190 protein-coding genes, 2 tRNA genes and 3 pseudogenes (2 of these 195 cut by a window edge) are annotated in these 230686 nt (G+C 70.7%); 140 read left to right on the top strand and 55 right to left on the bottom strand.

Going from position 1 to position 230686, the window contains the following annotated elements:
- Window positions 1–265: the 3' portion of an undecaprenyl-diphosphate phosphatase gene (locus K415_RS0118855; RefSeq protein WP_024288584.1), read on the top strand. It extends 632 nt beyond the left edge of the window; only the last 265 of its 897 coding nucleotides appear in the window; its start codon lies off the left edge, out of view; the stop codon is at window positions 263–265.
- Window positions 266–289: 24 nt separating this feature from the next.
- On the opposite strand, the gene K415_RS0118850 is transcribed toward K415_RS0118855, so the two are convergent.
- Window positions 290–1252 carry a magnesium and cobalt transport protein CorA gene (locus tag K415_RS0118850; RefSeq protein WP_024288583.1) on the bottom strand — a complete coding sequence of 321 codons (963 nt, stop codon included), beginning with the start codon at window positions 1250–1252 and terminating at the stop codon, window positions 290–292.
- Between the two features lie 97 nt (window positions 1253–1349).
- Here K415_RS0118850 and mshC point away from each other — a divergent pair, with 97 nt between their 5' ends.
- Entirely contained in the window at window positions 1350–2615 is a 1266-nt protein-coding gene (mshC, locus tag K415_RS0118845; RefSeq protein WP_024288582.1) for a cysteine--1-D-myo-inosityl 2-amino-2-deoxy-alpha-D-glucopyranoside ligase, read from the top strand.
- Between the two features lie 28 nt (window positions 2616–2643).
- Here mshC and K415_RS0118840 read toward each other — a convergent pair whose 3' ends face one another.
- Window positions 2644–3507 carry a PAC2 family protein gene (locus K415_RS0118840; RefSeq protein ID WP_024288581.1) on the bottom strand — a complete coding sequence of 288 codons (864 nt, stop codon included), beginning with the start codon at window positions 3505–3507 and terminating at the stop codon, window positions 2644–2646.
- 78 nt (window positions 3508–3585) lie between these two features.
- On the opposite strand from K415_RS0118840, the gene K415_RS0118835 reads away from it, so the two are divergent.
- Window positions 3586–4437, top strand: coding sequence for an HAD family phosphatase (locus K415_RS0118835; RefSeq protein WP_024288580.1), 852 nt, complete (start codon window positions 3586–3588; stop codon window positions 4435–4437).
- Here the strand turns inward: K415_RS0118835 and K415_RS0118830 are convergent.
- The gene (locus tag K415_RS0118830; RefSeq protein WP_369795258.1) at window positions 4409–5314 is read right to left on the bottom strand and encodes a RecB family exonuclease; all 906 of its coding nucleotides are present in this window, start codon (window positions 5312–5314) and stop codon (window positions 4409–4411) included. The genes K415_RS0118835 and K415_RS0118830 overlap by 29 nt on opposite strands.
- Before the next feature lie 47 nt (window positions 5315–5361).
- On the opposite strand from K415_RS0118830, the gene K415_RS0118825 reads away from it, so the two are divergent.
- The 14 genes from K415_RS0118825 to hisF all read left to right on the top strand — a co-directional run bounded on the left by K415_RS0118825 (window position 5362) and on the right by hisF (window position 21811).
- Entirely contained in the window at window positions 5362–6510 is a 1149-nt protein-coding gene (locus K415_RS0118825) for a site-2 protease family protein (protein WP_024288578.1), read from the top strand.
- 11 nt (window positions 6511–6521) lie between these two features.
- Window positions 6522–7661, top strand: coding sequence for a tRNA (adenine-N1)-methyltransferase (locus K415_RS0118820; RefSeq protein WP_024288577.1), 1140 nt, complete (start codon window positions 6522–6524; stop codon window positions 7659–7661).
- Between the two features lie 48 nt (window positions 7662–7709).
- Complete coding sequence (gene arc / locus K415_RS0118815; RefSeq protein WP_024288576.1) at window positions 7710–9353, top strand: proteasome ATPase; 1644 nt, start codon at window positions 7710–7712, stop codon at window positions 9351–9353.
- A gap of 22 nt (window positions 9354–9375) precedes the next feature.
- Complete coding sequence (gene dop, locus K415_RS0118810) at window positions 9376–11043, top strand: depupylase/deamidase Dop (RefSeq protein WP_024288575.1); 1668 nt, start codon at window positions 9376–9378, stop codon at window positions 11041–11043.
- A gap of 125 nt (window positions 11044–11168) precedes the next feature.
- Entirely contained in the window at window positions 11169–12377 is a 1209-nt protein-coding gene (locus K415_RS0118805; RefSeq protein WP_024288574.1) for an ROK family transcriptional regulator, read from the top strand.
- 245 nt (window positions 12378–12622) lie between these two features.
- Window positions 12623–14173 carry a multiple monosaccharide ABC transporter ATP-binding protein gene (gene mmsA / locus K415_RS0118800; RefSeq protein ID WP_024288573.1) on the top strand — a complete coding sequence of 517 codons (1551 nt, stop codon included), beginning with the start codon at window positions 12623–12625 and terminating at the stop codon, window positions 14171–14173.
- On the top strand, window positions 14170–15450 hold the full coding sequence (gene mmsB / locus K415_RS0118795) for a multiple monosaccharide ABC transporter permease (RefSeq protein ID WP_024288572.1): 1281 nt from the start codon (window positions 14170–14172) through the stop codon (window positions 15448–15450). Before mmsA ends, mmsB begins: the two co-directional genes overlap by 4 nt.
- 86 nt (window positions 15451–15536) lie before the next feature.
- Window positions 15537–16664: a sugar-binding protein gene (locus K415_RS0118790; RefSeq protein ID WP_024288571.1), complete on the top strand. Its 1128-nt coding sequence runs from the start codon at window positions 15537–15539 to the stop codon at window positions 16662–16664.
- 232 nt (window positions 16665–16896) lie between these two features.
- The gene (locus K415_RS0118785) at window positions 16897–17091 is read left to right on the top strand and encodes a ubiquitin-like protein Pup (protein WP_024288570.1); all 195 of its coding nucleotides are present in this window, start codon (window positions 16897–16899) and stop codon (window positions 17089–17091) included.
- Between the two features lie 6 nt (window positions 17092–17097).
- Complete coding sequence (gene prcB, locus K415_RS0118780) at window positions 17098–17931, top strand: proteasome subunit beta (RefSeq protein ID WP_024288569.1); 834 nt, start codon at window positions 17098–17100, stop codon at window positions 17929–17931.
- Entirely contained in the window at window positions 17928–18638 is a 711-nt protein-coding gene (prcA, locus tag K415_RS0118775) for a proteasome subunit alpha (RefSeq protein WP_024288568.1), read from the top strand. Before prcB ends, prcA begins: the two co-directional genes overlap by 4 nt.
- A gap of 3 nt (window positions 18639–18641) precedes the next feature.
- A complete protein-coding gene (gene pafA, locus K415_RS0118770; RefSeq protein ID WP_024288567.1) occupies window positions 18642–20003 on the top strand; it encodes a Pup--protein ligase in 1362 nt (453 codons plus the stop codon).
- A gap of 12 nt (window positions 20004–20015) precedes the next feature.
- Window positions 20016–21035 (top strand): FKBP-type peptidyl-prolyl cis-trans isomerase, encoded by a 1020-nt coding sequence (locus tag K415_RS0118765; protein ID WP_024288566.1) that lies wholly within the window; start codon window positions 20016–20018, stop codon window positions 21033–21035.
- Window positions 21036–21040: 5 nt separating this feature from the next.
- A complete protein-coding gene (gene hisF, locus K415_RS0118760) occupies window positions 21041–21811 on the top strand; it encodes an imidazole glycerol phosphate synthase subunit HisF (RefSeq protein WP_024288565.1) in 771 nt (256 codons plus the stop codon).
- 23 nt (window positions 21812–21834) lie between these two features.
- Here the strand turns inward: hisF and K415_RS0118755 are convergent, their stop codons facing one another.
- Window positions 21835–22482 (bottom strand): TIGR03085 family metal-binding protein, encoded by a 648-nt coding sequence (locus tag K415_RS0118755; RefSeq protein ID WP_024288564.1) that lies wholly within the window; start codon window positions 22480–22482, stop codon window positions 21835–21837.
- 187 nt (window positions 22483–22669) lie between these two features.
- On the opposite strand from K415_RS0118755, the gene K415_RS0118750 reads away from it, so the two are divergent.
- From K415_RS0118750 to pyk, 15 genes are all read left to right on the top strand, one after another.
- Window positions 22670–24565 carry an ABC transporter ATP-binding protein gene (locus K415_RS0118750; protein ID WP_081785286.1) on the top strand — a complete coding sequence of 632 codons (1896 nt, stop codon included), beginning with the start codon at window positions 22670–22672 and terminating at the stop codon, window positions 24563–24565.
- The gene (locus tag K415_RS0118745; protein ID WP_024288562.1) at window positions 24562–26373 is read left to right on the top strand and encodes an ABC transporter ATP-binding protein; all 1812 of its coding nucleotides are present in this window, start codon (window positions 24562–24564) and stop codon (window positions 26371–26373) included. Before K415_RS0118750 ends, K415_RS0118745 begins: the two co-directional genes overlap by 4 nt.
- A 121-nt stretch (window positions 26374–26494) precedes the next feature.
- The gene (gene hisI, locus K415_RS0118740; RefSeq protein WP_155859616.1) at window positions 26495–26938 is read left to right on the top strand and encodes a phosphoribosyl-AMP cyclohydrolase; all 444 of its coding nucleotides are present in this window, start codon (window positions 26495–26497) and stop codon (window positions 26936–26938) included.
- Window positions 26935–28512, top strand: coding sequence for an anthranilate synthase component I (locus K415_RS0118735; RefSeq protein WP_024288560.1), 1578 nt, complete (start codon window positions 26935–26937; stop codon window positions 28510–28512). The genes hisI and K415_RS0118735 overlap by 4 nt, the downstream gene beginning before the upstream one ends.
- Complete coding sequence (locus K415_RS23085) at window positions 28509–29153, top strand: Trp biosynthesis-associated membrane protein (protein ID WP_024288559.1); 645 nt, start codon at window positions 28509–28511, stop codon at window positions 29151–29153. Before K415_RS0118735 ends, K415_RS23085 begins: the two co-directional genes overlap by 4 nt.
- 113 nt (window positions 29154–29266) lie before the next feature.
- On the top strand, window positions 29267–29539 hold the full coding sequence (locus K415_RS0118725; RefSeq protein WP_024288558.1) for an HGxxPAAW family protein: 273 nt from the start codon (window positions 29267–29269) through the stop codon (window positions 29537–29539).
- Window positions 29540–29591: 52 nt separating this feature from the next.
- Window positions 29592–30182, top strand: coding sequence for a DUF4190 domain-containing protein (locus K415_RS23080; protein WP_024288557.1), 591 nt, complete (start codon window positions 29592–29594; stop codon window positions 30180–30182).
- A 103-nt stretch (window positions 30183–30285) separates the two neighbouring features.
- A complete protein-coding gene (locus K415_RS0118715) occupies window positions 30286–30657 on the top strand; it encodes a DUF2752 domain-containing protein (RefSeq protein WP_231494935.1) in 372 nt (123 codons plus the stop codon).
- Between the two features lie 120 nt (window positions 30658–30777).
- Window positions 30778–31590 carry an indole-3-glycerol phosphate synthase TrpC gene (gene trpC, locus K415_RS0118710; RefSeq protein WP_024288555.1) on the top strand — a complete coding sequence of 271 codons (813 nt, stop codon included), beginning with the start codon at window positions 30778–30780 and terminating at the stop codon, window positions 31588–31590.
- Between the two features lie 134 nt (window positions 31591–31724).
- Window positions 31725–32936, top strand: coding sequence for a tryptophan synthase subunit beta (trpB, locus tag K415_RS0118705; protein WP_024288554.1), 1212 nt, complete (start codon window positions 31725–31727; stop codon window positions 32934–32936).
- Window positions 32933–33754 carry a tryptophan synthase subunit alpha gene (gene trpA / locus K415_RS0118700; RefSeq protein WP_024288553.1) on the top strand — a complete coding sequence of 274 codons (822 nt, stop codon included), beginning with the start codon at window positions 32933–32935 and terminating at the stop codon, window positions 33752–33754. Before trpB ends, trpA begins: the two co-directional genes overlap by 4 nt.
- On the top strand, window positions 33751–34644 hold the full coding sequence (lgt, locus tag K415_RS0118695; RefSeq protein WP_034661400.1) for a prolipoprotein diacylglyceryl transferase: 894 nt from the start codon (window positions 33751–33753) through the stop codon (window positions 34642–34644). The genes trpA and lgt overlap by 4 nt, the downstream gene beginning before the upstream one ends.
- A gap of 166 nt (window positions 34645–34810) precedes the next feature.
- A complete protein-coding gene (gene gltB / locus K415_RS0118690) occupies window positions 34811–39373 on the top strand; it encodes a glutamate synthase large subunit (RefSeq protein WP_024288552.1) in 4563 nt (1520 codons plus the stop codon).
- On the top strand, window positions 39366–40841 hold the full coding sequence (locus K415_RS0118685; protein WP_024288551.1) for a glutamate synthase subunit beta: 1476 nt from the start codon (window positions 39366–39368) through the stop codon (window positions 40839–40841). Before gltB ends, K415_RS0118685 begins: the two co-directional genes overlap by 8 nt.
- Window positions 40842–40987: 146 nt before the next feature.
- Entirely contained in the window at window positions 40988–42415 is a 1428-nt protein-coding gene (gene pyk / locus K415_RS0118680; RefSeq protein WP_024288550.1) for a pyruvate kinase, read from the top strand.
- 106 nt (window positions 42416–42521) lie between these two features.
- Here the strand turns inward: pyk and K415_RS0118675 are convergent, their stop codons facing one another.
- Genes K415_RS0118675 through K415_RS0118665 form a run of 3 tightly spaced genes read right to left on the bottom strand, consistent with a single transcriptional unit; the run spans window position 42522 to window position 44720 of the window.
- On the bottom strand, window positions 42522–42800 hold the full coding sequence (locus K415_RS0118675) for an acylphosphatase (RefSeq protein WP_024288549.1): 279 nt from the start codon (window positions 42798–42800) through the stop codon (window positions 42522–42524).
- 13 nt (window positions 42801–42813) lie between these two features.
- The gene (locus tag K415_RS0118670; protein ID WP_024288548.1) at window positions 42814–43857 is read right to left on the bottom strand and encodes a 1-acyl-sn-glycerol-3-phosphate acyltransferase; all 1044 of its coding nucleotides are present in this window, start codon (window positions 43855–43857) and stop codon (window positions 42814–42816) included.
- Window positions 43857–44720, bottom strand: coding sequence for a patatin-like phospholipase family protein (locus tag K415_RS0118665; protein WP_024288547.1), 864 nt, complete (start codon window positions 44718–44720; stop codon window positions 43857–43859). Before K415_RS0118665 ends, K415_RS0118670 begins: the two co-directional genes overlap by 1 nt.
- 65 nt (window positions 44721–44785) lie before the next feature.
- On the opposite strand from K415_RS0118665, the gene K415_RS0118660 reads away from it, so the two are divergent.
- Window positions 44786–45451, top strand: coding sequence for a LiaI-LiaF-like domain-containing protein (locus K415_RS0118660; RefSeq protein ID WP_024288546.1), 666 nt, complete (start codon window positions 44786–44788; stop codon window positions 45449–45451).
- A gap of 192 nt (window positions 45452–45643) precedes the next feature.
- The gene (locus K415_RS0118655; RefSeq protein WP_024288545.1) at window positions 45644–45937 is read left to right on the top strand and encodes a hypothetical protein; all 294 of its coding nucleotides are present in this window, start codon (window positions 45644–45646) and stop codon (window positions 45935–45937) included.
- Window positions 45938–45978: 41 nt separating this feature from the next.
- Here K415_RS0118655 and K415_RS0118650 read toward each other — a convergent pair.
- From K415_RS0118650 to K415_RS0118630, 4 genes are all read right to left on the bottom strand, one after another.
- A protein-coding gene (locus K415_RS0118650; RefSeq protein ID WP_197024758.1) for an IS5 family transposase occupies window positions 45979–46858 on the bottom strand; the annotation gives its coding sequence in 2 pieces (ribosomal slippage) (window positions 45979–46497 and window positions 46499–46858; 879 coding nt in all).
- Between the two features lie 46 nt (window positions 46859–46904).
- A complete protein-coding gene (locus K415_RS0118640; protein ID WP_024288542.1) occupies window positions 46905–47957 on the bottom strand; it encodes a cation diffusion facilitator family transporter in 1053 nt (350 codons plus the stop codon).
- On the bottom strand, window positions 47954–48349 hold the full coding sequence (locus K415_RS0118635) for a metalloregulator ArsR/SmtB family transcription factor (RefSeq protein ID WP_024288541.1): 396 nt from the start codon (window positions 48347–48349) through the stop codon (window positions 47954–47956). Before K415_RS0118635 ends, K415_RS0118640 begins: the two co-directional genes overlap by 4 nt.
- A 36-nt stretch (window positions 48350–48385) precedes the next feature.
- Complete coding sequence (locus tag K415_RS0118630) at window positions 48386–49582, bottom strand: TerC family protein (RefSeq protein ID WP_024288540.1); 1197 nt, start codon at window positions 49580–49582, stop codon at window positions 48386–48388.
- Between the two features lie 336 nt (window positions 49583–49918).
- Between K415_RS0118630 and K415_RS0118625 the strand changes: the two genes are divergently transcribed.
- The 3 genes from K415_RS0118625 to K415_RS23075 all read left to right on the top strand — a co-directional run bounded on the left by K415_RS0118625 (window position 49919) and on the right by K415_RS23075 (window position 53447).
- Entirely contained in the window at window positions 49919–50923 is a 1005-nt protein-coding gene (locus K415_RS0118625) for an ABC transporter ATP-binding protein (protein ID WP_051480665.1), read from the top strand.
- Window positions 50920–52128, top strand: a complete 1209-nt coding sequence (locus K415_RS0118620; protein ID WP_024288538.1) for an ABC transporter permease — start codon at window positions 50920–50922, stop codon at window positions 52126–52128. Before K415_RS0118625 ends, K415_RS0118620 begins: the two co-directional genes overlap by 4 nt.
- A gap of 191 nt (window positions 52129–52319) precedes the next feature.
- The gene (locus K415_RS23075) at window positions 52320–53447 is read left to right on the top strand and encodes a D-alanyl-D-alanine carboxypeptidase family protein (RefSeq protein ID WP_081785104.1); all 1128 of its coding nucleotides are present in this window, start codon (window positions 52320–52322) and stop codon (window positions 53445–53447) included.
- A 55-nt stretch (window positions 53448–53502) separates the two neighbouring features.
- On the opposite strand, the gene nhaA is transcribed toward K415_RS23075, so the two are convergent.
- A complete protein-coding gene (nhaA, locus tag K415_RS0118610) occupies window positions 53503–54810 on the bottom strand; it encodes a Na+/H+ antiporter NhaA (protein WP_024288536.1) in 1308 nt (435 codons plus the stop codon).
- A gap of 290 nt (window positions 54811–55100) precedes the next feature.
- Here nhaA and K415_RS0118605 point away from each other — a divergent pair, with 290 nt between their 5' ends.
- The 11 genes from K415_RS0118605 (at window position 55101) to K415_RS0118555 (ending at window position 67800) form a co-directional block, all read left to right on the top strand.
- Window positions 55101–56921 carry a long-chain fatty acid--CoA ligase gene (locus K415_RS0118605; RefSeq protein ID WP_024288535.1) on the top strand — a complete coding sequence of 607 codons (1821 nt, stop codon included), beginning with the start codon at window positions 55101–55103 and terminating at the stop codon, window positions 56919–56921.
- A gap of 142 nt (window positions 56922–57063) precedes the next feature.
- Window positions 57064–57447, top strand: a complete 384-nt coding sequence (locus tag K415_RS0118600; RefSeq protein WP_024288534.1) for a metalloregulator ArsR/SmtB family transcription factor — start codon at window positions 57064–57066, stop codon at window positions 57445–57447.
- A 34-nt stretch (window positions 57448–57481) separates the two neighbouring features.
- The gene (locus tag K415_RS0118595; protein ID WP_024288533.1) at window positions 57482–57997 is read left to right on the top strand and encodes an NADH-quinone oxidoreductase subunit B family protein; all 516 of its coding nucleotides are present in this window, start codon (window positions 57482–57484) and stop codon (window positions 57995–57997) included.
- Window positions 57994–60117: a proton-conducting transporter membrane subunit gene (locus K415_RS0118590; protein WP_024288532.1), complete on the top strand. Its 2124-nt coding sequence runs from the start codon at window positions 57994–57996 to the stop codon at window positions 60115–60117. The genes K415_RS0118595 and K415_RS0118590 overlap by 4 nt, the downstream gene beginning before the upstream one ends.
- The gene (locus K415_RS0118585) at window positions 60114–61070 is read left to right on the top strand and encodes a respiratory chain complex I subunit 1 family protein (RefSeq protein ID WP_024288531.1); all 957 of its coding nucleotides are present in this window, start codon (window positions 60114–60116) and stop codon (window positions 61068–61070) included. The genes K415_RS0118590 and K415_RS0118585 overlap by 4 nt, the downstream gene beginning before the upstream one ends.
- 66 nt (window positions 61071–61136) lie before the next feature.
- Entirely contained in the window at window positions 61137–61796 is a 660-nt protein-coding gene (locus K415_RS0118580; RefSeq protein ID WP_024288530.1) for a hypothetical protein, read from the top strand.
- A 67-nt stretch (window positions 61797–61863) separates the two neighbouring features.
- On the top strand, window positions 61864–63384 hold the full coding sequence (locus K415_RS0118575; RefSeq protein WP_024288529.1) for a proton-conducting transporter membrane subunit: 1521 nt from the start codon (window positions 61864–61866) through the stop codon (window positions 63382–63384).
- Entirely contained in the window at window positions 63381–64874 is a 1494-nt protein-coding gene (locus K415_RS0118570; protein ID WP_024288528.1) for an NADH-quinone oxidoreductase subunit C, read from the top strand. The genes K415_RS0118575 and K415_RS0118570 overlap by 4 nt, the downstream gene beginning before the upstream one ends.
- Before the next feature lie 58 nt (window positions 64875–64932).
- Window positions 64933–66618 (top strand): ribonuclease J, encoded by a 1686-nt coding sequence (locus tag K415_RS0118565; RefSeq protein ID WP_024288527.1) that lies wholly within the window; start codon window positions 64933–64935, stop codon window positions 66616–66618.
- Between the two features lie 165 nt (window positions 66619–66783).
- The gene (locus tag K415_RS0118560) at window positions 66784–67290 is read left to right on the top strand and encodes a DUF2231 domain-containing protein (RefSeq protein ID WP_024288526.1); all 507 of its coding nucleotides are present in this window, start codon (window positions 66784–66786) and stop codon (window positions 67288–67290) included.
- A 114-nt stretch (window positions 67291–67404) separates the two neighbouring features.
- Window positions 67405–67800 (top strand): VOC family protein, encoded by a 396-nt coding sequence (locus K415_RS0118555; RefSeq protein ID WP_024288525.1) that lies wholly within the window; start codon window positions 67405–67407, stop codon window positions 67798–67800.
- 40 nt (window positions 67801–67840) lie between these two features.
- Here the strand turns inward: K415_RS0118555 and K415_RS0118550 are convergent, their stop codons facing one another.
- The 5 genes from K415_RS0118550 to K415_RS0118525 form a co-directional block, all read right to left on the bottom strand.
- Window positions 67841–68395 (bottom strand): DUF5317 family protein, encoded by a 555-nt coding sequence (locus tag K415_RS0118550; RefSeq protein ID WP_024288524.1) that lies wholly within the window; start codon window positions 68393–68395, stop codon window positions 67841–67843.
- A gap of 2 nt (window positions 68396–68397) precedes the next feature.
- Window positions 68398–70452, bottom strand: coding sequence for a bifunctional diguanylate cyclase/phosphodiesterase (locus tag K415_RS0118545; protein ID WP_024288523.1), 2055 nt, complete (start codon window positions 70450–70452; stop codon window positions 68398–68400).
- 368 nt (window positions 70453–70820) lie between these two features.
- Window positions 70821–71180 carry a NifB/NifX family molybdenum-iron cluster-binding protein gene (locus tag K415_RS0118535; protein WP_231494934.1) on the bottom strand — a complete coding sequence of 120 codons (360 nt, stop codon included), beginning with the start codon at window positions 71178–71180 and terminating at the stop codon, window positions 70821–70823.
- A 5-nt stretch (window positions 71181–71185) separates the two neighbouring features.
- Window positions 71186–72559 carry a phosphoribosyltransferase family protein gene (locus tag K415_RS0118530; protein WP_024288521.1) on the bottom strand — a complete coding sequence of 458 codons (1374 nt, stop codon included), beginning with the start codon at window positions 72557–72559 and terminating at the stop codon, window positions 71186–71188.
- A 129-nt stretch (window positions 72560–72688) separates the two neighbouring features.
- Complete coding sequence (locus tag K415_RS0118525) at window positions 72689–73591, bottom strand: D-hexose-6-phosphate mutarotase (RefSeq protein WP_024288520.1); 903 nt, start codon at window positions 73589–73591, stop codon at window positions 72689–72691.
- A 520-nt stretch (window positions 73592–74111) separates the two neighbouring features.
- Here K415_RS0118525 and K415_RS23065 point away from each other — a divergent pair.
- Complete coding sequence (locus tag K415_RS23065; protein ID WP_051480660.1) at window positions 74112–75176, top strand: GGDEF domain-containing protein; 1065 nt, start codon at window positions 74112–74114, stop codon at window positions 75174–75176.
- Window positions 75177–75246: 70 nt separating this feature from the next.
- A complete protein-coding gene (locus K415_RS23060; RefSeq protein WP_051480657.1) occupies window positions 75247–76056 on the top strand; it encodes a bifunctional diguanylate cyclase/phosphodiesterase in 810 nt (269 codons plus the stop codon).
- Between the two features lie 23 nt (window positions 76057–76079).
- Here K415_RS23060 and K415_RS0118515 read toward each other — a convergent pair whose 3' ends face one another.
- Window positions 76080–77222: an ROK family transcriptional regulator gene (locus tag K415_RS0118515; RefSeq protein WP_024288519.1), complete on the bottom strand. Its 1143-nt coding sequence runs from the start codon at window positions 77220–77222 to the stop codon at window positions 76080–76082.
- 211 nt (window positions 77223–77433) lie between these two features.
- Here K415_RS0118515 and K415_RS0118510 point away from each other — a divergent pair, with 211 nt between their 5' ends.
- The 12 genes from K415_RS0118510 to K415_RS0118455 all read left to right on the top strand — a co-directional run bounded on the left by K415_RS0118510 (window position 77434) and on the right by K415_RS0118455 (window position 91016).
- Entirely contained in the window at window positions 77434–79596 is a 2163-nt protein-coding gene (locus K415_RS0118510; RefSeq protein ID WP_029664127.1) for an alpha-galactosidase, read from the top strand.
- Between the two features lie 45 nt (window positions 79597–79641).
- A complete protein-coding gene (locus K415_RS0118505; protein WP_024288517.1) occupies window positions 79642–80562 on the top strand; it encodes a carbohydrate ABC transporter permease in 921 nt (306 codons plus the stop codon).
- Between the two features lie 12 nt (window positions 80563–80574).
- Entirely contained in the window at window positions 80575–81525 is a 951-nt protein-coding gene (locus K415_RS0118500) for a carbohydrate ABC transporter permease (protein ID WP_024288516.1), read from the top strand.
- Window positions 81526–81600: 75 nt separating this feature from the next.
- The gene (locus K415_RS0118495) at window positions 81601–82968 is read left to right on the top strand and encodes a sugar ABC transporter substrate-binding protein (protein ID WP_024288515.1); all 1368 of its coding nucleotides are present in this window, start codon (window positions 81601–81603) and stop codon (window positions 82966–82968) included.
- A gap of 216 nt (window positions 82969–83184) precedes the next feature.
- Window positions 83185–84423, top strand: coding sequence for an Nramp family divalent metal transporter (locus tag K415_RS0118490; RefSeq protein WP_051481024.1), 1239 nt, complete (start codon window positions 83185–83187; stop codon window positions 84421–84423).
- A gap of 41 nt (window positions 84424–84464) precedes the next feature.
- Complete coding sequence (locus K415_RS0118485) at window positions 84465–84902, top strand: metalloregulator ArsR/SmtB family transcription factor (RefSeq protein ID WP_024288513.1); 438 nt, start codon at window positions 84465–84467, stop codon at window positions 84900–84902.
- Window positions 84899–85552 carry a cation diffusion facilitator family transporter gene (locus K415_RS0118480; RefSeq protein ID WP_024288512.1) on the top strand — a complete coding sequence of 218 codons (654 nt, stop codon included), beginning with the start codon at window positions 84899–84901 and terminating at the stop codon, window positions 85550–85552. The genes K415_RS0118485 and K415_RS0118480 overlap by 4 nt, the downstream gene beginning before the upstream one ends.
- Before the next feature lie 36 nt (window positions 85553–85588).
- The gene (locus K415_RS0118475; protein ID WP_024288511.1) at window positions 85589–86506 is read left to right on the top strand and encodes a cation diffusion facilitator family transporter; all 918 of its coding nucleotides are present in this window, start codon (window positions 85589–85591) and stop codon (window positions 86504–86506) included.
- A gap of 108 nt (window positions 86507–86614) precedes the next feature.
- The gene (locus K415_RS0118470; protein WP_024288510.1) at window positions 86615–87310 is read left to right on the top strand and encodes a TetR/AcrR family transcriptional regulator; all 696 of its coding nucleotides are present in this window, start codon (window positions 86615–86617) and stop codon (window positions 87308–87310) included.
- Between the two features lie 50 nt (window positions 87311–87360).
- Window positions 87361–88281: an ABC transporter ATP-binding protein gene (locus tag K415_RS0118465; RefSeq protein WP_024288509.1), complete on the top strand. Its 921-nt coding sequence runs from the start codon at window positions 87361–87363 to the stop codon at window positions 88279–88281.
- The gene (locus K415_RS0118460; RefSeq protein WP_024288508.1) at window positions 88278–89924 is read left to right on the top strand and encodes an ABC transporter permease; all 1647 of its coding nucleotides are present in this window, start codon (window positions 88278–88280) and stop codon (window positions 89922–89924) included. Before K415_RS0118465 ends, K415_RS0118460 begins: the two co-directional genes overlap by 4 nt.
- Window positions 89925–90017: 93 nt before the next feature.
- The gene (locus tag K415_RS0118455) at window positions 90018–91016 is read left to right on the top strand and encodes a magnesium transporter CorA family protein (RefSeq protein ID WP_231494932.1); all 999 of its coding nucleotides are present in this window, start codon (window positions 90018–90020) and stop codon (window positions 91014–91016) included.
- Window positions 91017–91070: 54 nt separating this feature from the next.
- Here K415_RS0118455 and K415_RS0118450 read toward each other — a convergent pair whose 3' ends face one another.
- From K415_RS0118450 to K415_RS22195, 9 genes are all read right to left on the bottom strand, one after another.
- Window positions 91071–92297 carry a sensor histidine kinase KdpD gene (locus K415_RS0118450; protein WP_155859527.1) on the bottom strand — a complete coding sequence of 409 codons (1227 nt, stop codon included), beginning with the start codon at window positions 92295–92297 and terminating at the stop codon, window positions 91071–91073.
- On the bottom strand, window positions 92269–92949 hold the full coding sequence (locus K415_RS0118445; RefSeq protein ID WP_024288505.1) for a response regulator transcription factor: 681 nt from the start codon (window positions 92947–92949) through the stop codon (window positions 92269–92271). The genes K415_RS0118450 and K415_RS0118445 overlap by 29 nt, the downstream gene beginning before the upstream one ends.
- Window positions 92950–93062: 113 nt before the next feature.
- Window positions 93063–96098, bottom strand: a complete 3036-nt coding sequence (locus K415_RS0118440) for a S8 family serine peptidase (protein ID WP_024288504.1) — start codon at window positions 96096–96098, stop codon at window positions 93063–93065.
- Window positions 96095–97954, bottom strand: a complete 1860-nt coding sequence (locus K415_RS0118435; RefSeq protein WP_024288503.1) for a copper resistance protein CopC — start codon at window positions 97952–97954, stop codon at window positions 96095–96097. The genes K415_RS0118440 and K415_RS0118435 overlap by 4 nt, the downstream gene beginning before the upstream one ends.
- A complete protein-coding gene (locus K415_RS0118430; RefSeq protein WP_024288502.1) occupies window positions 97951–98460 on the bottom strand; it encodes a hypothetical protein in 510 nt (169 codons plus the stop codon). Before K415_RS0118430 ends, K415_RS0118435 begins: the two co-directional genes overlap by 4 nt.
- Window positions 98461–98525: 65 nt before the next feature.
- A complete protein-coding gene (locus tag K415_RS0118425) occupies window positions 98526–101486 on the bottom strand; it encodes a multicopper oxidase family protein (RefSeq protein WP_197024757.1) in 2961 nt (986 codons plus the stop codon).
- A 20-nt stretch (window positions 101487–101506) separates the two neighbouring features.
- Window positions 101507–102838: a multicopper oxidase domain-containing protein gene (locus tag K415_RS0118420; RefSeq protein WP_024288500.1), complete on the bottom strand. Its 1332-nt coding sequence runs from the start codon at window positions 102836–102838 to the stop codon at window positions 101507–101509.
- A gap of 5 nt (window positions 102839–102843) precedes the next feature.
- Entirely contained in the window at window positions 102844–104160 is a 1317-nt protein-coding gene (locus tag K415_RS0118415) for a multicopper oxidase domain-containing protein (protein WP_024288499.1), read from the bottom strand.
- Window positions 104161–104212: 52 nt separating this feature from the next.
- Window positions 104213–111055, bottom strand: a complete 6843-nt coding sequence (locus K415_RS22195; protein ID WP_155859526.1) for an SdrD B-like domain-containing protein — start codon at window positions 111053–111055, stop codon at window positions 104213–104215.
- A 285-nt stretch (window positions 111056–111340) separates the two neighbouring features.
- On the opposite strand from K415_RS22195, the gene K415_RS0118405 reads away from it, so the two are divergent.
- A complete protein-coding gene (locus tag K415_RS0118405; protein ID WP_155859525.1) occupies window positions 111341–111937 on the top strand; it encodes a hypothetical protein in 597 nt (198 codons plus the stop codon).
- Window positions 111938–112132: 195 nt separating this feature from the next.
- Here the strand turns inward: K415_RS0118405 and K415_RS23055 are convergent, their stop codons facing one another.
- Complete coding sequence (locus tag K415_RS23055) at window positions 112133–112327, bottom strand: hypothetical protein (RefSeq protein ID WP_024288496.1); 195 nt, start codon at window positions 112325–112327, stop codon at window positions 112133–112135.
- The gene (locus K415_RS22190) at window positions 112291–113160 is read right to left on the bottom strand and encodes a phosphotransferase family protein (RefSeq protein ID WP_024288495.1); all 870 of its coding nucleotides are present in this window, start codon (window positions 113158–113160) and stop codon (window positions 112291–112293) included. The genes K415_RS23055 and K415_RS22190 overlap by 37 nt, the downstream gene beginning before the upstream one ends.
- Before the next feature lie 260 nt (window positions 113161–113420).
- On the opposite strand from K415_RS22190, the gene K415_RS0118395 reads away from it, so the two are divergent.
- The 8 genes from K415_RS0118395 (at window position 113421) to K415_RS0118355 (ending at window position 119129) form a co-directional block, all read left to right on the top strand.
- On the top strand, window positions 113421–113726 hold the full coding sequence (locus tag K415_RS0118395) for a hypothetical protein (RefSeq protein WP_155859523.1): 306 nt from the start codon (window positions 113421–113423) through the stop codon (window positions 113724–113726).
- A gap of 179 nt (window positions 113727–113905) precedes the next feature.
- Entirely contained in the window at window positions 113906–114562 is a 657-nt protein-coding gene (locus tag K415_RS0118390; RefSeq protein WP_024288493.1) for a hypothetical protein, read from the top strand.
- Window positions 114559–114840, top strand: a complete 282-nt coding sequence (locus K415_RS0118385) for a helix-turn-helix transcriptional regulator (RefSeq protein ID WP_024288492.1) — start codon at window positions 114559–114561, stop codon at window positions 114838–114840. Before K415_RS0118390 ends, K415_RS0118385 begins: the two co-directional genes overlap by 4 nt.
- 197 nt (window positions 114841–115037) lie before the next feature.
- The gene (locus tag K415_RS23050) at window positions 115038–116219 is read left to right on the top strand and encodes a sensor histidine kinase (RefSeq protein ID WP_024288491.1); all 1182 of its coding nucleotides are present in this window, start codon (window positions 115038–115040) and stop codon (window positions 116217–116219) included.
- Window positions 116216–116875: a response regulator transcription factor gene (locus K415_RS0118375; protein ID WP_024288490.1), complete on the top strand. Its 660-nt coding sequence runs from the start codon at window positions 116216–116218 to the stop codon at window positions 116873–116875. Before K415_RS23050 ends, K415_RS0118375 begins: the two co-directional genes overlap by 4 nt.
- A gap of 453 nt (window positions 116876–117328) precedes the next feature.
- Window positions 117329–118279: a hypothetical protein gene (locus K415_RS0118365; RefSeq protein ID WP_155859522.1), complete on the top strand. Its 951-nt coding sequence runs from the start codon at window positions 117329–117331 to the stop codon at window positions 118277–118279.
- A 150-nt stretch (window positions 118280–118429) separates the two neighbouring features.
- Entirely contained in the window at window positions 118430–118705 is a 276-nt protein-coding gene (locus K415_RS0118360; RefSeq protein ID WP_024288487.1) for a Txe/YoeB family addiction module toxin, read from the top strand.
- 106 nt (window positions 118706–118811) lie between these two features.
- Window positions 118812–119129 carry a MazG nucleotide pyrophosphohydrolase domain-containing protein gene (locus K415_RS0118355; RefSeq protein ID WP_024288486.1) on the top strand — a complete coding sequence of 106 codons (318 nt, stop codon included), beginning with the start codon at window positions 118812–118814 and terminating at the stop codon, window positions 119127–119129.
- Here K415_RS0118355 and K415_RS0118350 read toward each other — a convergent pair.
- Together K415_RS0118350 and K415_RS0118345 are read right to left on the bottom strand one after the other, a co-directional pair.
- The gene (locus K415_RS0118350; protein WP_024288485.1) at window positions 119104–119547 is read right to left on the bottom strand and encodes a VOC family protein; all 444 of its coding nucleotides are present in this window, start codon (window positions 119545–119547) and stop codon (window positions 119104–119106) included. The genes K415_RS0118355 and K415_RS0118350 overlap by 26 nt on opposite strands.
- Window positions 119548–119672: 125 nt before the next feature.
- Window positions 119673–119746, bottom strand: a tRNA-Leu gene (locus tag K415_RS0118345).
- Between the two features lie 140 nt (window positions 119747–119886).
- Between K415_RS0118345 and K415_RS0118340 the strand changes: the two genes are divergently transcribed.
- Together K415_RS0118340 and K415_RS0118335 are read left to right on the top strand one after the other, a co-directional pair.
- Complete coding sequence (locus tag K415_RS0118340; RefSeq protein WP_024288484.1) at window positions 119887–120564, top strand: response regulator; 678 nt, start codon at window positions 119887–119889, stop codon at window positions 120562–120564.
- Between the two features lie 209 nt (window positions 120565–120773).
- Window positions 120774–122024 (top strand): ABC transporter substrate-binding protein, encoded by a 1251-nt coding sequence (locus K415_RS0118335; protein WP_024288483.1) that lies wholly within the window; start codon window positions 120774–120776, stop codon window positions 122022–122024.
- Window positions 122025–122104: 80 nt separating this feature from the next.
- On the opposite strand, the gene K415_RS0118330 is transcribed toward K415_RS0118335, so the two are convergent.
- The 4 genes from K415_RS0118330 to K415_RS0118315 are packed head-to-tail and all read right to left on the bottom strand — an operon-like array spanning window position 122105 to window position 126212.
- Window positions 122105–122935 carry an ABC transporter ATP-binding protein gene (locus tag K415_RS0118330; RefSeq protein ID WP_024288482.1) on the bottom strand — a complete coding sequence of 277 codons (831 nt, stop codon included), beginning with the start codon at window positions 122933–122935 and terminating at the stop codon, window positions 122105–122107.
- Window positions 122932–123858: an ABC transporter ATP-binding protein gene (locus K415_RS0118325; protein WP_024288481.1), complete on the bottom strand. Its 927-nt coding sequence runs from the start codon at window positions 123856–123858 to the stop codon at window positions 122932–122934. The genes K415_RS0118330 and K415_RS0118325 overlap by 4 nt, the downstream gene beginning before the upstream one ends.
- A complete protein-coding gene (locus K415_RS0118320) occupies window positions 123848–124834 on the bottom strand; it encodes a branched-chain amino acid ABC transporter permease (protein ID WP_024288480.1) in 987 nt (328 codons plus the stop codon). The genes K415_RS0118325 and K415_RS0118320 overlap by 11 nt, the downstream gene beginning before the upstream one ends.
- Window positions 124835–124844: 10 nt before the next feature.
- Window positions 124845–126212, bottom strand: coding sequence for a branched-chain amino acid ABC transporter permease (locus K415_RS0118315; RefSeq protein WP_024288479.1), 1368 nt, complete (start codon window positions 126210–126212; stop codon window positions 124845–124847).
- Between the two features lie 440 nt (window positions 126213–126652).
- Here K415_RS0118315 and K415_RS0118310 point away from each other — a divergent pair, with 440 nt between their 5' ends.
- The gene (locus K415_RS0118310; RefSeq protein ID WP_024288478.1) at window positions 126653–127306 is read left to right on the top strand and encodes a GNAT family N-acetyltransferase; all 654 of its coding nucleotides are present in this window, start codon (window positions 126653–126655) and stop codon (window positions 127304–127306) included.
- Here the strand turns inward: K415_RS0118310 and K415_RS0118305 are convergent.
- On the bottom strand, window positions 127216–127572 hold the full coding sequence (locus tag K415_RS0118305) for a PaaI family thioesterase (RefSeq protein ID WP_231495011.1): 357 nt from the start codon (window positions 127570–127572) through the stop codon (window positions 127216–127218). The two genes, K415_RS0118310 and K415_RS0118305, sit on opposite strands and share 91 nt — an antisense overlap.
- Window positions 127573–127675: 103 nt before the next feature.
- On the opposite strand from K415_RS0118305, the gene polA reads away from it, so the two are divergent.
- Entirely contained in the window at window positions 127676–130384 is a 2709-nt protein-coding gene (gene polA / locus K415_RS0118300; RefSeq protein WP_024288476.1) for a DNA polymerase I, read from the top strand.
- 72 nt (window positions 130385–130456) lie between these two features.
- Here polA and K415_RS0118295 read toward each other — a convergent pair whose 3' ends face one another.
- Window positions 130457–131263, bottom strand: a complete 807-nt coding sequence (locus K415_RS0118295) for a class I SAM-dependent methyltransferase (RefSeq protein ID WP_024288475.1) — start codon at window positions 131261–131263, stop codon at window positions 130457–130459.
- Between the two features lie 258 nt (window positions 131264–131521).
- Here K415_RS0118295 and rpsA point away from each other — a divergent pair, with 258 nt between their 5' ends.
- The 5 genes from rpsA (at window position 131522) to K415_RS0118265 (ending at window position 137901) form a co-directional block, all read left to right on the top strand.
- Window positions 131522–133030 (top strand): 30S ribosomal protein S1, encoded by a 1509-nt coding sequence (rpsA, locus tag K415_RS0118285; protein ID WP_024288474.1) that lies wholly within the window; start codon window positions 131522–131524, stop codon window positions 133028–133030.
- Window positions 133031–133173: 143 nt separating this feature from the next.
- The gene (coaE, locus tag K415_RS0118280; RefSeq protein WP_024288473.1) at window positions 133174–133791 is read left to right on the top strand and encodes a dephospho-CoA kinase; all 618 of its coding nucleotides are present in this window, start codon (window positions 133174–133176) and stop codon (window positions 133789–133791) included.
- Complete coding sequence (locus K415_RS0118275) at window positions 133788–134456, top strand: hypothetical protein (protein WP_024288472.1); 669 nt, start codon at window positions 133788–133790, stop codon at window positions 134454–134456. The genes coaE and K415_RS0118275 overlap by 4 nt, the downstream gene beginning before the upstream one ends.
- 36 nt (window positions 134457–134492) lie before the next feature.
- Window positions 134493–136595, top strand: coding sequence for an excinuclease ABC subunit UvrB (uvrB, locus tag K415_RS0118270; protein ID WP_024288471.1), 2103 nt, complete (start codon window positions 134493–134495; stop codon window positions 136593–136595).
- Window positions 136596–136833: 238 nt separating this feature from the next.
- Complete coding sequence (locus K415_RS0118265; RefSeq protein WP_024288470.1) at window positions 136834–137901, top strand: TerC family protein; 1068 nt, start codon at window positions 136834–136836, stop codon at window positions 137899–137901.
- A 9-nt stretch (window positions 137902–137910) separates the two neighbouring features.
- Here K415_RS0118265 and K415_RS0118260 read toward each other — a convergent pair whose 3' ends face one another.
- Window positions 137911–138201, bottom strand: coding sequence for a YciI family protein (locus K415_RS0118260; protein WP_024288469.1), 291 nt, complete (start codon window positions 138199–138201; stop codon window positions 137911–137913).
- A gap of 149 nt (window positions 138202–138350) precedes the next feature.
- On the opposite strand from K415_RS0118260, the gene K415_RS0118255 reads away from it, so the two are divergent.
- Window positions 138351–139703 (top strand): serine/threonine-protein kinase, encoded by a 1353-nt coding sequence (locus tag K415_RS0118255; protein WP_024288468.1) that lies wholly within the window; start codon window positions 138351–138353, stop codon window positions 139701–139703.
- On the top strand, window positions 139700–140212 hold the full coding sequence (locus K415_RS0118250; RefSeq protein WP_024288467.1) for a hypothetical protein: 513 nt from the start codon (window positions 139700–139702) through the stop codon (window positions 140210–140212). The genes K415_RS0118255 and K415_RS0118250 overlap by 4 nt, the downstream gene beginning before the upstream one ends.
- 83 nt (window positions 140213–140295) lie before the next feature.
- Here the strand turns inward: K415_RS0118250 and K415_RS0118245 are convergent, their stop codons facing one another.
- Window positions 140296–140988, bottom strand: coding sequence for an MBL fold metallo-hydrolase (locus tag K415_RS0118245; RefSeq protein WP_024288466.1), 693 nt, complete (start codon window positions 140986–140988; stop codon window positions 140296–140298).
- A 101-nt stretch (window positions 140989–141089) separates the two neighbouring features.
- Between K415_RS0118245 and uvrA the strand changes: the two genes are divergently transcribed.
- Window positions 141090–143975, top strand: a complete 2886-nt coding sequence (gene uvrA, locus K415_RS0118240) for an excinuclease ABC subunit UvrA (protein ID WP_024288465.1) — start codon at window positions 141090–141092, stop codon at window positions 143973–143975.
- A 55-nt stretch (window positions 143976–144030) separates the two neighbouring features.
- Here uvrA and K415_RS0118235 read toward each other — a convergent pair whose 3' ends face one another.
- The gene (locus K415_RS0118235) at window positions 144031–144543 is read right to left on the bottom strand and encodes an OsmC family protein (protein ID WP_024288464.1); all 513 of its coding nucleotides are present in this window, start codon (window positions 144541–144543) and stop codon (window positions 144031–144033) included.
- Window positions 144544–144634: 91 nt separating this feature from the next.
- Between K415_RS0118235 and uvrC the strand changes: the two genes are divergently transcribed.
- From uvrC to K415_RS0118190, 9 genes are all read left to right on the top strand, one after another.
- On the top strand, window positions 144635–146761 hold the full coding sequence (gene uvrC / locus K415_RS0118230; RefSeq protein ID WP_024288463.1) for an excinuclease ABC subunit UvrC: 2127 nt from the start codon (window positions 144635–144637) through the stop codon (window positions 146759–146761).
- A complete protein-coding gene (rapZ, locus tag K415_RS0118225; protein WP_024288462.1) occupies window positions 146758–147696 on the top strand; it encodes an RNase adapter RapZ in 939 nt (312 codons plus the stop codon). Before uvrC ends, rapZ begins: the two co-directional genes overlap by 4 nt.
- A gap of 5 nt (window positions 147697–147701) precedes the next feature.
- Window positions 147702–148718 (top strand): uridine diphosphate-N-acetylglucosamine-binding protein YvcK, encoded by a 1017-nt coding sequence (gene yvcK, locus K415_RS0118220; protein ID WP_024288461.1) that lies wholly within the window; start codon window positions 147702–147704, stop codon window positions 148716–148718.
- A 15-nt stretch (window positions 148719–148733) separates the two neighbouring features.
- Window positions 148734–149714 carry a DNA-binding protein WhiA gene (gene whiA, locus K415_RS0118215; RefSeq protein WP_024288460.1) on the top strand — a complete coding sequence of 327 codons (981 nt, stop codon included), beginning with the start codon at window positions 148734–148736 and terminating at the stop codon, window positions 149712–149714.
- Window positions 149715–149898: 184 nt separating this feature from the next.
- Entirely contained in the window at window positions 149899–150906 is a 1008-nt protein-coding gene (gene gap / locus K415_RS0118210) for a type I glyceraldehyde-3-phosphate dehydrogenase (RefSeq protein ID WP_024288459.1), read from the top strand.
- A 153-nt stretch (window positions 150907–151059) separates the two neighbouring features.
- A complete protein-coding gene (gene pgk, locus K415_RS0118205) occupies window positions 151060–152271 on the top strand; it encodes a phosphoglycerate kinase (protein WP_024288458.1) in 1212 nt (403 codons plus the stop codon).
- 3 nt (window positions 152272–152274) lie between these two features.
- The gene (gene tpiA / locus K415_RS0118200) at window positions 152275–153072 is read left to right on the top strand and encodes a triose-phosphate isomerase (protein ID WP_024288457.1); all 798 of its coding nucleotides are present in this window, start codon (window positions 152275–152277) and stop codon (window positions 153070–153072) included.
- Between the two features lie 159 nt (window positions 153073–153231).
- Window positions 153232–153477 carry a preprotein translocase subunit SecG gene (gene secG / locus K415_RS0118195; protein WP_024288456.1) on the top strand — a complete coding sequence of 82 codons (246 nt, stop codon included), beginning with the start codon at window positions 153232–153234 and terminating at the stop codon, window positions 153475–153477.
- Between the two features lie 16 nt (window positions 153478–153493).
- Window positions 153494–153841, top strand: a complete 348-nt coding sequence (locus tag K415_RS0118190) for an RNA polymerase-binding protein RbpA (RefSeq protein ID WP_034661386.1) — start codon at window positions 153494–153496, stop codon at window positions 153839–153841.
- 64 nt (window positions 153842–153905) lie between these two features.
- Here K415_RS0118190 and K415_RS0118185 read toward each other — a convergent pair whose 3' ends face one another.
- From K415_RS0118185 to tkt, 6 genes are all read right to left on the bottom strand, one after another.
- Window positions 153906–154589 (bottom strand): O-methyltransferase, encoded by a 684-nt coding sequence (locus K415_RS0118185; RefSeq protein ID WP_029664115.1) that lies wholly within the window; start codon window positions 154587–154589, stop codon window positions 153906–153908.
- An 87-nt stretch (window positions 154590–154676) separates the two neighbouring features.
- Complete coding sequence (locus K415_RS0118180; RefSeq protein ID WP_029664114.1) at window positions 154677–155489, bottom strand: 6-phosphogluconolactonase; 813 nt, start codon at window positions 155487–155489, stop codon at window positions 154677–154679.
- On the bottom strand, window positions 155486–156406 hold the full coding sequence (locus tag K415_RS0118175; RefSeq protein ID WP_024288454.1) for a glucose-6-phosphate dehydrogenase assembly protein OpcA: 921 nt from the start codon (window positions 156404–156406) through the stop codon (window positions 155486–155488). The genes K415_RS0118180 and K415_RS0118175 overlap by 4 nt, the downstream gene beginning before the upstream one ends.
- A 79-nt stretch (window positions 156407–156485) precedes the next feature.
- A complete protein-coding gene (zwf, locus tag K415_RS0118170) occupies window positions 156486–158027 on the bottom strand; it encodes a glucose-6-phosphate dehydrogenase (protein WP_024288453.1) in 1542 nt (513 codons plus the stop codon).
- Window positions 158028–158064: 37 nt separating this feature from the next.
- Window positions 158065–159231, bottom strand: coding sequence for a transaldolase (gene tal / locus K415_RS0118165; RefSeq protein WP_024288452.1), 1167 nt, complete (start codon window positions 159229–159231; stop codon window positions 158065–158067).
- A gap of 78 nt (window positions 159232–159309) precedes the next feature.
- Window positions 159310–161469, bottom strand: coding sequence for a transketolase (tkt, locus tag K415_RS0118160; protein ID WP_024288451.1), 2160 nt, complete (start codon window positions 161467–161469; stop codon window positions 159310–159312).
- A 308-nt stretch (window positions 161470–161777) separates the two neighbouring features.
- On the opposite strand from tkt, the gene K415_RS0118155 reads away from it, so the two are divergent.
- The 12 genes from K415_RS0118155 to K415_RS0118100 all read left to right on the top strand — a co-directional run bounded on the left by K415_RS0118155 (window position 161778) and on the right by K415_RS0118100 (window position 172908).
- Complete coding sequence (locus K415_RS0118155) at window positions 161778–162701, top strand: heme o synthase (protein ID WP_051481021.1); 924 nt, start codon at window positions 161778–161780, stop codon at window positions 162699–162701.
- A gap of 8 nt (window positions 162702–162709) precedes the next feature.
- Complete coding sequence (locus K415_RS0118150; RefSeq protein WP_024288449.1) at window positions 162710–163672, top strand: site-specific tyrosine recombinase XerD; 963 nt, start codon at window positions 162710–162712, stop codon at window positions 163670–163672.
- A 68-nt stretch (window positions 163673–163740) separates the two neighbouring features.
- Entirely contained in the window at window positions 163741–164616 is an 876-nt protein-coding gene (locus K415_RS0118145) for a ParA family protein (RefSeq protein WP_024288448.1), read from the top strand.
- Entirely contained in the window at window positions 164606–165613 is a 1008-nt protein-coding gene (locus K415_RS22185; protein ID WP_081785279.1) for a ScpA family protein, read from the top strand. The genes K415_RS0118145 and K415_RS22185 overlap by 11 nt, the downstream gene beginning before the upstream one ends.
- Complete coding sequence (gene scpB / locus K415_RS0118135; RefSeq protein WP_024288446.1) at window positions 165610–166284, top strand: SMC-Scp complex subunit ScpB; 675 nt, start codon at window positions 165610–165612, stop codon at window positions 166282–166284. The genes K415_RS22185 and scpB overlap by 4 nt, the downstream gene beginning before the upstream one ends.
- Complete coding sequence (locus tag K415_RS0118130; protein ID WP_029664109.1) at window positions 166281–167048, top strand: pseudouridine synthase; 768 nt, start codon at window positions 166281–166283, stop codon at window positions 167046–167048. The genes scpB and K415_RS0118130 overlap by 4 nt, the downstream gene beginning before the upstream one ends.
- Window positions 167049–167240: 192 nt before the next feature.
- The gene (aroH, locus tag K415_RS0118125) at window positions 167241–167603 is read left to right on the top strand and encodes a chorismate mutase (RefSeq protein WP_024288444.1); all 363 of its coding nucleotides are present in this window, start codon (window positions 167241–167243) and stop codon (window positions 167601–167603) included.
- A 17-nt stretch (window positions 167604–167620) separates the two neighbouring features.
- On the top strand, window positions 167621–168739 hold the full coding sequence (locus K415_RS0118120) for a prephenate dehydrogenase (protein ID WP_024288443.1): 1119 nt from the start codon (window positions 167621–167623) through the stop codon (window positions 168737–168739).
- The gene (cmk, locus tag K415_RS0118115; RefSeq protein WP_051480651.1) at window positions 168736–169485 is read left to right on the top strand and encodes a (d)CMP kinase; all 750 of its coding nucleotides are present in this window, start codon (window positions 168736–168738) and stop codon (window positions 169483–169485) included. The genes K415_RS0118120 and cmk overlap by 4 nt, the downstream gene beginning before the upstream one ends.
- A gap of 33 nt (window positions 169486–169518) precedes the next feature.
- Window positions 169519–170250 (top strand): 1-acyl-sn-glycerol-3-phosphate acyltransferase, encoded by a 732-nt coding sequence (locus K415_RS0118110; RefSeq protein WP_024288441.1) that lies wholly within the window; start codon window positions 169519–169521, stop codon window positions 170248–170250.
- Window positions 170251–170284: 34 nt separating this feature from the next.
- Window positions 170285–171859 carry a ribosome biogenesis GTPase Der gene (gene der / locus K415_RS0118105; RefSeq protein ID WP_024288440.1) on the top strand — a complete coding sequence of 525 codons (1575 nt, stop codon included), beginning with the start codon at window positions 170285–170287 and terminating at the stop codon, window positions 171857–171859.
- Window positions 171856–172908 carry a hypothetical protein gene (locus K415_RS0118100; RefSeq protein ID WP_024288439.1) on the top strand — a complete coding sequence of 351 codons (1053 nt, stop codon included), beginning with the start codon at window positions 171856–171858 and terminating at the stop codon, window positions 172906–172908. The genes der and K415_RS0118100 overlap by 4 nt, the downstream gene beginning before the upstream one ends.
- Window positions 172909–172967: 59 nt before the next feature.
- Here the strand turns inward: K415_RS0118100 and K415_RS0118095 are convergent, their stop codons facing one another.
- On the bottom strand, window positions 172968–173300 hold the full coding sequence (locus K415_RS0118095) for a superinfection immunity protein (protein ID WP_231494931.1): 333 nt from the start codon (window positions 173298–173300) through the stop codon (window positions 172968–172970).
- A 293-nt stretch (window positions 173301–173593) separates the two neighbouring features.
- Between K415_RS0118095 and K415_RS0118090 the strand changes: the two genes are divergently transcribed.
- From K415_RS0118090 to K415_RS0118070, 4 genes and pseudogenes are all read left to right on the top strand, one after another.
- Window positions 173594–173667: transfer RNA gene (locus K415_RS0118090), tRNA-Pro, on the top strand.
- Between the two features lie 269 nt (window positions 173668–173936).
- Window positions 173937–174242 (top strand): annotated as a pseudogene (locus K415_RS0118085) (IS256 family transposase); the annotation flags it as partial.
- 1465 nt (window positions 174243–175707) lie between these two features.
- Window positions 175708–181329, top strand: a complete 5622-nt coding sequence (locus K415_RS25045) for an RHS repeat-associated core domain-containing protein (protein ID WP_024288435.1) — start codon at window positions 175708–175710, stop codon at window positions 181327–181329.
- A gap of 4 nt (window positions 181330–181333) precedes the next feature.
- Window positions 181334–181690 carry a hypothetical protein gene (locus tag K415_RS0118070; protein WP_155859520.1) on the top strand — a complete coding sequence of 119 codons (357 nt, stop codon included), beginning with the start codon at window positions 181334–181336 and terminating at the stop codon, window positions 181688–181690.
- A gap of 345 nt (window positions 181691–182035) precedes the next feature.
- Here the strand turns inward: K415_RS0118070 and K415_RS22180 are convergent, their stop codons facing one another.
- Window positions 182036–182302, bottom strand: a complete 267-nt coding sequence (locus K415_RS22180) for an AlpA family transcriptional regulator (protein WP_024288433.1) — start codon at window positions 182300–182302, stop codon at window positions 182036–182038.
- 300 nt (window positions 182303–182602) lie between these two features.
- Here K415_RS22180 and K415_RS0118060 point away from each other — a divergent pair, with 300 nt between their 5' ends.
- Window positions 182603–183475 (top strand): hypothetical protein, encoded by an 873-nt coding sequence (locus K415_RS0118060; RefSeq protein WP_024288432.1) that lies wholly within the window; start codon window positions 182603–182605, stop codon window positions 183473–183475.
- 907 nt (window positions 183476–184382) lie between these two features.
- Here K415_RS0118060 and K415_RS0118050 read toward each other — a convergent pair.
- Window positions 184383–184883: a hypothetical protein gene (locus tag K415_RS0118050; RefSeq protein ID WP_024288430.1), complete on the bottom strand. Its 501-nt coding sequence runs from the start codon at window positions 184881–184883 to the stop codon at window positions 184383–184385.
- Between the two features lie 268 nt (window positions 184884–185151).
- On the opposite strand from K415_RS0118050, the gene K415_RS23045 reads away from it, so the two are divergent.
- Both K415_RS23045 and K415_RS0118035 read left to right on the top strand, forming a co-directional pair.
- Window positions 185152–189960, top strand: a complete 4809-nt coding sequence (locus K415_RS23045) for a nidogen-like domain-containing protein (protein WP_024288429.1) — start codon at window positions 185152–185154, stop codon at window positions 189958–189960.
- A 610-nt stretch (window positions 189961–190570) separates the two neighbouring features.
- A complete protein-coding gene (locus tag K415_RS0118035; RefSeq protein ID WP_081785095.1) occupies window positions 190571–191083 on the top strand; it encodes a nucleotidyl transferase AbiEii/AbiGii toxin family protein in 513 nt (170 codons plus the stop codon).
- Between the two features lie 479 nt (window positions 191084–191562).
- On the opposite strand, the pseudogene K415_RS22175 reads toward K415_RS0118035, so the two are convergent.
- A pseudogene (locus K415_RS22175) lies at window positions 191563–192766 on the bottom strand (IS256 family transposase).
- 158 nt (window positions 192767–192924) lie between these two features.
- Between K415_RS22175 and K415_RS0118025 the strand changes: the two are divergent.
- Window positions 192925–193137: a hypothetical protein gene (locus tag K415_RS0118025; RefSeq protein WP_024288426.1), complete on the top strand. Its 213-nt coding sequence runs from the start codon at window positions 192925–192927 to the stop codon at window positions 193135–193137.
- 198 nt (window positions 193138–193335) lie between these two features.
- Here the strand turns inward: K415_RS0118025 and K415_RS0118020 are convergent, their stop codons facing one another.
- On the bottom strand, window positions 193336–195252 hold the full coding sequence (locus K415_RS0118020) for a transcription antiterminator (RefSeq protein ID WP_024288425.1): 1917 nt from the start codon (window positions 195250–195252) through the stop codon (window positions 193336–193338).
- Window positions 195253–195499: 247 nt separating this feature from the next.
- Here K415_RS0118020 and K415_RS0118015 point away from each other — a divergent pair, with 247 nt between their 5' ends.
- The 8 genes and pseudogenes from K415_RS0118015 (at window position 195500) to K415_RS25195 (ending at window position 201948) form a co-directional block, all read left to right on the top strand.
- Complete coding sequence (locus K415_RS0118015) at window positions 195500–195835, top strand: PTS sugar transporter subunit IIB (protein WP_029664096.1); 336 nt, start codon at window positions 195500–195502, stop codon at window positions 195833–195835.
- Window positions 195832–197154 carry a PTS sugar transporter subunit IIC gene (locus tag K415_RS0118010; protein ID WP_024288423.1) on the top strand — a complete coding sequence of 441 codons (1323 nt, stop codon included), beginning with the start codon at window positions 195832–195834 and terminating at the stop codon, window positions 197152–197154. Before K415_RS0118015 ends, K415_RS0118010 begins: the two co-directional genes overlap by 4 nt.
- A gap of 55 nt (window positions 197155–197209) precedes the next feature.
- Window positions 197210–197593, top strand: coding sequence for a PTS lactose/cellobiose transporter subunit IIA (locus tag K415_RS0118005; protein ID WP_024288422.1), 384 nt, complete (start codon window positions 197210–197212; stop codon window positions 197591–197593).
- A complete protein-coding gene (locus K415_RS0118000) occupies window positions 197590–199026 on the top strand; it encodes a glycoside hydrolase family 1 protein (protein ID WP_024288421.1) in 1437 nt (478 codons plus the stop codon). Before K415_RS0118005 ends, K415_RS0118000 begins: the two co-directional genes overlap by 4 nt.
- A 13-nt stretch (window positions 199027–199039) precedes the next feature.
- Window positions 199040–199309, top strand: coding sequence for an HPr family phosphocarrier protein (locus K415_RS0117995; protein ID WP_024288420.1), 270 nt, complete (start codon window positions 199040–199042; stop codon window positions 199307–199309).
- Between the two features lie 85 nt (window positions 199310–199394).
- Window positions 199395–201074, top strand: a complete 1680-nt coding sequence (locus K415_RS0117990; RefSeq protein WP_024288419.1) for a phosphoenolpyruvate--protein phosphotransferase — start codon at window positions 199395–199397, stop codon at window positions 201072–201074.
- A pseudogene (locus K415_RS25200) lies at window positions 200966–201382 on the top strand (HAD hydrolase family protein); the annotation flags it as partial. The gene K415_RS0117990 and the pseudogene K415_RS25200, both read left to right, overlap by 109 nt.
- Before the next feature lie 224 nt (window positions 201383–201606).
- Window positions 201607–201948, top strand: a complete 342-nt coding sequence (locus K415_RS25195) for an HAD family hydrolase (RefSeq protein ID WP_369795282.1) — start codon at window positions 201607–201609, stop codon at window positions 201946–201948.
- Between the two features lie 55 nt (window positions 201949–202003).
- On the opposite strand, the gene K415_RS0117980 is transcribed toward K415_RS25195, so the two are convergent.
- The 4 genes from K415_RS0117980 to K415_RS0117965 form a co-directional block, all read right to left on the bottom strand.
- Window positions 202004–202807 (bottom strand): DeoR/GlpR family DNA-binding transcription regulator, encoded by an 804-nt coding sequence (locus K415_RS0117980; RefSeq protein ID WP_029664093.1) that lies wholly within the window; start codon window positions 202805–202807, stop codon window positions 202004–202006.
- A 146-nt stretch (window positions 202808–202953) separates the two neighbouring features.
- Entirely contained in the window at window positions 202954–204018 is a 1065-nt protein-coding gene (locus K415_RS0117975; protein ID WP_024288416.1) for a substrate-binding domain-containing protein, read from the bottom strand.
- A 77-nt stretch (window positions 204019–204095) separates the two neighbouring features.
- The gene (locus K415_RS0117970; RefSeq protein ID WP_024288415.1) at window positions 204096–205118 is read right to left on the bottom strand and encodes an ABC transporter permease; all 1023 of its coding nucleotides are present in this window, start codon (window positions 205116–205118) and stop codon (window positions 204096–204098) included.
- Entirely contained in the window at window positions 205115–206701 is a 1587-nt protein-coding gene (locus K415_RS0117965; protein WP_024288414.1) for a sugar ABC transporter ATP-binding protein, read from the bottom strand. Before K415_RS0117965 ends, K415_RS0117970 begins: the two co-directional genes overlap by 4 nt.
- 213 nt (window positions 206702–206914) lie before the next feature.
- Here K415_RS0117965 and K415_RS0117955 point away from each other — a divergent pair, with 213 nt between their 5' ends.
- From K415_RS0117955 to K415_RS24785, 20 genes are all read left to right on the top strand, one after another.
- Window positions 206915–208663 (top strand): dihydroxyacetone kinase family protein, encoded by a 1749-nt coding sequence (locus K415_RS0117955; protein WP_024288413.1) that lies wholly within the window; start codon window positions 206915–206917, stop codon window positions 208661–208663.
- A 1-nt stretch (window position 208664) separates the two neighbouring features.
- Window positions 208665–209216 carry a ribose-5-phosphate isomerase gene (locus K415_RS0117950; protein WP_024288412.1) on the top strand — a complete coding sequence of 184 codons (552 nt, stop codon included), beginning with the start codon at window positions 208665–208667 and terminating at the stop codon, window positions 209214–209216.
- 38 nt (window positions 209217–209254) lie between these two features.
- Complete coding sequence (locus K415_RS0117945) at window positions 209255–210019, top strand: SDR family oxidoreductase (protein ID WP_024288411.1); 765 nt, start codon at window positions 209255–209257, stop codon at window positions 210017–210019.
- A gap of 344 nt (window positions 210020–210363) precedes the next feature.
- Window positions 210364–211440 (top strand): ABC transporter substrate-binding protein, encoded by a 1077-nt coding sequence (locus K415_RS0117940; protein ID WP_081785093.1) that lies wholly within the window; start codon window positions 210364–210366, stop codon window positions 211438–211440.
- A 61-nt stretch (window positions 211441–211501) separates the two neighbouring features.
- Window positions 211502–212968 carry a sugar ABC transporter ATP-binding protein gene (locus K415_RS0117935; protein ID WP_024288409.1) on the top strand — a complete coding sequence of 489 codons (1467 nt, stop codon included), beginning with the start codon at window positions 211502–211504 and terminating at the stop codon, window positions 212966–212968.
- Window positions 212961–213962, top strand: a complete 1002-nt coding sequence (locus K415_RS0117930; RefSeq protein WP_024288408.1) for an ABC transporter permease — start codon at window positions 212961–212963, stop codon at window positions 213960–213962. Before K415_RS0117935 ends, K415_RS0117930 begins: the two co-directional genes overlap by 8 nt.
- Window positions 213959–214927 carry an ABC transporter permease gene (locus tag K415_RS0117925; protein WP_024288407.1) on the top strand — a complete coding sequence of 323 codons (969 nt, stop codon included), beginning with the start codon at window positions 213959–213961 and terminating at the stop codon, window positions 214925–214927. The genes K415_RS0117930 and K415_RS0117925 overlap by 4 nt, the downstream gene beginning before the upstream one ends.
- Window positions 214924–215655, top strand: coding sequence for a creatininase family protein (locus K415_RS0117920; RefSeq protein WP_024288406.1), 732 nt, complete (start codon window positions 214924–214926; stop codon window positions 215653–215655). The genes K415_RS0117925 and K415_RS0117920 overlap by 4 nt, the downstream gene beginning before the upstream one ends.
- Entirely contained in the window at window positions 215652–216473 is an 822-nt protein-coding gene (locus K415_RS0117915; RefSeq protein ID WP_155859518.1) for a GntR family transcriptional regulator, read from the top strand. The genes K415_RS0117920 and K415_RS0117915 overlap by 4 nt, the downstream gene beginning before the upstream one ends.
- The gene (locus tag K415_RS0117910; protein ID WP_024288404.1) at window positions 216470–217939 is read left to right on the top strand and encodes a xylulokinase; all 1470 of its coding nucleotides are present in this window, start codon (window positions 216470–216472) and stop codon (window positions 217937–217939) included. Before K415_RS0117915 ends, K415_RS0117910 begins: the two co-directional genes overlap by 4 nt.
- Window positions 217936–218880 (top strand): phosphotriesterase, encoded by a 945-nt coding sequence (locus K415_RS0117905; protein WP_029664085.1) that lies wholly within the window; start codon window positions 217936–217938, stop codon window positions 218878–218880. The genes K415_RS0117910 and K415_RS0117905 overlap by 4 nt, the downstream gene beginning before the upstream one ends.
- A 71-nt stretch (window positions 218881–218951) precedes the next feature.
- Window positions 218952–220178, top strand: a complete 1227-nt coding sequence (locus tag K415_RS0117900) for a hypothetical protein (RefSeq protein ID WP_024288402.1) — start codon at window positions 218952–218954, stop codon at window positions 220176–220178.
- A gap of 50 nt (window positions 220179–220228) precedes the next feature.
- A complete protein-coding gene (locus K415_RS0117895; protein WP_024288401.1) occupies window positions 220229–220489 on the top strand; it encodes a hypothetical protein in 261 nt (86 codons plus the stop codon).
- Window positions 220490–221386: 897 nt separating this feature from the next.
- Window positions 221387–222529, top strand: coding sequence for an ABC transporter substrate-binding protein (locus K415_RS0117885; RefSeq protein ID WP_051480644.1), 1143 nt, complete (start codon window positions 221387–221389; stop codon window positions 222527–222529).
- A gap of 89 nt (window positions 222530–222618) precedes the next feature.
- A complete protein-coding gene (locus tag K415_RS0117880) occupies window positions 222619–223452 on the top strand; it encodes a carbohydrate ABC transporter permease (RefSeq protein ID WP_034663434.1) in 834 nt (277 codons plus the stop codon).
- 31 nt (window positions 223453–223483) lie between these two features.
- Window positions 223484–224290 carry a carbohydrate ABC transporter permease gene (locus tag K415_RS0117875; RefSeq protein WP_024288398.1) on the top strand — a complete coding sequence of 269 codons (807 nt, stop codon included), beginning with the start codon at window positions 223484–223486 and terminating at the stop codon, window positions 224288–224290.
- Complete coding sequence (locus K415_RS0117870; protein WP_081785091.1) at window positions 224181–225602, top strand: family 1 glycosylhydrolase; 1422 nt, start codon at window positions 224181–224183, stop codon at window positions 225600–225602. The genes K415_RS0117875 and K415_RS0117870 overlap by 110 nt, the downstream gene beginning before the upstream one ends.
- A 5-nt stretch (window positions 225603–225607) precedes the next feature.
- Complete coding sequence (locus K415_RS0117865; RefSeq protein ID WP_369795255.1) at window positions 225608–227527, top strand: glycoside hydrolase family 2 protein; 1920 nt, start codon at window positions 225608–225610, stop codon at window positions 227525–227527.
- 294 nt (window positions 227528–227821) lie between these two features.
- Window positions 227822–228937 (top strand): LacI family DNA-binding transcriptional regulator, encoded by a 1116-nt coding sequence (locus K415_RS0117860; protein ID WP_024288395.1) that lies wholly within the window; start codon window positions 227822–227824, stop codon window positions 228935–228937.
- 202 nt (window positions 228938–229139) lie between these two features.
- A protein-coding gene (locus K415_RS24785) for an arabinofuranosidase catalytic domain-containing protein (protein WP_231494929.1) crosses the window boundary here: on the top strand, window positions 229140–230686 show its 5' portion. It continues 415 nt past the right edge of the window; only the first 1547 of its 1962 coding nucleotides appear in the window; the start codon lies at window positions 229140–229142; its stop codon lies off the right edge, out of view.

Raw genomic sequence — 230686 nt, 5'->3', positions numbered from 1 at the left:
CCTGCAGCAGCTGGTGACCAGCGTCGGCGACTTCGGTGAGCCCGGGACGCCGAGCCTCGGCGTGACAGTCCTCGCGACCGTGATCGCCTTCGTCGTCGGCTACCTGGTGATCATCGTCTTCCTGAAGATCGTCTCCACGTACAGCTACCAGCCGTTCGTGGTCTACCGGATCGCGCTGGCTGTCGTCGTCGTGCTGCTGCTGGTCGTCGGGGTCCTCGAGCCGATGGGTGCCGTCGACGGCGTGGCGGCCGGCGCGGCCACCTGACGTCTGTCATCCGGCGTCGGGCGGTCAGAGCCAGCCGGAGCGGGTGAACAGCCGGTGCAGGGCCACGCACATCGCTGCCATCAGACCGACCACGAGCGGGTAGGCCCACGGCCAGCCGAGCTCCGGCATGTTCTGGAAGTTCATGCCGTAGACGCTGGCGATCAGGGTCGGGGCGGCGAGGATCGCCGCCCACGCGGAGATCCTGCGCACGTCGTCGTTCTGGCGCACGGAGACCAGCGCGAGGTGTGCGGAGAGCATGTCCGCCAACAGGTCGTCATGGGCGTCGAGCCGACCGTCGAGCCGGTCGACGGCGGTCGACAGGCGGCGGACCCAGGCGTCGGCCGACGCATGGTCGTCGGGGTCCGAGACCAGCTCGGGAAGCTCCGTGCCGAGCGGCACGAGGGCTCGGCGGGCCTCGGCGATCTCGCGCTTGAGGGCGTAGATCCGCTCGACGGGCGTCGTGTGGCCCGGTGAGAAGACTGCCTTCTCGAGCTCCTCCACCTCCTCGCCGAGAGCGAGCTCGACGTCGGAGGCCGTCATCACCAGTGCGGAGAGCAGGGCGGAGAGCACCCCGGCGGACAGTCGGTCGGTGGTCGTCGGCTCGGTCAGCCGCTCGGCGACCAGGTCGAGGATCCCGGCTGTTCCGGTCTCGGCGGTCAGGACGACGCCGTCGAGCACCAGGCAGGTCACCTCGCCGGTGAGCACGTCGGTGGTCGAGTCGCGGAAGATGATCGTCGGCGCGGTCAGGAAGACCCCGCCCTCGAGGTGCTCGACGTGCGGCCGGTGGTGCCGTCCGCTGGGACCGTGCGTCCCGGCGTCGCGCACCACGTCGACGGGCAGGCCGAGCTGCGGAGCGAGCTCGGCGAAGTCCGCCCGGTCGGTCGCGCGCACCCAGATGACCTCGCCGGCCTGGCGCGCACCGGGCGGGGCCTCCCGCCAGCCGGCGGGGGAGTGCAGCCACGTCGTCGCACCGCTCAGCTGTTCCACGTCAGCAGTGTGGCCCAAGCGTGACCGCGGCGGCGCACGATCAGGCCCACCACGCGGGACGGCGTGCCGGTGCACCGCGCGCCGATAGGCTGCGCAGGTGCGTACCTGGCCTGCCCCGCATGTCCCGAAGATCCCTGGTCGTGGACAGGAGGTCCTGGTCCGGGACTCCACGACCGGTTCGCTCGTGCCGTCGGCGGCCGGGCCGATCGCGACCCTCTACGTGTGCGGGATCACGCCGTACGACGCGACGCACCTGGGCCACGCGGCCACCTACATCGCCTTCGACCTGCTGCACCGTGCCTGGATCGACGCGGGCCTCGAGGTGCGCTACGCGTCCAACGTGACCGACGTCGACGACCCGCTGCTCGAGCGTGCAGCGCAGCGGGGACTCGACTGGGAGAAGCTGGCGACCGAGCAGACCGCGCTGTTCGCCCAGGACATGACGACGCTCGCCGTCCTGCCCCCGCACGTGTACCTCGGCGCCGTCGAGACGATCCCCGGAGTAGCCGACGCCGTCGCGGGTCTGCTCGACCGCGGTCTCGCGTACCGGGTCCCGCTCGAGCCCGGGGCCGGTGGATCCACCCCGGAGGTCGGCGACGTCTATGCCGACATCTCGATCGACCCGCACCTCGGCTCGGTCGCGGGCCTCGACCACGACCAGACCGTCGCCCTGTTCGCCGAGCGCGGCGGGGACCCCGACCGCGCCGGCAAGCGGGACCCTCTCGATCCGGCGCTGTGGCGCCGGGAGCGTCCCGGTGAGCCGGCCTGGGACGGTGGCACGCTCGGCACCGGGCGGCCGGGGTGGCACATCGAGTGCACCGTGATCGCACAGCAGGCGCTCGGCGCGGAGTTCGACCTGCAGGGCGGCGGTCGCGACCTGTGCTTCCCGCACCACGAGATGAGCACGGCCCACGCGAGAGCGCTGGGCGGCGCGGGCGCCGGCGCCCGCGCCCACATGCACACCGGCATGGTCGGTCTCCGCGGCGAGAAGATGAGCAAGTCGGTGGGCAACCTCGTGCTCGTCTCGACCCTGCGTGACCAGGGCGTCGACCCGATGGCGATCCGGCTCGCGGTGCTCGCGCACCACTACCGCGACGACTGGGACTGGGGCGACGAGGTGCTCGCCACCGCGCAGGCGCGTCTGGCCAGGTGGCGTGCCGCGGTCTCCGGGAACGGCGGTCCCGACCCCGAGAGCACCGTCGCAGCAGTGCGTGCAGCGCTCGCCCAGGACCTCGACGCTCCGGCCGCGGTGCGTGCCATGGACACCTGGGCGGACGCCTCGCTGAGCGTCGGCGGCGACGTGCAGGGCGCCCCGGGGATCGTCGCCCGTGCGCTCGACGCGCTGCTGGGCATCCGCCTCTGAGGTCTGGGCATCGCCTCCGCGGGCGAGGTCAGGTGGCTGCGCCCGGACCCGTGTCGCGGCGTCGCAGGTAGCGCTCGAACTCGCGCGCGATCGCCTCGCCGGTGGCCTCGGGGAGCTCCGCGGTGTCCTTCGCCTCTTCGAGCTGGGCGACGTACTCGGCGATCTCGGCGTCCTCGGCGGCCAGCTCGTCGACGCCGTGCTGCCACGCCTCGGAGTCCTCGGGCAGCTCGCCCAGCGGCACCGCCTCACCGAGCAGCTCCTCGATCCGGACCAGGAGCGCGAGCGTCGCCTTGGGCGACGGCGGGTGTGCGACGTAGTGCGGTACCGCGCTCCAGATCGACAGGGCGCTCATGCCTCGGCGCTGCGCCTCGGCCTGGAGCACCCCGACGATGCCGGTCGGGCCCTCGTAGGTGTTGGCGTCCAGCCCGAGCGTGGCCTGCAGGCTCGGGTCGTCCGAGGTCGCGGTCACCGGGATGGGGCGCGTGTGCGGCACGTCGGCCAGGAGCGCACCGAGGGTCACGACAGTCGTGACGCCGAGGCGTTCGGCGATGTCCAGGAGCTCTGAGCTGTACCGGCGCCAGCGCATCGAGGGCTCGATCCCGTGCACGAGCACCACGTGCTCACCGGTGCTCGGCCGGCCGGCGAGGGCGACCGACGTCGTGGGCCAGGTGATCTCACGACGGCCGTCCTTGCCCGGACCGACCATGGGCCGGTTGACCTGGAAGTCGTGGTACTCCTCGGGGTCGAGCTCATCGACCTGCTCGGCCCCCCACACCTCGTGCAGGTGGACCAGGGCCTGGGTCGCGGCCGAGCCGGCGTCGTTCCAGCCCTCGAAGGCCGCGAGCAGGACGGGTCCGCGCAGCGGACCGGTGCCGGACAGAGCGTCGGTCATGGGTCCAGCGTAGGCGCAGGACCGTCGGTGGCCTCGTAGGCGCCGGGCGTGCGGGTGTGGTCGACCTAGACTTGGCGGGTGCCCCACGCCGCTGAACCCTCTGTCGGTGAGCCCGCCGGCGCTGCGCACGGCTCTGCCGCGACGTCTGAGACGCCCTCGGATGCGCCGTCCGACCCGCCGTCCGCGCCCCGGGCCCCGGTCGCGTCGGGCCGGCTGCCCGACGCCGTGCTGTGGGACATGGACGGCACGCTGGTCGACACCGAGCCGAGCTGGATGGGTGCCGAGCGAGGTCTCGTCGAGGAGTTCGGCGGTCGGTGGACCGCACAGGACGCCGAACGGATGATCGGGCTCCCGCTGCCGGCAGCGGCACAGATCCTGCAGGATCACGGCGTCGACCTGCCGATCGAGGCCATCGGCGTCCGCCTGGTCGACGGCGTGATCGCCGCCGTCGGGCGGCGCCTGGACTGGCAACCAGGAGCCCTCGAGCTCCTCGCTGCGCTGCGCGAGGCAGCGGTCCCGTGCGCACTGGTGACCATGTCCTACCGGCGTTTCGCCCAGGCCGTCCTGTATCAGGGGCCGCCGGAGGCGTTCGACGCCGTGGTGACCGGAGACGAGATCACCCACCCCAAGCCGCATCCGGAGCCGTACCTGCGCGCCGCCGAGCTGCTCGGTGTCGACATCCGTCGGTGCGTCGCGATCGAGGACTCGCCGCCGGGGCTGGCGTCGGCGCTCGCGTCGGGAGCCCGCACCCTGGGGGTCCAGCACATCGTGCCGGTCGAGCGCCGGCCCGGTCTGAGCCGCGTCTCGTCGCTCGTGGACATCGGGCTCGGCGAGCTCCGCCGGATCGCCTCCGGCGAGGTGCTCGACCTTCTCGACGCGACCGCCGGTGCCGACGCGACAGTCAGTGCAGCGGGCGGACCCCGAGGCTGACCTCCACGGCCTCGGGGCTGACCTCGGGCGGTGTGCCGCCGAATGCCGGGCACAGCGCCTTGTGGGCGCACCAGCCGCACAGCGGGCTCGTCCGGGGGCGCCAGTCCCCGCTCTCGGCGGTGTCGCGGATGCCGGACCAGATCGCGCGGATCCGCTTCTCGGTCGTGGCTATCTCGTTCGCATCGGGAACGTGCCGCAGCACGGTGCCGTCGCCCAGGTAGACGAGCTGCAGCATCGCCGGCACGCGTCCTCGCAGCCGGGCCAGCACGACGGCGTAGAAGCGCATCTGGAACAGCGCACTGCTCTCGTAGCCCTGCCGGGGGGACTTGCCGGTCTTGTAGTCGACGACGCGGAGCGCGCCGTCCGGTGCGACGTCCAGCCGGTCGACGATCCCGCGCAGCAGGAGCCCGTCCTCGAGCTCGGTGGACACGTGCATCTCGCGGTCCGCCGGTTCGAGGCGCGTCGGGTCCTCGAGCGTGAAGTACGTCCGCAGCAGGGCTGCGGCGTCGGCGAAGAAGCTGGTCACGTCCGTCGGCGCGGGCAGGACGTCGGCGCACTCGGGCCGGTCGGCGACCATGGCCTGCCAGGCCGGCGCGAGCAGGGCTGTTGCGGCCTCGATCGTGCGGTCGGCGGCCGGGGCGTCGAAGAGCCGCTCGAGCACGGCGTGCACGAGCGTCCCGCGGACGGCCGCGACGCTCGACGGCTCGGGGAGGCGGTCGACCACGCGGAACCGGAACAGCAGCGGGCACTGCAGGAAGTCGTTCGCGCGCGACGGGGACAGGCCGGGACCGCGGCGGGAGGCATCCGGATCGGCGACGGCGAGCGCCACCTCGTCCGGCAGGACGGGTTCGGTGGTCAGCACGGGGTCGTTCGGCACGTCTGCAGAGTACGGCGTGCTGCCGACACCGACCGTAGGGTTGGCGCGTGGCAGCGACGGGAACCGGGGCGCCCCACCCGAACGGGTGGGTGATCGGGCGTGCGGTCGGCGCCCCGGTCGTGGTCTCCCGGGGCTGGGCCGTGTCGGCCGTCGTGATCGTTCTCCTGATCGCCCCGTCGATCCGCGCCACGACCGGGGCGTCGGCGGCCTACGTCGTGGCCGGGGCAGCCGTGCTCCTGCTCTTTGCCTCGACCTTCCTGCACGAGCTCGCCCATGCGCTCGCAGCCCGGAGCCGTGGCGTCGCGGTGCAGGAGATCTCGGTGACCATCCTCGGCGGCCACACGCACCTGGGATCGGCCGAGCTGTCCCCGCGGACCAGCGCGGTGATCGCGGTGGCCGGGCCGCTGGTGAACCTCGCCATCGGCGGCGTGGCCTTCGCGGCGTGGCATGCGGTCGCCGGCAGCTCACTGGTCAGCCTGCTGCTGGCGTCGGTCGCGGCAACCAACGGCTTCGTCGGCCTGCTCAACCTCCTGCCCGGTCTGCCGCTCGACGGCGGCCGCGTCCTGGAGGCGGTCGTCTGGTCGCTGACCGGTCGCCGGTCGTCGGGCACGCTGGCGGCGGGTTGGCTGGGCCGCCTGATGGCCTTCGGGGTCGTCGTCGTGGCGGTCGGGTGGCCGCTGCTCGGGGGCGCGCGGCCTGATCTCTACATGATCGTGTGGGCTGCTGTCGTCGGTGCGTTCCTCTGGAGCGGCGCGACCGAGGCGATCCGGGCCGGTCAGGCGGATCGCGCGGTCGAGGGCCTGTCGGTGCGGACCCTGATGAGGCCGGCGGTCGCGATCCCGGCGACCGACACCCTCGCCGACCTCGCAGCCTTCGGCGACGAGGGGCACGAGGTCGTGCTGCTCGGTCGGGACGGGCGCGCGGTGGCCTACGTCGACCGGCGAGCGGTCCTCGACGTGCCGTTCGGGCACCGCGCGCAGACCCCGCTGACCGCCGTTGCCGTCCCGCTCGAGCCGGGCGCCGTCGTGGACAGGAGCCTGACCGGCAGCGCGGCCGTCCGGGTCGTGGCGGTGCTCGCGCGGACGTCACCCGTCATCGTCGTCCTGGGCCGCGACCAGGAGGTCGTCGGTCTGCTGCGCACGCAGGATGTGATCGCCGCGATCCGCACGGCACCCCGGCAGGCGAGCGCCACCTAGACTCGACAGTCGTGACCAGTGCCCCGCGCGACCCCGACGTCCCGACGGCAGCGCTCCCGGCAGCCACCGAGCAGGACCCCGGACCGACCGGTGCGGCGCTCCGACGCGGCCCGCTGCAGGTCGGTGACCGGGTCCAGCTGACCGATCCGCGAGGGCGCCTGCACACGATCACGCTCGCAACCGGTGCGACCTTCCACACGCACAAGGGCTACTTCCGGCACGACGACCTGATCGGCGCACCAGAGGGCTCCGTCGTCACCAACACGGGCGGCATCGAGTTCCTCGCCGTGCGGCCCCTGCTTGCGGACTACGTGCTGTCGATGCCGCGTGGGGCGGCCGTCGTCTACCCGAAGGACGCCGGGCAGATCGTCGCCATGGCGGACATCTACCCCGGTGCGCGGGTGGTCGAGGCAGGGGTCGGCTCCGGCGCGCTGACCATGTCGCTGCTGCGCGCGGTGGGCGACGCCGGCTCGGTGCACTCCATCGAGCGCCGCGAGGACTTCGCGGCGATCGCCCGAGCCAACGTCGAGGGCTTCTTCGGCGGTCCGCACCCGGCCTGGACGCTGAGCGTCGGGGATCTGAGCGACGTGCTGCCGGTCGTCGCGCCGGCCGGCAGCGTCGACCGGGTCGTCCTGGACATGCTCGCCCCGTGGGAGAACCTCGAGGCCGTCGCCGAGGCGTTGAGCCCGGGTGGGGTGCTCATCGTCTACGTCGCGACCACCACACAGCTCTCCAGGCTCGCCGAGGACGTGCGCGACGACGGCCGCTTCACCGAGCCGCAGGCGTGGGAGTCCCTGGTGCGAGGCTGGCACCTCGAGGGCCTTGCCGTACGCCCCGAGCACCGCATGGTCGGTCACACCGGCTTCCTGCTGACCACGCGCCGGATGGCGACCGGCATCGCCGCGCCCGTACGGCGCCGTCGACCGTCGAAGGGGTACCCGGTCGATGAGGGGGCCTGGACGCCCGAGGACCTCGGCGAGCGCGCCGTCTCGGACAAGAAGGTCCGTCGCGTGCGGCGGGACCTCGGTGCGGCGCCCGACGAGGCCGGCCCGCCCACCGGCGTTCCGGGTGCGCCGGACGCACCGGCCGGGACCGCCGCACGCTCGTCGATCGCCGACGGACACTCCGTGGACGGCCCAGCGCCGGCCTGACCATGCGCCTAGTGTCGTAGGTGTCCCAGCGATGCACCGGGAGGCACGATGACCCAGACACCGGAGCACGAGCTCGCGCGGCAGGCGGGTGACGCAGCCCGACAGGCTGCCGCGCTCGCCGCCAAGAACGAGCGGCTCGCGGAAGCTCTGCGCCTGGCACGCGACCGGATCGTCGAGCTTCAGCAGCAGCTCGAGGACCTCGGCAAGCCCCCCGCGACCTTCGCGACCTTCCTGACCGCGCGGCCCGACGGCTCGGTCGAGATCTTCGCGTCCGGCCGGAAGATGCAGGTCCAGGCGTCGCCGAGCGTCGACGTCGCCGCCCTGCGCCCCGGTCAGGAGGTCCGTCTCAACGAGTCGCTGACCGTCGTCGAGGCAGGTCACTACGAGGCGGTCGGCGAGATCGTCACCGTCAAGGAGCTGCTCGGCGCGGATCGCGCCCTGGTCGTCGGCCGCGCCGACGAGGAGCGGGTGGTGCGTCTGGCCGGGCCTCTGCTGGACGCGACGGTGCGGGTCGGGGACGCGCTCACCGTCGAGTCCCGTACCGGCTTCGTCTTCGAGCGGATCCCGCGGTCGGAGGTCGAGGAGCTGGTGCTCGAGGAGGTCCCCGACATCGACTACTCCGACATCGGTGGCCTCGGTCCGCAGATCGAGCAGATCCGGGACGCCGTCGAGCTCCCCTTCCTGCACCCCGAGCTCTACCGTGAGCACGGCCTGCGACCGCCCAAGGGTGTCCTGCTCTACGGTCCGCCCGGCTGCGGCAAGACGCTCATCGCGAAGGCTGTCGCGCGATCGCTCGCCGAGACCAGGGGCATGGGCGCGGACGGTGTGGCGGGCAAGAGCTACTTCCTCAACGTCAAGGGCCCCGAGCTGCTCAACAAGTACGTGGGGGAGACCGAGCGGCACATCCGGCTGATCTTCGCCCGGGCCCGGGAGAAGGCGTCCCAGGGCACCCCCGTCGTCGTGTTCTTCGACGAGATGGAGTCGCTGTTCCGGACCCGCGGCACCGGCATCTCGAGCGACGTCGAGACCACGATCGTGCCGCAGCTGCTCTCGGAGATCGACGGCGTCGAGCGGCTCGACAACGTCATCGTGATCGGTGCGTCCAACCGCGAGGACATGATCGACCCGGCGATCCTGCGCCCCGGGCGCCTCGACGTGAAGATCAAGATCGAGCGGCCGGATGCCGAGGCGGCGCGCGAGATCTTCGCCAAGTACCTGACCGCTGGGCTCCCGCTGCACGCCGAGGACCTCGCTGAGCACGGCGACGAGGCGCTCGCGACGGTCGAGGCGATGATCCAGTCCGTCGTGGAGCGGATGTACGCCGAGTCGTCGGAGAACGAGTTCCTCGAGGTCACGTACGCGTCCGGTGACAAGGAGGTCCTGTACTTCAAGGACTTCAGCTCCGGCGCGATGATCCAGAACATCGTCGACCGTGCGAAGAAGTCCGCGATCAAGGCGTTCCTCGCCACCGGTCAGCGGGGCATCCGGGTCGAGCACCTGCTCACGGCGTGCGTCGACGAGTTCAAGGAGAACGAGGACCTGCCCAACACCACGAACCCGGACGACTGGGCGCGCATCTCCGGCAAGAAGGGTGAGCGGATCGTGTTCATCCGGACGATCGTGCAGGGCAAGAGCGGCAAGGAGAGCGGCCGCACGATCGAGACCGTCACGCCGACCGGTCAGTACCTCTGAGCTCCGGCGATAGCCTGGCCGGGTGAGCGTGCGCCGGGTGATGGGGATCGAGACCGAGTACGGCATCGTCCAGCCGGGCCGCCCGCAGGCCAACCCGATGCTGCTGTCGAGCCATGTCGTCGCGGCCTACGCCGTCGCGACCTCGCCGGACGTTCCGGGTTACCGGGCACGCTGGGACTACGCCGACGAGGACCCGCTGGCCGACGCCCGCGGCTTCCGGCTGCAGCGCGCGTCGGCGCACCCCTCGTTGCTCACGGACGACCCGACGACGGCCGCGCCGCCCGGACCGCCGTCGACCCCGGTCGGCGCGTCGGACGTCGACCCCGACCGCCAGCGCCGCCTGGAGACCGCTGTCATGGACCGTCCGGTCATCGACGAGTACGACGATCCCGGCGCCGCGACGACGATCCTGACCAACGGCGCCCGCCTGTACGTCGACCACGCGCATCCCGAGTACTCCTCACCTGAGGTCACCAACCCGCTCGACGCCGTGCTGTGGGACAAGGCGGGTGAGCTCGTGATGCTCCGGGCGGTGCGCTCGCTGATCGGCAACCCCGCGATGCCCGACGTCGTGCTCTACAAGAACAACGTGGACGGCAAGGGGGCGTCCTACGGGACGCACGAGAACTACCTCGTGACCCGCGACGTCCCGTTCGGTGACCTCGTCGCGGCCCTGACACCGTTCCTGGTGACCCGCCAGGTCTTCACCGGGGCCGGGCGCGTGGGGCTCGGTCAGACCGGCCAGGGCGTCGGCTACCAGCTGTCCCAGCGGGCCGACTACATCGAGGCCGAGGTCGGGCTCGAGACGACGCTGCGCCGGCCGATCGTCAACACGAGGGACGAGCCGCACGCCGACCGCACCCGGTGGCGACGGCTGCACCTGATCCTCGGTGACGCGACCCTGCTCGAGGTCGCGACCTACCTCCGGGTGGGCACGACGTCGCTGGTGCTGTGGCTGATCGAGACCGGTCTGCGTCGACCGGAGGTCCTCGCGGAGGTCGCGGGCCTCCGCCTCGCCGACCCGGTGGGCGCCGTGCACCAGGTCAGCCGGGACCTGACCCTGACCGAACGGCTCGAGCTCGCCGACGGCCGCCGGCTCACCGCGATCGAGATCCAGCGGGCCTACCTGCTGGCGATCCGGGCCGCGCTCGCGCAGGGTGCGGACGGCGGCGGGCCGGACGGGGCCACCGCCGACGTGCTGGACCGCTGGTCCTCGGTGCTCGAGCGGCTCGCGGTCGACCCGGCCGGCTGTGCGCGCGAGGTCGAGTGGGTCGCCAAGCTGCGCCTGCTCGACGGCATGCGTACGCGCGACCGGCTCGCGTGGGACAACCCCCGCCTGGCCGCGATGGACATCCAGTGGTCGGACGTCCGGCCCGAACGCGGGCTCTACCACCGCCTCGTGGCCGCAGGTGCGGTGGAGCGTCTGACCACCGACGAGGAGGTCGAGCGGGCTGTGGGCGAGCCACCGACTGACACCAGGGCGTACTTCCGCGGCACTGTCGTGCGACGGTTCCCGGGTCAGGTGCGTGCGGCGAGCTGGGACTCGATCGTGCTCGACGTCCCTACGCTCAGCTCGCTGCGTCGGATCCCGCTGCGGGACCCGTGGCGCGGCACGAAGGAGCACGTCGGCGAGCTGCTCGACTCCTGCCCTGATGCGGCGACCCTCGTGGCCCGTCTCGCGCACGGGTGACTGTCGGCGGGCACGGGTCCCTCGTCACCGCCGCGGGGTCGCTCTGTGAAGTCAGCATCGCAGGATGGCAGGGGCATGCGTTCGGTTCTTGACTCAAGCACATCTCCGGGGCCATTCTCGTAGCCATGGCTGACCCTTCGGAATCAGGCCCCGAGCCACCCGCGCACAACCCTGGCTCGCAGACAGCCCTGCGTGGGCGCAACGTCCGCCGGGTGATGGAGACCCTGATCGCCAGGGGGTCGTCGACGCAGGCCGAGCTCTCCCGCCACACCGGGCTGTCCAAGGCGACGGTCTCGAACATCGTCGGGGTGCTGGCGCGCGGGGGGTACGTCGCGACCTCGCCGACCACGAGCTCAGGTCGCCGCGCGGTGATGGTCCGCCTCGAGGGCCGTGGTGCGGTCGCGGTCGGGATCGACATCGGTCGCCGGCACGTCCGGGTCGTGCTGGCGAGCCTCGCCCGACAGGTCGTCGCCGAGCGCGAGATCCCGTTGCCGCTCGGGCACCGGGGTGAGGCGGGGATCGAGGCTGCTGCGGACGTCCTGGAGATGCTGCTGGCCGACAACGGTGTCGAGCGCCGTGCGGTCCTGGGTGTCGGTGTCGGCATCCCGGGTCCGATCGACCGCCGGACGGGCACCGTCGCCGAAGGGGCGATCCTGCCGCAGTGGGTCGGCCTCAACGTCCTGCGGGCGATCGAAGATCGTCTCCACCTGCCGGTCTTCATCGACAACGACGCGAATCTCGGTGCGTTGGCGCAGGTCACATGGGGTCCGCACGCCGGTGTCGAGGACATGGTGTACCTCAAGATCGGCACCGGGATCGGCTGTGGGCTGATCATCGGCGGGACGCCCTACTACGGCCACGCGGGTACGGCCGGCGAGATCGGCCACTCGCCGATCACGGACTCGGGACCGTTGTGCCGGTGCGGCAACCGGGGCTGCCTCGAGCTCGCCGCGTCCACGTCGGTGATGATCGACGCGCTCGGCCGAGGGCGGAGCACGCCGATCACGACCGATGACATCGTGCGCGACGCGCTCGCCGGGGACACCGCGACGCTGCGGGTGATCGAGGACGCGGGGCTGGCGGCGGGCAAGGCGCTCGCCGGGGTGGCGAACCTGGTCAACCCGGAGCTGATCGTCGTCGGTGGTCCGCTGGCAGGGCTCGGCGAGATCCTGCTCGACCCGATCCGGCGTGGCCTGCTGCGCTATGCGATGCCGCTCGCGGGGGAGCGGACCACTGTCACGGTCTCGTCCCTGGGCGACCGGGCCGAGGCCCTCGGTGCCGCTGCGCTCGTCATCCGCAACGTCGACCTGCCGGCCGCCCTCGCTCTGCTCTGACTGTCGCGGTCGTCCGGGTCGGATCGGTGGGCGGCTCGCCGCACGTCGGGCACTTGCGTTCACAAGTTGTTACCAAGTTGTTGTCTTCATTAGTTGACGCCAAGCCTCCCGCGCGGTTGACTTCGAAGCCTCGGGCCACAGCGGTCCGGACAACGACGTCATTCCCCCGGAGGTATCCATGCAAGCCGTCTCGCTGCTGGCCGGCGTGAGGTCTCGCCGCAGGACCCGGGGTCAGGGGAGCGCAGATGTCCGCTGAACCGACGCTCCTCGAGATGCGGTCGATCACGAAGGAGTTCCCTGGCGTCAAGGCCCTCGCGGACGTCTCGCTGACCGTCAAGGCCGGCGAGATCCACGCGATCTGCGGTGAGAACGGCGCGGGCAAGTCCACGTTGATGAAGGTGCTCTCGGGGGTCTACCCGTACGGGACCTACGCGGGCGACATCGTCTACCAGGGTGGTGTCTCCCGGTTCAAGGACATCAGCTCGAGCGAGGCCGCCGGCATCGTGATCATCCACCAGGAGCTCGCGCTCATCCCGACGCTCTCGATCACCGAGAACATCTTCCTCGGCAACGAGCCGACGATCCGGCCCGGGGTGATCGACTGGAAGGCCGCCAAGATGCGCGCCCTCGAGCTGCTCGCACGGGTCGGCCTCAGCGAGGACCCGGACACCCTGATCAAGCACATCGGCGTCGGCAAGCAGCAGCTCGTCGAGATCGCCAAGGCGCTGAGCAAGTCGGTCAAGCTGCTCATCCTGGACGAGCCGACGGCCGCGCTGAACAAGGCCGACTCCCAGCACCTGCTCGACCTGATCGTCGGTCTCAAGGGCAAGGGCATCACCTCGATCATGATCTCGCACAAGCTCAACGAGCTCGAGCAGATCGCCGACTCGATCACGATCCTGCGGGACGGGCGGACCGTCGAGACGCTCGACGTGGCTCGGGACGGGGTCAACGAGGACCGGATCATCCGCGGGATGGTCGGCCGGAGCCTGGAGAACCGGTTCCCCGACCACACGCCCCAGATCGGCGAGGTCTTCTTCGAGGTCCGTGACTGGACGGTGCAGCACCCGCTGGCCGCCGAGCGGTTCGTGTGCAAGGGCTCCAGCTTCACAGTGCGCCGTGGTGAGATCGTCGGCTTCGCCGGGCTCATGGGCGCCGGCCGAACCGAGCTCGCGATGAGCGTCTTCGGCCGCTCCTACGGCACGTTCGTCAGCGGGCGGGTCTACAAGGACGGCGAGGAGATCCACCTCCGCGACGTCGCCTCGGCGATCGACCACGGGCTCGCCTACGTCTCGGAGGACCGCAAGGTCCTGGGGCTCAACCTGCTCGACGACATCAAGCGGTCGACCGTCTCCGCCAAGCTCAGCCGGATCTCCCACGGCCAGGTCATCGACAAGGCCCAGGAGCACAGCATCTCCGAGCAGTACCGCCGGAGCCTGCGGATCAAGACGCCGAGCGTCGACGAGGGCGTCTCCAAGCTCTCGGGCGGCAACCAGCAGAAGGTCGTCCTGGCGAAGTGGATGTTCACCGAGCCCGACCTGCTGATCCTCGACGAGCCGACGCGTGGCATCGACGTCGGGGCGAAGTACGAGATCTACGGCATCATCCAGCAGCTCGCCGACGCCGGTAAGGGCGTCATCGTCATCTCCTCCGAGCTGCCGGAGCTGCTCGGCATCTCCGACCGCATCTACACGATCTTCGAAGGCGAGATCACCAACGAGGTGCTCGCCGCTGACGCAGACCCCGAATCCCTCATGCGTTCCATGACCTCGACGAAGAAGACCCGGGACCGATGAACACTCAGATCGCAGACCTCAAGAAGATGTTCGGCGGCGGCACGTCGAACGCTCGCCAGTTCGGGATGATCTTCACCCTCGTGGGCATCATCCTGCTGTTCCAGGTCCTGACGGACGGGCTCACGCTCGACCCGATCAACCTGATCGCCCTGGTGAGCCAGTACTCGTACATCCTCATCCTCGCCATCGGCATGCTCATGGTCATCATCCTGGGCAACATCGACCTCTCGGTCGGATCCGTCGCCGCCGTGGCCGGCATCGTCGTGGCGAAGGCGATGGCGAGCTTCGACCTGCCGTGGCCGCTGGCGATCGTCCTCGGCCTGCTGATCGGCGTCGCGATCGGGGCGTGGCAGGGCTTCTGGGTCGCGTACGTGGGCGTGCCCGCCTTCATCGTCACACTGGGCGGCCTGCTGCTCTTCCGCGGCATGAACCAGTTCATCGGCACCGCCAAGACGATCCCCGTGCCCGCCGAGTTCCGGGTCATCGGCTCGGGGTACCTGCCCGAGGTCGGACCGGACACCGGCTACAACAACCTCACCCTCGTGCTCGGCGTGCTGATCGCCGTCGCGCTGGTGATCCGCGAGATCCGCAGGCGCAAGGTCCAGCGCGAGATGGGCTCCGAGATGGCCCCGGCCTGGGTGAGCGGGGTCAAGCTCGCGCTGCTCATCGCCGTCGTGGTCTACGCCGCGATGCTCTTCGCGGGCGGTCGGGTCGGGACGAGCTTCCCGGTCTCCGGCCTGATCCTGCTCGTCCTCGTGGTCGTCTACTCCTACCTCACGGACAACACGATCTTCGGCCGGCACGTCTACGCCGTCGGCGGCAACGCCGCAGCGGCGCGCTTGTCCGGTGTCAAGAACAAGCACGTGCACTTCCTCGTGATGATGAACATGTCGGTGCTCGCGTCGCTCGCCGGCATGATCTTCGTCGCCCGCTCGGCCGCATCCGGCCCGCAGGACGGGCTCAACTGGGAGCTCGACGCGATCGCGGCCTGCTTCATCGGTGGGGCGGCCGTCGCGGGCGGCGTCGGCACCGTCTCCGGAGCGATGGTCGGTGGCCTGGTCATGGCCGTCCTGAACAACGGCCTGCAGCTCATGGGCGTCGGCTCCGACCGGGTCCAGATGATCAAGGGCCTCGTGCTGCTCCTCGCGGTCGCCGTGGACGTCTACAACAAGACGCAGGGCAAGCCGTCGCTCACCGGCATGCTGACCCGCACCTTCTCGCGAGGCTCCGACCCTGCTGTCGAGCCGACCCCGGAACCGGCGCGGACCGCGCCCTAGCACACCCCCACCTCATCCGGCGGCGCCGATGCCGTCCGGGTCGTCCTGAGCTCGGAACACCACACAGAGAGAAGTAGTGATTCGCCATGCGCAGATTCATCACACGATCCGTCGCGCTCGCCGCGGTGGCAGCCCTGTCGCTGACCGCCTGCTCGACCCGCGACGGTGCGGAGGAGCCGGCGGCCGAGGACACCGGCGCCGCCGCCGAGACCGAGGTGGCGGCCGGCTTCGCGGCCGACTCCCTCATCGGTGTCGCCCTGCCGTCCAAGACGTCGGAGAACTGGGTGCTTGCGGGCGACCTGTTCACCAACGGCCTGGCGGACGCCGGCTTCGAGGCCGACGTGCAGTACGCCGGTGCGAGCGCCCCGGTCGCCGACCAGCAGTCGCAGATCCAGGCGATGATCACCAAGGGCGCCAAGGTCATCATCATCGGTGCTGCCGACGGTGGCCAGCTCAGCACGCAGGTCGAGGCGGCCCGCGAGGCCGGCGCGATCGTCATCGCCTATGACCGCCTGATCCTCAACACCGAGGCTGTCGACTACTACGTCGCGTACGACAACTTCAACGTCGGCGAGCTCCAGGGCCAGGCCCTGCTCGACGGCATGGCAGCCAAGGGCGAGGGTCCGTACACGATCGAGCTGTTCTCCGGCTCCTCGGACGACGCCAACTCGGCCGTGTTCTTCGACGGCGCGATGAGCGTCCTGCAGCCGGCCATCGACGCCGGCGAGGTCGTCGTCGGCTCCGGCCAGGTGGAGATCATGCAGACGGCGACCGCCGGCTGGAAGGCCGAGAACGCCCAGAGCCGGATGGACTCGCTGATCACCAGCACGTACTCCGGTGACGTCGAGCTCGACGGCGTGCTCTCGCCGAACGACACGCTGGCCCGCGCGATCATCACGTCGGTCCAGGGTGCTGGCAAGACGCTGCCGATCGTGACCGGTCAGGACTCCGAGGTCGAGTCGGTCAAGTCGATCATGGCTGGCGAGCAGTACTCGACGATCAACAAGGACACCCGCACCCTGGTCGCCGCGGCCATCCAGATGGCTGTCGACCTGAGCAAGGGTGTCGAGCCGCAGGTCAACGACACCGAGTCCTATGACAACGGTGTCAAGGTCGTCCCGGCCTACCTGCTGCCGCCGCAGATCGTCACCAAGGAGAACGCCGCCACGTCGTACGAGAACGACCCGACGCTGTTCCCGCTCACCCAGGAGTGAGGAGTGAGGGCTGCGCCCTCCTCCTGACAGCTGGCTGACGGATCGACACGACAGCAGAGCCCGGCCGCCCGGCGGCCGGGCTCTGCTGCGCTCATGGCGGAGCGGTGCTCGTCGTGGAGCCGCCCGTTGAGCCGCCCGTTGAGCCGACTCGTGTCGCCCTCGCCGCCTAGGATCAAGGAGTCGGCTGCTCGCCGGCACCCTGCAGCACAGGACGCAGCACCGGGAGGTCACCATGGCCGGTCAGGACCAGCGCCAGCACCGACGCGAGGACGACGAGCCTGCGGACCTGCCCGAACCCGTCCCGACCGCGCCCGCGGCCCAGGCGCGGGACGCCGAGGTCGACGCACTCCTGGACGAGATCGACGACGTGCTGGAGTCCAACGCGGAGTCGTTCGTGCGCGGGTTCGTGCAGAAGGGCGGTCAGTGACCCTCGATGAGCCCGGACACCCACGGTCGCCTGCCGCGGTCCTTCACGACACCCGGCACCTCCTCGTTCCTCGACTTCCTCGCATCGCACGACCCGTCCCTGCTGCCGCCCGGCCGGGTGCTGCCCGCCGGTGACGTGCCGCAGTCGCCGAACGCCACGACCATCGTGGCGCTGGCCTTCGACGGCGGCATCGTGATGGCCGGTGACCGCCGCGCGACGGCCGGCTCGATGATCGCCAGCCGCCACATCGAGAAGGTCTTCCCCGCCGACGGGCACTCGGCGGTGGGCATCGCGGGCACCGCGGGGCTGGCCCTCGAGCTCGTCCGGCTGTTCCAGCTCGAGCTCGAGCACTACGAGAAGATCGAGGGGACCTCGCTCTCGCTCGACGGCAAGGCCAACCGGCTCGCCTCGATGATCCGCGGCAGCCTCGGGCTGGCCATGCAAGGGCTGGCCGTCGTGCCGTTGTTCGGTGGCTACGACCTCGAACGCCGGACCGGGCGGATCTTCTCGTACGACGTCACCGGCGGCCGGTACGAGGAGATGGACTACCACGCCGTCGGCTCCGGCGCGGTCTTCGCACGGAGCTCGCTGAAGAAGCTGTGGTGGTCGGGGATGAGCGCGACCGACGCGGTCCACACAGCGGTGCACGCCCTCGTCGACGCCGCGGACGACGACTCCGCGACGGGCGGCCCGGATGCCACGCGCCAGATCTGGCCGGTCGTGGCGACCGTCACGGAGGCCGGGTACCTGCGGGTCCGGGACGAGGACCTGGCGGCCGTCGCCGCCGAGATCGAGGGGATCCGCAGAGCCACCGAGAAGCCGGGGGGTGAGTCGCGATGAGCATGCCGTTCTACGTCTCGCCCGAGCAGCTGATGAAGGATCGGGCCGACTACGCACGCAAGGGCATCGCCCGCGGCCGCTCGGTGGTCGTGCTCGCCTACGACGACGGCATCGCGTTCGCCACCGAGAACCCGTCGCGCTCGCTGCACAAGATCTCCGAGATCTACGACCGGATCGCGTTCGCGGCCGTCGGCAAGTACAACGAGTTCGAGAACCTCCGGGTGGCCGGTGTGCGGTACGCCGATCTGCGCGGCTACTCCTACGACCGTGCGGACGTCAACGCGCGCGGTCTGGCCAACGCCTACGCCCAGACCCTCGGCACGGTCTTCACCACGGAGTCCAAGCCGCTCGAGGTCGAGCTCGTCGTGGCGGAGGTCGGTGCCACGCCTGCCGCCGACCAGATCTACCGGCTGTCCTACGACGGCTCCGTCGCCGACGAGCACGGTCATGTCGTCATGGGTGGCCAGGCGGAGCACCTGGCCGAGCGCCTCGGCGAGCAGTGGCGTCCGGGGATGGATCTGGCCGGCGCCGTCCAGCTCGCGGTCCGGGTGCTCGGGACGCAGCCGGAGGGCGAGGCACGGGAGCTCGGCCCTGCCCAGCTCGAGGTCGCGGTGCTGGACCGCACCCGCCCACGGCGTGCCTTCAGACGCCTGGCGGCCGCGGCCGTCGGCGAGCTGCTCGGTCGCGTCGGCGACGAGCAGGCCTGATCGATGGACCGGCGGATCTTCGGGATCGAGACCGAGTACGGCGTGACCTGCGCGGTCGACGAGGGTCGTGGGCTCTCCGCCGACGAGGTGGCTCGGTACCTGTTCCGCAAGGTCGTCGCCTGGGGCCGGTCGTCGAACGTCTTCCTGCGCAACGGGTCCCGCCTGTACCTGGACGTCGGCTCGCACCCCGAGTACGCCACAGCCGAGTGCGACGACGTCCGCCAGCTCGTCGCGCACGACCGCGGCGGGGAACGCATCCTCGAGGGACTCGTCCTCGACGCCCAGCAGCGGCTCGAGCACGAGGGCGTACCCGGCACGATCCACCTGTTCAAGAACAACACGGACTCGGCGGGCAACTCCTACGGCTGTCACGAGAACTACCTGGTGCGGCGCCAGGGGGACTTCGGGCGGCTCGCCGACGTCCTGGTGCCGTTCCTGATCACGCGCCAGGTCCTGACCGGTGCGGGCAAGGTGCTGCCCACGGCCCGCGGGGCGCAGTACTGCCTGTCCCAGCGGGCCGACCACATCTGGGAGTCCGTCTCGAGCGCGACCACCCGGTCGCGACCGATCATCAACACCCGCGACGAGCCGCATGCCGACGCCGAGTCCTACCGCAGGCTGCACGTGATCGTCGGGGACTCCTCGATGTCGGAGACCACGACCCTGCTCAAGGTCGGTGCGACCGACCTCCTGCTCCGGATGATCGAGGCCGGGATCCCGATGCGCGAGCTCACCCTGGAGAACCCGATGCGGGCGATCCGGGAGATCAGCCACGACCTGACCGGCTCCGCGCCGGTCCAGCTCGCCAACGGCAGGACGGCCACGGCCCTGGACATCCAGGAGGAGTACCTGGCGCGCGTGCAGGGCTTCGTCACCTCGAGCGTCGAGCTCACCCCGGTGATCAAGCAGACCCTCGAGCTGTGGGAACGGGGCCTGCGCGCGATGCGCACCGGCGACCTGACCCTGGTCGACCGTGAGCTGGACTGGGTGATCAAGCTCCGGCTGATCGAGCGGTACCAGGCCAAGCACGGCATCGCGATGGACGACGCCCGGGTCGCCAGGCTCGACCTCGCGTACCACGACATCTCCCGGTCCGAGGGGCTGTACAACCTCCTGGCAGCACGCGGGATGGTCGAGCGCGTCGTGTCCGACCTCGACGTGTTCGAGGCCACCGCCGTACCGCCCCAGACGACCCGGGCCAAGCTTCGCGGTGACTTCGTGCGCCGCGCACAGGAGGCTCGCCGCGACTACACCGTCGACTGGGTGCACCTGAAGCTCAACGACCAGGCCCAGCGCACCGTGCTGTGCAAGGATCCGTTCCGCAGCGTCGACGAGCGGGTGGACCGGCTCCTCGAGTCGATGTGACGATCCGTCCCGATGGCACGTGACCTGCCCGTCGATGCCCTGGTCCTGCCGGGCCAGGACCCGGGCCCAGCCCGTACAGTGAGCCGTCCGCGGATCCCCCCGCGAGCGTCGGATGCGCCGGTGACCCGGCACCACGAAGGGAGCACCGTGCGCCGTCAGGCCGCCACGGGGATCGCCGTGCTCGTGCTCGGCGTCGCCGCCGTCCTCACCGCATGCACCGCGGAGCCCGAGCCGACCGGCGAGGTCGTCGTGACGGGCGAGCCAGGTGTCGCACCGCTGCTCGAGTACGAGACCCCGTTCGTGATCAGCGAGCCGAGGGTCGAGGTCGTCTGGGAGGGCGCCGGACCGCCGGTCCAGGAGGGCGAGCCGATCCTGGTGGACTTCTACGCCGAGGCGGGTCAGGACGCGTCGGTCGTTGGGGAGACGTACTCCAGCGAGCCGAAGGCCTACCTGCTCAGCGCGGAGGCCCTCGGGGTCGACATCTTCACGGCCCTGCAGGGCCAGACGGTGGGTTCACGCATCCTGAACCTGGTGCCACCGGTCGACGGACCGGGGCCCGCGACGATCGCCGTCTTCGACATCCTGCCGACCCGCGCGCAGGGTGAGGCGGTCGAGCCACGCGAAGGGCTGCCCGTCGTCGAGCTCGGAGCGGACGGCGAACCCTCGATCTCGGTCCCGGACACGGCTCCGCCGACGGACCTCGTGGTCCAGCCGCTGATCCGGGGGAGCGGACGTCAGGTCGCCGCCGGTCAGGTGATCACCGTGCAGTTCACCGGTGTGAGCTGGTCCGACGGGTCGACCTTCGACACGAGCTGGGGCGACGGCAAGCTCCCCGCGCCGTTCCCGATCGGCGTGGCGTCGGTGATCGAGGGCTGGGACGTCGGGCTCGTCGAGCAGACGGTGGGCAGTCAGGTCCTCCTGGTGATCCCGCCGCGGCTCGGTTTCGGCGGCACCGACAACGAGCTCGCGGACGAGACCCTTGTCTTCGTGGTGGACATCCTCGCCGCCAGCGGCGGCCCGACGGTCGGCTGAGACCCATGGCACCAGCGATCCGAGTCATCCCGTGCCTCGACGTCGATGCGGGACGCGTCGTCAAGGGTGTCAACTTCGCCGACCTGCGCGACGCCGGTGACCCGGTCGAGCTCGCCCGACGGTACGACGCCGAGGGCGCGGACGAGATCACCTTCCTCGACGTCTCGGCGTCGTCCGGCAACCGGCGGACGACCTACGACGTCGTGGGCCGTACGGCGGATGTCGTCTTCGTCCCGCTGACTGTCGGCGGCGGCGTGCGCTCCACCGATGACGTCGACCGACTGCTGCGGGCGGGCGCGGACAAGGTAGGAGTGAACACCGCGGCGATCGCGCGGCCGGGGCTCGTCGCCGAGATCGCCGAGCGCTTCGGCAGCCAGGTGCTGGTCCTCTCGGTCGATGCCCGGCGGGTGGTCGACGGACCGCCGACACCGTCCGGCTATGAGGTCACGACGCACGGCGGCCGCCAGGGGACGGGGATCGACGCCGTGGAGTGGGCGCAACGCGCGGTGGCTCTCGGCGCGGGTGAGGTGCTGCTCAACTCGATGGACGCCGACGGCACGACGGCCGGCTTCGACCTGGAGATGCTCGCCGAGGTGCGCCGCGCGGTGAGCGTCCCGCTCATCGCCAGCGGCGGTGCGGGCACGGCCGAGCACTTCGTCGAGGCCGCACGGGCCGGCGCCGACGCCATTCTCGCGGCCAGCGTCTTCCACTTCGGGGTGCTGACCATCGGGCAGGTCAAGGACCACCTGCGTGCTGCCGGCTTCGAGGTGCGCTGAGCTCGAGGTGCGTCCCGCTCCGGCTAGCGAGGCCGGGAGGCGTCCATCGAGGCGACTGCCTCGGTCGTGCCCTCCACGGTCACGTGGGCGACCGCCGAGCGGCCGAACGCGTGCAGCAGCAGCTCCCCGACCGGACCGCGGACGATGACGTCACCCGGGACCGCGGCCCTGACCCGCAGGTCGCGCCCGGTGCCGTCGGCCAGGACCACGCCGACCGGGCAGCTGCGGTAGAGCATCCGCGCCGTCCGGCTCAGGGCTCGCCACAGGGTGTCGTCGTGCCCGCGCTGACGCTCGCGGGGTGCGACCTGGTACCCGGCGGCACCGCCACGGCGCACGTCCTCGGTGTGCACGAAGAGCTCGACGAGCTGGACGGCGTCCCCGGCCCAGCGCATCGGGCTCCAGGCCGGCGGACCCGTCCTGACGCGCTGCACGAGCCGCGCCCAGCTCTCCGGCGAGGTCTGCCCGTCGCCGAGGGCCTGGATCCGCTGCTCGGCCCGTTCGGCGAGCGCCGGGAGGACCACACCGGCGCCGACCAGGGGCGCCGTCTCGCGCAGGACGACGTGCGCGGCGAGGTGTCGGGCCGACCAGCCCTCGCACAGCGTCGGCGCGTCGGGGCCGACGGCGATCAGGGCATCGGCGAGGGCGGCGCGTTCGAGGGGGTGCCAGGGCATGGGCCATCGTGACATGTGAGACGCTGAGCCATCCCCACCGCAGGACGGAAGGACGCCAGTGCGCGCGCGACCGAACGGTCCCGGGCGGCCGCTCGGGACACCCGGCGCCACCGCGACCCCGACCGACCCGCCGGATCGGGCGCCCGTCGGGCTGACCGGGGGTGCGGTCCGCCGCTCGGTCCAGCTCATCTGGCGCGGGATCTCCTCGAGGCCACGCACCTACGGCCTGGCGATCGGTCTCTCGGCGGTGTTCGGGGCGATGACGGTCGCCGTGAGCCAGGTCCTCGGCGCGATCACCGACCGCGTCGTCGTCCCCGCCCTGGCGGGCGACCTCGACGCCCGGGGCGACCTGTGGATCGCGGGTGTCGTCCTGCTCGGCGTCGCCGTGACCCTCGCCGCAGCCGTGGCCGGGCGGCGGATCTTCGCGGGCATCGGCTACGCCGAGATCCAGGCCGCCCACCGGCGCGCCGTGACCCGCCAGTACCTGCGGCTGCCGATGTCGTGGCACCGGGCCCACCCGACCGGTCAGCTGCTGTCGAACGCGAACTCGGACGTCGAGGCTGCGACGGGTGTGTTCAACCCGCTGCCCTTCGCCCTTGGCGTCGTGGTGATGATCGTCGTCGCCGCGGTCGCGCTGTTCCGGATCGATTCCCTGCTCGCCGTGACCGCGCTCAGCGTGCTCCCGCTGGCGGTCATCGCGAACCTCGTCTTCCAGCGCTACATGTCGCCGGCGATCACCCGCGCGCAACAGCTGCGGGCCGAGGTCTCCGACATCGCGCACGAGAGCTTCGAGGCGGCCCTGCTGGTCAAGTCCCTCGGCACCGAGGACCGCGAGGAGGAGCGGTTCGCCGCGCGGACCGACCTGCTGCGCGCGGCCAACGTCCGCGTCGGCCAGGTGCGCGCGGTCTTCGACCCGGTGATCGACCTGCTGCCGAGCCTCGGCAGCCTCGTCGTGCTCCTGGTCGGGACCCAGCGCGTCGCCGCGGGGGCCGTCGAGACCGGTGACATCGTCGGTGCCGCCTACCTCCTGACGCTGATGGCTGTCCCGGTCCGCGCGTTCGGGTGGGTGCTGGGCGAGCTCCCGCGTGGCCTGGTCGGGTACGACCGCATCGCCCGGGTGCTCGATGCGCGTGGCGAGCTGGCGCAGGGCTCGGTCCCGGTGCCGGCCCTCGCCGCCGGCGCGCGCGTGCAGATGCGTGGTGTCGAGGTGACGGTGGACGACTCGTCCGGCCATCGCACCCTGCTGCGTGACGTCGATCTCGAGCTCGCGCCCGGCCGCACGACGGCGCTCGTCGGCGTGACCGGCGCAGGGAAGACGACGCTGGTCTCGTTGCTCAGTCGGCTGCGCGACCCGAGCGCCGGTGCGGTCCTGATCGACGGTGTCGACCTGCGCGACATGCTGTCGCAGGACCTCACGTCGCAGGTCGCCTTCGTGCCGCAGCACGCCTTCGTCTTCGAGGACACCGTGCGCGGCAACGTGACGCTGGCCGACGCGGACGACCCCACGGCGCCCGACGACGCCGCCGTCTGGGATGCGTTGCGCCTGGCACGGGTCGACCGGGTGGTCCGAGGCCTGCCCGGAGGGTTGGACGCCCCGCTCGGCGAACGTGGCGCGAACCTGTCCGGCGGGCAGCGTCAGCGGCTGGTGATCGCCCGCGCACTGGTGCGGCGTCCGCGTCTCCTCGTGCTCGACGACGCGACGTCCGCCGTGGACCCGGGGGTCGAGCAGAAGATCCTCACCGGCTTCCGGGCCGCCCTGACGTCGTCGGACGGCGGGTCCGAGGGGCCGACCGTCCTGATGGTCGCGTACCGGATGTCCTCCGTGCTGCTGGCCGACGAGGTGGTGCACCTCGAGGGTGGAACCGTCGTCGACCGCGGAACGCACGCCGAGCTGCTCGCCCGGGACCCGGGTTACCGCGAGCTCGCCACGGCCTACCAGCAGGAGTCCGAGCGGCGCTCCCACCTCGCTGCCGATCCGGCCGACGCCGAGCCGGCGGACGTCGAGCCGGCGGACGTCGAGCCGGCGGATGCCGACCTGCTGGAAGCCGACCGGACCGATGTCGCCCCCGAGGGGGAGTCATGAGCACCGAGGTGCGGACCTCAGCCGCCCATGTCCGGCTCGAGAGCACCAGCACCCTCGGCCCGCTGGCCACGCTGCGCCGTGGGGTCCAGGTCTCACCCCAGCTGCTCGACGGACTGGTCGTCACGGTGCTGCTCGCGGTCGTCGCTGCCGGCGGGCGGGTCGTGGTCCCGATCGCGGTGCAGCAGACCATCGACACCGGGATCCTCGCCGCGGAGGGCCCCAGCGTCGATCGCGTGCTCGGGCTCATCGGTCTTGCGGCGCTCGGGCTGCTGATCTCGGGAGCCTGTGCCGCGCTCGTCAACGTCCGCCTGTTCCGGAGCAGCGAGGCCGGCCTCGCGCAGCTGCGCGTCACGGCCTTCCGGCGGGTGCACGACCTCTCGGTCCTCACGCAGGGCACCGAGCGGCGCGGCAGCCTCGTCTCGCGCGTGACGAGCGACGTCGACACGATCTCGCTGTTCGTGCAGTGGGGCGGGATCATGCTGCTCGTCTCGGTCCTGCAGATCGGCGTCGCCACGATCCTGATGGCCGTCTACTCCTGGCAGCTCACGCTCGTCGTCTGGGCCTGCTTCATCCCGCTGATCCTGGTGCTCCGACCTGCGCAGAAGAAGGTCAGTGCCGCCTACGGGCTCGTGCGGCAGCGGGTCGGTGCGATGCTCGGTGCCATCTCCGAGGCGGTCGTGGGCGCCGAGACGATCCGCGCGTACGGGGTCGGGCCACGCACCCAGCGCAGGATCGACCGGTCGGTGGCGGCGAACCGCGACGCGATGGTGCGCGCACAGGTGCGGGTCGCTGCCGTGTTCTCCAGCGGCGTGCTGGTCGCGAACGCAGCGCTGGCCGCTGTCGTCGTGGTGGGCACGCAGCTCGGGATCGGCGGGAGCATGACCGTCGGGCGGCTGCTCGCCTTCCTCTTCCTCGTCCAGCTGTTCACCGGACCGGTCCAGATGGCCACCGAGATCCTGAACGAGCTGCAGAACGCGATCGCCGGATGGCGTCGGGTCCTCGGGGTGATCGACACGCCGATCGAGGTCGCCGACCCGGTGACCGGTGGGGTCGACACCCCGCGCGGCCCGGCCCACGTGGAGCTTCGCGGGGTCGACTTCGCGTACCCCGGTGGCCCGCTCGTGCTGCAGGGTGTCGACCTGGACCTGCCGGCCCGGGCCAAGGTCGCCGTGGTCGGGGCCACGGGCTCGGGCAAGACGACCCTGGCCAAGCTCGTCACCCGCCTGGTCGACCCGGCCGCCGGTCAGGTGCTCGTCGACGGTGTCGACCTGCGTGGCATGACCTTGTCGAGCCTGCGGCAGCGGGTCGTCCTGGTCCCGCAGGAGGGGTTCCTGTTCACCGGGACGCTCGTCGAGAACGTCGCCTACGGTGCCCGGGCCGACGACGTGGACCGCGCGACGGTCGAGCGGGCGTTCGCCGAGCTCGGTCTGGCGGACTGGCTCGCGGACCTGCCGCACGGTCTGGACACCGAGGTGGGTCAGCGTGGCGAGCGGCTCTCCGCCGGTGAGCGGCAGCTCGTCGCCCTGGCGCGCGCGCACCTGGCGGCGGCCGACTACCTCGTCCTGGACGAGGCGACCAGTGCCGTGGACCCGGCGACCGAGGTACGCATCGCCAGGGCTCTCGACCAGCTGACCGCCGGCCGGGGCACCCTGACGATCGCGCACCGGCTCTCCACCGCCGAGGCAGCCGATCTGGTCGTCGTGGTCGAGGAGGGTCACGTCGTGCAGGTGGGCCGGCACAGCACGCTCCTGGCGCAGGACGGCCCGTACGCCGCGATGCACGACGCGTGGCTCGCCCAGACCCGCTGAGCCTGCGCGAGCCGGACCAGGTGCGCCTGCCGGGCACGCAGGGGCCGCGGGCGGCCGTGCACGGACGCCGCCGCGCGCCCGGGGCGGCGCGTGGCAGGATCGGCGGGTGCCAGATGCATCCATCCCCGACACCGGCCTCGACCCGACGGTCGCCGGCCGGCTCACGCGCGACGCCGCGGGCCTGGTCTGCGCCGTCGTCCAGCAGCACGGCACCGGTGAGGTCCTCATGGTCGGCTGGATGGATGACGAGGCGCTGCGCCGGACCCTGACGAGCGGCCGGGTGACGTTCTGGAGCCGGTCGCGCCAGGCGTACTGGCGCAAGGGCGACACCTCCGGCCACGCGCAGTACGTCAAGGCCGTGAGCATCGACTGCGACGGTGATGCCCTGCTCGTCCAGGTCGACCAGATCGGGGTGGCGTGCCACACCGGGACGCGCACCTGCTTCGAGGCGGGCGGGGACCTCGGCGCCGTCGTCGGGCATGCCCCGCAGGTGACGCCGACGACGTCGCAGGTCCCGGTGTCGTCGCAGGTCCCGGTGCCGCCGCGGCGGGAGGCGGAGCGATGACCGACGACAGCGCGCTGCCGCAGAGCCCGGCGGACTCGCCGGCCGACCTGCCCTGGGGTGCGACCTGGCCGACCGTGCGGACCTTCCGGGACCTGGCGCGCAACCGCCGGGTCATCCCGGTCGTCCGGCGCCTGCTCGCCGACGACGTCACGCCGGTCGGCCTGTACCGCACCCTGGCGAAGGGGCGACCCGGCACGTTCGTGCTCGAGTCGGCCGAGGTCGACGGGACCTGGGCCCGGTACTCCTTCGTCGGTGTCGCGTCCCGCGCGACGCTGACCGTGCGGGACGGCGACGCCACCTGGCTCGGGGACGTGCCGGTCGGCGTCCCGCGCGACGGTGATGTGCTCGACGTCCTGAGCGCGACGCTCGAGGCGCTCCGGACACCGGCGATCGCCGGTCTGCCGCCACTGACCGGCGGCCTGGTCGGCGCCCTGGGCTGGGACATCGTCCGGCACTGGGAGCCGACGCTGCCGGCCAAGGCGCCGGAAGAGCTCGGTGTCCCGGAGCTGACCTTGTGCCTGGCCACGGACCTTGCGGTGGTGGACCACGTGGACGGCACGGTCTGGCTGATCGCGAACGCGATCAACTTCGACGACACCGACGAGCGGGTCGACCAGGCGCACGCGGATGCGGTGGCGCGGCTCGACCGGATGCAGGCGCAGCTCGCCGAACCCGTCGCAACGCCGCCGGGCGTGCTGGTCGACGTGCCCGAGCCGGAGCTGGAGTTCCGCAGCACGCGCGAGGAGTTCGAGCAGGCGGTGCGGTCGGGCAAGGAGGCCATCCGCGAGGGCGAGGTCTTCCAGGTCGTGCTCTCCCAGCGCCTCGACCTCGACTGCCCGGCCGACCCCCTGGACGTCTACCGCGTCCTGCGCACGATCAACCCGAGCCCGTACATGTACTGCTTCGCGCTCCAGGACGCCGCCGGACGTGAGTTCGCGGTCGTCGGGTCGAGCCCGGAGACGCTGGTCAAGGTCACCGACGGGCGCGTGGTCACCTACCCGATCGCCGGTTCGCGCCCCCGGGGCGCCACCCCGCTCGAGGACGCCGAGCTGGTCGAGGAGCTGCTCGCCGACCCCAAGGAGCGGGCCGAGCACATCATGCTCGTGGACCTCTCCCGCAACGACCTGGTCAAGGTCTGCGTGCCGACCTCCGTCGAGGTCGTCGAGCTCATGGCGGTGCGGCGGTTCAGCCACATCATGCACATCTGCTCGACGGTCGTCGGCCGACTGCGGGAGGGTGCCACCGCGGTGCAGACCCTGATGGCCACCTTCCCCGCCGGGACCCTCTCCGGTGCGCCCAAGCCCCGGGCGATCGCGCTGATCGACGAGCTCGAACCGGCCCGTCGAGGCATCTACGGCGGGACTGTCGGGTACTTCGACTTCGCGGGGAACATGGACATGGCGATCGCGATCCGCACGGCTCTGATCCGGGACGGGCGCGCCAGCGTCCAGGCCGGTGGCGGCATCGTGGCGGACTCCGTCGAGGCCCTCGAGTACGCGGAGTCCCGCAACAAGGCCGAAGCGGCGGTGCGGGCCGTGCAGCTCGCGGCCCGCCTGCGACCGGCCTCGCGGTGACGGCGGAGTCCCGCCCCGGCGAGCCTGCCCGGCCCGGCGCGAGCGCGCGACGGCGTGCTGTCCTCGTCGCGCTCGTGCTCGGGATCGGGGTGCTCGCGACCGGGACCGCCGGGTGGGTCGGTTCCACGGCGTCGAGCGTCGTCGACCCGACGATCCCGATCACTGCGACCGGGACGGTCGCTGCCCCCGGCGCCGGTGCCGGTGGGCTCGTCGTGGTCGCCGCAGGCCTCGCACTCGCGCTCGGTGGCACGGTGGGACGTCGGCTCGCTGCGGCAGCCGTGGCCGGCGCAGGGGTGCTTGTCGCGGTGTCGGTCGCCGCCGTCCTGGCCGATCCACAGGCTGTGGCCCTCTCGGCGGCCCAGGAGGCTGTCGGTGTCGCAGAGCTGGCGGGACCTGTCACCGTCACGGTCGCGCCGTGGGTCGGGCTGGTCCTGGGTGTTCTGGCGATCGCCCACGGCCTGCGGACCGCCGTCGTGTGCGGCCGGTGGGGGACGACGAGTGCGCGGCACGAGGCGCCGGGCGTGGGGGAGCCGCGGCGGTCGACGCCGGCAGCGCACGCCGAGAGCCCGGGGCCCGGTGGCCCGGCGATGGACGATCACGACGCATGGGACGCGCTGAGCGACGGCCGCGACCCGACCTGAGCCCGACGGCCGCGGTGGCCCGTGACGGTGTCGGACGCGGTGGCGGGTCGCGGACCGACGCGTCCGGTCGGGTTCGCTAGGCTCTGGACGACCTCACGAAAGGGCACTTGAGCATGGGCGACACGTCCCGGGACCGATCTGCCGAGCGGAGCCACCTGCCGGCGGCGTCGCCACCGCGCAACCATGGCCGCACGACGGCCGCGTGGGTCACGGTCACCGTCATCGTGGTCGGTGCCACTGTCTCGTCGATCGGCGTCGTCGCAGAGCTGCCGTGGGTGTTCTGGCTCGGTCTCGGCGTGATCCTGGTGGGGCTCGTGACCGGCCGTGTGCTGAAGATGTTCGGTCTCGGTCAACCAGCCCCATCGCACAGCCCGCACCACCGCTGAGCCCGCACGCCTTCGAGTCTGTCGACAGCAGTCCCGATCAAGGAGAGACCTGATGAGCATTCCGACCGACCCGCAGAACCCCGCACCGGAGCCCGGCGAAGGCTCGGTGCCGGGGAGCCCGCCGCCGCCCTACGGGGCTCAGCCGCCGGTGTACGGCGAGCAGCCGCCGGCCTATGGGGCACAGCCGCCGGCCTACGGGGTACAGCCGCCGGTGTACGGGGCTCAGCCGCCGGCCTACGGGGCACAGCCGCCGGTGTACGGCGAGCAGCCGCCGGCCTACGGGGCTCAGCCGCCGGTGTACGGGGCTCAGCCGCCGGCCTACGGCTACGGCGGCCAGCCGCCGGCCTACGGTGGCCCGCCGGCCTACGGCTACGGCGGCGGCACGGAGAAGAACAACCTCGGCACCTGGGCGCTGGTCCTCGGCATCCTCAGCATCGTCTGCTGCGGGTTCCTCACCGGGATCCCGGCCGTGATCATCGGCAACAACTCCAAGAAGGCCGCAGCGCAGGGCCTGGCCAACAACGGCAACCTGGGGAACATCGGCATGATCCTCGGCTGGGTGGGCATCGGGCTCTCCGTCATCGGCATCATCTGGGGCGCGGCCAACGGCTTCAACTACTCCTACCAGTGGGGCAACCTCTGACCGGCCGACGGCTCGTCCGATCATGACCGCGACGTCGACGACCGGCGTCCAGGGGACTCTGAGGGAGTCCCCTGGACGTGGTCGACAGTGGGTCGCTCCGGTCGTGACGGGTGCCGTCACGGTTCTCGCGACAGTCGTCGTCGGCGTCCGCACGCCCTATGCGCCGGGTAGCTATGGCGTATGCCCCTCGGTGCTGCTCTTCGGTGTGTACTGCCCGGCCTGCGGCGGACTGCGCGCCGTGCACGAGCTCGCCCATCTCGACCTCGCCGGCGCGATGGCGATGAACCCGCTGCTCGTCCTCGGTCTGCCCGTGCTCGTCGCGGCGTGGGGTCTGTGGCTGCTGCGGTCCCTCGGGGTGTGGACCGGACCGGTGCGCGTACCGGGCTGGACGGGGTGGGTCACCCTTGCCGTCCTTCTGCTCTACGCCGTGGTCCGCAACCTGCCGCCGTTCGCCTGGCTCGCGCCGGGCGGCTGAGCCTCGCGCCGGGCTCCGTCCGCCCGGTCCCAGCACGTGGGCGTGGCGGGAGCGTATTGTCCGCGGCCCTACGATGGCCACGGAGGGCCTGCGGGGGTGGGCCCAGGGGAGGTGACCGACGTGACGGTCCTCGAGGACATCGTCGCCGGGGTGCGGGTCGACCTCGCAGCACGGGAGGCCACGACGCCGCTGTCGGTGGTCAAGGAACGCGCTGCGCGGCTCCCGGAGGCCAAGGAGTGCATGAGCCGGCTGCACGACGAGACAGCTGTGGCGGTGATCGCCGAGGTCAAGCGCTCCAGCCCGAGCCGCGGATCGCTCGCCGCGATCGACGACCCGGCGGCCCTGGCCGCCGAGTACGAGTCCGGCGGGGCGAGTGCCATCTCCGTCCTGACCGAGCAGCGCCGGTTCAACGGCAGCCTCGCCGACCTCGACGCGGTCCGGGGTGCGGTCGAGGTCCCGGTGCTGCGCAAGGACTTCATCGTCACGCCGTACCAGGTGTGGGAGGCGCGGGCCCATGGCGCCGACCTCGTGCTCCTCATCGTCGCCGCCCTCGAGCAGACCGTCCTGACCTCGTTGGTCGAGCGCGTGCACTCCCTCGGCATGACCGCTCTGGTCGAGGTACACGACGTCGACGAGGTGGGCCGGGCCGTCGATGCCGGTGCGCGGTGCATCGGGGTCAACGCCCGCAACCTCAAGAACCTCGAGGTGGACCGGACCACGTTCGCCCGGCTCGCACCGCTGATCCCGCCCGGGATCGTGCGGATCGCCGAGTCCGGGGTCCGCGGCCCGCACGACGTGATGGACTACGCGCGCTCCGGTGCCGACGCCGTGCTCGTCGGGGAGTCGCTCGTGACGGGGCGCGACCCACGCAGCGCGGTCGCCGACCTCGTCGCCGCCGGGGCGCACCCGTCACTGCGGGCGGTCCGCCAGTGACGGCTCCGGACGACGGCGCCACGAAGCCGGACGCCTCCGACACCGGGCCGGCCGCCCAGCCGTCGGAGCCACCGACCGAGCCACCGACCGAGCAGCCGACCGAGCAGCCGACCGGGCAGCCAGGTCCGACGACGATTGCGGCAGGGTTCGGGCCGTACTTCGGCGAGTTCGGCGGGCGATTCGTTCCCGAGGCGCTGATCGAGGCGCTCGACGAGCTCGACGCCGAGTACACCAAGGCCAAGGCCGACCCCGCCTTCGGCGAGGAGCTGGCACGTCTGCACCGGACCTACACCGGGCGCCCGAGCATCATCACCGAGATCCCGCGGTTCGCGGCGCACTGCGGCGGGGTGCGCGTCATCCTCAAGCGCGAGGACCTCAACCACACCGGCTCGCACAAGATCAACAACGTCCTCGGCCAGGCGCTGCTGACCAAGCGGCTCGGCAAGAAGCGCGTGATCGCGGAGACCGGCGCCGGTCAGCACGGCGTGGCGACAGCCACGGCGGCGGCCCTCTTCGACCTCGAGTGCGTGATCTACATGGGCGAGGAGGACACCCGACGTCAGGCGCTGAACGTGGCGCGGATGCGACTGCTCGGCGCCGAGGTGGTGCCCGTGACGACAGGCTCCCGGACGCTCAAGGACGCGATCAACGAAGCCCTGCGCGACTGGGTCACCAATGTCGAGACCACCAACTACGTCTTCGGCACCGTCGCCGGACCGCACCCGTTCCCGGCGATGGTTCGCGACCTGCAGCGCATCATCGGGGTCGAGGCGCGTCAGCAGGTGCTGGACCTCACCGGTCGCCTGCCCGACATCGTCGCGGCGTGCGTCGGTGGCGGCTCGAACGCGATCGGCATCTTCCACGCCTTCCTCGACGACGTCGGGGTCCGCCTCGTGGGTCTCGAGGCCGGCGGCGACGGCGTCGAGACGGGTCGGCATGCGGCCACCATCAGCGGCGGAGCTCCCGGCGTGCTGCACGGTGCGCGCTCCTACCTCCTGCAGGACGAGGACGGCCAGACGGTCGAGAGCCACTCGATCTCGGCCGGTCTCGACTACCCGGGCGTCGGACCTGAGCACTCCTGGCTCGCGTCGATCGGCCGGGCCGAGTACCGCCCGATCACCGACGCCGAGGCGATGGAGGCCTTCCGGCTGCTGTGCCGGACGGAGGGCATCATCCCGGCGATCGAGTCGGCACACGCCCTGGCCGGTGCGATGCAGCTGGGCAACGAGGCCGTCGCGCAGGGCCGTCCGGACACCGTGATCCTGGTGAACCTGAGCGGTCGGGGCGACAAGGACGTGGAGACCGCCGCCGCGTGGTTCGCTCTGCTCGACGAAGGAGCCACGTGACAGCGCCCCAGGTCGCCAGCCGGACCGCCGGCCGTCTCGCCGAGATCCGGGCCGAGGGCCGGGCAGCGCTGGTCGGCTACCTGCCGGTCGGCTTCCCCGATGTCCACGGCTCGATCGAGGCCGCTCGCGCCATGGTCGATGCCGGGGTCGACATCGTCGAGCTCGGCCTGCCGTACTCGGACCCGGTCATGGACGGCCCGCTGATCCAGTACGCGGTCGAACGCGCGCTGGCCGGCGGGGTCCGTGTCCGGGACACCCTGCGCGCCGCGGAGACCGTTGCCGCCACAGGTGTGCCGGTGCTGGTGATGAGCTACTTCAACCCGGTGCTGCACTACGGGATCGACGCCTTCGCGCGGGACCTTGCCGCAGCCGGCGGTGCAGGCATGATCACGCCCGACCTGATCCCGGACGAGGCCGCCGAGTGGATCGACGCCTCCGACCGGTACGGCCTCGACCGCGTCTTCCTGGTGGCTCCGAGCTCGACGGCCGAACGCCTGGCGCTGACCGCCCGGGCCAGCCGGGGCTTCGTCTACGCCGCCTCGACCATGGGCGTGACCGGGACCCGCGCCGTCGTCGGCTCGCACGCCGAGCAGCTCGTGGCGGACACCCGCCGGGCCGGCGCCGAGCGGGTATGCGTCGGCCTCGGGGTCAGCACCGGCGCGCAGGCCGCGCAGGTCGCCGCCTACGCCGACGGCGTGATCGTCGGCAGCGCGTTCGTCCGGCCGCTGGTCGACGGCGCGACGCCCGCCGCGGGCCTCGCGGCCCTCACCGAGGTCGTCGGCGAGCTCGCCGCCGGCGTCCGGGGAGTGCAGCGATGAGGGCGGCGGCGCTGATCGGGCTGCTGCCCGCCGAGATCCCCAGCCCCTCGCAGCACACCTGGTACGTCGGACCGTTCCCGATCCGGGCCTACGCCCTCGCCATCCTCGCCGGCATCGTCGTGGCCCTGTGGATGACCACGCGGCGCTGGATCGAGCGTGGGGGAGACGGGGACACCGTCCTGGAGATCGTCTTCTGGGCCGTGCCGTTCGGCATCGTCGGCGGTCGGATCTACCACGTCATCTCCTCGCCCGACGCGTACTGGGGACCCGACGGGGACCCGATGAAGGCCTTCGCGATCTGGGAGGGCGGCCTCGGTATCTGGGGGGCGATCGCGCTCGGCGCCGTCGGGGCCTGGATCGGCACCCGTCGGATGGGCGTCAGGTTCGCACCGTTCGCCGATGCGGTGGCGCCGGGTCTGCTCGTGGCCCAGGCGATCGGCCGGATCGGCAACTGGTTCAACCAGGAGCTCTTCGGCGGACCGACGACCCTGCCGTGGGGGCTGCGGATCGACCCGCAGAGCCCGACCTTCCCCGACGGGTTCGCGCCGGAGACGCTCTTCCATCCCACGTTCCTGTACGAGATGGTCTGGAACCTCGCCGCCGCTGCGCTCCTGATCTGGCTCGACCGCAGGTACCGCCTGGGGCACGGAAGGGTGTTCTTCGCCTACGTCCTGATGTACACGGTCGGGCGGCTGTGGATCGAGCTCCTGCGCATCGACCCCGCCGAGACCGTGCTCGGCCTGCGACTCAACGTCTGGACCTCCATCGTTGTCGGACTCGGTGCGCTGATAGCCTTCATCCTGGTCGGACGTCGCCACCCCGGGCGCGAGACCACGTTGCAGCTACGGACTACGGCCGACCAGGACTCCGAGGTCCCGGAGCCGAGCTGAGGCGACGGACGGGCAGGCACCGGTGAATCGCGTGAGAAGTTCACGCATCACAACGAGGGTTCGCTGCGGTGCTGCGAGTATCGTCACCACGCTTGGGCCGACGGCGTCCCGGGTCCCCCCTGACCACGTCCCCGAGCGCGCTCGGGGCTCAGCGAGGACGGTATCTATGAGCCGGGCTCTCCATCACACGACTGTGCCCGCGGCGCAGGGTCTGTACGACCCCGCAGCTGAGCACGACGCGTGCGGGGTCGCGTTCGTGGCGACCCTGCGCGGGACGCCCGGGCGCGACATCGTCGATGCGGGTCTGACCGCCCTGCTGAACCTCGACCACCGTGGCGCCGTCGGTGCCGAGACGAACAGCGGTGACGGCGCCGGCATCCTCACCCAGATCCCCGATGCCTTCCTGCGCGACGTCGTCGACGCGGAGCTGCCGGCAGCGGGCCACTACGCGATCGGGCTCGCCTTCCTGCCGACCGACGAGGACGCGCTGCACAGTGCCGTCGTCGGCATCGAGAAGCTGGTGATCGACGAGGGCCTCGAGGTCCTCGCCTGGCGGGACGTCCCGGTGACCGTCGACCTGGTCGGGCCGACGGCACGGGCGAGCATGCCCGTCTTCCGCCACCTGGTGGTGGCAGACCCCCGGCGCGCCCTGGCCGGCATCGACCTGGACCGCAAGGCGTTCCGGGTGCGCAAGCGGGCGGAGCACGAGCTCGGCGTGTACTTCGCGTCCTTCTCGGCACGGACCTTGACCTACAAGGGCATGCTGACCACCGCTCAGCTCGAGCCGTTCTTCCCGGACCTGTCCGACCCGCGGTACGCCTCCGAGCTCGCGCTGGTGCACTCGCGCTTCTCGACGAACACGTTCCCGTCCTGGCCGCTGGCCCAGCCGTTCCGGATGGTCGCGCACAACGGCGAGATCAACACGGTCCGGGGCAACCGGAACTGGATGGCGGCGCGTCAGAGCACGTTGTCCAGCGACCTGCTCGGCGACCTCGATCCTCTGCTGCCGGTCTGCAGCCCCGGCAGCAGCGACTCGGGCACCTTCGACGAGGTGCTCGAGCTCCTGCACCTGGCCGGCCGGACCCTCCCGCACGCCGTGCTGATGATGATCCCCGAGGCGTGGGAGAACCACGGCGAGATGGACCCGGACCGCCGCGCGTTCTACGAGTACCACGCGAGCCTGATGGAGCCGTGGGACGGGCCTGCCGCCCTGGCGTTCACCGACGGGACGATGATCGGTGCCGTGCTCGACCGCAACGGCCTGCGCCCTGGTCGGTACTGGATCACCGACGACGGCCTGGTCGTCCTGGCCAGCGAGACCGGCGTGCTCGACCTCGACCCGGCGACAGTGGTCCGCAAGGGTCGCCTCGAGCCCGGCAAGATGTTCCTGGTCGACACCGGCGCGGGCCGGGTGATCGGGGACGACGAGGTCAAGTCCCAGCTCGCCGCGCAGCGTCCGTACGCCCAGTGGGTCGCCGACCACTCCGTGTTCCTCGACCAGCTGCCCGAGCGCGAGCACGTGCAGCACAGCCCCGCCTCGGTCCGTCGGCGCCAGCGCGCGTTCGGGTACACCGAGGAGGAGCTGCGGATCCTGCTCACCCCGATGGCCTCGACGGGCGGCGAGCCGCTCGGCGCGATGGGCACCGACACGCCCATCGCCGTCCTGTCCGCACGGCCACGGCTGCTGTTCGACTACTTCACGCAGATGTTCGCGCAGGTGACGAACCCGCCGCTGGACGCGATCCGCGAGGAGCTGGTCACGTCGATCGGTGGCGCGATCGGCCCGGAGCCGAACCTGCTCGCCGACATCCCCGACCACGCCCGCAAGCTCGTCCTGTCCTTCCCGGTGCTCGACAACGACCAGCTGGCCAAGATCGTCCGGATCGACCGCGACCCGGCCCTCGCCGGGGTCTTCAGCTCGATGACGGTGCGCGGGCTGTACAAGGTCGACGGCGGGCACGAGGCCCTCGAGGCCCGCCTCGAGGAGATCTTCGCGCAGGTCGACCAGGCGGTCGACGACGGCGTGAGCTTCATCGTGCTCTCCGACCGGGACTCGGATGCGGATGCCGCACCGATCCCTTCGTTGCTGCTGGCCAGCGCCGTGCACCACCACCTGCTGCGGCGGCACACCCGGACCCGGGTCAGCCTCGTCGTGGAGGCCGGTGATGTCCGCGAGGTGCACCACGTGGCGCTGCTGATCGGCTTCGGTGCGGCCGCCGTCAACCCGTACCTGGCGATGGAGACCGTCGAGGGTCTGGCCCGCGACGGCTCGCTGCGGGAGATCAGCCCGGAGAAGGCCGTCGCCAACCTGATCAAGGCTCTCGGCAAGGGCGTGCTCAAGATCATGAGCAAGATGGGCATCTCGACGATCATGTCCTACCGCGGCGCCCAGGTCTTCGAGGCGCTCGGTCTGGCCCATGACGTCGTGGACCGGTACTTCACCGGCACCACCAGCCGGCTCGGCGGGGTGGGCCTGGACGTCATCGCCGCGGAGGTCGCCCTCCGGCACGCCGACGCGTACCCGACGAGTGGGAACCCGCAGGCGCATCGCCGGCTGAACGTCGGCGGTGAGTACCAGTGGCGCCGCGACGGTGCCGAGCACCTCTTCGACCCGGAGACAGTCTTCCGGCTGCAGCACTCGACCCGGACCCGCCAGCTCGACGTCTTCCGTCAGTACACCCGACGCGTCGACGACCAGGCCGCGCGGCTGATGACCCTTCGCGGCCTGATGACCTTCGCCGACGGCGTCCGTCCGCCGGTGCCGCTCGACGAGGTCGAGCCGATCGGCGACATCATCAAGCGGTTCAGCACCGGCGCGATGTCCTACGGCTCGATCTCGATGGAGGCCCACGAGACCCTCGCGATCGCGATGAACCGGCTGGGCGCCCGGTCCAACACCGGTGAGGGCGGCGAGGACCCGGAACGCCTGCACGACCCGCAGCGACGCAGCGCGATCAAGCAGATCGCCTCGGGCCGCTTCGGTGTGACGTCGGACTACCTGACCTCGGCGACGGACCTGCAGATCAAGATGGCGCAGGGGGCCAAGCCCGGTGAGGGTGGCCAGCTGCCCGGCGGCAAGGTGTACCCGTGGATCGCGCGGACCCGCCACTCGACTCCCGGCGTCGGGCTGATCTCACCGCCCCCGCACCACGACATCTACTCGATCGAGGACATCGCCCAGCTCATCCACGACCTCAAGAACGCCAACCCCGAGGCCCGCGTGCACGTCAAGCTGGTCAGCGAGTTCGGTGTCGGCACTGTGGCTGCAGGTGTGTCCAAGGCGCACGCGGACGTCGTGCTGATCTCCGGGCACGACGGCGGGACGGGCGCCAGTCCGCTGACCTCCCTCAAGCACGCCGGCACGCCGTGGGAGATCGGCCTGGCCGAGGCTCAGCAGACGCTGGTGCTCAACAACCTGCGTGACCGCATCGTGGTCCAGGTCGACGGTCAGCTCAAGACCGGCCGGGATGTCGTGATCGGCGCGCTGCTCGGCGCCGAGGAGTTCGGCTTCGCGACCGCCCCGCTCGTGGTCAGCGGGTGCGTGATGATGCGGGTCTGTCACCTCGACACCTGCCCGGTGGGAGTCGCGACGCAGAACCCCGAGCTCCGGGCGCGCTTCACCGGCAAGCCGGAGTTCGTCGAGACGTTCTTCGAGTACATCGCCACCGAGGTGCGCGAGTACCTCGCCTCGCTCGGGTTCCGGAGCATCGAGGAGGCGATCGGCCATGTCGAGTCGCTCGACACCCGCGCGGCGATCGACCACTGGAAGGCGGTCGGTCTCGACCTCGGCCCGGTGCTGGCTCGTCCCGAGCCGGTCCCCGGTTCCTCGCTCCGGCACACCACACCTCAGGACCACGGCCTGGCCAAGGCCCTGGACAACCGGCTCATCGAGCTCTCTGCCGCCGCCCTCGAGCGGCGCGAGCCGGTCCGGATCGCCCTGCCGGTACGCAACGTCAACCGCACGGTGGGCACGATGCTCGGCCACGAGGTGACCAAGCGGTACGGCGGCGAAGGCCTCGCCGACGGCACGATCGACGTCACCCTGACCGGGTCGGCCGGGCAGTCGCTCGGCGCGTTCCTGCCGCGCGGGATCACCCTGCGCCTGTTCGGGGACGCGAACGACTACCTCGGCAAGGGGCTGTCCGGCGGGCGCGTCATCGTGCGCCCCGACCGGGCGGCAGTCCTGTGCGGCGACCGGGACGTGATCGCCGGCAACGTCGTCGGCTACGGTGCGACGTCGGGCGAGATCTACCTCCGCGGGGTCGTGGGGGAGCGGTTCGCGGTCCGCAACTCGGGCGCGACCCTGGTCGTCGAGGGCGTCGGTGACCACGGGTGCGAGTACATGACCGGTGGCACGGTCCTGGTGCTGGGCCGGACCGGCCGCAACTTCGGTGCCGGGATGTCCGGCGGGCAGGCGTACGTCCTGGACCTGCGGCCCGAGGCGGTCAACAAGCCCGGCCTGGCCTCCGGCGAGCTGGTGCTGAGGCCGCTGGAGCAGGCCGACGTCGCGATCGTCGAGCGGCTGCTCGCCGACCACCACACGGAGACCGGTTCGCCCCGTGCGGCCGAGCTCCTCGCCGACCTGCCCGCTGTGCTGGACCGGTTCACCCGCGTGGTCCCGGTCGAGTACGAGCGGATGCTCAGCACGCTCTCGTCCGCGCGGGAGCAGGGCCTCGACCCGTCCGCACCCGGTGTGTGGGCCCACATCCTGGAGGTGTCCCGTGGCTGACATCCGTGGCTTCCTGAAGGTCCGTGACCGTGAGCTGCCGCCCAGCCGCCCGGTCCCGGTGCGACTGATGGACTGGCGCGAGGTCGAGGAGGAGCTCAAGGGCACCGAGGCCAACCTGGTCCGGCTGCACCACCAGGCCGGGCGCTGCATGGACTGCGGCATCCCGTTCTGCCACCAGGGCTGCCCGTTGGGCAACCTCATCCCGGAGTGGAACGACCTCGTCTGGCGCGACCAGTGGGCCGAGGCCAGCGACCGGCTGCACGCGACGAACAACTTCCCGGAGTTCACCGGCCGGATCTGCCCGGCACCCTGCGAGACGTCCTGCGTCCTGGGCATCAACCAGCCCGCCGTCACGATCAAGAACATCGAGGTCTCGATCGCCGACGAGGCGTTCGCGCGTGGCCTGGTCACCCCTCAGGTGCCGCACTACCTGACCGGGAACACGGTTGCGGTGGTCGGTTCGGGCCCGGCGGGTCTCGCCGCAGCCCAGCAGCTCACCCGGGCCGGGCACACCGTCGCGGTCTACGAGCGCGCGGACCGCATCGGCGGCCTGCTGCGCTACGGCGTACCCGACTTCAAGCTCGAGAAGCACCACATCGACCGGCGGATCGCACAGATGGAGGCCGAGGGCACGCGCTTCCGTCCCGGCGTCGAGGTCGGCAAGGACATCACCTGGACGGAGCTGCGGGCACGGTACGACGCGGTGGTCGTGGCCATCGGCTCGACCGTCCCGCGTCGTCTCACGGTGCCGGGGGCGGACCTCGGCGGGGTGTACCCGGCCGTGCCGTTCCTGCGTCAGTCCAACCAGGTCCAGGCCGGCGACGACGTCCCCGACCAGGTCCTGGCGACCGGCAAGCACGTGGTGGTCATCGGCGGCGGCGACACCGGCTCGGACTGCGTCGGCACCTCGCTGCGGCAGCAGGCGGCGTCCGTGACGAGTCTGGAGATCGGCCCGCAGCCGCCGCTCGACCGGCCCGGGAACCAGCCGTGGCCGACCTACCCGATGCTGTTCAAGGTGACGAGCTCCCACGAGGAGGGCGGCGAGCGCACGTATCTCGCCTCGACCGTCAGCCTGGTGGGGGACGATGCCGGGCAGGTGCGTGCCCTGCGGTTCGCCGCGACCACCCAGCTGCCCGACGGCCGGCTGGTGCCGACCGAGGGTTCGGAGCAGGAGATCCCGGTCGACCTCGTCCTGCTCGCCATGGGCTTCATCGGCCCGGAGACGGACTCGCTCGTCGAGCAGACCGGGGCGGACCTGACCGGGCAGGGCTGGATCGCCCGCGGTGAGGACTACGCCAGCTCGGTCCCCGGTGTGTTCGTGGCCGGGGACGCCGGACGCGGGCAGTCGCTCGTCGTGTGGGCGATCGCCGAGGGCCGTGCGGCTGCAGCAGGCGTCGACGCATACCTGCGTGGCGGCACCGAGCTGCCGGTGCCGGTCGCGCCCAGCACCAGGGCGATGCGTCCCTGACCCAGGGCGACGCGGACGGACGGTCCGACCGCCCGCCGCGGGTGAGATTCACCGTGTGTGCGCAAGGAAGGTGCCCGGCCCCATACCGGGGCCACAAGGTAGGGACGGGCCGGAAGGTCCCAGAAGCAAGGACATAGGCTAGAGACATGCGTAGAGCGAAGATTGTGTGCACCATCGGACCCGCCACGGAGTCCCCCGAGCAGATCCAGGCGCTCGTTGACGCCGGTATGGACGTCGCGCGACTGAACCGCAGCCACGGCGACACGAAGGTCCACGAGGCCGTCTACAACAACGTGCGCGCCGCGGCGAAGGCCTCCGGCCGCGCCGTCGCCGTCCTGGTCGACCTGCAGGGCCCCAAGATCCGGCTCGGCCGGTTCGTCGAGGAGAAGGTCGAGCTCGCCGAGGGCGACATCTTCACCATCACGACCGAGGACGTCCCGGGCACCAAGGAGCTCGTGTCGACCACGTACAAGGGTCTGCCGGGCGACGCCAAGGTCGGCGACCAGATCCTGATCGACGACGGCCGGGTGGCCGTCCGGATCACCGCGGTCGAGGGCGAGCGCGTCATCACCCGGGTCGAGGTCGCCGGGCCGGTCTCGAACAACAAGGGCCTGAACCTTCCGGGTGTCGCGGTCAACGTGCCGGCGATGTCGGTCAAGGACGAGGACGACCTCCGCTGGGCGCTGCGGATCGGCGCCGACATCATCGCGCTGTCGTTCGTGCGCAGCGCGGCGGACTACGACGACGTCCGCCGGATCATGGACGAGGAGGGGCGCGTCGTCCCGGTCATCGCCAAGATCGAGAAGCCGCAGGGTGTCGACAACCTGGTCGAGATCATCGACGCGTTCGACGGCATCATGGTCGCCCGCGGCGACCTCGGCGTCGAGCTGCCGCTCGAGCAGGTGCCGATCGTCCAGAAGCGCGCGATCGAGCTCGCCCGTCGGTCGGCCAAGCCGGTCATCGTCGCGACCCAGGTCCTGGAGTCGATGATCTCGAGCCCGCGTCCGACGCGGGCCGAGGCCTCCGACTGCGCGAACGCCGTGCTCGACGGTGCGGACGCGGTCATGCTCTCCGGCGAGACCAGCGTCGGCGACTACCCGATCGAGTGCGTCCGCACGATGGCGCGGATCATCGAGAACACCGAGGAGCACGGCCGGGAGCGCATGGCGCCCCTCGGCTGGAGCCCGCAGACGCGTGGTGGCTCGATCACGCGTGCCGCGGCCGAGGTGGGCGAGACGCTCGGGGTCAAGTACCTGGTGACCTTCACGCAGAGCGGTGACTCGGCTCGCCGGGTCTCGCGTCTGCGGTCCTCGATCCCGCTGCTCGCGTTCACGCCCATCCCGCAGACGCGCAACATGCTCGCGCTCTCCTGGGGTGTGCAGACGTACGAGGTGCCGACGGTCCCGCACACCGACGCGATGGTCGTCCAGGTGGACCAGACCCTGCGCGCCAACGGCCTGGCCGAGGACGGCGACCTCGTGGTGATCGTCTTCGGCGCGCCGGTCGGTGTCCCCGGGACGACCAACTCGCTCCTGGTGCACAAGATCGGCACCGAGATCGAGGTTCGCCCCTGACAGCAGGGTCGTGACGTCGGAGACGGGCCCCGGGAGTCATCCCGGGGCCCGTCCTTGTCCCGCCGGTCGTCCTGGTGGTCGACCGGCGGCCGACCCGGTCGGGAGATCAGGCACCGGCTCCTGGGTCGGGACCCTGGGCCTCCCAGGTCTCGGCGACGTCGGTGACCCTGCCCGGCGCCCGCCCGCTGCGCAGCCGGGTCAGCAGCTCCTCGAGCGCCGCCCGATCGCCGCGTGCGTCGATCAGCACGGTCCCGTCGGACATGTTGGTGGCCGAACCCGTCAGACCCAGCTCCACCAGGACGGACCGGGTCCACCATCGGAATCCGACTCCCTGGACCAGGCCCCGTACCTCGGCGACGAGCCGGACGGTCCGGTCGCCGGTCATGGCACGCCTCCGATCACCGGCCGACGTCGATCGGCTGGTTCTCGCCGATCCACGCGTCGATCCGGGCCCACCACTCGTAGAGCCACTCGATCCGCTCCTCCCGGTCGGTCGGGATCTCCTGCGGCGGGACGAACCAGTGCCGCATGACGATGCGCTTGTCCATCGGGAGCTCACGCCACACGTCGCCGACGGTGACCATCCGCTCGAGCCCGGTGTGCGCGATGAAGACCACACCGGCGTCGGGGGCGGCGTCGATCGCTGCGAGCAGCCCACCGGGACGGGGCGCGATGACGTGCCGCATCGCCTCCGCGCGGTCCGCCATCCGGTGCAGACCTGCGGCGCGCAGCCGTTCGATGGCCCGGCGCCGGCGGTGCGGGGAGAAGTTGCCGCCCTCCGGGAAGATGACCAGGGCGTCGTTGCCGTCGAGGCCGGCGGCGAGGGCTGCCACCTCGTGGCTCCACGGGCGTACGGCGCGCGGCCTGCTGCGTGACCATGGCGTCGCCGGGGCGATGAAGGTGTTCGGCGGCCGGTTGAGCATCACGTCGACCGCCGGGTCCCACTGCAGCGTCGACTTGAGGACGATCCGCGGTTCCCGCGCGAACCAGTTGATCAGGGCGTGGATGAGGACGAACGAGTCGCCCGGGCCGGCGTGCCAGCTCGCGACGATCACCGGGCGGTCGGGTGCGGCGGAGTCGAGCAGCTCCCCGACGACGTCGATGCGGAGCTTCACTGCCCAGCGCACCTGGTGGAACAGGACCCGCAGGAACCAGCCGGTCAACAGGTAGTGGGCCCGGATGAACCGGCTCGTGTGGATCTGCCGACCGAGTCCGGAGGCGACCCAGAGCACGAAGAGGGCGACCAGGGCGGTGGCGTCCCAGACCAGGTACACCGTGCACATCCACACCAGCCGGAGCGGCCGGAGCCAGCCCTTGACGAGGGGCGAGGCCGCCGCCGCGATGATCAGCCAGAGCGGCAGGGTCGCCACGAGCAGCGCGGTGAGCAGGACGAGCAGCGGGCCGCTGACCAGGCGGCGGATCCACAACGGAGGCAGTGGCATCAGGGCACCGCTGCCGTCGCCAGGTACTCACGCGAGGCCACGTAGGCGCGGGTCATCCGCACGCGGACGTCCTTCATGGTGGGCACGGCCCAGGCCTTGTCGTCGCCGGGGCGACCGCCGCCGGTCGGCAGGACGTGCAGCTCGATCCCGTCCGGCAGCGACGCGACGTCCCGGGCGAAGCGGTGCCGACGGGCGACCTCGAAGGCGACCTGGGCGACCTCGACGGCGCGGCGCGGCGGGGTCAGCGGTCGCTCGAGCCGGCCGACGTGCAGCACCCAGATCGTCGTCGCCCCGCACGCGACGGCCTCGCTGATCGGGATCGAGTTGACCAGACCACCGTCGAGGAAGTGCTCGTCGCCGATCCGGACGGGCGGCAGCAGACCGGGGACTGCGGCCGATGCGAGCACCGCGTCGACCAACGGGCCCTCGCTGAACCAGTGCTCAGCGGCCCGCTCGATGCTCGCCGCGCAGCACCGGAACGGCACGACGAGGTCGGCGAAGTCGGTCTTCCCACCGAGCGAGTGCTCGAGGAGTCGGCGCAACGGGTCGGAGGAGAGCAGGTGGCTGCGGGACGCGAACCGGTGCACCTGCCGCGTCACGGTGTCGCTGTAGACCTCGCGCGCCTTGTGCGAGGACCACAGGCGAGCCAGCCGGTCGGTGACCCGAACGGTGGGATCGGCCGCGACCATCGCACCGTTGATCGCCCCGACGGACGTGCCGACCACGATGTCCGGCCGGATGCCCGCCACGAGCAGGGCGCGCACCATGCCGACCTCCGCGGCGCCGAGCACACCTCCGCCACCGAGGACGAAGGCGACCGGCCCGGTACCGCCGGTCCGGGTCGGTGGACGTGGGCTCGTCACGCGACGAGTCTATGGAGCCGTGCGCCGCCCCCACAGGGCAGCGCCCCTGCTCTAGCGTGTCAACCATGAACCGTCGCCCGCTGCAGCAGGTCGTCCTCGGCATCCTCATCGTCGCGGTCGGGGTCGCCGCGCTGCTGGGGGCCCTCGACATCGTCGACGTGAGCCTCGGCGAGATCCTCGGCACCTGGTGGCCGATGGCGATCATCGTGGTCGGCTTCACGTCTCTGCTGGGCACCCCGAGAGCGTGGATCGGTCCGGTCGGGGTGATCGCCGTCGGGACCTTCCTCATGCTCTCGAACCTCGGCCTGGTCGAGGTCGACGTCTGGGAGCTCCTGTGGCCCGTCGCGATCATCCTGGTCGGTCTGTCGTTGATCACCCGGTTCGGCTCGCACGGGACCGACGAGCAGATGATCAACTCCGCGGTGATGTGGTGGGGGTCCGAGCGCCGGACGACGTCGCAGGACTTCCGGGGCGGGAGCCTCAGCGCGATCATGGGCGGCATCGACGTGGACCTGCGCCAGGCCGACATCGTCGAGCATGCGGAGGTCTCGGTCTTCGTCTTCTGGGGTGGCGTCGAGATCAAGGTGCCGCCGACCTGGCGGGTCCAGGCCGGCGGGCTGCCCGTGCTCGGCGGCTGGGAGGACAAGACCGTCGTGCCGGCCGATCCCAACGCCCCGGTTCTCGTGGTCAACATCACGGCGATCATGGGTGGCGTCGAGGTCAAGAACTGACCGGACGTCGGCCCTGGTGCGGCCTGGCCGATCCCCGGACCGCAGCCGCTCGGCGGGCTAGGACGTGTCTCCCAAGTGCGGCGTGGCGTAGCTGCAAGCGGACGGCGTTCGACAACATGGATGCTGTGAGGGCGGGAGGTAGGTATGCGTGCCAGACGTCGGCAGGTCGCCGCTGCGGGCGGACTCCCGCTGATGGTTGTGGTGGCGCTCCTTGCTGGATGCGCGGCGGGGGTGCCGGCGGAGATACCGGAAGCCGGAGAGGACGACGTCTGGGTCGTCGGCATCGGCTACCCGCAGGGCGAGTGGGCCGGGTGTTTCGAGGACGACTCCGTCGCAGAGGCGTTGATGACCGCCGACATGCCCGCCTCCAGTGCGACGGCCACCTTCACACGTGGGGCGCGTGAGGAGGATGTCCGCCGGGTTTTGGGCTGCCTGGACCGGTCCCTCACAGGGGGCGCCGTCACCGTGACGACCCGGTCGGACTGATGCTGCAGACCACGGCTGCCCACCGTCAGGTGACTCTGCGTCTACGTGCGTAGCCAGGTGAGGATGGCGGCCAGGATGACGGCGCCGCGGTAGTTGATGGCGTGCTTGTCGTAGCGGGTGGCGAGCCCGCGCCACTGCTTGAGCAGGCAGAAGGCGCGTTCGACGACGTTGCGGCCCTTGTAGAGAACGGGGTCGTAGGTAACCGGTCGTCCACCGCGGCGCCCGCGGCGCTTGCGGTTGCCTTGCTGGTCGCGTGGCTCGGGGATGACCGCCACGACGCCGCGGCGGCGCAGCTCGGTGCGGATCGCCCGCGAGGAGTACGCCTTGTCGGCCAGGACCGCGTCGGGTCGGGTGCGCGGGCGACCCGGACCCGGGCGTGGGACCCGGATCGCGTTCAGCACGGGCAGGCACATCGGTGCGTCACCGCTTTGACCTGGGCCGATCAGGACCGCCAACGGCCGTCCCTTGCCGTCCACGGCGTGGTGGATCTTGGTGCTCAACCCGCCGCGGGACCGCCCGATCGCATGATCACCGGGCTCGGTCCGCAGATTCGTGTGATTCGGCAGATCCCCCTGTGAGGCGCGGCAGGGTCGTCGCGTGCTGATGGGCACGGTTGATCGTGGAGTCGATGCTGACCGCCCAGTCGATGTCCCCGGCAGCGTCGGCCTCGGCCAGCAGTGAGGTGAAGATCTTGTCCCACGTGCCGTCCGCGCTGAACCGCTTGTGGCGCTTCCAGAGCGTCTGCCACGGCCCGAACCGCTCGGGCACGTCCCGCCACGCGAGCCCGCAGCGATACCGGAACACGATGCCCTCGACCACCTGCCGGTGATCCCGAAACGGTCGAGAACGGCCCCTGACCTGCGGCATCAGCGGTGCGATCCGCTCCCACTGGGCTTCACTGAGTTCCTGCCTACGACTCACCCGACCAGCATCAACGCCCAGACCCGCTCAACTAGGGAGACACGCCCTAGGTGCCCGACCGGCCCACCCCGACGGCCGCGACCTCGGGATGCGGGTAGGCGTGCACGACGACCTCGCCGAGCCGGGGGACCCGCGACCTGACGGTGCGCTCGGCCGCGTGGGCGATCGCGTGCGCGTCGGTGAGCGTGGTTGCCGCCGCGATGTCCAGCTCGGCGTCCGCGTGCAGCTCGTGACCGACCCAGCGCATCCGGACGCGCCGGACACCCTCGACACCGGGGACCGACGCGAGCACGTGCTCCGCACGGTGGACGAGCTCGGGGTCGACGCCGTCCATCAGGCGGCGGAAGACGTCGCGCGCCGCGCTGCGCAGCAGGACGAGGATGGCGGCCGTGATCACCAGGCCGATGAGCGGGTCGGCGAGCGGGAAGCCTGCCGCGACCCCCAACGCCCCGACGAGGACCGCGAGCGACGTGAGGCCGTCGGTCCGGGCGTGCAGACCGTCCGCGATCAGGGCTGCCGAGCCGATCTGGCGTCCGACCCGGATCCGGTAGACCGCGACGGCCTCGTTGCCGGCGAAGCCGATCACGCCGGCGACGGCGACCCACCACACGTTCTCGATGGCGACCGGGTCGATGAGCCGACGGACGGACTCCACACCGGCGACGACTGCCGACAGGGCGATCATCGCGACGATGAACAGACCGGCGAGGTCCTCCGCGCGACCGAAGCCGTAGGTGTACCGACGGCTCGGTGCACGACGGGCGAGCGCGAAGGCTATCCACAGGGGGATCGCGGTCAACGCGTCGGAGAAGTTGTGCACGGTGTCGGCGAGCAGGGCGACCGATCCGGTGACCCCGACGACCGCGAGCTGCAGCACGGCCGTCACGCCGAGCGCGACCAGGCTCACCTTCACCGCTCGGATGCCGCGGGCGCTGCCCTCCAGGGCGTCGTCGACGGAGTCGGAGGGGTCATGGCTGTGCGGTGAGAACAGGCCGTGGAACACCCCACGGAGCCCTGTCGGGTGGTCGTGCCCGTGGTCGTGGTCGTGCCCGTGGTCGTGGTCGTGCGCGTGGTCGTGGTCGTGCGGTCGCTCGGTCATGAGGTCTCCTCGCCGCTGCGGGCGGTCAGGGGTGCCCGCGCCGGGGCGGGGTCACGGTGATGGCTCGGCGCGTCGGAGGACGCGTGCTCGGCGTTGTGGACCGCATCGGTCACGAGCTGCTCGATGTGGTCGTTGGCGACGCGGTAGTAGACGCTCGTGCCGACCCGGCGGGTCTGCACGAGCCGGGCCATCCGCAGCTTGGCCAGGTGCTGGGAGACAGCGGCTGCCGGCTTGCCGACCTGCGCAGCGAGCTCGTTGACCGGCAGCTCCTGGCCGATCAGCACCCACAGCAGCCGAACCCGGGTCGGGTCCGCGAGCATGCGGAAGACCTCGACCGCGAGCAGGACCTGGTCCTCGTCGAGCGCCGGTCTATGCTGCGTATCTGCATCCATATGCAGATAGTAGACCAGGCGCCCGACGGCAGTCGATCAGCCGTCCAGGGACCCGTGGTGGTCGCGGTGTGCGACATGGGCACTCTCGATGAGCTCGAACAGCTCGTCGTGCTCGGCCAGCATGGCCGGCCGGGTCGTGCGGAGCGCGAGCACCTGGGCCTCCTCGTGCAGGAGCGCGGCGTAGATCCGCTGCCGCTCCGCCGGGTCGGAGGTGTACTCCAGGTCGAGGTACGAGGCGGCGTGCCGACGGGCGTTGGCGAGCGCGTTGCGCGCCTTGCCCTCGGGGCTCAGGACCGAGGCGAGCACCGTCACGACGAGGGTTCCTACGATCACCGTCAGCGAGAGGCCGGTGCTGATCTCGATGACCGGGACGGGCCCGCCATCGTTGACGAACGGCAGGTTGTTCTCGTGCAGCGCGTGCAGGATCAGCTTGACCCCGATGAAACCGAGGATCGCGGCGAGGCCGTACGAGAGGTAGATCAGCCGGTCGAGGAGGCCGTCGATCAGGAAGTACAGCTGGCGCAGGCCCATCAGCGAGAAGGCCGTCGCGGTGAACACGACGTACACGTTCTGCGTCAGACCGAAGATCGCCGGGATCGAGTCGAGCGCGAACAGGATGTCGGTGCCGCCGATGGCGACCATGACGAGCAGCATCGGCGTCAGGGCGCGACGGCCGTCCTTGATCGTGAACAGCCTGTCCCCGTCGTAGTGGTCCGTCGTGTGGAAGACCCTCTTGGCGAGCCGGATCACGAAGTTGTCGGCGGAGTGCTCCTCCTCGCCCTCGGGCTTGAGCATGTTCCCTGCGGTCAGGAGCAGCACCAGGCCGAAGAGGTAGAACACCCACGCGAAGCTGTTGATCAACGCCGCACCGAGCAGGATGAATCCGCTGCGTGCGATCAGGGCCAGGACGATGCCGAACAGCAGGACCTTCTGCTGGTCGTCCCGTGGGACCCGGAACGCGGAGATGATGATGAGGAAGACGAAGAGGTTGTCGACCGAGAGCGCCTTCTCGGTCACGTAGCCGGCGAAGTACTCCGACCCCATCTGGCCGCCGCCGAGGATGGCGACCCCGACGCCGAAGAGCAATGCGAGCCCGACGTAGACCGACGACCAGATGGCTGCCTCGCGCAGGGTCGGGGTGTGTGCCTTGCGGACGTGGAAGACGAAGTCGAACGCGAGCAGGGCGAGGATCGCCAGGATCGTCAGCGTCCAGACGAGCGGGGTGACCGTCATGGGACCAGCTCTCTCTCAGTGGGCGTCGGGCTCGGGGCGCGGGGCGCGGGTGCTGTGGACGTCAGGGTCGCCGGACGTCAGGGTCATCAACGCGCGTGCCTGCCGATCGGTTCCGCCGTGCGGCTGACGTCCAGGTCGGGTCGGTGGGACTCGCAGGATCCGCCATGCCCTGAGTGAACGGGGACCGATGCCGGTCGTCAAGCGGCGGCGTGCCGCGTGGCCCACTCGTGGTCACGTCGTGGTTAGGTGTGGCCTGCGGGAACACGACGACGAAGGGCAAGAGAGCACCATGAGCAGGGCTGCATCGCGACCGGTATGCCGAGACGTCCTCAGGGCATGGCGGAGGGCACGGGTGTGAGTGCGCTGGAGATCGATCACGTCAACAAGTCCTACGGTTCGCTGCGCGCCCTGCGCGACCTGACCTTCGATGTCAAGGCCGGTGAGATCTTCGGCTTCGTCGGCTCGAACGGGGCAGGCAAGACGACGGCGATGCGGATCATGCTCGGTGTCCTCGCCGCGGACTCCGGGCAGGTGCGCTGGAACGGTCGAGAGCTGGACCTGGAGGCTCGCCGCCGGGTCGGGTACATGCCGGAGGAGCGTGGCCTCTACCCGAGGATGAAGGTCGGTGAGCAGCTGCGCTTCCTTGCGGGCCTGCACGGGATGACGCCGGCAGACGCCGCGACCGCCGTCGACAGCTGGACCGACCGGCTCGGGGTCGGGCACCGGCGTGGGGACAACGTCGAGAAGCTCTCGCTCGGCAACCAGCAGCGCGTCCAGCTGGCCGCGGCCCTGATCCACCACCCGGACGTCCTGGTCCTGGACGAGCCGTTCTCCGGGCTCGACCCGGTGGCGGTCGACGTGATGAGCGCCGTGCTGCGCGAGCGGGCCGACGCCGGGGTGCCGGTCATCTTCTCCTCGCACCAGCTCGACCTCGTCGAGCGGCTCTGCGACCGGGTCGGCATCATCCGCTCGGGCCAGATGGAGGCGCTCGGCACGATCGAGGAGCTGCGCTCGACGGATCGCCGTCGGTGGCTCCTCGACGTCGACGTCGAGACGTCGGTACTCGTCGGGCTGCTCGAGCAGGTCCCCGGCGCCGTGGTCACGCCGGTGGCCGACCGGCCGGGGGCAGCAGTCGTCGAGCTCGACGCCCCGGGCGGCGAGCAGGAGCTGCTCACCGGGGCCCTGCGCCTCGGGGTGGTCCGCGAGTTCTCGCGGGTGCGTCCCACCCTGGTCGACCTCTTCCGCGACGTGGTTTCCGCGGACGAGCCCGAGCACCACGACGAGGCCGTGGGCGGCCGTGGCACCCGACGCACGTACGGCCGGAAGAAGGTGGCGTCATGAGGACCCGCAGCGTCGTGTGGATGGTGGCGTGGCGCGAGATCAAGACGCGCATGCTCACCAAGGCGAACATCATCTCGATGGCCGTGATGCTCCTGCTCATCGTCGTCGGCTCCGTTGTGGGCAACTACTTCCTCACCCGCGACAGCGCGCCGCCGACGCGCCACATCGCGGTCGAGCAGGCCCTCTCGGGGCTCGAACCGCACCTGGTGACGGCCGCCGCCGAGCAGGAGATCGACCTCGAGATCACGACGATGACGGCGGCCGAGGCGGAGCAGGCCCTCGCCCCCGACGACGGTGAGAGCACGCTCGACGCCTTCCTGACCGGCGACCCGGCCGCGCCGACCATGGTCGTGGCGAGCGAGACCAGGGCCGACGTCCTTGCCGTGGTCAGCGCGGCCGTCCGCACGTACGTCATCACCGACCAGATCGGCGCCCTCGGCGGTGACCCCGGCAACTTCGAGCAGGCGATGGCCGGTGCCGTCCCGCAGGTGGAGCCGCTGGAGCAGCCGGACATGGGAAGGTTCGACGGGCCGGCCTACGGCGTGTCGATGGTGATGATCTCGCTGCTGCTCTTCGCCCTGATCAGCTCCGGCTCGGTGATCGCGATGGGCGTCGTCGAGGAGAAGACCTCACGCGTGGTCGAGATCCTGCTCTCGACGATCAAGCCGACCCAGCTGCTGGCCGGCAAGATCCTCGGGATCGGCATCTTCGGCATGTTCCAGATCGTCGTGCTGGGCGGAGCGATGGCCCTCGCGCTGGTCGCGCTCGGTCTCACGGACGACCTCGAGATGAACCTCGGCGCTGCGCTGATCATGCTGATCGTCTGGTTCCTCATCGGCTACGCGATCTTCGCGCTGCTCTTCGGCGGGTTCGCTGCGCTGGTCTCCCGTCAGGAGGACATCGGCTCGGTCACGACCCCGCTCATGTTCATGCTCTTCGTGCCGTTCTACACGACGATGTTCCTCGTGCCGGAGGACCCCAACGGGTCGGTCGTGCGGGTCCTGTCGCAGATCCCGCTCTTCGCGCCGTTCATGATGCCGGTCCGGGACGCCTTCGGTGGCCTCCTCGGGTGGGAGCTCGCCCTGTCCGTGGTGATCGCGCTCGCCACCATCCCCGTGCTGATCTGGGTGGCCGCCCGGGTGTACCAGCGCGGTGTGCTGCACACCGGTGGTCGGATGAAGCTGGCCGAGGCGCTCAAGGGCTGAGGTCGGTTGGTCGGGGTGAATCTCCACATAAGGGTTGAAATCGGGCGACACCAGTGCTTGTGTGGCAGGACACCCTAAGAGCGCGATCCGGAGCGAGCGAGCAGGCGTCGATCCAGGTCCCGCACGCCCCAGGTGCGTGCGTCGACGAGCCGGTCGACCTGCGGACCGCCGCGAGATGGCCGAGGACCAGGATGGCACGAGGTCGGGAACCCGCCCGCCCATCCGGGCAGCGTCCAGCCGGACGGGTTCGCCGGCCCGCGGAGCTCGGGCTCGTCGCCGTGCTCGTGGTCAGCGTCCTGACGGGTCCGGTGAGCGCCGACGGCGCCGCCGCGAACCCGACCGGGGACGCAGGTCCAGATCGCGCGGCCCAGGCTCTCCGGGTGGCGTCGGCCCGTACCGGTGCGCAGGCCGCCGCCGTGACGACCCGGCTCACGGCACAGGCACGGGCCTACGTGCGGGTCGAGCGCGCCGACGCGTCGGTTCTCGCCGCCGCCGCCCTCGACTGTGCGGATGATGCGCTCGAGGCGGCGGAGCCGGGCGTCGATCCCGAGCGGCTGGCGGAGCTCGACCAGGCGGCAGCGGCGTTGGCCGACCTGGCCCGCGGATCATGGCCGGGCCGCGATCGGGGACAGCGAGGTGTGATGCTCCCGGAACCGACCGATGTCGAGGTCGTCGCCGGGATCCGGGCCACCGCGAGCGAGATCTTCGGGCTGTCGATGCACATCGGTGCCGCCACGCTCAACGCGGTCGACGACGGTGCGGCGGCGCGCCTCGCCTCGCTGACCGTCGCGTCGGAGTCCGCCGCTGCGGCCGATCGGGCGGTCGCGGCCTTCAGCGGGACGGAGCTGACGCCGCTCCCGCTCAGCGTCTGGCCGAACGGCGAGTTCCCGACGCAGATGCTGTGCAACCTGACCTTCGCCACCGACGCGCTCCTGCGGTGCGACGCCGCCGTCGCGCTCGAGCGCCTCAACGAGCGGTACCGCGCCGACGTCGGTACCGACCTCGTGATCGTCAGCTCGTACCGCAGTCTCGCCGACCAGGTGGCCGTCGCCCAGGCGCGGGGCGCCCTCGCGGCCCGGCCCGGGACGTCGAACCACGGTCTCGGGATCGCCGTGGACGTCGGCGGAGTGGGTGGTGTGGGGGTGTTCGACGCCCCGGGCTACCTGTGGCTCAAGGTGCACGCCCAGGCGTTCGGGTGGCACCATCCCCGCATCATGGAGCCGGGCGGCACCGGACCGCTGGAGCCCTGGCACTGGGAGTTCGGTCCACCGGAGCCGGTACACGTCCCCGCTCCGGTGCAGGTCCCCCCGCAGGGCTGATCTGTCAGGCCCGGCCCGGTCAGGTTCGGCGTACCGGGGATCCCGGCCCGCCGGCCTATGCGGTGCGCTCGAAGGCGTCGGGGACGCCGTCGGCGTCGGTGTCGATGCGTTCGAGCTCCTCGATGCGCCGGTAGGTGCGGTTGCGGGAGCGCAGCAGGACGGCGGCCAGGAGGGCGGCGGTCACCGAGCCGACCAGGACGCCGATCTTGACGTGCTCGTCCTGGGCGGTCCCGGCGCCGAAGGCGAGCTCGCCGATCAGCAGCGAGACCGTGAAGCCGACACCGCCGAGCATCGCGATGCTCAGCACGTCGAGCCAGCGCAGGCTCGCGTCCAGGCTGGCGCGGGTGAACCTCGCGACCAGGTAGGTCGCGCCGACGATCCCGGCGGTCTTGCCGACCACGAGGCCGGCGACGATGCCCAGCGCGACCCGGTCGGTCAGCGCGTCGACCAGGCCGGACAGACCGCCGACGGTGACGCCGGCAGCGAAGAACGCGAAGACCGGGACGGCGAGACCCGCCGAGATCGGCCGGAAGCGGTGCTCGAGGTGCTCGGCGAGCCCAGGTCCGGCTTCGGGTCCGCCGGCGGCGCGGCTGCGGATGACCGGCACGGCGAAGCCGAGCAGCACCCCGGCGACGGTGGCGTGCACCCCGGAGGCGTGCACCAGCCCCCACGTGGCCGCGGCCAGCGGGAGCAGCAGCCACCAGGATCGGATCCGTCGCTGCACCGCGACGGTGAACAGCCCGAGCGGCAGGAGCGCGGCCAGCAGCGGGAACACCTGGACCTCGCCGGTGTAGAAGATCGCGATGATCGTGACGGCGAGGAGGTCGTCGACCACGGCCAGGGTGAGCAGGAAGGTCCGCAGGGCGGCCGGCAGGTGCGTGCTGATGACGGCCAGCACCGCCAGGGCGAAGGCGATGTCGGTGGCGGTGGGGATCGCCCACCCGCGCAGAGCGCCCGGGTCCGATCCGGCGTTGACGGCCAGGTACACGAGCGCCGGGGCGACCATGCCGCCGACCGCGGCCAGGATGGGCAGCGCCGCACGGCGCGGGTCACGCAGGTCGCCTGCGACGAACTCGCGCTTGAGCTCGAGGCCGACGACGAAGAAGAAGATCGCCAGCAGCCCGTCGGCGGCCCAGGCGCCGAGCGACAGCCGCAGGTGGAGCGACTCCGGGCCGACCTCGAGGTCGCGGAGCGCGGCGTAGGAGTCTGCGAACGGCGAGTTCGCCCAGACGAGGGCCACGACGGTCGCGGTCAGCAGCAGCGCGCCACCGACGGTCTCCTTGCGCAGGATCGCGGAGACCCGCGCTGCCTCCGCCCATGAACCGCGGGCGAGCAGGACCCGGCTGGGGTGGCGAGTGCGCATGGGTGGAGCCCTTCTTCGGGGTCGACGACAACACTGCCGACCAGACTTCCCGGCGCACCGAGCACGATCCTATCGGTCGACGGGTCGAGCGAGGCGTGCGCCGATGGCTGGGAGTTCGTGCTCCGCGTGCCGCGGTGGCTGGCTAGGCTGGGTGCTGTCTGCTCGTTCGTCGGGTGGTGACTGATCCCGGAGATCGTCCCGTTCCTCGCCGAGCCGTGAGCCCCGGCGGCGCACGGCTCCAGGTCCGGACGTGATGCCCCACACCGTCGAACTCGCGTATCGGAGCCAGCATGGACGTCTTCACCCGACCGGCACACGTCGAGCCCGACCCGACCTGGAGCATCAACACGATGCTCGACCACCGCGTAGCCAAGGACCCCGACCGGACGCTCGTCGAGATCGAGGAAAGCGGTGGCTGGCGGGCCATGAGCGGGACGCAGTTCGTCGCCGAGGTCGGCGCCGTGGCCAAGGGTCTGATGGCGGCTGGGATCCGGGCCGGCGACAGCGTCGCGATCATGGCCGGGACGAGCTACGAGTGGATGCTGGTCGACTTCGCGATCTGGGCCGCAGGGGCTGTCGGCGTCCCGATCTACGAGAGCTCGTCGATCGAGCAGGTCCAGTGGATCTGCTCGGACGCGGGCGTCCGGGCCGTGTTCGTCGGGCAGCAGGAGCATGCCGACCTGGTCGACGAGATGCACGCGGAGCTCCCGCGCCTCGAGCACGTGTGGCGGATCGACGCGGCTGGCCTCGCCGGACTGCGGTCGGCCGGGCAGGGCGTGCCCGACGCCGATCTGGCCGTGCGCCGCGACGCCGTCCGGCTGACGGACCTCGCGACGATCATCTACACCTCGGGTACCACCGGCCGGCCCAAGGGCGTCGAGCTGACCCACGAGTGCTTCGTGTTCATCTCGGCGAACGTCGGCTTCGAGATGGCTCCGGCCTGCGCCCGCCCCGAGTCGCGGCACCTCGTCTTCCTGCCGCTCGCCCATGTCTTCGCCCGGCTGATCCAGGTCCTGATGGTCGGCAACGGCGCCGTGATCGGGCACTGCCCGAACCAGGCACGCCTGATCGAGGTCCTGCAGGCGTTCCGGCCGACGGCCATCGTGGCTGTGCCCCGCGTCTTCGAGAAGGTCTACGGCGGCGCTGAGCTCAAGGCCGGTGGTGGGCTCACGCTGCGGATCTTCCGGTGGTCGGCGCGGGTCGCGATCGACCACTCACGGGCCCGTGACACGGCACACGGTCCCGCCTGGCCGCTGCGGGTGCAGCATGCGCTGGCGGACCGGCTGGTGTACCGCGCGATCCACCGGTCCCTCGGCGGTGAGCTCCGGTACTCGTTCTCGGCCGGTGCGCCGCTCGGGGAGCGGCTCGGGCACTTCTTCCGGGGGATCGGTCTGACGATCGTGGAGGGCTACGGCCTGACCGAGACGACGGCGCCCACGACCTGCAACCTGATCGAGGCCAACCGGATCGGCACGGTCGGACCGGTGACCGCCGGTACCGCCGCGCGGATCGCGCCGGACGGCGAGATCCAGGTCAAGGGGCCGCACGTGTTCCGCGGCTACCACAACGACCCCGAGGCGACCGCTGAGGCGTTCGTCGACGGTTGGTTCCGGACGGGCGACATCGGGGCCTTCGACGAGGACGGCTACCTGCGCATCACCGGTCGGATCAAGGAGCTCATCGTCACGGCCAGCGGCAAGAACGTCTCGCCGGCGATCCTCGAGGACCGGCTGCGCGGACACCCGCTGGTGTCGCAGTGCGTTCTCGTCGGCGACCACCGACCGTTCATCGCGATGCTGATCGCCCTCGACGCCGAGACCCTGCCAGGCTGGCTCGCCCATCACGGTCGGCCGCCGATGTCTGTCGACGAGGCCCGGACCGACGCGTTCGTGCTCGCTGCGCTGCAGCGCGCGGTCGACCGGACCAACGAGGCGGTCTCCCGCTCGGAGTCGATCCGCAAGTTCGCCGTGCTCGACGTCGACCTCACCCTGGCGAACGGGTACCTGACACCGTCGTTCAAGGTTCGCCGGGACGTCGTGCTGGCCGACTTCGCCGAGCAGATCGACCGCCTCTACCAGGACGAGCGCGCGGCCCCGACTCCCTCGGCGTGACGGGCGCGACGGGGACGACGGGGACGACGGGTACGAGGGATCACCGACTTGCAGACTTTCGCAACTGAGAGAGTTGTGACATGATTGACCGGAGAAGTCACCGCAAGGATCCATGGGCTGAACGCCGAGAGTCGAGGGTGCTGTGCCGACACCGTTGCACCAGCTGAAGGCGGACCTGTTCAAGGCCCTGGGCAACCCGCTGCGCATCCGGGTGCTCGAGCTGCTCTGCGAGCGTGAGCACTCGGTGGGGGAGATGCTCGCCGAGATCGGTGTCGAGGCGTCCGCACTGTCTCAGCAGCTGGCCGTGCTGCGGGGTGCGGGGCTGGTGTCGAGCCGACGCGAGGCGTCGGCGGTGTACTACTCGGTGACCAGCCCGCGGGTCGCGGAGCTGCTGGCCGTGGCCCGCCGGCTGCGCACCGAGCTGTTGGGCGTGCAGATGGAGCTGCTGAGCGACCTTCGGGCCGAGGAGCTGGACGCTGCCCAGCCTGCGACGGCACAGCCACGGCGAGCCGAGCCGGCCTCGTGAGCCGCGTCGTGCGCCGGGAGCCGGTGGGCCGGCGATGAGCCTCCTGCGCAAGATCATCCGGACCGGCCGGGTCGCCGAGCCGGCGCCCCCGGCACCGTCAGCCGTCGGGGTCGACGGTGCCGAGACCACGGACGCAGCCGCACCACGGACTGCGGCACGGCTGACCGGGTCGGTGCAGCTCCGTCACGTGGACGCCGGGTCGTGCAACGGGTGCGAGCTCGAGATCGCCTCCGCCTTCGGTCCGGTGTACGACGCGGAACGCTACGGGGTGCGTCTGGTGGCGTCTCCCCGGCACGCCGACGCGTTGCTGGTGACCGGCCCGGTGACGCGCAACATGGCCGACCCGCTCCGGGCCACCTACGACGCGACCCCGGCACCGAGGCTCGTCGTCGCGGTCGGTGACTGCGCGCTCAGCTGCGGGGTGTTCGCCGGTGGCCACGGCGTCCAGGGCACCGTCGCCGACGTCGTCCCGGTCGATGTCGAGGTCCCGGGGTGCCCGCCGACCCCGGACGCGCTGATCGCAGCGCTGCGCGGGCTGACCGGCCGATGAACCTGGTCGCCACAGGCCTGGCCCTGGTCGCCGCGGGAGCCGTCGTCGGGTTCGTCCTGGTGCTCGTCGTCCCACGCAGCCGCCGGCCACTGGCGGCCGGTGGTCTGACGGCGTTGGTCGGCATCGGTGGTGTGGTCGCCGGCGTCGGCGGGCTCGGCGGGCAGGAGTGGTCGCTGACGGTCACGGGGCTGCTGCCGCTCGGTTCCCTCGTCCTGGCGGTGGACGCACTCTCGGGCGCCTTCCTGCTTCTCGTCGGTGCCGTCGCGGTCGCAGCAGGTCTCTACAGCATCGGCTACACCCAACCGGGTGGCCGGCACGCCGCCGAGGACAGCGGCACCGTCGGCACGTCCGTCGCGGCCGGGCCGGGTGCCGTGCGGCCCGCGGCGCACGTCGAGGGCGCAGCATCGCGCACCTCCCAGTCGATGCTCCCGTTGTTCGTCGCGACGATGCTGCTCGTGCCGGCCGCCGCGAGCGTCACGACGCTGCTGGTCCTGTGGGAGCTGATGGCGCTGACATCCCTCGTCCTTGTGCTCGCCGAGCACCGGTTGCGCGCCTCGGTCCGCGACGCCGGGCTCTGGTACGCCGGGATGACCCATGCCGGACTGGTCGCGATCATGCTCGGTCTGGTCGCCTTCGCCGCCGGCGCGGGCGGCGAGTCGTTCGCAGCCCTGCGGGCCGGCGCCGCGGACCTGCCGCCGTCGACCCGCTCGCTGATCTTCGTGCTGGTCTTCCTCGGCTTCGGCTCGAAGGCCGGGATGGTCCCGCTGCACGTCTGGTTGCCCCGGGCTCACCCCGAGGCACCCAGCCACGTCTCGGCGCTGATGTCGGCCGCCATGGTCAAGCTCGGTGTGTACGGCCTGATCCGGGTCGGGTTCGACCTGCTCGGCGGAGGGCCCCGGTGGTGGGGCCTGCTCGTCCTGACGGTCGGTGGCGTCTCCGCCCTCTACGGCGTCCTGCAGGCCAGCGTCGCGGTGGACCTCAAGCGGCTCCTCGCGTACTCCACGACCGAGAACGTCGGCCTGATCCTGATCGGGATCGGCGCAGCGGGCATCTTCGCCGCCGACGGGAACCGGGTCCTGGCGAGCCTGCTGATGGCCGCGGCCGTGCTGCACGCCGTGAACCACGCCGCCTTCAAGACGCTGCTCTTCCTCGGCGCCGGGTCGGTCCTGCGGGCCACCGGCCTGCGCAACCTCGACCTGCTCGGTGGGCTCGCCGGCCGGATGCCGGTCACGACGGCACTGTTCGCCGTCGGCGCGCTCGGCGCAGCGGCGCTGCCGCCCGGCAACGGCTTCGTCTCCGAGTGGATCCTCCTGCAGGGACTGATCCACAGCGTGACCGCGACCGGCTCGCCGTCCGTCCTCGTCGCCGTGAGCATCCCGCTCGCGGTCGGCGTGGTCGCCCTGACCGCCGGGCTCGGTGTGGCCACCTTCGTCAAGGCCTTCGGTGTCGGGTTCCTCGCACGACCCCGGTCCCTGATGGCCGAGTCGGCCACCGAGAGCCCGATGGCCATGCGGGCCGGGATGGCCGCTGCGGCAGCGGCGTGCCTGGGACTCGCCCTTGTCCCCGCTGCGGCCGGGGAGCCGCTCGTGCACCTGCTCCAGGTGCTGCCCTCGGTGCGCGACGGCGCGCCGCTGGCCGGCAGCGGCGTGGCCCTGCGCCTTGCCGGCATCGCCGGATCGATGTCGCCGCTGTTCATCGCCCTCGGTCTGGTCGTCGCCGGGGTCGGCGTCGCGCTCCTGTCGCGGTGGGTCTCCCGGGGTCGGGCGCGGCGGGTCGCGCCGGCGTGGGGGTGTGGTGGGGCTCGGCTCGACGCGCGGATGGAGCTCACGGCGACCTCCTTCGCCGAACCGCTCACCCGGGTCTTCGACGACGTCCTGGGTCCCGAGCAGGACATCGACGTGACGCCCTTCACCGAGTCGAGGTACCTCATCGAGAGCGTCCGGTTCCGGCAGCGGGTGCCTGATCGGCTCGAGGCACGCCTGTACCCGCCGCTGCTCGCCGCCGCCGGTCGGTGGGGTCAGTGGTCGCGCCGGCTGGCCGACGGCAGCGTGCACCGCTACCTCGCCTACGGCTTCCTCGGCCTGCTGGGCGTCATGATCGTGGTCGGGATCAGCGCATGAGTGCTCAGATGGTCGGTGCCGTCGCTGCGTCTGCCGGGCAGCTCGTCCTGGTGGTCGGCGGTGCCCCGCTGCTCGTCGGCGTGATGCGGCAGGTGCGGGCCACGGCGGAGGGTCGGGCGGGTGCCGGCATCGGCCAGCCGTGGCGCGACCTGCGCAAGCTCCTGGGCAAGGAGGCGATCCGGCCCGAGGGTTCGAGCTGGGTCTTCACCGCCGCGCCGCTGGTGCTGCTCGCCTCGACCCTGGTCATCGCGGCTGTCGCGCCCTTCCTGTCGACCATCTCGCCGGCCGACGGTGCAGCCGACCTCTTCGCGGTGGTCGCCCTGCTCATGCTCGGCACGGTGTCGCTCGCCCTTGCCGGGCTCGACACGGGGACGGCGTTCGGCGGGATGGGTGCCAGCCGTGAGATGACGATCGCCGCGCTCTCCGAGCCGACGATCCTGCTGGCGGTCTTCGCCCTGTCGGCCCGGGTGGGGTCCTCGAACCTGGCCGACATCGTGGCGGGCACGTTGACGTCACCCGCCAGGATCCTGTCCCCGGCGAGCCTCCTGGCGGCGATCGCGTTCGCCGTCGTGATCATCGCCGAGACGGGTCGACTGCCGGTCGACAACCCGGCGACGCACCTCGAGCTCACGATGATCCACGAGGCGATGGTCCTCGAGTACGCCGGGCGTGACCTTGCGGCGGTCGAGCTCGCCGCAGCCATGCGGCTGACGGTCCTCCTGGGTCTGGGTGCGAACCTCTTCCTCCCGTGGGGCATCGCGACGAGCGTCGAGCCGCTTGCCCTGCTGGTCGCGCTGGTCGCCCTCGTCGTCAAGGTGGGTGTCCTGGGGGCGGGCCTCGCCGTGTTCGAGGTGTTCATCGCCAAGTGGCGCCTGTTCCGCGTGCCGGAGCTGCTCGCCGCGTCCTTCCTGTTCGGGCTGCTCGCCGTGTCCGTGTCCTTCTTCCTCGCATGAGAGGCCCCGAGACATGGCCGACCCGACCGGTCGTCGCGCAGCCTGCCGCCGGGAGGTCGAGCACCGATGACTGAGGCCGTCTTCGTCCAGCTGCTCGACCTGATCTGCGGTGGTGTGCTGCTGACCGCCGTGCTGTCGCTCTGGCGCCGGGAGCTGGCCGCCATCGTGCGCCTGCTCGTCGCCCAGGGGATCCTGCTCGCCCTGCTCGCAGCCCTGCTCGGCGCCCGTGAGCACAGCACGGAGCTCTACGTCGCGGCCGCCGGGGTCCTGGTGCTCAAGGCGATCGTGCTGCCCGCCGTGCTGCGCCGGGTGCTGCGTGACTCCGGGGAGGCGCGCGAGGCCGAGCCGCTCGTCAACGTCACGACGTCGCTGCTCGCGGCCGCGCTGCTCACCCTGCTCGCCTACGGCATCAGCCGTCCGCTCGTGCTCCTGGCGCCGTCGGCGACCACCCGGGCCCTTCCCGTCGGGCTGGCCGTCGTCCTCCTGGGCTTCTTCGTCCTGGTGACCCGCCGCCGCGCGCTGTCGCAGGTCATCGGCTTCCTGCTCCTTGACAACGGGATCACGACGACCGCGTTCCTCGCCACGGCGGGCGTCCCGCTGGTGGTCGAGCTCGGCGTGTCCCTCGACGTCCTGCTGGTGGTCCTCGTGCTGCAGGTCCTTGCGGCCAGGATGCGTCTGACGTTCGGCCGCACCGACCTGGACGAGCTCCGAGAGCTGCGTGACTGATGGCTGACCGACGGATGGCTGACCGACAGCCGGGGACATCGACGCGCGGAAGGGCAGGTTCACGGTGATGCCGTTCGAGGAGCTGGTGCGGGTCGCTGCCGGGAGTGACCCGGTAGCCGCGGCCGTCCTCCTGGTCCCGTTGCTCGCGCCGATGCTGGTCGCGGTCGCCGCGGTCGTGGTCGGGTGGCGTCCGGCTGTCGCCTGGTCGACGGTCGCCGCGTCCGTCGCCATCCTGGGTTCCGGTGTGGTTGCTGCGGTCGCCACCAGCGACGGGTCGGAGCTGACCGTCGGCGGGATGCTGCGGGTCGACGCCCTGTCAGCGGTGATGCTGCTGGTCATCGGCGTCGTCGCGGTCGTGGCCACCTGGTCCGGGGTGGGCTACATCGACCACGAGATCGCTGCCGAGCACACCGACGCGCGGGGTGCGCAGCGCTACGGGCTGCTGGTCCCGCTGTTCCTCACCGCCATGGTGCTGGCGGTCGAGGCGAGCAACCTCGGCGTGCTGTGGGCCGCCGTCGAGGCCACCACGATCGTGACCGCCTTCCTCGTCGGGCACCGCGGTGGACGCGCGGCGGTCGAGGCGACCTGGAAGTACGTGATCATCTGCTCGGTCGGCATCGCATTGGCGTACCTGGGCACGGTGCTCGTGTACTACGCCTCGCAGCACACCGGCACCGGGGAGGCGGGTTCGCTCGACTGGACCGTCCTGGTCGCCCAGGCCGATCAGCTCGACCCCGGTGTGATGCGGATCGCTGTCCCCCTGCTCGTGCTGGGCTTCGGCACCAAGGTGGGGCTCGTCCCGATGCACAGCTGGCTGCCGGACGCGCACAGCCAGGCGCCGGCACCCGTCTCGGCCCTGATGTCCGGGGTCCTGCTGTCGGTCGCCGTCTATGCGCTGCTCCGGTACCGGGTGATCGCCGTCGCAGCCCTGGACGGGGAGTTCGTGCGGAACCTGCTGCTCGTCGTCGGCCTCGCCTCGGTGGCCCTTGCGGCATCCCTGCTGCTCGCGCAACGCGACTACAAGCGGCTCCTGGCCTACTCGAGCATCGAGCACATGGGGCTGGTCATCATCGGTGTGGCGATCGGGACCCCGTTGGCCGTGGCCGCCCTGCTGCTGCACATCCTCGGGCACGGCCTGGCCAAGGCGGTCCTGTTCTGTGCCTCGGGGCAGATCCTCGCCTCCGAGGGGACGACCCGGATCGCAGACGTCCGGGGTCTGCTCGCACGTCGGCCCGTCCTTGCGGGCTCCTTCGCGCTCGGGCTCGCGGCGCTCCTCGGTCTTCCGCCGTTCAGCCTCTTCGTCAGCGAGCTGGCTCTGGCGAGGGCCGCTGCCGACGCGGGCGTGTTCTGGGCGGTCGCCGTCGCGCTGGTCCTGCTGCTCGTGGTCTTCGTCGCGATCGCCGGCCACGCCGCCGGGATGCTCTTCGGGGCAGCGCCGTCCGGGCTCGCGACGGCGGCGCCGACGAGCACCCGGGCAGCTGCCGCGCCGCTGGTCACCGGCCTGATCGCGCTGGCGATCCTCGGTGTGGTCGCCTGGCCGCTCGACGTCCTCCTGCACGCCGCCTCGATCATTGCGGGGACCTCATGACCAGCATCCGCCGCCGTCCGCGACCGGTCAGCGCCGCCGACCTGCCGACCGAGGCCGCGGCGCTGCTGGCCGACGGCTTCCGTCTGGCGCTCGTCGCGGCGCACGAGGACCCCGACGGGTTCCGCGTGGTGTACCTGTTCACCGCCGGCTCACCCGACCGGCGGGTCGAGCTGGAGCTGCGCACGGAGCACGACGCGCCGCAGGTCCCGAGCCTGGCCGGTCTGTCCTTCCCCGCCGGCCGCTTCGAACGGGAGATGCGTGACCTGCACGGCATCGTGCCGCTGCACCACCCGCTGCCGCGACGGCTGGTCCGCCACCAGCACTGGCCGACCGGCTGGTACCCGATGCGCTCGGACGCCGGTCCGCCGCCCCCGTTCGCCTCGTCCGAGCAGACGTACCCCTTCCTGCGGGTCCAGGGACCGGGGGTCTACGAGATCCCGGTCGGGCCGGTCCACGCCGGGCTGATCGAGCCGGGCCACTTCCGCTTCTCGGTGGTGGGAGAGACCATCCTCAAGCTCAAGGCGCGCCTGTGGTTCACCCACAAGGGCATCGAGAAGCTCGCCGAGTCACGCACGCCGACGGCAGCGTTCCCGCTCGCCGAGCGCGTGAGCGGTGACACGACAGTCGGTCACGCACTGGCCTTCAGCCTCGCCGTCGAGGAGGCGTACGACTGGTCGGTCCCGAAGGAGGCCGCTCTGCTGCGTGCCGTGCTGCTCGAGCTCGAGCGCCTCTACAACCATGTCGCGGACCTCGGCGCACTGTGCAACGACGTCGGCTACTCCATCCTGCACGCGCACACGATGCGGATCCGCGAGCAGCTGCTGCGCCTCAACCAGGAGGTCACCGGTCACCGGCTGCTGCGCGGCGGCGTCCAGCTCGGCGGAGCGACGGTCATGCACCTGCCGGAGCCCGCGCTGCTGGCCGGCATCGCGGCGGAGGTCGCGGAGATCGTCGACCTCGCCCTGCGCAACAGCGTCGTGCTGGACCGGTTCACCGGCACCGCGGTGCTCCGGGCCGACCAGGTCCGGGAGATCGGCGCCCTCGGGTTCGCGGCCCGGGCCAGCGGCGTCGACATCGACGCCCGCCGGGACCACCCCTTCCACGCCGCCACGACGCAGGTCGCCTCCGTCGTGCGCACCGAGGGTGACGTCCTGGCGCGATTCCTCGTCCGTGCGGGGGAGGTGCAGGCGAGCGTCGCCCTGCTCGCGATCCTGCTGCGCGACGCCCGACCGGGAACGGTGCTGCGGGACCGCCCGCGACGACTGCCGGGCGGTCAGGTCTCCGGGGTTGGGCTGGTCGAGGGTTGGCGTGGGACCATGGTCCACCGGGTCGAGATCGGGGCCGACGGGAGACTGGCCCGCCTCAAGATCGTCGATCCATCATTCATGACCTGGCCCGCGCTCCCGGTCGCCCTCAACGGGACGATCGTCGCGGACTTCCCCGTGGTCAACAAGAGCTTCAACAACTCGTACGCCGGGAACGACCTCTGATGCTCGCACCGGCCCGATGACCTCCTCCGGAGGTCCCGAACAACAGAAGATCGAGGACATGATCTCCACACATCTCGACGACCTCACTGCGCCGCCGCCGCTGGCGCCTGGCGCGCTGCGCATCACGCCCCTCGGCGGCCTGGGTGAGATCGGCCGCAACATGACAGTCTTCGAGCACGCCGGCAAGCTGCTCGTCGTGGACTGCGGAGTGCTCTTCCCCGAGGACCACCAGCCGGGCATCGACGTGATCCTGCCCGACTTCACGTCGCTGCGGGACCGCCTCGACCAGATCGAGGCCATCGTGCTCACGCACGGTCACGAGGACCACATCGGTGGTGTCCCGTACCTGCTCAAGGAGCGGGCCGACATCCCGGTGATCGGTTCCCAGCTGACGCTGGCGTTCATCGAGGCCAAGCTCAAGGAGCACCGCATCCGACCGATGACGGTGCAGGTCGCCGCCGGCGACGTGCATCAGGCGGGGCCCTTCGGCCTGGAGTTCGCCGCGGTCAACCACTCGATCCCCGACGGTCTTGCCGTGGCGATCCGTACCGGTGCCGGGCTGGTGCTCAACACCGGGGACTTCAAGATGGACCAGTTCCCGCTGGACGACCGGATCACCGACCTGCGCGCGTTCGCCCGCTTCGGTGAGGAGGGCGTCGACCTGTTCATGGTGGACTCCACCAACGCCGAGGTCCCGGGCTTCACCATGGCCGAGCGGGAGCTCGCCCCGGCGATCGACCAGGTGTTCGCCACAGCTCCGCGGCGGATCATCGTCTCGAGCTTCGCCAGCCACGTGCACCGGATCCAGCAGGTGCTGGACGCGGCGCACACCCACGGCCGCAAGGTCGCGTTCGTCGGGCGATCGATGGTGCGCAACATGGGCATCGCCCGGGACCTGGGCTACCTGACGATCCCGCGCGGGCTGGTGGTGGACTTCAAGAAGCTCGAGTCCATGCCTGACGAGAAGGTCACCCTGATCTGCACCGGGTCACAGGGCGAGCCGCTGGCGGCGCTGTCGCGGATGGCCAACGGCGACCACCAGATCCGGGTCTCCGACGGTGACACGGTGCTGCTGGCCAGCTCGCTGATCCCGGGCAACGAGAGCGCCATCTACGGGATCATCAACAAGCTCACAGACCTGGGCGCCAAGGTGGTCCACAAGGGCAACGCCAAGGTCCACGTCTCGGGCCACGCCAGCGCCGGCGAGCTCGTCTACTGCTACAACATCATCAAGCCACGCAACGTCCTGCCGATCCACGGTGAGTCCAAGCACCTGCACGCCAACGGCGAGCTCGCCGTGCGGACCGGGGTCGACCCGTCCCGGGTGATCATCGGCCGCGACGGCGTGACCATCGACCTGGTCGACGGCCGGGCGACGATCTCCGGCAAGGTCCCGGCCGGACTGGTCTACGTCGACGGCCACACCGTCGGCCGCGCGACCGAGGACACCCTCAAGGAGCGTCGGCTGCTGCGCGAGGGCGGGGTCGTCACCGTCCTGGCCCTGGTCGACCCGGTCAGCAACTCCCTGGCCGAGCCGTTGGAGTTCCTCACCCGCGGTTTCGTGCACGACGACCGCACGTTCGACGGTGCGGCCGCCGAGGTCGACAAGGCCCTGACCAAGGTCTCGACCCAGAGGCTCGACGTCGACCAGCTCGAGGCGACCATCTCCGGCGCTGTCGGCCGGTACATCCAGCGCACCTACCGCCGCGAGCCGGTCGTCATCGCCATCGTCGTGGACGCCTAGGGGTAACGCCCGGGTGTGTCCCGACGGGTCGGTCAAAGCCCACACTCAGGACTCTGACAGGTGGTATCCAGGTAACGACCAGGCACGTCTGGTTTCCTCTCGGCGTACGTTCGATCAGAGCCGCCGCCCGGCGGACCTGATGAGGACTCGTTCCCAGGAGTACCGATGTTCGACACCATCGCCGGTCTGCCGCTCCACCCCCTCGTCGTGCACGCGACGGAGGTCGTCGTCCCGCTCGCGGCCCTGGTGCTGGCCCTCGCGGTGCTCTGGCCACGGTTCCGTCGGTGGGCCGGGTACCTGCCCCTGGGGCTTGCGGCCGCCGCCGTCGTCCTGGTGCCGCTGTCCACGCAGTCCGGCGAGGCGTTCGAGGAGCAGGTCGCCGAGTCCGCGCTCGTCGAGACGCACGCGGCGCTCGCCGAGACCCTGCTGCCCTGGACGATCGGCCTCGCGGTGGTCGCGGCGGCGCTCCTGGTGTGGCACTGGAACGAGCGCACGGCCGCAGAGCGCCGTCGGCCGACCTGGGTCCCGATCGTGCTGCTGGTCGCCGGCCTCGTGGTCGCGACCGGGACGACGGTGCAGGCCGTCCGGATCGGGCACAGCGGTGCGACAGCTGTGTGGTCCTCGGCCGGCAGCTCGTCCGGAGCCTCCGCCGGAGACGTCGACGACGACTGAGCGCACCACTCGGCGTGCACGCATGCTCGCGAGGGTGTTGCCGCACGGCGGTCGCGGATCTACCGTCGGAAGGCCGACCAGCCGACGGTCGTCTGGTCCGCGTGGGAGGCCGACATGCTCTCCGACTACTCACCCGTGCCGACCCTCGGCGTCTCGGACCTCGAGCAGGCGCGCGCGTTCTACGAGGGTGTCCTCGGGTTCGCCCCGGTCGGTGATGCCGCGGAGGGGGTGATGTACGCCGCCGGTGCCGGTCAGTTCCTCGTGTACCCCTCCGCCTACGCCGGCACCAACCAGGCCACGGCCATGTCGTTCGCCGTCCCCGCAGCCGTGTTCGACGCCGAGGTGGCGGCGTTGCGCGCCGGCGGACTGGTGTTCCAGACGTTCGAGGTGGAGGAGATGGTCTGGGCGGACGGGGTCGCGACGATGGGCGAGATGAAGGCCGTCTGGTTCGCCGACCCGGACGGCAACATCCTCAACGTCGAGACGTCACCGGAGTCCGCGACGGGCTGACCGCTCCGGCCGCCCCGAGGGCAGGCCGTCCGGGAGACCGTCAGGCCTGGGACTCGGCGACGCCGTCGTGCTCCGGCCGGCGACCGAGGCGTTGCGTGCCGGTCCAGGCGGCCAGGGTGACGCCGAGGGCGATGAGCAGGTCGCCGACGCTGAACGTGTTGGCCAGCGGCAGCGGTGCGGGCCAGGCGAAGACGTCACCGAGCCAGGGCAGCACCGGGTGGTCCAGGACCGCGGAGTTCGCGAACCCCGCGGTGCGGTCGATGTCGGCCGCCGCCAGGGCACTCGCCGAGGCGGGCAGCACCCCACCGTTGAGCGCGATCGTGATCCCGTTGGATGCCGCCCCTGCGGTGACCACCGGGACGCCGGCGACGTGCCGGTTGGCCCACAGGAACGCCAGGGCTGCCGCATAGGTCGCCACGTGCAGCACCGACGCGAGCGTGGCGGGTATCGGCGCTTCCGTGGCGACGACCTGGAGTGCGAGCGTCGCCCAGATCAGCAGCGGCCACCGCCACCGGAGCAGCAGCAGCCGGGCGGACCAGCGACCCGCGAGCAACGGGGAGAGCAGGGCGAGGGTGCACGTGGCGAGCAGCAGCATCGTCAGGTGATCGCCGGCTCGTCGGCCCGGGCCGGGGTCGCGCTCTCGGCCTCGAGCCGCTGAAGGATCTGCTCGGGCGTGGTCGGTCGGCCCAGGTGATACCCCTGCCCGACGTCGCAGCCGAGCGCGCGCAGGGTCAAGGCGGTCTCCTCGTCCTCGATGCCCTCGGCGATCACCCGCAGGTCCAGGTCCCTGGCGAGGGCGATGGTCGACCGGACGATGATGAAGTCGTGCTCGTCCTGGGCCATGTCGCTGACGAACGACCGGTCGATCTTCAGCTCGTCGACCTCCAGGCGCTTGAGATAGCTGAGCGAGGCGTGCCCGGTGCCGTAGTCGTCGACAGCGATCGCGATCCCGAGCCTGCGGAGCGTCGCGATGACGACGTCGACCCTGACCGGGTCCGCCAGGATCCCGGTCTCGGTCACCTCGAGCACCAGTGCGGACGAGGGGATGCCGTGCCGGGCCAGTGCCTCGGTCACCTGGCGCGGCAGCGCGAGGTCGGACATGTGGCGGGCCGACAGGTTGACTGCCATCCGCAGGTCGTGACCGGTCGAGCGCCACGTGGCCAGGGCGCCGAGGGCCGCGTCGAGCACGTAGGCGGTCAGCTCGCCGATCAGGCCGGAGTTCTCGGCCAGCGGGATGAAGTCGTCCGGCGGCACGAAGCCGCGGGTCGGGTGCTGCCAGCGGATCAGCGCCTCCACCCCGACGATCCGTCGGGTGGCCAGGTTCACCTGCGGCTGGAACGCGACGCCCAGCTGCCCGGAGTCGAGGGCCGTCCTCAGGTCGGCGAGCAGCCGGAGCCGCGCGAGGTTGTCGACGTGGAACTCGGGGGAGTAGGTGGTGATGCGGTCACGCTCGAGCTTGGCCTGGTACAGCGCGATGTCGGCGTTCTTCATCAGCGTCTCGGCGTCGGCGCCGTGCATCGGGGCGACCGCGACCCCCGCGCTCGTCCGGACCAGCAGCTCGAGCTCACCGACGCGCATCGGAGCCTCGAGCGAGGCCAGCAGGTCGTGCGCGATCCGGAGCGTGTCGGCCAGGTCGCCGCTGATCACGACCGCGAACTCGTCACCGCCGATGCGGCTCGCGCGCTCGTCGTCGCCGAGGGCCAGCACCAGGCGGGCGGCCACCTGGCGGAGCAGCTGGTCGCCGACGGGGTGACCGAGGGTCTCGTTGATGTCCTTGAAGTGGTCGAGGTCGAGCAGCACGAGACCCGGCCCGCGCGTCCCGTTGCGCTGTGCGACGACGAAGGCGTGCTCGAGCTCTCGCTGGAGCCGGTCCCGGTTGCCCAGACCGGTCAGCGAGTCGTGCGACGCCAGGTGCGAGTGGCGGATCCCGGCGGCAGTGGTGAAGTAGGTCGCGACGACGGGCGCGCCGAGGAACACCAGGGCAGCAACACCGTCCTTGGCGACGATCGCGGCGACGGCACCGATGGAGAGCAGAACGACGTTGGTGGCGACCAGGAACTGGCCGTCCTCACGCACGATGGTCCGCAGCGGCTGCGACGTCGCGATCGAGACGACGATCGCCACGAGCAGCCGGTTGACGAGGACCATCGCCACCCCGCCCGCCAGCAGGGGGCCGAGATGCCGCGGCTCGACGACCACCGGTCCGCCGAAGAAGGGGACGTGCGCCAGGGCGCAGAACGTGGCGCGGGCCGCCAGCACGCTGAGCGTGTACTGCGCGGTGTTGAAGGCCGACTTCTTGGCGTCGCGCCGGTTCAGGACGTCATCGCCGATGCTGGCGACCGCCTGGACGAGCACCGCGAGGCCGAGACCCCCGATCGCGACGAGGGCGAGGATGAACGGGGCGGACGTCGAGACGGACTCGGCCGGCTCGTCACCACGTGGGACGGCCAGCGGCCGCAGCTCGCCGACGAGCGCGGCGACACACAGGAACACCAGCGGGCCCACCGTCACGTAGGTGATCGAGGGCCATGACGTCAGCCTGACCGCGAGCACGAGACCGATGAGTCCAGTGGCGCAGACCAGCGCGACGTAGGCGTCGAGCAGCGACGGCGGAGCCAGGAACCTGCCCCGGGCCCCGCCGCCGCCGCTCATGAGTCTGCTCAGATCCACTTCCACCCAGCGCCGGCCAGCGCGGCGATGGCGGCGATGGTGCCCGCGCTCGCCGTGATGCGGACGATGGTGCTGTTCTTCGCGATGCGCCACTTGTTCATGATGAATCCCCTCGAGGTCATGGCCGTGCGGCGATGAGCCGACCCTGCCACCGGCGATGCCCTCTGGACCGACGGGCACCGGCGAGTGCGCTAGCCATACATTGTGTGTTCGGTCGGCAGGGTCGCGACCTTGAGCAATGGTCCCCCATCTCGGTGGAAAGGGTGCGTTCGCCGCGCCATGATCGAAATCCGGCGCGTGCGGACGATTCGTCCCGGTGGCGTCGCTACCCTCGGCCGAACCTGTCCGTCCTAGGCCTGTGCCGCGGCGATGACGGCGGCCTCGGCATCGCCGTGCGCGCCGAGGAGCTTCCGAAGGCCCATCGTGTCGATCATGCGGGCCATCGGCGGACCCATGTGCGAGGCGACCACCGCGTCGACGTGATGCTCGACCAGGAAGCGTGCGACCCGTGCGTGGTGGGCGCCCTCGGTCCCCGAGTCGTGCAGGGTGTCCCAGTGCACGTCGTGCTCGACCCAGTCGACGATCCGACCCGCCGAGACGGTGGCGACGGCGAGCCGGTGCGCCCGACCCCAGCTTCCGGCGACCTGACGGCCGGTGCCGACCGGGATGCAGATGACTACTGGCGTTGCGTTCGTGTCCTGCGCTGTCACGGACGTCACTCCTCTGGTTCTTGCGTCGTCGACGAACCCCACGGTCCCGACCGACCCCACGGTAGAGCCTGCTCGGTCGGCAGGAGGTACCGGGTGAACCAGTCGCTCGCGAGGACCGCGGCCGCCGCCAGGGTCCCCGGCTCCTCGAACAGGTGCGTGGCATCCGGGACGACGGCCAGGCGGTTCACGCAGCGCAGCTGCGCCCGCGCCTCGCGGTTGAGCTCGAGGACCACCGGGTCCGCGCTGCCGACGATCAGGAGCGTCGGGGCCACCACGTGGGCCAGCCGTGCTCCGGCCAGGTCCGGCCGACCACCGCGCGACACGATCGCCGCGACGGGCGGGTCCGGCTCGGCGGCAGCCCACAGCGCGGCGCCGGCACCTGTGCTCGCGCCGAACCATCCGACCCGGCACGCGGCGCTGTCGGGCCGGGTGCCGAGCCACCGGGTCGCTGCGGCGAGTCGACCCGCCAGCAGCTCGATGTCGAAGACGTTGGCGCGGTCGAGCTCCTCGGACGGGGTGAGCAGGTCGAGCAGCAGCGTGCCGAGGCCGGCCCGCTGGAGCGCCGAGGCGACGAGGCGGTTGCGGGGGCTGTGCCGACTGCTGCCGCTGCCGTGGGCGAACACGACCACGGCGGTCGCCGGTTCGGGCAGGTACAGATGGCCGGGGAGCCGGACCACGCCGACCGGGATCTCGACGTCGACGTCGCAGTCGTCCGGGTCGCCGATCGCGCCGGCGCCCAGGACGCGCCGCGCAGCGACGTCGAGCAGGACGATCACCTCCTCGTCGCTCGTCGCAGAGAAGTCGCGGTAGTGGTGGCCGACCGCCAGGAAGTGCGCAGGGGTGTGGACGCAGACGACCTCGTCGGCTCCCGGCAGGTCCTGTACGGTCTCGGCGGGGGCGACCGGCACGGCGACGACGACCCTTGTCGCGCCGAGGTGACGGGCCACCTCGCACGCGACGCGCGCGGTCGACCCGGTGGCGATCCCGTCGTCGACGACGACTGCGGTCCGGCCGGCGAGGTCGACCGGCGGGCGACCCCGTCGCAGGCGGGCGACGCGCGCCTCGAGCTGAACCCGTTCGCGTCGCTCGACGGTCGCCAGGTCCTCGTCGGAGATCCCCGCGTGCCTCAGCACAGTCGTCTCGAGCACCCGGGCACCGCCCTCACCGATGGCACCCATGGCGAGCTCAGGCTGGAACGGCACCCCGAGCTTGCGGACGACGATGACGTCGAGCGGCGCGTCCAGCGCCTGCGCCACCTCGAAGGCCACCGGCACCCCACCACGGGGCAGCCCGAGGACGACCAGATCCTGGCCTCGGAGATGCTCGAGCAGCCCGGCGAGCTCTCGACCCGCGGCAACCCGGTCTGCGAACACGACCATCGCGATGCCCTCCGTCCCGGCAACGATTCCGGTCTAGCACCGGGCGCAGGGCAGCGCCAGCCTCCTGCGGGACGGTCCACGGCCGGACGGCCGTGCCGCCCGCCTGCAGCGGGTCGCCGGTGCGGGGCGTCAGCCGCCGACGGACAGGACAGCTGTCATCGTGCGGCTCTCCCCGGGGGCGAGGTCGACGGCGTCGTCGCGGATGTTGCAGGTCTCGATGCAGAGCATCTCGGTCCACTCGTCGTCGCCGAAGTCGGCCATCGCGGCGGCCTTGGCGATCCATGGGTTCCAGACGACTGTGCTGTTCGAGGCGTCCTTGGCGACCGTGATGGTGCGCCGAGCGCCGGCGTCGTGCACCGTCGTGGTGGCCCGGGTGCCGAGGTAGGCCCGGTCCGTCTCGGCGTCGAACCGGATCGGGCGGTGCTCACCTGGTCGGGCGCCGGGGCCGGCCAGCTGGTCGACGAAGGGCGCGCCCTGCAGGCCTGCGACCTCGGTGGCGCGAACGTCCTGGACGCGGAGGTAGGTGTGCAGCGCCGCCTCGAACCGCACCGGTGCGTGGCCCCGGTTGGTGACCTGGAGGGCGAGGGTCAGGCGCTCACCGATCGTGACGGTGTACCGGGCGTCGAACGGGTACGGCCACACGGAGGCGCGGGTCGCGTCGCTGTCCGCGAGGCCCAGCGCAAGCACCACGTCGTCCTGCTCCTCGCGCGCGTCGACCAGCGCCCAGTCGAGCAGCCGTGCGAAACCGTGCGCCGGGGCACCGGGGTGACCGGCGTCCGCTCCGAACCACGGGAAGCAGATCGGGACGCCGCCGCGGATGGCAGCCCCGTCGGCGAACCTGCTCGCGGCGCTCAACCACAGGACCGGCTGCCGTCCCACCGGTGCCCACGCGGTGACGTGGGCGCCGTGCAGGTAGACCTCGGCCGAGCCGGCGCGGCCGGTCACGCGGACGAGGGGCAGTCCCCCCTCGCCCGGAACGATCTGCACCGACGACGGCAGGTCACGCGGTGCTGGAGCCGGCTGGGACGGCATCGGACCTCCAGGGTCGATCGGGCGCGGCCGATCCGCGATGTCGGTACCCGTCGGCCGAAGGACGACGCGCCCGGGTGCCGGTCCCGAGCGTATCGGGGACCCTGCCGGCAGCCCCGGCATCGCAGGTCGGCGGAGCGGCCGGCCGGTGTGCAGACGGAACAATGAACGCTTCAACTGTGCTGCTGGCCGACCGATGGGTCGGTGTGGGTGTGAAGGCGGCGCGGTGGGCGGGATACCTGGTCGTCGGGGTCCTCGTTGCCGTCGGAGACGTCGTGCTGCCGGCCGGGCTGGGCCGCGACGTCCTCTACTGCGCCGTGGCCGCCTCGGGTGCCGTGGCGATGGTGCTGGGTGTCCGTCGGAACCGGCCTGCCGAGCCGATGGCGTGGTACCTCATTGCCGCGGGCATGGCCTCCTGGGTCCTGGGCGGTGCGATCAACGCCTGGCAGCTCCATCTGGGCCGCGTCGATGGCTCCGCCTCGCCCGCCGACGTGTTCTACCTCGCCACGTACCCGCTGGTCGTGTGGGGCTGCTCCTGTTCGCGCGGAGCCGCGGTCCCGAGCGGCGGCCGACGGCCCTCCTGGACAGTGCGATCTTCACCCTGGGTGTCGGGCTCCTGTCCTGGGTGTTCCTGATCGAGCCGAGCTGGGCCACTGCCGGGGACTCGACGCTCGCCCGGCTCGTCGAGGTCGCCTACCCGCTCGGCAACGTGCTGCTCTTCGGTGCGTTGGTGCGTCTGGCCAAGGCCCCGGGGGCCGGTCGATCCGCATCCCGGCTGCTCGCGGTGCTGGTCGGCACGATGCTGGCCGTCCAGGGTGGGGTCCAGGCGCTGACCTTCGTCCCCCTGATCGACGTCCGCCCGTCACTGCTCGACCCGAGGTGGCTGGTGGCCTACGTGCTGGCGGGCGCGGCGGCGCTGCACCCCGCGATGCGCGCGTTGTCGGCGCCGGCCCCCGAACGTTCCGAGACGTTGCACGAGGGGCAGGTGGTCGGCCTCGCCGCGGCACTGCTGATCGGCCCGGCGATCCTCGGTGGCCAGCTGGTGGCCGGCGTCCCGGTGAGCGTGGCCCCGGTCGTGGTCGTCTCCGCCGTCCTGGTGCTGCTGGTGATGGTGCGGATGGTGCGGATGGTGCGCCGCGTGCAGGACCAGGCCACGACCGATGACCTGACCGGGCTGCCCAACCGACGGGCTCTGTACCTTCAGGCAGGCGCGCGGCTGGCGGATCCGCAGCACCGGCGACAGGCTCTGCTGATGCTGGACCTCGACAGGTTCAAGGAGGTCAACGACTCCCTCGGCCACCACGCAGGGGACGAGCTCCTGGTCCAGGTCGGCGCCCGCCTGGCCGAGCACCTGCGGGTGGAGGACCTGCTGGTACGGCTCGGCGGCGACGAGTTCGCGATCCTTCTCGAGGACGCCGGCCGTGAGGAGGCCGGTATCGTCGCGGGCACGCTGTCCACGGCCCTGGCCGAGCCGTTCCCGCTGGGGGATCTGACGGTGCACAGCACGATCAGCATCGGCATCGCACTGTTCCCCGACCACGGCACCAACCTCAGCGCGCTGCTGCGCAAGGCCGACATCGCGATGTAACAAGGCCAAGGGCTCGGGCGACCTGCACGTCTACGGCGAGGCCGACGACGACGGCGCCACCCGGCTCCGCGTGGCCGAGGAGCTCCGGATCGCTCTGACCGACCACCAGCTCGTCCTGCACTACCAGCCCAAGATCGACCTGCCGACTGGAGCCGTCCACGGCGTCGAGGCCCTGGTCCGCTGGGAGCACCCCACCCGCGGCCTGCTGTACCCGGGGAGCTTCCTGGACCGGGTCGAGGACGCCGGACTGATGCGCGCGCTGACCCGGGGGGTGCTGCAGATCGCTCTCGACCAGGCCGCCGTCTGGCACGCCGACGGCCGACCCATGACGGTCGCCGTCAACCTCTCGGCCAGCTCCCTCGTCGATGTCGACCTGCCCGGCGAGGTCGCCGCGATGCTCGACTCCCGACACCTCCCGCCGGGGGCTCTGCAGCTCGAGATCACCGAGGAGTTCCTGATGGCCGACCGCGACCGGGCCCAGGTCATCCTGACCCGGTTGCGGCGCAGCGGCATCCAGATCGCCGTCGACGACTTCGGCACGGGGTACAGCTCGCTGTCCTACCTGCGTGACCTGCCCATCGACGAGCTCAAGCTGGACCGCTCGTTCGTCTTCCCGATGGCGGAGGACGCCCGCGCCGTCGCGCTGGTCGCCTCGACGATCGCCCTGGCGCACAGCCTCGACCTGCGCATGGTCGCCGAAGGCGTCGAGGACGGCGTCACCTACGCCGAGCTCACCCGTCTGGGCTGCGACCAGGCTCAGGGCTACTACATGTCCAGGCCCGTGCCTGCCGCCGAGCTCGACGACTGGCTGCGGGACCGGCCGTCGCCTGACGACCCCACACCGCAGCGCCCACGCCACCAGCCCGCACCCGTCCAGTAGGGGCGGGACCTCGAGGGTCTCGATCAGTCGACGCCGAGCACGTACGTCTGGATGGCGATCACAGCGGCTCCGCGGGCCCACTGGGTGAAGCTGCCCGGGCGGACGTCGAGGTCGATCGGCTGCGCACGAGGATCGCGCACTCGGCCGATGGCAGCGTCGATCGCGGGTCGGGCGGACTCCACCAGTCGGACGCCCTCGCCCGAGATGACGACCCGTTGGGGCATCGTGAGGTTGCTGACGAGCGCGATGAGGATGCCCAGGCCTGTTCCCGCATCGTCGATGATCCTGCGCGCCGCGGGATTGCCGGCAGCTGCCAGGTCGAGCACCTCGTCGTACCCGACGTCGCGCCCCAGGGCGACCGAAGCACCCGCGCAGATCGCGGGGATCGACAGGAGTGCGGTCGAGCACCCCCGATGGCCGAGGAAGCAGAGTGGCCCGGTGGGGTCGAGCGGGATGTGCCCGACGGGTCCCAGCCCGGCATCGCTGCTGGTGACGACCTGGCCCCGGATGACCAGCCCGTACCCGACGCCGGCGCCGATCGTCAGGACGGCGAAGCGATCGAGACCGCGTCCGGCACCGAACCAGTGCTCGGCCTCGGTCAGCGCGATCAGGTCGTTCTCCACCACGGTCGGCAGTCCGGTCGCCCTCTGGGTCATGGATCCGAGCGGGACGTCGGTCCAGTCCAGGAAGGGGGCGCTGGAGACGGTGGCGTGGTCGGCGGCCTGCCCGCCGACGCTGATGCCCACGGCGGTGACCGACGGTGCACGACGCGAGAGGGTGGCGACGAGCTCGGAGATGACCGAGACGATCGTCGTGGGGTCCTTCGAGGGCAGGGGGCGGTCCTCGGTGGCGACGACCTCCGCCCGCAGGTTCGTCAGCACGCCGTAGGCCATCTCGCCGGTGAGCTTGATCCCGACGAAGTGGTGGGAGCCCGGGACGATGTCGAGCGGCGTCTGCGGCCGCCCGGTGCGCTGGCCCTGGGCCCGCGTGCCGTCGACCTCGACGAGCAGACCGGAGTCGACCAGCGGTTTCGTCAGCCGGGTCAAGGAGCCGGGGGAGAGGTCGAGCCGCCGGGCGAGCTCGACGCGTGACAGCGGCCCGTTGATCAGCACGTCCAGGGCCAGGGCGTGGCTCGGCCCGCTCAACGGGGTCCAGGTCGGGTTCATCGGCGCTCCTTCAGCACGGCTCCTCGACTGTAGTGGGTCACGATAGTTCTGGCACGGAATGAAGATGATCAGGGTGGCAGTGTCGGCGCGCACAGAAGTCACGATTTGGTCACGGCAACGCCCAGGTATTGACTCTCGTTTATTCCGACACGATAGTAAGGGTCTCGGCTCTGCAGCCGTGGTGACGACGGAGTCCACGATCGGGGTAACGGTGCCAGGTTCGGTTGCTGTCGATGAGCTCATCCACCTCCGTGCCGGTGGTGTGAGTCTGGTCCTCGACCTGAGCGGGGGGCTCCTGCCTCGGGTCCTGCACTGGGGTGCGGATCTGGGCGCGCTGTCACGTGCGGACCTGACGACACTCCGCCTGACCTCCCAGCCGCAGGTGGTCTCGAACTCCGTCGATGCGGGTGTCCCGCTGAGCGTCGTACCGGAGGCGGCCGTCGGGTGGATGGGCACCCCGGGTCTGACCGGCCATCGTGCCGGCCGGGAGTTCTCCTCCCTGTTCACGGTGACGCGGGTCCGGGCAGCCGAGACGGACGGGGCGGTGGAGCACCGCGTGGTCGTCGAGACGCGGGACGAGAACGCCCAGCTGGGCATGGTCCTCGAGGTCGAGCTCACCGCCTCGGGCCTCGTCCGGCTGCGCGCGACGGTGACCAACACCCACGACGTCGAGCCGTACACCCTGGACGGGTTGTTGCTGGCTCTGCCGGTTCCCACGAGCGCGCAGGAGATCCTCGACTTCTCCGGGCGTCATCTGCGCGAGCGTTCGCCGCAACGGCACACCTTCACTCTGGGCACCCACCTGCGGGACAACCGGCGCGGTCGGACCGGCGCTGACGCCACGCTCCTGCTGCTCGCCGGAACCGCAGGCTTCTCCTTCGCCGGGGGCGAGGTCTGGGGCCTGCACGTGGCCTGGAGCGGCAACCACCGCACGCTGGCCGAGCGGACTCCCCAGGGCGACGGACTGCTGTCCGGTGGAGAGCTCCTGCTCCCGGGCGAGGGGACTCTGGCGGCCGGTGAGTCCTACCGGACGCCATGGGTCTTCGGCAGCTGGGGTCAGGGCATCGATCAGCTGTCGGCCCGTTTCCACGACTACCTCCGCGCTCGTCCGCAGCACCCTCGATCTCCCCGCCCCGTGGTCCTGAACACCTGGGAGGCGGTCTACTTCCAGCAGGACCTGGCCACGCTCTGCGAGCTCGCCGACTCGGCCGCAGAGGTCGGTGTGGAGCGCTTCGTGCTCGATGACGGCTGGTTCCGGCACCGGCGCGACGACTTCGCGGGCCTGGGCGACTGGTACGTCGACGAGGGGGTGTGGCCGCAGGGCCTGGGGCCCCTGGTCGACCACGTCCGGGCTCGCGGGATGCAGTTCGGTCTCTGGTTCGAACCGGAGATGATCAACGTCGACTCCGACCTGGCTCGCGCGCACCCGGACTGGATCCTGTCGGCCGGTCACCGTCTTCCGCCCGAGTCGCGCCACCAGCAGGTCCTGGACCTGGCCAGCCCCGAGGCGTTCGGCTACATCCTCGAGCGGATGAGCTCCCTGGTCGGCCAGTACTCGATCGACTACATCAAGTGGGACCACAACCGCGACCTCGTCGAGCCCGGACGGGCGGCTCACGGCCGGGCGGGGGTGCACGAGCAGACACAGGCGCTGTACCGACTCATCGACACGCTCAAGGCGCGTCATCCGGACCTCGAGATCGAGTCGTGCTCTTCCGGCGGGGCGCGCGCCGACCTGGGCATCCTCGACCGTACGGACCGGATCTGGGCCAGTGACTGCATCGACGCACTCGAACGGCAGCAGATCGAGCGATGGACCGGGCTGCTGGTGCCCCCGGAGATGATCGGGTCGCACGTCGGTGCGCCGGTCGCGCACACCACCGGCCGCACACACAACCTGGCATTCCGTGCCGGGACCGCACTCTTCGGCCACTTCGGCATCGAGTGGGACCTGCGCACGGCCTCCGCCCACGACCGCGCTCGGATGGCCGAGTGGGTGGCCCTCTACAAGCAGCACCGCGCGTTGCTGCACACCGGCCGTGTCGTGCGGGTCGACCACCCGGACCCTGCGGTCCAGGTGCACGGAGTGGTCGGTGCAGGGGGCGACGAAGCCCTGTTCGCGATCGTCGCGGTCGCGACGTCGGTGTGGGCTCCCACCGGCCCGGTGCGTCTGCCAGGGCTGGACCCCGAGGCGCGCTACCGCATCACCCCGGTAGGGATCGCCGCCGAGGTCGCGGTCTACGGAGATGCCACCGCCACCCCGTGGTGGTCAGGCCAGCCGGTGCTCTCCGGACGGGTTCTGGCCCAGCACGGCCTCCAGGCACCGTCGCTCTTGCCGGAGCAGCTCGTCCTTGTCCACCTCGTGCGGGTCTGACACCGACCTGCTCGACCCGCCGCACCCACCCGCGAGGAGCTCAGCATGGTGACTCTCACCAGCCGGACGCAGGCAACCCTGCCCGGGGCGCGTCGACGTCGACGAAACGACCTGCGAGCGGCCCTGGTGTTCGTGGCGCCCGCAACGATCGGGTTCCTGGTCTTCTACGTCTGGCCGGCGATCCGCGGTGTGTACTACAGCTTCACCGACTTCAGCGTCCTGAGCCCGCCGCAGTGGATCGGGACCGAGAACTACCAGGAGCTGCTCTCCGACGACCTCGTCCGCAACGCGTTCTGGGTCACTCTCGAGTACGTCCTGATCAACATCGGCGCGCAGACCGTCCTGGCACTGGGGCTCGCGGTGCTGATGCACCGGCTCACCAAGTCCGTCGTCGTCCGCGGGACTCTGCTGCTGCCCTACCTCGTGGCCAACGTGGTCGTCGCCCTGCTCTGGTTCTGGATGCTCGACTACCAGATCGGCATCGTCAACCAGATGCTCGACTGGGTGGGCCTGGGCCGCATCGCCTTCTTCGGTGACTCCGCCTGGGCGATCCCGACGATCGCGATGGTCAACGTGTGGCGTCACGTCGGCTACACCGCGCTGCTCATCTTCGCGGGGCTGCAGACGATCCCGACGCACCTGTACGAGGCCGCTGCCCTGGACGGTGCCGGCGAGGTGCGGTCCTTCTTCAAGATCACCATCCCGCTGCTCCGCCCGGTGCTGGCCATGGTGCTGGTCATCACCGTCACCGGGTCGTTCCAGATCTTCGACACCGTCGCCGTCACCACTGCGGGTGGTCCGGTCAACGCCACCCGGGTCATCTACTACTACATCTACGAGCTCGCGTTCGGCCGATTCGAGTTCGGCTACGCCTCGGCGATCTCCGTCGTCCTGTTCCTCGTCCTTGCGTCCGTCGCCTTCGCGCAGATCAAGCTGCTGCGCGCCGGCGAGTCGGACCTGTCCTGAGAGGGGGCTGCCATGACCATCCTTCCCGCGGCCGCCACGACCGACCCGTCCGTCCTGAACCGCAAGCAGCCAGGTACTCGTCCCACCGGACGCATCTCCCTCGGTCGGGCAGCGGCCTGGGCCTTCATGGTCCTCACATCGTTGATGACCCTGTTCCCGTTCTACTGGATGCTGCGCACGGCGTTGTCGAACACCAAGTCGCTGGCTGCCAACTCCGACTCGTTCCTGCCTGCCGATCTGACCCTGGGCGCCTTCCAACGCGTGCTGGGCCTGTCGACGACAGCCGAGGCGATCGCCCAGGGCGGGTCCGGGGCCAACGTCAACTTCTGGCTGTACCTGCGCAACTCCCTGGTCGTGGCCACGACCACCACCGTGGGCCAGGTCTTCTTCTGCGCACTGGCCGCCTATGCCTTCGCGCGCTTGTCCTGGCCGGGCCGCGACAAGCTCTTCTTCGCCTTCATCACGGCGCTGATGGTCCCGCCGATCTTCACCACCCTGCCGAACTTCATCCTGATCAAGGACCTCGGCCTGCTCGACAGCTACCTCGGCATCGTCCTGCCCACCCTGCTCATGACGCCGTTCTCCGTCTTCTTCCTGCGCCAGTTCTTCCTCGGGATCCCCAAGGAGATGGAGGAAGCGGCCATGATCGACGGCGCGGGCCGGTTCCGGGTCTTCTTCACGATCATCCTGCCGATGTCCGCAGCGCCGATCACGACGTTGAGCCTTCTGACGTACATCGCATCCTGGAACGACTACTTCTGGCCGCTCCTGGTGGGCAAGGCCGAATCGGTGCGCGTCCTCACCGTGGCCCTGGGCATCTTCCGCTCCCAGACGCCCCAAGGCAGCCCGGACTGGGCGGGCCTCATGGCCGCCACGCTCATCGCCGCCCTGCCCATCCTCGTCCTCTACGCATTCCTGGGCCGCCGAATCATCAACTCGATCGGCTTCTCGGGCATCAAGTAGCCCCACCGCACAGCTCAACCACCCGACGGCATCCCGGCCGACGAGTGGGCACACCCGCCAATGAAAGGAACTCCCATGCGTCGACACACCCGGGCGCTTGCTGCGTTCGCCGTCGTCCCGTTCGCCCTTGCGGCCTGCTCAGGCGGCAGCACCGATGACGGTGCCACCGAGGGTGAGGACGCCGGCACCACCGAAGGCGCCTCGATCAACTACTGGCTCTGGGACGCCAACCAGCTGCCTGCCTACCAGCAGTGCGCCGATGTGTTCGCCGAGTCCTCGGGCATCACGGTCACGATCGAGCAGTACGGCTGGGACGACTACTGGAGCGGCCTGACCAACAACTTCGTCGCCGGCAATGCGCCCGACGTCTTCACCGATCACCTGTCCCAGTACCCGCAGTACGCGTCCCAGGACCAGCTCCTGGACATCAACCCCATGATCGAGGCGGACGATGTCGACCTGACGATCTACCAGGACGGTCTGGCCGACCTCTGGGTCGACGAGGAGGGCGCCCGCTACGGTCTGCCCAAGGACTGGGACACCATCGCCGTGTTCTACAACACCGAGATGGTCGCGGCAGCCGGACTCAGCCCGGAGGCGATGGCCGAGCTCACCTGGAACCCGACCGACGGCGGCACCTACGAAGAGGCGATCGCCGCCATGACGGTCGACGCCAACGGCGTCCGCGGCAACGAAGCGGGCTTCGACAAGAGCAATGTGGCCGTCTACGGCCTGGGTCTTGCCGGCTCCGGCGGCGCCTTCGGCCAGACCGAGTGGTCCATGTACGCGATGGCCAACGGCTTCGAGTACGCCAACCAGAACCCGTGGGGCACCGAGTGGAACTTCGACTCCGCCGAGTTCCAGGACACCATGGTCTGGTGGCGCTCGCTCATCGAGAAGGGCTACATGCCCACCCTCGAGATCGCCCAGTCCGGCGTGAGCCTGCAGGAGAACTACGGGGCGGGCAACTACGCCATGATCACCGAGGGCAGCTGGAACACCAACGCCTACATGACCCTCGAGGGTGTCACGACCGCGATCGCCCCGACGCCGGTCGGCCCGAACGACGTCCGGGCAAGCCTGTTCAACGGCCTGGCCGACTCGATCTGGATCGGCACGGACGAGCCCGAGGCGTCGTGGGAGTGGGTCAAGTTCCTCGGCTCGGCCGAGTGCCAGGACCTCGTCGCCGGGCAGGCAGTGGTCTTCCCGGCCGTGAAGTCCTCGCTCGACATCGCCAACGACGCGTTCACGGCCAAGGGCTACGACGTGTCCGCCTTCACGGTCCACGTCGAGGACGGCACCACCCACCTGGCGCCGATCGCGAACCACTTCGCTGAGATCCAGGCGGCGATGACCGCCGCCGGGGAGCGGTTCATGTCGTTCCAGGCCGAGACGGACGCCTACACGACCGCGAACGACGAGATCAACGGGCTGTTCGACTAGGCACGCACGGCTCACTCCGGTGGCCGGGCCGAGGGGTGGGTGACGACGCACGGGTCGTCACCCACCCCTCGGGTCGTCTCAGAGAGCGGTGGGGCAGATCGTCGCTCCGCGTGCCGAACCGACGATCCCGCGCGACGTCGTCGCCTCCGGCTGCCGTGCTGTACTTGCCCTCGGCAGATCTCAGGGACCTGAGGGTGGTCGATCCGGGAGGTGGTCGTGGCGTCGGGTGTGCTCTCCGTGACCGCGCGCAACCGTCGGGTGCTGCCCCTGCTCGGGCCCGCCTTCGTCGCGGCGATCGCCTACGTCGATCCGGGCAACGTGGCGGCGAACCTCACCGCCGGCGCACGGTACGGCTTCCTCCTGGTGTGGGTTCTGGTCATGGCCAACGCAATGGCGGTGCTCGTGCAGTACCAGTCCGCGAAGCTGGGCATGGTGACCGGGCGCACGCTGCCGGAGCTGGTGGGGGAGCGCCTGCGGCGGCCGGCGCGGTTGGCGTACTGGGCGCAGGCCGAGGTCGTGGCCGCGGCCACCGATCTCGCCGAGGTCATCGGCGGTGCGATCGCCCTGTACCTGCTCTTCGGGACCCCGCTGCTGCTCGGCGGGGTGATCGTCGGGGTTGTCTCGATGCTCATGCTCGCGGTCCAGAACCGGTACGGGCAGCGCCCCTTCGAGTCCGTCATCATCGGTCTGCTCGCGATCATCGCGATCGGCTTCGTCGCCGGTGTGGTCGTCAGCCCGCCGGACCCGGGTGAGGTGGCGGCGGGTCTGGTGCCCCGGTTCGCCGGGACCGACAGCGTGCTCCTGGCCACCAGCATGCTCGGGGCCACCGTGATGCCGCACGCGATCTACGTCCACTCGGCCTTGACGCGGGACCGGCACAACGCGGCGAGGCTGCTCGACGGGCACGTCCACCTGCTGCGAGCGACCCGCTGGGACGTGATCGGGGCGCTCGGGGTCGCCGGCGTGGTGAACATCGCGATGCTGCTCCTGGCCGCGACGAGCCTGCGAGGCGTGGCCGGCACCGACACGATCGAGGGCGCCCACTCCGCGGTGGTGTCCGCGCTCGGTCCTGGGATCGGGCTCGTCTTCGCGATCGGGCTCCTCGCGTCCGGACTGGCCTCCACCTCGGTGGGCTGCTACGCCGGTGCGACGATCATGCAGGGACTCATCGACCGGCGGATCCCGCTCCTGCTGCGACGCCTCATCACGATCATCCCGGCGCTGGCGATGCTGGGCCTCGGCGTCGATCCGACGTGGGCGCTGGTCATCAGCCAGGTCGTGCTGAGCTTCGGCATCCCGTTCGCGCTCGTCCCGCTGCTGCGTCTGACCAGCGACCGGGCACTCATGGGTGCTGACGCGAACAGCCCTGCCATGCGCTGGGCGATGGGGGTCGTCGTGGCGATCGTCGCGTTGCTGAACCTCGGCCTGGTCGCGCTGACGGTCACCGGCGCGTGACGCGACGCGAAGGCAACGGCGTGCACCTGTAGCATCGTCACATGACGATGACACGGGTAGTCGGCGATGTCGCGGCGGACGAGGAGCACATCCTGACCGTCGCGTCGTGCCTGTTCCGCGGTTTCGGCGACCCTTCACGGTTGGCGATCCTGCGCCACCTCGCCCTGGGCGAGCACCGGGTGGTGGACCTGACCAGGCACCTGGGGCTGGCGCAGTCGACCGTGTCCCAGCACCTGGCGTGCCTGCGTGACTGCGGGCTGGTCGCCTCCCACCCGCACGGGCGCGCATCGGTGTTCTCCCTGACCCAGCCCGAGGCTCTCCTGGACCTGCTCGCGGCTGCCGAGCGGCTGCTCGGGCTGACCGGAGACGCCGTCGCCCTGTGCCCGGTCTACGGCGTGGCGGCCGGCACGTCAGCCCGCGTGGCAGGCGGTGTGACGGCCGCCGCGGACGGCACGACGCCGGACGGGGCCGTCCGATGACCGCGGCGCAGCTGGACAGCACCGAGGTCGAGGCCCTGACCCGGAAGGGGCTGCGACTGGCGACGTTCACCGTCGCCTACAACGTCGTCGAGGGGATCGTCGCGATCACGGCCGGGGTGCTGGCCGGCTTGGTCTCGGTGATCGGGTTCGGCATCGACTCGGGCATCGAGTCCGTCGCCGCGGTGCTGGTCGGCATGCGTCTGGCTGCACGACTGCGTCACCGACAGGCGGACGAGCACAAGGAGCGCGTCGTCCTGCGCCTGGTCGCTGTCACGTTCTTCGTCCTGGCCGCCTACGTCACCGTCGAAGGCATCCGGAGCCTGTCGAGCGGGGGCGAGCCGGAGGGCTCGCCGCTGGGCGTTGCCGTGCTCGTCGGCTCGATCCTGGTCATGCCGGTCCTGGCCACGATGAAGCGCCGCGTCGGTCTGCGTCTGGGCGACAACCTGATCCTTGCCGACGCTGCCGAGACGCGGATCTGCGTCCTGCTGAGCATCTCCACCCTGGCGGGGCTGGGGCTGTACGAGCTGACCGGCGCGACCTGGCTGGACCCGGTGGCCGGCTTCGTCATCGCCGCGTTCGCGGTCCACGAGGGCCGTGAAGCCTGGGACGGCGAGCTGGTCGAGGGGGACGACGATGACGACGATGACTGACACCGCGGCCGGCGCCGCACCGGCGGGCGGCCGTTGATGGGCACCGGCCACACCCACGGCCGCGGCACGGCCACCGGCAAGCATCGCCGCCGGTTGGTCCTCGTCCTGGTGATCACCCTCAGCATCGTCGGCGTCCAGGTCGTCGGCGGTCTGCTGTCCGGATCCTTGGCGCTGCTGGCCGACGCCGGGCACATGCTCACCGACGCCACCGGCGTCGCGGTGGCCCTGATCGCGGCCGCACTCGCGGCGCGCCCCGCGACCAAGGCCCGCACCTACGGGCTGCAGCGCGCCGAGATCCTCGCGGCCTTGGCCAACGCCCTGCTCCTGGGGGCCCTCGGGGTGTGGGTCGTCGTGGAGGCCGTCCGTCGGTGGAACGACCCCCCGGACGTTGCGACCGGTCTGATGCTCGTCGTTGCCGTCACCGGCGGCCTGGCGAACCTGACCAGCCTGCTCATCCTGCGGGGCGCCCAGAAGGAGAGCCTGAACGTCCGCGGTGCCTACCTCGAGGTCCTGGGCGATCTCATCGGGTCGGTCGCCGTCGTCCTCGCCGGCATCGTCATCGCCACCACCGGGTACCTCCGCGCGGACGTGATCGCCTCGGTCGCGATCGGGCTGTTCATCCTTCCCCGTGCCTGGTCGCTGCTGCGTGAGGTCGTCGACGTCCTGCTCGAGGCCACGCCCAAGGACATCGACCTGGACCAGGTGCGTCAGCACATCCGTGGTGTCGCCGGGGTCGTGGACGTGCACGACCTGCACGTCTGGACCATCACCAGCGGCGTCCCGGCCCTGTCCGCACACGTGGTCGTCGACGACGAGTGCATCGACCGTGGCTTGTCCGGGACGGTCCTGGATGCGCTGGCCGAGTGCCTCGGCGCGCACTTCGACACCGACCACTGCACCTTCCAGCTCGAGCCCATCGGTCACGGCGTCCACGAGGCCAACCAGCACGCGTGAGGCCGGGTGGGGGCGAGCGCCCGACGTCGGGGTGGGTCGAAGGGCCGAAGCCGTCGTCGCCGTCGGGGGTGCTTGCCGACGACTGGTCACGCGTATAGCGTGCTGGTCATGCGTATAGCCACGCTGCCGGACGGCCGCTCGATGTCCGACCTGACGGCGCGGGCGAGGCTCCGCGACGCGGCCATCGAGTCCTTCGCCGAGGCCGGCTTCGACACCCCGTACCGCGCGATCGCGGCGCGCGCCGGTGTCTCGCCCGGGCTGATCACACACCACTTCGGCTCGAAGGCCGCGCTCCGGGCGGAGTGCGACGCCGAGGTCCTGCGGCGCTACCACGCGCTGAAGACCGAAGCGATCGGCGACCCGAGCGGGTACCTGATGGAGCGGCTGGCGGTCCCCGGAGCCGCCGCGACGATCCTCGTCTACCTGCTCCGCGCCATCCACGCGGGCGGTCAGCCGGCCCGGGACTTCCTGGACAGCCTCGTCGACCACGCTCGCGTGATCATGGCCGAGAGCGTCGCCAGCGGGCTGGCACGCCCGTCGCGAGACGAGGAGGCGCGGCTGCGCTACCTCACCTACCAGACGATGGGCGCGATGCTCGTGCAGTTCCTCACCGCGCCCGACCCGGCGCCCGACGCCTTCGTCGCGTCGCTCCGGGCGAGCCGGCAGGACGCCATCCTGCCGATCCTCGAGCTGTACACCGAGGGGCTCTTCACCGGCCCGACGATGCTCGACGACTACCTGCGCTACCTGTGGGAGCCCCCGGACGACCAGGCCCGGGCTGAACCCCAGCCGCAGAACACGTGACGGCGACCGCCGTCCTCGCCGCTCCACCCCGCAGACGAAGAGGAAGAACCATGCCCGCACACGAGATGGCCGTCGAGGTCGAGGGCCTGACGAAGAGCTTCGGCAGCGTCCACGCCCTGCGTGGCCTCGACCTGACGGTCCCCGTCGGCAAGGTCACCGGATTCCTCGGCCCGAACGGCTCCGGCAAGTCGACGACGATCCGCATCCTGCTGGGGCTGCTGCGCTCCGACGGCGGCCGGGCGACCGTCCTGGGTGGTGACCCCTGGGCGGACGCCGTGCGGCTGCACCGGTCGATCGCCTACGTGCCCGGCGACGTCACCCTGTGGCCGAACCTCACCGGCGGCGAGGCGATCGACATCCTGGCCCGGCTCTCCGGCCCGCTCGACCCGACGCGCAAGCGGACGATGCTCGAACGGTTCGAGCTCGACCCGACCAAGAAGGCCCGGACGTACTCCAAGGGCAACCGGCAGAAGGTTGCCCTGGTCGCGGCGCTCGCGTCGGAGGCCGACCTGCTGCTCCTCGACGAACCGACCTCGGGCCTCGACCCGATCATGGAGGCCGCGTTCACGGAGTCGATCCGCGAGGTCAAGGCCGCCGGTCGCTCGGTTCTGCTCTCGAGCCACATCTTCGCCGAGGTGGAGAAGCTCGCCGACCGCGTGACGATCATCCGTGACGGTGTGACGGTCGAGTCCGGCACCATCGCCGAGCTGCGGCACCTCACGCGCTCGCAGGTGACTGTCGTCCTCGACGGTGGCACCGGCGGGCTCGCCACGCTGCCCGGGGTGCACGACGTCCAGGTGCTCGACGGCCATGTCAGCTTCGCGGTCGACGACGCGGAGCTCCCCGGGGTGCTCGCCGCCGTCGCCCGGCTCCAGCCGCGGTCGCTCGTCGCCAACCCGCCGTCCCTCGAGGAGCTCTTCCTGCGCCACTACGGCGACGAGCTCGCAGCGGTGAGCGGGGCGGACCGATGACCGCGACCGCGACGGCGCATCGGACCGAGCCGGCCGTGCGGCGACCGGCCACCGCCACGATCACCGGTGCGCGGACGATGCTCCGGCTCGTCCTGCGACGCAACCGCGTCCGCCTTGCGGTCTGGTGGGTGGTGCTCGTCGGCCTGTTCGCCTACGTCGGCGCCTACTACACGGAGATCCTCGACACCCAGGCGGCGCTCGACGACTTCGCGGCGATCAGCAACACCCCCTCGATCACGGCGCTCAGTGGCCTCGCGGCGGCCCCGGACACGCTCGGCGGGGCGGTCTGGACCAAGATCTGGATGACGTGCGCGCTGTCGCTCGGGTTCGGCATCGTCTTCCTCGTCACCCGCAACGGGCGAGCCGAGGAGGAGGTCGGCCGCACCGAGCTGCTCCGCTCGCGGATGCTCGGTCTGCACGCGTACTCCGCGGCGTCGTGGCTGGTCGACGCGACGCTGTGCCTCGCGGTCGGCACGGGCATCGCCCTCGCCTCGGCCGCCGGTGGGCTCGACCCGGCCGGTGCGGGGATCACCGGCTCGCTCGTCGTGGGCGCTTCGGTGGCAGGGGTCGGGCTGGTCGCCCTCGGGGTCGGTGCCGTCGCCGGTCAGGTGGCATCCACCTCACGGGGCGCGAACGCGCTCGGGTCCGTCGTCCTCGGCGTGTTCTACGTGCTGCGGATGATCGGTGATCTCGGCGACGGGCGGTTGACCTGGGTGTCGCCGATCGGCTGGGGCCAGGAGATGCAGCCGTGGGGCGCGAACCGGTGGTGGCCGTTCGTGCTGCTCGTCCTGCTCGCCGCCGTCCTGCTCGCTGCGGCGGCCCGGCTGGAGGGTCGACGGGACCTCGGTGCCGGGCTGACGCCCGACCGCCCGGGTCCGGCCGGAGCCCCCGCCCGGTACGCCACACCGCTCGGCCTGGCGCTGCGACTCCAGCGCGGCCCCATCATCGGCTGGTCCCTCACGGTCGTCCTGTGCGCGCTGCTGTTCGGCTCCGTGGTCGAGGCGATGACCGACCTGCTCGACGACGCCGCGTCCGCGCCGCCGATGCTCGCGGGTACGGGCGTCGACGCGTTGCTCTCGCTGCTCGTGGTGATGATCGCCATGGTCACGGCGGTGTTCGCACTCCAGTCAGCGGTCTCGCTGCGAGCCGACGAGGCGAGCGGGATCGTCGAGCCTCAGCTGGCCGGCGCCCTGTCCCGGGCCCGGTGGGTGGTTCAGCGTCTGCTCATCCCGGCCGTCGGGTCGGCGGTTCTGCTGCTCGTCGGGGGAGCGGGCATGGGCGCGGGCTACGGCTCGCTCGTCGGCGACCCGGGGCAGACGAGCCGGCTGGCGCTCGCCGCGCTGGCGTACTGGCCTGCGGTCATGGTGCTCGTCGGCGTCGCGGTGGCGCTGTTCGGGTGGCTGCCGCGGCTGGCGGTCCCGCTGACCTGGGGCCTGCTCGCCGCGATGTGGTTCGTCGTCTTCATCGGTGACGCGCTGCACCTGCCGGAGTGGCTGCTCGACCTGCTCCCGTTCTCGGCGACGCCGAGCCAGCCACTCGAGCCGCTGACGTGGACCCCGCTCGTCGTGATGACGCTCGTCGCCGCAGCGCTCGTCTGGACGGGGCTCGACCGCTTCGCGCGGCGCGACATCCGGCCGGCGTGATCATCGCGGGCGACCCGGGCGACGCGACCCGCCCGGTGCGCAGAACGCGGCCTCCGGCGTCGCCTCCGGTGGGACGATGGCGGGACCTCGCGGATGGAGGCATCCGACATGGACGTGCACGTGATCACCAGCGCGGGAGTGCGTGACGCCTCCGTGGCGGAGCTCCCGACGCTCCTCGGGGTCCCGGAGAGCCTCGTCTGGGTGGACATCCCGGTCTGGGACGAGCAAGCCGCAGACGTCCTGGCCCGTGTGTTCGGCTTCCACCCGCTGGCGTTGCGGGACTGCGCGGTCCGCAACCGGGTGCCCAAGATGCACGCCTACCCCGACGCCCTGTTCATCGTCCTGCACGCGCCCGAGCGGGGCGCGGCCGGCCATGTCCACTACGTCGAGCTCGACCGGTTCATCGGGCCGGGCTTCCTCGTGACCGTGCACGGACCGACGAACGCCGCCGTGCCCGTGGAGGTCAGCCTGCGCGACACCACCGAGGTCCTGGAACGGATCCGGGCCGGCCGGTTCCACCCGACGACGTCGTTCGACATCTCCCATGCCATCGTCTCCGCACTCGTGCGCCGCATGGAGGTGTTCGTCGAGACGCTGACCGAGGACGTCTGGGACCTGGAGAAGCGCGTCACCGCCGGGCAGATGGGCGTTCCCGAACGATTCCTCGACGACCTCTTCCGGACCCGCCACGGACTGCTGGCCGTCCGCACGATGGCGGCGCAGGCACGCGAGATCTACCGACGGGTCGCCACCCTGTCCCGCTTCGTCCCGGTCGAGAGCCGCCCGCTGGTGCACGACCTCGTCGACCAGTTCGACCGGGTCAGCGGCCTTGCGGAGGACGAGAAGGACTACCTGCAGGGCGTGATCGAGTTCTACCGGGCCCGGACCGACACGAAGATGACTATCGCCGCCGAGCGCCTGGCGGTGATCGCCGTCGTGACCCTGCCGGTCACCGCACTCGCCTCGGTTCTCGGGATGAACCTGATCGTGAACGACCACACGACGCCGATCCCGCTCGCGGTATCCCTGGCAGTCATGGTCGCGATGTCGAGCTCCCTGCTGGCCTGGGCCAAGCGGCAGGGCTGGTGGTAGAGATCATCGAGCCGGACGCCAGCTCCGCCGTGGTCGTCGCCGCGCCGGGCGTCGTCAGCTGTCGTCCGCGCCCGCGTGGAGCACGTCCGGGACGGGTCGGCCGAGGCTCGCCGCGCGGATGCGGCGTCGTGCCGGCTCGAACCTGAGGCGCCGGTCGAGGACTGCCTCTGCATCGCGGTCGTTCCGGACGGCGTCGTCGGGCGCAGCGGGCAGGTCGGCCGGGGTCGTGGTCGCTGGTGGATCCACCGGGATCTGCACGATGAGCAGTGCGCCGCCACCCGGTGGTATCGCGGCCAGGAGTCGACCGCCACGAGCCTGCGCCAGCCCCCGCACGAGCGCGAGGCCGAGACCTGTCTGCGACAGCTCGTCGCGGGGCGGTGCACTCGCTCCGGCCATGTCGTTGATCGCGGCCACCTGGTCCGCGCTCAGACCGGACCCGCTGTCCGCGACGGTGACCTCGACCAGGCCGGCCCCGCGCGACGCGGTGAGCCTGATCGAGTCTCCCACCGTGGTGTAGCGCAGGGCGTTCTCGATGAGTGTGTCCAGTGTCGCCCGCATGCGCTCGGCCGAGCCTGCGTAGCTGCCCCCGCGGGCATCGAGGACCCAGTCCCGTTCGGCCACCTGCATCCATCGCTCGACGGTCTGGGTGAGCAGGGCGTCGAGGTCCACCCACTCGATGTCGGTCCCGCCCTGCAACCTGATCGCCCGCATCAGACGGTCCGTCACGCGGCCGAGACGGTCCAGCTCGTCCTCGACGACCGCCAGGTCGCGACGTTCCTCCGGCTCGTGCGGTCGCCGGAGCAGCAGCTCGACGTAGCCTCGCGCGATCGTCAACGGGGTCCGCAGCTCGTGCGAGGTCAACCGGGTGAGCCGGTCACGGTCGTTCGCCAGCTGACGCTCCCGCTCGGCCATCGTGATGACGGTTCCGAGGGCGACCTGCCGCAACCTGACGTGCCACACGACGAGGAAGATCAGCAGGGACATCAGGGGGATCTCGGTGGTCTCCTGCCAGGGGAGCACGCCGGAGGCCGCACGCACGACGAGCACCGCTCCCGTGGCGACGGTGCACAGGGCGACGCCGACCACAGCGACGCGAAGGCGCCAGTTGCCGATTCCGTAGAGCAGGGCGAAGGAGGCCCACGCGAGGTGGTAGGCGACCGTCTCCTCTCCGGGCCGCACCCACATGACCGCGGTGCAGGCCGCGGCGAACGCCAGCCAGGCCCAGAACAGGGCGAGCCCCCCGCCGGACCCCTCAGCTGCCGGAGAAGTAGTAGCCGACACGGCGGATCGTCTCGATGGGTGGATCTGGCTCGAGCTTCGCCCGAAGCCGACGGACGGCGACCTCCACGACGTTGCTGCCGGGGTCGAAGGTCAGCCCCCAGACGTCGCGCAGGAGCTCCTCGCGGCTGCACACCTCGCCCCGGCGGCGCATGAGGTGGGCCAGGAGGGAGAACTCGCGCTCCGAGAGAAGGACCTCGCGGGACCTGATCCGGGCACACCGCCGGTCGAGGTCCAACCGGATCCCACCTGCTTCGAGGTAGCGCTGCTCGCGCTGCTCGCGCTGGGCGGGCTTCGTCGTCGAGAGGTGGCGGCGCGTCCGGGCGAGCAGCTCGACGAGTGAGAAGGGCTTCGCCACGACGTCGACCGCGCCGCGCTCGAGCGCCTGCACCCGGGTCCCGACCTCGGTGACGCCCGAGAGCACGATGACCGGCGTCGAGTCCCCGAGCTCGTTCATCAACGAGAGCACCGCGAGCCCGTTGCAGCGCGGCATGATGAGGTCCAGCAGGACGAGATCGAAGGACTCTGCGGCGAGCTGCTCCAGTGCGGCGAAGCCGTCGTCGGCTGTGACGACGCGGTGTCCTTCCACGGTGAGGGACCGCGTCATGAGAGTGCGGATCCGATGCTCGTCGTCCACGACCAAGACGTTGCTCATGTGCACCTCCGGCCCGAGTCTAGGGACTTGAACCGACAGATACTAGGGCAAATCGGACAGGCTTCGAGGGAACGGGGCCACGATCGGCCGCGGGAGTCGTCGGCGCGACCCGGTCAGGGGGTGTCGAAGGCGTCGATGTCGAGGGTGTCGGTGGTCAGGCCGTGGGCGGTGCCGTTGAAGTAGGTCGACCAGGTGCCGTTGTTGTAGTAGGTGATGTCTTCGTCTTGGACGGCTCCTAGGCCCGGGACGGTGGTGGTGGTGGCGGCGAAGGACAGGTAGAAGTGGGCGGCGTCGATGCGGACGTAGCCGTCGACGTTGGCTGCGGCGGGTAGGGCGTTGGCGGTGGCGTCCCAGATGCGGGTGTAGGTGGTGCCGTTCCAGCTGTAGGTGTCGGCGTCGTCGGCGGTCCCGCCGAGGCCGGGTGGGTTGGTGTTGCCCAGGGTGGAGAAGTACAGGGTTCCGCCGGTTCCGTTGACGGCCCCGGCGATGCTGATCGCGTCGAGGTCGTGGTTGGCGGTGGTCAGGCCGTGGGCGGTGCCGTCGAAGTAGGTCGACCAGGTGCCGTTGTTGTAGTAGACGACGTCTTCGTCCTGGACGGTTCCCAGGCCCGGGACGGTGGTGGTGGTGGCGGCGAAGGACAGGTAGAAGTGGGTGTCGTCGATGCGGTCGTAGCCGTCGATGTTCGCGCCGCCGGGGAGCCCGGCCAGCGTGGCGTCGAACTGGCGGGTGTAGGTGGCCCCGTTCCAGGTGTAGATGTCGGCGTCGTCGGGGGTGCCGCCGGCTCCGGGGGGGTTGGTGTTGCCGACGGTGGACAGGTGCACGGGTGCGGTCACGGTCAGGGTGGTGGTGGCGGTCGGGCTCCAGTTGCCGGCCGCGTCGCGTGCTCGCACGGTCAGGGTGTAGGTGCCCTCGGCCCAGCCGGCCACGGCGATCGGGTTCGAGGTGGCGGTGTAGGGCCCGGTGCCGGTGATGGTCATCGCGGTCGCGGCACCGATCCCGGGATCGGGGCCGGTGAACCACTCGGCGCGGGTGATCGCCGTGGCGGCGTCGGTGGCCGTGGCGCTCAGGGTCGCGGTGGTCGCGCCCTGGGTCGGGTTCGGTGTGACGGACAGCGCCCCGAGGGCCGGGCGGACCTTGTCGACCGTGAGGCCGATCGTGGTCGTCGGGCCCCAGTTGCCTGCGGCATCCTGCGCGTGCATCGCGATCGTGTGGGCGCCCTCGGCGAGCGCGTTCACCGTCGTCGCAGGGATCGTGGCGTTCAGGTCGGCGGTCGGTGCGGGCGTGTTGACGGTCATCGCGGTGCCGGAGCTGTCGGCGCCGACGGTGTCGACGAAGTACTCGGCTGCTGCGATCGCTGATCCGCCGGTGGCGGTGTCGTCCCCGGTGGCGTGCAGGGTCACGGCCGCCGAACCGTTCGTCGGGGTGGGGGACAGCGTCGGGAACGTCGTGGCAGGACCGCTGCTGTCGCCACCGGTGGGCGCGGTGACCGCCAGCGTCGCGGTGGCAGACCGGATGGTCGCGCCGCTGCTGGCGGTGATCGTCAGGGGGTAGGCGCCGGGAGCTGTCGAGCTCGTGGTCACGACCACCAGCTGGGACGTGCCCGAGCCGCCAGGCACCACCGCCGGCGTGAAGGACCAGGTGGCCTGGCCGGCGCCGGACAACGACAACGGGACATCGGCGCCGAAGCCGTTCACGGGGGTGACCTGCACGGTGTACGTCGCGCTGTCGCCGGCAGTCACGCTCGCCTCGGCCGGAGCGACCGTCACGGAGAGATCCGGCCCCGCGACGACCCACTGGTAGGCGGCGAGGACGTCGAGCCGGCCGTAGCCGTACGCCGTGTCCGGTCCGGACGGTCCGAGGTCGGTCGCGGTCCCCAGGAGTGCGGTCCGTTGCCGTTCGACGGACAGCCCCGGGAAAGCGCTCAGCAGGAGCGTCAGTGCTCCCGCCGCGTGCGGCGCGGACATCGACGTCCCGGAGGCGACCTGGTAGAGGCCGTAGCGGTCAGCGGTGCGGATGTCGACCCCGGGAGCGACGACGTCGGGGAAGACGCCGGACCGTCCGCCGCAGGTGCTGGGGCCGCGGCTGCTGGCGGAGAAGACGAGCCCGTTCCCGTTCAGCGCACCGACGGCCAGGGACTCCGGGTAGTTGGCCGGGCTGGCGCTCGTCGACCCGCCGGAACCGTAGTTGCCCGCCGCGAAGACGGGCAGGATGCCGGCCGCGAGCAGGGCCCGGACGTCGGGCTGGAACGACAGGTCGCACCCGGGTCCGGTACCGATCGACCATGATGCGTTGACGACCTGGGGCGCGTCGGCAGTGCTCGGGTCGTTGTCCGGGTCCAGAACCCACTGGAAGGCCTGGTGGACGGCCGTCGCAGTCGCGCCGCCCTGGTCGTTGAAGACCCTGGCCGCGATCCACTGCGCACCGGGTGCCATGCCGATCGACGTCCCGCCGGCATCACCGCCGACGATCACACCGGTGGTGGCCGTGCCGTGCCCCGACAGGTCCGTCGGCGTCGTGGGGTGCTGGCCGTACGGGTCGAACCAGCTGTTGGTGCCGCCACGCCATCGGCTCGCGAGGTCCGGGTGGGACAGGTCGACGCCGCTGTCCAGGGTCGCGACGACGACGCCCTGGCCGGTCAGTCCCAGGTCCCAGGCCGCCGGGGCGCCGACCGTGACGAGGTTCGGCTCCGCGGGCCCGGCCGCCGGGACGACGGTGATCGCGTCGGCCGCGATGCTCGCCACGTCCGAGCGCGTCGCCAGCTCGCGGATGACGGCTGCGGTGGCGGTCACCGAGATCCCGTTGACGACCCACAGGGGAGCGGTCCTGGCGACCCTTCCGAGGGCCGCCTGCGTGCGCAGACGGGCGCGGATCGGTGCCTGGGAGGAGTCTGCCGTGGCTCGCAGCGCGCGGATCGTGTCCTGGAGGCGGGCAGCGCGGTTCGATCTCCGCACCGCCGACAGGTCGGCTCGTGGCCGAAGGGTCACGACGACGGTGGTCATGTCGGTCGGGCTGAGCGAGGCGAGGATCGTCTGGACCGCCGGGCTCAGGGCGCTGTCGCCGTCCGTCGCCGTCGTCCGGCCGGAGGCCGCTGGGCTGAGGGCACCGAGAAGCAGGGCCGTCAGGGCTGTGACGGCCAGGATCTTCCTCATCGTGGGCTCCTTGTTGCAGCCACGAGCGGGTTCGCGGCCGGTGCCGGGCGTTCGCTGCGGCGGGCGACGCCGGCGCCCACCGTGGCGAGCAGCACGAGGAGCGCGAGAGCGCTGGTCACGATCTCGAGGCGCCCGGCACCGGTGGCGACCGCCGGGACAACTGTCCACGTCGCCTCGGTGACGGCAGGCGGGACGCCGTCCCGCTCGACGGTGATCGACGCCGTCCAGGCGCCAGGCGCCGGCTCAGCGGTCCCGGCTTCGTATCGGCCTGCCTCGATCCGTTCCAGGGGAACGTTGGTGGCTGCCCCGGCGGAGCCGGCGAGGGCCACCGACACCCCCGTGACGGGACCTGGCTCCGGTCGGACGGTCGAGCGGGTCCGGACGACCAGCCGGCTCGATCCCGGTCCGGCGGGCACCTCCTCGAACGTGATGAGAAGCCCGTCGACGTTGGCGCTGTGCACGGTGGTCCGGCTGGTCGCCAGGCCGACCTCCCTGGCCGTCGCGACGGAGGTGAGCAGGGCAGCACCGCCCACGGCGACGACCAGGACGGCGACCTCGGCGGCCACAACGGTCGGGAAGTGGCGCGGGCCGATCGGCGCCCAGCCGGCCGGACGGCCGAGCGCCCGGCCCACCGTCGCGGCGATCCCGGGGTGCAGGAGCGCCGTGTTCATCCCGGCCAGCGTCAGGGCGACGGCGACCAGGACGATCTTGACGGCCACGGTGCCGCCGTAGACGGTGGTGGCCACCGATCGGAGGTCGGGCACGTGGCGGCCGGACTCGTACAGCCCGGTGGCGACCACGACGCCCGCCATGACCGCCGCGATGGGGCTGAAGGCTCGCAGCACGGAGGCGAGCACGAGTCCGCGGGCTTGCGGTTCGCGGCGCATCCCCGGGATCACGCACACGGCGAGCGTGATGAGCCCACCGACCCAGACCCCCGCGGCGACCAGATGGGCCGCGGAGGCGAGGACGGCCGTCGCAGAGCGAGCGGAGAGCGTCGAGGAGTGGCCGGCCGACGACTCCAGCCATGCAGCAGCCACCAGGCACCCGCCGGCCGCGAGCAGGACCCGCCGGCTGGGTCCGTCGGGGTGGGTCGCCCGCCACCACAGCACCGCTGCGCCCACGAGGAGTGCGACCTCCCGAGCCATCCAGAGATGGCCCCAGGCGGTGCCGACCAGCGTGACCCGGGTCGCATCGAGCCAGAGGCCGACGGAGGTCCCGGCACCGTACGTGCGCAGCAGGGGCGTGATCGCGCCGGTCACGAGGGCGACACCGGCTGCGGATGCTCCGATGAGCAGAGCCCTACGGCGCGGGACTCTCCCTGCAACGTCCATCGACCCCAGGGTGTGGCCGGAGACCGTGAGCGCGCCGATGGCGAGCATGATCGCGGAGAGGTCGAGCCAGCGCAGGACGAGGCCAGGCGCGCTCGGTAGGCCGCCCCCGGTCGAGAGCGGCAGGTCGGGCCGTATCCCGGCGCCGAAGAGGACCGACCCGCGGGACGCGTGGCCGTCATCGACGGAGAGCACTGTCCATTCGAGCACGTAGGTACCTTCGGCGAGGGGCTCTGCGGTGATCCGGACGAACCCCTCGTCTGCCCCGGACGCGTCCACCTCGACCGCCACCGCGACGCCGTCGATCGTCCGCAGCCCGAAGGTGCTCGCGCCGGGTGCGACGGCGTCGGTGAACCACAGGCTGAAGGAGGTCCGGCCCACTGCGACCATGCCGCCGTCGGGCGGGTCCGAGCGGGCGAGCTCGCCGTGCGCCAGCGCAGGTGGCGCCCCGAGCAGGAGCACCACGACGGTGGCGAGCAGGATCGCCGTCCGGCGCGTGCGCGTCCCCGCCCAGGACCAGGTCATCCCTGCACCGCGATGTGCTCGGTACGCGCGTCACCCATGACGAGGGTGACCAGGGAGCCCTCGTGGACGGCGTTGTGGGCGTTGGCGAGCAGGAAGAAGTACGTCCCGCCGAGCTCGAGCTCGGACGTGTGGTGCGGGGTCGAGATCACCAGGGTCTCGTCGGTGTCCTCGATGACCAGGACCGGGAGCAGGTCCGGATCGTGGATCATCCGGACCGCCTTGTCCGGATCCACCACCTGGTAGCGGAACTCGATCAGGCCGCCGGCTGCCGTGACGCCGATGAGGTTGACGTCGATCCCGTACCGGGCCGCCATCTCGTCGGCGGTCACCAGAGCGGTCCCGACGCGGACATCTGCCTTGTCCGCCGGCCGCAGCGCGACCGCCGTGACGCCGCCCACCACCAGGAGCAGCAGGACGGTGACGAGCACTGTCGCATGCGGACGCCGGGCGCGCGATCGCCTCGTCGGCAGCTCGGCGTCCACCTGGGGCAGGGTGTCGGTGCTCACTGGATCGCTCCCGATCTGCCGGCCGGTCGGCAGCGCGCGGGCTGCCGACCGGTGGGCGGGTGTGGTCAGGGGGTGTCGAAGGCGTCGATGTCGAGGGTGTCGGTGGTCAGGCCGTGGGCGGTGCCGTTGAAGTAGGTCGACCAGGTGCCGTTGTTGTAGTAGGTGATGTCTTCGTCTTGGACGGCTCCTAGGCCCGGGACGGTGGTGGTGGTGGCGGCGAAGGACAGGTAGAAGTGGGCGGCGTCGATGCGGACGTAGCCGTCGACGTTGGCTGCGGCGGGTAGGGCGTTGGCGGTGGCGTCCCAGATGCGGGTGTAGGTGGTGCCGTTCCAGCTGTAGGTGTCGGCGTCGTCGGCGGTCCCGCCGAGGCCGGGTGGGTTGGTGTTGCCCAGGGTGGAGAAGTACAGGGTTCCGCCGGTTCCGTTGACGGCCCCGGCGATGCTGATCGCGTCGAGGTCGTGGTTGGCGGTGGTCAGGCCGTGGGCGGTGCCGTCGAAGTAGGTCGACCAGGTGCCGTTGTTGTAGTAGACGACGTCTTCGTCCTGGACGGTTCCCAGGCCCGGGACGGTGGTGGTGGTGGCGGCGAAGGACAGGTAGAAGTGGGTGTCGTCGATGCGGTCGTAGCCGTCGATGTTCGCGCCGCCGGGGAGCCCGGCCAGCGTGGCGTCGAACTGGCGGGTGTAGGTGGCCCCGTTCCAGGTGTAGATGTCGGCGTCGTCGGGGGTGCCGCCGGCTCCGGGGGGGTTGGTGTTGCCGACGGTGGACAGGTGCACGGGTGCGGTCACGGTCAGGGTGGTGGTGGCGGTCGGGCTCCAGTTGCCGGCCGCGTCGCGTGCTCGCACGGTCAGGGTGTAGGTGCCCTCGGCCCAGCCGGCCACGGCGATCGGGTTCGAGGTGGCGGTGTAGGGCCCGGTGCCGGTGATGGTCATCGCGGTCGCGGCACCGATCCCGGGATCGGGGCCGGTGAACCACTCGGCGCGGGTGATCGCCGTGGCGGCGTCGGTGGCCGTGGCGCTCAGGGTCGCGGTGGTCGCGCCCTGGGTCGGGTTCGGTGTGACGGACAGCGCCCCGAGGGCCGGGCGGACCTTGTCGATGACCAGCGTCACCGAGGCCACCGGACCCCAGTTGCCCGCCGCATCCCTGGCGTGCACGAAGATCGTGTGCCCACCATCGGCGAGCTGCACCACCGTCGACAACGGGATCGTGGCGTAGCCGGCCTCCGTCGCGCTGTTGAAGGTTCCGTCGGCTGCGCTGAACCGGATCCCCGTGCCGTTCGCACCGACCGTGTCGAGGAAGGCTTCGGCCGCGCTGATGGTGCCGAGAGCGTCGGACAGCGTCGTGGCAGTGATGCGTACCGACGGGGTCGCCGTGGTGTAGCCCAGCGTGCCGTTGTTCGGCGAGGGTGCTGCGGAGAGCCCGCCGGTTGTCGGCCCGGTCTTGTCGACCGTGAGGCCGATCGTGGTCGTCGGGCCCCAGTTGCCTGCGGCATCCTGCGCGTGCATCGCGATCGTGTGGGCGCCCTCGGCGAGCGCGTTCACCGTCGTCGCAGGGATCGTGGCGTTCAGGTCGGCGGTCGGTGCGGGCGTGTTGACGGTCATCGCGGTGCCGGAGCCGTCGGCGCCGACGGTGTCGACGAAGTACTCGGCTGCCGCGATCGCTGATCCGCCGGTGGCGGTGTCGTCCCCGGTGGCGTGCAGGGTCACGGCCGCCGAGCCGTTCGTCGGTGTGGGGGACAGCGTCGGGAACGTCGTGGCCGGACCGCTGCTGTCGCCACCGCCGAACAGGACCGAGCTGACGGTGCCCCAGGTGCCGAGTGCGTCCTGGCCGCGCACGTAGAGGATGTGGTTCCCCGAGGGGGCGGTCACGGCGAGCGTGACGTCCTCGCTCGGCGAGTCGAAGGCTCCGTCGGCTGCACTCATCGCGGTGGCGGTCCCGGCCATCGAGTCGAGGTAGTACTCGGCGGCCTGGACAACGGCGCCGCCCGTTGTGGTCTCGTCGAGGGTGGCCGTGAGCGTGCCGGCGGCGAAGGCGACGTCGGTGGCGACCGGACCGGCACCATCCGTTCCTCCGCCACTGCCCGTGACCGCGAGGAAGGTGAGCATGCCGCCGGAGCCGGTCAGGGTGCTGTTGTGCAGCAGGAGGCTGCCGTCGTAGACGGGCAGCGTCGCGTCGCCCGTCGTGGCGGGGGCGGTGACCAGTGCGTCCGCCGTCTGCCCCGGACCGAACGTCTCGGCGACGTACCGGCTCGAGAAGGTCAGTGGGTTGCCGTCGAGGGCGATCACGGTCTGGTGCGCGCCCAGCACGGCCATGGAGTGGTACTGGTTGCCGGCGTTGACGTACCGCAGCAGGACGGTGCGGCCGGCTGCCGTCGGGATGGCATCGGTGTTCGGATAGGCCTTCCCGTTGACCAGGAAGTACCGCGGCGCGTACCTGCGCATGTCGAAGCTCGCCGGGTCGGCGGCGTTGTTCAGCGCCGGGTCGATCTCGCTGAGGACCAGGACGGCCTCGTCGTCGAACGCGGTCGTCGCGGCGTCGTAGGCCTGTCCCGCCGTCGCCGGGCGGACGACGAGGGCACCGTACAGACCCATCGCCACCTGGTGCTCACCGTTGGGCACCAGTCCGGCCTCGTAGAGGTAGGTGCCGGGGCGGTCAGCGGTGAAGGTGTAGACCTTCGTCCCGGACGGTGCCGCGCCGGTTCGGTCCGGGACCATCGCCTGCCCCTGGAAGAGGAGAGCCGTGGACTCCGCCAGCTGGTTGTGCAGCGTGATCTCGACCGTGTCGCCCTGATCGACGACCAGCGTCGGACCACCTGGTGCGGCCACGGGCGTGTCCGTCGTGCTGTAGCCCCAGACGGTCACAGTCTGACCACCGGCCGGCAGCGAGGTCGTCCCGGCGACCGCGTACAGGTCGAACGGTACGGTCGCCGCGTCGGCGGGTCCGGCCGGCGCCACGAGCGCCAGCAGCACCAGCGCTCCGCCGGCCACGATCGACGAGGCCATGTTGGTCCGGGTCCTGGTTCGAGTCATCGTTCCGCCCACCTCTCGTGCTAGCCGCAGTTGTTGGGCGTTGGAGGATTGATCCGCATGTACGTGATCGGGCCGGTCATGTTCGTGCCCCATGAGGTGAGCTGGAACAGGGCGTGGTTGTGCGAGATGATGTAGTACTCACCGCACTGGTTCAGGGTCTGGATGCCGGGGGGCATCGCCTGCGTGGATCCCAGGTACGGGCTGCCGCTGTAGAAGACGCCGACCTCCTGGTTCGTGAGGCTCGGCACGGTCACCGGCACGGGATTCGTGACCGGGTCGTACCCTTCCGCGTCGTACCACTTGAACAGGACGTCCCACGTCTGTCCCGGACCGAGGTTGATCGCAAACTTCTCGAACGAGAGGTCCTGGCCGGTCGGGCCCTCGAGCGGCCGCCCGTCCCGGCCGATCACCAGGCCGTTGTTGCCGTGCGGGTGGAAGGGGAAGTCCTCGGTCCCGACGTTGAGGTACCGGGCGAGGCCGGGGTACGGGTGGCTGGTGGCGTCGTACGGGGACACCGAGGCGAGTGAGCCGTAGGGCTGGGTCGGGAGCCACGAGGCGCCGTTGTCCGCGATGCTGTCGGGGAATCCTCGCCCGTTGATCAGCCAGTAGCGCGGGTGGTAGTTGTTCATGTTGAAGCTCGTGCCCTGCTCGACCGCCTGGTGCTGGTAGGGGTCGATCTCCGAGAGCAGCACCATGAACTCCTCGGACGGCGTGAACTGGCTGTCCGGCCGGTTGTACGCGTGGTCCGCGCCGATCGACGGCCGCACGATCAGTGCCCCGAACAGGCCCATCCGCACCTGCTTCTCGGGGTTGGTGCCCGACTCGTACAGGTACGTGCCCGGGTCGGTGGCGACGAAGCTGTAGGTGACCGTGCCGCCGTTCGCCGGCGCCGTGTCGGTCAGCGAGGTGATCACGCCGCTGCCGTTGAGCTGCGGCTGCGCCGGGATGCCGTCGGCCAGGACGTCCGCCTGGCCGGGGAAGACGATCGAGGCGGCCTCGGGCAGCGTGTTGTGCAGGATCACCGTGACCGTGTCGCCCTCGTTCACGCACAGCACCGGGCCGGGGTGCTGGAACGAGTCGAAGCCGCTCGAGTAGCCCCACATGAAGGCGGTGTTGCCGTCGGGCAGGCTGATGTAGCCCGTCGTGGTCGTCAGGTCGAAGACCGGGTGGTCCGCGACGCCGGCCGTCCCGGTCGTGCAGACGATCCCGATCCGGGGAGGTGCGTCGGCCGCGGCCGGTGTGACGGACAGGGCCGCGAGGCCGCTGGCGACCGTGAGCGCGGCGAACGTCGTCGCACGGCGCCGGCCGCGCCTGGGCATCCAGATCTTCATGGCTCCGCTGTCGCTGGTCATGGCGGTCAGACCCCCCAGTCGTTCGGATACGCCTGCGCGGTCACACCGCTCTGGTAGACGCGGATCTCGGTGGCCGCGCCGCCGAACCCGCCCGGTGCCCGGTTGTTCGACCGGGTGTAGTTGCGGTTGTAGAGCATGTAGGTGTCGTAGTCCCCGGGGCCCTGATGGGCCGGTGCCGTGAACACGACGTCGTAGCTCTCGCCCGGCCCGATGTTGAGCGTGTCGGTCTCGTAGGAGGTGTCGGTGCCGTCGCGTCCGCGCATCAGGGTGGCGTCCCGGCCGACCACCCGCATGCGGATGCCGGCGATGGTCATGGCCTGCTCGCGGAAACCGAGGTTGGAGAACCGCAGGGCCACGCGTTCGCCGGCGTTGCAGTTCACGAGCGACGAGTGCGGCTGGTACTTCAGCTGCTCGAACCCGGGCACCGGAACGAGATCGCCGCCGGCGTCGTGGACCGGGCCGAACGGGTCGATCGAGCCGTTGGGAGCGATGGTGTCGGGGTAGACCCGGCCGTTGAGCAGACTGAAGTCGGCGCGGTAGTCGCTCCACTCGGGGAGCTGGATGTGCGCGTCAGCCCAGTGCGCTTCTGCCCACACCTCGGACATGAACATGGCGAACTCCCGGTCGAACCCGGTCGAGCCGTCGCCGTCGTTGTAGAGGTACCTGCCGCTGGGGTAGTGGGAGGTGTTCCCGTCCTGCAAGGGCCGGACGAACACCAGGCCGGTCATGCCCATGTGGACGTGCTCGGTGTCCTCGACGTGGCAGTGGTACATGTAGGTGCCCGGTTCGCGTGGCCGGTACACATAGGTGAACTCACGCCCGCTCCGCACGGCGACCGAGCCGGACGGCTCCCCGTCGAAGAACGGGATCACGTTGCGGAACCCGTGCCAGTGCAGCGTGTGCGCGTCGAACAGGTCGGGTCGCAGTGCGAGGCCGAGGTTGGTGACCGCCACCGTGAAGTCGACGGGATGCGCAGGGTCGAACTGGTTCACCCAGAACAACGGAGCCGAGTGCTGTGCCTTGTTCTTCTGGTTGGCCCTCTGGGTGTCGTCCATCCCGGTCAGGTTGCGGAACCCGAAGATGTAGGTCGTCAGGGGGGACGGCGCGAGGACGTCGGGATGGAACGGTGCGATCGCCGGCGTCGGCGGCAGGTACATCCACCCGTCCGTGCCGCCCAGGTAGAGGTCGGGTGCACCCGTTGCCGCGAGGGCGGGCACCGGCTCGAGCACCCGGCCGGCCCAGGCGACGCTCCCGGCGACGGCCACCACACCACCGGCGACCTTGAGGAACTGACGGCGGTCGAGTCCTGCCCGTTCGTTCATGGCGGGGTCTCCCTTGAGTGCGTCCGTGGAAGTGGCTGGGCGGAGTCGCTGGTCACGGGACATCGAAGGCGTCCAGGTCCTGGTTGTCCGCGGTGAGGCCCTGGGTGGTGCCGTCGAAGTAGACCGACCACGTACCAGCGCTGTAGCCGACGACGTCCTCGTCCTGGACCGCCCCGAGTCCGGGCACCGTGGTGCTGGCGGAGCTGAAGGAGAAGTACCCATGGGTGGCGTCGGTCCTGACGTAGCCGTCGACGTTCGCGCCGCCGGGCAGGCTGTAGGGCGCGGCGCTGGCATCGATCACCCGGCTGTACACGGTGCCGTTCCAGGCGTAGATGTCCGCATCGTCCGCGGTCCCGCCGGTGCCGGGTGGGTTGGTGTTGCCCAGGGTGGAGAAGTACAGCGTTCCACCGGTTCCGTTGACGGCACCGACGACACTGATCGCATCGAGGTCCAGGTTGCCGCTCGTTGCCATCCCGTGGACGCTCCCGTCGAAGTAGAGCGACCACGTGCCGGCGTTGTAGTAGACGACGTCCTCGTCCTGCACGAACCCGAGCCCGGAGAGAAGGGTGAGGTCAGCGAAGGAGAAGAAGGCGTGGGTGTCGTCGATCCGGTCGTAGCCGTCGACGTTGACCAGCGGGCTGAACGCCACCCCCGAGGCCGAGGCGTCGAAGAGTCGGCTGTAGCTGCTGCCGGTGCCGAAGTAGACGTCGGCACCTTCGAACGGGCCGGCCACTCCGGAAACGGTGCCCGCTCCGACGGTCGAGAAGTACAGCGGCTGGAACGGCGGCAGCGGCGGCGGCGGGAGCGCACCGCTCGTGAACGAGATCGCGTCGACGTCCAGGTTCCCGGACGTGCCGAGCCCGTGCGCGGTGCCGTCGAAGAACACCGACCAGGCCGCACCGTTGAAGTACAGGACGTCCTCGTCCTGGACCGCGCCGAGGCCCGGCACTGTCGTGGTCGGGTTGCTGAACGACGCGTACAGGTGCGTCGGGTCGACGAAGACGAGACCGTCGACGTTGGGGTTGGTCGAGCCCGTGGCGGAGCCGGAGTTGGGCAGGCTGTACGGCGGCTGGCTGGCATCCACGACCCGGGTGTACGAGTTGCCGGGGACACTGGCGTTCCACCGGTACACGTCCGCGTTGTCACCGGTGCCACCCGCACCTGGCGGCACGGCGGTGTTGTTCGTCGAGAAGTAGAGCGTGCTGCCGACGACGCTCACCGCGCCGAGGTCGATGGCGCCGCCCACACCGTGCGCGCTGCCGTCGAACCACATCGACCACGCCGTGCCGTTGAAGTAGACGACGTCCTCGTCCTGGACGAGGCCGACTCCGGCCAGGGCGGTCAGGCCGCTGAAGGAGGCGTAGAAGTGGGTGTCGTCGACCCGGGAGAACCCGTCGGTGTTGGACACGGCCGGTGCGTTGTACGGCGCTGCCGTCAGGTCGATCGCGCGGTTGAAGGCGGAACCGTTCCATCGGTAGATGTCGGCGTCGTCGGCGGTGCCGGTCACGCCGGGCGGGTTGGTGCTGCCGAGCGTCGAGACGTACAGGTCCGAGGCCGGCGCGGGTGCCACCGCGCCGAACTCGTCGGCGCCGCTGTCGAAGCCGCCGCCCGCGGGACGTCCTTGGTCGTCGATGTCGGTGGCGGGTGCGGTGACTCCGCCGGACGTCGCGGCACCGAGGTTGATCGCGGGTGACCCGGACGGCAGGTGGTAGTTGCCGAGGAGGTTCGGCGGCGCGTCGAGGGTGACGAGCGTCGCGTCGACGAAGGCGGGGTTCTGCCGCCAGGTGGCGAAGGAGACGGACACGTCGTAGGAGGCGACGACCGCCGGGTCCGCGGAGCTGTTGGTGGGGCTGGTCGTGTACGGGTGGGTCCCGGCGTCCTGCTGGACGACCGAGCTGGTCGGTGCGAGCACCCCGGTCCCGCCGGCGACGCCGAGGTCCCACAGCTCGATCGGGGCCGCATCGCCGACCAGGCCGAGGCCTGTGACAGTGGTGCCCGCCCGCGTGCCGGCGCGGTTGTCCCAGAAGATGTTGTTGAAGAGACTCGGGTTGCTGAAGAGCGCCGATCCGCCCGGCAGCGTGGCCTGCAGCTGGTCGCTGTTCACCGACGTCGACAGCCCGGCAGGTGCCGGCTGGCCGTTGGAGGTCAGCGCCGTGGCCGTCGTCAGGTTCTTCATGATCGTGTTGTTGAACACCCGCACGTCCGGCGCGTCGTTGAGGCCGATGCCGCCGCCCTCGTGGGTCGAGACGTTGTCGACGATCATGTTGTTGTAGACGTTCATCGGGAAGTTGCCGGCCATCAGGAAGCGCAGCCCGCCGCCGTCGTCGTTGGCCAGGTTGGACTGGATCTGGTTGGCGTAGATGTCCACCGGGCCGGAGCCGGGCGAGAGGGCACCAGGTGTCGCAGGCAGCTCACCCGCGATCATGATGCCGCCGCCCTCGTCGTTGGACTGGTTGAGGTAGATGCGGTTGTGGTGGATCGCGCCGTTCGGGCTCAGACCGTAGACGCTCAGACCGCCGCCGTACTCGACCGAGAAGTTGCCGCAGATGTCGTTGCGGGCGACCTCGTAGCCGTCCGAGCCGGCGTAGATCCCGATCCCGCCGGCGAGGTTCGTGCCCGCGTTGGCGATGATGCGGTTGTCGGTGATCCGGACGCTCTCGTTGTGCTGGTTCGTGTCCGGCGAGGCCAGGTCGGGGGTGCCGATGCGGATCGTCCCGTAGCCGCTGCCGTTGTTCTGCACGACGTTGTTGGTGATCCGCAGGTGACGGACGTACGCGTTGGCGAAGATCGCGCCGCCTTGCGTGGTGATGTTCGGCGGCAGGCCGGTCGGGGCGCCGGTGAGGTCGTTGATGTTCCCGGGGAAGCCCTGCTCGACACCTCCGCGGATGTCGAAGCCGTCGATGGCGGCCGGGTAGGCGCTGGTGAACTGACGTGCCCGGCCGGCGTCCGTCGTCGCGTTCTCCGAGGCGAGGACGTAGATCCCCGCACCGTCGTTGACGGTCTGGTTGCCGTCCCAGGTCAGGGTGCCGATCTTCGTGTACCAGTCGGCGGCCAGGGCGGTGTCACCACCGAAGGCGCTCGCGTCGATGATCGAACCGGGGACGAACGTGGTCCCCTGGAAGCCGCCGGGGCCGACGCCCTGGAGCTTGACGGGCGAGGCGACGATGAGGTTCTCGTAGTAGGCACCGCGCGGGTTGTTCCGCGGGTTGACCAGGTCGGGGGTACCCGGGTAGACGACGACGAGGTCGTTCTCGGCGGCGGTGAATGCGGCGTCGAGCGCGGCCTGGATCGTCGCGAACGTCCTGCCGGGACCGACCTCGCGCACGGTGGGCGCATACCCGGTGCCGAGCACGTGGAACGTGAGGCCGTTGACCGTGGCCATTCCGTTCGCGGCCGTGATCCGGAGCTGGTGCGGACCGACCGGGGTGCCGGGCGGGACCGTCACGGTGATCGTCGCGTCGCTCCATGCGGTGGTGGGCAGGGCTGTGCCGTCGAGGGTGACGTTCCCGGTGCCCTGGGTCGGGCCGAAGCCGAGGCCGGCGACGGTGAACGATCCACTCCCGTTCACGTACGGCTGGGAGACGGCGAACAGCTGAGGTGCGGCCTGGTCGACGTAGCAGGCGATGGCGTTCGTGATGCCCGTCGTCGGGGAGGCGATGGTCACGCCGACCTGGGTCGGAGCGAGGTCGGTGGGGATGATGAGGCCGGGGAGGGCTTCGAACTCGGTCGAGATCGTGCGGTACCGGGGGTTGAAGTTCGGGTTGAGCCGCCCGGGTATCCCCGGGTCGTTGCCGACGAACCGGTACATGTTGGCGCAGACGCCGGAGGGCGTCGGGCAGCTGATGTGGTTGGTCGACGGCAGGAGCACGTCGTACATGCCGTTGAAGTCGGACTCGACCGTCTGCACGAGGCGGTTGGTGAAGTCGTAGATGCCGACGGGTGCGAACGGGACACCCTGCTTCTCGCCGTAGAGCGTCGAGCGCGGGTCGGTGGAGAAGTTGATGTCGTCCACGATCAGTCCGCGCAGACGTGTCGGGATCGGCACGTGGGTGAAGATGTTGAACATCGGCACGACCGACTTGCCGTTGTTCACCCGCACGAGCTTGGTGTCGCAGAGCGGCTGCGCAGTGCCCTCGAAGGGCGATCCGCCGATGTCGAGGAAGGTGCCGTTCGCGACGGGTGTCGACGCCGGGACGGTCACGCCGACCGGCAGGTCGTTGGTCGCGCCGCCGTCGCCGACGACGGGCGCGTAGCTGTCGGTGCCGTCGCCCTCGAGGTCAACGGTGTGCAACGGACCGGCACACGCCGGCGGCGGGACCTGCGGCACGATCTGGTCGCCGTTGCCGATGTTGATGTCCTCCTCGCGGGTGACCTGGTACATCGGGTTGCCGTTGGCGTCGTCCGGGATCGCGACGGTCACCAGGTAGTCGCCGGCCCCGAGCGGGGAGAACGCACCGCCGACGCACTCCGGCGCGGACGGGTCGGTCGGGTCGAGCGTGCCGTCGAAGCAGCCGTCGCCGAAGCCGTAGTTGCCGTCGACCGCCACGCCGAAGTTGGCGTCCGGGGTGCCCTGATCGGTCGGCGCCGGTCCGAACTGCACGCTCTGCAGGAAGGCCGAGAGGCACTCACCGGCCGTGGCCTGATCGGGTGCCAGCACGTTCTCGTCGACGCCGTGCACGAGCGCGACTCCGTCGACGTCGCGGGCGACACAGCCCGTCGGGCGGGTCCAGTGCTCGGACACGTAGGTGTTGAGCAGCGCGCCCTTGGCGTAGGAGCCGTCGGGGGCGAGCTCGAGGCGGCCGTCGGCGTCGCAGGGTGCCGTCGTGGTGCCGCACGGCACAGTCGCGTGCAGCTCGACGGGGAGGTCCGAGACACCTGGTTGCCAGTCCTCGGACGCCGCGTACTGCGGGTCGAGCTCGTTGCGCGTCGTGTCGTAGCTGACCGAGCCGACGATTCCGCCGTTGCGCGGGTCGATCCCGTTGGCGCCGGTCGGGTCGTACGCGTGCACGCCCCAGTCGAGCCGACCACCGAGGCCGATGATCGGGAGCACGCTGACGTCGACACCAGCGCCCTTCACCGTGGTCCGCGTCGGCTGGTTGTCGGCCTGATATGTGATCCCGGTCGTGTAGAAGGAGTCGCTGTAGGCCTCCATCACGTTCCACTCGCCGAGCGGGTAGGCCGACGTGAACGCGTAGTAGCCGGTGCTGTCGGTGGTGACCGCGACCTGGCCGCGATCCATCAGCGAGTTCTCCCTGCGGCGCAGGGTGAGGCCGAAGTTCGGGACGCCGGCCTCGCCCGGGTCTTTCACGCCGTTCCGGTTCGTGTCGTTGAAGACGTAGCCGTCGTAGGACGTCCACCATCCGTTGAGCGGCAGGAGGCCCATGTCGACCATCTCGCCGCCGGACACGGTGACGTCGATGAGGTTGAGGAAGTAGTCCTGCGGCTCGTCCCACCAGGTCAGGGTGTAGTTGCCGTCCGGCACGCCGGAGATGTCGAACGCGCCGTTCGCGTCCCCACGACCCACCCACACCGCGGTGTCGCCGGCCTGGAGGTCGGCCAGGGCGATCCACGGCTGCACGATCGGCTTGTCCAGCTTGCTCCCCGTCATGCCCAGCCAGAAGTTCACGTCGCCGCCGCGTGGCGGGGTGTACTGCTTGACCGCGACGATGACGCCCTTGATCTGGCCGGTGACGGCGGGTGAGGGATCCAGGCGCTGTCCGTCATGGATGGGGGGGACGAAGCCGAAGATCGGCGCCGGGACGGGCTCACCGGCGACCGCGAACTCGGTGTCGTAGCCCGTGCTCCCTTCCATCAGCCAGGTGTCCCAGTCGTGGTTGCCCTCGAGCGTCGTCGTCTGGATCCACGTCTGTCCGTCCGGGGGCGTGGCGGTCAGCGTGTACCGGTTGCTGCCCAGGTGGGGGATGGTCAGGAGCCCGTCGGCGTCGCTGACGCAGTTGCCGCCGGACACGTCGACGACCGGGAGCATCTCGGCGTCGAGGCTGGCGAACGGGATCTCGTGCGTGACCGGGTCCTCGCCGACGTAGGTGCTGCACAGCGGGTTGCCGTAGACGTCCGTGCTGATCTCGCCGAGGGTGTCGTTGATGTGGCCGACGAAGCCGGGCAGGCCGGGTTCACCCTGGTCGATCGTACCGTTGGTGAACGCGGTGTCGGAGAAGACCTGGGCGCGCAGCGTGGAGTCGGGCAGCGGGTTCGGCTGGAGCTCGACCGTGACCAGACCCGGGTCGGGCAGCGGCACGGTGAAGTGCGCGCCGTCGATCTTGTAGCCGTCGGCGACGACGGAGATGAGGTATCGGCCGTCGGGCAGGGTGAGGCCGTTCCCCCCGGTGAGGTCGAGCTGGTTGCCCTGGGCGTAGATGGGGCTGGCGTGTTGGTCCTCGGTGATCGAGGGCCACAGGCATGACCCGGGGTAGCCAGGGTCGTCGGCGGAGCAGCCCGTGCCGGGCTCGGGGCTCCGTTGGTCGGTGGTGCCTGTGGTGTCAATGTTGATGATGTACTCGAAGGTGTCGACCGGGTCGCCGATGACGACGCCGGTGCCCGCGAAGGCGCGGGGTTCGGTCCGCGCGCTGATCACCTGGAGCGTCAGCGTGCTCGTGGTCTGGGCGTGGGCCGGGAGGGCCGGCAGGGCACCGAGCATCGCGATCGACAGGGCCAGCGCGAGGGCGCCGGAGACGGTCGTCCGCCACCCCGAGCGCGTCACTGCGGTACGGCCGTCCGCGTCCACCGTCAGGGGTGTGAGCGGGGCGAGCACGGCCGGCAGACCCGGTGACCCGGCGGGCGGACGCGTCCGGAGTCGGTTCGCCCACCCCCTGACCGCAGCCATCCCGGAGGTCCAGGAGGTACTCGCTGTCGCTGTCGCGCCCCACAGTCCACGCATCTGCTGCACCCTTCAGGCGAGCCAAGAGGCTAGGAAGATCATGTTGCTGGGATTTGGGCGCCAGGTGCGGCTTATGGCAGAGCCGTCACGGAGCCGTCATGATCCGGTCATCGAGGCGGCGCGCAGTTCCGACCGGTCCGGCAGCGGACCGCCGGCCTGAGTCGGCGCACCGCGGACAAACCGGCACAAACACCGCACGGCAAATCCGGAGCACGCGGGCACCGGCGCGAGTGGCGTCCTGAGCACGGGGCACACGTCGGCAGACGCTCGGCCTGGGAGGCAGCGATGACACGCCGCGCACGTCTTCTGGTTCTCGTGGGGTCGGTGGTGGCGGCCGTGGTCGCCTTCCCGGCCGCGGCGTCGGCCGCCGAGGCCGACGGGTGCTCCGGCTCCTTCACGTCGACGGACGCGTCCGGTGCCACCATCGGCACGGCCACCGCGCCGGGCGAGGGCGGGACGCAGGCCGACCCGCTCCCGATCGACCCTGCCGGCACCGTGCTCTGGGCGGGTGGCACGGACTCCCTCATCACCGACGGGACGTGGTCCGTGGCCGTGGCCGGTGTCCCCTTCCGGAGCGGCTCGTTCGTCAACACGGACGGCGAGACGACCCGTGACGGCACCCAGAGCCTCGCGGACCTTCCGGGGCCCGTGACCTGGGCGCTGCAGGGCGACATGGTGATCCCGGTGTCCGGCACGATCATCGGTACCGGCGGCTCGTGCGACGCGAGCGGGTGGATCACCGGGACGGGCTCACCGACCTCGTCGCCGATCCTCTTCGTCGGCGCCGGCCTCGGCGTCATCGGGCTGCTGATGGGCGTTGCCGTGCTCGCGGGCACGAAGGTCGTGGCCGGCGGCGCGGTCGCTGCGGGAGGGCTGTCATGACCACGAAAGTCCGGCGCCGCCCTGTCCTGGGGCTCTTCGCGGGCCTTGTCTTCGGGCTCGGTCTGGCCCTCGTGCTCGTCGTGTTCGGACTGGTGCCGACGACGGCGGTGTGGCTTGCGGCTGTCGTCGTCGCCTGCATGGTGCTCGGTGTGGTGGCCGCGTACGTGGCGCCCGTGAGGGGTCGCGAGCTGACGCTCAGGGCGCTCGGTCGAGCAGCACGGCCCGGTTGTGGACCAGCCGCGCGAGCTCGTCGGCCAGGCCCGGGTGGTCGTACCTCCGAGGAACCACCTCGACGGTCATCAGCACCGTCAGGTAGAGCCGGTAGACGGTGAGTCGCCGCTCGGCAGCAGGCGTCAGCGACTGTTCCGGTCCTTCCGCGAGCGGGAGCACGCCCCCCGCGTCCAGGTAGGCCGCGACGACTGCGGGGTCCAGGGGCTCGATCCGCAGCCCGTCGGCTCCGACCATCTCGAGCAGCGGGTCGCCGTACAGGCCCCGCTCGGATCGACGATGCCGGTCACCGCCCCGGTCAGCCGGTCGACCAGCACGTTGCCCGGCCACAGGTCCATGTGCAGCAGGTGGGGCGCGGTGATCTCGGCGAGCGCCGGTTCAGCACGCTCGACGGCCGCACGCACGAGCGGCGCATCGACCTCGACGCCCCACACCTCGGCGTCGTCCAGCAGGGCGGCCATCATCGCGCCGAAGGCCTCGGGCCACGTCGCGCCCCCGAGTGCGAAGTCGGCCGCCGGGTACCCGAACCGCTCGCCGACGACCTGGTGAAGGCCGGCCATCACCGTGCCGACGTCGCGGACCGCGCGGGCCGTCGCCGACGGGCTCATCGTGTCGTGAACGACGGACCACCCCTCGCCCGGCAGGAGCTCGGAGACCATCACGTCGACCTCGACGTGGCGCCGGTCGGTGTCCATCAGCAGCACCTCCGCGACCGGGACCCCGGGCAACCCCGCCGCGGTGCGCAGCAGGGCCGCCTCGCTGCGGAGCAGGTCTCGCTCGTAGGTCAGCAGCGGGGGTCGGTCACCGAGGTCGGGGGTCCCCGTCTTGACCACCACGCTCCGCCCGTCGGCGAGCCGGACCACCTGGACGGAGGCGAACAGCCCGCCGCTCATCGGTCGCGCCGAGACCGGTGTCCCGAGGGGTCCGAGCACCGCGGCGAGCTCGGCATCGGTGAGGGGACGCCGCGTCCCGGCGTGGATGTCGGATCCGATCACCTGCCACAGGCTAGGGGAGACCGCTCTCATCCGGTGGCGGATCGGAGTACGGGGCCCAGCCCGGCGCAGCTGCCGCGGCTCGGCCGTCGGCGTAGGCATCACCTGCGGGTCACCATCCGTGCGGTGCGCCTGCGTCGGCCGGATCCACCGGGTCAGCACACTGGCTGTGGAAGTGCCGGGCAACGAGGGGGAGCGCACGTATGACCCATTCCACCGTTCCACGGAGGTTCAGCGCACTGGCCCTGCTCGCGGTGGTGTCCGTGACCACCCTGACCGGGTGCATCTACGATCGGGTCCCGCCGCAGGCCATGTTGGTCAACTCCCGGAACGCGCCGGTGACCCTGACGCTCACCGGCGTCGACGTAGAACCCAAGGAGTTCCCTGCCTCGGAGGGACGCGCGGTGTGGGGCGCGGACGGCAAGCCGATCAAGGGGGACGGCGTGTGCGAAGGCGACGGCTTCGTCGTCACCGACACGGCGACCGGAGCAGTGCTGGGCACCTCCGACGAACCAGTGTGCGGAGACACGCTCATCAGGGTGAAGGAAGACGGCACAGTCACCTACTGACCGCATGCCGCATGCCGCACAGCCGCCGTGACGGCCTGCTCGACGCACTCGACGGCGCGATCCGCCGTCCGCGGTGATCCGTCGTTTGCCCGAACTCCCCGCTGCCGGGTGCTCAAGTTGGCGCATCGAATGTCGATACGTCTCCAGGGTTCGTATCGACTATCGAGATGGGGTCAGCCATGGGGTTGCAGGTGGGCAGCGCGGTCCGTACGCCGCGCAAGGGAGCTGCTGTCGTCGTGGGCATCGCCACCGTGGTGGGGCTCTTGGGCATCCTCGCCGGCATCGTCGTCGCCATTGCTGCCGGCGCCGGAACGTCGGGGTCTGCTGCGACCGTTCCGGTCGTCAGCGCAGACCCGGAGGCCATGTCGGACGCCGCGTCCGCCGTCGTCCACGGTACGGGCATGCCCGGCCGGGCGCCCGTGTACCTCACCAGGCAAGGCACCCTGATGCTGTCGGTCTACGAGAACGTCTCCGCTCCGACACGCGTCCTCGCCCAGGCCGACGTCGCGGCGTCCGCGATCGCCGCCGGCGTCGCGGTGCTTCTGCTCGTGCCCGTCCTGAGGAGCACGGCGTGCCGGGAACCGTTCGCTCAGGGCAATCCACCCCGTCTCGCCCTTGCTGCGGGTGCGATCTTCCTCGGCTGGGCGGCCGCGTCCGTCCTCCCCGTCATCGCCGCGAGCATCGTGGTCCGGAGTGTTCCGGCGGAGGCCGGTGGCTGGGAGCCGGTGCTCCGACCCGACTACTGGCCGCTCGGGTTCGTGGCACTGCTCGCCACTCTGGCGTTCGCGACGTGGCACGGACGCCGGCTCGTCGCAGACACCGAGGGCCTGGTGTGAGCTCGTCGACCGCTGCCGACTCGACGGCTCACCGCGTGCGGTGTCACCTCGCCGCGCTCCTCGACGACCGGAAGATGACCCTGGTCGAGCTCGCTCAACGCACCGGCATCACCGTCGCAAACCTCTCGGTGCTCAAGAACGACCGCGCACGCGCGGTGCGCTTCTCGACGCTGACCGCGATCTGCGAGGTCCTGGAGTGCCAGCCCGGTGAGCTCCTGAGCATGGTGACGGAGCCGCGGCAGCCGATCCGTCCACGGGCTGATCGCACAGGTCCCTGATCTGCGCAAAGGCTCGGGCCCGTCAGGACCCCTCCCTCTTGCGAGGGAGAGGGGGACGCACGGGTGGGGGTGGTGGGGCGATCGGTGGTGCGTCCAAGATCGACGTCATGGACACCGTTGGAACGCTGCCGAGCTTGCTCCGCCGTTCGTGGAAGCCACGTGCAGTCTGGCCCTGGGCCATGCCGAGCGTAGGTGGCGTGTCCTGGGTCCTGAGTATCGGCTTCGCGTTCCTCGTCGCAGGTTCCGTCTTCACGACGACGCTCACACCTCCTGAGCCGGAGTGGATCCAGTGGCCCGTGGCTGCGCGTGGCACCGCTGCGCGGTGGAAGGACGCGTTTGTGCCGCTGTTCACGATCGCGAACGTGAGCGTCGTCGTAGCCGTCCTGGTGGCTCGTCGACGGCCCTGGCTCGGCACGGTCCTCGCCGCCTGGCCGTTCGTCACGGTCGTCCTGTTCGGCACGACGGTCTGGGCCTGGTGGCTGGCCCTTGCTGCGGTGGCGGTGTGCGCGGCCGTCGAGCACCCGCGGAAGGCCGTCGTGCCCTACGCGTTGTCGGTCGGGCTGGTGGCCGTCGTCAACGGCGGGTACCTCACCTGGTTGATCCAGAGCGGCCAGGGGAGCCTCGGGGGTCCTGCCGGCTGGTGGCACGTCCTCGGGTACGCGACCTACACGGCGGCCGCAGTAGCGGTCAGTGCCGCCATCGGTGTGGCTCTCCGCTCGGTCGCCCGCACCGTTGCGGCCCGGGCGACCGAGAGCCACGCATTGGTGGTCGAGTCCACGGCGAGCGAACGGGCCCGGTTGGCCCGCGACCTGCACGACATCGTGGCGCACCACGTCTCGCTGATCGCGGTCCGCGCGGAGAGCACCCCCTATGCGCTGCCGGACCTGAGCGTCGAGGCCAAGGAGGTGTTGCGCGAGATCGCCGTCGACGCTCGCAGCGCACTCGGTGAGCTCCGTCAGGTGCTGACCGTCCTCCAACGGACCCAGGAGATGACGTTGGCTCCTCAGAAGGGCGCGGCCGACGTCGTGGCACTGGTCGCGGAAGTCGTGGCTGCCGGGCAGGGTGTGGAGCTCCGCGGGGGTTGGGCCGTGGTCCCGGCGGCGCAGGGCTATGTGGTGTACCGCGCGGTTCAAGAGGGCCTGACCAATGCCCGCCGACACGCCCCTGGCTCGATCGTGACCCTCACCTTGCGACAGAAGGCGGAGGTGGTCGGCTTCCGGATGACCAATCCCGTGCCGGGTCCAGGAGGCCAGGGTGAGCCCGGTAGTGGCCTGCTCGGGATGCGTGAGCGGGTCGAGGCACTGGGGGGCACCGTGAGCGCCGAGCTCGAGGACGATACGTTCGTGCTCGTGGTGGCGCTGCCCATGGGGACCCCGTGACGACCGTTGTGATCGCCGACGACCAACCCGTCGTCGTGCAGGGCTTCAGTGCCATCCTCAGATCGGCCGAGGACCTGCAGGTCGTCGGAGTCGCATACGACGGGGAGGCGCTCCTCGACCTCGTCGCCGAGCATGCGCCGGACGTCGCGGTGGTCGACGTCCGCATGCCGCGGCTCGACGGGATCGCCGCGACGAGGCGCATCGGCGCCTCCCACCCGGCCACGCGAGTGCTGGTCCTGACCACCTACGACCTGGATGAGTACGTGTACGAGGCGCTCCGGGCCGGCGCCAGCGGATTCCTTCTCAAGGACACGCCGGCGGAACGCCTTGTCGAGGCCGTGCGGCTGGTCGCCTCGGGCTCGATGCTCCTCGGGCCACAGGTGACCAGACGCCTCGTCCAGGACTTCGCCGCTCGCGCGGGCACAGCCGAGCCCACGCCGGGACTCGACACCCTGACCCCGCGCGAACGTGAGGTGCTCTTGGCGGTGTCGCGCGGGCGCTCGAACGCGGAGATCGGCATGGATCTTCACATCGGCGAACAGACCGTCAAGTCCCACGTCTCCGAGGTGCTGCGCAAGCTCGACTGCCGGGACCGGGTCCAGCTGGTCATCACCGCCTACGAGGCCGGTCTGATGCAGGAGCCGGTCGGCCCCTGACCGCCGGTCCGACGCGCAGCCGGTCGACCTTGACGTCCGCACCCGCGGCTCGTTCCCCTTTTGCGGCGCTCCAGGACGAGCTCTCGGCGTTGTTGGGGGAGCGGGTCGACGTCATCCCGCAGGACGCTCTGGCTCCGCACGCCGCGCACAATGCTCAGGCCGAGGCGGTGCCGATGCCAGTCGCAGTGGCGCGGGATGATCCGTCCGACGGCCGCTGCAACCTTCCGCCTCGCCCGCCCGTCTACGAGGTGTGAGCCCCGGGTCGATCCCGGCCGGACCAGGAGAGGACACCATGGTCGACCACCGGGAGAACCAGGTACTGAGCACCCTGGTTCGTGAACGCGGTCGCCACCTGACCACCTACGCCTTCCTGCTCACCGGCGACACCGCTGCCGCGCAGGATCTCGTGCAGGACGCGGGGCCGCGAGCGTGGGCGTCGCCGGGGTGGCCGCGGTGGCTGCGATCGCCGTCGCCGTGTCCACCGCCGTAGGGCTGGACCGGGACGAGGTGACGCCGGCCGTCCCGACACCGACCGAGACCACGGCCGGGTCCGGCTGGGAGCCGCGCTGGGACTGGTGCGGCAGCACCGTGACCGAGGACGACTTCTCGACGCACACGGGCGAGGCCGGCGGCTTCGACCTGGAGTGGCGCGGGGAACGGGTGTCCACGGACCCGGCCGCCCCCATCAGCGTGTCGGCGCACCTCGTGAGCAGCACCGGCCAGGACGGGGTCGTCGACGCCCGCGTCACCGAGGTGACCGCTGGTGTGCTCGGCGAGGACATGCGGTGGACGGTCGTTGGGGTCGAGTCCGCGCAGATCACGCAGGAGGTCCACGGGACCGTCACGGACGCGGCGGCGCTCGACGTCCCGGCCGAGACGCGACTGGTGTCGTGCGAGGCGAACCCGCTCACGGGCGGCAGCGGCACACTCGACACGCCCGTCCCCGCCGGCGAGTACTGGCTGCTCGCGACCCTCGAGGTCACGACGGCGGACGGCGAGGCGTACCCGGTGTTCGCCCCGGTTGCCGTGATCGGCGAGCCGGCGACGCCGCCACCTGGCGACAGTGCCCCGGAGGGCTGGCCGCCCAGCGCGACCGACCTCCACCACGGCGGCGAGACGTGGGGTGTCTACACCGTCGTGCTGGAGGCCGGCGCCTCCACGGCTGACCCGCGGTGGCTGGAGGGCGACCGGCGTCTGGGCGCGCTGGGCTACCCGGCAGGTGGCGGGGAGCTGGGGTGCGACCTCGGTGCCACGGAATCGCTCGGGCTCGGTGACGGCGCGATGGCCATCGCCAGCTACTTCGACACCCAGACGGATGCCGAGCTCTTCGCGCAGAAGTACGCCGCGGCGTTCGGTGACCAGGTCGTCGGCATGGCGCGCGTGACGACGGTCTGCATGGACTGAGCCGCATCGGTCGGGCGTGGTCGCGAGCCGTCTCCACGGACAGCGGTCTCGACACGGGCACCAGCCGGGCCAGCCGTTCGTCCCAATGGTGTTGCGTCGCCTCGATCGAGCGGCTCGAGGCGGCGGCGGGCAGGCGCACCAGCTCGTCGAATGAGGTACGTGTGGGACCAGGACGCCTGGTCCGACGACGTCTGGTGGCAGACCCAGGACCGGCGGATCGCCAAGCGGATCAACGAACTGCTCCGCGACATGGCCCGCGCCACAGCGTCCGGCAGCCACCACGAGGGCATCGGCAAGCCGGAGGCACTCAAGCGCGGCCTGCACGGCTATTGGTCCCGACGAATCACCGACGAGCACCGGCTCGTCTACATGGTTATCGACGACGAGATCCGCATCGCCGCCTGCCGCTACCACTGCGAAGCCTGACGAGACCTGCCTGAGCGATCCTGGCCGCGGTCCTGGCATGGCTGCCGCCGACATGAGGAGAAGCCCGAATTCGCCCCTCAGGCGCACCGTGAGCGATCATGGACGCATGGAGTTTCACGAGATGCGGGCCATAGCGCGCGACGTGCGTGCCAAATACGCGCAGGTTGAGGACCGTCTGTATGGGCGACCCTGGACCTCCGAGGAGATCATGCTCGGCTTCCTCGGAGATGTCGGCGATCTCGCCAAACTCGTGCAAGGAAAGGCGGGTGTCCGTCCACGCGAGGACCTCGACGCGGCGCTCGCTCACGAGCTGGCCGACTGCCTGTGGTCGGTGCTCACGCTTGCCGACGTCTACGACATCGACCTCGAGACAGCGTTCAGAGAGACGATGCGCGACCTCACCCAGCACCTCGAGAAGTCTTGAGAGACGCGACCTTGGGCTCGACAGGGGACGCCACGAGCTCCACCTCGAACCCGAGGCCGTCCTCGAGGTAGGCGGCGTAGTGGTCCGAGCCTCCCGCGTACGGATGCCGGTCTTCGAAGAGCAGGGACCACCCATGACGCTGCGCTTCGCGTGCCAGGTCGTCGACGTCAGCCCTGCTGCCTGCGTGGAACGCCACGTGGTTCAGGCCGGGATTGCGGCGGTCGTAGCGGTTGACCCGCACGTCAGGGCCGGCCTCGACGACGATGTAGGTGGCGCCACGCGCCCAGCTGCATCCCGTGCTCCACGAGTTCGCCAGGCGGTAGCCCAGTGCCCCCAGGAGCCACTCGAGCGACGGCCGGGCCGCCTCAAGATCGGCCACCCACAGCTCCAGGTGATGAAGTGTGCCCCTCGACGTCATCGCCCCATCGTTGCAGCCCCGAGTACGTCGACTCCTCGCCTGCTCGTCTCACCCGTGATCCGAAGGTCAGCGACCGCCGGCCCGGCCGTGTGGGATCGAACGCTGCGTTTCCGCAGGTCACACGGTGCCCCGAGTGGGATTCGAACCCACACTGGATCGGGTTTGAGCCGAACGCCTCTGCCGGTTGGGCTATCGGGGCCTGGCGGGCCGTGCTGTGCGGGTCGGCGACGCGCACGTAGAGGTCCACCGCGACGACCGTCGGGCCCGTCCCACCGAGTGCGAGACGACGCTCGGTGGACGCTGTACCGGCCCGGCCGACGTCGGCACTAGGCTAGCGCGGTGAGCGAGAGCGACGTGCCGCAGACCCCGGACCTTGATCTGCCCCTCGGCGGTACCGCCGTGCAGGACGTGCCTGACGCGCGGTCGAGCGGTCGACCGGCTCGGCGTGCCGTCGTCGCGGAGGACGAGGCCCTGATCAGGATGGACGTCGTCGAGACGCTCCGCGAGGCGGGCTTCGACGTCGTCGGCGAGGCCGGCGACGGTGAGACGGCCGTCAGGCTGGCCATCGAGCTCCGGCCGGACGTCGTCGTGATGGACGTCAAGATGCCGGTGATGGACGGCATCACCGCTGCCGAGCGCATCGGCAAGGAGCACGCGGCGCCGGTCGTCCTGCTGACGGCCTTCTCGCAGAAGGAGCTCGTCGAGCGTGCCCGCGACGCCGGGGCGATGGCCTACGTGATCAAGCCCTTCACGCCGGCCGACCTGCTGCCGGCCGTGGAGATCGCCATCTCGCGGTACAGCCAGATCACCGCCCTCGAGGCCGAGGTCGTCGACATGACCGAGCGGTTCGAGACCCGTAAGCGGGTCGACCGGGCCAAGGGTCTGCTGATGACCAAGATGGGACTGACCGAGCCCGAGTCCTTCCGCTGGATCCAGAAGACGTCGATGGACCGTCGTCTGACCATGCGCGAGGTCGCCGACGCCGTGATCGAGCAGGTCGGCGGCGCCGCTTCCTGACCTCCCGCGGGGGACCTGCTCCGATCGACGATCGGGGACGGATCCACAATCGGGGACCTTGGTCACAACTCGGCAACGACGGCATCTGATACGGCAGATTTCACACTCCGGACACACTCGGACGGTACGTTGCCCTGCACAGTCCCTCGCCGGGCGCTGTGTGATCCCCGGTGCGGGAGATCACAGTGCTCAACAGAGGGGTGCCCCGCATGAAGAGATCGACCAACGTCCTCCGCGCATCTGCGCTCGTCGGTGCCGTTGTCCTCGTGCTCACCGCATGCGGTGGGGACGACGGCGACGCGGGTTCCGACGGTGGCGGGAGCCCGCTGATCGTCGGATCGCTGCTCCCGCAGACCGGCTCGCTGGCGTTCCTCGGCCCGCCCGAGATCGCCGGCGTCAACCTGGCCGTCAACGAGATCAACGAGTCCGGTGGCGTCCTCGGTGAGGACGTCAAGATCGTCCACGCCGACTCCTCGGACGCGGACAACGCGGAGGTCGCGACCCAGTCGGTCACCGACCTGATCAGCCAGGACGTCCAGCTCATCATCGGTGCGGCGTCCTCGTCGGTCACCCTCAACGTGGTGGACGACATCACCGGCGCCGAGATCGTCCAGATCTCCCCGGCGAACACGTCGACCAAGCTGAGCGGGTACTCGGACTACTACTTCCGGACGGCACCCTCCGACCTCGTGCAGGGCTCGGCGCTGGGCAACCTCGTGATCAACGACGGCCACGCGAACGTCGCCTTCCTCGTCTTCAACGACGACTACGGCATCACGCTGCGCGACGTGGCCAAGGAGACCATCGAGGCAGCCGGGGGCACCGTCGTGTACGGCAACCCGGGCGAGGAGTTCGACCCCGCGTCCGACGACGTCATCCCGTCGGCCGTCACGGCCGCCCTGGCGACCAACCCGGACGCCATCGTGCTGATCGCGTTCGACCAGACCAAGCTCATCGTCCCGGCGCTCGCCTCGGCCGGCTTCGACACCTCCAAGCTGTACTTCGTCGACGGCAACCTCGCCGACTACAGCGCGGACTTCGAGCCCGGCACCCTCGAGGGCGCACAGGGCACCCTGCCCGGAGCGTTCCCGAGCGATGATTTCCAGGCCCGCCTGCTCGAGGTCGACGACGGCCTCACCGACTTCTCCTACGCCGCGGAGTCCTATGACGCCGTGATCCTGGCCGCGCTGGCAGCGGTCAAGGGCGAGGGGACCGACGGTCCGACGATCCAGGCCAACCTGGCCTCGGTCTCCGGTGCCGACGGTGGGACCGAGTGCACGACGTTCACCGAGTGCGTGGACCTCATCGACGGCGGCGAGGACATCGCGTACCAGGCCGTCTCGGGCGCCGGTCCGTTCAACGCGGACAACGACCCGTCGTCGGCCTTCGTCGGGATCTACACGTTCGACGCCGAGAACAAGTACACCTGGGTCAAGGCGGAGTTCGGCGAGGTCGGCTGACCTCGCACGCTGACGCTCGTCAGGCGGATGGCCCGGCCAGGTTCCCCTGGCCGGGCCATCCGGTGCCCGTCCCGCCGGTGTCAGTCTCCGGCGGTCAGGTCCTTGGCCGTCCCGCGTGCCTGCGCGGCGTCGGCCTGCTCCTGGTCCGCCGCGAGCGTGCCGAGGTACAGCTCGATCACCTTTGGGTCGTGCATGAGCTCGCGGCCGGTGGCCGTGTAGGCGTTGCGCCCCTGGTCCAGGACGTAGCCCCGGTCGCAGATCTGCAGGCAGCGCCGGGCGTTCTGCTCGACCATGACGATCGAGACACCGGTCTTGTTGATCTTCCTGGTGCGGATGAACGTCTCGTCCTGGCGCACCGGCGAGAGGCCGGCGGACGGCTCGTCCAAGAGCAGGACGGACGGGTTCATCATCAAGGCCCGCGCCATCGCCACCATCTGGCGTTCGCCACCGGACAACGAGCCCGCGCGCTGCCTGCGTCGGTCGCCGAGCGTGGGGAACAGGTCGACGATCGCCTCGAAGCGCTCGGCGAAGGACCGTGGCGCCTGGAACGCACCCATCTGGAGGTTCTCCTCGATGGTCAGCGACGGGAACACGTTGTTGTTCTGCGGCACGAACCCGACGCCGCGGTGCACGAGCGTGTCGGCCCGCTTGTTGGTGATGTCCTCACCGCCGAGCGTCACCGTGCCCGACCGCACGCTGACCAGACCGAACAGGGCCTTGAGCAGGGTCGACTTGCCCGCCCCGTTGGGGCCGATGATGCCGATCAGCTCGCCGGGGTAGACGTCCAGGTCGCACCCGTTGAGGATGTTCACCCCGGGCAGGTAGCCCGCCACGAGGTCGCTCGCGCGCAGCAGGGGGTCGCCGGTCGGTACGGCGCCGCCGACGGGCACGCTCTGGGCCGTCGTGGTCATCGGTCCTCCTCCTCGTGTGCTCGCTGCTCCGCCGCCGCTTCCAGCTCGAGGGTCGCTGCGACCTCGTCCGTGAGCAGCGCGTCGTCGCCCAGATCGGTGTCGTGGTGGGCACCGAGGTAGGCGTCGATGACCGCCGGGTCGGCCATCACGCTGGCCGCCGGGCCCTCGGCGACCAGCCTGCCTTCGGCCATCACGGCCACCCAGTCCGAGATGTGCCGCACCATGTGCATGTCGTGCTCGACGAAGAGCACTGTCGTGCCCTCGTCGCGCAGGGACTGGATGTGCCCGAGCAGGGACTGGGTCAGGGCCGGGTTCACGCCGGCCATCGGCTCGTCGAGCATGACGATCGTCGGGTCGCTCATCAGCGCTCGGGCCATCTCCAGGAGCTTGCGCTGGCCGCCGGAGAGGCTGCCGGCGAACTCGTCGCGTTTGTCGAGCAGCGTGAAGCGCTCCAGGAGGGCCTCGGCCTTGGCGGTGACCGCTCTCTCGCGGGGCCGCCAGATCGCGGGGACGAGGGCCGCGCCCAGGCGTTCGCCCGGCTGGTCACGTGCGCCGAGGCGCATGTTGTCGATCACGGTCATCCGGCTGAGCGCCTTGGTGAGCTGGAAGGTGCGCACCATCCCGGCGCGTGCGACCTTCGCGGCCGGCACACCGGCGAGCGAGCGACCGTCGAACGACCACCTGCCGGTGTTGGGCTGGTCGAAGCCCGTGAGCAGGTTGAACAGGGTCGTCTTGCCGGCACCGTTCGGGCCGATCAACGCCGTGATCGCGCCCCGCTGGACCTCGAGGTGGGCGACGTCGACCGCCGTCATGCCGCCGAAGCGACGCGTGACGTCGTCGGCCACGAGGATCGGGTCGGGCTTGGCGGCGCCGGGCTCGTGCGCGACGCCGGCCAGTGCCGCGGCAGCGGTGTCAGCGGACATTGATCGCCAGCTCCTTCTTGTCGCCCAGGATCCCCTGAGGTCGGAAGATGACCAGGAGCATGAGCGTCACACCGACGACGATCCAGCCGAACTGCTCGATCTGCTCGCTGCGCATCACGGTGTCCGGGATCACGTCGCGACCGACGGCCTTGATCAGCATGAGCGTCGCCCAGAAGAGCATCGAGCCGAGGACCGGACCGAAGACCGTCGCGGCGCCGCCGAGCAGCAGGATCGTCCACACCCAGAACGTCATCGGTCTGCCCATGGAGTCGGGCTGGACCGCGCGTGGCATGACGTAGATGACGCCGGCCAGCGAGGCGATGACGCCGCCGAGCACCAGGGCCTGCATCTTGTAGGCGTAGACGTTCTTGCCGAGCGACCGCACGGCGTCCTCGTCCTCGCGGATGCCCTTGAGCACCCGGCCCCACGGGCTGTTCATCAGCCGCCACACGAGCAGGCAGGCCAGCAGGACGACGGCCCAGCCGACGATCCGGACCCACCAGCTGTCCGAGGCGTTGTTGGAGTACTCGAACGGGCCGAGCGCGGTCCTGCCGTCCGGCAGCGGTGACAGGTCCTGGAAGGTCGCCTTGTAGCTGTCCCCGCGCAGGCCGGAGGACGCCCCGGTCAGGTCGGTCAGCGCGGTGGACCGCCCGATGATGCGGACGATCTCGGCCGCCGCGATCGTCACGATGGCCAGGTAGTCGCCGCGCAGCTTGAGCGTCGGGATGCCGAGGATGAGCGCGAAGACGATCGAGGACGCCACAGCGACCAGGGCTGACGCCCACACCGGGAAGCCGGCGATCGTCGAGATCGCGAAGCCGTACGCGCCCAGGAGCATGAACCCCGCCTGGCCGAAGTTCAGCAGGCCGGTGAGCCCGAAGTGCACGTTGAGCCCGATGGCGGCCAGCGCGTAGGCCGCCGTGGTCGGCGCGATGAGCTCGCCTGCGACATTGCCGAGGATCCGTGTCCAGTCCATGTTCGCTCCGTTATCCGACGCGCTCGGCGCGGCCGAGGATGCCTTGGGGTCGTAGCAGCAGGACGAGGATCAGGATGACCAGCGCCCCCGCGTACCGCATGTCCGACGGGATGACGAGGTTCGAGAGCTCGACCACCAGCCCGATGACGATCGAGCCGACGAGGGCACCGAACGCCGTCCCGAGGCCGCCGAGCGTCACGGCCGCGAACATCAGGAGCAGCAGGGTCGAGCCCATGTTCCACGCCGTGGCGTTCAGGTACAGGCCCATCAGGACCCCACCGAGGGCCGCGAGCCCCGCACCGAGGGTCCACACCAGTCGGATGATCCGGTCGACGGTGATCCCCGACGCGGCGGCCAGCGCCGGGTTGTCCGAGACCGCCCGGGTGGCCCGCCCGATGCGGGTGGCGACCAGGAAGTACGAGACACCGAGGAGGGCGACAGCGGCGATCGCCAGCGAGATCAGCGACTGCTGGGTGATGTACACCGGGCCGAGGTTCACCGTCTGCGGGTTCGAGCGCACGATCCGCAGCGAGCTCCCGCCGAGGAAGAGCTGGAAGAGGTACTGCAGCGTGATCGCCAGACCGATCGTCACGATGAGCTGCTGGGTCAGCCCGATGCGGCGCTTGCGCAGCGGGTGCCAGATGCCGGCGTCCTGCAGCCAGCCCGATGCGGCGCCGATGGCGACGGCGAGGATGCCGGCGACGAGCAGCGGGAGCTTGGCCTCCTGGACGAAGAGATAGGCGAGGATCCCGCCGAGCGTGACCTGCTCGCCGTGCGCGAAGTTGCTCAGCCCGGTGGTGCCGTAGATCAGCGACAGGCCGACCGAGGCGAGCGCGAGGAGGGTGCCGAACACGAGCCCGGCGGTGGTCTGCTGGGCCACCCGCGCCCAGTTCACGCCACCGGCGCTGGTGCTCCCGGGCACCGCGGTGTCCAGACCCGGTTCGGCACCGGCCGACGGTTGCGCCGTCGGCTCGTCGGAGCCGTCGTCGGGCGACGCCGCCGGGCTCCCGGTCGGTGCTCCGAGCGGGAACAACGTTCCCGTGCTGGAGCCGAGGGTGACAGTGACGGTGCGGGGGTTGCCGGCCGGGTCCCGGAGCGTCTCACCGGCGGGCAGCGTCGCGACGTCGACGGTGACCAGGTACTCACCGGGCACGGTGAGCGCTGCCGCCCACGTGCCGTCGGCGCCGGTCACCGCGGTGACGGTCTCCTCGTCGCCGGCGATCTCGAGCTCCACACCCGCTGCCGGCTCGCCGTCCGCGGTCCGGATCGTCCCGCCCACGCAGCCGTTCTCGGCGCTCGGGGAGCAGGTCGTCCCGGCTGCCGCTGCCGGGGCGGCTGCGGAGACCAGCAGCGCCCCCGCGCCGAGCAGGAGAGCCATCAGGACCGAGGCCCGCGGAGCTGCCCGCAGCCCCGCTCGTGGAGAGCCACTCGATGAGCGGCCCGTGGTGGCTGCTGCAAGGTGCACCGTGGAACCCTCCGTCCGCTGTCGCGCTCTCGCACGGTCCGCGCCGCGCGTCGTTGCGCGGCGTACCCGGCGTGCATCCGTCACCGGGTGACGGTGACGATAGGCAGCCGATGTGTCGCGCGGGTTTCGCGACACGCACACCTTGGCAGCATCGGGTGGCCAGCACACCTTGCCGGCGGAACGGACGTTCGCCAACGGGTGACTTTCGCTGCGGTGCGCAGGCGGTTATGTTTCCACTCATCAGTTCGGCCGTACCCCCCGGTACCCCCTACCTGCCACGGCCGGCGTCCCGCAGAAGGAGGCCCGTCGACGTGCGTCCTGTCATCGAGGTTCGGCGCATTGAGCCTGTCGACATGGACCAGGTGGTGAACCTGTGCCTCACGGGGCGTTCCGAGTCGTCGGTCGGTTCCCAGGTCTGCACGTCGGACGCGACGACGCTGGCCCACCAGCTCGGTGCCCTGACGGCTGCGCCCGGTGGCACGCTCCTCGTGGCGATCATCGACGGCGCGGCTGTCGGTCTCCTGCTGGGCCGCCTGGTCGGCCCCAACCCGTTCACCGACGAGGTGAGCCTTGCGGTCGAGGTCGTGTACGTCGGGCCCGAGCATCGCCGCCGGGGCGTCGGCCACAGCCTGATGGTCGGTGCCGCCGACGTCGCGGCCGAAGCGGGTGCCGAGCACGTCTACGCGGCACCGATCCCCGGCGCGCGTGGGATGCAGCGGTTCTTCGTCCAGCTCGGCTTCGCCCCTGCCGCCGCCCACCGGGTGACCACCACGTCCGCGCTGCTGCGACGTCTGGCCCTCGACAGCAGCCCCAGCGGTCGGGCCGGCTCGCGCGGGCTCGACGACCTCATCGCACGACGGCGCCAGTCACGCGCCGAGGCTGCGTCGGCCGCGTCCGTCGGGTCGATGTCGGGGGATCAGGCCGGACGGCGCGCGGCGATCAGCAGGCACGTCAGGCGCGCGGTGCAGACCCGCCGCGACGTCGAGTCCTCCACGACGACCTCATAGCTCGCCGTCGTCGAACCGAGGTGCAGTGCCGTGGCGGTGCCCGTCACGATGCCGTCCCGGGCGGCGCGGTGGTGGGTCGCGTTGACCTCGATGCCGACCGCCTGGCGACCCGCGCCCGCATGGAGCATCGCGCCGTAGGAGCCGAGGGTCTCGGCGAGGACGACGGACGCCCCGCCGTGCAGCAGGCCGTACGGCTGGGTGTTGCCGGCCACCGGCATCGTCCCGACCACGCGACCGGGTGCCGCCTCGACGATCTCGATCCCCATCCGCTCGATGAGCGTGCCGACGTTCGATCGCCGGATGGCCTCGAGGTCGGCTCCGGTTGTGGGGTCCTCGGCGCGCTCGGCGCCGTCGATGTCGCTGTCGGTCATGCCCGATAGGTTGGCACCCGTGAGCGACCTGGCGCGAGCCCGACCCCTGCTGCTGCTGATCGACGGCCACTCGATGGCGTACCGCGCCTTCTTCGCCCTGCCGGTCGAGAACTTCGCGACGACGACGGGGGAGCCGACCAACGCGGTGTACGGCTTCACGGCGATGCTCGCGAACCTGCTGCGCGACGAGCGGCCGACCCACGTCGCGGTGGCGTTCGACGCCGGCCGCACGACCTTCCGCACCGAGCGGTACCCGTCCTACAAGGGCACCCGGGACGCGACGCCGCCGGAGTTCAAGGGCCAGGTTCCGCTGATCAAGGAGATCCTCGACAGCCTGCGGGTCGCGACCCTCGAGAAGGTGAACTTCGAGGCGGACGACATCATCGCGACGCTGACGACCCGGGCGGTCGCCGACGGCATGGACGTGCTGGTCTGCACCGGTGACCGGGATGCCCTGCAGCTGGTCGGCGACGCCGTGACAGTGCTCTACCCGCGCAAGGGCGTCTCCGACCTGGTGCGGTACACGCCCGCAGCGGTCGAGGAGAAGTACGGCCTCGCGCCCGCCCGCTACCCCGACCTGGCGGCGCTGGTCGGCGAGACGAGCGACAACCTGCCGGGGGTGCCGGGGGTCGGTCCCAAGACCGCCGCCAAGTGGATCGCGATGTACGGCGGCCTCGACGGTGTGCTCGCAGCAGCGCCCGAGATCGCCGGCAAGGCAGGCGAGAGCCTGCGGGCGAACCTCGAGCAGGTCCGGCTCAACCGGGAGCTCAACGCGGCGGTCACCGATCTGGACCTGGCGCTCGGCGTCGCCGACCTCGCCGTCCAGCCGTGGGACCGCGAGGCCATGCACCGGGTCTTCGACGCACTGCAGTTCCGCACCTTGCGCGAGCGGCTCTTCGCGATGGTCCCCGAGGAGCAGGGCGAGGCCGGTGGCTTCGAGCTCGAGGTGGGCACCCTCGGTACGGGGGAGCTGGCAGCGTGGTTCGCCCAGCGCTCCGGACGGACGCTCGCGCTCGAGGTGAGCGGGCGACCGGTGCCGGCTGGTGGCGACGCGTGGGCGGCAGCGATCGCGGACGGTGCGGCGCACGCCATCAGCCTCGACCTGACCGAGCTGGACCCGGCCGACGAGCTGGCCCTGGACGCCTGGCTGAGCGACCCGCTCGCGCCCAAGGCCCTGCACGGGGCCAAGGACGCCTGGCACGCCCTGGCCGGTCGCGGTCTGCGGCTGGACGGCGTCGTCTTCGACACGCTTCTCGCGTCCTACCTGTGCCACCCCGACCAGCGCACCTACGACCTGAGCGACCTGGCGGTCCGGCACCTGCACCGCGAGCTGCGCACGGAGACCGCCGCTGCGGGGTCCGGCCAGGGAGCGTTCGAGCTCGATCTCGACGGCGGCTCCGAGGTGCAGCGCACCGGCGTGCGCGCGGCCGCCGTGGCCGAGCTCGCCGAGGTGCTCGGCGGCGAGCTCGTCGACCGCGGCTCCCGGCACCTGCTCGACGAGGTCGAGCTGCCGCTGGTCCGGGTCCTGGCCGGTATGGAGCAGGCCGGCATCGCGGCCGATGTCGGCTACCTCACCGAGCTGGAGCGAGGCTTCGCCGCGACGGTGGCCGACGCGGCGGCCGAGGCGTACGCGGTGATCGGCCGCGAGGTGAACCTCGGCTCGCCGAAGCAGCTCCAGGAGGTCCTCTTCGACCAGCTCGGGATGCCGCGGACCAAGAAGATCAAGACCGGCTGGACGACCGACGCCGCGTCGTTGACCGACCTGTTCGAGCGCACCGAGCACCCGTTCCTCGCGCACCTCCTGGCCCATCGGGACGCGTCGCGCCTGCGCCAGACCGTCGAGGGCCTGCTGCGGTCGGTCGGTGACGACGGGCGCATCCACACCACCTTCCAGCAGACGATCGCCGCCACCGGGCGGCTGTCCTCGACGGACCCGAACCTGCAGAACATCCCGATCCGGACCGAGGCCGGCCGGCAGATCCGGCGCGCCTTCGTGGTCGGCGACGGGTTCGAGACGCTGCTCACCGCGGACTACAGCCAGATCGAGATGCGGATCATGGCTCACCTGTCCGGTGACGAGGGTCTGATCACAGCGTTCAGGTCGGGCGAGGACCTGCACAGCTTCGTGGCGTCACGGGTCTTCGGTGTGCCGACCGACGCTGTCACGTCGCAGATGCGCTCCAAGATCAAGGCGATGTCCTACGGCCTTGCGTACGGACTGTCGTCCTTCGGCCTGTCCAAGCAGCTGAACATCCCGGTCAGCGAGGCGGCCGCTCTCATGGAGGACTACTTCGCGCGGTTCGGCGGGGTCCGGGACTACCTCGCCGGGGTGGTCGACGAGGCGCGCCAGACGGGCTTCACGGCCACCATCCTCGGCCGTCGGCGCTACCTGCCGGACCTGACGAGCGACAACCGGCAGCGCAGGGAGATGGCCGAGCGGATGGCGCTGAACGCGCCGATCCAGGGCAGCGCCGCGGACCTGATCAAGGTAGCGATGCTCGGGGTCGAGGCCCGACTGCGTGCGGCCGGACTGGCGTCCCGGATGCTGCTGCAGGTCCACGACGAGCTCGTGCTCGAGGTCGCACCCGGCGAGCTCGTCGCGGTCGAGCAGCTCGTCCGCGACGAGATGGGCTCCGCCGCCGACATCTCCGTCCCGCTCGACGTCTCGGTCGGCACCGGTTCGAGCTGGCACGACGCCGGTCACTGACCGCCGGTCGCTGACCGCTGGTCACCTACCGCCGGTCGCCCACCGCTGGTCACCGATCGGGTCGCCTCGCTGTCAGGCGCGTCGGCAGACGAAGATCGCGGTGCCGGGCAGGTATGCGCCGCGGACGGGTCCCCAGCCGCCCCAGGAGCGCTCATGGCCCGCCGGCCACTCGGGTTCCACCAGGCGCTCGAGGTGGAAGCCGGCACAGTTGAGGTCGGCGACATGGTCGCCGAGCGTCCGGTGGAACTCGGCGTAGGCGACGCCACCGGTCTGGTCGGCCTCGACGTACGGTCGTCGGTCGAAGTACGAGCGGATCGCGGTCAGCCCGCGTTCGGACGGGTCGTCGGGGAACGCCCATCGGATCGGGTGGGTGACCGCGAAGACCCACCGGCCGCCCGGGCGAAGGACCCGTGCCACCTCGGCGTGCACCGCGTCGGCGTCCGGCACGAAGGGGATCGCGCCGAACGCGGTGAACACGACGTCGAAGGAGCCGTCCGCGAAGGGCAGCGCCCGGGCGTCGGCTGCGACCGTCGGTGCCCGCAGCCCGGTCGTCTCGTCGAGGTCGCGTCCGGCCGCCAGCATGCCGAAGGACACGTCGGTGGCCACCACCTGGGCACCTCTGCCGGCCAGCCAGCGCGCGCCCTGGGCCGCGCCGGCACCCACCTCGAGGATCCGCCGGCCGGCGACCGTGCCGAGCAGCCCGGCCTGCTCCTCGCGGAGGCCCTCGGGGCACCAGCAGAGGTCGGCCGCGCCGAGGAACTCGCCGTGCTCGGCGAGGTAGTCGTGCGCGTTGGCGTCCCACCAGCCGCGCGCCGCGGATCCGGCGGGCCCGTCCGGGACGTCGTGGAACCCGGCCTCGCCGGGCGGGAGTGCTGCCATCGCCGTACCTGCTCCTGCTCGTCGGTGGGACCGGTCCGGACGGCGCAGGTCCTGGCCTGAGGACGCAGGTCGGGTCGGGACGGTCCGAACGGACCGTCGACCTGCTTTGACCCGTCCTTCGCGCGACGCATAGGATGATCCCCGGCGCGGCACGTCCTGCGCCGGATCCATCGGGATGGCCGGCCCACGGGCGCTCATCCCATCCGCACCATGTCCCTGTCCACACTATTCCCTGTCCGCATCGGAGCTCGAAACTCAATGACCATCTCCACCCCAGCGAAGACGGCACCGCAGGTCGCGATCAATGACATCGGCTCGAGTGAGGACTTCCTCGCCGCCATCGATGCGACCATCAAGTACTTCAACGACGGTGACATCGTCGAAGGCACCATCGTCAAGGTCGACCGCGACGAGGTCCTGCTGGACATCGGCTACAAGACCGAGGGCGTGATCCCCTCCCGCGAGCTGTCCATCAAGCACGATGTCGACCCGGACGACGTCGTCAAGGTCGGCGACGTGGTCGAGGCCCTGGTCCTCCAGAAGGAGGACAAGGAAGGCCGCCTGATCCTGTCCAAGAAGCGCGCACAGTACGAGCGCGCCTGGGGCACGATCGAGAAGATCAAGGAAGAGGACGGCGTCGTCACCGGCACCGTCATCGAGGTCGTCAAGGGTGGCCTCATCCTCGACATCGGCCTGCGCGGCTTCCTGCCCGCCTCGCTCGTCGAGATGCGTCGTGTCCGCGACCTCCAGCCGTACGTCGGCAAGGAGATCGAGGCGAAGATCATCGAGCTCGACAAGAACCGCAACAACGTGGTCCTGTCGCGCCGTGCCTGGCTCGAGCAGACCCAGTCGGAGGTGCGCTCGACCTTCCTGCAGACCCTGCAGAAGGGTCAGGTCCGTCCCGGCGTCGTGTCCTCAATCGTCAACTTCGGTGCGTTCGTCGACCTCGGCGGCGTCGACGGTCTCGTGCACGTCTCCGAGCTGTCCTGGAAGCACATCGACCACCCGAGCGAGGTCGTCGAGGTCGGCCAGGAGGTCACCGTCGAGGTGCTCGACGTCGACTTCGACCGCGAGCGTGTCTCGCTGTCGCTCAAGGCGACGCAGGAGGACCCGTGGCAGGCCTTCGCCCGCACGCACGCCATCGGTCAGGTCGTGCCCGGCAAGGTCACCAAGCTCGTCCCGTTCGGTGCGTTCGTGCGCGTCGAGGACGGCATCGAGGGCCTCGTGCACATCTCCGAGCTGGCCGTGCGCCACGTCGAGCTGCCCGAGCAGGTCGTCAACGTCGGTGACGAGACCTTCGTCAAGGTCATCGACATCGACCTCGAGCGCCGTCGCATCTCGCTGTCGCTCAAGCAGGCGAACGAGGGCCTCGACCCGACCAGCGAGGACTTCGACCCCGCGCTGTACGGCATGGCCGCCGAGTACGACGACAAGGGGAACTACAAGTACCCCGAGGGCTTCGACCCGGAGACCAACGAGTGGCTCGAAGGCTTCGAGGCGCAGCGCGAGGTCTGGGAGGCGCAGTACGCCCAGGCGCACGCCCGCTGGGAGGCGCACAAGAAGCAGGTCCTCGAGGCCGTCGAGGCCGACGCGGTCGCTGCCAGCGCGCCGGAGGGCTCCTCGTCGAGCTCCTCCTCCTCGAGCAGCAGCACCGGTGGTGGCGGCAGCAGCAGCAGCTACTCCTCGACCCCGGTCGAGGAAGCCGCCGGCACGCTGGCGTCGGACGAGGCTCTCGCCGCACTGCGCGAGAAGCTCACCGGCAACTGACACGGCACGGCACGACGGGCCGGTCACCTTCGGGTGGCCGGCCCGTCGTGCATCCGCCGCCGGCAGCCCGGTCCGCCGCAGGTGGTGCCGGTTAGGCTTGTCCCGTGCGGGATCACGCGAGCGGGAGGGTCTCCGACGCGGCTGTGCACCGGGTGGGACTGACCGGTGGCATCGCCGCGGGCAAGTCGACGGTCGCTGCCCGCCTGAGGCGGCTCGGGGCTGCCGTCATCGACCACGACGTGCTTGCGCGTGAGGTCGTCGCACCGGGCAGCTCGGGGCTCGAAGCCGTCGCGGAGGCCTTCGGTCAGGAGGTCGTCACGGTGCTGGGGGAGCTCGACCGGGCGGCCCTCGGTGCGCAGGTGTTCGCCGACCCGATGGCGCGCGAACGGCTCAATGCGATCGTGCACCCCTTGGTCACCGAGGCGGCGCGGGAGCGTGAGGCTGCGGCCGTCGCCGACGGCAGCACCGTCGTCGTGCACGACATCCCGCTGCTCGTCGAGACCGGGCAGGCCGGTCACTTCGACGAGCTCGTCGTGGTCGATGCACCACCGGAGCTCCGGGTCCAGCGACTCGTCGCGTCCCGTGGGCTGACCGAGACGCAAGCCTGGGACCGGTTGGCCGCGCAGGCGGACGACGAGGCGCGGATCGCGGTCGCCGACGTCGTCCTGGACGGCTCGGGGGCCGTCAGCGAGCTCGAGGACCAGGTCGACGCGCTGTGGGCGGTCTGGGCAGACCGGCACCCGGCCGGGTCCGCTCGATGACCCGAACGCAGACCGGGACCGTCCTGCTCACCGGGTTCGCCCCGTTCGACGGTCGGACGACCAATGCGTCGTGGGCGGCGGTCCAGGAGGTCGCCGGCACCTGGACAGGTCCACCGGAGCTGGTCGTGGTGCGCCTGCCGGTGTCGTTCCGTGGTGCCCGTCAGGTGCTGCGCGAGGCGGTCGCCGAGCATTCGCCGGCCCTCGTCGTGTGCGTGGGCGAGGCAGCCGGGCGATCGGCCGTCGGCCTCGAGCGGGTCGCGGTCAACCTGATCGACGCGCCGATCCCCGACAACGACGGCTCGGCTCCGGTCGACGTCCCGGTGATCGCCGGCGGCCCGACGGCGTTCCTCACGACCCTGCCGGTCAGGGCCTGCCTCGCCGCGGCACAGGAGCTCGACGTGCCCGTGGAGGTGTCGACCACAGCCGGGACGTACGTCTGCAACGCCACCTTCTACGCCCTGATGCACCTGCTCGACCGGACGCCCGCCGTGCCCACCGTGCGCGGCGGGTTCGTGCACGTCCCGTGCGTCCGGGAGCAGGTCCGGGTCGGGGAGCCGTCGCTGCCGACCCCCGATGCCGCGTCGGCGCTCTCGGCGATCCTGCGTGCTGCACTCGACCCCGCGTCCGGCGCGGAGCCCCGGCGGAGCGTCGGCACGGTGTCCTGATCCGGCGTGTCGGTGGGCCGTCGTACGGTTGACGCCATGCGTCCCGTGACAGACCTGCAGCGCCGTGTCGCGCCGATCGAGGTGATCTCGGACTTCCGACCGTCCGGCGACCAGCCCACCGCGATCGCGGACCTCACCCGGCGGATCAAGGCCGGCGAGAAGGACGTCGTCCTGCTCGGCGCCACAGGCACCGGCAAGTCGGCGACGACGGCGTGGCTGATCGAGCAGGTCCAGCGCCCCACCCTGGTGATGGCGCCGAACAAGACGCTCGCCGCGCAGCTCGCGACCGAGTTCCGTGAGCTGATGCCCAACAACGCGGTCGAGTACTTCGTCTCCTACTACGACTACTACCAGCCCGAGGCGTACATCGCTCAGACGGACACCTACATCGAGAAGGACTCGTCGGTCAACGACGAGGTCGAGCGGTTGCGGCACTCGGCGACCAACTCGCTGCTCACCCGGCGCGACGTCGTCGTGGTCGCTTCGGTGTCCTGCATCTACGGCCTCGGCACCCCGCAGGAGTACGTCGACCGGATGGTGCGCCTGTCGGTGGGGGACCGCATCGAGCGGGACCAGCTGCTGCGCCAGTTCGTCGGCATGCAGTACACCCGCAACGACATCGCGTTCACCCGGGGCACCTTCCGGGTCCGTGGGGACACCGTCGAGATCATCCCGGTCTACGAGGAGCTGGCCCTGCGCATCGAGTTCTTCGGTGACGAGATCGAGGCGATCCACACCCTGCAGCCGCTCACGGGCGACGTCATCCGGTCCGAGAGCGCGATGTTCATCTTCCCCGCGAAGCACTACGTGGCGGGCCCCGAACGGATGGAACGGGCGATCTCCGGGATCGAGGCGGAGCTCGAGGAGCGCCTGGCGGAGCTCGAGCAGCAGAACAAGCTCCTGGAGGCGCAGCGGCTGCGGATGCGCACGACGTACGACATCGAGATGCTGCGTCAGGTCGGCAGCTGCTCGGGGATCGAGAACTACTCGCGACACATCGACGGCCGCGGTCCGGGGACACCGCCGAACACGCTGCTCGACTACTTCCCCGAGGACTTCCTGCTCGTCATCGACGAGTCGCACGTCACCGTGCCGCAGATCGGCGCGATGTTCGAGGGCGACATGTCCCGCAAGCGGTCGCTCGTCGAGCACGGCTTCCGCCTGCCGAGCGCGATGGACAACCGTCCGCTGCGCTGGGAGGAGTTCGTCGAGCGGATCGGCCAGACCGTGTACCTCTCCGCGACCCCGGGTCCGTACGAGCTCTCGCAGTCCGACGGCGTGGTCGAGCAGATCATCCGACCCACCGGGCTGGTGGACCCGCAGGTCGTGGTCAAGCCGACGACCGGACAGATCGACGACCTGCTCGAGGAGATCCGGGTGCGGGTCGAGCGCAACGAGCGCGTGCTGGTGACGACGCTGACCAAGAAGATGTCGGAGGATCTCACCGACTACCTGCTCGAGAAGGGCGTCCGGGTGCAGTACCTGCACTCGGAGGTCGACACGCTGCGCCGGGTCGAGCTGCTGCGCGAGCTCCGCCTCGGTCAGTGCGACGTGCTGGTCGGGATCAACCTGCTGCGCGAAGGGCTCGATCTGCCCGAGGTCTCGCTCGTCGCCATCCTCGATGCGGACAAGCAGGGCTTCCTGCGCTCCGGGACGTCCCTCATCCAGACGATCGGGCGAGCTGCCCGGAACGTCTCGGGCGAGGTCCACATGTACGCGGACACCGTGACGAAGGCGATGGCCCAGGCCATCGACGAGACGACCCGCCGACGTGCGAAGCAGGTCGCGTACAACACCCTGAACGGCATCGACCCGACCCCGCTGCGCAAGAAGATCAGCGACGTGACGGACATGCTCCAGCGCGAGGACGTGGACACCGCCGAGCTGCTCAAGGGCGGCTACCGCAACGCGGGCCGGGGGAAGACGGCGGTCCCGGGCCGCGCCGGCGCCCCGGAGCCGACCGTGCGCTCACGTCTCGCCGCGGTGCCGGCGGCCGAGCTCGCCGACCTCATCCAGGAGCTCAGCGCACAGATGCACGGCGCGGCGGCGGAGCTGCAGTTCGAGCTCGCAGCCCGGTTGCGGGATGAGATCTCAGGGCTGAAGAGGGAGCTCAGGGACATGCAGGCCGCGACCGCGTGAGACGGGGGATCGCACGGCGGAACAGCCGCGCGCAGCACCTGCGAGCGGCGTCGTACCCAGGCTGCGATCCGGATGACCTATCCTTGGCCTTGTTGGAGGGGAGTACTCCCGTCGCAGTGGTGCCGTCATCACGGAAGGCCGAGAGGTCGGCCCGGTGCCATTGGTCCGAGCGTCGTGCAGGGCGCATCCGGGCGGAGGAGACCTCCGGTACTCGCTGCTACGTACCGGAGGTACATCTGTGACTGTTCCCCTGTGGGTCTGGGGCGTGACCTTCGTCGGCGCGCTGGGCCTGGTCGTCTTCGACTTCTACGCCCACGTGCGCACGCCGCACGAACCGTCGTTCCGGGAGTCGGCCATCTGGTCGGGCGTCTACATCGGCATGGCGATCGTCTTCGGCATCGGCTTGACCCTGGTGTGGGGGAGCGCGCACGGCGGTGAGTACTTCGCCGGCTACATCACCGAGAAGAGCCTCTCGGTGGACAACCTCTTCGTCTTCCTGATCATCATGACCCGGTTCGCCGTGCCGTCGATCTACCAGCAGAAGGTGCTGCTCGTCGGCGTGGCCATCGCCCTGTTCCTGCGTGGCTTGTTCATCTGGGCCGGCGCGGCGGCGATCGCGGAGTTCTCCTGGGTCTTCTACATCTTCGGTGCCTTCCTCATCTACACCGGCATCAAGCTCGCACGCGAGGACCACGACAGCGAGACGCCGTCGGAGTACCACGAGAACGCCCTGCTGCGACTGATCCGGCGGTTCGTCCCGACGACCCCCGAGTACCACGGAGACCGCCTCACCGTCTCCCGCAGCGGCCGTCGCCTGGTCACCCCGATGCTCGTCGTGATGATCGCGATCGGCTCGACCGACGTGCTGTTCGCACTCGACTCCATCCCGGCGATCTTCGGCCTGACGAAGGAGCCGTACATCGTCTTCACGACGAACGTCTTCGCCCTGCTGGGTCTGCGTCAGCTCTACTTCCTGCTCGGCGGTCTGCTCAAGCGCCTGGTCTACCTCTCCGAGGGCCTCGCGCTCATCCTCGGCTTCATCGGCGTCAAGCTGGTGCTCGAGGCCCTGCACACCAACGAGCTGCCGTTCGTCAACGGCGGCGAGACCGTGGCGTGGGCGCCCGAGATCCCGATCTGGGTGTCTCTGATGGTGATCCTCGGCACCCTGACGGTCGCGACGGCGGCGAGCCTGCTCAAGACCAGGCGGGACGTGCGCCGCTCGGCGGACGCCGAGGGCGCTCCGGCAGCGGACGCCCAGAGCGCGCCGGCAGACGAGCCGGCCGCGACGGCATCCGTTGACGGCTGACGGCTCGCCTCAGGCGTCGCGTGCCCAGGCGCCGATCACGATGTCCCACGGCCGGACGACCGTCCGGGCGATCAGTCCTTCCCGTGCGAACGGGTCACCGGCGAGCAGGCCGTCGATCGCCTCGGCGTCGTGCGCCGTCAGGATGAGCAGCGCACCGGGCTCACCGTCGGTGAACGGCCCCGAGCCGAGCAGGGTGCCGCGCTCGGCGAGCTCACGGAGGTACGCGCGGTGCTCCGGGCGGACCTCCTCGCGCGCAGCCGTGCGGTCGTCGTACGTGTACTGGACGGCGTAGATGGTCATGCCGGCATTGTGGCGGTGCACGGCCGCAGACATCACCTGCTCTCGACGTGCGGGACGCGACCGCCCCACCTACGTTCGGAAGCCGTACGGCGTGGCGCTGGTGCCCGAGCCCCCACGGGGGCCGGTCCGGCCGTGGACAGGAGGAGCACGTGCCCCAGGGGTCACCTGACGTCGTCCAGGGCACCGTCCTGGACGGGCGCTACCGGATCGACGAGTTCCTCGGTCAGGGTGGCATGGCCACGGTGTACCGAGCGCACGACGAGCTCCTCGGCCGCGACGTGGCGATCAAGCTCTTCCCGGCGACGCCGGACGTCGCCGAGTCCGAGCGCCACCAGGCGGAGATGCGGCTGCTCGCGCGGCTGAGCCACCCCGGGCTCGTCACGCTGCACGACGCCGGCTCCGCGCTGGCCGGCGGGCACCTTCCGCAGACCTACCTCGTGATGGAGCTCGTCGACGGCCCGACCCTCGCCACCCGGATCGCCGGCGGGCCGCTGTCGCCGGTGCACGCCGCCCGGGTCGGCGGGCAGCTGGCCGAGGCGCTCGTCACCGTGCACGAGGCCGGGGTCGTGCACCGCGACATCAAGCCGGCCAACGTCCTGCTCGTCGGTCGCGAGGTCGCCGTGGCGGGTTCCGACGCGGCCGTGACGACCGGACCGATCGTCAAGCTCGCGGACTTCGGCATCGCGCGGCTCACCGACGGTGCTCGCCTGACGATGACCGGGACGACGCTGGGCACCGCGATGTACCTGAGCCCGGAGCAGGCGGCCGGGCGGACGGTCGGACCACCCGCGGACGTCTACTCGCTCGGACTCGTCCTGCTCGAGTGCCTGACGGGCGCCAAGCCGTTCACCGGGACGCTGATCGAGCTCGCGTCGGTCCGGCTCAACAGCGACCCGACGATCCCGCCGGACCTGCCGGCCGGCTGGCGCGATCTCCTGGCGGCGATGACGCATCGGGAGGCCATCGAACGGCCCACGATGGCGGACGCCGCCGTGCGGCTCGCTGACCTGGCCGGGAGTGGCTCGAGCCCGGCGGGCACGACCCTGAGCACCGAACGCTTCACCGTGGAGCTGGCCGAGAGCACGGCCGTGCTCCCGGCGGCGACGGCGGGCTCGACCGGTCCACCACCGCGGATCGCGCCGGCGCCGGCCGATGCCGAGCGCACCCGCGCGTTCACGCCGGGCGAGGTCCTTGCCGTCGTGCGCGGGTCGCTCGAGCTCCCGCTGGACGACCCCGACGACGACCTCCCCGGGCCGGACAACCCGGCCACTGCCCGGCCCGGCGGGCCGCGGCGCCGTGCCGGGTGGCTGCACCGGCCTGCCGTCCTCGCGGCCGCCGCGGCGACGGTCGCGGTGCTCGCCCTCGGGGCCAAGCTGGCGCTCCCGGACGAGCAGGCCGCCGAGCCGGCCGCCGACCCGTCAGCGACCTCCGTGGAGTACCCGGTAGTGGACGGGTCGCTCGGCGCTGCGCTCGACGCGCTCGCCCGGAGCGTCGAGCCATGAGCGGCGTCGCCGGGGCGCTGCGGGCGATGGGCGGTGCTGCTGGGGGGCTCCGGGCCGTGAGCGATGTCGCCCGGGCGCTCCGGGTCGCCGCCGGAGGCCTGGTCCTTGCGTCCGCCCTCGTCCTGACCGGCTGCAGCGAGCCGGCGGCCGACCTGTCCGCCGCGACGGCCGAGGATCTGCAGGCCGGTGTCCTGGCTGCGGCGCAGGCGGCGTCCGCCCAGCAGTACGACGTCGCCGCAGCGGCGCTGGCCGACGTCCGCGCATCCCTCGAGGCGGCCGTCGACGCCGGCGAGGTCTCGGCGGCGCGGTACCGCACGATCGACGAGGCGCTGCTCCTGACGGAGGCGGAGATCGCCGCCGCGCGCGCGGCCCAGCAGGCGCAGCTGGAGGCCGATCAGGCGCAGCTGGAGGCCGATCAGGCCGCCGAGGACGAGGCCGACCCCGACGAGGACGCGGACGGCAAGCCGGACAACCCGGGCAAGGGCAACAGCGGGAAGAACGACGACTGAGGGACCGGCGACCGCCAGACCGGTGTGCGGACCGCCGGACCGGTGTGCGGACCGCCGGTCCGCCGGCCCCGGTGGTCCATCGGTTACCAGCCGCGAGCCCGCCACGCAGGCACGGCGTTCCGCTCTGCGCCGAGGATCGTGTCCGGGCCGTGGCCCGGGTAGACCCAGGTGCGGTCGTCGAAGCGAGTGAAGACACGCTCGACGAGGTCGTCCATCAGCGAGGCGAAGTCCTGCGGGTTCGCGGTGGCGCCCGGACCGCCGGGGAAGAGGCTGTCGCCGGTGAACAGATGCGCCCGTCCCGGTACCGCGTCCGGCGCGACCACGTGCTGCGGCTCGCGGTAGACGAGGGCGACCGACCCAGACGTGTGCCCCCGCAGGCCGACCACCTCGAGCGTGAGGTGGCCGACGGCCACGACGTCGCCGTGGTGCAGTCGTCGGTCGCAGACCACCGGGATCGCCGCGGCGTCGTCCGCCCCGCAGGCGTGGTGCGCGCCGGTCACGGTGTGCAGCGACTCGAGCGCGCCGTGGTGGTCGTGGTGCCGGTGGGTCGTGACGATCGTGTCGAGCCGGGCCGTGCCGGACCCCTCGCGGACGAGGGCGAGCAGTCGCTCGGGGTCCGCCGCGGCGTCCACGAGGAGCTGATGGCCGCTGGCGCGGCACGTGAGCAGGTACGCGTTGTTGTCCATGGACCCGACCGAGGCCTTGCGGATCGTGATCTCGTCGAGCTCGCGAACCGCCGAGGGGCCGCCCGGTCGGACGACGCCGGTATAGGTCATCTGCCCATCTTCCTCCGCCGACCGGCGGTCGGCATGGCGTCCGATCGTCCCGCCGTTCGAACATGTGTGCGGATGTCCTCGGTTCGCCGTAGCATGTCGGGGTGAGTGACCGCCTCGTCGTCCGTGGTGCCCGTGAGCACAACCTGCGCAATGTCGACCTCGACCTGCCGCGGGACAGCCTCATCGTCTTCACCGGCCTGTCCGGCTCCGGCAAGTCGTCGCTCGCCTTCGACACGATCTTCGCCGAGGGGCAGCGGCGGTACGTCGAGTCGCTGTCGGCGTACGCGCGCCAGTTCCTCGGCCAGATGGACAAGCCGGACGTCGACTTCATCGAAGGGCTCTCCCCGGCGGTGTCGATCGACCAGAAGTCGACGAACCGGAACCCGCGGTCGACGGTCGGCACGATCACCGAGGTCTACGACTACCTGCGGCTGCTCTTCGCCCGCGCCGGGACCCAGTTCTGCCCGGTGTGTGGCGAGCAGGTGAGCCGGCAGACGCCGCAGCAGATCGTTGACCGCCTGCTCGAGCTGCCGGAAGGCACCCGCTACCAGGTCCTCGCCCCGGTGGTGCGCGGGCGCAAGGGCGAGTACGCCGATCTCTTCAGCGAGCTCCAGTCGAAGGGGTTCGCGCGTGCGCGGGTCGACGGTGAGGTCCTCGCACTGACCGAGGCCCCGGCGCTGGAGAAGAAGCTCAAGCACACCATCGAGGTCGTGATCGACCGGCTCGTCGCCCGGGAGGGCGTGCAGCGGCGGCTGACCGACTCGGTGGAGACCGCCCTGACCCTGGCGGGCGGGCTGCTGGTCGTCGAGCTCGTCGATGCGGAGGCGGACGACCCGGGCCGGGAGCGACGGTTCTCCGAGCACCGGGCCTGCCCCAACGACCACGAGCTGGCGCTCGAGGAGATCGAGCCGCGGACGTTCTCCTTCAACGCGCCGTACGGCGCGTGCCCCGAGTGCACCGGCATCGGGACCCGGCTCGAGGTCGACCCGGACCTCGTGATCCCGGACGAGGAGGCGACCCTCGCGGCCGGCGCGGTCGCGCCCTGGGCGCAGACGTCCTCCGAGTACTTCCAGCGGGTCCTGACGGCACTGGCCGGCGAGCTCGGCTTCTCGATGGACGTCCCGTGGCGGGCGCTGCCGGAGCGTGCCCGCGAGTCGATCCTCTTCGGCCAGGACCACAAGGTGCACGTCCGCTACAAGAACCGGTGGGGCCGGGAGCGGCAGTACAGCACCGGCTTCGAGGGGGTCGTGACGTTCATCCAGCGTCGCCACGCGGAGACCGAGTCCGACTGGTCGAAGGAGAAGTACGAGGCCTTCATGCGGGAGGTCCCGTGCCATGTGTGCGAGGGCACCCGCCTCAAGCCCGAGGTGCTCGCGGTGCGGGTGGGTGGCCGGTCCATCGCCGAGGTGTGCAACCTGCCGCTGCGTGAGGCGCGTGACTTCCTCGCCGGGCTGGAGCTCGGTGAGCGCGAGCGCGCCATCGCGGCCCAGGTCCTCAAGGAGATCCAGGCCCGCCTGGGCTTCCTGCTCGACGTCGGGCTGGACTACCTCGCGCTCGACCGCCCGGCCGGCACCCTGTCCGGTGGCGAGGCCCAGCGGATCCGGCTGGCGACCCAGATCGGCAGCGGTCTGGTGGGCGTCCTGTACGTGCTCGACGAGCCCAGCATCGGACTGCACCAGCGGGACAACCGGCGCCTGATCGAGACCCTGACGCGGCTCCGCGACCTCGGCAACACCCTGATCGTCGTCGAGCACGACGAGGACACGATTCGCACCGCCGACTGGATCGTCGACATCGGGCCGGGTGCGGGGGAGCACGGCGGTCGTGTCGTGCACTCCGGGGACCTGGCCGGGCTGCTCACGGCGCCGGAGTCGGTGACCGGCGCGTACCTGGCCGGCCGCCGGGAGATCCCGATGCCGGCCGTGCGGCGTCCGGTCGACCCCGATCGCGCAGTGACAGTGATCGGCGCACGAGAGCACAACCTGCTCGGCATCGACGTGACCTTCCCGCTCGGCTGTCTCGTCGCGGTGACCGGTGTGTCCGGCTCGGGCAAGTCGACCCTCGTCAACGCGATCCTCTACACCGTTCTCGCGAACGAGCTCAACGGGGCGCGTCAGGTGCCCGGTCGGCACACCCGGGTCACCGGGCTCGAGCACCTGGACAAGGTCGTCCACGTCGACCAGGGGCCGATCGGCCGGACACCACGGTCCAACCCGGCCACCTACACCGGGGTGTGGGACCACGTGCGCAAGCTCTTCGCCGCGACGACCGAGGCCAAGGTGCGCGGCTACATGCCCGGCCGGTTCTCGTTCAACGTCAAGGGCGGCCGCTGCGAGGCGTGCTCGGGTGACGGGAACATCAAGATCGAGATGAACTTCCTGCCGGACGTGTACGTGCCGTGCGAGGTCTGCCACGGTGCGCGCTACAACCGCGAGACGCTCGAGGTGCACTTCAAGGGCAAGACGGTGGCTGACGTGCTCGGCATGCCGATCGAGGAGGCCTCGGAGTTCTTCGCCGCGGTGCCGGCGATCTCACGGCACCTCAAGACCCTCGTCGACGTCGGCCTGGGCTACGTCCGCCTGGGACAGCCGGCGCCGACCCTCTCCGGTGGTGAGGCCCAGCGGGTCAAGCTCGCCGCCGAGCTGCAGAAGCGGTCGACCGGGCGGACGGCCTATGTGCTCGACGAGCCCACGACGGGCCTGCACTTCGAGGACATCCGCAAGCTGCTCGGTGTCCTCCAGTCGCTGGTCGACAAGGGCAACAGCGTGATCGTCATCGAGCACAACCTCGATGTCATCAAGAACGCCGACTGGGTGGTCGACATGGGACCTGAGGGCGGTTCAGGTGGTGGCCGCGTGATCGCAGAGGGCACTCCGGAGCACGTCGCCTCGATCGAGACCAGCTACACCGGCCAGTTCCTGGCCAACGTGGTCGAGGCTGCGGCGGATCCTGTGGTGGGGCGCGTACGGCTCGCGGCCAGCGCCTGACGCGCGGACGCCGGTCGCCCGCCCTGCGGACCTGCCGACCTGCGGACCTGCCTGGTCAGCTCGGTGCCGCGACCTGGCTGACCCGCATCGGGGCCGGGTCGTGCCGGACGGGGAAGCTGACCGACCGTGCGATGAAGCAGTGCTCGTGGGCTCGCGCGTGCAGCTCGCCGAGGTCCTCGTCGCCGATCGGTCGTCCGTCGAGGCGCACCGGGGACGCGACGGTCACCGACGGGTGCAGGACGACCTGGGTGAACTGCCCGTGCCCTGCGGCCTCGACCCGCATCGTCCCGGTGGCGCGGTCGGAGTACCCGATGACCACGACGCCGTCGGACGAGGCCAGGTGCAGGAACCAGAGCATGTGGCACTGGGAGAGCGCCGCCACCAGGAGCTCCTCGGGCGTGTAGCGCGTTGGGTCGCCTCGGAAGCTCGGATCCGCGGAGCCGAGCAGACGCGGCTTGCCGGGGAAGTCGACCTCGTGATCGCGGCTGTAGCTCGTGTAGCTGGTCGTGCCGGACTCACCGGCGCCGGTCCAGGTCACGTCGACGTCGTAGGTGTGCAGGAGTCCCATCGGCCTACCGTAGCGGCCACCACGGGGAGATCGACCGGTCGGTGGAGCCCGGGTTCGGGCCGTGTGGGCGGCCTGATCTAGGCTCGACCCCATGGCCGATCCGGCGACCTACCGACCCGCACCTGGTCAGGTACCCGACTCCCCAGGCGTCTACCGTTTCCGGGACGAGCACGGCCGTGTCATCTACGTCGGCAAGGCCAAGAGTCTGCGGTCCCGGCTCGGCAGCTACTTCCAGGACCTGTCGGCCCTGCATCCGCGTACCCAGCAGATGGTGACGACCGCGGCGTCGGTGGAGTGGACGGTCGTCGGCACCGAGGTCGAGGCCCTCGCGCTGGAGTTCTCCTGGATCAAGGAGTTCGACCCCCGCTTCAACGTCAAGTACCGGGACGACAAGTCCTACCCGTACCTGGCCGTGACCCTGGCGGAGCAGTTCCCGCGGGTCCAGGTCATGCGCGGGGCCAAGCGCGCCGGAACCCGGTACTTCGGCCCGTACGGTCACGCCTGGGCCATCCGCGAGACCGTCGACCTCCTGCTGCGGGTGTTCCCGATCCGTAGCTGCTCGTCCGGTGTCTTCAGGCGGGCGGCGCAGTCAGGACGACCGTGCCTGCTCGGATACATCGACAAGTGCGCCGCACCGTGCGTCGGCCGGATCACGCCCGAGGATCACCGGGCCCTGGCAGAGGACTTCTGCGACTTCATGGCCGGGGACTCCGCCAAGTTCGTGCGCCGCCTCGAGCGACGCATGCAGGAGGCGTCGGCGGAGCTCGAGTTCGAGACCGCGGCACGCCTGCGCGACGACATCGCGGCCCTGCAGCGGGCGACCGAGAAGAACGCCGTGGTGCTGCCTGACGGCACGGATGCCGACGTCTTCGCGCTCGTGGGCGACGATCTCGAGGCTGCCGTCCAGGTCTTCCATGTGCGCGGCGGTCGCATCCGGGGCCAGCGGGGCTGGATCGTCGAGAAGGTCGAGGACGTCACCGACGCCGAGCTCGTCGAGCACCTGCTCCAGCAGGTCTACGGCGAGGGTGCCGGTGCCGAGGTCTCGGAGCACGCCTCGGCCGGCGCGGTCCGACCCGAGCGGGCCGCGCCGAGCACGAGTGCCGTCCCACGGGAGGTGCTCGTCCCGGTGCTGCCGCCCGACGTCGACCAGGTCACGGCGTGGTTGGGCGTCCTGCGAGGCTCGCGCGTCCAGGTCCGGATTCCTCAGCGCGGCGACAAGAGGTCGCTCGCCGAGACCGTGCGCCGCAACGCCGAGCACGCCCTGGTGCTGCACCGCACCCGTCGGGCCGGGGACCTGACCACCCGGAGCCAGGCGCTGCGGGAGATCCAGGAGGCACTCGGCCTGCCCACGGCTCCGCTGCGGATCGAGTGCTATGACATCTCGACCACCCAGGGCACCCACCAGGTCGCCTCGATGGTCGTCTTCGAGGACGGCCTGGCCCGCAAGTCCGAGTACCGCCACTTCGTCGTCCGCGGTCCGGACGGGGAGGGTGCCCGGGACGACACGGCCGCGATGTACGAGGTGATCACGCGGCGGTTCCGCCGCTACCTCGAAGATCAGGCACGCTCGGGTGCGCTCGACCTCGGCGAGCACGACGACGTCCAGCCGGGCGACGACGTCGAGTCGCACGGTGGTCTCGAGTCGCACGGCGGTGGCCGGCCGCACAGCGACGCGCCGGGGGGCGAGGTCCCCGCCGAGGTGACCGAGCGGCCCGGCCGGTTCGCCTACCCGCCGAACCTCGTCGTCGTCGACGGCGGGCAGCCTCAGGTGGCCGCCGCAGCGCGTGCCCTGGCGGATCTCGGGGTGGACGACGTCGCGCTCTGCGGACTGGCCAAGCGGCTCGAGGAGGTCTGGCTGCCAGGGGAGGACTACCCGGTCATCCTCGAGCGGAGCTCCGAGGGTCTGTACCTGCTGCAGCGGGTCCGGGACGAGGCGCACCGGTTCGCCATCCGGCACCACCGCACACGGCGGAGCAAGGGCATGACCGTCTCGGCGCTCGACACCGTCCCGGGCCTCGGGCCGGCCCGCAAGGCAGCCCTGCTCAAGCACTTCGGGTCCGTCGCGCGTCTGCGCGCGGCCACCGTCGAGCAGGTCGCCGAGGTCCCTGGGATGGGCCGGCGCACCGCTCAGGTCGTGCTCACGTCGCTCGGCGGGGACGGTGCGGCCGCGGCCGGCCAGAGGCCGGGCACCGCCGCGCCTGGCATGCTGGAGCCATGACCGGAGAGCCACCCCCCGAAACCGTGCCCACCGGCATCCCTGCACTCGAGGCGGCCACACCCGCCCCCCGCACCGAGCTGCCGGAGCTCCTGGTCATCACCGGCATGTCGGGTGCCGGACGCACCAAGGCGGCCGCGGTCCTGGAGGACCTGGACTGGTACGTCGTGGACAACCTGCCGGCGCAGCTGCTCACCCAGCTCGCCGGGATGATGACGGCAGCTCCTGGTGGTGTGAACCGGCTCGCGGCGGTCGTCGACGTCCGGGGCCGCGAGTTCTTCGCCGACCTGGTCAACGTCGTCGACTCGCTGCGCGAGGCCGGCCTGGACTACCGCATCCTCTTCCTCGACGCGTCCGACGCGGTCCTCGTGCAGCGCTTCGAGGCCGTGCGTCGCCCGCACCCGCTGCAGGGCGGCCGTCGGCTCCTTGACGGGATCGCCGAGGAGCGGGCACTGCTCGCCGGTGTCCGTGAGCGGGCCGACGCGGTGATCGACACCTCGGAGCTCAACGTCCACGACCTGGCGCGGGAGGTGCGGCTCGCGGTGGGTGGCGGCGCAGAGGACGCGTTGCGGATCAACGTCATCTCCTTCGGCTTCAAGTACGGCCTGCCGCTGGACGCCGACCACGTCGTGGACGTGCGGTTCCTGGCCAACCCGTACTGGATCTCCGAGCTGCGCCACCTCACGGGTCGCGACGAGCCGGTCCGGGACTACGTGCTCGGCCTGGACGGGGCCCGGGTCTTCGTCGAGCGCTACGTCGAGGCGCTCGAACCGGTGCTCGCCGGCTACCTGCACGAGGACAAGCGCTACGCGACGATCGCCGTCGGCTGCACCGGCGGCAAGCACCGCTCGGTCGCGATCGCCGAGGCGCTGGCCGGCGCACTGCGCGAGCGGGGCCATCGGGTCGTCGCCACGCACCGGGACCTCGGTCGGGAATGAGTGGCATGAAGCTGCTGCCCGCCGTGCCCCGGGAGTCGGGCTCGGGGCCCGCGGTCGTCGCGTTCGGCGGCGGTCACGGGCTCTACGCGAGTCTCTCCGCCCTGCGTCTGATGTCCGACCGGCTCACGGCCGTCGTGACGGTCGCCGACGACGGCGGGTCCTCCGGCCGGCTGCGGCACGAGATGGACGTCCTGCCGCCCGGTGACCTCCGGATGGCGCTCTCAGCGCTGTGCGACGACTCCGACTGGGGCCGCACCTGGCGGGACGTGCTGCAGCACCGCTTCCGGACGAGCGGTGACCTCGACCAGCACGCCGTCGGGAACCTCCTGATCGTCGCGCTGTGGGAGCTTCTCGGCGACCCGGTGCAGGGCTTGGACTGGGTCGGCCGACTGCTCGGCGCCCGAGGCAGGGTCCTGCCGATGGCCTCGGTGCCGCTGACCATCGAGGCGGACGTCGTCGACGACGGCCCGGACGGGTCCGCTGCCGACCCGGCTGCGATCGCGCACGTCGTGCGTGGCCAGAGCGCCGTGGCCGTCGCGCCGGGGCGCGTGCGCAAGCTCCGCCTGCTGCCGGACGACCCGCCGGCGTGCCCGGAAGCGGTCGCTGCGGTGGACGCGGCCGACTGGGTCGTGCTCGGTCCTGGTTCGTGGTTCACCTCGGTCCTGCCGCACCTCCTGGTGCCTGAGCTGTCGGCGGCGCTGCACCGGACGACCGCCCGCCGCTGCGTCACGCTGAACCTGCGGCCGCACGGCGACCCGCATGCGATGACCACCCTCGAGCACCTCACCGCGCTGCAGGAACACGCACCTGACCTGCACATCGACGTCGTGATCGCCGACCCGAGCGCGATCGACGACCTCGATGCGATGCAGCTCCGGGCGAGCTCGATGGGTGCTCAGCTGCTGCTGCGTCAGGTCCAGGTGGGGGACGGAACCGCCCGTCACGACGCGCTCCGGCTGGCCGCTGCGCTGCGGGATGCGTTCGAGGGCTTCCTCGGCGACGTCGGGACGGCTTCCCAGTGATGGCAGGATGACGGCATGGCACTGACGGCACAGGTGAAGGACGAGCTTGCTCGGTTGACCATCGACAAGACGTCGTGCCGCAAGGCTGAGGTGTCCGCGACGCTGCGCTTCGCGGGCGGGCTGCACATCATCTCCGGCCGCATCGTGATCGAGGCGGAGCTCGACACCGGGGTTGCTGCGCGCCGTCTACGGCAGTACATCGCCGAGGTCTACGGGCACACCAGCGAGGTCGTCGTGGTCAGCGGTGGCGGGCTGCGCCGGGGGACCCGCTACGTGGTCCGGGTGGTCAAGGACGGCGAGTCCCTCGCACGCCAGACGGGACTGCTGGACAACCGTGGCCGGCCCGTCCGCGGGCTGCCGCCCCAGGTGGTCTCTGCGGGCCTCGGCGAGGCCGAGGCGGCCTGGCGCGGGGCGTTCCTGGCACACGGGTCGCTGACCGAGCCGGGACGGTCCGCTGCCCTCGAGGTGACCTGCCCAGGGCCCGAGGCCGCCCTCGCGCTGGTCGGGGCCGCGCGCCGGCTCGGTATCGCCGCCAAGGCCCGCGAGGTCCGGGGCGTCGACCGGGTCGTGATCCGTGACGGTGACGCGATCGGGGCGATGCTCACCCGCCTGGGGGCGCACGACGCCGTCATGGTGTGGGAGGAGCGCCGGATGCGTCGCGAGGTGCGCGGGACGGCGAACCGTCTGGCCAACTTCGACGACGCGAACCTGCGGCGATCTGCGCGGGCTGCCGTCGCGGCCGGCGCACGGGTCGAGCGCGCGTTCGAGATCCTCGGTGACGACCTGCCCGAGCACCTTCGCGAGGCCGGTCAGCTGCGGCTCGCGCACAAGCAGGCGTCGCTCGAGGAGCTCGGCCAGCTTGCCGAGCCGCCGCTGACCAAGGACGCCGTCGCCGGCCGGATCCGACGCCTGCTGGCGACCGCCGACAAGCGGGCCGCGGACCTCGGGATCCCGGACACCGAGGCTGGTCTGACCCCGGACATGCTGGACGTCTGAACGGTCTGGACGGCCCCGTTCTCGGACGAACGTCCCGGCGTATTTCGGGCCTGTTACCTGTAGCCTTGCGTCATCTGGGGATCGAGGAAAGCTCGCGATCTGACCAGGCGCGTACAGCGCCGTACGTATCCGTAGGAGACCAATCTGCGTGTCGGCGGACCCGGCGCGCCCCGAGGAGGGCATTGTGACCATCCGCGTCGGAATCAACGGCTTCGGCCGTATCGGACGTAACTTCTTCCGCGCTGTCATCGAGTCGGGCGCCGACATCGAGATCGTCGGAGTGAACGACCTGACGGACAACAAGACGCTTGCGCACCTGCTGAAGTACGACACGATCCTCGGTCGTCTCGCGCAGGACGTCAGCTACGACGAGGGCTCGATCACCGTCGGTGGCAAGTCGTTCAAGGCACTGGCCGAGAAGGACCCGTCGGCTCTGCCGTGGGGTGCCCTCGGTGCCGACATCGTCATCGAGTCGACCGGGATCTTCACCGACGCGACCAAGGCGAAGGCCCACCTCGACGCCGGTGCCAAGAAGGTCATCATCTCGGCGCCCGCGAAGAACGAGGACGCCACGTTCGTCGTCGGTGTCAACCACACCGACTACGACCCGGCCACGCACCACATCATCTCCAACGCGTCCTGCACCACGAACTGCCTCGCCCCGATGGCGAAGGTGCTCGACGAGGTGTTCGGCATCGAGCGCGGTCTGATGACCACGATCCACGCCTACACCGCCGACCAGAACCTCCAGGACGGCCCGCACCGCGACCTCCGTCGTGCCCGTGCCGCTGCGGTGAACATGGTCCCGACCTCGACCGGTGCGGCCAAGGCCGTGGCGCTCGTGCTCCCGAAGCTCAAGGGTAAGCTGGACGGCTACGCCATGCGCGTTCCCACGCCGACCGGTTCCGCGACCGACCTGACCTTCACCGCCTCGCGCGAGACGACTGTCGACGAGGTCAACGCCGCGATCAAGGCCGCCTCGGAGACCCCGGAGCTCAAGGGCATCCTGACCTACACCGAGGACCCGATCGTCTCGTCCGACATCGTGACGGACCCGGCCTCGAGCATCTTCGACGCCGGCCTCACCAAGGTCTCCGGCAACCTGGTCAAGGTCGTCGCCTGGTACGACAACGAGTGGGGCTACTCCAACTCGCTGATCAAGCTCACGACCTACGTGGGCGAGCGTCTCTGACGCTGGTCCCCGCACGAGCAGCACGACCATGCGTCCGCGTGCGCACCGCGGCCCTCGGGTCGCGGGCGCACGCGGACGTCGTCATGTCCGGGCCATCGTGCCCGCCGGGTTGATCGACGGCCGACGGCCGCCCCTAGACAGGAAGTAGGAACCATGAAGACCATCGAGGACCTCGGGGACCTGCGCGGCAAGCGCGTCCTCGTCCGTTCCGACTTCAACGTGCCGCTCGACGGCACGACGATCACCGACGACGGTCGCGTGCGCGCTGCGCTGCCGACCCTCACGGCACTGCTCGGTGCAGGCGCGCGGGTCGTCGTCACGGCCCACCTGGGTCGCCCCAAGGGTGCGCCCGAGGCCAAGTACTCCCTGGCCCCCGTCGCTGCGCGGCTCTCCGAGCTGCTCGGCCAGCCGGTCGCCCTGGCGAAGGACACCATCGGCGAGTCCGCACGGGAGACGGTCGCCGCGCTCGGCGACGGGCAGATCGCGCTCCTGGAGAACATCCGGTTCGACCCGCGCGAGACCTCGAAGGTCGACGCCGAGCGCGCCGAGCTCGCCGACGAGCTGGCCTCGCTGGCCGACGCCTACGTCTCGGACGGCTTCGGGGTCGTGCACCGCAAGCAGGCGTCCGTGTACGACGTGGCCCTCAAGCTCCCGGCCGCAGTCGGCCGGCTCGTGCTCAAGGAGGTCGACTCGCTGCGCAAGGCGACCGACAACCCTGCGCGGCCGTACGTCGTCGTCCTGGGTGGCTCGAAGGTCTCCGACAAGCTCGGGGTCATCGCGAACCTCATGACCAAGGCCGACCGCCTGCTCATCGGCGGCGGCATGGCCTTCACCTTCCTCGCAGCCAAGGGCTACTCCGTCGGCAGCTCGCTGCTCGAGGAGGACCAGGTCGAGACGGTCAAGGGCTACCTCGCCACGGCAGCCGAGCACGGTGTCGAGATCGTCCTGCCGACGGACGTCGTCGTCGCCGACGGCTTCGCGGCCGACTCCCCGCACGACGTGGTCGCAGCCGATGCGATCCCCGACGGGCGGATGGGCCTGGACATCGGCCCCGACTCTGCCGAGCTGTTCCGGAACAAGATCCTCGACGCGAAGACCGTCGTCTGGAACGGTCCGGCCGGCGTGTTCGAGTTCGAGGCGTTCTCCGGCGGGACCCGGGCTGTCGCCCAGGCGCTGGTGGATGCCGGGACCCGGGGCGCGTTCACGATCGTCGGCGGCGGCGACTCCGCCGCAGCGGTCCGGATCCTCGGCTTCGACGAGGCCGGCTTCGGTCACATCTCGACCGGTGGCGGCGCGAGCCTCGAGTTCCTCGAGGGCAAGACCCTGCCCGGTATCGCAGTGCTCGACCAGCCGACGGAGGCCTGACCTGTGGCAACCACCCGTACCCCGCTGATGGCGGGGAACTGGAAGATGAACCTGGACCACCACCAGGCGACCCACCTCGTGCAGAAGCTCGCGTGGACGCTCAAGGACGCCAAGCACGACTACTCGACGGTCGAGGTCAGCGTGCTGGTGCCGTTCACCGACCTGCGGTCGGTGCAGACGCTCGTCGACGCGGACAAGTACGCGCTGACCTACGGCGCGCAGGACGTCTCGGCGCACACCGAGGGCGCCTACACCGGCGAGATCTCGCCGGTGATGCTCGCGAAGCTGGGCGTGACGTACGTCGCGGTGGGCCACTCCGAGCGGCGTCAGTTCCACGCGGAGGACGACGCGCTCTGCGCTGCGAAGGTGACGTCGGCCTTCAGCCAGGGTCTCGTGCCGATCCTCTGCGTGGGCGAGGGCCTGGACATCCGCAAGGCAGGCGACCAGGTGGCCTACACGCTCGCTCAGGTCGAGGGTGGCCTCGCGGGTCTCGCGGCCGAGCAGGCCGCCAAGATCGTCATCGCGTACGAGCCCGTCTGGGCCATCGGCACCGGTGAGGTCGCGACGCCCGAGGACGCGCAGGAGGTCTGCGAGGCGATCCGCGTCAAGGTCGCCGAGCTGTACAGCCAGGAGCTCGCCGACGGTGTCCGCGTGCTCTACGGCGGTTCGGTCAAGTCCGGCAACGTCGCGTCGATCATGGCGAAGCCGGATGTCGACGGAGCCCTCGTCGGCGGGGCGAGCCTCGACCCCGAGGAGTTCGCCAAGATCGTGCGCTACCAGTCCCACCAGGTGGGTCTGTAGTCACCAGCACGAGCCGGTGATCATGCAGCTCGCCGCCACCGATGTCGGCGAGCTGCATGATCACCCGTCACGTGTTCGTCGGATCGGCCAACCGTCGCCTATCCTTGTGCGGGCGCCCGCCGGCGCCGCCAGCCCGTCGAGTGAGGACGTACGAACCACGTGACCGCACTGACCATCGTGTTGCAGATCTTGCTGGTCCTGACCAGCTTCCTCGTCGTCGCGCTCGTCCTGCTCCACAAGGGCAAGGGCGGCGGCCTGTCGGACATGTTCGGCGGTGGCATCTCGAGCACGGCGGGCAGCTCCGGCGTGGCCGAGCGCAACCTCAACCGGCTCACCATCGGGCTGGCGGTCCTCTGGGCCGTCGTCATCGTGCTGCTGGGCCTGATCCAGCGCGTCAGCGTCTGATACCGGAGGACCGATCGTGGCAAGCGGTAGTGCGATCCGAGGTTCCCGTGTCGGAGCCGGCCCGATGGGCGAGGCAGAACGGGGCGAGTCCGCTCCACGGTTCTGGGTCTCCTACTGGTGCGCGAACGGCCACGAGACCAAGCCCAGCTTCTCCGAGGAGGCCGGTGCCGACGCGCCGGAGACCTGGGACTGCCCGCGCTGCGGCTACCCGGCCGGGCAGGACCGCGAGAACCCGCCGTCGCCCAGCCGCAACGAGCCGTACAAGACGCACCTGGCCTACGTGAAGGAGCGTCGCAGCGACGAGGACGGCGCGGCGATCCTCGACGAGGCCCTCGCTGCACTCCGGGCCCGCCGCGGCCTCTGAGCCCGGTCGGCGGGACGGCGCGCGGCCGGCGGGACGGCGCACCGGCTGACCGCACGGCACCCGTTCAGGGGCCGACGCGCACGAGCATGAAGCCGTCGTAACCCTTGGTGCCGACCGTCTGGATGACGGTCCCGGCCAGGCGCGGATCGACGGCGACCCGATCGATCACCGCGCGTGAGCCGCGCACCCGCTCGTCGGTGCTGTCCGCGTCGGCGACCGTCCCGTCGCGGACCACGTTGTCCACGATGATCACCGCACCGGGTCGGGTCAGGTCGAGCGAGAGCTCCAGGTACCTCACGTTGGACGGTTTGTCGGCGTCCAGGAAGACGAGGTCGAACGGCGGGACGCCCTGCGCGACGAGGTCGACGAGGCTCTGCTCGGCCGGACCGACCCGGACCTCGACGACTCCCGCGAGGCCGGCCCGCTCGAGGTTCGACCGGGCGATCGCCGCGTGCACGGGATCGATCTCGAGGGTCGTCAGGTGCGGCTCGACACCACCGTCCGCACCGGTGGGGAGCCCGCGCGCCAGGCAGATCGTGCTGTAGCCGGCCAGGGTGCCGACCTCGAGCACGCGTCGGGCGCCGCACAGCTGCGTGAGCAGCTGGAGCAGGCGTCCTTGCGTCGCCGAGACCTGGATCGGTGGCAGACCGGCCGCCTCCGCTGCGGCGTTGGCCGCCACGAGCACGTCGTCCTGCGGGACGAGCGCCTCGAGATATGTGTCGACGGCGGTCCAGGTTGCGTGGTCCATCGCTTCTCCCAGGTCGGCACGCCCGGTCCGACGGGCGCAGGTCTGTGGCGGTGCCCCGGTCCGACGGCCCGGAGCGTTCGGGGCGACTCAGCCCGCTGCCGCGGCGTCCAGCAGCCAGAGCGTCCGACGACGGCCGAGAGCCCCGGCGGCGGGTGTCCGGTGCAGGTCGTCGCCGCCCAGGGCGCGGACGGCGGCTGCAGCCTTGTCGGCGCCTGCCACGGCCAGCCACACCTCGTCGGCGGCCTCGATCGCAGCGAACGTCAGGCTGACGCGCTCGGCCGGTGGCTTGGGGGCGCCGTGCACCCCCACCACCGTGCGATCGACGGCGTCGAGGGCCGCGTTCCCGGGGAAGAGCGAGGCGACGTGCCCGTCCGGGCCCATGCCGAGCAGCACGACGTCGAAGTGCGGTACCGCCGGCCCGGCGTCGTCCCCGCCGTTCGAGCCGGCACTGTCAGTCGAGCCGGCACCGTCCGTCGATCCGGCACCGTCAGGCGTCGGGGCGAAGGCTGCGAGCTCGTCGGCGTAGGCCGCCGCCGAGTCCTCGGGCGAGTCGATTCCCGGGGCGTCGGCCGCCGGCATCGGGTGCACGTTCCGGTCCGGGATCGGCAGGTGGACGATCAGCGCCGCCCTGCCCTGCGTCTCGTTGCGCTCAGGGTCACCGGCGGGCAGGAACCGCTCGTCGCCCCACCACAGGTGCACGCCGGTCCAGTCCACCGCGTGCCGCAACGGGGAGGCGGCGACGGCGGCGAGGGTCGCGATGCCGACGGTGCCACCGGTCAGCGCGGCGTGCACGGGTCGGTGGACGGACTGGGCGTCGATCAGCCGGAGCAGCAGCCGGGCAGCGGTCGCCTCCGCGAGCGTCGTCGCGTCGGGGTGCGCGATCACGGTGCGGGCGGTCATGCCGCGCCGATCCGCTCGAGGCCGTCGACGAGCACCTCGCCGTAGACCTCGTCGGGGTCCAGCCGCCGGAGCTCCTCGGAGAGGCACTCGCGCAGCTCGCGCATCGGCATGGAGGTGTGGCGCAGCGGCTGTCCCGGCTGCAGGAGCGTCGCCGTCCGGCCGTCCGGACGCTCGATGACGATCGGACCGGACGCACGGTCCAGCACGACCTTCGTGATGCCCTGGACACCCTCCTGCCGGACGATGTCGACCGGGCAGCGCAGCGCGTGCGCGAGCCATGCCGCGAGCAGCACGACGGAGGGGTGGGTGTCGTGGCCGCTGACCTCGGCGTGGACGACGGGCTCGTGCGGCGGCTGGTCCAGCGACGCCGCCAGCAGGCCCCGCCACACCGTCAGACGGGTCCAGGCCAGGTCGGTGTCGCCCGCCACATGGTCCGCACGCAGCCGCCGGAGGCTCTTCAGCGGGTCGGAGCAGGCCAGGCTGTCGGTGATGCGTCGTTGCGCCATCCGACCGATCGGGTGCTCCGCGGGGTTCTCGGGCAGCTCGTTCGGCCACCAGACCACGATCGGCGCATCCGGCAGCAGCAGCGGCATCACGAGGGTGTCGGCGTGCGTGAGCATGTCCTGCGATGCGGTGAGCACGATCACCTCGCTGGCGCCGGCGTCACCGCCGACCCGGATCTGGGCGTCGAGCTTCGACGTCGTCCGGCTGGGCTTGCGTGCCAGCACCAGCACGCGGCACGGGTGCTCGCGGCTGGCGTCGTTCGCGGCGTCGACGGCCTGCTCGACGTCTCCGGCCTCGGCGTCGATCACGAGGGTCAGGACGCGGCCGAGAGCGACCGCGCCGCCCTCGTCGCGCAGCCGGAGCAGGGCCCTGGTCACCGCGGTGGTCGTGGTGTCCGGAAGGTCGAGGATCATCGGGACCCCTCTCGGGTCGTGGTGCCGGCTGTCGAGCCGGCCGCGGTGGCCGGGGTGGGACCCGGGCCGGTGGTGGCCGTCACGGGCGTCGCCAGGCCCGGCCGTCGCGCGCCATCATCGCGTCGGCGGACGGTGGGCCCCAGGTGCCTGAGCGGTACGGCTCGGGGGCGCCCTGCCGGGCCCAGTGCGCCGTGATCGGGTCGAGGATCTTCCAGGAGAACTCGACCTCCTCGTGTCGAGGGAACAGCGGGGGGTCGCCCAGCAGCACGTCGAGGATGAGGCGCTCGTAGGCCTCCGGGGAGGACTCGGTGAACGCGTGCCCGTAGCCGAAGTCCATCGTGACGTCCCGGACCTCCATCTGGGTGCCCGGGACCTTGGAGCCGAACCGGATGGTCACCCCCTCGTCGGGCTGGATCCGGATCACCAGTGCGTTCTGGCCGAGCTCCTCGGTCGCCGTCGACTCGAACGGCAGGTGCGGTGCCTTCTTGAAGACCACCGCGATCTCGGTCACCCGGCGGCCCAGCCGTTTGCCGGTGCGGAGGTAGAAGGGCACCCCGGCCCACCGGCGGGTGTCGATGTCCACCCGGATCGCGGCATAGGTCTCGGTGGTCGAGGCGGGCGCCGTGCCGTGCTCCTCGAGGTAGCCGACGACCTCCTCGCCGCCCTGCCACCCCGCCGAGTACTGGCCGCGCGCGGTGTGCCGGGACAGGTCCTTCGGGACGCGGACCGCGGAGAGGACCTTCTCCTTCTCGGCGCGCAGGCCGTCGGCGTCGAACGAGACCGGCTCCTCCATCGCGGTCAGCGCGAGCAGCTGGAGCAGGTGGTTCTGGATGACGTCACGCGCTGCGCCGATGCCGTCGTAGTAGCCTGCGCGGCCGCCGATGCCGATGTCCTCGGCCATGGTGATCTGCACGTGGTCGACGTAGTGCGCGTTCCAGATCGGCTCGAACAGCTGGTTGGCGAACCGCAGCGCCAGCATGTTCTGCACGGTCTCCTTGCCCAGGTAGTGATCGATCCGGAAGACCGACTCGGGCGTGAAGACCTCGGACACCACGTCGTTGAGCTCACGCGCACTGGCGAGGTCGTGACCGAACGGCTTCTCGATGACCACCCGCCGCCAGGCGTCGCCCGACTGCTGGGACAGCCCCGAGCGGGCGAGCTGGCGACACACCAGCGGGAACGCGGCAGGGGGTACGGCGAGGTAGAACGCATGGTTGCCGCCGGTGCCCCGTTCCGCGTCGAGCTCGGCGACAGTGGTGCTCAGGTGGTCGAAGGCGGCGTCGTCGTCGAACTCACCCTGGACGAACCGGATGCCCTCGGCGAGCTGCCGCCAGGTGCTCTCCCGGAACGGGGTCCGCGCATTGGCCTTGACCGCGTCGTGCACGACGGCGGCGAAGTCCTGCGCCTCCCAGTCCCGTCGGGCGAAGCCGGTCAGCGCGAACCCCGGTGGCAGCAGCCCGCGGTTGGCCAGGTCGTAGACGGCCGGCATCAGCTTGCGCTGGGCGAGGTCACCGGTCACGCCGAAGATGACCAGACCGCACGGCCCGGCGATCCGGGGCAGTCTCCGGTCGCGAGGGTCGCGCAGCGGGTTCGCCTGCGCCGTGACCCGCGACGGGCTCACCTGGCCGCTCCGTGGTGGGCCGTGCTCGTGCGGTCGGTCACGGTGCGTCCTGCACGGTCGCGGCGGGGCCGGCGTTGCGGGCCAGTCCGCCGGAGACGGTGGCGAGCAGCTCGCGCCAGCTCGTCTCGAACTTCTCGACACCCTGGGCCTCGAGCGTGTCGGTCACCTCGGCGAGGTCGACACCCAGGCCGGCCAGCCGGCTGATCTGGTCGGCGGCCTGGGCGTAGGCATCCGTCACGCTGTCGCCGCGGATCCGGCCGTGGTCGGCGACCGCCTCGAGGGTCGCGCCGGGCATGGTGTTCACGACCCCGGGCGCCACCAGCTCGTCGACGTAGCGCGTGTCGGCGTACGCAGGGTCCTTGACACCCGTCGAGGCCCACAACGGCCGCTGCGGGTTGGCGCCCGCTGCTTCGAGGTCCCGCCAGCGGTCGGTCGCCAGGGTCTGCTCGTGCACCTGGTAGGCCAGGCGCGCGTTGGCGATGGCGACCGTGCCGCGCAGCTGGGCCGCCTCGGGCGTCCCGAGCGCGTCGAGCCGGGCGTCGACGGCGGTGTCGACCCGGGAGACGAAGAAGGACGCGACCGAGGAGATGGTGCTCAGGTCGCGGCCTGCGGCGCGGGCCGCCGTCAGACCGTCCTGGTAGGCGGCGACGACGGCGCGGTACCGCTCGAGCGAGAAGATCAGCGTCACGTTGACGCTGATGCCCGCCGCGATCGTCGCGGTGATCGCCGGCAGACCCTCGACCGTCGCCGGGATCTTGATGTACAGGTTCGGCCGGTCGACTGTCGCCCACAGTCGCGCGGCCGTCGCCACGGTGCGGTCGGTGTCGCGCGCGAGCCCCGGGTCGACCTCGATCGAGACGCGTCCGTCCAGACCGCCGGTCGCGGCGTGCACGGGTGCGAGCGCGTCGCAGGCGTCCCGCACGTCGTCGGTCGTGATGGTCACCAGGGCCTCGTCGACAGCGGTTCCGGTCGCCGCGAGCTCGGCCAGCTGGGCGTCGTACGCGGCGCCGCCGGTCAGCGCCGCCGCGAAGATCGTCGGGTTGGTCGTGACGCCGACGACCCCACGTTCGCGGACGAGGCGCGTCAGGTCGCCGCTCCGGAGGAGCTCACGGGACAGGTCGTCGAGCCAGATGGCGACGCCGGCGTCCCGGAGGCGGGCCAGGGGCGCGGGAAGCTCGCTCGGTACGGATGCGTGGCTGGTCATGACGGTTCTCCTTCGGTCCGGACCGCCCGGGTCGGCGGGTGTGCCGTCGTCCCGGGCGGTCATCAGGTGGAGCCTCGGTCAGAGGTCGCCGGTGCCGCTCTGCGTCGGGACGGCGGCCGATCCGGGTGCGGGGTCGCCGGCAGCTGCGGCGATCGACTCGTGCGCCGCAGCGACGACGGCCTCAGCCGTGATCCCGAACTCGCGGAAGAGCGTCTCCGCGTCGGCCGACGCACCGTAGTGCTCGAGCGAGACCGTGCGGCCGGCGTCGCCGACGATCTTGTGCCAGGACATCGCGATACCGGCTTCGACGGACACCCGGGCACGCACCGCCGCCGGCAGCACCTGCTCACGGTACGACGCGTCCTGCTCGGCGAACCACTCGAGGCTCGGCGCCGAGACCACGCGGGTGCTGATCCCCTGAGCCTCCAGGGTCTCGCGCGCGGCGACCGCGAGCTGGACCTCCGAGCCGGTGCCGATCAGCACGACCTCGGGGGATCCGTCGCCTGCCTCGATCAGCACGTACGCACCTCGCGCGACGCCGCCGGTCGAGGCGAAACCCTGCTCGCCACGCGGGAAGGTCGGCACGTTCTGACGGGTCAGGATCAGGCCGACCGGACCGTCGACACGCTCGAGGATCGCCTTCCAGGCGGCGCTCGTCTCGTTCGCGTCGGCGGGCCGGACGATCGCCAGACCCGGGATCGCGCGGACGGCGGTGAGGTGCTCGACCGGCTGGTGCGTTGGACCGTCCTCGCCGAGCCCGATCGAGTCGTGCGTCCAGACGTAGATGGCGGGGACGCCCATCAGGGCCGCGAGCCGCACGGCACCGCGCATGTAGTCGCTGAAGGTGAAGAACGTGCCGCCGTAGGCGCGGGTCAGACCGTGCAGCACGATGCCCGAGAGGATCGAGCCCATCGCGTGCTCGCGGATGCCGAAGTGCAGCGTGCGACCGTTCACGTCACCGGCGAACTCCTTGGTGGAGCGCTCGGCCGGCAGGAACGACGGCTCGCCCGTCATCGTCGTGTTGTTGGAGCCGGCGAGATCGGCCGAGCCGCCCCAGAGCTCGGGCAGCACCGGCGCGAGTGCGGTGAGGATCTCGCCCGAGGCTGCGCGGGTCGCGACGGCCTTGCCTGCGGGGAACGTCGGCAGCGCGTCCGCCCAGCCGGCCGGGAGCATGCCGGACACGAGCCGGTCGAGCAGCTCGGCGCGCTCGGGGTTGGCGTCCCGCCACGCCTCGTAGCCCGGCTGCCAGGCGGCCTTGGCCGCGGCACCGCGCTCGAGCGCCTTGCGGGTGTGCGCGATGACCTCGGGCGCGACGTCGAACGTGGCGTCGGGGTCGAAGCCGAGGACCTCCTTGAGGCCGCGGACCTCACCGGCGCCGAGCTTGGAGCCGTGCGAGCCATGGCTGTTCTGCTTGGTCGGCGACGGCCACGCGATGATCGTGCGCAGACCGATGAACGACGGCCGGTCGGTGACGGCCTTGGCCGCCACGATCGCGGCGTTGAGCGCCTCGATGTCCTCGACGTAGCCGTCGGGGCCGGCGGTCCAGTCGACCATCTGCACGTGCCAGCCGTAGGCCGCGTAGCGGGCCAGGACGTCTTCCGTGAAGGCGATCTGCGTGTCGCCCTCGATCGAGATGTGGTTGTCGTCCCAGACGACCACGAGGTTGCCCAGCTTCTGGGTGCCGGCGATCGAGGACGCCTCGCTCGTGACACCCTCCTGCAGGTCGCCGTCGGAGGCGATGACGTAGATGTGGTGGTCGAACGGGCTGGTCCCCGGGGCGGCATCGGGGTCGAGCAGCGCCCGCTCCCGGCGGGCCGCCATCGCGAAGCCGACAGCGCTGGCCAGGCCCTGGCCGAGCGGGCCGGTGGTGATCTCGACGCCGTCGGTGTGCCGGAACTCGGGGTGACCCGGCGTCTTGGAGCCCCAGGTGCGCAGCGCCGCGAGGTCCTCGATCTCCAGGCCGTAGCCGGCCAGGTAGAGCTGGATGTACTGGGTCAGGCTCGAGTGCCCCGCGGAGAGGATGAACCGGTCCCGGCCCAGCCACTGCGGGTCGGCCGGATCGTGGCACATCGTGTTCTGGTAGAGCAGGTAGGCCAGCGGCGCCAGGCTGATCGCAGTCCCGGGGTGGCCGTTGCCGACCTTCTCCACGGCATCGGCCGCGAGCACGCGGACGGTGTCGACGGCCCGGCGGTCGAGCTCCGACCACTGGACGCCTGCGGAGTGTGCGGACGCGTTCACGGGATCCTCATTCCTGCCCGGACGGTGGCCCGGGTCGTCGCCTGGTGCACTGCTGGACGATGCCGTCAGACTCCCGGTCCGAGCCGCTGAGGAAGCCCGCTGGGCGTGCCGGGTCGGTGCGGCCGCATCGTCGTCGAGCCTACCGGTGGGCACGGGGCCACGAGCGCCGCGCCGCCAGGTGGACGGTCGTCCGTGCGCGCACGGCCTACCATGGGCGCCAGCAACCAGCAGAACGGAGCTTCGCCGACGTGCGCACTGCCAGCCCCGCCCCGATCGACGAGACCGGTGGGCACGCGTCGAGCCGTGCGGTGCGCCTCGGCGTGCCACTCGCCGTGACCCTCGCAGCCGTCCGCTCCCGGGTCGGCGCCTACGTCGCCCTGACCAAGCCGCGCATCATCGAGCTGCTCCTGGTCACGACCCTGCCGACGATGATGCTGGCCGAGCGCGGGTTCCCTTCCGTCGGCCTCGTGCTGGGCACGCTCGTCGGCGGTGCCGCGGCGGCGGGCTCGGCCAACGTGCTCAACTGCTACATCGACCGCGACATCGACGAGCTCATGAACCGGACCAAGCGGCGCCCGCTGGTGACCGGCGAGATCGCCCCCCGGCCCGCGCTGGTCTTCGGCTTCGTCCTCGGTCTGTTCTCGCTGGTCTGGTTCGCGGTGCTGGTCAACCTGCTGTCGGCGGCCCTTGCCCTCGCCGCGATCGTGATGTACGTCGTCGGCTACACGATGATCCTCAAGCGCCGCACACCGCAGAACATCGTGTGGGGCGGGATGGCCGGCTGCATGCCCGTGCTGATCGGCTGGTCTGCCGCGACGGGCTCGCTCACCTGGGCGCCCGTCGCGCTCTTCGGCGTGATCTTCTTCTGGACGCCGCCGCACTACTGGCCGCTGTCGATGAAGTTCCGGCGCGAGTACGCCGCAGCCGGCGTCCCGATGCTCCCGGTCGTCGCGGACGACGTCCGGGTCTCCTGGGAGATGGTCGCGTACACGGTCGGGATGGTGGCCTGCTCGCTCGTCCTGGTGCCCCTCGCCGACATGACCTGGGTCTACGTCGTGGCCGCGTCGGTGCTCGGCCTGTGGTTCCTCGGCTCGACGATCGCCCTGCTGCGCCGGGCACGGCACCGCCGTCCGGGCGTCAAGCTCGGCGAGATGCGGCTGTTCCACGGCTCGATCACCTACCTGACGCTGCTGTTCCTCGCGGTGGCCGTCGACCCGTTCCTCCCGGTCTGAACCGACCGATGGCACGGTCCGCCGACGCGCACGCCGCGACCGCGATCACACGTGCCGTCGACGGGTTCCTCGACCACCTCGCTGTCGAGCGCGGGCTGGCCGGCAACACGCTCAGCGCCTACCGCCGCGACCTCGCCCGCTACACCGCGTACCTGCAGGCCACCGGCCGCACGACGCCGGCCGCGGTCGAGCCGGCCGACGTCCGCGGCTTCGTGACCTCCGTGCGCACCGGTTCCGACGGCGCGACAGCGCTGGCCGCCTCGTCGACGGCGCGCGTGATCGCCGCGGTCCACGGCTGGCACCGGTTCTGCGCCGCCGAGGGGCTCGCCCCGGGCGACCCGTCGACCGACGTGCACCCGCCGGTCCAGCCACGCCGGCTGCCGAAGGCGATCTCGACCGACGACGTCGCGCGGATCCTGGTCGCCGCGGGCCAGGGCGATGGTCCGGTTCCGCTGCGCGACCGCGCGCTGCTCGAGCTCCTGTACTCCACCGGCGCCAGGATCAGCGAGGTCGTCGGCCTGGACGTCGACGACCTCGACCTGGACCCGGCGGCCGCGGCGGCGCGGCTGCTCGGCAAGGGCAGCAAGGAGCGGGTCGTCCCGGTGGGCTCGTTCGCCCGGGAGGCGGTCGACGCCTACCTCGTCAGGTCGCGGCCGGTGCTCGCGGCCGCGGGGCGTGGGACGCCCGCGGTGTTCCTCAACACCCGCGGCGCCCGGTTGAGCCGGCAGAGCGCGTGGGCGGTGCTGCGTCTCGCGGCGCAACGCTCGGGCATCGACCGCGCCGACAGCGTCTCGCCGCACACCCTGCGCCACTCCTTCGCCACGCACCTGCTGGCCGGGGGAGCGGATGTCCGGGTCGTGCAGGAGCTCCTCGGGCACGCCTCGGTGACGACGACGCAGATCTACACCCAGGTCACGCCGGACACGCTGCGCGAGGTCTATGCGGCAGCGCACCCACGAGCCCTGCACTGACGGCAGCAAGCCCCGCACCGACGGCGAGGACGACCGCCGCGACCGCCGTGCTGCGGTAGCCTCGGGCCGTGACCAGCCAGGACCCGGACGGACCCGCCGCGACCGCCACGGACCCCGTCGGGCGGCGCCTGCCGACGTTCCCCGAGCCGGCCCCCCTCGCCTCGCACGGCCCGGCGCGGATCATCGCGCTGTGCAACCAGAAGGGTGGCGTCGGCAAGACGACGACGACCATCAACCTCGGTGCCGCCCTGGCGAGCTACGGCCGCCGCGTGCTGATCGTCGACTTCGACCCGCAGGGCGCCGCGTCGGTCGGCCTCGGCATCAGCCCGCACGAGCTGGACCGGACGGTCTACAACCTGCTGATGGAACGCGGCGCGGTCCTCTCGGAGATCGTCCGGCCGACAGCCGTCGAGGGTCTCGACCTGCTGCCGTCGAACATCGACCTCTCCGCGGCCGAGGTCCAGCTCGTCGGGGAGGTCGCGCGGGAGTCGATCCTGTCCCGCGTCCTACGTCCGGCCGAGCAGGACTACGACGTCATCCTGATCGACTGCCAGCCGTCGCTCGGGCTCCTGACCGTCAACGCCCTGACCGCGGCGCACGGCGTGCTGATCCCGCTGGAGTGCGAGTTCTTCGCGCTGCGCGGCGTGGCGCTGCTCGTGGAGACGGTCGAGAAGGTGCGCGACCGGCTCAACCCGCGCCTGCAGGTCGACGGCATCCTCGCGACCATGCACGACCCGCGCACGCTGCACTCGCGTGAGGTGCTGGCGCGCGTCAACGAGGCGTTCGGCGAGCAGCTGCTGCACACGGTGATCGGACGGACGGTGAAGTTCCCGGACTCCTCGGTCGCGGCCGAGCCGATCACGACCTACGCGCCGACGCACCCGGGTGCGATCGCCTACCGCCAGCTCGCCCGCGAGCTGGTGGCCCGCGGCGATGCCGCCTGACGACCTGACCGGCTCCCGTACGGCTCCGCTCGACGACGCCTCCGACGGCGCGTTCGTCGCCCGCAGCCCGCGTGAGCCGTTCCACGTCCACCTGGTCAACTTCACGGGTCCGTTCGACCTGCTGCTCGGCCTGATCGCCAAGCACAAGCTCGACATCACCGAGGTGGCCCTTGCCGAGGTGACCGACGAGTTCATCGCGGCGGTGCGCGCTGCCGAGGCCGGCGATGCGCCGTGGGAGCTCAGCCAGATCAGCGAGTTCCTCGTCGTGGCGGCGACCCTGCTGGACCTCAAGGCCGCCCGGCTGCTGCCGGCCGGCGACGTCGAGGACGCCGAGGACCTCGAGATGCTCGAGGCCCGGGACCTGCTCTTCGCCCGCCTGCTGCAGTACCGGGCCTACAAGGAGGTCGCACGCGGGATCGCCGATCGGCTCGAGCTCCAGGCCAGGAGCCTGCCCCGGACGGTGGCGCTCGAGCCGCAGCTCGCCGCGCTGCTGCCCGAGCTGGTGCTGCAGATCGGGCCGTCGGAGCTGGCGATCCTCGCCGCCCACGCGCTCGCTCCCCGGCAGACGCCGGCCGGGGTGGACCTGACGCACCTGTACGCGCCGGCGGTCAGTGTGCGGGAGCAGGCGGCGGTGCTCGTCGACCGGCTGCGACGGAGCGGCTCCAGCTCGTTCCGCGCGCTGGTGCACGACGCCGACACGACGCTCGTGATCGTGGTCCGGTTCCTCGCGCTGCTCGAGCTCTTCCGCGAGGGTGTCGTGGCGTTCGACCAGGTCAGCCCGCTGGGCGACCTGACCGTACGGTGGACGGGCACGGACGACGTCGAGGTCGACGTGACCGACGACTACGGTGGCGCGCCCGGCGCCGACCCCCTCGGTGCGCTGCCGGACGAACCCCCGGACGCGCGGGCCGACGGGCCGTCCCCGGACAGGCCCGACAGCCCCGACAGCCCGAGCGCAGCCGGGAAGCCAGACGACCACGAGGAGGGACGCCGATGAGCGCCGAGACGCCCGAGCCGACGGTCACCGCCGTCGAGCAGTCCGCCACCGAGCAGTCCGTCGAGGAGCTGTCCTTCGACGTCGCCGACCTGCCCGGGGGAGCCCACGCGGCCCTCGAAGCGGTGCTCATGGTCGCCGACGAGCCCGTGCCCGCCGTCCAGCTCGCGACGGTGCTGGGACTCCCGACCGACCGGGTCGAGGGGCTGCTCGAGGCCCTCGCGGCCGAGTACCGCGGCGACGGTGGTCGGCCGCGCGGTTTCGAGCTCCGGAACGTCGCCGGTGGCTGGCGCTTCTACTCCGCACCGGCCCACGCCGACGTCGTCGGACGGTTCGTCCTGGACGGTCAGGCCGCCCGCCTGACCCAGGCCGCCCTGGAGACCCTCGCCGTGATCGCCTACCGGCAGCCGGTGACCCGCGGGCAGGTCTCAGCGGTCCGCGGTGTGAACGTCGACTCCGTGGTGCGTACGCTGACAGCACGCGGTCTGGTCGCCGAGCAGGGCATCGAGCCCAGTGGTGCCGTGCTCTACCGCACGACGTCCTACTTCCTCGAGCGCATGGGGATGACCAGCCTCGAGCAGCTTCCGCCGCTCGCGCCCTACCTGCCTGACCTGGATGCGATGCAGGGCATCGACGACCAGTCAGGCGATGAATCCGGAGCAGACAGATCATGAACGACTCCCGCAGCAAGCCGCCGATCGACGTGCACGACCCGGACGGGATCCGGCTGCAGAAGGTCCTCGCCGGCGCCGGCCTCGGCTCGCGGCGCGCGTGCGAGCAGATCATCGTCGCGGGCCGTGTGCAGGTCGACGGCACCGTCGTGCGTGAGCTCGGGGTCCGGATCGACCCGACGAAGGCCGTCGTGCACCTGGACGGCTTGCGCCTGCAGCTCGACACCTCGCTCATCACGATCGCGCTCAACAAGCCGCTCGGAGTGGTCTCGACGATGCACGACCCGCAGGGCCGGCCGTCCCTCGCCGAGCTCGTCAGCGGTCACTCGGAGCGGCTCTTCCACGTCGGTCGCCTCGATGCCGAGACCGAGGGTCTGCTGCTGATGACCAACGACGGCGAGCTCGCCAACCGGCTGGCCCACCCGTCGTTCGGGGTGCCCAAGACGTACCTGGCGACGGTCGAGGGGCACGTCAAGGGGTCCCTGGGTCAGCGGCTGCGCTCCGGGGTGCAGCTCGACGACGGCCCGGTCAAGGTCGACGCCTACAAGCTGGTGGACACGATGCCGACCCAGAGCATGGTCGAGGTCGTGCTGCACGAGGGCCGCAACCACGTCGTGCGCCGCATGTTCGAGGCGGTCGGGCACCCGGTCACGCGCCTGCTGCGGACCCAGGTCGGACCGATCCGGCTGGGCAACCTGCCGCCGGGACGCACCCGCGTGCTCGGTCGCGAGGAGCTCGGCTCCCTGATGGCGGCTGTGGGCCTGTGAGCCCCCGCTCGCGGGTGTGATCACGGTGGTCTCGGGTGCGACCCCTGGGTTCTCGGGTGCGACCACTGGGTTCTCGGGTGCGACCACTGTGAGGACGGCCCGGTCAGCGACGGCGACTGCGAGTACGCTCGCCGTCGGTTCCGGCGGTCGGGGACGTGACCGGGTGGCAGCGACGAGCAGGCGAGGTGCACGATGACGGTCCGCGCGATCCGCGGGGCGACCCAGCTCGAGTGCGACGACCGCGAGCACCTGTTCGAGCGGACCGCCGAGCTCGTGCGCGAGGTCCTGGACGCGAACGGCCTGGGCACCGACGCCCTGATCTCGATCCTGTTCACCTGCACGCCGGACCTGCGCAGCGACTTCCCGGCCACCGCCGCCCGCGAGATGGGCATGGGTGACGTCCCGTTGATGTGCGCGGTCGAGATCGACGTGCCGACGGCGCTGCCGCGGGTCGTCCGCCTGATGGCGCACGCCGAGCTCGACGTCCCGCGCAGCCAGGTGCGGCACGTGTACCTGCACGGCGCGACCGTGCTGCGCCGAGACCTCGCGCAGTGACGACACCCTCCGCCGGCATGCCCGAGCAGCGTGCGGCCACCCGCGGTCCGGTGCGCATCGTGGGGACCGGGCTGCTGGGTGCGAGCATCGGCATGGCCCTGCGCGACCTGGGGGTCGACGTCGTCCTGCACGACCCGTCCCGGACCACCGTGCTGCTCGCACGTGACGTCGGCGCCGGTCGGCTGGCGACGCCGCAGGACACCGACGTGCGCCTCGTCGTGGTGGCCGCACCTCCGGACGTCACCCCGGACGTCGTCCTGGCCGAGCTCGCGGCCCACCCGGGCGCCGTCGTCACCGACGTGGCGAGCGTGAAGTCCGCCGTCCTGGACGCGCTGCGCGCCGCCGGAGCCGACCTGAGCCGGTACGTCGGTTCGCACCCGATGGCAGGCTCGGAGCGCAGCGGTCCGACGGCCGCGCGCCCCGACCTGTTCGCCGGGCGGCCGTGGGTCGTGGTGGGCTCCGGCACCTCGGGCGGCGACGCGGTGCGGGTGGTCCGTGACCTGGCCAACGACCTGCGGGCGACTCCCGTGATGCTCGACGCCCGCGCGCACGACGACGCCGTCGCGCTCGTCTCGCACGTCCCGCAGATCGCCGCCTCGCTGGTGGCCGCCCGGCTGTGCGACGCGGACCCGGCGGCCCTCGACCTCGCCGGCCAGGGCCTGCGCGACGTCACGCGGGTCGCCGCGAGCGATCCCGCCCTGTGGACGTCGATCCTCGCGGCCAACGCCGGCGCCGTGAACCCCGTGCTGCGCGCGCTCCGGGCCGACCTGGACGGCGTGATCGCTGCGCTCGACGAGGCCGCGGCCGCCGCCGGGTCGGAGTCGGTCGCCTCCGGTGCCCTGGGCACCGTGGCGTCGGCGATCGCCGCGGGCAACGTCGGGGTGAGCCGGATCCCGGGCAAGCACGGCGGTGTGCGCCGTGCCTACGACGTCGTGACGGTGCTCGTGCCCGACGCCCCGGGCGAGCTGGCCCGGCTCCTGGCGGACGTCGGTGCGGCTGGCATCAACCTCGAGGAGCTCGCCCTCGAGCACGCCCCGCGGCAGCCGGTCGGACTCGCGGCGATCTCCGTCCTGCGCGGGCTGCGCGGTCGGCTCGAGGACGAGCTCACGGCGCGCGGCTGGCGGTTCGCCGGATGACCGCGCCGGTAGCGGGGCGTCATGGTGAGCCGTCGGCGCACGGCCCTCTGGTGATCGCGGTCGACGGGCCGTCCGGCTCGGGCAAGTCCAGCGTGTGCCGGAAGGTCGCGGCCCGGCTCGGCCTGGCCTACCTCGACACCGGTGCGATGTACCGCGCGGCGACGTGGTGGTGCCTGCAGCAGGGCGTCGACCTCGCGGACACCGACGCGGTGACCGCCACCGTGCACGCGATGGTCCTCGAGCTCGGGCTCGACCCGCGGTTCCCCACGTTCGCCGTGTCGGGCACGGACGTCGCCACGGCGATCAGGGCCGGTGAGATCTCCGCCGCGGTCTCGGCGGTGGCGACCAACCTGGACGTGCGCGCGGACCTGGGCGGACGCCAGCGTCGCGTCGTCGACGTCGAGCGCCACGGCGAGGGCTTCAGCCGTGGCCGCGGCGTGGTCGTCGAAGGACGCGACATCACCACCGTCATCGCCCCGGACGCCGACGTGCGGATCCTGCTCACTGCGAGCGAGGAGGCGCGGCTCGCCCGGCGTGCTCGAGAGCTGCACGGCTCGGCCGACGCCGCGAGCGTCGACGCGACCCGCGACCAGGTCGTCCGCCGGGACGCGCAGGACTCCACGGTGGTCGAGTTCCGCACCGCCGCCGACGGCGTGGTGACCGTCGACTCGTCCGAGCTGGACCTCGAGCAGACCATCGAGGCCGTCCTGGCCGTCATCGCCCGGGTGACCGGCCGGACGGCGTGATCTGGTGAACCACCGCATGACCCGGAGGACCCCATGAGCAGCGCCGCCGCCGCCGTCCCCGGCCCGGCCGGCCCTCGCTGGTCGCGGTGGCTGGGTCGGTTCTTGGCGCGGGTGGTCTGGGACACCCGGGTGATCGGCGCAGACCGCGTCCCGCGCACCGGCGGTGTGCTGATCGCGGCCAACCACGTCGGCGTCCTCGACGGTCCCGTCCTGCACGGCGTCGCTCCGCGGGGAACGCACGTGATTGTCAAGCAGGAGCTCTTCCGCGGTCCGTTCGGTGTGCTCCTGCGGCTCTCGGGAGCGATCCCGGTCGACCGCAGCGGCGGGCGCGGCGCCTTGGTGGCTGCGCTGGGCGTGCTGCGGCGCGGTGGTGCCGTCGCGATCTTCCCCGAGGGCAACCGCGGTCAGGGTGACGCGTCGAGCTCGCGGGCCGGTGTCGCGTGGCTCGCGGTCACCTCCGGGGCGCCCGTGGTGCCGGTCGCACTGCTGGGCACCCGCCGCACGGGGGAGTCGGTCAACCACGTGCCGCGACCGCGTCGACGACTCGTCGTCGAGTTCGGCGAGCCGATGGTCTTCGAGCGGCCGGCGGGCGTCTCGGGCCGGGTGGCGGTCGCCCAGGCGAGCGAGGAGCTGCGTTCGGCCCTGGCCGCCCACGTCCGGGCCGCCAGTGCCCGCACCGGCATCGACCTGCCCTTCGACTCTCCCGACGGCGCTCCCGGCGGTGCTCCCGGCGGGACCGGCGGACGGCGATCCACCCCCGGTTAGTCCCTGACCGCTCGGGCCTGGGAGGATGGGCCCCATGACCGACACGTTTCCCGACGACGCCGCGCCCGACGGCCCCGTTGTCGCTGATGGCCCCGCCGCCCCCGAGGGCGCCGTCGAGCCCACCGACACTGCTGCACCTGAGGGTCTCGCCGCGCTCGCACCCCTGACGCCCGAGGAGGCCGCACGCGAGCACGCCCTGCGCGTCGGCCTTTCCGAGTACGAGCTCGCCGAGGAGGACCTCGCCCTGCTCGACGGCGCCGAGGCAGGGGAGTCCGGTGCCGCTCCGGCCGGACCGCTGCCCGTGCTCGCAGTGATCGGCCGGCCGAACGTCGGCAAGTCGACGCTGGTCAACCGCATCCTCGGCCGCCGCGAGGCCGTCGTCGAGGACAAGCCCGGCGTCACCCGGGACCGGGTCAGCTACACCGGTGAGTGGGCCGGCCGCTCCTTCACGCTGGTGGACACCGGAGGCTGGGAGGTCGACGTCGCAGGGCTGCACGCCCGCGTCGCCGAGCAGGCCGAGATCGCCATCGACCTCGCCGACGTCATCCTGTTCGTCGTGGACGCGACCGTCGGCCCGACGTCGACCGACGAGCAGGTCGTCAAGCTGCTCCGCAAGGCCAACAAGCCCGTCGTGCTGGCCGCCAACAAGGTCGACGGTCCGCGTGCCGAGGCGGACGCCTCCGAGCTGTGGAGCCTGGGCCTGGGTCAGCCGCACCCGGTCTCCGCGCTGCACGGCCGTGGGACCGGGGACCTGCTCGACGCGATCATCCACGAGCTGCCCACCGTCTCGGCCTTCGGCGGCGCGCTGCGCGAGGGCGGGCCGCGCCGGGTCGCGCTCGTCGGCCGGCCGAACGTCGGCAAGTCGAGCCTGCTCAACAAGGTGCTCGGCGAGAACCGGGTCGTCGTGGACGCCGAGGCCGGCACCACGCGTGACCCGGTCGACGAGCTCGTCGACCTGGCCGGCAAGACGTGGTGGTTCGTGGACACCGCCGGCATCCGGCGACGTGTGCACCAGACCACCGGCGCGGACTTCTACGCGTCCCTGCGCACCCAGGCGGCGATCGAGAAGGCCGAGGTCGCCGTGGTGCTGGTCGATGCGAGCGTCAAGCTCACCGAGCAGGACACCCGCGTGATCAGCCAGGTCGTCGACGCCGGCCGCGCCCTGGTCATCGCGTACAACAAGTGGGACCTGATGGACGAGGACCGCCGCCCCTTCCTCGAGCGCGAGATCGAGCAGGACCTCGTGCAGGTGCAGTGGGCGCCGCGGGTCAACATCTCGGCCCTGACGGGCTGGCACAAGGACCGCCTCGTCCCGGCGATCGAACGGTCGCTGGCGTCCTGGGACATGCGCATCCCGACCGGCCGGCTCAACGCGTTCCTGGGCGAGCTCGTCGCGGCACACCCGCACCCGCTGCGTGGCGGCAAGCAGCCACGCATCCTGTTCGCGACCCAGGCCGACACGCGCCCGCCGCGCTTCGTCATCTTCGCGACCGGCTTCCTCGAGGCCGGCTACCGCCGGTTCATCGAGCGCCGCCTGCGCGAGACCTTCGGCTTCGAGGGCTCGCCGATCTCGATCTCGGTCCGGGTCCGGGAGAAGCGCAAGCGGTGAGCACCGGGTCGGGCGCACGTCGCGGCATGCTGCTGCGCTGGGGCCTGCCGCGCGACCCGGCCGCGACCTCGCACCTGGCCGGCTTCACTGTCGCCACCGTCGTCACCGTCCTGCTGACCCGCGCGCTGCTCGCCGCCGCCGGCTACCCCCAGATCGGCGGCGGTGGCCTGCACGTCGCCCACGTGCTGTGGGGCGGCCTGCTGATGGGTCTGGCCTTCGTCGTCCTGCTGTCCTTCGCCGGCCCGGTCGCCCGGCCGGTCGGTGCGTTGCTCGGGGGAGTCGGGTTCGGGCTGTTCGTCGACGAGGTCGGCAAGTTCGTCACGGCGGACAACGACTACTTCTACGAGCCGACCGCGGCGCTGATCTACCTGGTCGTCGTAGGCCTCGTGCTCCTCGGCGAGACGCTGCACGGCAGGTTCCCGCACCATCCCGTCGAGCACCTCGCAGGTGCCGCCGACCACGCCGTCGCCGGGTTGGCGGGCGGGTTCACCCCGCGGGCCCGCGCCGCGGCCGAGGCTCTGCTGGAGCGGGCCGGGGCCGTTCGTGGTGCCGACGAGGTCCGGGCCCTGGTCGCGGTGGTCGCCGACGACCCGATCGAGCTGCCCAACCCGATCAACCTGATCGGCAGCGCCATCGTGCGGTCGACCCGTCGGCTGGTCACCGCTCGCTGGGTGCCCTGGCTGACCGTCGGTGTGCTCGTGGCGGCATCGATCGGTGCGGTCGGACGGGGGCTCCTGGCCTGGCGGGACGAGGCCGACGTACCGACGTGGATCATCGTCGGCCTCCTGGTCGGGGCGGCGGGTTCCACACTGTTCGCCGCGACCGGTCTGGCGATCGTCCGCACCCGACGACGCGCCGCCTACGTCATGTTCCGGCGTGCGGTGCTCGTGAGCCTCCTGATCACCCAGGTGTTCCTCTTCCGGGTCGAGGAGTGGGCGGCGACCACGGGGCTGTTCGTCGACCTGCTCGTGCTCGGCCTGGTCGCCGCGGAGCTCAACCAGATCGCCGAGGCCGACAAGTCCGCGGACTTCCGGCGCCGCGTGCGCTGAGCGACGTCGTGGCTGGCGGCGCGCTGATCGCGGCTGCGATCACGCTGCGCCGTGCTGGGTCACGGCGCGCGGTGGTCGGTCCAGGCGGCGCCGTCCCACCACTGCCGGCCGTACCCGTCCGGCGCCGCGTACCAGCCGGCCACCGGTGGCCAGACGACCGGGACGCCAGGTGCCGGACCGACGATCCGGTGCGGCATGCAGGCCAGGACGACAGCCGCGATCCAGCCGATGACCGTCCACCCGAGGAGGACGTTGATCAGCGCGATCGAGCCGGCGTCGGCCTTGCCCCTGGTCGCCGCGACGGCCCAGGGCAGCAGGTAGCCACCGGTCAGCACGGTCAGGACCCACGCCACGATCACGATTCCCGTGTCGATCGGGCGCTGGTCCGTCACGTAAGGCACCCACGGCGCGGGCCAACCAAAGGTGTCCGGCGACGCCGGTGGAACGGCTCTGACCTGCTCGGACGCGCCGTACGGTTGGATTTGACTCATGCCCATCCTGCTCGAGGTCCGCAGTCCACCGGGTGTGGACAGAGCTACGATCCCACGGCGGACGTGACGCTCGGGGCGCCTTGACGCACGGTGTTGCGGCTCGTCGGGTGCGTGCGTGGCGGTCCGCTCGGTGGGGGCCTGGAGGTCGGGGCCCGACCGGTGCGGTAAAGTGCTCACGGTCCCAAGGACCGGCACGGGATGTGGCGCAGCTTGGTAGCGCACTTGACTGGGGGTCAAGGGGTCGCAGGTTCAAATCCTGTCATCCCGACGTGTCTTTGCAGGTCAGAGGCCCGCACCGCTTCGGCGGGGCGGGCCTCTTGGCGTCTGGTAAGCCTATTGGTAAGCCTAAGTACGCCCTGGATGAACATGGACGTCGAACTGGTGCGGATGGACAGCGCAGTGCTCCGACCATGCGCGTGGCGTCCCGCAGAGTGGTGTGCGATCAGCCCTCGTCGGTGAGGGCGTCGTAGACGAAGTGGCGGCCACCGCGTGATTCTTCGAGGGACCTACCAAGTCGACTCGAGAGAAGGACCCGCGATGACCGCTGTCCCAAGTCTGGACCCTGCCCGCTTCTTGCACGAGCACCTGGCCAACGCCGGCCCCGACCTGCTGCGTGACCTGGTGGCCACGTTCATCGAAACGCTGATGGGCGCCGAGGCCGACGCGATCTGCGGGGCCGAGTACGGGGCCCGGAGCCCGGAGCGGGCCAACACGCGCAACGGCTACCGACATCGGGACTTCGACACCCGGGTCGGGACGATGGACGTGGCGATCCCCAAGCTGCGCGCCGGGACCTACTTCCCCGACTGGTTGCTGGAGCGGCGCCGCCGCGCCGAGGCGGCCCCCCACGCCAGGGCTTGACGGTGGCCGGGTTCGAGGGCGGTATCAGCGCCGTTCGGGTGACGTTCTCCCAAGAAGCCGCCTCTTGGCGGAGTCATGCCGATAGTTTGCTGCTGTCAGTGGTGACGTGACATCGGGGGTCCGTGTGGCACAGGGCATCGGGGCAATCGTGCGGTCGGTTCGCCAGGCGGCTGTCGTGGCGGGGGCTGTGGCGTCTCTGGTCGCCGGCGTCGTACCCGGGGGCGGGGCGGTCGCGTCCCTTGCGGGCACTCCGGCCTCGCCTGCGGAGACGAGCATTGCTCAGATGGGGCTGGCGTCGGCTCCTGCGCCGATGTCCACGACCACGGTAAGCCACCCGTGGTTCCTTTCGTTCGTGGCGTCGGCCTACCAGGTGACGGAGAACGCGCCGTACTCCTATCTGAGAGCTCGTTTGAGTGGAGCACTCGTCGGCTTGCAGAAGGTCGGTGTCTACGACGGCTCCGGGCAGCTAGTGAAGACGTGCAGCTCAACTGACTGCACGCTCACTGTGCGACCCGCGGAGGGCGTGTCCGTCACCTACCGTGCCTATCTGGTGGATGGAGACCCGCCGGCCACCGCTGACGAGGTGCTGCCGTTGGCGATGTCCAACGTGGTGAAGGTGGAGAACACCGGTCCGGAAGCCGGCGTATCGCTGGTCTCGTTCGTAGCCTCGAAGACGCAGGTGACGGAGAACGCCCCGAACGCGACGTTGTCTGTCAAGTGGGACCGTTCGCTGCCGTCGGGGTACTTCACGGCGGTGTACGACGACACCGGCTCGCTGGCTCTTTCGTGCAGCTCGACAGGGCACTGCGAGGGGCAGGTGCGCCCTCCCGAAGGGCAGTCGCGCACGTATACCGCGCACGTTGTGCGGCAACAGCCTGCGGACACGGGCGGTCCGGTTGCGCCGCTTCTGACTACGGAGTCGTTGACGGTGGCCAACCGCGGGTGGGAAGTCCCGGTCTCATTGGTGTCGTTCGTTGCTTCGACGGGCGAGGTGAGCGGCAACGCACCGTCCGCGGTAGCGCGGGTTCAGTGGGACCACGCGTTGCCGTCCGGCTTCTACACGGCTGTATACGACGACGCCGGCGCGTTGGTCTTCTCCTGCAGCACGAGCACATTCTGCGAGGGAGGGTTGCGTCCGGGGGTCGGAGGGACCTCAACATACGTCGCCTATCTGGTTCGGGGTGCTCCGGCGGTTGCGGGGGGGCCGGTGGATCCATGGGCCGCCTCGGATCCGATCAGCGTGGCCAGCACCGGCTGGGAGGCGCCCAGGTCGTTGGTCTCATTCGCGGCTTCCACAACACAGGTCACCGAGGACGCGCCGAATGTGGCGCTGCGGGTGCAGTGGGACCGAACGCTGCCGGGCGGTTCCTACACGGCTGTGTACGACGACACGGGAACGTTGGCCCTGAGCTGCGGGAACGCAGCTTCTTGCGAAGGCTCCGTACGCGTGAACAACGGCGCAGCGCGCACCTACAGGGCGTACCTCGTGGCCTCCAAGCCGGCGCCGACCGGTGGTCCGGTGGACCCGTGGGTCTCCTCGGATCCCGTCACCGTGACCAACACCGGGAAGGATCCCGCGGTCAACGAGGACACGGTGCCCGCCATCGATACGGTCACAGTGCTGACCCCGCTGGTGTTTGAGAACACCGCGGAGGTCCGTGTGGCGGTCGACCTGAACGCGCCGGTGTATCCGCGCTACGTCGGGGTCTATGACCAATCCGGCACGAGGGTGGCGTACTGCCAGGGGATGACGAGCGTGTGCGCAGTGAGCGCCGAGCTTCACCAGGGCCAGTCGCAAACCCTCATCGCCTACGTCACAGACGGAGTCCCTGCGCCTGCTGGTGGGCCGGGTGCAGGGCAGGTCGGGGCGGGAGTGGCCTCACCTACGGTGACCGGTCTGGGCTGGTCCAGCGCCGGGGTGAAGGTCGAGTCGGTGACTGTGCTCACCCCGGTGGTCCATCGCAATGCCGCAACCGATGACGTGCGGGTTGCTGTCGACCTGAGCCACGCCTACCTCTTCCCGTTCTCGGTGGCGGTCTACGACGAGACAGGCACGCGGGTGGGGTACTGCTCGCAGTACATCGACTACAACACGTGCCTGGTCTCGGACACCCTGAGCGAGGGCGAGTCGCATACCTACACCGCCTACCTGACCGCCCCGGGCGTCCCCCCGACCACCGGCGGTCCCGGCCTCAGCCAGATCGGCGACGGCGTCGCCTCAGCGCCGGTCACCGGGCTTGGCTGGACCGACACCGGGATCACCATCACCGACGTGAAGGCGCTCACACCATTCGTCTACCAGAACAGCGCCAACTCGGCGCGGATCGTCGCCAACGTCAACCAGCCGTCGTCCCCGTTCCATATGGCGGTCTACGACGAGACCGGCACTAGGGTCGGCTACTGCCTCCCGTCGACCTCCAGCAACACCTGCGCGGTCTCCGACACCCTCGCACAGGGCGAGTCGCACACCTATACGGCCTACCTGACGGCGGGGATCCCGCCCTCGCCCGGTGGGCCTGGGATAGCTGCAGTCAGCGGCGGCGTCACCTCCCCCGAGCTAGCAGGTCTGGGTTGGACGAACGGGGGAGTGAGGATCGATTCACTGCGAGTGCTCACACCTGTGCTAACTCGGCAATCCCACTACGTGTGGGTAGCCGCGGACCTGAACGTGCCGACCCGTCGGCCGTTCTACGTCGCCTTCTATGACGAGACCGGAGATCTAGTCACGTGGCAAGAGCCGGGTGACTGGGACGGGTCCACGAACACGGTCTCAGCGGCCTGGCCCCTCCTCGATGAGAAGTTGCACACCTACACGGCATACCTGACCGTGGGCGAACCGGAGGACATGGCGCCGCCCTCGAACGCTGTCTTCGGCCCCGTCCGCAGTGAGGCTGTGGCGGTGGCCTCCGGTCCTACCACGCTTGAGGAGACCGCGGGCGGATCGAACCCGTCCGAGCCTTGCTCCGATCTGTGTGGTGGCGACCCGGTGAACACGCGGACCGGCGAGTTCTGGGAGTCGACGACCGACCTGTCGATCCCGGGTCTCGGCGCACCCCTTGCGGTCCAGCGAACCTTCTCGACCACGCTCAAGGATGTTGACGGTGAGCTCGGCAATGGGTGGTCGTCGTCGTTCCACATGGGCTTGATGGTCGCTCCTGGGGCGACGGGGACGACCTTGGCTGACGCGTCGGCGATCGAGGTGGATCAGGAGAACGGCAGCGTCCTGATCTTCACCAAGGCGGCGGACGGTTCATATGTGGCCCCGGCACGCGTACTGGCGACGTTGGCGGCGAACGGCGACGGCACGTTCACGTTCGTGCGCAAGCAGAACCAGGACTACCTGTTCTCCGCCGAGGGGCTGCTTGTCCGGGCCCAGGACCGCAACGGCCAGGGCATCGCCCTGACCCGCGACGCTGCAGGTCACCTGACTCAGGTGTCCAACGGTCGCGGTGGCACGATCGACTTCGCCTGGTCCGGTGCGCGCATCGCGTCGGCCACCGACCAGACCGGCCGGACCGTGTCCTACACGTACTCGCCTGCCGGGGACCTGGTCGCGGTCGTCCAGCCCGACGGGTCGAGTCTGGGCTACCAGTACGACTCGGCGCACCGGGTCGTTGCCTTGACCCACGCCGACGGCGGGCAGACCACCAACGTCTACGACAGCTCCAACCGTGTGACCTCCCAGACCGACCCGCTGGGTCGCACAATCACATTCGCCTACGCCACCGGTCAGACGACGATCACCGAACCTGACGGCTCGGTCAAGATCCACCGGTACTCCGACGGTCAGGTGCGCTCAGAAACCCAAGCGGCAGGCACGGCCCTGGAGGCCACGACCTACTACACCTACGGGCCGACGAACCAGGTGATCGCGACCACCGACCCGCTCGCTCGGGTGACCCGATTCACCTATGACACCCGAGGCAACCGCACGAGTGTCACCGACCCGTTGGGTCGGGTCTCGACCACCACCTACGACCAGTGGAACAACCCGCTGACGGTGACCAATGCCGCGGCGGAGACGACGTCGTTTGCCTATGACGAGCACGGGAACGTGACCGGCAGCACCGGCCCGGATCGTGCGGCTTCGACGATGACGGTCAACCCGGACGGGACGATCGCCACTACGACCGACCCGCTGGGACGGGTCACGGCCTTCACCTACGACGCGCACGGCTACCTGGCCACGGTCACTGGCCCGGATGGGGCCCAGTTGGCCACCCAGTTCGACGAGCTCGGCCGCGTGGTGGCCACCACCGATCCACGCGGCACCGCACCGGGCGCCTCGCCGGCGCAGTACACGACCACGTTCAGCTACGACGCGGCTGGCCGACGTACCTCGGGTACCGATCCGTTGGGTGCGATCGTGGCCACGGCCTATGACGCCGCAGGGCGACCGACCACGGTCACTGACGCGCTGGGGGCCCAGAGCCTGCGCGAGTACGACGCCGCGGGGCAGCTGGTGGCGGTCGTCGACGCCGCGGGGAGTCGCACGACGATGACCTATGACGGTGCCGGGCGCATGCTGACCCTGACCGACGCCCTCGGTGCCACGACTAGCACCGAGTACGACGCCCTGGGTCGGGCGGTTGCGCTGACCGACGCCCTGGGCCGGATCAGTCGGACCGAGTACGACGCCGGGGGTCGGGTCGTGGCCACCGTGAGCGCCTCCGGTGCACGGACCACCTACACCTACGACGTCGTCGACCAGCTCCTGACCGTCACCGACCCCCTGGGCGGGATCACGGTCAGCGCCTACGACCTGGCGGGCCGGCCGGTAACGGTCACCGATGCCGACGGGCGTGCGGTGAACACCACCTATGACGACGCGGGCCGGCCGGTGGCCTTGGAGCGGGCCGACGGCAGCACCGTGGCGTGGGCCTATGACGCCGCCGGGCAAGTCACCGCCTACACCGACGCGTCCGGGGCCTCCACGACCTACACCTACGACACCGCAGGCCGGCGGGCTACGTCCACCGATACTGCCGGGCGGACCACCGCCTATGCCTACGACCGGGCCGGACTGCTGGCAAGGGTCACCTACCCCGACGCCCAGCACGCCTCGTACTCCCATGACGCGGTGGGTCGGGTGGTGGGCATCGACTACTCCGACACCACCCCGGACGTGACCTACACCTACGACGCCGCCGGGCGGGCCACGACCGCAACCGACGGGACCGGGCAAACCGTCTACTCCTACGACGTGCTCGGTCAGGTCCTGGACGTGACCCGCGGTGCGACGACGGTTGGGTATGGGTGGGACGAGGTCGGGCAGCTGACGGACCTGACCTACCCCAGCGGCCAGAGCGTCCAGCGCACCTACGATGCGGCCGGGCAGCTGACCACCGTGACCGACTGGGCCGACCGGGTGTTCACCTACGCATGGACCGGCGACGGCCAGGTCGACCAGCTCACCTACCCCAACGGGGTCACCACCGACTATCAGCAGGACGCGGCCGGGCAGGTCCTGGGCATCACCACGACCAACGATGCAGGGATCGACCTGCTCGAGCTGGCCTACTCCTACACCGACGCCGGGCTGATGGCCAGCCAGACCACCACCCGGTCGGCCGAAGCCCGCGCACCCCCGACCGTCACGACCAGCACCTCGACCTTCGCCTGGGACCCGCTGGCCCGGATCGCTCAGATCACCGGCGACCAGGCCGGGGCGTTCACCTTCGACACCGCCGGGTCGCTCACGACCTTGGCCGGCGGGCGGACCCTTGATTACGACGCCGCCGGTCAGATCACCGGTCTGACCAACCCGACCACGAGCACCCTGACGGCGTTCGGGTATGACGGACGAGGCAACCGGATCACGACGACCACCACCGGGCCGACCGGCACCGCAACGGGCACCGCGGCCTACGACCTGGCCAACCGGCTCACGTCCCTGACCAGCCCCGACGGCGCGACGACCACCTACACCTACGACGCCGCCGGCCTGCGCGCCTCGGCGACTACCGGCACCGGCCCAGAGACCGTTGTCGCGCAGTTCACCTGGGACACCGCCGCCGGCATTCCGCTGCTGCTGACCGACGCCAGCTTCGCCTACCTCTACGGGGCCGGTACCGCGCCCTTGGCCCAGGTCGCCCTGGCCGACGGGCACGTCGACTACCTGCACACCGACCTCATCGGCTCGATCCGCACCACCACGGACACCGGCGGCCAGGCTACCGCCGACGCCGACTACGACACCTACGGCCTACCCCTGACGGTCACCGACAGCCCGGTCGGTGACGTGACCCGCTTCGGGTACGCCGGGGAGTACACCGATCCCACCGGCCACCTCTACCTCCGCAACCGCTACTACGACCCTGGGACCGCACAGTTCCTGACGCTCGACCCACTTGTCGGCCAGACCAAGAACCCCTACGGGTACACCGGCGGCAACCCCCTGCAGTACACCGACCCCTTGGGCTTGGACTGGATTCAGGACGCCGGCGACTGGAGCGCGGCTTTCGGCGACACGCTCACCCTTGGCGTCACCAAGCAGATCCGCATCCGCATGGGCATCGACGGCGCCGTCAACGACTGCTCCGACTTCTACACCTGGGGCGGACACGGCGGTCAGATCGCAAACGTCGGACTCTTCCTCACGGGCGTCGGCGGAGCAGCCAAGGCCCTCATCGGACGCATGGCCGTGGCCACCCAGACCATGCGGGCAGCCGAAGCAGGCACGGGACTCGTGTCGATCACCGGCAATGGCGCCCTCGCTGCGGGAGGGGCGACGGGAGCCGTGCAGGCGTACGAGGTCGGCACCTTCAATGGACTGAGAGCGCGGTCGGTTGTTGGCGATGAGCTCGAGCTCCACCACGTGCCACAGACGCAGCCCGCTGCACAGGTCATCCCTGGGTACTCACGCGGAAACGCTCCTGCCATTGCACTCCCGGCCGAAGAACACGGGTTGATCCCCAACCTGAAGGGAGGCTACTCAGGAAGCCCAGGCGATCTCGTTACTCGGGACATGGCCAACCTGCGGGCCTACACTGGCACACCCGAGAGCTCGATCGAGCAACTGCGTGACCTCATCCGGACGTCATACCCGGACTCATTTGGAGGTGGGTGAAGCCATGGATCCGCACAGCTTCGTGGACGGGGTCCACATAGCCGTCTACCGGACCGCGATCGATGGCGTGATCAAGCTGCTGCGGACACCTCCCGGCCGCAGCCCCAGGCCCGACCTGGTTGCCCTGAGTACTTGGTTCAACGGGCTCGACGAGCGGAGCGCTGAGCAAGTCAAGGAGGTCATTCGACTGGCAGTTGATCAATCTGTCTTCGGTCTCCTGGCTGTGCTCGACGGCGTACGCGCCGTCGATAACGAGGTGACGGACCTGATCCTCCTGGGAGATGGGACGCCGCTGAACGCGGAGGGCGACCTTCATGATCAATTCCGCAGTCTCGTCGATCAGGAGCTCGGGTTTGACTAGAACCGAGGCGGCGAGGAAACGGCCAGAGGGGATTGCTGTCGGTCTGGTTGACACTCTCGGTGGGTGGGTCTCAGGTCGCGTGAGCGGCCTGGCTCGCGACGGGAGGGGTCTTGTCGAACCGCACGCCCAGGAGGCGGATCGGGGGTGGGCCAGGATCGTCCGAGGCGTCGAGATACCCGTGGTCGAGTGCGCTCGCGCGTACTAGCGCTAGTCATCACCGGCTCGGCCGTCACCCAGCCTCAGGCGGCCGAGTGGCGTTCGGAGCGCACCGTCCAGAGTGTCGCGGAAGGGCGATGCCTCGGCCCGTTCAGCGAACTAGCGGCCTGGAGCCGCTTGCCACGGTTCTCAACCGCGCGCCTGAGGCAGCGACTGGACGAACGCGGTGAGCGCTTCGACGCGGATCTTGGCTGAGCGACCGATGTGGACGACAGGGACCCGGCCGGCAGCAATCAGGTTGTACATCTGGCTGCGGGAGATGCCTATGCGGTGTGCGGCCTCGGGGATGGAGAGCAGGAGCCGGTCGTCGGGCGTGACGGTGATGTCGAGGACCTGCTCGGGCTGGGGCCGGCGGCGTGTCGGGATCGTGACGCGCAGGGTGGTCGGGGCGCTCATCTGGACCTCCAGGGATCAGTGCGGATCCCCATCGTCGGCGGGTGCTATTGCCAAGAGTCTGACCGCGGAAGCGGCAGCGCCGTGACCCGGCCGCGACTGCAGTCGAGCGAGGACGCCTGCCTCTTGCCACGGGTCTGACCACGGGCGCATGTGGCCCCCTGCCTCTTGCCAGAAGCTTGACCAAACGGCGCGCCAGCCAGTCGCCGCAGCCCGCTGACCTGCGGTGACTCTCGCGGTCAGACCTCTGGCAATACCTCCCGCGCACCGTGGCCGGTGTCCATGACGACACCGGAGGCGACCATGAACGATCTCGACGACGACGTGCGCGACGTCCGAACGCGGATCACCTTGCGTGACCATGACCAGCTGCGTCGCACGCTTGCCCGGATCGAGGCGGAGGGCTGGGACGGGCCCACGGGGCGTGGGCTCCTGGAGTTCGTCCGGCAGGACATGATCCGCCGGATGGTGGTCGGGCTCGGCCTGCGCGGTACGGCCGCGTACGAGGCCGAGGCGACGGGGTGGGCGGCCGCATGGGAGGCGCTGAACGCTCCGCGGCTCGCCGAGGCCGATCTGCCATGGTCGCTGATCCACGCCGCCGCGCGGCGTGCGGTGCTCGGCGAGCTGCTCGCCGCCCGGTACGCGACGGGCGTCCGTCGCGCCTGGGAGATCCGCGACGCGACACGGGACTCGGGCTGCGATCCCCGGGTAGTGCCGGTCGACGACCTGACCGGCCTCATCGAGGCGCGAGCGGGTGCCGGCGACGGCGCGAGCGGTCTGCTGGACGCTGCCCTCGATCTCCTTCGCGACCGGCTGGTCGAGCTTGGCTGGGACGACGTCGCGCTCGATGCGGTCGTCGACGCATTGTTCGACGGCCGGCTCACGGTGGGGTCGACCGGGGCGTGCACCGGGTGGCGGCCGCTGTCGGCCGACGTCGGTGTCGCGCCGTGGCGGGTTCGCCGGCTGGCCGTCGCGCTGCTCGGTGGTCCGCAGTGGCCCGGGATGATCGCCCGCGTGGTCCGCGAGGGGGCAGGGGTTCTGGAATCGCAGACAGGCCGCGCGGCGCTCGAGTCGACTGTCCGCAGGCGCTGGCGATCGCCGCAGCTCCAGGCCGAGCGCGCCGCCGCGTCGAGCCCGGCCGACCGGAGGACGTCGACGGTTGGGACGCCCTCGTGACGGTCGCCGCGACGAACTCGTGGCCGGCGTCGTCGCGTCTTCTGTGATCTCGTGCACCCCAGTAGGTATGGGACCCACCGGCTTCCTGCACAGCGCCCGCGCTGAGCGCGATATCCACAGATCCACTCGACCACGGCAACCGGCACCACCGAGCAGCCGTCCACTGGGCGGCATGAATGCCACCTCGGGACGCATCAATTCGCAGGCGACCGCCCACCCGGGGCTTCCCGAATCCCGCGGACGGGTGTCAAATGGGCGGATTGTCGCGGTCGAGAGCGTCGTCCGCGGAGGTCGTGCGGGGCGATCGGGACTGGGGGGTCTCCGATGACGACGACAACGACGTTCGGGCGAACAGCCATGAGCGGGTTCCTCGCGGCCGTGATCCTCGCGGCGTGCACGGGGCCCGAACCCGAGCCGACAGGGTCCGTGACACCCACTCCCACCACGACGTCGAGCACCGCCACTCCCACCCCGACCACGGACCCCGAGATCGTCGCGGCCGAGGAAGCGATCCTTGAGGCGTACCGGGGCTACTGGGCCGCGAAAGTCGCGTCGTACGCAGACCCCACCCGGCCGCAGGACCCGAATCTCGAGGTCTACGCCGACGACACCGCCCTGACGGATGCGCAGACGACAATCTTCACCCTGCGCGAGAACGGCATCGCCATCCCAGGTGAGCCGGTGCTCGCGCCGGTCGTCTCCGACATCGTGCTCTCGCCAGAGGCTTCAGCGACGATCAGGGACTGCGTCGACGCCGCGAACTGGCAGCCGATCTACGTGGCCACCGGCGAGAAGCCGAGCTCTCGCCGTCCTCGCCGCAGACACATCAACGGGTCCGTCACCGCCCGTCCTGCGGCGGGCTGCACGTCGCGCGGGGCACGACCTGCGCGGAGCGGCCGCGTCACCCCTAGGGCCCGAAGTTCCACCCAGTCTCGTCGGTCACGATCGCCGGGCCATTGAAGGTCATGCCGCCCCCCCCTGCCTCGCCGCCGAGCTCGACGTCGAGACCTCCCGTCGCCCCACGGTGGACCGTCACGGTGAAGGTGAACCGCGTCCCCGGACCGGGAAGGGCCTCCGGCGTGACAGTGACCTCCGGCGAGCTCCCGGTGACCCTGAACACTTCATCGTCCTCAAGGTCCATGCACAGCGCGAAGGGGGCGCTGGCGCCGAAGTCATGATGCGACTCGGTGTAGTCCAAGCCGACGCCGAGCCCACCGTCGCCACCCCCGGTGTCGGGCGGGTGGTTGCAGCTCGGTGACGCGCCGGCCGTCGGCGTGGCGGTGCTCGGCGCGGCGGTGGTCGGCGCGGTGGTGCTCGGCGCGGCGTTCGGGTCGGCTCCGCCCTGGCACCCGGCGAGCGCCAGGACGGAGATCGCGAGTGCGGCGAACTGACGGCTCCGACGAGGCATGAACTCATCCTCGCAGGTCGGGGCCCCGGCATGAGGCGTCGGCTGCGTGGTTCATCCTTCCGGCCGAATCTGCCGCGGGCGCGTGACTATGACGCCCGGCGGAGGCACGCACCGGGGTGTGCGCCATGCGGGACGGGGCCCCACGACCCCACAACCGGGTGAAGTCGTTGGCAATCGGGTGACCTCGGCGCAGAACGGGCAACACCGGGTGGATCGAGGCCCCTACTTTGGGCGAGCCCAGAGCGCCTGATCGCGGAGGACGAACCCCATGACACTGCCCCGTCGCGCCTTCCAGGCGGTCGTCGCACTGGCGATCGCCTGCGCCGTCGTCGGCTCCTCCGCTCTGACGGCCGCGGCGGCACCGGAGCCCGCCGCCGTCGACAAGGCCGGTTCGGTGTCGACCGCCGAGCCGGACGCCGAGGTGGTGGCGGGCGAGGAGCCCTCGGCCGTCGAGGTTCCCCGGGGTGACGACGACACCCTGGACATCACCGCGGACTACCGCGACGGCGACGCGGTGTTCACCCTGACCGGCGTTCCGGGTACCGCCTACGACGTCACGCTGATGGGCCAGGGGGACGTCGAGCCCGGCTCGCCCGGTACGTCAGTGGTCACCGATGCGGCCGGGGTCGCCGAGGTGACCGTGCCCCTCGTCGTGGGGGACGAGCGGGCCGGAGCGGTGTCCCTGACGGCGACGCGTGAGACCGGGGAAGTGACCCTCTCGAGCGCGTCCTCGCTGTGGATCGCACCGACCGCCGACGGGTCGGTGGCCTCGGGTGAGACGTCGATCGACGCCCAGGCGAACGCGATCGCCCTCGACCACGACACCGACGAGGCGCGCCAGGCGGCGTTCGAGCAACTGTTCGTCGCCCCCGTCGACGACGTCGTGCAGACCGTGCAGGCCGCGGGAGCGTCCGAGACGGTGCTGCGAGGCCACGTCACCTGGACGGACTGGAACGACGACCTGCACCCCGCCCGCCACATCCAGGTCCGGGTGCTGCAGTGGGGATCCGAGGTCGCGGTGCTCGAGACGGACGACGCCGGATACTACGAGCTGCGCCTCGGTGGTTGGCTTGAAGAGGACTACACCGAGCTGGACTTCGTCGCCACGAGCGACGCCGGCCGCGTCGGGATCGACCCCGGCTTCCCCTGGGGGTTCACGATCTACCACCAGTCGGTGAGCGTGGACGGCGGGGTCCCGCACGGCACGACGAAGACCGTGGACCTGAACATCGGGCACAACGGCGTCGCCCAGACGGCGTTCGCGATCCACGACGCGTTGTGGAGCGCGCACCTCTACGGGGAGATGGCCGGGGGCGACGTGCCGAGCGTCACCGTGGCCTATCCGGACGGGGCCGACGACGGCGCGTTCGCCAACGCCGACGGCCTGCACGTGGGCGAGTGGGAGTGGAGCGCCTGGGACGTCATCGCGCACGAGTACGGGCATTGGTTCGACCGGCACCACGGCATCGCGTCGGGCCCGGGAGGCGCCCACTGCTTCACAGACCACCTGGCAACGGACGTGTGCGGCAAGGACGAACACGGCAACGACAACCCCGGCAGGGGCAAGGACGAGGGTGGGCAGCTCGCCTGGTCCGAGGGGTACGGCAACTACTTCTCGGTGAGCGCCGGGCAGTACGCGGCGCACCCGGCCATCCCTGGCGTCGGTGACGGCGTGTACGACGACCTCATTCGCACCTCGACCGGAGGCGTCCCCATCGGCCCGCGCAGCTTCTCGGTGCCCATGGACGGCGAATGGGGAGGTGCCTTCCCCGGCGGGGACGACAACGAGGTCGCGGTGGCCGCGGTCCTGTTCAACCTCCAGCGTGATGGTGCCTCGGGGTTCGCCTACCAGGACGGCACAGCGCTGGGCCCGCTGCAGATGACCCGGCTGCTCGAGGACGCCGATGCCGAGCGGCTCAGCGACTTCCTGTCGTACGTGCGCCCGGCCACGGGGTCGCCGCGGATCTCCTCGAGCCAGGTCGCCGACCTCGGCTGCCTCCTCGCCTCGGCCGAGATCGCGCCGTACGCGGGCGCACCGCAGGCGAAGGCCTACGAGGTGACGGTCCCGGTCTCCGACGTGTCGAGGCCGCCGACGGTGTCGTGGTCGCGCGGCAACAAGGGGAACTTCGAGAACGACCGGTTCGTCGTGGAGATCTCCGAGGGCCCGTCGGTCGAGCCCTTCTTCACGTCCGATGCGATCACCGGCACGTCGTGGCAACCGACGGGCCGGCAGTGGACCGACATCGTCGTCGGGCACGGCAGCCTCGTGTACGTCCGGGTGACCGGGACGCAGACGGACAGCCCCGCGACCGGGCCGTTCTGGGGCTGCGCGACGCCGTACGTCTTCTCGTCCGGGGCGCTTCTCACGACGGACACCTGCGCCGAGACGACGCTCCCGCCGAACGACGACGGGTCGACGGGCGCCGTGGACCTGCCGTTCCCGGTGAACTTCTTCGGGACGACGTACACCTACCTCTACGTGAACAACAACGGGAACGTGACATTCGACGAGCCCATGAGCACGCGCACCCCGTTCACGCTCGACGAGGACACACCACCGATCATCGCGCCGTTCTTCGCCGACGTTGACACGCGCAGCGAGGGCTCGGCACCGGTCACCTACGGGACGACGGTGCTCGACGGGCACCAGGCGTTCTGCGTGAACTGGATCAATGTGGGCTACTTCGACCGGCACGACGACAAGCTCGTCTCTGCCCAGCTGCTCCTGGTCGACCGGTCCGACCAGGGTGCCGGTGACGTGGACATCGTCTTCAACTACGGCCACGTCGGGTGGGAGAGCGGTGATGGTGATGGCGGCGGCGGCGGCGGTGGCGGTGGTGGCGGTGGTGGGGGGGTCCCGACCAGCGTCGCGCTGGCGACGGGCAGCCTGCTGGGTGCGTCGGACGGCTTCGGCGGCGTTCCGGTGGGCGTCGGATACTCGGCAGGTACCGGTGACGCCGATGCGTTCTACCAGATGCCCGGGTCCCTGCAGACCCACCAGTTCACCGACGGCGACCCGCACGCGCTCGTCTCGCACAGCAACCGGGGCATGACTCTCGGCCGTTACCTCTTCCCGGTGCGCAACGGTAACGCCGGCAACTCCTCGACCGGCGTTCGCGGAACGGTCACCTCAAACGGCTTCCCGGTCGGCGGTGCGCCGATCCAGGTCTGCCCGCACGGTGGGGGCGAGTGTGTCTTCCAGACCCGGACAGCGACCGACGGCAGCTACGACGCGGTGGGCATCCCGCCTGGTACCTACGACGTGACGGCCTTCCCGCCGAGCGGCCTGAGCGCGAGTCGGGTCAGCGTCCCGTCGGTCGAGGTCACCCAGGATGACGTGACGATCGTGGACATCGAGCTCATGCAGATCGCCGGTCTGCCGCCCGGGACGACCTTCGGCCCGCTCGTCGCCCCGGGTGCCCCGCCGATGGTGCACTGGCAGGACACGCTGACCCTGCGGACCACCGGGTGCTTGGGGGGCAGCGCCTCGTTCGAGGTTCTCTCTACCGAGGGAGACTCCTACGGCGCCACCATCGCCTCCGGGCCGATGACCGGCGACGGCCAGGGCCACTACTCGGCCACGTTCGGCCCGGTGTACCCGCAGCACGGGTCGGCACTCGTTGGGATCACCATCGTCTGCCCCGACGGGTCGGTGCAGACGGTGCAGTTCGACATCTACATCGACCCGTCGGGTCGGGTGGTCGACCAGACCGGTGACGCCGTGGCCGGAGCAACGGTGACGCTGTTGCGCAGCGACACCGCCGACGGTGAGTTCGTGCCGGTGGCCGATGGCAGCGACCTGATGTCCCCGGCCAACCGGGCCAATCCGATGACCACCGGGACAACGGGGGCCTTCGGGTGGGACGTGGTGGCCGGGTACTACCGGCTCGTCGCGTCCAAGGACGGCTGCGCGTCGGCCACCACCGACGTGCTCACCGTGCCGCCCCCGGCCCTGGATCTTGAGCTCGTGCTCGTCTGCGAGGTGCCCGACGTTCAGGCGCCGGTCATCACCGTTGCCGATCAGCAGCTCGAGGGGAATGCTCGAGGTGGGTGGCAGGGCGACCTTCCCGGCGTAGATGTGACCGATCTGGACAGCCTGGCCGACGAGGTCGCGCTCACCAACGACGCCCCCGAGGTGCTACCGCTGGGGACGACCACTGTGACCTGGACCGCGACCGACCTGGCGGGCAACACCTCGACCGCCCGGCATGCGGTCACCGTGGTCGACGCCACGGCGCCGTCGATCACCTGCCCGCCGGACCTCGACATCACCTACACCCACACCCCGCAGCTGGGCGCCCCGGCCGTGGACGACGTCGTCGACGCCACACCGACCGTGACCCCCGGACTCCCTGCGTCGTGGCCGATCGGTGCCTCGAACGTCACCTGGACAGCCACCGACTCCTCGGGCAACGAGGCGACCTGCACCCAGATGGTCACCATGTCCGTGCCGGTGGACCTGGCCGATGCCACGCGCTCCACGTCGCTGGTCGGTGAGGAGACGATGGCACCCGGCGACACGCTGTCCCTGGACGCCGCGGTCCCGGAGCCCGAAGAGATCGCCTCGCACGCCGACGTGGTCGGGCGGGTGTACGCCGTCGCGGTGGACGGCACGACCACCGACCTGGGGGACGTGGCCTTCGACTCCGAGGAGAAGGCGACCGTGACACTTCCCGCCACGTACCCAGGCCGGGGCGAGGTGCGGATCGCCGTCGTGTTCGACACCACACCGCTGGTCTGGGACACCGTGCAGGTTGCGTCAGTCGCCCCCACCTGGGACCCGACGGCCGTGTACCAGGCGGGTGACGTGGTGCTCTACGACGGCCGCCGGTTCGAGGCGCAATGGTGGACCCAGAATCAGACGCCTGGCGCGTCGCCGTGGGGTCCGTGGGCGGAGATCGGCGCAACCTTGACTTGCGGGGGCGGTCCCGGCCAGCAGTGGACGGCGTCGTGGATCTACACCGGTGCCGAGACCGTGGTGCACGACGGCTCGCTGTGGACCGCCAAGTGGTGGACCCGCAACCAGGAACCAGGCGCGACGAGTTCGGGTCCCTGGGAGCCGGCCGGTACCTGCTGAGCGGAGCCGCGGGCAGCGGGGTCGTTGGGCGCACGTCCTCCGACCGAAGGCCCAAGAGCCGGGTGTCGCCCAGCCGGGGGATGACGTGGCCGTTGAGGCTGCGCTCGTGGTTCAGCGGGTGTTCTCCGTGACGTCGCTCAGGAGCGCGCGGGCGAGCCAGAGCTCGGCCAGGGTGTGGAACGTCGGCGCGTTGGGTGGCGTCGACGCCGGCAGCGTGCTTCGTCTTCAGGTCGATGAGCCGCTCGCGAGTTTCAGTTCGGCTTCGACCGATGACCTTGGGCCGGAGACGGCGTCCGGTGGCGCCCCGGCCGGGGTCGATCGATCCCCGGCCTGCCCTCCCGGCGGCGCCGGCGGTCCGCCTATCGGTAGGCCAAAGTAGGCCCAACTGGCGTGGGCAGAGATGGACACCCACGGACGCGTATGGGCCTTGACCTGCGCAAACGTCGCCGCGGCACGCCCTCGTGAGCAGCGCAGGAGGGACTGGGGTCAAGGGGTCGCAGGTTCAAATCCTGTCATCCCGACAGGGATTACTGCAGGTCAGGGCCTTGTCGATCAACGTCGACAGGGTCCTTTCCCCGTTGGGTGATCTTGCTGGACCCCGCGGGATGGGATCGCAACAGCGAGCATCACGCTGCGGCTCGACGTGAGCTTCGGCGACCCGGTGACCCCGCCTCCGCGAACGGTCCTGCTGCCCGCCCTTCGCCCGACCATGGCGCCTGTGGCCGTGCTCGGGTATCCGATCGAGACGGTGCTGGCCGAGAAGATCGTCACGGCCCTCGAACTCGGCGCGGCCAACACCCGGGTGCGCGACTACGCCGACATCTACTCGATCACCGGAGCCCACGACCTCGACCAGGGCACCGTTCGGCAGGCGATCGATGCCACCGCAGCCCATCGCGGGGTCACCCTCGCACCCCTGAGCGGCACAGTCGGTGCACTGGCCACGTCGCGCGCCGGCACCTGGGCCGCCTACCGGCGGAGCCTCGGACGTCAGGGCGAGGATCTGCCTATGGGCTTCACGGATGTCGTCTCGCCAGTCACAGCGTTTGCCGACGGCGTCCTCGTGGAGGCTACCGACGCGAGGTGGCTTGCAGAGTCGCGAACGGGGCGCTCCCAGGCGTAGTGCTGGTGGAGGGCAAGAGGGGAGCCTAGATCTGCCCTGTGGTGAGTGGAGCCTCCGCGGGGCTGCGGCCGTGCCGGGTCGGCTCTCTGCGCGGATCGAGGAGTTGGGGTCCAGGTCCTGGACCCCAACTCAGCGAACGGCAGCGGGCCCCGGCGAATCGAGACGCACGCGCAAGCAGCCTGACCTGCACAAACGTGAATGTCAGCGGACTGTCGCGGACACCCTGAACTGACTGGGGGTCAAGGGGTCGCAGGTTCAAATCCTGTCATCCCGACAGTGAAAGAGCAGGTCAGAGGGCCGCACCGCTTCGGCGAGGCGGGCCTCTGACCGTCCAGTAGACCTATCGGTAGGCCTGAGTACGCCCTGAACGAACATGGACGCCGCTGAGCTCCGCGGGACGTCCATCACACCGGGCTCCCGGCCCTACGCCCGCAGGGTTCGGGACTGTCCGATCTTCGGTGTAAGTGCCATCTGGCGTCTTAGTTGATCGAGGGGTTGATGCGCCCGTCGAAGGTGATGGCGAAGGCGTTGAGGGCGGCTTTCCAGCGGATGACCCAGCGTGCCCGACCGCGGCCGGTCGGGTCCAGGGACCGGGTGACCAGGTAGAGACACTTCAGCGCGGCGGCCTCGTTGGGGAGGTGGCCCCGGGCCCTGACCGCGCGCCGGTAGCGGGCGTTGAGGGACTCGATCGCGTTGGTCGCGGGAGATGACCTTGCGGATCTCGACCTCGTAGTCCAGGAAAGGGATGAACTCGCCCCATGCCGAGCGCCAGAGCTTGACCGCCGCGGGGTACTTGCCGCCCCAGCGTTCGGCGAAGTCCTCGAGCCGGGCTTCGGCGGCCTGCACGCTCGGGGCGGTGTAGATCGGGCGCAGGTCCTTGGCCATTGCGTCCCAGTCCTGGCGGGCGGCGTAGCGGAACGTGTTGCGGATCAGGTGGACCACACACGTCTGGACCTGGGCCAGCTCCCAGGTCGTGGTGATCGACTCCGGCAGGCCCTTGAGCCCGTCGCAGACCACGATGCACGCGTCCTGCACTCCGCGGTTCTTGATCTCGGTCAGCACCGCCAGCCCGTACTTGGCGCCCTGGCCGCCGTCCCCGGCCCAGATCCCCAAGATGTCCCGTTCCCCGGCGCAGGTCACGCCGATGACGACGTAGAACGGCCGGTTGGTGACCTGCCCGTCGCGGACCTTGACCACGATCGCGTCGATGAACAACACCGGGTAAACACGATCCAGGGGCCGGGTGGCCCACTCGGTCATCTCCGCGCCGACCTTCTCGGTGATCCTGGAGATCGTGTCCTTGGACACCGAGGCGCCGTAGACGTCGGCGAAGTGCGCTGCGACCTCACCGGTCGTCAACCCCCGGGCCGTCAAAGACAACACGATCTGGTCGACCCCCTCCAGCCGGCGTTGTCGCTTCTTGACGATGACCGGGTCGAAGGTGCCGTCCCGGTCCCGAGGGACCTCGATCTCGACCGGGCCGACCTCGGTCAGCACCGTCTTGGCCCTGGTGCCGTTGCGCGAGTTCTCCTTGTTGCGCCCGACCGGGTCGTGCTTGTCATAGCCCAGGTGCTCGGAGAGCTCCTCCGCCAGGGCCGCCTCCAGGACCTGCTTCGTCAGGCCCGTCAACAACCCGCCCGGGCCGACCAGGTCGATCCCGGCCGCCCGAGCCTGCTCGACCATCTTCGCCGCCAGCTCACGCTGCGCGTCCTCGTCCAACACCGTGTCCGTCGTCCTCACGGACTCGATCGTCTCGGTCATGCTGCCTGCTTCCCCGCCAAGCCGCGCCCGGCGTGTCCGGCCAGACAGCAGTAACACCGTTACTCGGACAGACCCACTACGTGGAGCGACGCACGAGGGACGCGTTTCCCGGGCTGTTCGCGGACGGCGTGATCGAGGATCGTCACACGATGGGGTTGCGCATCGTGGCGGGGCTGGGGCCCGAGGCGCTGTTCCCGGGTCAGGGTGGTGAGTCCTACGGCGTCGCGAACTCGATCGGGCAGACCGGGCCGACCCAGCCGGACCCGCAGACGCCGGTGTCGAGCCCCGCCTGAGCCGCTCGGCGGTCAGGCGACCGCCCACCCGCCGTCTGACGGCAGGATCGCCCCTGTGACGTTGGTGGCGTCGTCGCTGATCGGCCAGGTGATTGCGGCGGCGAGCTGGTCGGCCGCGCCTGTCGATCAGCGAGTTCCCCGCTTGGTACAGCTGTCCGAGAGAGCTCCCTGGACAATGGGCGAGTCTGGCCGCCGACGTCAGGCGTCCAGGAGCACGTCGAGCGAGGCGATGAAGCCCTCGTAGTCCGTGGACCCGGTGATGAGGGCGTTCACTGCTGCGGGCCCGCTGAGGATACCGATGAGCCGGTCGAGCACGTCACGGAACACCCGGCGTTGGTCCGGGCTCACCGCGAGCAGGAGCACCAGCCGCACGGAGCGGTCGTCCCACGGAATCGGGCGCTCGGTGACCAGGACGCCGATCCCGGTGCTCGCCGCGTCGAGGAAGAGCGAGTGCGGCACGGCGAAGGCGGCACCGAAGGCCGTCGATGAGCGGCGCTCGCGGTCGAGGACGTCCTCGAGGAACCCGCCGTCGACGTAGCCGGTCTCCTGCATTGCCGAGCACATCAAGTGCAGGGCGGCGTCCCGGTCGGCCACCGATGGCAGCGCGTGGAAGAGCCTGGGGTCCACCAGGGACAGGACGTTCGATCGGAGCTGCTGCCGCACCACGCGGGCCCGTTCCGCACGGACGGCGTCCTGGACGCGGTCGAGGTCGTCGCGGGAGAGGAACGGGCCGACGAGGACGACGGGCACCGTGGTGACTGTGGCGAGGTCGATCGTCGAGACCACGAGGTCGCTGCGGATGCTCGCCCAGTCGTGGTCCAGGGTGGTGACGACGGACTCGACAAGGGCCTCGCCCGCAAGCTCCTCGCCGAGCCGGGCTGCGAGCGTCTCGTGGATGTCAAGGTACCGCGGAGCGACCACCGTCACCGTGAGGAGGGGACCTCGGTCGAGCTGCCGCTGGAAGAGGCTCCCCAGGTGGAACGAGAGGAAGTCGACCTCGCCCTCGGCGACGGTGATCCCCGCTCGTGACTCGATGGTCCTGGCGAAGAGCAGCGCGAGCTCGTGAACCAGCGGGTGCATCACCTTGAACGAGGCGCCCAGGGGGTTGCGCAGGCCCCGCCCGGACCGGGCACGGCTGATCAGTCCCTGCACGTGCAGGGCGAGGCTGGCGACGGCCGGCTCGTCGCCGAGGTCGAGCAGGAAGTGGTCCGAGACGACCCCCATGGTGTCGCGCACCAGCGCAAGCACCTCGGCCCTGACCTCCTGCGAGCCGCTGCCGCACCGCGACGAGACGATGCCGCTGAGCGTGATGCGCTCGCCGGGTGGCAGGGTGACGCCGGCGGACTCGTGCACCGCGTCCGAGAGCACGTCGAGGAGCCGGTCGCCGGTTGCCGCGCCCTCGTCCCCCTCGGCGTCCGCTCGATCGGCGCCGGGCTCCACGGTGTGGCCGCGACGAACCCGGTCGGCGGCGATCGCCAGGTGGATGACGATGTCGTTGAGCACGAACTCGCCGACGTCGAAGCCGCCGTCCTTCAGCGCCTCCCGGGTGCGGCGCCGCAGTAGCTTGACGTCCATGTCGGGGTAGTCGTGCTCGAAGACCCGCAGCGCGGCCGGGTTGATGCCGTCCGCGGAGTCGAGCAGGACCTGACGCACCAGCCGCCGCTTGCTCCGCTCGGTGCCGTCGATCCTCAGCACGTCGCGCTCGCGACGGATGCGAAGGTCGTGCACCTTGAGCAGCTCGCGGGCGCGGGCCAGGTCGCCGTCGATCGTTTCCCGGCTCACCGCAAGGAGCTCCGCGAGCGTGTCGACGTGGGTGCCCTCCTGGTGCGTGACCAGGTGCCGGGCGAGGAAATAGAGGCGTTGACGCGGCGTCTCGACCTTGCGGGCGGACGCGCGGCGGCTCGCGCGGTAGCGCCGGTACGCGGCCTGGTCGAGCCGGTACCCGTGGTGGCTCGTGCGGACGACGTCCGTACCGGCCCGCGCGTTGATCTCGGCCGCGTACGTGCGGACGGACCTGCTGGAGACGTGGAGCGCTGCGGCCAGCGTCTCCCCGGACATCGGTCCCGGCGAGCGGCGCAGGACGTCCAGGAGCTCCTCACGGCGTTCGCGGCTCACGCTGATCCGTCCTCGTCGACGACAGGGGGCGCGCCCTTGATAGCACCGGTCGCCGAACGACCACAACGTGACCGGCTTCCGCCTCGGAGGAAGGGGCTTGTGGCCTGCCTTGATTCCGCCGAAGCGGAAGCGACGTGCCTGGATCACGCCGGGCCGCCCGGTCACCATCGTCTGGGCGACACCCCCGTGTGCCCAGGGCGTCAGCAGTGCGCCGGCGACCAGCCGGCGCCCAAGCAAGGGAGCTTGCATGGCAGCACGGTTGCGAGTGCTCCTGGTCTGCGGATCGGGAGCGAGCAGCGGCTTCATGGCCGCGAACATCCGCAAGGCCGCGGCCGGGCGTGGTCTGGAGATGAGTGTCGTCGCACGCGGCGAGAGCGAGATCGAGAACTACGTCGACGAGATCGACGTCCTCATGGTCGGACCGCACCTGGCGTACATCCTCGACGAGATCGACGAGTACATCGGCGACCACCCGGTGACCGTGATCCAGATGCGGCCGGACTACTACTCCACGCTGGACGGGCAGGCCGCGCTGGAGCACCTCCTCGACCAGATCCCCCCCATGGACGGAGCTCAGGCATGAACGCAATGACCGAATGGCTCGAGCGCACCTTCGCGCCGCGGATGACCAAGCTGAACAACAATGTGTGGGTCCTGACGCTCAAGGACTCCATCATGCAGATCCTGCCGTTCATCTTCCTCGGCTCGGTCTTCGTCCTGCTCGCGGTCCTCCAGGGCTACGTGAGCTGGCTGCCCGACTTCTGGGTGCCGTTCGGCTGGACGATGGGGCTGGTCTCACTCTTCATGGCCTTCCTCATCCCCTTCAACCTCATGGAGAAGAAGCGGCTTCGCAAGCAGCGGCTCATCGCCGGGCTCAGCGGCATCTCGCTCTTCCTCATCATCATCACGCCCGAAGTCGTGGCCAGCGAGACGCCGGGCTTCAGCCACAGCGCGCTGGGCGCGGGCGGCATGTTCATCGCGATCATCGCCGGCGTCTTCACCGGGCTGATCATGAGCCTCTTCGGCCGGTTCACCTTCTTCAAGGAGAACTCGGCCCTGCCGGACTTCGTCCGGGCCTGGTTCGACGCGATGCTGCCGATCGCCGTCGTGGTCGTGTCCGGATGGGTCGTCGTCGACCTGCTCGACTTCGACCTCTACAACGCGATCGTCTCGATCTTCATGCCGCTGCAGAACGTCATGCAGACCCCGTGGGGCTTCGCGATCTGGATGTTCGTGCACTGCGCCCTCTACTCGATGGGTATCTCGGGCTGGGTGCTGGAGCCGGTGCAGAAGCCGATCTTCCTTGCCGCGATCACGGCCAACATGGCCGGCTCTGCCGCCAACCTCGTCACGGCCGAGACGATCTACTCGGCCTACCTCTGGATTGGCGGCGTCGGTGCCACGCTGCCCCTGGTGATCATGCTCATGTGGTCCCGCTCCAAGCGCCTCAAGGCGCTGGGTCGCGCGTCGCTCGTCCCGGGCATCTTCAACATCAACGAGCCCGTCGTCTTCGGCGCCGTGGTATGGAACCCCATGCTCATGATCCCGATGTGGCTGCAGGGCCTCGTGCTGCCGCTGGTGGTCTGGCTGTTCACCAAGGTCATCCCGCTCGCGCCCGTCCCCGAGCGGCTCTTCGACCTGTGGTACACCCCGTTCCCGCTGAGCACCTGGCTCTCCACATCGTCCGCCCGGGCGATCGTCCTCGCCGTCATCGTCTTCGTGGTCGCATCGGCCATCTGGTACCCGTTCTTCCGTGCCTACGAGAAGCAGGTCGTGGACGCGGAGATCAAGGAAGCCGAGCAGAAGAAGCTCGAGGGCGACGCAGCCGCGAGGAACGGCGCCGGGCGGGACGTCCCGTCGGTCGAGATCGGTGGGACGCCGACGGCGGAGGCGCGCGCCTGAGCCCGGAGCCCACACCACACCACGCGTACGTACGACGGCAACACGAGGAGACACAGTGACCCAGGACCCCGCGGTCAGTGCCGCAATGCAGATCCTGCTGGGAGCCGGAGAGGCCAGGAAGCTGGTCGGCGATGCCATCGAACTGATGGTCGCGCTGGACTTCGACGGCGCGCTCGCCCAGCTCGCCGGTGCGCAGGCGGCGCTCCGCACGGCGCACCAAGTGCATACGGACGTCATCCAGGCCGAAGCCTCGGGGACCGCCGTCACCTTCCCGGCTCTCTTCAGCCACGCGCAAGACACGATGATGACCACCGACGGTGAGATCCGGATGGTCAGACGGCTCGTCGCCGCGTTCAAAGGCGTGGACGCCCGCCTCGCGGCGATCGAGTCTGCGATGTCACGTACGACGGCCGCCACGACAGGGGAGGGCGCCCGATGAGCGCTTCGGCGCCCTTCCCCCCGTCATTCCTGTGGGGCGGTGCCATCGCCGCCAATCAGGCCGAAGGCGCGTGGCGGGAGGGGGGCAAGGGCTGGTCCCTCGCCGACCTCAACCTCTACCGCGGCGACCTGGCGCCAACGGACCGGAACAACTCCGAGCTCACCACCGACCAGGTGCGCGCGGCGATGTCCGACACCGTGGGGCGCTATCCCAAGCGCGACGGGATCGGCTTCTACCACACGTACGACTCCGACCTGGAGCTCATGGCGGGCGCCGGGATGACGGCCTTCCGCACCTCGATCTCGTGGGCGCGGATCTTCCCGAACGGTGACGACGCCGAGCCGAACGAGGAGGGTCTGGCCTTCTACGACCGCCTGATCGACTCGATCATCGCCCACGGCATGGAGCCGGTCATCACGGTGTCCCACTACGAGATGCCGGTGAACCTCACCCTGAACTACGACGGGTGGTACTCCCGGGAGCTCATCGACCTGTTCGTCCGCTACTGCGAGGTCGTCCTGCGCCGGTACGCCGGCAAGGTGCGGTGGTGGATCCTGGTCAACCAGATCAACCTCATCACGCACGAGTCGTTCAACCACCTGGGCGTCGCCGCCGACCGCGTCGACGACATGTGGTCGGCCAAGTACCAGGCCATCCACCATGAGCTGGTCGCGTGTGCCCGCGCGACCAGGCTGGGGCGTGAGATCGACCCGGACTTCCGGTTCGGCGTCATGCTCGCGCACGGCAACGAGGACCCGGCGTCGCCCCGCCCGGCCGATCGGCTCGCCGCGATGCGGCAGAACCAGATGGAGTACTTCTTCTCCGACGTCGCCCTCCGCGGGCGCTACCCGGGCTTCGCCCGGCGGGTCTTCGCCGACCGCGGCATCGAGGTCACCATGGCGGACGGCGACGAGCAGGACCTGGCGGAGGGGGCGGCGGACTACCTCGCCTTCTCGTACTACTACACGCGCATCGTCGATGCGGAGTCGTTCGAGACACGGACGTCCAAGGACAACCCGTACCTCGCTGCGAACGAGTGGGGCTGGTCGGTGAACCCCACGGGTCTCCGGGTCGCCTTGAACGAGTACTGGGACCGCTATCAGGTGCCCCTGATGATCGCGGAGAACGGGTTCGGCTGCCGCGACGTGCTCGCCGACGACGGCACCGTCGACGACCAGTACCGGATCGCCTACATGCGGGATCACCTCCGCGCGGTCGCGGACGCCCTGGCCGACGGCGTGGATGTCATCGGCTGGTTCTGGTGGGGGCCGATCGACATCGTGAGCTGCTCCTCCAGCGAGATGGCCAAGCGGTACGGGTTCATCTACGTCGACCTGGACGACACGGGTGCCGGCTCGCGAGCCCGCATCCCGAAGGCCAGCTACGCGTGGTTCCGGCGCGTCACCGCCTCGTGCGGTGCGGATCTGGACTGAGGGGAGGAGAGCCATGCCGCTACGCACAGTCGTCGTCGCCTCGCAGGTCGGCCTGCATGCCCGCCCGGCCGCCGTCTTCACCACCGCGGTGATCGGCAGCGGTCTCCCCGTGACCGTTGGGCGGCCGGGATCGGCTCCGGTCGACGCCCAGAGCATCCTGGCCGTCATGGGCCTCGCCGTGAAGCACGGCGAGACCGTTGAGCTGGCCGCGTCCGGCAGCGATGCCGATCGCGTGCTCGACGAGCTCGTCGGGCTTCTCGAGCAGGACCTCGACGCCGAGTAGGCAACGGACGCCGGATGGCCGACGGACGAGCGTCGTCGCCGTCCGGCGTCCCCTCGTGCGCACCTCAAAGACAGGAGCAAGGTCGATGACCCTCACCGTGAGCCGGGGCCTCGGGATCGGCCGGGGCGTCGCCGTCGGGCCAGTCGCCATCATGCGGCCCGCGCCCGTGCCACCGGCCGGCGAGGCGCCTGCCGAGATGCCCGAGGCGGCCGCGCGTGAGGCGACGGCCGCGTTCGTCGCGGTCGCGGACGACCTTCGTCGCCGGTGCGCGACGTCGTCCGGTGCTCTGGCCGATGTGCTGGGGGCGACGGCCCTGATGGCGGAGGACGCCGCGCTCCTGGACGACGTGGAGCGCCGCATCCTCGTCGGGGCTCCCACCTGTTCCGCCGTGGACGAGGCCGTCGAGGCCGTGGGGGCCGTGTTCTCGTCCGCCGGAGGGTACCTGGCCGAGCGGGTGACCGACCTGCGCAGCGTCAAGGATCGCGTGTTGGCCCGCCTCCTCGGCTGCCCCGAGCCGGGGCTCACGCTCAGCGAGCCTTCCGTGGTCGTGGCCGTGGACCTGTCGCCGGCCGACACCGCCGCGCTGGACCTCGACAGCGTGCTGGCGATCGTCACGGAGGTCGGCGGGCCGACCGGCCATACAGCGATCATCGCCGGGCAGCTGGGCCTGCCCTGCGTCGTCCAGGTGCCGGGCGTGACGACCCTGCCCGTCGGCACGACGGTCGTTGTGGACGCGGGCGCCGGGACCGTCACGGCCGATCCCGGGGCGGAGCTTGTCGCTTGGGTCGCCCGCCGCAGGGCGGCGGCCGAGGCGCTCGCAGGAGACCGCGCCCCCGGGGCGACGAGGGACGGGCACCGGATCGCGCTGGTGGCCAACGTCGGTACGCCGGAGGATGCGCTGCGCGCGTCTGCGGCGGGCGCAGAGGGCGTCGGCCTGTTCCGGACCGAGGTGCTCTTCCTCGACCGCCGGACGGCGCCGACGGCGAGGGAGCAGGAGTCGGTGTACCGGAAGGTCTTCGACGCGTTCGCCGGGCGCAAGGTCGTCGTGCGCACGCTCGACGCCGGGGCCGACAAGCCACTCGCGTTCGCACAGCAGGCGACGGAGGAGAACCCGGCGCTCGGCGTCCGTGGGTACCGGCTGGTCCGGACCCTGCCGGAGTTGATGGCCACCCAGCTCGGGGCGGTCGCCCGGGCCGCGGAGGGCTCCGGGGCCGAGGTCGCCGTCATGGCGCCGATGGTCGCCACCGTCGTCGAGGCCAACGACTTCACGGCGCGCGCCCGGGCCGCGGGGCTCCGCACCGTCGGCGTCATGGTCGAGGTGCCCGCCGCCGCCCTCCAGGCCGAGCGGTTGCTCGAGGCGGTGGACTTCGTGTCGCTCGGGACGAACGACCTGGCCCAGTACACGATGGCCACGGACCGCCTCCGCGGGGAGCTCGGGGACCTGCTCGACCCGTGGCAGCCGGCCGTGCTCCAGCTCGTCGCGGCGACCGCGTCGGCTGCCCGTGCGGCCGGCAAGCCGGTCGGCGTGTGCGGCGAGTCGGCGGCCGACCCGGTCATGGGTCTTGTCCTCGTCGGCCTCGGCGTCACCAGCCTGTCGATGGCCCCCGCCGCCCTTGCGGCCGTCCGGTTCGCGCTCCGCAGTCACTCGCTGGCACAGTGCCGCGCGATCGCGGCCGCGACGACGGCCGCCCCCGACGCCGCATCGTCCCGGCAGGCGGCGCTCGCGCTCGTTGCGGACGACGTCCGGCACACGCTCGGGCTCTGACGGTGGACGGCGGAGCGGTCGAGGAGACGAAGGGAGCGGTCGGGGGTCGGACGGCCTCGCGCGCGGTGTTCCTCGACGTCGACGGCACCTATGTCCACCACGGTGTGGTACCGCCGGGGCACGAGGCTGCCGTGCGCGCGGTCCGTGCGGCCGGGCACCGGGTCTTCCTGTGCACCGGGCGCTCCCGGGCGATGCTCTCGCCGCACCTTCTTGCCGCAGGGTTCGACGGCCTCGTCGCGGGGGCGGGCGGGTACGTCGAGGTCGGCGGGCGGGTCCTCCTGGACCGGAGGTTCCCTGACGCCGTCGCGGCACGCACCCTCGCCGTCCTGGATGCGCACCGCGTTGCCTACATCCTTGAGGCGCCAGAGGCGGAGTATGGCCGGCCTGGCGTCGACGAGCACCTGCGGGCGCTGCTGGACGGCTTGCCGGCGGTGCCGGGTGAGGCCCGCGATGGGCTCGACGACGTACTCGGCGCCCTACGCATGCGCGACGACTACGCGGACGTCGCGTTCGGGAAGGTCAGCGTCTTCGACTGCCCGATCCCGGTGCCCGCACTGGCCGCGATGATCGGCGACGAGGTCGGGTCGCTGCCGAGCTCGATGCCGGGGTTGGGGCCCTTCGCCGGGGAGATCCACCTCGCCGGGTCCACAAGGCGGCCGGCATGGAGGTCGTCGCGCGCGACCTCGGGATCGGACGCGAGGACGTCATCGCGTTCGGCGACGGCGCCAACGACCTGGAGATGCTGGCGTACGCCGGAACGGCCGTCGCGATCGAGGGCGGCGACCCGCGGCTCGTCGCGCTCGCCGACCTCATCGCCCGCGGGCCGGAGCGCGCGGGGCTGGTGGCCGCGTTCGCCGAGCTCGGACTCCTGTGACGCCGTCCGCCGGGACTGCGCGCCCTGCCCGGCCGACACTCACGGCGTCGGTCGGTCAGTGCACCGGGACAGCCTCGGCGACGATCACGGAGACTCCCTTGTCGCGCAGCCGGCTGACGTCGTCCGCCGGCGTGTGGGCGTCGACGATCACGTGGTCGAAGTCGGCGACCGGCATGGTGGCGTGGAGGGCTCGCTGGGTGAACTTGGAGTGGTCGACGAAGAGGATGCGCTTCGCGGCGGCGTCGAACATCGCGCGCTTCACCAGCGCGGCGTCGTGGTGCTGGTGGAAGCAGATGTCGTCGATGATCGCGGGCGTCGACATGAACAGCACGTCGGCGCGGAGCGACCGGAGTGCTTCGAGGGTGACACTTCCCATGAAGGCGTCGCACCACTGGTAGTGCAGGCCGCCCAGGGCGATGAGGGCGATCCCCGGTTCGCCGACGAGCGCGGTGACGACCCGCTGGAAGTTGGTGATCACGGTCAGCGGCTGCCGCGTGGGCAACAGGGCCGCGAGGTGGAGCCCGGTCGTCGAGTCATCGAGGATGACGGCTTGTCCGGGCTCGACGAAGGGCAGTGCGGCGCGCGCCACCGCTTCCTTGTCGGCGTGGTGCTGACGGGCGCGGAACTCGGGGCTCGACTCGAAGAGGCTCGTGGCGAGGGCGGTGGCGACACCGCGGGACTTGCGCAGGATGCCGTGCGCCTCAAGTGTGTCGAGGTCGCGGTGCACCGTCATGGTGCTGACACCGAACGCCTCGGCGAGGTCCTCGATGCGCGCCGAGCCTTGGCTGAGGACCAGCTCGGTGATCGCTTCGTGCCGATCCTGTTGACGCGGCGTCGTCCTGCGGGCGGTGAGGCTCACACCATCTCCCTCTCAACGGGACAAACGCGTCACCAGCAGACGGCGCGGAAAGTATACGTCGATCGGTGAGGCGCCTTCTCGAATCGTGCGGCCGGCGCACGGCCGGGTGGTGCTGGGGCGGCCGGAGCCGCCCAGCAACCGACGGCTCACTCCTCGTTGGCGATGTCCCCCGAGGCCAGGTTCTTGTTGATCAGGTCGCCGATGCCCTCCAGGAAGGCGTCCTTCTCCGTGACCACGTTGGCGATGTACTGGTCGACGTTCTCCGGTGTGATCGGCGGCATGATGTAGGTGTAGGTCTTCTCGACGTCCTCGCCCCGTGCCACCTTGGCAGCCACCGCGAGACCGGCCGCCATCTCGACGCGACCGTGCTGCAGCGAGGACCCGATGAAGTCGCCCGCCTGAACGGCGGCGAGCCCGTCCTGGATGCCGTCGATGCCCACGACGGGAACCGAGGTGCCGGCCTCCTTGAGCGCCTGGACCGCACCGAGGCCCATGTCGTCGTTCTCGGCCACGATGCCGTCGATCTCGTCGCCGAAGCTGGAGATCCAGTTCTTGACCTTGTTGACGGCCTCGTCGCGCTTCCAGTTCGCGGTGTCCATGGCGAGCACCGTGATGCCGGGGTTCTCGGCGAGCACCGAGTTGATGCCCTCGGTCCGGTCGAGCTCAGGGGACGACGCGAGCGGACCCTGCAGGATGAGGATGTTCCCCTCCCCGCCGATGGCGTCGACCATCATCTGCATCTCCTGTGCGCCGGCTGCGACGTCGTCCGGCAGGACGGATGCGGTGATCAGCTCTTCGTTGGACAGCGTCGTGTTGACGGCGATCACGGGGATGTCGGCCGCCTGGGCCTGCTCGAGCTGCGGCCCGAGTGAGTCCGCCTGGACCGGCACGATGATGATCGCGTCGACCTCCTGGTTGATGAGCTGCTCGACCTGGGTCGCCTGCGTCGACACGTCGTTGCCTGCGGAGTTCCACAGCAGCTCGATGTTGTTGTCGTCGGCGTAGGCCTGCATGCCCTCCTGGCCCTGGGTGATGAACGACGACATGTCGTAGACGGTGACGCCGATGCGCAGCGGCGCGTCGGCGGCGGCGGTGCCGTCGCCGCCATCGTTCGGGGGAGCCTGGGTGTCGTCGCCGGCACCGCATCCTGCTGTGGCGAGGACGACGACCGCAGTCAGGGCGATCGCACCACGTCGTACGTTTCGGAACACCGCGTTCTCCTTAGGTTGTGGACTGTGCATGCCGGTGGGACTGATCAGGCTGATGGGTTGGTGCGGTGTGGGGTCCGTCATGTGCGGTTCCTTCGGGTTGCCCACATGTCGACGGCCACCGCCGCGACGATCAGGACGCCGCTGATGACCGCTTGCCAGTACGCCGGGACCACGAGGATGTCGAGGCCGTTGTTGAGCGTCTGGATCAGCAGGAGGCCGAGCAGCGTGCCCCAGACGGTGCCGCGACCACCGAGGAGGCTCGCGCCCCCGATCACGACGGCGGCGATGGCGTCGAGCTCGTAGCCCTGGCCCAGGTTCGGCGGACCGGAGATGACGCGCGAGGACAGGATGACGCCGGAGAGCCCAGCAAGGGCGCCGCTGATCACGTAGACGCTGGTCAGGGTGCGTCGCGTGTTCACGCCGGCGACCTCGGCCGCGACGCGGTTGCCGCCGACGGCGTAGACGTGCAGCCCGAACGAGGTGCGCTTCATCACCGCGGCGATCACCAGGAACCCGATGATCATCACGAGCACCGGGGCCGGGAGGCCGATGATGTTCGTGTTGGCGATCCGGCCGTACTCCGGCGGCAGCCCGTTGATCGGCGCGCCGTGCCCGACGACGTACGCCAGGCCGGACGCGGCGGTCAGCATGCCGAGGGTCGCAACGAACGGCGCGACGTTGAGCCGGCTCACGATCAGCCCGTTGACCAGCCCGGCTGCCATCCCGACCACGACCGCGAGAGTCACGGCGAGCCACAGCCGGTCGGGGTGCCCGACGACGGTCCGCGCACCGACCATCGCCGCGAGCGCGATGACGCTGCCGACCGAGAGGTCGATCCCGCCGGTGAGGATCACGACGGTCTGTCCGAGGGCCACGAGTGCGAAGGGGGCGGCCGCGATGAGGATGGTGCGCAGGTTGGAGCCGGTGGCGAACCGCGAGCTCTCGTAGGAGAAGTACCCGATGACCAGCAGCAGCACCAGCACCATCGAGTTGCGGATCAGCAGCTCCTCGATGCGCGCCCGGTTCCACCGTCGCGTGCCCGGGGCGTGGTCGTCGACCGACAGGTCGACCCTCTGGCCGGGGGTCGTCGATGTGCTCACGGGGTGCTCCTTGTCGTGCCGGACGATGGGGGGGCTGCGGGCTGGGTGCCGTCGGGCAGCCCGTCCTGGGTGGACACGCTTGCGAGGTGCCCGCTCGCAAGACGGAAGATCTGCTCCTGGGCGTCGTCACGGTCGAGCTGCTCGCGACTGAGCTCGCCGGCGACCATGCCCCCGCGCACGACGAGCACGCGATGACTGAGGCCGATCAGCTCGGGCATGTCCGAGCTGACGAGCACGACGGCGAGCCCTGCCTCGGCCAGGCGTCGGATGATGTCGTAGATCTCGCCGCGCGCGCCGACGTCAACACCTCGGGTCGGTTCGTCGAGCAGGAGGACCTTCGCGTTCTGGGTGAGCCAGCGGGCCAGGACGACCTTCTGCTGGTTGCCACCGGACAGCGTCCCCACGCTCTGCTCCAGGTTGCGTGCGCGAAGCGAGACCGACGACATCGCCGCACCCACGGCTGCTCGGCGCCGGCGTGGCCTGATCCAGCCGGCCGTGGTGAAGGCCGAGAGGTGCGGCAGGCTCCCGTTGTCGAGGACAGACTGGGTCAGGACCAGGCCGGCGCCCTTGCGGTCCTCGGGGACCAGGGCGACCCCGGCGCGGATCGCCTGTGCCGGCGCGTTGCGCGGGACCGTCCGCCCTGCGACCTCGATGGTGCCCGCCGCCGAGCGACGTACCCCGAAGAGCGCTTCGACGATCTCGGTCCGGCCCGCACCGACGAGCCCGCCGAGCCCGAGGATCTCGCCCTTCCGGACGGTGAGGTCCACGGCGACGCCGTCACGCTCCAGCTGCAGTCCGCGCACGCTGAGCCCGACCTCGGTCGAGGGTGTGCTGACGTCGGGGAAGAGGGAACCGAGGTCGCGCCCGATCATGGCGCGGACGATGGCCTCGTCGTCAGTCTCGCGCAGGGAGGCGTCGAGCACCATCCGCCCGTCGCGCAGCACGACCACCTGGTCGGCGAGCTCCTGGATCTCCTCCATCCGGTGGGTCGTGTAGACCATCGCCACGCCCTGTGAGGTGAGCCGTCGCACCACCGCGTAGAGGCGGCTGACCTCGCGCTCCGGGATGGACGACGTCGGCTCGTCGAGCAGGAGGACCTTCGCCCCCCACGTGGTCGCCTTCGCGATCTCCACGATCTGGGTGAGCGCCACGGACAGCCGGCCCATGCGGGTCCGCGGGTCGACGTCCACCTCGTAGACGGCGAGCATCTCGCGTGCCTTGCGCGCCATGGCCCTGTGGTCGAGCAGGCCGGCACGGCCGTGCAGCTCCCGGCCGACGAAGAGGTTCTCGTAGACCGTCAGGTCGGGGTAGGGGGCCAGCTCCTGCGGCACGATGCCGACGCCGAGGGCTCGGGCATGGATCGGGTCGGCGTGCAGCAGCTCCTGGCCTCGCACGACGACCTGACCGGCGTCCTGCCGGTACTGGCCGCTGACGATCTTCATCAGCGTCGACTTCCCGGCCCCGTTCTCACCGGCGAGGCCGGTCACCTGACCGGGAAGGACGCTGAAGCCGACCCCGAGCAGCACGGGAACGCCACCGAAGGCCTTGTGCAGGTCCCGAACCTCGAGAGCTGGGGTTTCCAAGGGAGGGCTCGCCTTCTGTGGACTCCGTCATCCGCCACCGGCACGTCATGCTGGTGTTGGCACCGTCGCACATCCAGATGTTGGTTGTAAAGGCCCTTGACGAGATTTCTCACATGTGACATGTTCCATACGCGGCCTCGGCTGCATGTTTGTCACGTCAACTACGTTCTCGACAACACCGCCCTGTGATGATCGGGGAAGAGGGATGCTGCCATGACCCGGCTCTACGACGACCCAGCTGAATTCATGGAGGACATGCTCGCCGGGTTCCTGGACGCCCACCGCGACCGGGTCACCGGCGTGCCGGGCGGTGTGGTGCGCTCCACGCAGACCGCGCCCGGCAAGGTCGCCGTCGTGGTCGGCGGCGGGTCGGGCCACTACCCCGCGTTCTGCGGTGTGGTCGGGCCGGGCTTCGCGGACGGGGCGGTCGTCGGCAACATCTTCACATCGCCCTCGGCCGAGGACGCCTACTCGGTGGGCCGCGCCGCGAGCGGTGGGGGCGGCGTGGTCATCACCTCCGGCAACTACGCCGGCGACGTGATGAACTTCACGCAGGCCCAGGAGCGGCTCACGGCCGAGGGGATCGAGGCCCGGGTCGTCTTCGTCACGGACGACGTGGCGAGCGCTCCGGTGTCGGACGTCGCCAAGCGCCGGGGGATCGCCGGGGACTTCGTGGTCTTCAAGGCGATGGGTGCCGCGGCCGAGGAGGGCTGCTCCCTCGACGAGGTCGTACGCATCGGCATCAAGGCGAACGACCGCACCCGGACCCTCGGTGTCGCGTTCGCGGGCTGCACGATGCCGGGCGCCGACCACCCGTTGTTCACCGTCCCGGTCGGGAAGATGGGCGTCGGCCTCGGCATCCACGGCGAGCCAGGGGTGTCCGAAGACGCCATCCAGCCGGCCGCGGACCTGGCCCGCCGGCTGGTGGACGGCGCCATCGCCGAGCTGGAGCTGGGCGAGAACCCCCGCGTCGGCGCCATCCTCAACGGGCTTGGCGCGACCAAGTACGAGGAGCTCTTCGTCGTCTGGAAGACGGTCAGCGCGCTGTTGCGCGAGCGTGGCGTGACGATCGTCGACCCCGAGGTCGGGGAGCTCGTGACCAGCCTCGACATGGCCGGCTGCTCGCTGACGCTCGTGGCCCTCGACGACGAGCTGGAGCGGCTGTGGCGCGCCCCTGCCGACACGCCCGCGTACCGCAAGGCGGCGGGAAGCGCCGTCGGATGGGCGGCCGGCGAGCGGCGGCACGAGTCCGTGGACGACGCCCTCACCGGGGGAGAAGCGCATGCCGTCGCGACCGCGGCGTCGGTCGCGTGCGCCGCGCGGGCGTTCCGCGCCCTCACGGAGATGCAGACCGCGCTGGTCGAGGTCGAGGACGAGCTGGGCCGCATCGACGCGATCGCCGGCGACGGCGACCACGGGCGCGGCATGGTCAAGGGCATCGCCGCCGCAGTGGGCGCCGCCCGTCCGTGTGCCGACGACGGTTCCGGTGTGGCGACCCTCCTCCGTTCCGCGGGCAGGGCCTGGCAGACCAAGGCCGGCGGCACGTCCGGTGCGCTGTGGGGCGCCGCTCTCATCGCGGTGGGCGACCGGCTCGGCGACGAGCGGGACGAGATCGCGGGCGCGGACGTCGTTGCGGCGTTGCGCGCCGGGCAGGACGCCATCCAGCGCCTCGGCAAGTGCGAGCTCGGGGACAAGACGATGCTCGACGCCCTGGGTCCGTTCGTCACCGCCCTGGAACGCGACGTGTCCGCGGGACGAACCCTGCCCGCGGCGTGGGCCGCGGCGGCGGTGGTGGCCGAGCGTGCTGCGAAGGACACGGCGCCGATGACCCCGCGGGTCGGCCGCGCACGTCCGCTGGCCGAGCGCAGCATCGGGACTCCCGACGCCGGAGCGACCTCCCTGGCCCTGTGCCTGGGGGTCGCGGGTCGGGCGCTCGCCGTCGGTGTCACCGACGAGGCATGAGATGACCGACGGATGGCGCGTCGTCGTGGGCAGCGACAGCGCGGGCCTCTCCTACAAGGACCAGCTCAAGGCCGACCTCGAGCGCGACGACCGTGTGGCCCAGGTGATCGACGTGGGCGTCGGGAGCGGTGACCAGACGGCGTACCCGCACATCGCTGTCGCGGCCGCCCGGATGATCGCCGACGGCCGCGCCGACCGTGCGCTGCTCCTGTGTGGTACGGGCCTGGGCGTGGCGATCAGTGCGAACAAGGTGCCGGGGATCCGGGCCGTGACGGCTCATGACAGCTACTCGGTCGAGCGGGCCGTGCTGAGCAACGATGCGCAGGTCCTCTGCTTCGGGCAGCGCGTGATCGGCATCGAGCTCGCGCGCCGACTGGCCCGGGAGTGGCTCGGATACCGGTTCGACAGCTCGTCCGCCTCGGCGATCAAGGTTGAGGCGATCCGCTCCTACGAGCCCGACGCGGGCGACCCTCAGATGGCGGCCGATGCCGTCGCGCCCGAGCTGGACGCGTGCACCACCCCGGGCGGCACCGTCGACCCCCGGCATCCGTGACCCCCGTCGAACCCGCACGACCACACCTTGGAGAAGCCATGACCGACACCGCACCATCCATCGACTTCACGTTCAGCCTCGGCGGCAAGGTGGCCCTGGTCACGGGCGGGGCCTCGGGCATCGGCGCCGCGATCGCCTCAGCTTTTGCCCGCAAGGGTGCGACGGTCGCCGTCGTGGACCTGGACGAGGCGGCTGCGCAGCGGATGGCCGAGGAGCTGGGCGGCCGTGCCTTTGCGTGTGACGTCGCGGACCCGGCATCCGTCGAGCGCACGGTCTCCGACGTCGTCGCGGCCTTTGGCCGGATCGACATCCTGGTCAACAGCGCGGGCATCGTGGCGCTGGCGCCCGCCGAGGACCTCACGCTCGCGGACTGGCAGCGGACGCTCGCCGTGAACCTCACCGGCACCTTCCTGATGGCGCAGGCGGCCGGGCGGCTCATGCTCGGGGCCGGCGCGGGCACGATCATCAACCTGGCGTCCCAGGCCGGTTCGGTGGCACTCGACCAGCACGTGGCGTACTGCACGTCGAAGTTCGGCGTGATCGGCCTGACCAAGGTGCTCGCATCGGAGTGGGCGGGCCGCGGCGTCACGGTGAACACCATCTCGCCGACGGTCGTCCTGACCGACCTGGGACGCAAGGCATGGGACGGGCCCAAGGGCGACGCGCTCAAGAAGCTGATCCCGACCGGCCGGTTCGCGTACCCCGACGAGATCGCCGCCGCCGCGGTGTTCCTCGCGTCCGCGGAAGCCGCAATGATCAACGGGGCCGACCTGATCGTGGACGGCGGCTACACGATCCGCTAGAAGACGGACTGCACGCGTGGGCCAGAGGTCGCAGGTTCGCATCCTGGCCCCGTGACACGTGAAGCTTCAGTTCAGAGGCCCTTTCGATCGTCGGATCGAGAGGGCCTCCGGCGTTGGTGTCACGAGATGTCAACGAGGCTGCCGGCGGACGACCCACGACGCGGGCGGACCGGGATGACGCGGAGTCACCCCTCGCGGCGGCTCGGCGATGGGACGGCCCCCGCCGACTGCGCGGCCGATGGTCTGCCTGGTCCAGGGTTGACAGGTTGACCGGGCAAGTGGAACGGTGGAGTCGATCGGGAGGACCTCTCGGCAGAGACCTCACAACGGAAGGCACCAAGGGCATGAACAGTTGGATGCGCACGTCCGGTGTGGCCGCACTCGCGGTGGCCGCGCTCGCTCTCTCCGCATGCTCGTCCGGCGACACCACCGGCGACACCACCGGTGGCGATCCCACCGAGAGCACCGGTGGCGGGGATGCTGCCGACACCTACGTGATCGGCTACGACTCCTACTTCGTCGGCAACACCTGGTCGGCCCAGCTCGAGGCCGAGTTCACCTCCGCCACGGTGCGCGAGTCGGATCGGATCTCCGACGTCGTCATCACGCAGTCGGACAACGACGCTCAGACACAGATCAGCAACCTCCAGTCGATGATCGCTCGGGACGTCGATGCGATCATCGTGACTCCGATCTCCCCAGAGGGCATTGCGCCCGTCATCGAGCAGGCCGAGGCGGCCGGCATCGTCGTCGTCCTGAATGCCTCCGGTGCCGCGACCGACGCGTACTCGTCGTACGTGAACGTCGACGACGTGAAGTTCGGCGCGACGGGCGCCGAGTGGCTCGTCGAGAAGCTCGGCGGCTCCGGCAAGATCCTGGCGATCAACGGGATCGCCGGTATCCCGACGAGCGACCTGCGCTACCAGGGCGCCAAGGAGGTCTTCGACGCCAACCCGGGGATCGAGATCGTCTCGACGATCGACGGCAGCTGGGACCAGGCGACGACCAAGACAGCCGTCGAGTCCTTCCTCGCCGCCAACCCCGACGTCGACGGCGTGTGGTCCCAGGGTGGCTCGATGACGCTGGGGGCGATCGAGGCGTTCGAGGCGGCGGGTGTGCCTCTGGTCCCGATGACGGGGGAGGACAGCAACGGCTTGCTCAAGAAGTGGCAGACCCTCTTGGACGAGGGGGCCACGACGTTCGACTGCATCGCGGTCGCCAAGCCGACGTGGATCTCCGCCGCTGCCCTGGAGAGCGCTCTTGCGATCCTGGATGGCGAGGACGTCGTCAAGGACGACATCCTCGAGCCTGAGGTCATCACGAAGGACAATCTCGACGAGTTCGTCCGACCCGACCTCCCGGACAGCCTCTGGGTCAACACCCGGATGACGGACGACGAGATCAACGCACTGTTCTCGTAGGCCGGACGGCCCACATCCGGACCACGTTGAGAGAGGACTTCGCCCGGTGGATGAAGCAGCAGTGACGTGCCAGAGCGTCGCGAAGTCGTTCGGCGCCACACGCGCCGTCCGCGACGTCAGCTTCAGCCTCCAGCCGGGCGAGGTCCTCGCTCTCGTGGGGGAGAACGGTGCTGGGAAGTCGACGTTGATGAACCTTGTCTCTGGTGGCATGCACCCGGACTCCGGGAGCATCGCCGTCGCCGAACCGCGTGGAGCTCGCGCCCGCCGGGTGGCGATGGTCCACCAGGAGCTCAGCCTGTTCGCCAACCTCACGGTGGCCGAGAACCTCGAGATCGATCGTCCGGAGCATGGCGCGGTGGTCGACGAACGCGCCTCCCACACCCGTGCCATCCGAGTCCTGGCGGACCTGGGTGTCTCGATCGATGTGGATGCCACGGTCGGGGACCTCAGCCCGGGGCAGCGTCAGCTGGTCGAGGTGGCCAAGGCGGTCGCGGTTCCGCCGACGCTGCTCATCCTCGACGAGCCCACCTCGTCCCTCGAGGGGCCACAGGTTGAGCTGTTGTTCGCTGCGGTCCGGCGGCTCAGCATGCAGGGGACGGCGGTCGTGTTCGTCTCGCACCGCATGGAGGAGCTCTTCGCTCTGTGCACTCGCGTGCTCGTCATGCGTGACGGAGCCCAGGTGGCATTCGGTGACCTGGGCAGGCACACCAGGGGGTCGCTCGTCGAGCTGATGGTCGGTCGGGAGACCGACAGCTTCTATCCTGAGCGAACCGAGGTCGACCTCGGTGCACCGGCGCGGGTTTCGCTCCGCGAGGTGAGCGTGGATCGCAGGATCGTCGACGTCTCGCTCGACTTCCCCGGCGGCGTCATCACGGCGATTGCCGGGCTGGAGGGCCACGGGCAGGCGCTGGTGGCTGAGGTCCTGGCGGGAGCGGTGGCGCCAACGGCAGGCCGAGTGCTGGTGTCCGGCCACCCTGTCCGCCTCGGTTCCCCACGCGTGGCGGTGCGTCATGGCATCGGGTACATCCCGCCGGACCGCCGTCTTGAGGGTCTGCTGCTCGAGAAGTCGGTGGCCGCGAACCTCATCCTGGCGGCTGCTCGACGCCTGTTCCGGTTCGGTCTCGTCTCGCGGCGCCGGGAACGCCAGGTGACCGGGGAGATCATCAACCGCCTCTCGATCAAGTGCGCGTCCACCGCGCAGGCCGCCATCGACCTCTCCGGTGGCAACCAGCAGAAGGTCCTGGTCGGTCGGTGGCTCCTCTACGACGACCTGCGGATCCTGGTCCTGAACGATCCGACCCGCGGGGTGGACGTCGGTTCCCGGGTGCAGATCTACGCCGTCATCCGCGAGCTCGCAGCGCGGGGCGTCGCGGTCGTCCTGGTCTCGACCGACTTGCAGGAGATCCTCGGTCTCAGCGACCAGGTCTACGTCATGTACGCGGGTCGGGTGACCGGACGACTCGACACGGTCGGCTCCACAGAGTCAGCCGTCATGCACCTCGCCACCGGAGGGGGCGTTCGTGCCTAGCCCGATCTCGACCACCGCGCAGCGAGCGATCGGACGCGCACTTCCCCTGTGGGCGGTCGCCGTCGGGATCGTCGTCGCGGCAGGCTGGGCGCTGCCCGCCTTCCGCAACCCGGTCAGCATCAACTCCCTGCTCGTGTCCCTCGCGCCGATCGTCCTCATCTCCGTCGGCCAGGGCATCGCCGTCATGTCCGGGGGCATCGACCTGAGCGTCGGCGCCGTTGCGGGGCTGGCGACGGTCGTCCTCACCCTCGGGGCGAAGGTTCCCGGTGGGACGGGCACTGCGCTCGTCCTCGCCCTCATCGCCGGAGTGCTCGCCGGCCTCGTCAACGGGCTCGGGGTGGTCGCGGGCATCAACCCCCTGCTCATGACGTTCGCCCTCGCCGGTGTCATCCAGGGTGGCGCGCTGCTCCTGCAGGACCTGCCCGGCACGGCCATGCCCTCCGACCTGGTGCGCGCCCTGGGCGCAACGGTCGGGTCGGTTCCCGTGACCGCACTCGTCGCCCTGGTCGTCCTGGTCGCGGTCTGGCTCTGGATGAGCCAGACCCGGGCCGGCCGCGTGCTCCAGAGCGCCGGGTACGACGGCCGGATCGCCACGCGCCTCGGACTACCGGTCGCCCGGTCCACCCTCGTGTCCTACGGGCTCTCCGGGCTGCTGGCGGCGATGGGCGGCCTGGCCATCGTCACGCGGACCTACAGCGCCGACGCCCTCATCGGGGCCTCCTCGGTCATCGACTCAGTCGCCACCGTGCTGGTGGCGGGCATCGTCATCACCGGCGGGGTGGGTTCGCTGCTGAGCATCCTGCCCGCGGCCCTGGTCATCGCCGTCATGGGCCAGGTCATCACCCTGACCGGGACGAACGCGTACTACCAGACCATCTTCAAGGGCGTGCTGCTCGTGCTCGCGGTGAGCGTCTACCAGCTATCCGGTCAGCGGCTGCGGATCCCGTGGCGGTTGCGCCGCCCGGCCGTGGCCTCAGGGAGGAGCGAGCGATGACCGGACTGGTTGCCGCGGTCCGGAGGGTCCCCGTACAGCTGTGGGTCGCCTACGGGCTCACCGCAGCCTGTGTCGTGCTGCTCGGCGTGAGCTCTCCCAGCGGGTTCGACCTCGACCGCATGCTGCGCATCCTCTCGAACGCGGCACCCTTGGGTGTGGTCGCCATCGCGCAGACGCTGGTCATCATCAACCGTGGCCTCGACCTCTCGGTCGGGCCGGTGATGAACACCGCGGGGATCCTCACGGCTGTCCTGTCCGCACGGGCGGGCGCCAGCCTCACGACGACCACGCTCATGGTGCTCGCCGTCGGGGCGGCGATCGGTGCTGTCAACGGCGTCCTGCTGGCGTTCACGTCGATCCCGCCCCTGCTCGGGACCCTTGCGACCGCCACCGTGATCCAGGGTGTCTACTTCCTCGTCACCCGTGGTCAGCCGCGCGGCATGATCCCTGCCGAGCTGCGCACCCTGGCCGACGGGCGGATCGGCGGCAGCCCGCTATCGTGGTCCCTCGTCCTGTGGATCGTCCTGCTCGTGGTGGTCGGGTTCGTGCTCAGCACGAGCGTGGCCGGCCGCCGGTTCCAGGCGGTCGGGGCGAACCCGCGAGCCTCGTGGTTGTCCGGGGTACCGGTGCGGTCGCACACGGTGACGGCCTACGTCGTGTCCGGACTGCTCGCCTCGGCCGCAGGGATCCTGCTGATCGCGTACTCGGGGTCACCTTCGCTGACGGCAGCGGACAGCTACGCACTCAACTCCGTCGTCGCCGCAGTGATCGGCGGAGCCGCACTGTCGGGGGGGAGCGGTGGGATGGTCGGGACGTTCGCGGGAGTCGCCGTCCTTGCCTTCCTCACGACCGTGCTCAACTCCTTCGGCATCCCGTCCCCGGTGCAGCTGATCGTCAGTGGTTCGGTTCTCATCGGCATGCTCTTCCTGAACAGCCGGATCGCCGCGAGGAGGCGTCGCTCGTGACCAGATGGAACGACCTGACTTGGCCAGAGGTCCGGGCCGCCGTCGATCGAACCCCGTGGGTGCTGCTGGCGTTCGGTGCCGTCGAGGAGCACGGCCCGCATCTGCCGCTCGGCACGGACACCTTCGCCGCAGAGGAGCTGTCCAGCCGGATCGCGGAGGCGGCCGACCTGATCGAGCTGCCCGTGATGCCCTACGGCCAGGTGTGGTCCCTGGAGCACTTCGACGGCAGCCTGTCGATCAGCGACGAGACGATCGTCGCCCTCGTCACCGACCTCGCCCGCGGCCTGGAGCGGGTCGGCGTCAAGGGCCTCGTCCTGTTCTCCGCCCATCTGGGCAACGTTGCCGCGCTGAAGAAGGCGACGAGGGTGCTGGCCGAGACCGGCGGCCTGCCGGCCATCTCGATGGCCTACCCCGGCCTGTCGACCATCGTCCGGCAGGTGAGCGAGGCGCCGCAGAGCCACCCGACGATCATGCACTCGGACGAGATCGAGACCTCGGTCATGCTCCACCTGCGGAAGGAGTGCGTGCAGATGGACAGGGCCGTCAGTGAGTACCCGACCTATCCTGCGCACTTCGACAGTGCTCCGGTCCGCTGGGACGCGGTGAGCAGCACGGGCGTCTTCGGCGACGCGACGGCGGCGACCGCGGACAAGGGCGAGCGGGTCGTCGAGCATGTGGTGGGCGTGGCCCGCGGGATCATCGAGCAGTGGAAGGCCGCGGTCTCGTGAGCGAGCCACGACCGATCGGCGTCGATGTCTTCGACCCCATCGACCCGCTGTCCCCGGTGGCGCGGTACCGCCAGATCTCCGATCGGCTCGCCTCGATGATCACCGATGCCGATCCGGGGACCCGCGTCCCCTCCGAGCCGGAGATCGTCGCGCGACTGGGGGTGTCCCGGGCGACTGCGACGCAGGCGCTGCGCGACCTCGAGCAGCGCGGGCTGGTTGTCCGGCGGCAGGGGAAGGGCACCTTCGTCGCTGAGAGCGAACGGGCGATCCGCACGAACCGGACCGGCACGCTTCCCTCGTTCAGCGAAGACCTGCGCAAGGCCGGTCGCAGCACCCGGGAGCGGGTCATCGCCCTGGACGTGGTCGGCGCCCCGGAGGACGTCGCTACTGCCCTTGCCATCCCGGCAGGGCGCGACGTGTGGCGCGTCGAACGGGTGATCGTCGGCGACGACGAGCCTGTCGTCCACCTCATCTCGTGGCTGCCCTGTGCCGTGTTCGGCACGCTCACCCGGACCGGGATCGAGCAGACATCCCTGTACGAGCAGCTCCGGACCGCCGACGGCTCGCCCTTGCGCCCGTGCGCCGCCGACGAGAGCTGGAGCGCCGAGACGGCGCCTCCGGCGACCGCAACGCTTCTCGAGCTTCCCAAGAACCGACCGGTGATGAAGGTGGTGCGTACCGCCTTCCTGCATGACGGGACGGCAGCGGAGCACTCGATCGCCTACGTCCGGGGCGAGACGTTCGCCGTGTCCATGCGGATCGACGCCCACAACCACGCCGGCCGGCGCCTCGGCCAGCTCTCACCCCTTCTGCGATGACATCTCCGCTGAGCCTGGGGATCGACCTGGGCACGACGAGCGTCAAGGTGGCGGCGCTGACCGGCGCCGGTCAGCTCGCCGGTGCCGCGGCCTCGCACCACGGGATCGAGGAGCACACCGATGGCGTCCAGGCCGACCCGGGTGTCTGGTGGGCGTCCTTGCTGCGCGCCCTCTCCGACCTCGGTGACCAGGTGGACCTCACGCGCGTGTGCACCATCGGGTTCAGCGGGAACATGAGCTCGGTGGTCCTGGTCGACGAGGCGAACAAGCCGCTGGGTCCGGCGCTCCTGCTGGCCGACCCGCGGGGCGCCGACGAGATTGCGCGGCTCTCCGACGAGATCCGGCGCCAGATCCTCGAAGCAACGGGCAACGAGCCGGGCACCGTCTTCGCACTGTCGAGCCTGCTGTGGTGGCGCGAGCACGACCCGGAGACCATGACGCGCGCCACCGCCTGGCTGTCCGCCAAGGACTACCTCCGCCTTGGGCTGACCGGCGACGTGGCGACCGATCCGACAGACGCATACAACTCGCTGCTGTTGCGTGACGGGCAGTGGGACGACGCGCTGATTGCCGCGGTCGGCCTCGAGCGCCGGATCTTCCCGCCGCTACTGGCCAGCGATGCGGTCGCAGGGCGCCTGCACGCGCAGGCCGCCGCCGTCACCGGCCTCCCCGTTGGCGTCCCTATCGCCACCGGGTCAGGTGACGTCGCGGCTGCGCTCGCGGGGATGGGCGGCCTGTCGGCCGGCACTCTCGCGGTGTCCCTCGGGACCTCGGTGACCCTCATGGCCGCCCTCGGCGAAGGCCCGCGACCGAGCCTGCCGCAGGACGCCCAAGGCGCGTTGACCGTGCACCCTGCCGCAGACGGCTCCTGGTTCGCGCTCGGCTCACTGCTCACCGGCGGCCTGGCGCTGAACTGGCTGCGCTCGCTCGTCGGGTCCGATGCGCTCACCGATGCGGGCCCCGACCCGGACCCCGGTGACCTGCTCATGTTCTTGCCCTACCTCGCAGGGACTGGCAGCCCCGACTACGTCCCCACCGCTACCGGGACGATCCTGGGCATCACGCCGGCAACGACGGCTGCGCAGATAGTCGCCGCCCTGCTCGAAGCCGTGGCCTTCGACCTGGCGGGGCTGGTTGACCGGCTCGATGGCCAGAGATGGTCACGCGTCATCGTCTCCGGTGGTGGTGGGCGCATCGCCGCGTGGCCGCAGGTCATCGCGGACATCCTCGGCACGCCGGTCGACGTGCTCGACCAGCCGGACCTGTCCGCCCTCGGCGCCGCCGTCCTGGGCTGGCGGGCGGTCGGTGACGCCGTGAGCCCCGCACTGACGACTCAGACATTCACGCAGCGATCCGCGAGTGTCCCCGCCTGGGACGTGCGGCGCCGTCGGTACGAGCTGGTCCGAGGGCTGTCCATGGACCTCGCGGAGAAGATCCTCGCTGCACAACGAAAGGCATCGGCATGATCCGAACGGTCACCGGCGACATCCACCCGGACGAGCTCGGCTTCACCTACTCGCACGAGCACCTGATCGGTGCGCCGCCAGCGGACAAGCGCGTCGACGAGGACCTGGTGGTCCTGGACCCCAGCGCGGCGCTCGAGGAGGCGCGCGCTGCGCTCGCGGTGGGCGTGCGGAGCATCTACGAGGCCTCCGCGTGGGACTACTCCCGCAACCCGGAGGAGCTCCGCCGGATCTCCCTGGCCACCGGGCTGCAGATCATTGCCTGCGGAGGCTTCAACAAGGGCGCGTGGTTCGACGATCTCCTGGCCGACGTGAGCGTGGAGGGCCTCGAGGAGCGGATCGTCGCCGATGTCGAGGCCGGGATGGACGGCACCGACGTCCGTGCAGGTGCGATCAAGTACGGCACCAGCTACAACCGCGTCTCGCCCGTCGAGGATCGCGTGCTGCGAGCTGCTGCGCGCGCCCACCGGCGGACCGGAGCCCCGCTGCACGGCCACACCGAGACCGGGACGATGGCCCTGACCCAGCTGGACATGCTCGAGGATGAGGGCGTCGACCTCACCCGGGTCGGGCTCGTCCACCTCATGCGCAACCCCGATCCCTTCCTGCACGGGCAGATCGCCGCGCGCGGCACCTACCTGTGCTACGACGGCTTCTCGAAGATCAAGTACCTGCCGGAGAGCACCCGCATCGAGGTGATCCTCGCGGTGGTCGAGGCAGGCTACGCGGACCGGGTCCTCATCGGGGGCGACCTCGCGCGCAAGACCGATCTCACCGCATACACCGGCGGCCCAGGCCAGCACTACATCGCAGGGACGTGGTTGCCCCGCTTCCGCAGCGAGCTAGGTCACCGCGGGTTCAGCGTCGAGGATGCCGACGCGCTCGTCCGGCTCTTCTTCGTGGAGAACCCCAAGCGCTACTTCTCCTTCGCCGAGCCCTACTGAGGGCCCGGAGCGCGCCTGACAGAGCCGAGTCAGGATCCGGCCCGTCGGGGCCGCCGACCGGAAGGCCGACCGTGACAGCACGTTCAGCGAGCAGCCTCTACGCATTCCCCAGCGACCTCGTCGACGAGGGCGTCGAGCAGGTCGTGCAGGTCGGCGCGAGCCTGGGGACCGGCTCCTTCGCCCTGGCGATGGCCTACCACCAGGCCCGCGATGTCGTCCCTCATGCCGGCCGCAAGCCGCGGGTCCGCTACCGCACGGACGGCGTGTTCTTCGATCCCGACGAGGCGATCTGGTCGGGCGTGCGGCTCCAGCCGCGACTCGCTCCCGTCGAGGAACGGTTGGCCGTCGCGGCACTGCTGGCCGCACGCCCACGGCCACCGGTCGAGGCGTGGACCGTCTTCCTGCACAACAGCTCGCTGGGGGAGTCGTTCCCCGAGGCAACCACCCGGACCTGCTTCGATGACCGCCTCATGTCCAACCTGTGCCCGTCCCACCCCGACGTCGTCGCCTACGCTTCGGCCCTCGCACGAGATGTCGCGTCGCGGGGCTTCGACGTCATCGCCGAGGCGCTGAGCGCCCAGACGTTCGCTCACGGGCACCACCACGAGCGGTCCTTCACCCCGCTGAGCGAGGGGGATGAAGCGCTCCTGGGACTGTGCTTCTGCGTCCACTGCGGCGCGCGCGCGGCAGCCCTCGGCAGCGACCCAGAGCGGCTCGCTGCACGGGTCCGGCGTCGGATCCAGGACGCGTTCGCCGGCGCGGAAGGGATCCCGGCGAGTCGAGATGCCATGCATGAGGTTGGTGGGGACGACGTCCAGGGCCTGCTCGCGGCCCGAACGGCGGCCGTTGCGGACCTGGCTGCCGTGGTCGCCGATAGCGTGCGGTCCGCCGGGCAGTCGCTGTCCTTCATGGACCTGACGGGCGCGGTGCTCGGTTACGCCTCCGGTGCGCCGACCGGGGCTCCGGCCGCGGACCAGGCCTGGCGCTTGGCCATCGACCCGGCCGCGATCGCAGAGCACGTCGACAGCTACACCGTGCTCGGCTATGCGACCGACACAGGCCGGCTGGCGACCGACGTGGCGTCGATCACCGCCCTCACCGGGGGAGTACCGGTCAGGGTCGTCCTGAGGCCCGGCCACCCTGACACGTCCTCGGCGGGGCATCTCGCCGCGAAGGTTGCTGCCTGCTGGGACTCCGGCGCGGCACAGGTCGACTTCTACAACTACGGGATGTACGACGCCTCCGTGCTGCGGAGGATCCCCCTCGCCCTCGAACGTGCAGGGCATCTGGCGAGGTAGGTACGAGTACCCGCACCGGTTCTCCAGATGACGGTGATCGCCGAGTCGGGTTGACGAGAGCCGCAAGGACCCTCCAGCGGGCTGGTGCCCTGCGGATCGGTTCGGGCGGCGCTGCGATCCCGGCTGAGGCCCACCAGGACCGGCTGATCCAGAACGGCATGTCCACGGCGATGGCCCAGGGCATGCGTGCCACGGCCATGGCCAAGGACGCCGACCTCGACGACGGTGCGGTGCGCACACCGCAGCGGAGCACTCCCGCGACGTTCCGCCAGTGGTGCCAGGACGTTCTCAAGCCCGCGGTCCTCGCATGAGTGCCGTCTCAGCGGCGGACGGTGCGCCGCAGCGGCCACCACGCGACCAGGCCTTCCAGCGTCGCCGGGCCAGTCATCGACCACTCTGCCGGATGCCGCTGCAGGCCTTCGCTGGTGGCGCTCGGGGCTTGTCACAGGGACGCGCGAGGTCGATATGGGGAGCCGAGGGCACGTGCGTCGAGCCTCTGCAGCGTCGCACCGATCCACGCGTCTGCCGACATGACGACCAGGCACCGTCTGACCTGTCGTGGGTACCGGCAGGCCAACGCAGCGCTCCACCGCGTCGTGATCACGGCGAGCTGGGACGTGTTCGACCGAAGCGTGCGGATCGTTGACCTCCTTGTCAGCGCACCGTGACGGTCGGCTCAGGGCTCTGGGGTGACGGGGGGTCAGACTCGGGCCCGCCGGGCTCAGGACGGATCGGGCGGCGGGGGCGCCCTCGGACGCGGGCCTGCTGCGGCACAGCGGACCTTCGCCCCGGTGCGAGGGCGGTGAGCCCGCCAGCTCCCGGAGCGCCGGCCGAGGGATTCAGCATCAGGCAGCCCGCAAGATCGGGTGGGGCGTACGTCGGTAGAAGGTCAACGTCAAGCACCGCAGATCTCAGGAAGGTAACGGAATCAGACGTCATCTTGCGGAGAGGGGAAGTGCGGGCGTAGCATCGCGCTTGATCGATTAAACAAGTTCGATCGTCGGACGCGATGCTGGCACGTCTGCTTCCGGCTCGCGCACACCGGTGAGCCGCCATACTCAAAGGAGAGTACTTTGCGCAAGTCACTCACAACTGCCGCGATGCTGGCGACAGCAGCGGTCGCACTGGCCGCCTGTTCGGGCGGTTCGACGAATTCCGACCCGTCTGCTACGGCCGATGCGTCCGGAGCCGACGGAGAGGCCGTCACGTTGCAGTTCTGGACGGGATTCACCGGAGGTGACCGGCCGGCGTACGAGGCCATTGTCGCCGACTTCAATGCCTCCCAGTCCGAGATCAAGGTTGAGTTCTCGGCTGAGCCCTGGGACTCCCTGAACCAGAAGCTTCCCTCGGCCCTGCTCACCTCCGACGGCCCGGATATCGCGACGCTGGACGGGAACTCGCTCGCGCACTTCGTCGAGACCAGCGCGATCATCCCGATCACCAACACGGGTGACGGCGACTCCGAGATCAACGTGGACCAGTTCTCGAGCGAGCTGGTGGACCAGTACAGCTATGACGGCACCCTGTACGCCGTTCCGGCCAACTTCGCCACGCTGAGCCTCTACTACAACAAGGCCCTGCTCGAGGCGAGCGGGATCACCGAACCCCCGGCGTCGCTCGAGGACTTCCAGGCGGACGCCAAGGCCCTGACGTCGGGCGACACGTACGGTCTTGTCCTTGCCGACCACGACACGATCCCGATGTGGCCCATCCTGCAGTGGATGGCCGGGGGCACCATTCTTGACGGCGATGGTTGCAGCCAGCTCGATACCGAGGAGGGGATTGCCAGCCTTCAGTCGTGGGCGGACCTCGTCGTGAACGACAAGATCTCACCGGTCGGCTTGAGCGGTGCAGAGGCCGACTCCGTGTTCTCGGCCGGCAAGGCCGCGATGGAGATGAATGGACCCTGGGCGGCGGCCGGCTACAAGGACGCAGGGATCGACCTGGGCATCGCTCCGATCCCGACAGGGGTCGACGGCCCGGTGACTTTGGGAAGCAGTGGACCGATCGGCGTCTCGGCCAAGTCGGCACATCCTGACGAGGCGCAGGCGTTCCTCGCCTACTACACGGGCAAGGTGGCCCAGCTGAAGTTCTCCCTCGCCTCTGGCTTCCCCTCCTTCCGCACGGACCTCGCGGACGAGGCGAGCCTCAAGGCTGATCCCGTGGTCTCGGTCTTCACCGACCAGGTTGCTGGGGCGCGGTTCTACCCGGGCAAGGTCCCGAACGCCAGCGCCGTCGACCTCGACGGCTACACCCCGATGATCCAGAGCATCACACGGGGCACGGCTGTCGCGGACGCGGCCAAGGAGGCCACGACGGCCATTGACGGGGCAACAGGATGCACGAAGTAGCATCCGCGCGGAACGGGGCCCGGGAAGCCAGCGCGGCTTCCCGGGCCCCGTTCCGGGGACGTGTCCGCTGGCAGCCCGCGTGGCTCTTCATGGCCCCGAGCCTGATGATCCTGGGGGTGTTCGTCGCCTTCCCCACCTTTCAGTCGTTCTGGTACAGCCTGCACGACTGGACGATTGGAGCCGCTGAGCAACCTTGGGTCGGGTGGGGGAACTACCGGCACATCGCGGCCGACCCGAGGTTCTGGGGTGCGCTGCTTCACACCGTGGAGATCACAGCGGTCTCGGTCGTGTTCATCGTGGTGATCGGCATGCTCCTGGCCACGGCTCTGTCCGGTGAGGGAATCGGCTCGCGGGCGATCCGCTCCATCTTCTTCTTCCCCACGGTTGTCTCGCTCACCGCAGTCGGGCTTGCCTTCCGATTCCTGCTCGACCCGGACATCGGCCTCGCGTCCGGCCTCGCCCAGGGACTGGGCCTGCAGCCGATTCGACTGCTGAGCTCAACCCAGTGGGCACTACCGACCATCATCGCGGTCTCGGTATGGAAGAGCGTCGGGTTCGCCATGATTGTGTTGGTCGCAGGCATCAAGGGAATCCCGCGAGAGCTCTACGAAGCGGCTCGGATCGACGGAGCCGGCTCCGTCGCCATCACTCGCTACGTGACGATTCCCGCACTGCGGCCGACGACGATGTTCGTCACTCTCATGCTGACGATCCAGTCGCTTCAGATATTTGACCTCGTCTACGTGATGACTGCAGGCGGACCTCTCTTCTCGACCGACACCCTGGTGACGAAGCTGATTCGCGACGGGTTCGTCCAGTTCAAGGCAGGGGAGGCGGCGGCGATCTCGTGGGTGCTACTTCTGCTGATCGCGATCGTCACGGCGATCCAACTTCGATACTTTAGGTACAACGATGCCGACTAGAGAAAGCACTCCCAAGCACTCCCGCGCATGGTTGCTCGCCACCTCCAGGTGGACGTTCCTGAGCATCGGACTGGTACTGGCGCTCGTTCCCTTCATCTGGACGGTCGGCGCATCGTTCCGGCCGGAAAGCGATCTGTTCGGACACCCGGAACGTCTCGTTCCGACGGAATGGACGCTGCACGGCTACCGTCAGATCTGGGAGCAGCTCCCGTTCTTCAGGCTCGTGCTCAACACGATTCTGTTTGCCGGGGTCACGACAACGCTCACAGTGGTGTTCGACTCGATGTGCGCGTACGCCTTGGCCCGTCTGACCTTCCGCGGCAGAACGCTGTGCTTCTGGCTCGTCCTGGCCACACTCATGGTGCCGTTTCAGACGACGCTGATCCCGGTGTTCGAAGAGCTGTACCACCTGGGGTGGCTCAATACCTATCAGGGACTGATCGTCCCTCGTGCCACGAGCGCGTTCGGCATCTTCTTGTTTCGCCAGTTCTTCATGTCGGTACCGCGAGAGCTCGACGAAGCTGCTCGGATCGACGGTGCCGGTCACTTCCGAATCTACTCCCGCATCATCCTTCCCTTGTCGAAGCCGGCCATCGCGACGGTTGCGCTGCTGAACTTCACGGCGCTGTGGAACGATCTTCTGTGGCCGCTGGTCGTCAGCAGCTCGCCCGAGAAGCGCACCCTTCCCGCTGGCCTGGCACTCTTCGCCGGAACCCACGTCACCGATCATGCGGTGCTCATGGCGGGAGCTGTCATCTCGCTGTTGCCGATCGCCTTGGCATTCTTCATGGCCCAGAGATATTTCGTCGCGGGCATATCCACCGCCGGACTCAAGTAGGGGACGAGTGTCCACCAAGGGATTTCAGCAGGGATCGTTCCGCTGGTTGCTCGGCATCGAGGACACCTCGGTGTATCCCCAGCCCGGATCGGGGATGGTCGTTCTCGACGAGTTCGAGCTCACCGGTCATTCACTCCAGTGGAGGGAGGATCTTCTCAGCGTCGCTCGTCTCGGTGCAACGGGTCTTCGATACGGGGTGAACTGGCCCCGTGTTCACCTCGCACCTGGCGTGTTCGACTGGAGCGTCCTCGATGAACGCCTGGAGCTTGCGGTGAACGACCTCGGTCTCGTGGTGATCGCGGACATGGTCCACTACGGGACGCCGACATGGCTCGACGGGTCGTTCGCCGACCCGCGCTATCCGGATCTTGTCGCGGAGTTCTGCGGAGCGTTCGCCGAGCGCTACCGAGGGCTCGTCGACCACATGACTCCGCTGAACGAGCCGCTCACGACCGCCTCGTTCTGCGGACTTCGTGGTGTGTGGCCGCCGGCTCTTGAGGGTTGGCGAGGCTGGACGACCGTGACTCTCGCGATCGTCGAGGGGATACGTCGGTCGGTGGCGGCAGTGCGCACGGCCAACCCTGACGTGGTCATCGTCCACGTCGAGGCCGCCAGCCTGTACGACACTCCCCATGAGCACCTGAGTGCTGAGGTCGGTCACCTGACCGCTGTCGGCGCTCTCCCGACAGACCTGCTCCTGGGTCGCGTCGGTGTCAAGCATCCGATGTGGAGCTGGCTGGTGGAGAACGGTGCATCCGTGGCGGTCCTCGAGGGGCTGCTCATTGCGCCGCCCACCGTCGATCTTCTGGGTGTCAACTACTACCCGGACCTGACGCCTCGGGTGCTCCGAGCAGTGGGCCACGACGTGCACCAGCACACGTCGAACCAGTGGACGGACGGCCTCCGTCTAGTGATCGAGCGGTTCACCGAGCTGTACGGGCTGCCCATGCTCATCACCGAGACCAGCATCGAAGCGGATGAGCTGGTCAGGCGGAAGTGGTTGGAGGAGTCGACGGCGCAGGTGCGGGAGCTTCGTCGCGAAGGCCACGACGTGCGTGGCTATACGTGGTGGCCTCTCATGGACTTCGTTGACTGGTCCTACGCCTCTGGCGGGCGCAACGTCGAGGAGTTCGTGCTCGATCCGTCAACGACCAGCGGCTCTGCGAGCGAGACGTACGCGGAGCGCGGGAGCAGCGTGACGCCGTTCCTGCGGCGCATGGGCCTGGTGTCCCTGGTCGAGCAGGTGACCGGCGTTCTGCATCGCGAGGACACTCTCGCCGCTGCGGCTTTCGAGACGGAGGCCCGAGGATGAGGCCGGTGAGCGCCGACGCTGCGGGATCGTTCTCTCTGCCCCGCGCGAGCGCGCAGGAGGAGCCGCATCCCCGGCCCCAGATGATCCGAGAGCGCTGGGTAGACCTGTGCGGCGAGTGGAGCTTCGCGTACGACGACGGTGACGTCGGCGAGGTCGAGCGTTGGTATCAGAGCGGCGGCGTCTTCGACCGCCGGATCGTGGTTCCGTTCCCGCCGGAGTCCCCGGCGTCCGGGATCGCCGACACCGATGCCCACGAGGTCATGTGGTACCGCCGGGAGATCCTTCAGCATCACATCGAGCAGGTCGGGCACGCCACGGGTGACAGGTTGTTGCTGCACTTCGGCGCCGTCGACTACCGATGCAGCGTGTGGCTGAACGGGGATCTCGTCGGTCGGCACGAAGGAGGGCACACCCCCTTCACGTTCAAGATCCAGAACCTCCTGCGCGCGGGGGTGTCCCAGGTGCTGGTCGTGCGTGTCGAGGACCGAACGGCTGACGTGGCCCAACCACGTGGGAAGCAGGACTGGCTCCCGCACGCGCACAAGGTCTGGTACGACCGGACGTCGGGAATCTGGCAGCCGGTCTGGCTCGAGGCGACGCCCGTCGTGGCGGTGGAGCAGGTGCACTGGACCGCGGACGTGCCGGGAGCCACGGTCAGCCTGGAGCTGCGCCTCTCCAGGCCGCCCGAGCCGGGGACGCTCTGCGAGGTGCAGCTCTCGCACGGCGACGTGGTGGTCGGGGGCGCGACGTTCCCTCTCGACGGGCAACGCGCGAGGCAGGTGATCTCCGTCCCGGCGCTGACCAACGGACAGGGAGCTGAAGAGCTCCTGTGGAGCCCCGAGTCGCCCACGCTCATCGATGCCACAGTCGTGCTCCACGCCGCGGGGCGGGACCAGGTCTGGTCGTATCTCGGCATCCGCTCGACGAGCGTTGGGTCCGGCCACTTCTTGCTCAACGATCGTCCATACTTCGTCCGCTCGGTGCTCAGCCAGGGCTACTGGCCGACGTCCCACCTGGCTGCACCGACTCCGCGGGCGCTGCGGGAGGAGGTGGAGCTCATCCTTGCGCTCGGCTTCAACGCGGCAAGGATCCACCAAAAGGTCGAGGATCCTCGATTCATCTTCTGGGCAGATCGGCTCGGTCTCCTGCTGTGGGGCGAGGCTCCTGCAGCGCTGGAGTTCTCACCGACCGCGATGTGCCGTACGACGCGTGAGTGGCTCGAGACGCTGGACCGCGACCGATCCCATCCGTCGATCGTCACATGGGTGCCGCTGAACGAGAGCTGGGGCGTCCAGCACATCTCGCACGACCCGGCTCAGGTCAGCTTCGTGCGGGCGCTCGTGGGCCTGACCAAGGCGATCGACCCGACCCGGCCGGTCATCTCCAACGATGGGTGGGAGCACGTCGAGTCCGACATCCTCACCATCCACGACTACGCGGATGATCCGGCTGTACTCGGGACCCGCTACGCAACGCGTGACGGCCTGACGCGCATGCTCCAGGGGGTCGGCCCAGAGGGCCGAAAGATCGTTCTGGCGGGCGAGGGCTCCAGCGCGACGCCCGCCATGTTGACCGAGTTCGGCGGTGTCAGCTTCGCAGCGCCGACACTCGACACAGGGCGTCCGACCTGGGGGTACTCGACGGTGTCGTCGTCGCAGGACTTCGAGAACCGCCTGGAAGAGATCCATGGGGCGCTCAGGTCGAGCACATGGCTCGCGGGTACCTGCTACACGCAGCTGACCGACACTCTGCAGGAGACCAACGGACTTGTCGGCGCCGATCGGAGGCCGAAGCTCGGGATCGCCGCCATCCGTGCAGTGATCACGGGCACGCGGGTCGACGCCACTACCCCAGGGGACGTCACGACTGCGTGGCGTAGCGGGACACCAGGAGATCCCGCACCGGGGCGCGCCTCGTCGGAATGACCTGAGGGGACCGAGTTCGCGGCGGTGACGACGGCGAGCTCCGACCATCCCGATAACGAGGAGTACGTCCCGGCTGCGCCGCGTGGCGTCGCCGCATGCGCAGGTGCACAGCACTCGCGCAGCCCGGATCGCTCACGTACACCTCAGGGCTCGCCGCGTCGGGGGAGGGGCCCGAGTCTGCCACGGCGTACCGTCGGCTGGTCGCGATAGGCTCGCACTAAAGCAGGTGGAGCATAGGATCCGGCCGTCCTCGCGGCGGCTTCTACCTCCCGCGATCGATGGGACGACTTCACCATGACCAGGCGAATCCCGAGCGGGAAGTCGGTCACGCTACGGGATGTTGCCGACCGCGTCGGAATCACTCCCGCAGCGGTGTCGATGGCGCTTGCCGGGAGCACGCGCATCAGCGCACGGACGCGCGCGTCCGTGCAAGAGGCTGCGGCCGACCTGGGTTATGTTGGCAGTTCTGCCGCGCGAGCCCTACGCAAGCAACAGGCAGGGGCTATTGCCCTGATCGTTCCGACGACGGCGACGCATGTCTTCGGCCACAGCTACTTCATGCATATTCTCAGCGGCGTCTCGACATCGGCCAACGAGCGAGACGTCCAGCTGCTCATCTCGACCAGCAACGACGAGTCGAACGGTGTCGCCGCTTACGAGCGGGTGATGAGATCGAAGAGTGCCGACGGGGCGATCCTGACGAGCGCTGCCATCGTCGACCCGACGATCGGACGCCTCGCGAGCAGCGGGTTCCCGATGGTGCTCATCGGGAATTATCCCGAGATCCCCTCAGCTGTGACGGTCGGCATCGACGACTTCCGTGCCTCTGGATTCGTGACCGACCACCTCATCGAGGTGCACGGGCGCTCGCGGCTGCTCCACGTGGCCGGCCCGCTCGACCACCAGACCGGGATCGATCGTCGCGACGGCTTCCTTGACTCCCTCGAGCGGCATGGAATGTCGAGTGACGGCTTCGTCGTCGAAGGTGACTTCAGCGAAGCCTCGGGGTTCGCCGCCATCAGCGACCTGTCCCTGCACGATCGGACCTTCGACGGGATGGTCTTCGCCAACGACGACATGGCGTTCGGCGGGCTGCAGGCGCTCGAGCTGCAGCGGATCGAGGTTCCTCGCGACGTGTCGATCGTGGGATTTGACGACTTCGGACTTTCCCGCGTCACAACACCAGGGATCTCGACGGTCCATGTTCCTGCCGAATACATGGCGAGACTCGCCGCGGATCGACTCTTCCAGCTCATTGCGGGCGAGGTGGGTGGCTGGACGCGCAAGGAGGTAGGAGTCAGCTTTGTCCCGCGCCGCTCATGTGGCTGCGAGGAGCCCGCGCCCCGGCTTGCGACCCCGGGCCCCAGGTCGACAGAGGCACCGACAGCGTCGGTGCCCATCACGCCGTAGTTGCTGCGCCGAGCGCGGCCGGCCCTTGGCGCCGCTATCGGTCGTCCATTATCCAGGAAACGGCATCTGGCGCTGGGTGAATCGTCCATGCTCTGACGCAGTTGCCTATGGTCGAGCGGCACGGCCTGACCTAGCCTTCGAGGGTCCGCCGCAGTGGTGGCAAGAGGGGCGCCAGAGTGAAGATCGTCGCCATGGTGCACACGTGTCCCGCCTGCAGCCTCGAAGAGCAATCGAAGCGATGGAGCTTCAGGAATGGATGACCATGTCGATAGCGTCCTTAGCCCCCGATCGTCGAAGCCGACGGCGGGGGGCTTCTGTGCTCCTCGCCGTGACGGCGATCGTGATCGCTTTCGGAACGAGTCTACTGAATGCTAGCCCCGCCTCGGCGGTAGGGCAGCTGCCGTGCGACATCTACGCCACGGGCGGCACTCCGTGCGTCGCTGCGTTCAGCTCTACCCGAGCTCTCTTCCAGAACTACAACGGGCCGCTCTACCAAGTCAAACGCGCTTCGAACAACCAGACCCTGGATATCGGGCTGCTCGCGGTTGGCGACTACGCCAACGCCGCTGCACAGGATGCGTTCTGTGCTGGTACCACCTGCGTGATCACGATCGTCTACGACCAGACCTCGAACCACAACGACCTCACGCCCGCCCCGGGCGGCCCGTTGGGAGGACCGAACAACCCCGCGGTCGCCAACAAGCTCCCGGTCACGCTCGCCGGCCACTCGGTCTACGGCATCTACCTTCCACCAGTGACTGGATATCGCCGAGCGGTTGTGACGGGCACCGCGGTGAATGGTCAACCTGAGTCCATGTACATGGTGGCAAGTGGCACGAACGTCAACAACGGATGCTGTGCCGACTTCGGCAACGTCGAGGTGCAGGTTGCCGACACCGGCAACGGCCACATGGACACGCTCAACCTGTCATTGATGAATTCTCCGGGCGCTACCGGAAACGGCCCTTGGGTACAGGCGGATCTCGAGAACGGCGTCTTCCAGGGCTTCACCACGGTATACCCGCCGAACGCTGGCATCCCACTTACGAAATTCGTCACCGCCACGCTCAAGAACAACGGCCAGACAACCTTCGCGCTGAAGGCGGGCAACGCTCAGTCCGGGGCGTTGACGACGTACTACAGCGGCTCGCTGCCTGCGGGCGGATACGCGCCGATGCATCAGGAGGGCTCCATCGTCCTCGGCGTCGGCGGCGACAACAGCCAGAAGGGAACCAGCTCCTTCTTCGAGGGGGTCATGACGTTCGGGTACGCGTCGGATGCCACCGAGAACGCAGTCCAGGCCAATGTCGTCGCGGCGGGCTACTCGGGGGAGACCTCGGGTGGCGGGCCGGGCTCGACGATTGTCGGGCCGGGCGGGAAGTGCGTTGATGTGGAAGGCGACGACACCGCGGGCCTCACCGCACACGTCCAGCTGTGGGACTGCAAGGATCTCGCCGCCGACCAGCATTGGAGCGCGTCGGCCACGGGCGGAGGGATCGCCAACGGCACGCTGACCACGCTGGGGCTCTGCCTCGACGTCACGGGGAACGGCACGGCGAACTTCAGCCCCGTTGAGCTATGGACGTGCAACGGAGGCGGAGCGCAGGTCTGGATTCCACAGCCTGACGGATCCCTGAAGAACCCGCAGTCGGGTCGGTGCCTCGATGACCCGATGGGTGTCACGACCAACGGAACCGACCTACAGATCTACGACTGCAACGGGAATACGGCACAACAGTTCACCATCAC

The organism is Cellulomonas sp. KRMCY2 (assembly GCF_000526515.1).
GTDB lineage: Bacteria > Actinomycetota > Actinomycetes > Actinomycetales > Cellulomonadaceae > Actinotalea.
This window is presented reverse-complemented; position numbering and strand designations above follow the sequence as displayed.

Coding starts and splice junctions, on each gene's coding strand:
- K415_RS0118335 (WP_024288483.1), top strand. CDS start 120,774: ATGAAGAGATCGACCAACGTCCTCCGCGCATCTGCGCTCGTCGGTGCC.
- K415_RS0118640 (WP_024288542.1), bottom strand. CDS start 47,957: ATGACCGAGCGACCGCACGACCACGACCACGCGCACGACCACGACCAC.
- K415_RS0118050 (WP_024288430.1), bottom strand. CDS start 184,883: ATGCCTCGTCGGAGCCGTCAGTTCGCCGCACTCGCGATCTCCGTCCTG.
- K415_RS0118605 (WP_024288535.1), top strand. CDS start 55,101: ATGGACGTCTTCACCCGACCGGCACACGTCGAGCCCGACCCGACCTGG.
- K415_RS0118595 (WP_024288533.1), top strand. CDS start 57,482: ATGAGCCTCCTGCGCAAGATCATCCGGACCGGCCGGGTCGCCGAGCCG.
- prcB (WP_024288569.1), top strand. CDS start 17,098: ATGAGCCCGGACACCCACGGTCGCCTGCCGCGGTCCTTCACGACACCC.
- K415_RS23075 (WP_081785104.1), top strand. CDS start 52,320: ATGGCACGAGGTCGGGAACCCGCCCGCCCATCCGGGCAGCGTCCAGCC.
- K415_RS0118580 (WP_024288530.1), top strand. CDS start 61,137: ATGACTGAGGCCGTCTTCGTCCAGCTGCTCGACCTGATCTGCGGTGGT.
- K415_RS0118070 (WP_155859520.1), top strand. CDS start 181,334: ATGGATCCGCACAGCTTCGTGGACGGGGTCCACATAGCCGTCTACCGG.
- K415_RS0117910 (WP_024288404.1), top strand. CDS start 216,470: ATGACATCTCCGCTGAGCCTGGGGATCGACCTGGGCACGACGAGCGTC.
- gltB (WP_024288552.1), top strand. CDS start 34,811: ATGAGCCGGGCTCTCCATCACACGACTGTGCCCGCGGCGCAGGGTCTG.
- K415_RS0118175 (WP_024288454.1), bottom strand. CDS start 156,406: ATGATCCTCGACCTTCCGGACACCACGACCACCGCGGTGACCAGGGCC.
- K415_RS0118635 (WP_024288541.1), bottom strand. CDS start 48,349: ATGGATGCAGATACGCAGCATAGACCGGCGCTCGACGAGGACCAGGTC.
- yvcK (WP_024288461.1), top strand. CDS start 147,702: ATGAAGCTGCTGCCCGCCGTGCCCCGGGAGTCGGGCTCGGGGCCCGCG.
- hisF (WP_024288565.1), top strand. CDS start 21,041: ATGGCACCAGCGATCCGAGTCATCCCGTGCCTCGACGTCGATGCGGGA.
- K415_RS22185 (WP_081785279.1), top strand. CDS start 164,606: ATGCCGCCTGACGACCTGACCGGCTCCCGTACGGCTCCGCTCGACGAC.
- K415_RS0118585 (WP_024288531.1), top strand. CDS start 60,114: ATGAGTGCTCAGATGGTCGGTGCCGTCGCTGCGTCTGCCGGGCAGCTC.
- K415_RS0118180 (WP_029664114.1), bottom strand. CDS start 155,489: ATGACCGCCCGCACCGTGATCGCGCACCCCGACGCGACGACGCTCGCG.
- K415_RS0118435 (WP_024288503.1), bottom strand. CDS start 97,954: ATGACCTGGTCCTGGGCGGGGACGCGCACGCGCCGGACGGCGATCCTG.
- K415_RS0118420 (WP_024288500.1), bottom strand. CDS start 102,838: ATGACCAGCGACAGCGGAGCCATGAAGATCTGGATGCCCAGGCGCGGC.
- K415_RS0117945 (WP_024288411.1), top strand. CDS start 209,255: ATGACCGACACCGCACCATCCATCGACTTCACGTTCAGCCTCGGCGGC.
- K415_RS0118575 (WP_024288529.1), top strand. CDS start 61,864: ATGCCGTTCGAGGAGCTGGTGCGGGTCGCTGCCGGGAGTGACCCGGTA.
- K415_RS0118475 (WP_024288511.1), top strand. CDS start 85,589: ATGGGCACCGGCCACACCCACGGCCGCGGCACGGCCACCGGCAAGCAT.
- K415_RS0118415 (WP_024288499.1), bottom strand. CDS start 104,160: ATGAACGAACGGGCAGGACTCGACCGCCGTCAGTTCCTCAAGGTCGCC.
- nhaA (WP_024288536.1), bottom strand. CDS start 54,810: ATGCGCACTCGCCACCCCAGCCGGGTCCTGCTCGCCCGCGGTTCATGG.
- K415_RS22180 (WP_024288433.1), bottom strand. CDS start 182,302: ATGAGCGCCCCGACCACCCTGCGCGTCACGATCCCGACACGCCGCCGG.
- K415_RS0118555 (WP_024288525.1), top strand. CDS start 67,405: ATGCTCTCCGACTACTCACCCGTGCCGACCCTCGGCGTCTCGGACCTC.
- lgt (WP_034661400.1), top strand. CDS start 33,751: ATGAGGGCGGCGGCGCTGATCGGGCTGCTGCCCGCCGAGATCCCCAGC.
- K415_RS0118500 (WP_024288516.1), top strand. CDS start 80,575: ATGACCATCCTTCCCGCGGCCGCCACGACCGACCCGTCCGTCCTGAAC.
- K415_RS0118565 (WP_024288527.1), top strand. CDS start 64,933: ATGATCTCCACACATCTCGACGACCTCACTGCGCCGCCGCCGCTGGCG.
- K415_RS0118250 (WP_024288467.1), top strand. CDS start 139,700: ATGAGCGGCGTCGCCGGGGCGCTGCGGGCGATGGGCGGTGCTGCTGGG.
- K415_RS0118010 (WP_024288423.1), top strand. CDS start 195,832: ATGAACGCAATGACCGAATGGCTCGAGCGCACCTTCGCGCCGCGGATG.
- K415_RS0118485 (WP_024288513.1), top strand. CDS start 84,465: ATGACGATGACACGGGTAGTCGGCGATGTCGCGGCGGACGAGGAGCAC.
- K415_RS0118790 (WP_024288571.1), top strand. CDS start 15,537: ATGCGCAGATTCATCACACGATCCGTCGCGCTCGCCGCGGTGGCAGCC.
- K415_RS0118150 (WP_024288449.1), top strand. CDS start 162,710: ATGGCACGGTCCGCCGACGCGCACGCCGCGACCGCGATCACACGTGCC.
- K415_RS0117950 (WP_024288412.1), top strand. CDS start 208,665: ATGACCGACGGATGGCGCGTCGTCGTGGGCAGCGACAGCGCGGGCCTC.
- K415_RS0118245 (WP_024288466.1), bottom strand. CDS start 140,988: ATGACCTATACCGGCGTCGTCCGACCGGGCGGCCCCTCGGCGGTTCGC.
- K415_RS0117990 (WP_024288419.1), top strand. CDS start 199,395: ATGACCCTCACCGTGAGCCGGGGCCTCGGGATCGGCCGGGGCGTCGCC.
- K415_RS0118405 (WP_155859525.1), top strand. CDS start 111,341: ATGACACGCCGCGCACGTCTTCTGGTTCTCGTGGGGTCGGTGGTGGCG.
- K415_RS0118755 (WP_024288564.1), bottom strand. CDS start 22,482: ATGCCCTGGCACCCCCTCGAACGCGCCGCCCTCGCCGATGCCCTGATC.
- K415_RS0118505 (WP_024288517.1), top strand. CDS start 79,642: ATGGTGACTCTCACCAGCCGGACGCAGGCAACCCTGCCCGGGGCGCGT.
- K415_RS0117940 (WP_081785093.1), top strand. CDS start 210,364: ATGAACAGTTGGATGCGCACGTCCGGTGTGGCCGCACTCGCGGTGGCC.
- K415_RS0117925 (WP_024288407.1), top strand. CDS start 213,959: ATGACCGGACTGGTTGCCGCGGTCCGGAGGGTCCCCGTACAGCTGTGG.
- pyk (WP_024288550.1), top strand. CDS start 40,988: ATGCGTAGAGCGAAGATTGTGTGCACCATCGGACCCGCCACGGAGTCC.
- K415_RS0118515 (WP_024288519.1), bottom strand. CDS start 77,222: ATGAACCCGACCTGGACCCCGTTGAGCGGGCCGAGCCACGCCCTGGCC.
- tal (WP_024288452.1), bottom strand. CDS start 159,231: ATGACCAGCCACGCATCCGTACCGAGCGAGCTTCCCGCGCCCCTGGCC.
- pgk (WP_024288458.1), top strand. CDS start 151,060: ATGAAGACCATCGAGGACCTCGGGGACCTGCGCGGCAAGCGCGTCCTC.
- K415_RS0118655 (WP_024288545.1), top strand. CDS start 45,644: ATGGTTGTGGTGGCGCTCCTTGCTGGATGCGCGGCGGGGGTGCCGGCG.
- K415_RS0118390 (WP_024288493.1), top strand. CDS start 113,906: ATGGGGTTGCAGGTGGGCAGCGCGGTCCGTACGCCGCGCAAGGGAGCT.
- K415_RS0118315 (WP_024288479.1), bottom strand. CDS start 126,212: ATGGCTCTCCTGCTCGGCGCGGGGGCGCTGCTGGTCTCCGCAGCCGCC.
- K415_RS23045 (WP_024288429.1), top strand. CDS start 185,152: ATGACACTGCCCCGTCGCGCCTTCCAGGCGGTCGTCGCACTGGCGATC.
- K415_RS0118455 (WP_231494932.1), top strand. CDS start 90,018: ATGGAGGCATCCGACATGGACGTGCACGTGATCACCAGCGCGGGAGTG.
- K415_RS0118590 (WP_024288532.1), top strand. CDS start 57,994: ATGAACCTGGTCGCCACAGGCCTGGCCCTGGTCGCCGCGGGAGCCGTC.
- K415_RS0118630 (WP_024288540.1), bottom strand. CDS start 49,582: ATGACGGTCACCCCGCTCGTCTGGACGCTGACGATCCTGGCGATCCTC.
- K415_RS0118560 (WP_024288526.1), top strand. CDS start 66,784: ATGTTCGACACCATCGCCGGTCTGCCGCTCCACCCCCTCGTCGTGCAC.
- K415_RS0118445 (WP_024288505.1), bottom strand. CDS start 92,949: ATGAGCAACGTCTTGGTCGTGGACGACGAGCATCGGATCCGCACTCTC.
- K415_RS0118440 (WP_024288504.1), bottom strand. CDS start 96,098: ATGAGGAAGATCCTGGCCGTCACAGCCCTGACGGCCCTGCTTCTCGGT.
- K415_RS0118525 (WP_024288520.1), bottom strand. CDS start 73,591: ATGCCGTCCCAGCCGGCTCCAGCACCGCGTGACCTGCCGTCGTCGGTG.
- whiA (WP_024288460.1), top strand. CDS start 148,734: ATGGCACTGACGGCACAGGTGAAGGACGAGCTTGCTCGGTTGACCATC.
- arc (WP_024288576.1), top strand. CDS start 7,710: ATGACCCAGACACCGGAGCACGAGCTCGCGCGGCAGGCGGGTGACGCA.
- K415_RS0118765 (WP_024288566.1), top strand. CDS start 20,016: ATGGCACGTGACCTGCCCGTCGATGCCCTGGTCCTGCCGGGCCAGGAC.
- rapZ (WP_024288462.1), top strand. CDS start 146,758: ATGACCGGAGAGCCACCCCCCGAAACCGTGCCCACCGGCATCCCTGCA.
- K415_RS0118620 (WP_024288538.1), top strand. CDS start 50,920: ATGAGGACCCGCAGCGTCGTGTGGATGGTGGCGTGGCGCGAGATCAAG.
- K415_RS0117905 (WP_029664085.1), top strand. CDS start 217,936: ATGATCCGAACGGTCACCGGCGACATCCACCCGGACGAGCTCGGCTTC.
- K415_RS0118465 (WP_024288509.1), top strand. CDS start 87,361: ATGCCCGCACACGAGATGGCCGTCGAGGTCGAGGGCCTGACGAAGAGC.
- K415_RS0117995 (WP_024288420.1), top strand. CDS start 199,040: ATGCCGCTACGCACAGTCGTCGTCGCCTCGCAGGTCGGCCTGCATGCC.
- polA (WP_024288476.1), top strand. CDS start 127,676: ATGCCCGATAGGTTGGCACCCGTGAGCGACCTGGCGCGAGCCCGACCC.
- aroH (WP_024288444.1), top strand. CDS start 167,241: ATGACGGTCCGCGCGATCCGCGGGGCGACCCAGCTCGAGTGCGACGAC.
- K415_RS0117860 (WP_024288395.1), top strand. CDS start 227,822: ATGACCAGGCGAATCCCGAGCGGGAAGTCGGTCACGCTACGGGATGTT.
- K415_RS0118675 (WP_024288549.1), bottom strand. CDS start 42,800: ATGACCGGCGACCGGACCGTCCGGCTCGTCGCCGAGGTACGGGGCCTG.
- K415_RS0117880 (WP_034663434.1), top strand. CDS start 222,619: ATGGCCCCGAGCCTGATGATCCTGGGGGTGTTCGTCGCCTTCCCCACC.
- K415_RS0118260 (WP_024288469.1), bottom strand. CDS start 138,201: ATGACCATCTACGCCGTCCAGTACACGTACGACGACCGCACGGCTGCG.
- K415_RS0118725 (WP_024288558.1), top strand. CDS start 29,267: ATGGGCGACACGTCCCGGGACCGATCTGCCGAGCGGAGCCACCTGCCG.
- K415_RS0118015 (WP_029664096.1), top strand. CDS start 195,500: ATGGCAGCACGGTTGCGAGTGCTCCTGGTCTGCGGATCGGGAGCGAGC.
- der (WP_024288440.1), top strand. CDS start 170,285: ATGACCGACACGTTTCCCGACGACGCCGCGCCCGACGGCCCCGTTGTC.
- uvrB (WP_024288471.1), top strand. CDS start 134,493: ATGCGTCCCGTGACAGACCTGCAGCGCCGTGTCGCGCCGATCGAGGTG.
- rpsA (WP_024288474.1), top strand. CDS start 131,522: ATGACCATCTCCACCCCAGCGAAGACGGCACCGCAGGTCGCGATCAAT.
- K415_RS0118185 (WP_029664115.1), bottom strand. CDS start 154,589: ATGGACCACGCAACCTGGACCGCCGTCGACACATATCTCGAGGCGCTC.
- K415_RS0118305 (WP_231495011.1), bottom strand. CDS start 127,572: ATGGGGATCGAGATCGTCGAGGCGGCACCCGGTCGCGTGGTCGGGACG.
- K415_RS0118110 (WP_024288441.1), top strand. CDS start 169,519: ATGAGCAGCGCCGCCGCCGCCGTCCCCGGCCCGGCCGGCCCTCGCTGG.
- K415_RS0117955 (WP_024288413.1), top strand. CDS start 206,915: ATGACCCGGCTCTACGACGACCCAGCTGAATTCATGGAGGACATGCTC.
- K415_RS0118570 (WP_024288528.1), top strand. CDS start 63,381: ATGACCAGCATCCGCCGCCGTCCGCGACCGGTCAGCGCCGCCGACCTG.
- mmsA (WP_024288573.1), top strand. CDS start 12,623: ATGTCCGCTGAACCGACGCTCCTCGAGATGCGGTCGATCACGAAGGAG.
- K415_RS22195 (WP_155859526.1), bottom strand. CDS start 111,055: ATGCGTGGACTGTGGGGCGCGACAGCGACAGCGAGTACCTCCTGGACC.
- K415_RS0118495 (WP_024288515.1), top strand. CDS start 81,601: ATGCGTCGACACACCCGGGCGCTTGCTGCGTTCGCCGTCGTCCCGTTC.
- K415_RS0118000 (WP_024288421.1), top strand. CDS start 197,590: ATGAGCGCTTCGGCGCCCTTCCCCCCGTCATTCCTGTGGGGCGGTGCC.
- K415_RS0118785 (WP_024288570.1), top strand. CDS start 16,897: ATGGCCGGTCAGGACCAGCGCCAGCACCGACGCGAGGACGACGAGCCT.
- K415_RS0118275 (WP_024288472.1), top strand. CDS start 133,788: ATGACCCGAACGCAGACCGGGACCGTCCTGCTCACCGGGTTCGCCCCG.
- K415_RS0118460 (WP_024288508.1), top strand. CDS start 88,278: ATGACCGCGACCGCGACGGCGCATCGGACCGAGCCGGCCGTGCGGCGA.
- K415_RS0118310 (WP_024288478.1), top strand. CDS start 126,653: ATGGACCAGGTGGTGAACCTGTGCCTCACGGGGCGTTCCGAGTCGTCG.
- K415_RS0118670 (WP_024288548.1), bottom strand. CDS start 43,857: ATGCCACTGCCTCCGTTGTGGATCCGCCGCCTGGTCAGCGGCCCGCTG.
- K415_RS0118120 (WP_024288443.1), top strand. CDS start 167,621: ATGCCCGAGCAGCGTGCGGCCACCCGCGGTCCGGTGCGCATCGTGGGG.
- mmsB (WP_024288572.1), top strand. CDS start 14,170: ATGAACACTCAGATCGCAGACCTCAAGAAGATGTTCGGCGGCGGCACG.
- K415_RS0118745 (WP_024288562.1), top strand. CDS start 24,562: ATGAGCACCGAGGTGCGGACCTCAGCCGCCCATGTCCGGCTCGAGAGC.
- K415_RS0118350 (WP_024288485.1), bottom strand. CDS start 119,547: ATGACGTCGAGGGGCACACTTCATCACCTGGAGCTGTGGGTGGCCGAT.
- K415_RS0118295 (WP_024288475.1), bottom strand. CDS start 131,263: ATGGCAGCACTCCCGCCCGGCGAGGCCGGGTTCCACGACGTCCCGGAC.
- pafA (WP_024288567.1), top strand. CDS start 18,642: ATGGACCGGCGGATCTTCGGGATCGAGACCGAGTACGGCGTGACCTGC.
- scpB (WP_024288446.1), top strand. CDS start 165,610: ATGAGCGCCGAGACGCCCGAGCCGACGGTCACCGCCGTCGAGCAGTCC.
- K415_RS0118330 (WP_024288482.1), bottom strand. CDS start 122,935: ATGACCACGACGGCCCAGAGCGTGCCCGTCGGCGGCGCCGTACCGACC.
- K415_RS0118360 (WP_024288487.1), top strand. CDS start 118,430: ATGAGGTACGTGTGGGACCAGGACGCCTGGTCCGACGACGTCTGGTGG.
- K415_RS0118660 (WP_024288546.1), top strand. CDS start 44,786: ATGAACCGTCGCCCGCTGCAGCAGGTCGTCCTCGGCATCCTCATCGTC.
- K415_RS0118550 (WP_024288524.1), bottom strand. CDS start 68,395: ATGCTGCTGCTCGCCACGTGCACCCTCGCCCTGCTCTCCCCGTTGCTC.
- uvrC (WP_024288463.1), top strand. CDS start 144,635: ATGGCCGATCCGGCGACCTACCGACCCGCACCTGGTCAGGTACCCGAC.
- K415_RS0118625 (WP_051480665.1), top strand. CDS start 49,919: ATGGCGGAGGGCACGGGTGTGAGTGCGCTGGAGATCGATCACGTCAAC.
- K415_RS0118530 (WP_024288521.1), bottom strand. CDS start 72,559: ATGGTCGTGTTCGCAGACCGGGTTGCCGCGGGTCGAGAGCTCGCCGGG.
- K415_RS0118325 (WP_024288481.1), bottom strand. CDS start 123,858: ATGTCCGCTGACACCGCTGCCGCGGCACTGGCCGGCGTCGCGCACGAG.
- K415_RS0118735 (WP_024288560.1), top strand. CDS start 26,935: ATGACCGACGACAGCGCGCTGCCGCAGAGCCCGGCGGACTCGCCGGCC.
- K415_RS0118480 (WP_024288512.1), top strand. CDS start 84,899: ATGACCGCGGCGCAGCTGGACAGCACCGAGGTCGAGGCCCTGACCCGG.
- K415_RS0118320 (WP_024288480.1), bottom strand. CDS start 124,834: ATGGACTGGACACGGATCCTCGGCAATGTCGCAGGCGAGCTCATCGCG.
- K415_RS0118235 (WP_024288464.1), bottom strand. CDS start 144,543: ATGGGACTCCTGCACACCTACGACGTCGACGTGACCTGGACCGGCGCC.
- K415_RS0118840 (WP_024288581.1), bottom strand. CDS start 3,507: ATGACCGACGCTCTGTCCGGCACCGGTCCGCTGCGCGGACCCGTCCTG.
- K415_RS0118355 (WP_024288486.1), top strand. CDS start 118,812: ATGGAGTTTCACGAGATGCGGGCCATAGCGCGCGACGTGCGTGCCAAA.
- K415_RS0118545 (WP_024288523.1), bottom strand. CDS start 70,452: ATGAGCGGCGGCGGCGGGGCCCGGGGCAGGTTCCTGGCTCCGCCGTCG.
- K415_RS0118470 (WP_024288510.1), top strand. CDS start 86,615: ATGCGTATAGCCACGCTGCCGGACGGCCGCTCGATGTCCGACCTGACG.
- cmk (WP_051480651.1), top strand. CDS start 168,736: ATGACCGCGCCGGTAGCGGGGCGTCATGGTGAGCCGTCGGCGCACGGC.
- K415_RS0117870 (WP_081785091.1), top strand. CDS start 224,181: ATGCGGTGCTCATGGCGGGAGCTGTCATCTCGCTGTTGCCGATCGCCT.
- K415_RS0118060 (WP_024288432.1), top strand. CDS start 182,603: ATGAACGATCTCGACGACGACGTGCGCGACGTCCGAACGCGGATCACC.
- K415_RS23080 (WP_024288557.1), top strand. CDS start 29,592: ATGAGCATTCCGACCGACCCGCAGAACCCCGCACCGGAGCCCGGCGAA.
- K415_RS0118805 (WP_024288574.1), top strand. CDS start 11,169: ATGGCTGACCCTTCGGAATCAGGCCCCGAGCCACCCGCGCACAACCCT.
- prcA (WP_024288568.1), top strand. CDS start 17,928: ATGAGCATGCCGTTCTACGTCTCGCCCGAGCAGCTGATGAAGGATCGG.
- K415_RS0118130 (WP_029664109.1), top strand. CDS start 166,281: ATGAACGACTCCCGCAGCAAGCCGCCGATCGACGTGCACGACCCGGAC.
- K415_RS0118425 (WP_197024757.1), bottom strand. CDS start 101,486: ATGACTCGAACCAGGACCCGGACCAACATGGCCTCGTCGATCGTGGCC.